This is a genomic window from Trinickia terrae, assembly GCF_005144415.1.
GTDB lineage: Bacteria > Pseudomonadota > Gammaproteobacteria > Burkholderiales > Burkholderiaceae > Trinickia_A > Trinickia_A terrae.
Genome location: NZ_SWJE01000002.1, coordinates 57,672 through 281,677 on the forward strand (window position 1 = coordinate 57,672; position 224,006 = coordinate 281,677).

General features: G+C 63.6%; 212 protein-coding genes, 6 tRNA genes, 1 other RNA gene, 9 pseudogenes and 1 riboswitch (2 of these 229 cut by a window edge). Of the genes and pseudogenes, 118 read left to right on the forward strand and 110 right to left on the reverse strand.

Annotated features, from left to right (window positions below; all coding sequences use genetic code 11):
- The 6 genes in view from sctN to FAZ69_RS03420 are tightly spaced (at most 11 nt apart) and all read right to left on the reverse strand, a layout consistent with a single transcriptional unit that may run on beyond the window.
- A protein-coding gene (gene sctN / locus FAZ69_RS03395) for a type III secretion system ATPase SctN (protein ID WP_136892549.1) crosses the window boundary here: on the reverse strand, positions 1–26 show its 5' end (the start). It extends 1,294 nt beyond the left edge of the window; only the first 26 of its 1,320 coding nucleotides appear in the window; the start codon lies at positions 24–26; its stop codon lies beyond the left edge, outside the window.
- A gap of 1 nt (position 27) precedes the next feature.
- The gene (sctL, locus tag FAZ69_RS03400; RefSeq protein WP_169708542.1) at positions 28–801 is read right to left on the reverse strand and encodes a type III secretion system stator protein SctL; all 774 of its coding nucleotides are present in this window, start codon (positions 799–801) and stop codon (positions 28–30) included.
- Positions 786–1,484, reverse strand: coding sequence for a type III secretion protein HrpB4 (locus FAZ69_RS03405; protein ID WP_136892551.1), 699 nt, complete (start codon positions 1,482–1,484; stop codon positions 786–788). The genes sctL and FAZ69_RS03405 overlap by 16 nt, the downstream gene beginning before the upstream one ends.
- Entirely contained in the window at positions 1,481–2,281 is an 801-nt protein-coding gene (sctJ, locus tag FAZ69_RS03410) for a type III secretion system inner membrane ring lipoprotein SctJ (RefSeq protein ID WP_136892552.1), read from the reverse strand. Before sctJ ends, FAZ69_RS03405 begins: the two co-directional genes overlap by 4 nt.
- 11 nt (positions 2,282–2,292) lie before the next feature.
- The gene (locus FAZ69_RS03415) at positions 2,293–2,703 is read right to left on the reverse strand and encodes a hypothetical protein (RefSeq protein WP_136892553.1); all 411 of its coding nucleotides are present in this window, start codon (positions 2,701–2,703) and stop codon (positions 2,293–2,295) included.
- Positions 2,704–2,713: 10 nt separating this feature from the next.
- Positions 2,714–3,214: an HrpB1 family type III secretion system apparatus protein gene (locus tag FAZ69_RS03420; protein ID WP_169708543.1), complete on the reverse strand. Its 501-nt coding sequence runs from the start codon at positions 3,212–3,214 to the stop codon at positions 2,714–2,716.
- A gap of 934 nt (positions 3,215–4,148) precedes the next feature.
- Here FAZ69_RS03420 and sctU point away from each other — a divergent pair.
- From sctU to FAZ69_RS03480, 11 genes are all read left to right on the forward strand, one after another.
- Entirely contained in the window at positions 4,149–5,267 is a 1,119-nt protein-coding gene (gene sctU, locus FAZ69_RS03425; RefSeq protein WP_136892555.1) for a type III secretion system export apparatus subunit SctU, read from the forward strand.
- On the forward strand, positions 5,264–7,315 hold the full coding sequence (gene sctV / locus FAZ69_RS03430; RefSeq protein WP_136892556.1) for a type III secretion system export apparatus subunit SctV: 2,052 nt from the start codon (positions 5,264–5,266) through the stop codon (positions 7,313–7,315). Before sctU ends, sctV begins: the two co-directional genes overlap by 4 nt.
- A 514-nt stretch (positions 7,316–7,829) precedes the next feature.
- The gene (locus tag FAZ69_RS03435; RefSeq protein ID WP_136892872.1) at positions 7,830–8,054 is read left to right on the forward strand and encodes a SymE family type I addiction module toxin; all 225 of its coding nucleotides are present in this window, start codon (positions 7,830–7,832) and stop codon (positions 8,052–8,054) included.
- An 829-nt stretch (positions 8,055–8,883) separates the two neighbouring features.
- Positions 8,884–9,606 (forward strand): type III secretion system protein SctP, encoded by a 723-nt coding sequence (gene sctP, locus FAZ69_RS03440; protein ID WP_136892557.1) that lies wholly within the window; start codon positions 8,884–8,886, stop codon positions 9,604–9,606.
- Positions 9,603–10,703: a type III secretion system cytoplasmic ring protein SctQ gene (gene sctQ / locus FAZ69_RS03445; RefSeq protein ID WP_136892558.1), complete on the forward strand. Its 1,101-nt coding sequence runs from the start codon at positions 9,603–9,605 to the stop codon at positions 10,701–10,703. The genes sctP and sctQ overlap by 4 nt, the downstream gene beginning before the upstream one ends.
- Positions 10,687–11,334 carry a type III secretion system export apparatus subunit SctR gene (gene sctR / locus FAZ69_RS03450; protein ID WP_136892559.1) on the forward strand — a complete coding sequence of 216 codons (648 nt, stop codon included), beginning with the start codon at positions 10,687–10,689 and terminating at the stop codon, positions 11,332–11,334. Before sctQ ends, sctR begins: the two co-directional genes overlap by 17 nt.
- A 3-nt stretch (positions 11,335–11,337) precedes the next feature.
- Entirely contained in the window at positions 11,338–11,598 is a 261-nt protein-coding gene (sctS, locus tag FAZ69_RS03455) for a type III secretion system export apparatus subunit SctS (protein WP_136892560.1), read from the forward strand.
- The gene (locus FAZ69_RS03460) at positions 11,595–12,362 is read left to right on the forward strand and encodes a hypothetical protein (RefSeq protein WP_136892561.1); all 768 of its coding nucleotides are present in this window, start codon (positions 11,595–11,597) and stop codon (positions 12,360–12,362) included. The genes sctS and FAZ69_RS03460 overlap by 4 nt, the downstream gene beginning before the upstream one ends.
- A 47-nt stretch (positions 12,363–12,409) precedes the next feature.
- The gene (hrpD5, locus tag FAZ69_RS03465) at positions 12,410–13,423 is read left to right on the forward strand and encodes an HrpD5 family protein (protein ID WP_136892562.1); all 1,014 of its coding nucleotides are present in this window, start codon (positions 12,410–12,412) and stop codon (positions 13,421–13,423) included.
- A 25-nt stretch (positions 13,424–13,448) separates the two neighbouring features.
- Entirely contained in the window at positions 13,449–13,697 is a 249-nt protein-coding gene (locus tag FAZ69_RS33755) for a hypothetical protein (RefSeq protein ID WP_136892563.1), read from the forward strand.
- A 418-nt stretch (positions 13,698–14,115) separates the two neighbouring features.
- Positions 14,116–14,571, forward strand: coding sequence for a CesT family type III secretion system chaperone (locus FAZ69_RS03480; RefSeq protein ID WP_136892564.1), 456 nt, complete (start codon positions 14,116–14,118; stop codon positions 14,569–14,571).
- Positions 14,572–14,616: 45 nt separating this feature from the next.
- Here FAZ69_RS03480 and FAZ69_RS03485 read toward each other — a convergent pair whose 3' ends face one another.
- From FAZ69_RS03485 to FAZ69_RS03520, 8 genes and pseudogenes are all read right to left on the reverse strand, one after another.
- The gene (locus FAZ69_RS03485) at positions 14,617–15,789 is read right to left on the reverse strand and encodes a branched-chain amino acid ABC transporter substrate-binding protein (RefSeq protein ID WP_136892565.1); all 1,173 of its coding nucleotides are present in this window, start codon (positions 15,787–15,789) and stop codon (positions 14,617–14,619) included.
- Between the two features lie 128 nt (positions 15,790–15,917).
- On the reverse strand, positions 15,918–16,700 hold the full coding sequence (locus FAZ69_RS03490) for a class II aldolase/adducin family protein (protein ID WP_136892566.1): 783 nt from the start codon (positions 16,698–16,700) through the stop codon (positions 15,918–15,920).
- Positions 16,701–16,744: 44 nt separating this feature from the next.
- On the reverse strand, positions 16,745–17,686 hold the full coding sequence (locus tag FAZ69_RS03495; RefSeq protein ID WP_136892567.1) for an electron transfer flavoprotein subunit alpha/FixB family protein: 942 nt from the start codon (positions 17,684–17,686) through the stop codon (positions 16,745–16,747).
- Between the two features lie 23 nt (positions 17,687–17,709).
- Positions 17,710–18,048, reverse strand: a pseudogene (locus FAZ69_RS03500) (electron transfer flavoprotein subunit beta/FixA family protein); the annotation flags it as partial.
- 22 nt (positions 18,049–18,070) lie between these two features.
- Positions 18,071–18,820: an electron transfer flavoprotein subunit beta/FixA family protein gene (locus FAZ69_RS03505; protein WP_136892568.1), complete on the reverse strand. Its 750-nt coding sequence runs from the start codon at positions 18,818–18,820 to the stop codon at positions 18,071–18,073.
- A gap of 247 nt (positions 18,821–19,067) precedes the next feature.
- A complete protein-coding gene (locus FAZ69_RS03510) occupies positions 19,068–19,862 on the reverse strand; it encodes a MetQ/NlpA family ABC transporter substrate-binding protein (protein ID WP_136892569.1) in 795 nt (264 codons plus the stop codon).
- A 58-nt stretch (positions 19,863–19,920) separates the two neighbouring features.
- Entirely contained in the window at positions 19,921–20,574 is a 654-nt protein-coding gene (locus FAZ69_RS03515; protein ID WP_136892570.1) for a methionine ABC transporter permease, read from the reverse strand.
- A complete protein-coding gene (locus FAZ69_RS03520; protein ID WP_136892571.1) occupies positions 20,564–21,598 on the reverse strand; it encodes a methionine ABC transporter ATP-binding protein in 1,035 nt (344 codons plus the stop codon). Before FAZ69_RS03520 ends, FAZ69_RS03515 begins: the two co-directional genes overlap by 11 nt.
- A gap of 251 nt (positions 21,599–21,849) precedes the next feature.
- Between FAZ69_RS03520 and FAZ69_RS03525 the strand changes: the two genes are divergently transcribed.
- Positions 21,850–22,740: an alpha/beta hydrolase gene (locus tag FAZ69_RS03525; protein ID WP_439654742.1), complete on the forward strand. Its 891-nt coding sequence runs from the start codon at positions 21,850–21,852 to the stop codon at positions 22,738–22,740.
- 31 nt (positions 22,741–22,771) lie between these two features.
- On the opposite strand, the gene FAZ69_RS03530 is transcribed toward FAZ69_RS03525, so the two are convergent.
- Both FAZ69_RS03530 and FAZ69_RS03535 read right to left on the reverse strand, forming a co-directional pair.
- Positions 22,772–23,566 (reverse strand): enoyl-CoA hydratase, encoded by a 795-nt coding sequence (locus FAZ69_RS03530; protein WP_136892572.1) that lies wholly within the window; start codon positions 23,564–23,566, stop codon positions 22,772–22,774.
- Between the two features lie 184 nt (positions 23,567–23,750).
- Positions 23,751–24,674, reverse strand: a complete 924-nt coding sequence (locus tag FAZ69_RS03535) for a histone deacetylase family protein (protein WP_136892573.1) — start codon at positions 24,672–24,674, stop codon at positions 23,751–23,753.
- 326 nt (positions 24,675–25,000) lie between these two features.
- On the opposite strand from FAZ69_RS03535, the gene mltB reads away from it, so the two are divergent.
- Positions 25,001–26,182 (forward strand): lytic murein transglycosylase B, encoded by a 1,182-nt coding sequence (mltB, locus tag FAZ69_RS03540; RefSeq protein WP_439654743.1) that lies wholly within the window; start codon positions 25,001–25,003, stop codon positions 26,180–26,182.
- A gap of 130 nt (positions 26,183–26,312) precedes the next feature.
- On the opposite strand, the gene cysM is transcribed toward mltB, so the two are convergent.
- The 17 genes and pseudogenes from cysM to gyrA form a co-directional block, all read right to left on the reverse strand.
- On the reverse strand, positions 26,313–27,215 hold the full coding sequence (cysM, locus tag FAZ69_RS03545) for a cysteine synthase CysM (RefSeq protein ID WP_136892575.1): 903 nt from the start codon (positions 27,213–27,215) through the stop codon (positions 26,313–26,315).
- 264 nt (positions 27,216–27,479) lie between these two features.
- Entirely contained in the window at positions 27,480–27,833 is a 354-nt protein-coding gene (locus FAZ69_RS03550) for a ComEA family DNA-binding protein (protein WP_136892576.1), read from the reverse strand.
- Between the two features lie 74 nt (positions 27,834–27,907).
- Positions 27,908–28,900 (reverse strand): ADP-glyceromanno-heptose 6-epimerase, encoded by a 993-nt coding sequence (rfaD, locus tag FAZ69_RS03555; protein ID WP_136892577.1) that lies wholly within the window; start codon positions 28,898–28,900, stop codon positions 27,908–27,910.
- Positions 28,901–28,919: 19 nt separating this feature from the next.
- A complete protein-coding gene (rfaE1, locus tag FAZ69_RS03560) occupies positions 28,920–29,894 on the reverse strand; it encodes a D-glycero-beta-D-manno-heptose-7-phosphate kinase (protein ID WP_136892875.1) in 975 nt (324 codons plus the stop codon).
- The gene (locus FAZ69_RS03565) at positions 29,881–31,287 is read right to left on the reverse strand and encodes a UDP-glucose dehydrogenase family protein (protein WP_136892578.1); all 1,407 of its coding nucleotides are present in this window, start codon (positions 31,285–31,287) and stop codon (positions 29,881–29,883) included. The genes rfaE1 and FAZ69_RS03565 overlap by 14 nt, the downstream gene beginning before the upstream one ends.
- 127 nt (positions 31,288–31,414) lie before the next feature.
- Entirely contained in the window at positions 31,415–32,590 is a 1,176-nt protein-coding gene (lapB, locus tag FAZ69_RS03570) for a lipopolysaccharide assembly protein LapB (RefSeq protein WP_136892579.1), read from the reverse strand.
- Positions 32,591–32,654: 64 nt separating this feature from the next.
- Positions 32,655–32,948, reverse strand: coding sequence for a LapA family protein (locus FAZ69_RS03575; protein ID WP_136892580.1), 294 nt, complete (start codon positions 32,946–32,948; stop codon positions 32,655–32,657).
- A gap of 316 nt (positions 32,949–33,264) precedes the next feature.
- Positions 33,265–33,588 carry an integration host factor subunit beta gene (locus FAZ69_RS03580; protein WP_136892581.1) on the reverse strand — a complete coding sequence of 108 codons (324 nt, stop codon included), beginning with the start codon at positions 33,586–33,588 and terminating at the stop codon, positions 33,265–33,267.
- Between the two features lie 22 nt (positions 33,589–33,610).
- Positions 33,611–35,341, reverse strand: a complete 1,731-nt coding sequence (gene rpsA / locus FAZ69_RS03585; RefSeq protein WP_136892582.1) for a 30S ribosomal protein S1 — start codon at positions 35,339–35,341, stop codon at positions 33,611–33,613.
- Between the two features lie 127 nt (positions 35,342–35,468).
- Complete coding sequence (cmk, locus tag FAZ69_RS03590; RefSeq protein ID WP_136892583.1) at positions 35,469–36,155, reverse strand: (d)CMP kinase; 687 nt, start codon at positions 36,153–36,155, stop codon at positions 35,469–35,471.
- A 28-nt stretch (positions 36,156–36,183) separates the two neighbouring features.
- A complete protein-coding gene (aroA, locus tag FAZ69_RS34400) occupies positions 36,184–37,488 on the reverse strand; it encodes a 3-phosphoshikimate 1-carboxyvinyltransferase (protein WP_369407727.1) in 1,305 nt (434 codons plus the stop codon).
- 102 nt (positions 37,489–37,590) lie between these two features.
- Positions 37,591–38,454: pseudogene (locus FAZ69_RS34405) on the reverse strand (prephenate dehydrogenase); the annotation flags it as partial.
- Between the two features lie 64 nt (positions 38,455–38,518).
- Positions 38,519–39,655, reverse strand: a complete 1,137-nt coding sequence (gene hisC, locus FAZ69_RS03600) for a histidinol-phosphate transaminase (RefSeq protein WP_136892584.1) — start codon at positions 39,653–39,655, stop codon at positions 38,519–38,521.
- A gap of 157 nt (positions 39,656–39,812) precedes the next feature.
- Positions 39,813–40,895 carry a prephenate dehydratase gene (pheA, locus tag FAZ69_RS03605; RefSeq protein ID WP_136892585.1) on the reverse strand — a complete coding sequence of 361 codons (1,083 nt, stop codon included), beginning with the start codon at positions 40,893–40,895 and terminating at the stop codon, positions 39,813–39,815.
- 55 nt (positions 40,896–40,950) lie between these two features.
- A complete protein-coding gene (gene serC / locus FAZ69_RS03610; RefSeq protein ID WP_136892586.1) occupies positions 40,951–42,033 on the reverse strand; it encodes a 3-phosphoserine/phosphohydroxythreonine transaminase in 1,083 nt (360 codons plus the stop codon).
- Between the two features lie 206 nt (positions 42,034–42,239).
- Positions 42,240–42,845 carry a DUF2059 domain-containing protein gene (locus tag FAZ69_RS03615; protein ID WP_136892587.1) on the reverse strand — a complete coding sequence of 202 codons (606 nt, stop codon included), beginning with the start codon at positions 42,843–42,845 and terminating at the stop codon, positions 42,240–42,242.
- A 142-nt stretch (positions 42,846–42,987) separates the two neighbouring features.
- The gene (gyrA, locus tag FAZ69_RS03620; RefSeq protein WP_136892588.1) at positions 42,988–45,600 is read right to left on the reverse strand and encodes a DNA gyrase subunit A; all 2,613 of its coding nucleotides are present in this window, start codon (positions 45,598–45,600) and stop codon (positions 42,988–42,990) included.
- A gap of 495 nt (positions 45,601–46,095) precedes the next feature.
- Between gyrA and ompA the strand changes: the two genes are divergently transcribed.
- The 5 genes from ompA (at position 46,096) to FAZ69_RS03645 (ending at position 49,496) form a co-directional block, all read left to right on the forward strand.
- On the forward strand, positions 46,096–46,749 hold the full coding sequence (ompA, locus tag FAZ69_RS03625; RefSeq protein WP_136892589.1) for an outer membrane protein OmpA: 654 nt from the start codon (positions 46,096–46,098) through the stop codon (positions 46,747–46,749).
- Between the two features lie 166 nt (positions 46,750–46,915).
- The gene (gene ubiG, locus FAZ69_RS03630) at positions 46,916–47,614 is read left to right on the forward strand and encodes a bifunctional 2-polyprenyl-6-hydroxyphenol methylase/3-demethylubiquinol 3-O-methyltransferase UbiG (RefSeq protein ID WP_136892590.1); all 699 of its coding nucleotides are present in this window, start codon (positions 46,916–46,918) and stop codon (positions 47,612–47,614) included.
- A 42-nt stretch (positions 47,615–47,656) separates the two neighbouring features.
- Positions 47,657–48,370: an HAD family hydrolase gene (locus FAZ69_RS03635; RefSeq protein WP_136892591.1), complete on the forward strand. Its 714-nt coding sequence runs from the start codon at positions 47,657–47,659 to the stop codon at positions 48,368–48,370.
- Positions 48,371–48,493: 123 nt separating this feature from the next.
- Positions 48,494–48,850: a transfer-messenger RNA gene (gene ssrA, locus FAZ69_RS03640) on the forward strand.
- A 295-nt stretch (positions 48,851–49,145) separates the two neighbouring features.
- Positions 49,146–49,496, forward strand: coding sequence for a hypothetical protein (locus tag FAZ69_RS03645; RefSeq protein ID WP_136892592.1), 351 nt, complete (start codon positions 49,146–49,148; stop codon positions 49,494–49,496).
- A 105-nt stretch (positions 49,497–49,601) separates the two neighbouring features.
- Here the strand turns inward: FAZ69_RS03645 and FAZ69_RS03650 are convergent, their stop codons facing one another.
- Positions 49,602–49,868 carry a hypothetical protein gene (locus FAZ69_RS03650; protein WP_136892593.1) on the reverse strand — a complete coding sequence of 89 codons (267 nt, stop codon included), beginning with the start codon at positions 49,866–49,868 and terminating at the stop codon, positions 49,602–49,604.
- Between the two features lie 145 nt (positions 49,869–50,013).
- Complete coding sequence (locus FAZ69_RS03655; protein ID WP_136892594.1) at positions 50,014–51,114, reverse strand: substrate-binding domain-containing protein; 1,101 nt, start codon at positions 51,112–51,114, stop codon at positions 50,014–50,016.
- A gap of 89 nt (positions 51,115–51,203) precedes the next feature.
- Between FAZ69_RS03655 and FAZ69_RS03660 the strand changes: the two genes are divergently transcribed.
- From FAZ69_RS03660 to FAZ69_RS03675, 4 genes are read left to right on the forward strand one after another with little or no spacing between them, the layout of a single operon-like run.
- Entirely contained in the window at positions 51,204–51,716 is a 513-nt protein-coding gene (locus FAZ69_RS03660) for an NAD(P)H-dependent oxidoreductase subunit E (RefSeq protein WP_169708547.1), read from the forward strand.
- Positions 51,713–53,293, forward strand: coding sequence for a formate dehydrogenase beta subunit (locus FAZ69_RS03665; protein ID WP_136892596.1), 1,581 nt, complete (start codon positions 51,713–51,715; stop codon positions 53,291–53,293). The genes FAZ69_RS03660 and FAZ69_RS03665 overlap by 4 nt, the downstream gene beginning before the upstream one ends.
- An 11-nt stretch (positions 53,294–53,304) precedes the next feature.
- Entirely contained in the window at positions 53,305–56,268 is a 2,964-nt protein-coding gene (gene fdhF / locus FAZ69_RS03670) for a formate dehydrogenase subunit alpha (RefSeq protein WP_136892597.1), read from the forward strand.
- A 47-nt stretch (positions 56,269–56,315) separates the two neighbouring features.
- Positions 56,316–56,558, forward strand: coding sequence for a formate dehydrogenase subunit delta (locus tag FAZ69_RS03675; protein WP_136892598.1), 243 nt, complete (start codon positions 56,316–56,318; stop codon positions 56,556–56,558).
- 32 nt (positions 56,559–56,590) lie between these two features.
- On the opposite strand, the gene FAZ69_RS03680 is transcribed toward FAZ69_RS03675, so the two are convergent.
- Together FAZ69_RS03680 and FAZ69_RS03685 are read right to left on the reverse strand one after the other, a co-directional pair.
- Positions 56,591–58,330 carry an FAD-dependent monooxygenase gene (locus tag FAZ69_RS03680; protein WP_136892599.1) on the reverse strand — a complete coding sequence of 580 codons (1,740 nt, stop codon included), beginning with the start codon at positions 58,328–58,330 and terminating at the stop codon, positions 56,591–56,593.
- A gap of 85 nt (positions 58,331–58,415) precedes the next feature.
- On the reverse strand, positions 58,416–59,438 hold the full coding sequence (locus FAZ69_RS03685) for a cation diffusion facilitator family transporter (protein WP_136892600.1): 1,023 nt from the start codon (positions 59,436–59,438) through the stop codon (positions 58,416–58,418).
- A gap of 312 nt (positions 59,439–59,750) precedes the next feature.
- Between FAZ69_RS03685 and FAZ69_RS03690 the strand changes: the two genes are divergently transcribed.
- Positions 59,751–61,628: a tetratricopeptide repeat protein gene (locus tag FAZ69_RS03690; RefSeq protein ID WP_136892601.1), complete on the forward strand. Its 1,878-nt coding sequence runs from the start codon at positions 59,751–59,753 to the stop codon at positions 61,626–61,628.
- Positions 61,629–61,720: 92 nt separating this feature from the next.
- On the opposite strand, the gene FAZ69_RS03695 is transcribed toward FAZ69_RS03690, so the two are convergent.
- Entirely contained in the window at positions 61,721–63,016 is a 1,296-nt protein-coding gene (locus FAZ69_RS03695) for an MFS transporter (protein WP_136892602.1), read from the reverse strand.
- Positions 63,017–63,296: 280 nt separating this feature from the next.
- Between FAZ69_RS03695 and FAZ69_RS03700 the strand changes: the two genes are divergently transcribed.
- Positions 63,297–63,818 carry a GNAT family N-acetyltransferase gene (locus FAZ69_RS03700; protein WP_136892603.1) on the forward strand — a complete coding sequence of 174 codons (522 nt, stop codon included), beginning with the start codon at positions 63,297–63,299 and terminating at the stop codon, positions 63,816–63,818.
- Between the two features lie 270 nt (positions 63,819–64,088).
- Positions 64,089–65,084: a hypothetical protein gene (locus FAZ69_RS03705; protein WP_136892604.1), complete on the forward strand. Its 996-nt coding sequence runs from the start codon at positions 64,089–64,091 to the stop codon at positions 65,082–65,084.
- 96 nt (positions 65,085–65,180) lie between these two features.
- On the opposite strand, the gene FAZ69_RS03710 is transcribed toward FAZ69_RS03705, so the two are convergent.
- Positions 65,181–66,401: a type 1 glutamine amidotransferase gene (locus tag FAZ69_RS03710; RefSeq protein WP_136892605.1), complete on the reverse strand. Its 1,221-nt coding sequence runs from the start codon at positions 66,399–66,401 to the stop codon at positions 65,181–65,183.
- Between the two features lie 294 nt (positions 66,402–66,695).
- Here FAZ69_RS03710 and FAZ69_RS03715 point away from each other — a divergent pair, with 294 nt between their 5' ends.
- The 7 genes from FAZ69_RS03715 to guaD all read left to right on the forward strand — a co-directional run bounded on the left by FAZ69_RS03715 (position 66,696) and on the right by guaD (position 76,830).
- Positions 66,696–68,075 (forward strand): amidase, encoded by a 1,380-nt coding sequence (locus FAZ69_RS03715; RefSeq protein ID WP_136892606.1) that lies wholly within the window; start codon positions 66,696–66,698, stop codon positions 68,073–68,075.
- A 141-nt stretch (positions 68,076–68,216) separates the two neighbouring features.
- Entirely contained in the window at positions 68,217–68,729 is a 513-nt protein-coding gene (locus tag FAZ69_RS03720; RefSeq protein WP_136892607.1) for a disulfide bond formation protein B, read from the forward strand.
- Between the two features lie 352 nt (positions 68,730–69,081).
- A complete protein-coding gene (gene xdhA, locus FAZ69_RS03725) occupies positions 69,082–70,641 on the forward strand; it encodes a xanthine dehydrogenase small subunit (RefSeq protein WP_136892608.1) in 1,560 nt (519 codons plus the stop codon).
- Positions 70,642–70,672: 31 nt separating this feature from the next.
- A complete protein-coding gene (gene xdhB, locus FAZ69_RS03730) occupies positions 70,673–73,096 on the forward strand; it encodes a xanthine dehydrogenase molybdopterin binding subunit (RefSeq protein ID WP_136892609.1) in 2,424 nt (807 codons plus the stop codon).
- Between the two features lie 84 nt (positions 73,097–73,180).
- Entirely contained in the window at positions 73,181–74,194 is a 1,014-nt protein-coding gene (gene xdhC / locus FAZ69_RS03735) for a xanthine dehydrogenase accessory protein XdhC (protein ID WP_136892610.1), read from the forward strand.
- Between the two features lie 174 nt (positions 74,195–74,368).
- A complete protein-coding gene (locus tag FAZ69_RS03740; protein WP_136892611.1) occupies positions 74,369–75,412 on the forward strand; it encodes an adenosine deaminase in 1,044 nt (347 codons plus the stop codon).
- Positions 75,413–75,447: 35 nt separating this feature from the next.
- A complete protein-coding gene (guaD, locus tag FAZ69_RS03745; RefSeq protein WP_136892612.1) occupies positions 75,448–76,830 on the forward strand; it encodes a guanine deaminase in 1,383 nt (460 codons plus the stop codon).
- 9 nt (positions 76,831–76,839) lie between these two features.
- Here guaD and FAZ69_RS03750 read toward each other — a convergent pair whose 3' ends face one another.
- Positions 76,840–78,078 carry an NAD(P)/FAD-dependent oxidoreductase gene (locus FAZ69_RS03750; protein ID WP_136892613.1) on the reverse strand — a complete coding sequence of 413 codons (1,239 nt, stop codon included), beginning with the start codon at positions 78,076–78,078 and terminating at the stop codon, positions 76,840–76,842.
- A gap of 140 nt (positions 78,079–78,218) precedes the next feature.
- A riboswitch (yybP-ykoY riboswitch) is annotated at positions 78,219–78,392 on the forward strand.
- A gap of 58 nt (positions 78,393–78,450) precedes the next feature.
- Between FAZ69_RS03750 and FAZ69_RS03755 the strand changes: the two genes are divergently transcribed.
- Positions 78,451–79,023: a TMEM165/GDT1 family protein gene (locus tag FAZ69_RS03755; RefSeq protein ID WP_136892614.1), complete on the forward strand. Its 573-nt coding sequence runs from the start codon at positions 78,451–78,453 to the stop codon at positions 79,021–79,023.
- 94 nt (positions 79,024–79,117) lie between these two features.
- On the opposite strand, the gene FAZ69_RS03760 is transcribed toward FAZ69_RS03755, so the two are convergent.
- On the reverse strand, positions 79,118–79,843 hold the full coding sequence (locus FAZ69_RS03760; protein ID WP_136892615.1) for a DUF4136 domain-containing protein: 726 nt from the start codon (positions 79,841–79,843) through the stop codon (positions 79,118–79,120).
- 184 nt (positions 79,844–80,027) lie between these two features.
- On the opposite strand from FAZ69_RS03760, the gene pepN reads away from it, so the two are divergent.
- From pepN to FAZ69_RS03790, 6 genes and pseudogenes are all read left to right on the forward strand, one after another.
- Entirely contained in the window at positions 80,028–82,718 is a 2,691-nt protein-coding gene (gene pepN, locus FAZ69_RS03765) for an aminopeptidase N (protein ID WP_136892616.1), read from the forward strand.
- A gap of 227 nt (positions 82,719–82,945) precedes the next feature.
- Positions 82,946–83,238: pseudogene (locus FAZ69_RS03770) on the forward strand (type II toxin-antitoxin system RelE/ParE family toxin).
- 13 nt (positions 83,239–83,251) lie between these two features.
- Complete coding sequence (locus tag FAZ69_RS03775; protein ID WP_136892617.1) at positions 83,252–83,707, forward strand: HigA family addiction module antitoxin; 456 nt, start codon at positions 83,252–83,254, stop codon at positions 83,705–83,707.
- Positions 83,708–83,811: 104 nt separating this feature from the next.
- Positions 83,812–84,819, forward strand: a complete 1,008-nt coding sequence (locus FAZ69_RS03780; protein WP_136892618.1) for a class 1 fructose-bisphosphatase — start codon at positions 83,812–83,814, stop codon at positions 84,817–84,819.
- Positions 84,820–84,881: 62 nt separating this feature from the next.
- Positions 84,882–84,957: transfer RNA gene (locus tag FAZ69_RS03785), tRNA-Thr, on the forward strand.
- A gap of 503 nt (positions 84,958–85,460) precedes the next feature.
- Positions 85,461–86,438 carry an NHL repeat-containing protein gene (locus FAZ69_RS03790; protein ID WP_136892619.1) on the forward strand — a complete coding sequence of 326 codons (978 nt, stop codon included), beginning with the start codon at positions 85,461–85,463 and terminating at the stop codon, positions 86,436–86,438.
- 44 nt (positions 86,439–86,482) lie between these two features.
- Here the strand turns inward: FAZ69_RS03790 and FAZ69_RS03795 are convergent, their stop codons facing one another.
- Together FAZ69_RS03795 and FAZ69_RS03800 are read right to left on the reverse strand one after the other, a co-directional pair.
- On the reverse strand, positions 86,483–86,854 hold the full coding sequence (locus FAZ69_RS03795; RefSeq protein ID WP_136892620.1) for a type 2 periplasmic-binding domain-containing protein: 372 nt from the start codon (positions 86,852–86,854) through the stop codon (positions 86,483–86,485).
- A pseudogene (locus tag FAZ69_RS03800) lies at positions 86,842–88,861 on the reverse strand (TonB-dependent receptor). The gene FAZ69_RS03795 and the pseudogene FAZ69_RS03800 overlap by 13 nt, the downstream one beginning before the upstream one ends.
- 130 nt (positions 88,862–88,991) lie before the next feature.
- On the opposite strand from FAZ69_RS03800, the gene FAZ69_RS33165 reads away from it, so the two are divergent.
- Entirely contained in the window at positions 88,992–89,141 is a 150-nt protein-coding gene (locus tag FAZ69_RS33165; RefSeq protein WP_169708548.1) for a hypothetical protein, read from the forward strand.
- 294 nt (positions 89,142–89,435) lie between these two features.
- Positions 89,436–90,032, forward strand: a complete 597-nt coding sequence (locus tag FAZ69_RS03805) for a chorismate mutase (RefSeq protein ID WP_136892621.1) — start codon at positions 89,436–89,438, stop codon at positions 90,030–90,032.
- Here the strand turns inward: FAZ69_RS03805 and FAZ69_RS03810 are convergent, their stop codons facing one another.
- Together FAZ69_RS03810 and FAZ69_RS03815 are read right to left on the reverse strand one after the other, a co-directional pair.
- Positions 90,033–91,172, reverse strand: a complete 1,140-nt coding sequence (locus tag FAZ69_RS03810) for an exonuclease domain-containing protein (RefSeq protein WP_136892622.1) — start codon at positions 91,170–91,172, stop codon at positions 90,033–90,035.
- Between the two features lie 449 nt (positions 91,173–91,621).
- Entirely contained in the window at positions 91,622–91,825 is a 204-nt protein-coding gene (locus FAZ69_RS03815; RefSeq protein ID WP_136892623.1) for a cold-shock protein, read from the reverse strand.
- 374 nt (positions 91,826–92,199) lie between these two features.
- Between FAZ69_RS03815 and FAZ69_RS03820 the strand changes: the two genes are divergently transcribed.
- On the forward strand, positions 92,200–92,502 hold the full coding sequence (locus tag FAZ69_RS03820) for a hypothetical protein (protein WP_240702102.1): 303 nt from the start codon (positions 92,200–92,202) through the stop codon (positions 92,500–92,502).
- Positions 92,503–93,026: 524 nt separating this feature from the next.
- On the forward strand, positions 93,027–94,184 hold the full coding sequence (locus FAZ69_RS03825; protein ID WP_136892624.1) for a porin: 1,158 nt from the start codon (positions 93,027–93,029) through the stop codon (positions 94,182–94,184).
- Positions 94,185–94,314: 130 nt separating this feature from the next.
- On the opposite strand, the gene greB is transcribed toward FAZ69_RS03825, so the two are convergent.
- Complete coding sequence (gene greB / locus FAZ69_RS03830) at positions 94,315–94,887, reverse strand: transcription elongation factor GreB (protein WP_136892625.1); 573 nt, start codon at positions 94,885–94,887, stop codon at positions 94,315–94,317.
- Positions 94,888–95,004: 117 nt separating this feature from the next.
- On the opposite strand from greB, the gene FAZ69_RS03835 reads away from it, so the two are divergent.
- Both FAZ69_RS03835 and FAZ69_RS03840 read left to right on the forward strand, forming a co-directional pair.
- Positions 95,005–95,081, forward strand: a tRNA-Arg gene (locus FAZ69_RS03835).
- 60 nt (positions 95,082–95,141) lie between these two features.
- Positions 95,142–95,218: transfer RNA gene (locus FAZ69_RS03840), tRNA-Arg, on the forward strand.
- An 87-nt stretch (positions 95,219–95,305) separates the two neighbouring features.
- On the opposite strand, the gene FAZ69_RS03845 is transcribed toward FAZ69_RS03840, so the two are convergent.
- The 4 genes from FAZ69_RS03845 to FAZ69_RS03860 all read right to left on the reverse strand — a co-directional run bounded on the left by FAZ69_RS03845 (position 95,306) and on the right by FAZ69_RS03860 (position 99,658).
- Positions 95,306–97,669 (reverse strand): RelA/SpoT family protein, encoded by a 2,364-nt coding sequence (locus FAZ69_RS03845; RefSeq protein WP_136892626.1) that lies wholly within the window; start codon positions 97,667–97,669, stop codon positions 95,306–95,308.
- 71 nt (positions 97,670–97,740) lie between these two features.
- Positions 97,741–97,944 carry a DNA-directed RNA polymerase subunit omega gene (gene rpoZ, locus FAZ69_RS03850; RefSeq protein WP_136892627.1) on the reverse strand — a complete coding sequence of 68 codons (204 nt, stop codon included), beginning with the start codon at positions 97,942–97,944 and terminating at the stop codon, positions 97,741–97,743.
- Between the two features lie 59 nt (positions 97,945–98,003).
- Positions 98,004–98,726 carry a guanylate kinase gene (gmk, locus tag FAZ69_RS03855; protein WP_136892628.1) on the reverse strand — a complete coding sequence of 241 codons (723 nt, stop codon included), beginning with the start codon at positions 98,724–98,726 and terminating at the stop codon, positions 98,004–98,006.
- A gap of 8 nt (positions 98,727–98,734) precedes the next feature.
- Positions 98,735–99,658: a YicC/YloC family endoribonuclease gene (locus FAZ69_RS03860; protein WP_136892629.1), complete on the reverse strand. Its 924-nt coding sequence runs from the start codon at positions 99,656–99,658 to the stop codon at positions 98,735–98,737.
- 194 nt (positions 99,659–99,852) lie between these two features.
- On the opposite strand from FAZ69_RS03860, the gene rph reads away from it, so the two are divergent.
- From rph to FAZ69_RS03905, 8 genes are all read left to right on the forward strand, one after another.
- Positions 99,853–100,584, forward strand: a complete 732-nt coding sequence (rph, locus tag FAZ69_RS03865; RefSeq protein WP_136892630.1) for a ribonuclease PH — start codon at positions 99,853–99,855, stop codon at positions 100,582–100,584.
- Between the two features lies 1 nt (position 100,585).
- A complete protein-coding gene (gene rdgB, locus FAZ69_RS03870) occupies positions 100,586–101,257 on the forward strand; it encodes an RdgB/HAM1 family non-canonical purine NTP pyrophosphatase (RefSeq protein WP_136892631.1) in 672 nt (223 codons plus the stop codon).
- Positions 101,254–102,462, forward strand: a complete 1,209-nt coding sequence (gene hemW / locus FAZ69_RS03875; protein WP_136892632.1) for a radical SAM family heme chaperone HemW — start codon at positions 101,254–101,256, stop codon at positions 102,460–102,462. Before rdgB ends, hemW begins: the two co-directional genes overlap by 4 nt.
- 61 nt (positions 102,463–102,523) lie before the next feature.
- Positions 102,524–102,613, forward strand: a tRNA-Ser gene (locus FAZ69_RS03880).
- A 1,079-nt stretch (positions 102,614–103,692) separates the two neighbouring features.
- A complete protein-coding gene (locus FAZ69_RS03890) occupies positions 103,693–103,881 on the forward strand; it encodes a DUF1843 domain-containing protein (RefSeq protein WP_136892634.1) in 189 nt (62 codons plus the stop codon).
- 54 nt (positions 103,882–103,935) lie between these two features.
- A complete protein-coding gene (locus FAZ69_RS03895) occupies positions 103,936–104,556 on the forward strand; it encodes a DUF1842 domain-containing protein (protein ID WP_136892635.1) in 621 nt (206 codons plus the stop codon).
- A gap of 60 nt (positions 104,557–104,616) precedes the next feature.
- Positions 104,617–105,195, forward strand: coding sequence for a DUF1842 domain-containing protein (locus FAZ69_RS03900; protein ID WP_136892636.1), 579 nt, complete (start codon positions 104,617–104,619; stop codon positions 105,193–105,195).
- A gap of 76 nt (positions 105,196–105,271) precedes the next feature.
- Complete coding sequence (locus FAZ69_RS03905; RefSeq protein WP_136892637.1) at positions 105,272–106,735, forward strand: GDL motif peptide-associated radical SAM/SPASM maturase; 1,464 nt, start codon at positions 105,272–105,274, stop codon at positions 106,733–106,735.
- Between the two features lie 104 nt (positions 106,736–106,839).
- Here FAZ69_RS03905 and FAZ69_RS03910 read toward each other — a convergent pair whose 3' ends face one another.
- Positions 106,840–107,127, reverse strand: a complete 288-nt coding sequence (locus tag FAZ69_RS03910) for a PAAR domain-containing protein (protein ID WP_136892638.1) — start codon at positions 107,125–107,127, stop codon at positions 106,840–106,842.
- Between the two features lie 393 nt (positions 107,128–107,520).
- Between FAZ69_RS03910 and FAZ69_RS03915 the strand changes: the two genes are divergently transcribed.
- The 4 genes from FAZ69_RS03915 to FAZ69_RS03930 all read left to right on the forward strand — a co-directional run bounded on the left by FAZ69_RS03915 (position 107,521) and on the right by FAZ69_RS03930 (position 110,941).
- Complete coding sequence (locus FAZ69_RS03915) at positions 107,521–108,300, forward strand: DUF3050 domain-containing protein (protein ID WP_136892639.1); 780 nt, start codon at positions 107,521–107,523, stop codon at positions 108,298–108,300.
- 214 nt (positions 108,301–108,514) lie between these two features.
- A complete protein-coding gene (locus FAZ69_RS03920) occupies positions 108,515–109,045 on the forward strand; it encodes an energy transducer TonB family protein (protein WP_136892640.1) in 531 nt (176 codons plus the stop codon).
- 222 nt (positions 109,046–109,267) lie between these two features.
- Positions 109,268–110,584 carry an MFS transporter gene (locus tag FAZ69_RS03925; RefSeq protein ID WP_136892641.1) on the forward strand — a complete coding sequence of 439 codons (1,317 nt, stop codon included), beginning with the start codon at positions 109,268–109,270 and terminating at the stop codon, positions 110,582–110,584.
- A 177-nt stretch (positions 110,585–110,761) separates the two neighbouring features.
- The gene (locus FAZ69_RS03930) at positions 110,762–110,941 is read left to right on the forward strand and encodes a hypothetical protein (RefSeq protein ID WP_136892642.1); all 180 of its coding nucleotides are present in this window, start codon (positions 110,762–110,764) and stop codon (positions 110,939–110,941) included.
- A 63-nt stretch (positions 110,942–111,004) separates the two neighbouring features.
- Here FAZ69_RS03930 and FAZ69_RS34180 read toward each other — a convergent pair whose 3' ends face one another.
- Positions 111,005–111,130, reverse strand: coding sequence for a hypothetical protein (locus FAZ69_RS34180; protein WP_255451507.1), 126 nt, complete (start codon positions 111,128–111,130; stop codon positions 111,005–111,007).
- A 329-nt stretch (positions 111,131–111,459) separates the two neighbouring features.
- Here FAZ69_RS34180 and FAZ69_RS03935 point away from each other — a divergent pair, with 329 nt between their 5' ends.
- On the forward strand, positions 111,460–112,905 hold the full coding sequence (locus tag FAZ69_RS03935) for a chloride channel protein (RefSeq protein WP_136892643.1): 1,446 nt from the start codon (positions 111,460–111,462) through the stop codon (positions 112,903–112,905).
- A 122-nt stretch (positions 112,906–113,027) separates the two neighbouring features.
- Here FAZ69_RS03935 and FAZ69_RS03940 read toward each other — a convergent pair whose 3' ends face one another.
- From FAZ69_RS03940 to FAZ69_RS34520, 8 genes and pseudogenes are all read right to left on the reverse strand, one after another.
- Positions 113,028–113,339, reverse strand: coding sequence for a YXWGXW repeat-containing protein (locus tag FAZ69_RS03940; RefSeq protein ID WP_136892644.1), 312 nt, complete (start codon positions 113,337–113,339; stop codon positions 113,028–113,030).
- A gap of 200 nt (positions 113,340–113,539) precedes the next feature.
- Positions 113,540–113,794 carry a cell division topological specificity factor MinE gene (gene minE, locus FAZ69_RS03945; protein WP_074763347.1) on the reverse strand — a complete coding sequence of 85 codons (255 nt, stop codon included), beginning with the start codon at positions 113,792–113,794 and terminating at the stop codon, positions 113,540–113,542.
- A gap of 15 nt (positions 113,795–113,809) precedes the next feature.
- Positions 113,810–114,625 carry a septum site-determining protein MinD gene (gene minD / locus FAZ69_RS03950; protein ID WP_136892645.1) on the reverse strand — a complete coding sequence of 272 codons (816 nt, stop codon included), beginning with the start codon at positions 114,623–114,625 and terminating at the stop codon, positions 113,810–113,812.
- A gap of 57 nt (positions 114,626–114,682) precedes the next feature.
- Complete coding sequence (gene minC / locus FAZ69_RS03955; RefSeq protein WP_136892646.1) at positions 114,683–115,465, reverse strand: septum site-determining protein MinC; 783 nt, start codon at positions 115,463–115,465, stop codon at positions 114,683–114,685.
- 100 nt (positions 115,466–115,565) lie between these two features.
- Positions 115,566–116,099, reverse strand: coding sequence for a GNAT family N-acetyltransferase (locus tag FAZ69_RS03960; protein WP_136892647.1), 534 nt, complete (start codon positions 116,097–116,099; stop codon positions 115,566–115,568).
- 118 nt (positions 116,100–116,217) lie between these two features.
- The gene (gene map, locus FAZ69_RS03965; RefSeq protein ID WP_136892648.1) at positions 116,218–117,003 is read right to left on the reverse strand and encodes a type I methionyl aminopeptidase; all 786 of its coding nucleotides are present in this window, start codon (positions 117,001–117,003) and stop codon (positions 116,218–116,220) included.
- A gap of 93 nt (positions 117,004–117,096) precedes the next feature.
- Positions 117,097–117,318, reverse strand: coding sequence for a hypothetical protein (locus FAZ69_RS34515; protein ID WP_439654748.1), 222 nt, complete (start codon positions 117,316–117,318; stop codon positions 117,097–117,099).
- Positions 117,301–117,658: pseudogene (locus tag FAZ69_RS34520) on the reverse strand (MFS transporter); the annotation flags it as partial. The pseudogene FAZ69_RS34520 and the gene FAZ69_RS34515, both read right to left, overlap by 18 nt.
- Before the next feature lie 176 nt (positions 117,659–117,834).
- Here FAZ69_RS34520 and FAZ69_RS03975 point away from each other — a divergent pair.
- Positions 117,835–118,278: a MarR family winged helix-turn-helix transcriptional regulator gene (locus FAZ69_RS03975; RefSeq protein WP_136892649.1), complete on the forward strand. Its 444-nt coding sequence runs from the start codon at positions 117,835–117,837 to the stop codon at positions 118,276–118,278.
- 13 nt (positions 118,279–118,291) lie between these two features.
- Positions 118,292–119,032, forward strand: a complete 741-nt coding sequence (locus FAZ69_RS03980; RefSeq protein WP_136892650.1) for an ArsR/SmtB family transcription factor — start codon at positions 118,292–118,294, stop codon at positions 119,030–119,032.
- Here FAZ69_RS03980 and FAZ69_RS03985 read toward each other — a convergent pair.
- Complete coding sequence (locus FAZ69_RS03985) at positions 119,018–119,641, reverse strand: TetR/AcrR family transcriptional regulator (RefSeq protein WP_136892651.1); 624 nt, start codon at positions 119,639–119,641, stop codon at positions 119,018–119,020. The genes FAZ69_RS03980 and FAZ69_RS03985 overlap by 15 nt on opposite strands.
- A 122-nt stretch (positions 119,642–119,763) precedes the next feature.
- Between FAZ69_RS03985 and FAZ69_RS03990 the strand changes: the two genes are divergently transcribed.
- The 5 genes from FAZ69_RS03990 to FAZ69_RS04010 all read left to right on the forward strand — a co-directional run bounded on the left by FAZ69_RS03990 (position 119,764) and on the right by FAZ69_RS04010 (position 122,879).
- The gene (locus FAZ69_RS03990; protein ID WP_136892652.1) at positions 119,764–120,186 is read left to right on the forward strand and encodes a tautomerase family protein; all 423 of its coding nucleotides are present in this window, start codon (positions 119,764–119,766) and stop codon (positions 120,184–120,186) included.
- A 715-nt stretch (positions 120,187–120,901) separates the two neighbouring features.
- Positions 120,902–121,999 carry a replication initiation factor domain-containing protein gene (locus FAZ69_RS03995; protein ID WP_136892653.1) on the forward strand — a complete coding sequence of 366 codons (1,098 nt, stop codon included), beginning with the start codon at positions 120,902–120,904 and terminating at the stop codon, positions 121,997–121,999.
- Positions 122,000–122,010: 11 nt separating this feature from the next.
- Positions 122,011–122,316 (forward strand): hypothetical protein, encoded by a 306-nt coding sequence (locus FAZ69_RS04000; protein WP_240702103.1) that lies wholly within the window; start codon positions 122,011–122,013, stop codon positions 122,314–122,316.
- Positions 122,316–122,564, forward strand: coding sequence for a hypothetical protein (locus FAZ69_RS04005; RefSeq protein ID WP_136892655.1), 249 nt, complete (start codon positions 122,316–122,318; stop codon positions 122,562–122,564). Before FAZ69_RS04000 ends, FAZ69_RS04005 begins: the two co-directional genes overlap by 1 nt.
- 21 nt (positions 122,565–122,585) lie before the next feature.
- Complete coding sequence (locus FAZ69_RS04010) at positions 122,586–122,879, forward strand: hypothetical protein (RefSeq protein WP_136892656.1); 294 nt, start codon at positions 122,586–122,588, stop codon at positions 122,877–122,879.
- 939 nt (positions 122,880–123,818) lie between these two features.
- Here FAZ69_RS04010 and FAZ69_RS04015 read toward each other — a convergent pair.
- From FAZ69_RS04015 to FAZ69_RS04040, 6 genes are all read right to left on the reverse strand, one after another.
- Positions 123,819–124,400, reverse strand: coding sequence for a recombinase family protein (locus FAZ69_RS04015; RefSeq protein ID WP_136892657.1), 582 nt, complete (start codon positions 124,398–124,400; stop codon positions 123,819–123,821).
- Positions 124,401–124,463: 63 nt separating this feature from the next.
- Positions 124,464–124,554: transfer RNA gene (locus tag FAZ69_RS04020), tRNA-Ser, on the reverse strand.
- Positions 124,555–124,679: 125 nt separating this feature from the next.
- A complete protein-coding gene (serS, locus tag FAZ69_RS04025; protein ID WP_136892658.1) occupies positions 124,680–125,975 on the reverse strand; it encodes a serine--tRNA ligase in 1,296 nt (431 codons plus the stop codon).
- 55 nt (positions 125,976–126,030) lie between these two features.
- The gene (locus FAZ69_RS04030) at positions 126,031–127,341 is read right to left on the reverse strand and encodes a replication-associated recombination protein A (RefSeq protein ID WP_136892659.1); all 1,311 of its coding nucleotides are present in this window, start codon (positions 127,339–127,341) and stop codon (positions 126,031–126,033) included.
- 89 nt (positions 127,342–127,430) lie between these two features.
- Complete coding sequence (gene lolA, locus FAZ69_RS04035; protein WP_439654747.1) at positions 127,431–128,165, reverse strand: outer membrane lipoprotein chaperone LolA; 735 nt, start codon at positions 128,163–128,165, stop codon at positions 127,431–127,433.
- A gap of 94 nt (positions 128,166–128,259) precedes the next feature.
- Positions 128,260–130,575, reverse strand: a complete 2,316-nt coding sequence (locus FAZ69_RS04040) for a DNA translocase FtsK (protein WP_136892661.1) — start codon at positions 130,573–130,575, stop codon at positions 128,260–128,262.
- A 345-nt stretch (positions 130,576–130,920) separates the two neighbouring features.
- On the opposite strand from FAZ69_RS04040, the gene trxB reads away from it, so the two are divergent.
- From trxB to FAZ69_RS04055, 3 genes are all read left to right on the forward strand, one after another.
- Complete coding sequence (gene trxB, locus FAZ69_RS04045; protein ID WP_136892662.1) at positions 130,921–131,916, forward strand: thioredoxin-disulfide reductase; 996 nt, start codon at positions 130,921–130,923, stop codon at positions 131,914–131,916.
- Between the two features lie 90 nt (positions 131,917–132,006).
- Positions 132,007–132,789: a Smr/MutS family protein gene (locus FAZ69_RS04050; protein ID WP_136892663.1), complete on the forward strand. Its 783-nt coding sequence runs from the start codon at positions 132,007–132,009 to the stop codon at positions 132,787–132,789.
- Positions 132,790–132,811: 22 nt separating this feature from the next.
- Positions 132,812–133,399: a trimeric intracellular cation channel family protein gene (locus tag FAZ69_RS04055; protein WP_169708549.1), complete on the forward strand. Its 588-nt coding sequence runs from the start codon at positions 132,812–132,814 to the stop codon at positions 133,397–133,399.
- On the opposite strand, the pseudogene ansB reads toward FAZ69_RS04055, so the two are convergent.
- The 5 genes and pseudogenes from ansB to FAZ69_RS04080 all read right to left on the reverse strand — a co-directional run.
- Positions 133,369–133,534: pseudogene (ansB, locus tag FAZ69_RS33760) on the reverse strand (L-asparaginase 2); the annotation flags it as partial. The gene FAZ69_RS04055 and the pseudogene ansB overlap by 31 nt on opposite strands.
- A 409-nt stretch (positions 133,535–133,943) precedes the next feature.
- The gene (locus FAZ69_RS04065; RefSeq protein WP_136892665.1) at positions 133,944–135,062 is read right to left on the reverse strand and encodes an ABC transporter ATP-binding protein; all 1,119 of its coding nucleotides are present in this window, start codon (positions 135,060–135,062) and stop codon (positions 133,944–133,946) included.
- 110 nt (positions 135,063–135,172) lie between these two features.
- Complete coding sequence (locus FAZ69_RS04070; RefSeq protein WP_169708550.1) at positions 135,173–136,030, reverse strand: carbohydrate ABC transporter permease; 858 nt, start codon at positions 136,028–136,030, stop codon at positions 135,173–135,175.
- Positions 136,020–136,898, reverse strand: a complete 879-nt coding sequence (locus tag FAZ69_RS04075; RefSeq protein WP_136892878.1) for a carbohydrate ABC transporter permease — start codon at positions 136,896–136,898, stop codon at positions 136,020–136,022. The genes FAZ69_RS04070 and FAZ69_RS04075 overlap by 11 nt, the downstream gene beginning before the upstream one ends.
- 140 nt (positions 136,899–137,038) lie before the next feature.
- The gene (locus FAZ69_RS04080) at positions 137,039–138,286 is read right to left on the reverse strand and encodes an ABC transporter substrate-binding protein (protein ID WP_136892667.1); all 1,248 of its coding nucleotides are present in this window, start codon (positions 138,284–138,286) and stop codon (positions 137,039–137,041) included.
- A gap of 333 nt (positions 138,287–138,619) precedes the next feature.
- Here FAZ69_RS04080 and zwf point away from each other — a divergent pair, with 333 nt between their 5' ends.
- The 4 genes from zwf (at position 138,620) to FAZ69_RS04100 (ending at position 144,568) form a co-directional block, all read left to right on the forward strand.
- Positions 138,620–140,080, forward strand: a complete 1,461-nt coding sequence (zwf, locus tag FAZ69_RS04085; RefSeq protein ID WP_136892668.1) for a glucose-6-phosphate dehydrogenase — start codon at positions 138,620–138,622, stop codon at positions 140,078–140,080.
- Positions 140,081–140,183: 103 nt separating this feature from the next.
- Positions 140,184–140,888, forward strand: a complete 705-nt coding sequence (gene pgl, locus FAZ69_RS04090) for a 6-phosphogluconolactonase (protein WP_136892669.1) — start codon at positions 140,184–140,186, stop codon at positions 140,886–140,888.
- Positions 140,866–142,782, forward strand: a complete 1,917-nt coding sequence (locus tag FAZ69_RS04095) for a bifunctional transcriptional regulator/glucokinase (protein WP_136892670.1) — start codon at positions 140,866–140,868, stop codon at positions 142,780–142,782. The genes pgl and FAZ69_RS04095 overlap by 23 nt, the downstream gene beginning before the upstream one ends.
- A gap of 652 nt (positions 142,783–143,434) precedes the next feature.
- Positions 143,435–144,568, forward strand: coding sequence for a porin (locus FAZ69_RS04100; RefSeq protein WP_136892671.1), 1,134 nt, complete (start codon positions 143,435–143,437; stop codon positions 144,566–144,568).
- Positions 144,569–144,659: 91 nt separating this feature from the next.
- Here FAZ69_RS04100 and FAZ69_RS04105 read toward each other — a convergent pair whose 3' ends face one another.
- Positions 144,660–145,898, reverse strand: a complete 1,239-nt coding sequence (locus FAZ69_RS04105; protein WP_136892672.1) for a Bcr/CflA family multidrug efflux MFS transporter — start codon at positions 145,896–145,898, stop codon at positions 144,660–144,662.
- 161 nt (positions 145,899–146,059) lie between these two features.
- Here FAZ69_RS04105 and FAZ69_RS04110 point away from each other — a divergent pair, with 161 nt between their 5' ends.
- From FAZ69_RS04110 to FAZ69_RS04125, 4 genes are all read left to right on the forward strand, one after another.
- Entirely contained in the window at positions 146,060–146,536 is a 477-nt protein-coding gene (locus FAZ69_RS04110; protein WP_136892673.1) for a hypothetical protein, read from the forward strand.
- An 82-nt stretch (positions 146,537–146,618) separates the two neighbouring features.
- The gene (gene hemL, locus FAZ69_RS04115) at positions 146,619–147,905 is read left to right on the forward strand and encodes a glutamate-1-semialdehyde 2,1-aminomutase (protein ID WP_136892674.1); all 1,287 of its coding nucleotides are present in this window, start codon (positions 146,619–146,621) and stop codon (positions 147,903–147,905) included.
- 59 nt (positions 147,906–147,964) lie between these two features.
- Entirely contained in the window at positions 147,965–149,086 is a 1,122-nt protein-coding gene (ribD, locus tag FAZ69_RS04120; RefSeq protein WP_136892675.1) for a bifunctional diaminohydroxyphosphoribosylaminopyrimidine deaminase/5-amino-6-(5-phosphoribosylamino)uracil reductase RibD, read from the forward strand.
- A gap of 18 nt (positions 149,087–149,104) precedes the next feature.
- Entirely contained in the window at positions 149,105–149,734 is a 630-nt protein-coding gene (locus FAZ69_RS04125) for a riboflavin synthase (RefSeq protein ID WP_136892676.1), read from the forward strand.
- A 43-nt stretch (positions 149,735–149,777) separates the two neighbouring features.
- Here FAZ69_RS04125 and FAZ69_RS04130 read toward each other — a convergent pair whose 3' ends face one another.
- Together FAZ69_RS04130 and FAZ69_RS04135 are read right to left on the reverse strand one after the other, a co-directional pair.
- Positions 149,778–150,161 carry a type II toxin-antitoxin system death-on-curing family toxin gene (locus FAZ69_RS04130; protein WP_136892677.1) on the reverse strand — a complete coding sequence of 128 codons (384 nt, stop codon included), beginning with the start codon at positions 150,159–150,161 and terminating at the stop codon, positions 149,778–149,780.
- On the reverse strand, positions 150,158–150,385 hold the full coding sequence (locus FAZ69_RS04135; RefSeq protein ID WP_009889671.1) for an AbrB/MazE/SpoVT family DNA-binding domain-containing protein: 228 nt from the start codon (positions 150,383–150,385) through the stop codon (positions 150,158–150,160). Before FAZ69_RS04135 ends, FAZ69_RS04130 begins: the two co-directional genes overlap by 4 nt.
- 56 nt (positions 150,386–150,441) lie before the next feature.
- On the opposite strand from FAZ69_RS04135, the gene FAZ69_RS33765 reads away from it, so the two are divergent.
- The 5 genes and pseudogenes from FAZ69_RS33765 (at position 150,442) to FAZ69_RS04160 (ending at position 153,637) form a co-directional block, all read left to right on the forward strand.
- A complete protein-coding gene (locus FAZ69_RS33765) occupies positions 150,442–151,050 on the forward strand; it encodes a TOTE conflict system archaeo-eukaryotic primase domain-containing protein (protein WP_240702104.1) in 609 nt (202 codons plus the stop codon).
- Positions 151,051–151,194: 144 nt separating this feature from the next.
- Positions 151,195–151,387: pseudogene (locus FAZ69_RS33770) on the forward strand (hypothetical protein).
- A 233-nt stretch (positions 151,388–151,620) separates the two neighbouring features.
- Positions 151,621–151,998: a nuclear transport factor 2 family protein gene (locus tag FAZ69_RS04150; protein ID WP_136892678.1), complete on the forward strand. Its 378-nt coding sequence runs from the start codon at positions 151,621–151,623 to the stop codon at positions 151,996–151,998.
- A gap of 11 nt (positions 151,999–152,009) precedes the next feature.
- Entirely contained in the window at positions 152,010–152,942 is a 933-nt protein-coding gene (locus FAZ69_RS04155; RefSeq protein WP_136892679.1) for an NAD(P)-dependent alcohol dehydrogenase, read from the forward strand.
- A complete protein-coding gene (locus FAZ69_RS04160; RefSeq protein ID WP_136892680.1) occupies positions 152,939–153,637 on the forward strand; it encodes a helix-turn-helix transcriptional regulator in 699 nt (232 codons plus the stop codon). The genes FAZ69_RS04155 and FAZ69_RS04160 overlap by 4 nt, the downstream gene beginning before the upstream one ends.
- Here FAZ69_RS04160 and merB read toward each other — a convergent pair.
- Genes merB through merT form a run of 5 tightly spaced genes read right to left on the reverse strand, consistent with a single transcriptional unit; the run spans position 153,591 to position 157,160 of the window.
- Positions 153,591–154,325, reverse strand: a complete 735-nt coding sequence (gene merB / locus FAZ69_RS04165) for an organomercurial lyase MerB (protein WP_136892681.1) — start codon at positions 154,323–154,325, stop codon at positions 153,591–153,593. The two genes, FAZ69_RS04160 and merB, sit on opposite strands and share 47 nt — an antisense overlap.
- A gap of 16 nt (positions 154,326–154,341) precedes the next feature.
- Positions 154,342–156,021: a mercury(II) reductase gene (merA, locus tag FAZ69_RS04170; protein WP_136892682.1), complete on the reverse strand. Its 1,680-nt coding sequence runs from the start codon at positions 156,019–156,021 to the stop codon at positions 154,342–154,344.
- Positions 156,022–156,066: 45 nt separating this feature from the next.
- A complete protein-coding gene (merC, locus tag FAZ69_RS04175) occupies positions 156,067–156,501 on the reverse strand; it encodes an organomercurial transporter MerC (protein WP_136892683.1) in 435 nt (144 codons plus the stop codon).
- Between the two features lie 18 nt (positions 156,502–156,519).
- Positions 156,520–156,795, reverse strand: a complete 276-nt coding sequence (gene merP, locus FAZ69_RS04180) for a mercury resistance system periplasmic binding protein MerP (protein WP_136892684.1) — start codon at positions 156,793–156,795, stop codon at positions 156,520–156,522.
- A 14-nt stretch (positions 156,796–156,809) separates the two neighbouring features.
- Complete coding sequence (merT, locus tag FAZ69_RS04185; RefSeq protein ID WP_136892685.1) at positions 156,810–157,160, reverse strand: mercuric ion transporter MerT; 351 nt, start codon at positions 157,158–157,160, stop codon at positions 156,810–156,812.
- Positions 157,161–157,231: 71 nt separating this feature from the next.
- Between merT and merR the strand changes: the two genes are divergently transcribed.
- The 8 genes and pseudogenes from merR to FAZ69_RS04225 all read left to right on the forward strand — a co-directional run bounded on the left by merR (position 157,232) and on the right by FAZ69_RS04225 (position 162,459).
- Entirely contained in the window at positions 157,232–157,666 is a 435-nt protein-coding gene (gene merR, locus FAZ69_RS04190) for a mercury resistance transcriptional regulator MerR (protein WP_136892686.1), read from the forward strand.
- 363 nt (positions 157,667–158,029) lie between these two features.
- Positions 158,030–158,362, forward strand: a complete 333-nt coding sequence (locus FAZ69_RS04195; protein ID WP_136892687.1) for an ArsR/SmtB family transcription factor — start codon at positions 158,030–158,032, stop codon at positions 158,360–158,362.
- A gap of 3 nt (positions 158,363–158,365) precedes the next feature.
- Entirely contained in the window at positions 158,366–158,644 is a 279-nt protein-coding gene (locus FAZ69_RS34525; protein ID WP_136892688.1) for a VOC family protein, read from the forward strand.
- Between the two features lie 13 nt (positions 158,645–158,657).
- Positions 158,658–159,152: an arsenate reductase ArsC gene (locus tag FAZ69_RS04205; RefSeq protein WP_136892689.1), complete on the forward strand. Its 495-nt coding sequence runs from the start codon at positions 158,658–158,660 to the stop codon at positions 159,150–159,152.
- 23 nt (positions 159,153–159,175) lie between these two features.
- Positions 159,176–160,246 carry an ACR3 family arsenite efflux transporter gene (gene arsB / locus FAZ69_RS04210; protein ID WP_136892690.1) on the forward strand — a complete coding sequence of 357 codons (1,071 nt, stop codon included), beginning with the start codon at positions 159,176–159,178 and terminating at the stop codon, positions 160,244–160,246.
- A gap of 76 nt (positions 160,247–160,322) precedes the next feature.
- Positions 160,323–160,508, forward strand: a pseudogene (locus FAZ69_RS04215) (ArsC/Spx/MgsR family protein); the annotation flags it as partial.
- Complete coding sequence (gene arsH, locus FAZ69_RS04220) at positions 160,489–161,211, forward strand: arsenical resistance protein ArsH (RefSeq protein WP_136892692.1); 723 nt, start codon at positions 160,489–160,491, stop codon at positions 161,209–161,211. The pseudogene FAZ69_RS04215 and the gene arsH, both read left to right, overlap by 20 nt.
- Positions 161,212–161,214: 3 nt before the next feature.
- Positions 161,215–162,459, forward strand: coding sequence for an MFS transporter (locus tag FAZ69_RS04225; RefSeq protein ID WP_136892693.1), 1,245 nt, complete (start codon positions 161,215–161,217; stop codon positions 162,457–162,459).
- A 206-nt stretch (positions 162,460–162,665) separates the two neighbouring features.
- Here FAZ69_RS04225 and FAZ69_RS04230 read toward each other — a convergent pair whose 3' ends face one another.
- Both FAZ69_RS04230 and FAZ69_RS04235 read right to left on the reverse strand, forming a co-directional pair.
- The gene (locus tag FAZ69_RS04230; RefSeq protein ID WP_369407726.1) at positions 162,666–163,736 is read right to left on the reverse strand and encodes a S1 family peptidase; all 1,071 of its coding nucleotides are present in this window, start codon (positions 163,734–163,736) and stop codon (positions 162,666–162,668) included.
- 141 nt (positions 163,737–163,877) lie between these two features.
- Positions 163,878–164,162 (reverse strand): hypothetical protein, encoded by a 285-nt coding sequence (locus FAZ69_RS04235; protein WP_136892694.1) that lies wholly within the window; start codon positions 164,160–164,162, stop codon positions 163,878–163,880.
- A gap of 614 nt (positions 164,163–164,776) precedes the next feature.
- Here FAZ69_RS04235 and FAZ69_RS04240 point away from each other — a divergent pair.
- Positions 164,777–165,064, forward strand: coding sequence for a hypothetical protein (locus FAZ69_RS04240; protein WP_136892695.1), 288 nt, complete (start codon positions 164,777–164,779; stop codon positions 165,062–165,064).
- A 203-nt stretch (positions 165,065–165,267) separates the two neighbouring features.
- Positions 165,268–165,552, forward strand: a complete 285-nt coding sequence (locus FAZ69_RS04245; protein ID WP_136892696.1) for a hypothetical protein — start codon at positions 165,268–165,270, stop codon at positions 165,550–165,552.
- Positions 165,553–165,809: 257 nt separating this feature from the next.
- On the opposite strand, the gene FAZ69_RS04250 is transcribed toward FAZ69_RS04245, so the two are convergent.
- From FAZ69_RS04250 to FAZ69_RS04260, 3 genes are all read right to left on the reverse strand, one after another.
- Positions 165,810–166,235, reverse strand: coding sequence for a response regulator (locus FAZ69_RS04250; RefSeq protein WP_136892697.1), 426 nt, complete (start codon positions 166,233–166,235; stop codon positions 165,810–165,812).
- Positions 166,236–166,706: 471 nt separating this feature from the next.
- Positions 166,707–168,173: an alpha-L-arabinofuranosidase B gene (locus FAZ69_RS04255; protein WP_240702106.1), complete on the reverse strand. Its 1,467-nt coding sequence runs from the start codon at positions 168,171–168,173 to the stop codon at positions 166,707–166,709.
- Positions 168,174–169,518: 1,345 nt separating this feature from the next.
- Positions 169,519–170,082, reverse strand: coding sequence for a TetR/AcrR family transcriptional regulator (locus FAZ69_RS04260; protein ID WP_136892699.1), 564 nt, complete (start codon positions 170,080–170,082; stop codon positions 169,519–169,521).
- A 204-nt stretch (positions 170,083–170,286) separates the two neighbouring features.
- Here FAZ69_RS04260 and FAZ69_RS04265 point away from each other — a divergent pair, with 204 nt between their 5' ends.
- Positions 170,287–170,853 carry a hypothetical protein gene (locus FAZ69_RS04265; RefSeq protein ID WP_136892700.1) on the forward strand — a complete coding sequence of 189 codons (567 nt, stop codon included), beginning with the start codon at positions 170,287–170,289 and terminating at the stop codon, positions 170,851–170,853.
- 239 nt (positions 170,854–171,092) lie between these two features.
- Here FAZ69_RS04265 and FAZ69_RS04270 read toward each other — a convergent pair whose 3' ends face one another.
- The 3 genes from FAZ69_RS04270 to FAZ69_RS04280 form a co-directional block, all read right to left on the reverse strand.
- Positions 171,093–171,668, reverse strand: coding sequence for a hypothetical protein (locus tag FAZ69_RS04270; RefSeq protein WP_136892701.1), 576 nt, complete (start codon positions 171,666–171,668; stop codon positions 171,093–171,095).
- Positions 171,669–171,996: 328 nt separating this feature from the next.
- Complete coding sequence (locus tag FAZ69_RS04275; RefSeq protein ID WP_136892702.1) at positions 171,997–172,557, reverse strand: SDR family NAD(P)-dependent oxidoreductase; 561 nt, start codon at positions 172,555–172,557, stop codon at positions 171,997–171,999.
- A 47-nt stretch (positions 172,558–172,604) separates the two neighbouring features.
- A complete protein-coding gene (locus FAZ69_RS04280) occupies positions 172,605–174,050 on the reverse strand; it encodes an aldehyde dehydrogenase family protein (protein WP_136892703.1) in 1,446 nt (481 codons plus the stop codon).
- 162 nt (positions 174,051–174,212) lie between these two features.
- On the opposite strand from FAZ69_RS04280, the gene FAZ69_RS04285 reads away from it, so the two are divergent.
- The gene (locus FAZ69_RS04285) at positions 174,213–175,100 is read left to right on the forward strand and encodes a LysR family transcriptional regulator (RefSeq protein WP_136892704.1); all 888 of its coding nucleotides are present in this window, start codon (positions 174,213–174,215) and stop codon (positions 175,098–175,100) included.
- Between the two features lie 141 nt (positions 175,101–175,241).
- Here FAZ69_RS04285 and katG read toward each other — a convergent pair whose 3' ends face one another.
- Both katG and FAZ69_RS04295 read right to left on the reverse strand, forming a co-directional pair.
- Positions 175,242–177,419 (reverse strand): catalase/peroxidase HPI, encoded by a 2,178-nt coding sequence (gene katG, locus FAZ69_RS04290; RefSeq protein WP_136892705.1) that lies wholly within the window; start codon positions 177,417–177,419, stop codon positions 175,242–175,244.
- 194 nt (positions 177,420–177,613) lie between these two features.
- Positions 177,614–178,102, reverse strand: coding sequence for a cupin domain-containing protein (locus tag FAZ69_RS04295; RefSeq protein ID WP_136892706.1), 489 nt, complete (start codon positions 178,100–178,102; stop codon positions 177,614–177,616).
- 95 nt (positions 178,103–178,197) lie between these two features.
- Here FAZ69_RS04295 and pdxR point away from each other — a divergent pair, with 95 nt between their 5' ends.
- Positions 178,198–179,643 (forward strand): MocR-like pyridoxine biosynthesis transcription factor PdxR, encoded by a 1,446-nt coding sequence (pdxR, locus tag FAZ69_RS04300; protein WP_136892707.1) that lies wholly within the window; start codon positions 178,198–178,200, stop codon positions 179,641–179,643.
- 2 nt (positions 179,644–179,645) lie between these two features.
- On the opposite strand, the gene FAZ69_RS04305 is transcribed toward pdxR, so the two are convergent.
- From FAZ69_RS04305 to FAZ69_RS04315, 3 genes are all read right to left on the reverse strand, one after another.
- Complete coding sequence (locus FAZ69_RS04305; protein ID WP_136892708.1) at positions 179,646–181,037, reverse strand: pyridoxal phosphate-dependent decarboxylase family protein; 1,392 nt, start codon at positions 181,035–181,037, stop codon at positions 179,646–179,648.
- A 121-nt stretch (positions 181,038–181,158) separates the two neighbouring features.
- Positions 181,159–181,947, reverse strand: a complete 789-nt coding sequence (locus tag FAZ69_RS04310) for an SDR family NAD(P)-dependent oxidoreductase (protein WP_136892709.1) — start codon at positions 181,945–181,947, stop codon at positions 181,159–181,161.
- 144 nt (positions 181,948–182,091) lie between these two features.
- Positions 182,092–182,745, reverse strand: a complete 654-nt coding sequence (locus tag FAZ69_RS04315) for a PepSY-associated TM helix domain-containing protein (RefSeq protein WP_240702120.1) — start codon at positions 182,743–182,745, stop codon at positions 182,092–182,094.
- A 601-nt stretch (positions 182,746–183,346) separates the two neighbouring features.
- Here FAZ69_RS04315 and ribBA point away from each other — a divergent pair.
- From ribBA to FAZ69_RS04340, 4 genes are all read left to right on the forward strand, one after another.
- Complete coding sequence (gene ribBA, locus FAZ69_RS04325; RefSeq protein WP_136892711.1) at positions 183,347–184,507, forward strand: bifunctional 3,4-dihydroxy-2-butanone-4-phosphate synthase/GTP cyclohydrolase II; 1,161 nt, start codon at positions 183,347–183,349, stop codon at positions 184,505–184,507.
- Between the two features lie 49 nt (positions 184,508–184,556).
- Positions 184,557–185,069 carry a 6,7-dimethyl-8-ribityllumazine synthase gene (gene ribH / locus FAZ69_RS04330; protein WP_136892712.1) on the forward strand — a complete coding sequence of 171 codons (513 nt, stop codon included), beginning with the start codon at positions 184,557–184,559 and terminating at the stop codon, positions 185,067–185,069.
- On the forward strand, positions 185,066–185,503 hold the full coding sequence (gene nusB / locus FAZ69_RS04335; protein WP_136892713.1) for a transcription antitermination factor NusB: 438 nt from the start codon (positions 185,066–185,068) through the stop codon (positions 185,501–185,503). Before ribH ends, nusB begins: the two co-directional genes overlap by 4 nt.
- 87 nt (positions 185,504–185,590) lie before the next feature.
- Positions 185,591–186,787, forward strand: a complete 1,197-nt coding sequence (locus FAZ69_RS04340) for a pyridoxal phosphate-dependent aminotransferase (protein ID WP_136892714.1) — start codon at positions 185,591–185,593, stop codon at positions 186,785–186,787.
- 125 nt (positions 186,788–186,912) lie between these two features.
- Here FAZ69_RS04340 and FAZ69_RS04345 read toward each other — a convergent pair whose 3' ends face one another.
- A complete protein-coding gene (locus FAZ69_RS04345) occupies positions 186,913–188,037 on the reverse strand; it encodes a lytic transglycosylase domain-containing protein (RefSeq protein ID WP_136892715.1) in 1,125 nt (374 codons plus the stop codon).
- A 634-nt stretch (positions 188,038–188,671) separates the two neighbouring features.
- Here FAZ69_RS04345 and FAZ69_RS04350 point away from each other — a divergent pair.
- Genes FAZ69_RS04350 through FAZ69_RS04360 form a run of 3 tightly spaced genes read left to right on the forward strand, consistent with a single transcriptional unit; the run spans position 188,672 to position 192,026 of the window.
- The gene (locus tag FAZ69_RS04350; protein WP_136892716.1) at positions 188,672–190,255 is read left to right on the forward strand and encodes a UbiD family decarboxylase; all 1,584 of its coding nucleotides are present in this window, start codon (positions 188,672–188,674) and stop codon (positions 190,253–190,255) included.
- Between the two features lie 27 nt (positions 190,256–190,282).
- Complete coding sequence (locus FAZ69_RS04355) at positions 190,283–191,341, forward strand: asparaginase (protein ID WP_136892717.1); 1,059 nt, start codon at positions 190,283–190,285, stop codon at positions 191,339–191,341.
- Positions 191,342–191,348: 7 nt separating this feature from the next.
- Positions 191,349–192,026 carry a LysE family translocator gene (locus tag FAZ69_RS04360; RefSeq protein ID WP_136892718.1) on the forward strand — a complete coding sequence of 226 codons (678 nt, stop codon included), beginning with the start codon at positions 191,349–191,351 and terminating at the stop codon, positions 192,024–192,026.
- Positions 192,027–192,174: 148 nt separating this feature from the next.
- Here the strand turns inward: FAZ69_RS04360 and FAZ69_RS04365 are convergent, their stop codons facing one another.
- Together FAZ69_RS04365 and FAZ69_RS33170 are read right to left on the reverse strand one after the other, a co-directional pair.
- On the reverse strand, positions 192,175–192,483 hold the full coding sequence (locus FAZ69_RS04365; protein WP_136892719.1) for a hypothetical protein: 309 nt from the start codon (positions 192,481–192,483) through the stop codon (positions 192,175–192,177).
- A 394-nt stretch (positions 192,484–192,877) separates the two neighbouring features.
- Positions 192,878–193,039, reverse strand: a complete 162-nt coding sequence (locus tag FAZ69_RS33170; RefSeq protein WP_169708552.1) for a hypothetical protein — start codon at positions 193,037–193,039, stop codon at positions 192,878–192,880.
- 366 nt (positions 193,040–193,405) lie between these two features.
- Here FAZ69_RS33170 and FAZ69_RS04370 point away from each other — a divergent pair, with 366 nt between their 5' ends.
- From FAZ69_RS04370 to FAZ69_RS04380, 3 genes are all read left to right on the forward strand, one after another.
- Complete coding sequence (locus tag FAZ69_RS04370) at positions 193,406–194,332, forward strand: Rossmann-like and DUF2520 domain-containing protein (protein ID WP_136892720.1); 927 nt, start codon at positions 193,406–193,408, stop codon at positions 194,330–194,332.
- A gap of 145 nt (positions 194,333–194,477) precedes the next feature.
- Entirely contained in the window at positions 194,478–194,798 is a 321-nt protein-coding gene (locus FAZ69_RS04375) for an EthD family reductase (RefSeq protein ID WP_136892721.1), read from the forward strand.
- Positions 194,799–194,872: 74 nt separating this feature from the next.
- Positions 194,873–195,436 (forward strand): YggT family protein, encoded by a 564-nt coding sequence (locus FAZ69_RS04380; RefSeq protein WP_136892722.1) that lies wholly within the window; start codon positions 194,873–194,875, stop codon positions 195,434–195,436.
- Between the two features lie 37 nt (positions 195,437–195,473).
- On the opposite strand, the gene FAZ69_RS04385 is transcribed toward FAZ69_RS04380, so the two are convergent.
- On the reverse strand, positions 195,474–198,416 hold the full coding sequence (locus tag FAZ69_RS04385; RefSeq protein ID WP_169708553.1) for a tetratricopeptide repeat protein: 2,943 nt from the start codon (positions 198,414–198,416) through the stop codon (positions 195,474–195,476).
- Positions 198,417–198,678: 262 nt separating this feature from the next.
- Here FAZ69_RS04385 and FAZ69_RS34315 point away from each other — a divergent pair.
- Positions 198,679–198,759 (forward strand): annotated as a pseudogene (locus FAZ69_RS34315) (Hsp70 family protein); the annotation flags it as partial.
- Between the two features lie 172 nt (positions 198,760–198,931).
- On the forward strand, positions 198,932–199,915 hold the full coding sequence (locus FAZ69_RS04395; RefSeq protein WP_136892724.1) for a helix-turn-helix domain-containing protein: 984 nt from the start codon (positions 198,932–198,934) through the stop codon (positions 199,913–199,915).
- 608 nt (positions 199,916–200,523) lie between these two features.
- On the opposite strand, the gene FAZ69_RS04400 is transcribed toward FAZ69_RS04395, so the two are convergent.
- Complete coding sequence (locus tag FAZ69_RS04400; protein ID WP_136892725.1) at positions 200,524–200,997, reverse strand: hypothetical protein; 474 nt, start codon at positions 200,995–200,997, stop codon at positions 200,524–200,526.
- Between the two features lie 372 nt (positions 200,998–201,369).
- Between FAZ69_RS04400 and FAZ69_RS04405 the strand changes: the two genes are divergently transcribed.
- Positions 201,370–203,925 carry an HsdM family class I SAM-dependent methyltransferase gene (locus FAZ69_RS04405; RefSeq protein WP_136892726.1) on the forward strand — a complete coding sequence of 852 codons (2,556 nt, stop codon included), beginning with the start codon at positions 201,370–201,372 and terminating at the stop codon, positions 203,923–203,925.
- Positions 203,926–204,029: 104 nt separating this feature from the next.
- Here the strand turns inward: FAZ69_RS04405 and FAZ69_RS04410 are convergent, their stop codons facing one another.
- Entirely contained in the window at positions 204,030–204,344 is a 315-nt protein-coding gene (locus FAZ69_RS04410; RefSeq protein ID WP_136892727.1) for a hypothetical protein, read from the reverse strand.
- Between the two features lie 686 nt (positions 204,345–205,030).
- Here FAZ69_RS04410 and FAZ69_RS04415 point away from each other — a divergent pair.
- The 5 genes from FAZ69_RS04415 to FAZ69_RS04435 all read left to right on the forward strand — a co-directional run bounded on the left by FAZ69_RS04415 (position 205,031) and on the right by FAZ69_RS04435 (position 211,060).
- Complete coding sequence (locus FAZ69_RS04415) at positions 205,031–206,665, forward strand: signal recognition particle (protein ID WP_240702107.1); 1,635 nt, start codon at positions 205,031–205,033, stop codon at positions 206,663–206,665.
- A 72-nt stretch (positions 206,666–206,737) separates the two neighbouring features.
- Positions 206,738–208,252 carry a plasmid replication protein, CyRepA1 family gene (locus tag FAZ69_RS04420; protein ID WP_136892728.1) on the forward strand — a complete coding sequence of 505 codons (1,515 nt, stop codon included), beginning with the start codon at positions 206,738–206,740 and terminating at the stop codon, positions 208,250–208,252.
- A 452-nt stretch (positions 208,253–208,704) separates the two neighbouring features.
- Positions 208,705–209,148 carry a hypothetical protein gene (locus tag FAZ69_RS04425; protein ID WP_136892729.1) on the forward strand — a complete coding sequence of 148 codons (444 nt, stop codon included), beginning with the start codon at positions 208,705–208,707 and terminating at the stop codon, positions 209,146–209,148.
- Positions 209,149–209,355: 207 nt separating this feature from the next.
- On the forward strand, positions 209,356–210,501 hold the full coding sequence (locus FAZ69_RS04430; protein WP_136892730.1) for a site-specific integrase: 1,146 nt from the start codon (positions 209,356–209,358) through the stop codon (positions 210,499–210,501).
- A 70-nt stretch (positions 210,502–210,571) separates the two neighbouring features.
- Positions 210,572–211,060: a hypothetical protein gene (locus tag FAZ69_RS04435; protein ID WP_136892731.1), complete on the forward strand. Its 489-nt coding sequence runs from the start codon at positions 210,572–210,574 to the stop codon at positions 211,058–211,060.
- Between the two features lie 110 nt (positions 211,061–211,170).
- Here the strand turns inward: FAZ69_RS04435 and FAZ69_RS04440 are convergent, their stop codons facing one another.
- The 5 genes from FAZ69_RS04440 to FAZ69_RS04460 form a co-directional block, all read right to left on the reverse strand.
- Positions 211,171–211,530, reverse strand: coding sequence for a hypothetical protein (locus FAZ69_RS04440; protein WP_136892732.1), 360 nt, complete (start codon positions 211,528–211,530; stop codon positions 211,171–211,173).
- A complete protein-coding gene (locus FAZ69_RS04445) occupies positions 211,530–211,805 on the reverse strand; it encodes a hypothetical protein (protein WP_240702108.1) in 276 nt (91 codons plus the stop codon). The genes FAZ69_RS04440 and FAZ69_RS04445 overlap by 1 nt, the downstream gene beginning before the upstream one ends.
- Positions 211,806–211,914: 109 nt before the next feature.
- Positions 211,915–212,190 (reverse strand): zinc ribbon domain-containing protein, encoded by a 276-nt coding sequence (locus tag FAZ69_RS04450; RefSeq protein WP_136892733.1) that lies wholly within the window; start codon positions 212,188–212,190, stop codon positions 211,915–211,917.
- Positions 212,191–212,275: 85 nt separating this feature from the next.
- Complete coding sequence (locus FAZ69_RS04455; RefSeq protein WP_136892734.1) at positions 212,276–212,803, reverse strand: hypothetical protein; 528 nt, start codon at positions 212,801–212,803, stop codon at positions 212,276–212,278.
- A gap of 30 nt (positions 212,804–212,833) precedes the next feature.
- Positions 212,834–213,313: a hypothetical protein gene (locus FAZ69_RS04460; RefSeq protein WP_136892735.1), complete on the reverse strand. Its 480-nt coding sequence runs from the start codon at positions 213,311–213,313 to the stop codon at positions 212,834–212,836.
- Between the two features lie 162 nt (positions 213,314–213,475).
- Here FAZ69_RS04460 and FAZ69_RS04465 point away from each other — a divergent pair, with 162 nt between their 5' ends.
- A complete protein-coding gene (locus tag FAZ69_RS04465) occupies positions 213,476–213,718 on the forward strand; it encodes a helix-turn-helix domain-containing protein (RefSeq protein WP_136892736.1) in 243 nt (80 codons plus the stop codon).
- Between the two features lie 5 nt (positions 213,719–213,723).
- On the opposite strand, the gene FAZ69_RS04470 is transcribed toward FAZ69_RS04465, so the two are convergent.
- Positions 213,724–213,954, reverse strand: a complete 231-nt coding sequence (locus tag FAZ69_RS04470) for a hypothetical protein (protein WP_136892737.1) — start codon at positions 213,952–213,954, stop codon at positions 213,724–213,726.
- A 214-nt stretch (positions 213,955–214,168) separates the two neighbouring features.
- Between FAZ69_RS04470 and FAZ69_RS04475 the strand changes: the two genes are divergently transcribed.
- Entirely contained in the window at positions 214,169–214,921 is a 753-nt protein-coding gene (locus FAZ69_RS04475) for a toll/interleukin-1 receptor domain-containing protein (protein ID WP_136892738.1), read from the forward strand.
- A gap of 22 nt (positions 214,922–214,943) precedes the next feature.
- Here the strand turns inward: FAZ69_RS04475 and FAZ69_RS04480 are convergent, their stop codons facing one another.
- On the reverse strand, positions 214,944–215,432 hold the full coding sequence (locus tag FAZ69_RS04480; protein ID WP_136892739.1) for a hypothetical protein: 489 nt from the start codon (positions 215,430–215,432) through the stop codon (positions 214,944–214,946).
- A 65-nt stretch (positions 215,433–215,497) separates the two neighbouring features.
- Positions 215,498–218,401: a DEAD/DEAH box helicase gene (locus FAZ69_RS04485; protein ID WP_136892740.1), complete on the reverse strand. Its 2,904-nt coding sequence runs from the start codon at positions 218,399–218,401 to the stop codon at positions 215,498–215,500.
- Between the two features lie 273 nt (positions 218,402–218,674).
- On the opposite strand from FAZ69_RS04485, the gene FAZ69_RS04490 reads away from it, so the two are divergent.
- From FAZ69_RS04490 to FAZ69_RS04505, 4 genes are all read left to right on the forward strand, one after another.
- Positions 218,675–218,749, forward strand: a tRNA-Gly gene (locus FAZ69_RS04490).
- A gap of 108 nt (positions 218,750–218,857) precedes the next feature.
- Positions 218,858–220,231, forward strand: a complete 1,374-nt coding sequence (locus FAZ69_RS04495) for a site-specific integrase (RefSeq protein ID WP_136892741.1) — start codon at positions 218,858–218,860, stop codon at positions 220,229–220,231.
- Between the two features lie 65 nt (positions 220,232–220,296).
- Positions 220,297–221,328, forward strand: coding sequence for a putative phage abortive infection protein (locus tag FAZ69_RS04500; protein ID WP_136892742.1), 1,032 nt, complete (start codon positions 220,297–220,299; stop codon positions 221,326–221,328).
- Between the two features lie 74 nt (positions 221,329–221,402).
- Positions 221,403–222,380, forward strand: coding sequence for a replication initiation protein (locus FAZ69_RS04505; RefSeq protein WP_136892743.1), 978 nt, complete (start codon positions 221,403–221,405; stop codon positions 222,378–222,380).
- On the opposite strand, the gene FAZ69_RS04510 is transcribed toward FAZ69_RS04505, so the two are convergent.
- The 3 genes in view from FAZ69_RS04510 to FAZ69_RS04520 are tightly spaced (at most 21 nt apart) and all read right to left on the reverse strand, a layout consistent with a single transcriptional unit that may run on beyond the window.
- Entirely contained in the window at positions 222,377–222,775 is a 399-nt protein-coding gene (locus FAZ69_RS04510; protein WP_136892744.1) for a hypothetical protein, read from the reverse strand. The two genes, FAZ69_RS04505 and FAZ69_RS04510, sit on opposite strands and share 4 nt — an antisense overlap.
- A gap of 21 nt (positions 222,776–222,796) precedes the next feature.
- Positions 222,797–223,018, reverse strand: a complete 222-nt coding sequence (locus tag FAZ69_RS34410; protein ID WP_096507154.1) for a KTSC domain-containing protein — start codon at positions 223,016–223,018, stop codon at positions 222,797–222,799.
- On the reverse strand, positions 223,011–224,006 hold the 3' portion of the coding sequence (locus FAZ69_RS04520) for an ATP-binding protein (RefSeq protein ID WP_206171172.1). It continues 771 nt past the right edge of the window; only the last 996 of its 1,767 coding nucleotides appear in the window; its start codon lies off the right edge, out of view; the stop codon is at positions 223,011–223,013. The genes FAZ69_RS34410 and FAZ69_RS04520 overlap by 8 nt, the downstream gene beginning before the upstream one ends.

Below are 224,006 nucleotides of genomic sequence, written 5' to 3' on the forward strand. Positions count from 1 at the left end.
TCGGCGAGATCGAGGATCGTGGCCATGTCAGGCGGCTCCTGTGTGTTCGTCTTGAGCGCCGTAATCGTCGCCGCTTTCGTCATCGGCATCGACGTAGCCTGCCGCATCGCCATCCGGCCAATCCTCAAGCTCCGCGCCCTTCGAAATCGCGCGTGAGAGTCCGGCGAGTTGCGCGCTCAGGTCGGCTTCGATCACGCCATAGTCCCAATCGCAGGTGCAGGTGCCCTCGGGCGCGTCGTCGTTCACGATGACTTCGACGTTGAGCGGCGGCGACGCCTCCCGGCTGAGCTCGCCGAACAAGCGCTGCGCGCGCTCGGCGTCCGACGGCGGCACGATCACGGTCAGGTGCGTCGCGTCGTCGAGCGCGCGGCCGACCGTCAGCGCGACGCGGCGCATCAGCGCATCGCGGTCGCTCTCGGCGACGACCTGCTCGATCGCCTTCATCACGATGCGCGAGAGGCGGTCCGCCGAGGTGCGCAGCTCTTCCTCTTCGCGGCGCAGCCGCGCGAGATAGCGCGCGTGCACCTCGGCGAGCGCGCGCCGGTTGCCCGCCGCGTAGCCGAGCCGCGCGCTGTTGTTGAACTTGCGCCGCGCGGCCGCGACGAAGCCGTCGGCCTCCAGCCGCGCCTTCTCGACGAGCGCGCGCGCGCGCTCGGTAGCGTCGGACATGGTCGCGGCGACGAGCTCGTGCAGGGCGTCGACCGCGTCGGAGAGCTCGATCACGCGCGCGAGCTCTCCGGCGCGCACGACGTCCGTGTCGACGGCCACGACCTGCGGGTGGTTCTTCAGCCAAATAGCCATTGGAGCTCCGGAAACATGCCGCTCGCGGCGGAAAAGAATCGATTCGTTTCGTTCGCGCTGTCGGGCATGGCGTCGTCCCGCCAGCGCGCGTCGACGTCGTCCGCGCCGAGCCGCGCGATATCGGGCGCTGGCCCCTGCTCGTCGCTCGCCATCGCGAGGTTCAACTCCACGAGGTTGCGCAGGCTCGCATTGCTGCATGCGCCCGAGGCCGCAAGCGCACGCCAACCGTCGCGGGCGAGTGCGTCGGACGAGACATCGGCGGGCAGCGCGTGATCGGCGCCGCCGTGCTCGGCCGGCAAGGCCAACAGCACGGCCAGCGCATTGGGACCGATGCTGGCGGCGAGAGCGTCGCGCACGCGCCTGTCGACGCACCGCCGCACCGCATCGCGGCAGGCAAACAGCGCGCGCGCCGCGGACAGGCGCCGCAGCGCATCGGGCGCGAGGATCGCGATGCGGTTGCCCGGCTCCAGAAACGCCGCGAGCGGCACTGGCGCGCCGAACCAGATCCGCCGCGCCGCCTCGGCCCGGATCGCATGCGCGTGCGCGTCGAGCGCAGGGTCTCGGCCCTCGTCCGGCAGCGTGAACTCGCGCGACGCATCACCGAGCACGCCGGCCAGGTCGCGCACACGGGCCTCGAAGGCCGCGAGCATGCGGATCAGCGGATGGGCTGCGGCAGCGGTCATGTCGTGAGCGCCTCTTTAGCTTCACGCGCATTGAGACGCTTAGCCTTGTCGAGCCACGGCATCGCACGCTTCACGCGCTCCGGCGCAAAGGCAAACGCCGCCGCGCCCAGGGCCGCGAGCACGCCGAACATTGCCGCCACCGCGAGCCCGATCGTCAGGCCGTGGCCGCCGCGCGTCCGGTCATCGCTGACCGGCGCCGGCGCGGGCTCGGAGGCCTGCACGAGCGTCACGCTGACGTTGTCGTACGAAAGCCCTTCGACGCTGTGCACGACGAGGTTCTTGATGCTCGGCACGAGCGCCTGGATGTCGACGCCCGCGCGGTACTTGATGAACACCGCCGCCGACGACGGCTTCACGACATTCGAGAGCGGATCGTTGTTGGGCAGCACGATCTGCACGTCGGCATAGGCCACGCCGTCGATGCGCGAAAGCATCGCCGAGAGCTGCTGCGATACGCCATAGATGAAACGCACGCGCTCCTCGGTCGGCGTCGAGATCAGGCCGTCCTTCTTGAACATCTCGCCGAGCGAGGTGTACTTCTGATGCGGCAGCCCGTGCGCGCGCAGCACTTCCATCGAACGCGCGAAGTCGTCCTCGTCGACGGACACCTCCCACGACTTGCCGCTGTCCGGCGTCGACTTGCTCGCGTCGATGCCGGCTTCGAGCAGCACGCGCATCAGTTCGTTGGCGTCGGCTTCGGGCAGTTGCGCGAACAACTGCTTGCTGCAGCCGGCGAGCAGCGCGGCGCTCACGACGGCGAGCGCCAGCGCGCGGAATACGTTCGGTAAGCGGCGCATCGTAGCTCCTGTCATTGGTTCTTCATCAAGGTCTGCACGGTGCCCTTGCCGCCCTGCGCCACGGCCGTGCCGACGTAGATCTTGACCATCTGCTGAGTGATCTCGTGCTGGATCTGCAGCGACTGCGCCGTGACCTGCTGCAACGAGAGATTGCCGCTCGACGCTTCGAACGCGTCGATCTTCGCGGTCAGCTGGCCGAACGCCTCGTCCTGCGACGTGACGGCCTGAGAGATCGAGGACGGGCCCGTCACATGGGTACCCTCTTCCGGCACGAGACGCGCCTCGGAAAGCGCCTGGCGGAAACGCTCGCCGAGGCCGCCCGGCGCCTGCGCGCCGGTGGCGGAGGCCGGGCCCGCGCCACCGGCGGCTTCCACGCCGCTCATCGGCGGCAGCGGCGGGATCGGTGCGACTGCGGAAGTCATGGCAGGCTCCTTACGCGCGCAGGTAGCTGAACGACATCGCCTGGCGCAGCAGGTCCGCGGCGGCGGCCGATGCGGTGGCCTTGTCGTTGGCTCCGTTGGCTCCGTTTGCGGCGTCCTTGGCGTCTTTGTCGCGCTTGCCCATCAACAGGCCCACCAGGCCGACCGATTCGGCATCCTCGTCGCGTGTGATCACTTCGTTTGCGTAAATGCGCCAGCTCGGGTCGCCGAGCGACGACAGGCAGACGGCCAGCAGCGCCGTCACGTACGGGCCGAACGGCGCCTGCAAATCGCGCCCTTCGAGCTGGCGCAGCATCTGCGCGGCATCGGCCATGCGGTTGCGGCGGATCAGGAGCCACGCGTCGTACGCATGCAATTCGACGAACTTCGGGCGCATCAGGTGAAGCGCCGCGAGCAGGCGGTCGGCTTCGTCCAGGTGCCCCTTTCTTGCCGCCCAGGTCAGCATCTCGACCAGGCCGGACACAAGACGATTGCTGCATGTCGTGAGATTCATCGTTAAGCCTCGCGGTGTTGAGTCGTTCATGGATGGCGGTCTACGGTGCCGCCACGTCGGCGGCGTGCGTGTGTGCGTTTGCGCCAATGGACGTAACGTATCCGCTCTACATGCGCTGCGCGGCGCGATGGCGCGAAATCTCTGGCTCCTCAGCGAATTTCTGGCCGTGGTTTGTTTCTTGCCGTTTGGGTTTTCGTGAAAAGTTTGGGTTTTCGTGAAAACTTTGATATCGCGGCGGTCCGTATAGTCCGTCCCTCCCCGGGACCGGGGTCACTTTGGTCTTGCCCAAAGTAACCAAAGGCGTGTCCTAGGCGGACGGCCTGGCCCGTTAGCACTCAGTCCTGCCAGCGATAGCGGTCTAGGGCAAGCGTCACCGCTCGCCGCACGTCCCGTTAGCACGCGGCACCGAATGGCCTTGCAACGAAACAAATGGAAGACATCGGTTTGGCCGCGCCCCACGTTGCCTGCGATTGGATGTGAGCACGGGGGCATGCGCCGCATCGAAAGACAAGGGTCTTCGGACCTTGCCTGACCATCAGTATTGGTTTGATTCGACTCTGCGTAATCCCGTGCCGCGTGCTAACGGGCCGTACGGCGAGCGACAACAGTAGCCCCCAGAACGCTATCGCCAACAGCACTGAGTGCCTCCGGGCCAGGCCGTCCGCCCAGGACACGCCTTTGGTTACTTTGGGCAAGACCAAAGTGACCCCGGTCCCGGGGAGGGACGGACTATACGGACCGCCGCGATATCAAAGTTTTCACGAAAACCCAAACTTTCCACGAAAACCCAACCAGCAAGAAAAGAAACAAAACACCGAACACCTTTCGCCGAACGACGCACCGTTTCGTCGCCCGCCGGCACGCACCAAGCGGAACACAGCGAGACTCGACACCGATTCTTAAGTACCGCCCCAATTCAAGCGGAGCGCTATCAATGTCCGACGAGAAAACCGAAGAGCCGACAGAGAAGAAGCTGAAGGACGCGCGCCGCGACGGCGAGACCGTCAAGAGCAACGACCTCGCGTTCGCGCTCCTGCTGCTCACGGCCTCGCTCGGCTTCTCGTTCGCGGGCCCCGCGATGGGCGAGCATCTGCGCGCGATGCTGCACATCGCGCTCGACGATGTGCGCGCGGCGAGCGAGCCGGACTTCGACCTGCGCCGCGCCATGACCGGCATCGCGATGCAGGCGCTGCTGCTCTCGATTCCGCTCGGCGTCGCCGTGATCGCGGCGATCGTCTCGGTCGCCGCGCAAGTCGGCTTCCAGATTTCGTTCAAGCCGCTCGAACCGAAGTTCAGCGCGATCAATCCCGGCTCGGGGCTGAAGCGCATGTTCGGGATGCGCTCCTTCGTCGACCTCGCGAAGATGCTCGTCAAGGCCGCGATCATCATCTTCGCGCTCTGGAAGACCCTGCTCTCGCTCGTGCCGCTGATGGTCGGCGTCGCCTACGAGCCGGTCCCCGACCTGATCCAGATCTCGTGGACCGCCCTGTGCCGCCTGTTCGCCGTCGGCGGCGTGCTCTACCTCGTGATCGGCGCCGCCGACTGGGCCGTGCAGCGCTGGCTCTTCATCCGCGACCACCGCATGAGCAAGGACGACGTCAAGCGCGAACACAAGGACTCCGAGGGCGACCCGCAGCTGAAGGGCAAGCGCAAGCAGGTCGCACGCGAGATCGTCGAGAGCAATCCGGAAAAGAAAGTGGCGAGCGCGCAGGCCGTCATCGTCAACCCGACGCACTTCGCGGTCGCCGTGCGCTACAGCCCCGACGAGTACGACCTGCCGCGCGTGGTCGCCAAGGGCGTCGACGCCGATGCGCTCGAAATCCGCCGCATGGCCGAGCGCCACGGCGTGCCGATCGTGCGCAACCCGCCGCTCGCGCGCGCGCTCTACCTCGTGCCGCTCGACGATGCGATTCCCGAAGCGTGCTTCAAGGCGGTCGCCGCGGTGCTCGCCTGGGTCGACGACCTCGCCGCCGACGCCCACGCCGACAGCCGGGCCGCCCGCACCACCTCTCCCGATTCCTCCGCCTTCCCTTCCCGAGGCCTGCCGTCATGACCAAGAGCACTCAACTCTCGCAGTACAGCGGCGAAGTCGCCATCGCCGGCGTCGTCGTCGCGGTCATCGCGCTGATGATTCTTCCGCTGCCGACGTTTCTCATCGATACGCTGCTCGGCATCAACATCACAGTGAGCGTCGTACTGCTGATGGTCACGATGTACATCCCGAAGGCGACGTCGCTCTCGGCGTTTCCGTCGCTCTTGCTGTTCACGACGCTGTTCCGGCTCTCGCTGAACATCGCGTCGACGAAGTCGATCCTGCTCAACGCCGATGCGGGCCACATCATCGAGAGCTTCGGCGAGCTTGTGGTGGGCGGCAATCTCGTGGTCGGGCTGGTGGTGTTCCTCATCATCACGACGGTGCAATTCATCGTGATCGCGAAAGGCTCGGAGCGCGTCGCCGAAGTTGGCGCGCGCTTCACGCTCGACGGCATGCCCGGCAAGCAGATGAGCATCGACGCCGACGTGCGCGCCGGCAACCTCACGGCCGAGCAGGCGCAGAAGCGCCGCGCGCTGCTCGCGATGGAAAGCCAGATGCACGGCGGCATGGACGGCGCGATGAAGTTCGTCAAGGGCGATGCGATCGCCGGCCTCGTGATCACGATGGTCAACATCCTCGGGGGCATCGTGATCGGCGTGAGCTATCACGGCATGTCGGCCGGCGAAGCGGCGAACCGCTTCTCGGTGCTCTCGATCGGCGATGCGATGGTCTCGCAGATTCCGTCGCTGTTGATCTCGGTGGCGGCCGGCGTGCTGATCACGCGCGTGTCGGACGAAGACGCCGAACCGCGCTCGCTCGGCACCGAAATCATCCACCAGCTCTCGGGCAACGCGCGCGCGCTCTTTAGCGCCGCGGCGCTCTTGTGCGGCTTCGCGCTCGTGCCGGGCTTCCCGTCGGCGCTCTTCGTCGTGCTCGCGGGCGCGCTGGCGGCGGGCGGCTTCGCGCTGCGCCGCAAGCAGCGCAAGACGGAGGAGCCGGCCGGCCCCGAGCTGAAGGCGCTCACGCGCGAAGGCTCGAAGGAGAAGGCGCCGACCATCTCGAACAAGCCGCCCGCCTTCGCCGTGCCGCTCGCGATCCGCCTGTCGCCCGCGCTCGCCGCGCTGATCGACGCCGAAGCGCTCGACGCCGCCTTCGAGCGCGGCCGCCGCGACTTGAGCGCGGACCTCGGGCTGCCGTTTCCGCGCACCGCCATCTGGATCGCCGACGATTTGAAGGACCACGCCTACCAGCTGCTCGTTCAGGACGTGCCGTCCGATCCGGTCGATTTGCCGCCCGGGATTACCGTGTTGCGCGAAGCGCCCGAGGCGCTCCTCGAACACTGCGAGAAGCGCGTGAGCGTCGCCGGCCTCGAAGTCAGCTATTGGATCGATGCGGCGAAAGTGACGGGCGATGCGGCCCACACCGCGATCGGCCGCGAAACGCTGATCGCGCAGCATGCCGCCGCGCGGCTCGCCGCCGAGGCCAAGCTCTTCATCGGCCTGCAGGAAACGCAGTGGCTGCTCGAGCGCGCCGGCGCCGACTACCCGGGCCTCGTCGCCGAAGTGCAGAAGGCGCTGCCCGTGCAGCGCATCGCCGAAGTGCTGCGGCGCATGCTCGAAGAGCACGTGCCGATCCGCAACATGCGCGTGATTCTCGAAAGCCTCGTCGTCTGGGGGCCGAAGGAAAAAGACCTGCTGATGGTGACCGAGTACGTGCGCGGCGACCTCGGGCGCTTCATCGCGCACCGCGCCACGGGCGGCACCGGCGAGCTGCCCACGATCGTGCTCGATCCCGAGGTCGAGCAGGCGATCCGCCAGGCGATCAAGCCGACGCCGGCGGGCAACTTTCTTGCGCTCGAGCCGTCGCTGATCGACACGCTGCTAGGCAATCTCGAAGGCATCTGCGGAGCCGAGCCCGCCAGGCAGGTGGCCGTCGTCACGGCCATGGACATCCGCCGCTACGCGCGCCGGATGATCGAGCAGCGCTTTCCTTGGCTGCATGTCTATTCGTTCCAGGAGCTTGGCTCCGACGCGCATCTGACGCCGGTCGGGCGGCTGACGTTTTGACTCGCTATGTGGTTTGGGGGTGTTTTGTTTCTTGCCGTTTGGGTTTGTCGTGCAACTTTGATATCGCGGCGGTACGTATAGTCCGTCCCTCCCCGGGACCGGGGTCACTTTGGTCTTGCCCAAAGTAACCAAAGGCGTGTCCTGGGCGGACGGCCTTGGCCCGTTAGCACTCAGTCCTGTTGGCCGTAGCGGTCCTTGGGTTCCAGCGTCTCCGCACGCCGAACCGCCGAAGCGCACGCGGCTCGTGGTCGCCCAGCTTCGAAACAAATTGAAGGCGTCGATTCGGCAGCGCTCCGATCCTGTCTTCGCCTTCCGGCCACACCGCCTCCCTCTATCGAACGGACAGGTTGATCGGATGACTGACTATCCATACAGTGACTCGATGACTTCCGCTAAACCCAATCGCTTACACAGGAGGCACACACGCATCTGATGCCGTAAACGCAGCGCGGGCCGTATGGGCGGCAACCCATACGACCCGCTGACCACCATCAACTCTCCAAAGGAGTCGATCATGGCTGACGCCAATGTTACCTCACGTCCCGCTCACCCCGAGCGCCGCGTCACGATTCAGCAATGCCGCCGCTGGCGGCCCTACTTGCCTCGACCCCGTAACCGCCCACCCCTCGTGCTCTGGTTCAAGCTCTCTGGGCGATGGCTCGAGCACGCCGGTTTCAAACCCCATCAGCAACTCAAGATCGAAGTCCAGCAAGAACGGCTTGTGATCACGCCTGCGTAAGTGATCGCATAGACAGCGAACCCGGCGCGAGGCTCGAACCTCGCACATGGGCCTCAAAGCCCCGCGCGCCACGACCCGCGCTTCGCGCATGAGCTTCAAACCCTCGCGCGCCGCCGTCCGAGCCTCGCACATGAGCTTCAAACCCTCGCGTGCCGCCGTCCGGGCCTCGCACATGAGCTTCAAACCCTCGCGTGCCGCCGTCCGAGCCTCGCGCGTGGGCCTCAGAGCCCCGCGCGCCGCCGTCCGAGCTTCGCTCATGAGCCTCAAAGCCTCGCGCATGGACCTCAAAAACCCAACTGAACGGAAGGCCACGCCCAAGAGGGCGGATTTAGGTTTCGTGGGGCATGCGTTGCAAGACGAGCCTTTTCAGGCCTTTCCTGACCGGCGACATGGGTTTGATTCGAAGCCGAGGCGACCACGAGCCGCGTGCGCTTCGGCGGTTCGGCGTGCGGAGACGCTGGAACCCAAAGACCGCTACGGCCAACAGGACTGAGTGCTAACGGGCCAAGGCCGTCCGCCTAGGACACGCCTTTGGTTACTTTGGGCAAGACCAAAGTGACCCCGGTCCCGGGCAGGGACGGACTATACGCACCGCCGCGAATTCAAAGTTTTCACGAAAACCCAAACGGCAAGAAACAAACCACGGCCAGAAATTCGCTGAGGAGCCAGAGATTTCGCGCCATCGCGCCGCGCAGCGCATGCAAGGCGGATACGTTACGAACCATCGGCGCAAACACACGCCACCGCCATGGCGGCACCATAGACCGCCATCCGTGAACGACTCAACACCGCGAGGCTTAACGATGAATCTCGCGCCTGTGGAACACTCATGACCGATCGCGCACGCAACGCCCGCGATGTCCGCATCGTGCCCGGGGCCGGGGCCGCGAGCCCCACTGCGACGCTCAAGCGCGGCGCGGCCGGCACGTCCGCCGTGCAGCTCTTTCGCGCGCTGGCCGCGCAGACGTCGGCGCTCGCGAGCATGCAGGACGCGCCCTGCGCCGAACCGCAAGCGGAGCCAGATGCTCCGGTCGACAGCGGAGCTTCATCGCTCGATGCCGAAACGGCGGTCCTGCCGAACCCGGATGCCACGAGCGGACCACTCACGCCTCCCGAGCTTGCGGATGCACTCGCCGAAGCGGAGCCGCCGCTAGCCAAAACAACGCTATCGATACGCAGCGCCGCCCGCAAGAAAAAACAGCCCGCCGAAACATCGGCCGACGACCTCGCCCTCGGCCAACACATCGTGCGCGCCTGCGCGAGCGCCGCGCACGGCGAGGTCTTCACGCAGCAGGTCGCCGAGCGCATCGCGCGCTTCTGCGCGATGACGGGCGCGACCGACGACGCCGCGTGGGAAGTCACGCTGCCGATGAACCCCGCCGTGCTGCCCGAGACTTCGTTGCATCTGCAACTTTCGCCGTCGCGCATGGTTCTTCGCTTTGAAACGACGGACGCGCGTTCGTCGCAACTTATCTTTGACAACACCGACGCACTGCGCACGCGCCTCGCCAATGTGCTGAGCCGCCAGATCGACGTCGACGTGATTGCATGAATCAGCTTCAAGTGGAGAAACCGGGCATGGCCAACGAAGTCAGTCCTTCCGCGCTCGAAAGCGGGCTGCCGCGCTACCCCGGCGCGCTCGCCCAGCTGTGCCGCGCGCTCGGCGATGCACGCTCCGTGCATCCGGGCGCGGAGTACGGCCTGCGCGCACGCAACATCGGACTCGCCTCGTACGAGCGCGCCATCGCGCTCGAACTCGAATGCGCGCATGGCCCGATCACCGTCGTCGCCGACGCGCACGACTATCCCGCGCTGCACACCATCGCGCTCGATACCGAGCCCAAGCGCGCCACGGCGCTCGCCAACCTGTGGCTTTCCGATCTGCTCGCGCGCATGCGCACCGAGCGAGGCGGCACGCCTTCGGTGAAAGCGATCCTGCTCACCGAGAACGCCGTCGACATCCCCGGCGTGCCGCTCTCGTTCACCGTCGACGGCATCGAAAAGCACTGCCTGATCTGCGACCTGCCCGCCGCGCTTGCCGACGAATACGCGCGCAAATGGATTGCGCGCCATACCGCTCCCAGGCCCGGCGCGATCGACGACATCGTCGTGCCCGGCGCCGTGCGCCTGAGAAGCCGCCGCTGCTCCCCCCTGCTCCTCGCTTCGCTCAAGCGCCACGACGTGCTGCTCGGCTGGCAGCCGTCGGGGCCGTACGTTGAAGGGCAGCCTCTCGAACACGCGTCGCTGCGCTTCGGCGCAGCGCGCGGCCGCCGGCTCATCGCAGGCGTTCGCGTCGATACGCATTCCGTAACCCTGGAGACTCACGTGACCACAGTCAACGACGCGCAACTCGACGACTTCAACCCGCATGCCGCCGCCTCGGCGGCCGGCGCCAACGAGGCGATCGTCGAGGTCGCAGCCATGGATCTGCCCGTGCATATCGAGCTGCTCACGGTCAACCTGAGCGTGGCGCAGCTGGGCGCGCTGCAGCCGGGCTACGTGGTCGACCTGCCGCTGCCCGTCAGCGACGCGGCCGTGCGCCTCGTCTCGTACGGGCAGACGATCGCGCTCGGCAAGCTCGTCGCCGTGGGCGACAACCTCGGCCTTCAAATCGAACGCATGGCGGCCAGCGATGAACGGCAATCTTGACGTCGCCTCGCTGCTGGTCGGCCTGCTTGCGTTCGGCCTCTTGCCGTTCGCGGCGATGGTGGTGACGTCCTACACCAAGATCGTGGTCGTGCTGGGGCTCCTGCGCAACGCACTCGGCGTGCAGCAGGTGCCGCCGAACACGGTGCTCAACGGCATCGCGATGATCGTCTCGTGCTTCATCATGGCGCCCGTCGGCATGGAGGCCGTGCATCGCGCGCAGCTCACGAGCGAGCAGTCGCCGACGAGCCAGGTGATGCCGATCTTCGATGCCGCGCGCGAGCCGTTCCGCCAATTCCTGGAGAAGCACACGGCCGAGCGCGAGAAGACCTTCTTCCTGCGCTCCGCGCAACAGATCTGGCCGCCCGACAAGGCCGCCGAGCTGAAGGCCGACGACCTCATCGTGCTCGCGCCCGCCTTCACGCTGACCGAGCTGACCTCGGCCTTCAAGATCGGCTTTCTGCTCTATCTCGTGTTCGTCGCGATCGACCTGATCGTCGCCAATCTGCTGATGGCGCTCGGGCTTTCGCAAGTCACGCCGACCAACGTCGCGATTCCGTTCAAGCTGCTCTTGTTCGTCTCGCTGGACGGCTGGTCGACGCTGATTCACGGCCTCGTTTCGACCTATAGGTGACACATGGATGCCGACGCCATCACCCACTTGACGACCAACGCGCTGACGCTGTGCCTGCTCGTCTCGCTGCCCGCCGTGGCCATCGCGGCCGCGGCGGGCCTCCTGATCTCGTTCATCCAGGCGGTCACGTCGCTGCAGGACACGAGCATCTCGCACGGCATCAAGTTCCTGATCGTGACCGTCGTGATCATCGTCGCCGCGCCCTGGGGCGCCTCGGCCGTGATGCAGTTCGCGCAATCCATCCTGCGCACGGTGTTCCCATGAGCCTGCGCATCCACTCGCCCGCAGCGCCGCCCGTCGACGATTCCGCGTCGTCGCAGGACACGCCGGGCACGCCAGCCGCACACGGACATCACCGGCATCACGAGCACGCCCGCGCGCAGCTGCGCAAATCGGCCAACCGCCAGCGCGCGAAAAAGCGGCGCGGCGCCGACTCGCAGGACGGCATCGACGAAAGCGGCGCAAGCGAAGAGCTGCTGATGATGCTCGAAGAGCATCTGCAGCGTAACGCGGAGATGGTGATGCGCGTCGGCGAGCGCCGCAACGGCGAGCGCGGCAACACCGGCGGCCAGCAGCAAAGCGACGGGGAGCGCGACACGGCAAGCGCCGGACTCTCGCCGCGCCGCCCGCGGCTCTCCCGCTCGGCGGCCAAGGCGGACGACGTGGACAACGTCGATCAAGCGCGCCTCGAAGCCGAAGCGGCACTGCTCGGCGCGCGCACCGCGCGAGCGGCTGCGAAGCCCGCGGGGTCTTCGACCTACGAAGTGCTGGCGGTGATGCGCGACTTCCTTTCGCTGCCGTCGCCGGCCATGCATGCGGCCGGCGCGCTCGCGCTGGTTCGCGCGCGCCTGATCGAAGCCGTGGATGCGCCCGCTGGGCGCGCGCCCCTGCAACAACAATCGATGAACCTGCTGCTGCCGCTGATGATGCTGAACTTGAAGCGTATGCGCACCGACAAGGAGCGTGCGCTCGCGCTCGCCAAGATCCACTCGCTGCTCGGCCACCGCCGCGCGGCGCCGGCCGCTTGAACGGGGCGGCACGACGCCCTCCAAACGACGACACCAGGAGTTCGCTCATGACCAAGGAAATTCGTTTGCTGACCGGCCGCCACGCCGGAGCCCGCATAAAGTTGAATCCAACGCTGACGCGCATCGGCAACGATGACGCAGCGGACATTCAGATCAGCGACTGGGACTTGCCTGCCATGCACCTGAGCCATCACGAAGACGGACGCCTTTCGATCGCAGCGCTGACGGCTGACGCCCCCGCCGTCATGCTCGACGACTTCGTGCCGCAGCGCTTCGGCACCATCGTGCTGTGCGCGGGCGACGCCGATGCGGCGTGGCCCTCGGACATCGCGCTGCTCGAAACGCTGCTCGCACCCGCGCCGGCCGCCGAGGCCCCTGCGCTGACGGCCGCGCTCGAAACGCCCCCCGTCCGCGCCGGCGCGCCGCGCAAGCACCACACGTTGCGCAACGCCGGGCTTGCGGGCGCGGCGCTCGTCGCGATCGGCTGCGCCGGCATCGCGCTGCCCGCAGTGCTGCAGCCGCGCGTGAGCGCCGGCGCCGCGCACGGCGGGGCCCCGCGGATCACCGCCGAGATGCTCGAAGCCACGCTCGCGCGTCTCAAGCTTGCCGACGTCGAAGTGAAAACGGAGGACGGCCGCTTTGCGATCGTCGGCGTCGTCCCCGACAGCGCGAGCGAAGCGATGGCCCGCAACGCGCTGGAGCGCATCGCCCCGAACCGCCTGGTCTGGCGCATCGGCTGCATCGACCAGATCACGCGCGATCTGCAGGAGTCGCTGCACGATCCGGCGCTGACGGTCCGCTACCTCGGCGACCGCCAATTCGCGGTCGCGGGCGTCGCGAAGCACGCCGACGCGGCGCGCCAGACGCTCGAGCAGGTGAGCGGCGATCTCGTGCCGATGGTCACGCGCATCGCGCTGCAGTTCACGCCCGACGACCGCATGGCCGCCCCCGCCGACGTCGAGTCGCTGCTCGCCGTCGACGATCTGCAATACATGGTGTCGAGCGACGGAACGAAGCATTTCGTCGATCCGCACACCACCCAGCCGCATACCCTCAACTGATTGATCCATCCAATCGAGCGACATCATGTACGACGCGATGACCAACGAACTGATCGACCTTCTCGACAACGTGAAGACGCTGGCGGAACAGCCTGCCGCGCAACGCCGCAAATTCGCCGACGCGGCGCTCGGGCTCGATCGCACCTCGCGCGAGATCGCCACGCAGGCGGTCAAGCTCACCGACTCGCTCGCGCGCCAGTCGGCGACCACCGTCGCCGACGGCCTCGCCGCCGCCGCGCAGCTGTGCCGCTCGGCGATGGAATCGGATTCGTGACAAGCAGGACGTCACCGTTTTTCCCGTACACCTCTCTACGCGTACGGATTGCTGCACCCGTGTCTATCCAGCCACGGCAACCCTGTGCCCCGGTTGGGGTCAGTCTTGGTTCTATTTAAGGAGTTCTATCATGGCAAGTCTCGCTTCGGGTATCTCGGCAGGTTCGACGGCAGCTGGCACGCTCGACACCGCTTCGACCATCGCTCAAATGAACGCCAGCACGGCAGCGTNCGTCGATCGCCATGCAGGACGCGGCGACGAAAAACGAAAACGCGCTCAACAACGACGCCGCCAAGGACCAGCTCGAAGAAGCCGGTCCGAAGAACGCGAAGAGCCTGACGCAAGGTTAAGCGTGATTCGGGTGTGTCCTCGCGCCGCGCGGGGCACACCCATTCTTTTTTGACGCCGGGACGTTTCCATGAGCCTCGAACGCCGCGACCAGCTGATCCGCGAGCTATGCGAACTGCGCGGCATAGGCGACGCGGCCCATGTGATCCAGCAGGGCGTCGTCTCCATCGACGACTTCGACATCGCCATCGATTACTACGACGAAGATCCCGCGGCCATCTACGTCAACTTCCAATTCGGCATCGTGTCGGGCGGACGCACGCTGCGCGTGTTCCGGCTGCTGCTCGAAGCCAATCTCTCGGTGTATGCCCAGGACCAGGCGCAAATGGGCGTCGAGGCCGAAACGGGCAGCATCGTCCTCGTCGTGCGCGGCCTGCTCAACGAAGACGCCGACGGGCCTTGGCTCGTCGAGATGATCGAGCACTACGTCGAGCACGGGCGCTACTGGCGCGACAACATTCTCATGTCCGACGACGAGATGTTTCGCCATCTGTCCGATGGCGCGTATGTGTGGATTCGGGCTTGACGATGCGGCAGCCACAGCAGGCGCTGCTGTGGCGTATCGGTTCAGCTAGTCCTTCAGCGCCTCGACCTTGTCGCCGCGGGCAATCGCCTGAGGCACCCACTTGCCGCCCGTCACCTTGTAGAAGGTTGCCGTGGGATCGCTCAAATCGCCCGTCGACGTAAACGCGATATCGCCGGAGATGCCTTCGAACGACACCGACTTGATAAACGGCGCGTACACCTTCGGGTCCGTCGAGTTGGCCTTCTCCATCGCGCGAATCAGCACCCAGGTCGCGTCGTAGGCAGCCGGCGCATAGGCAACCACACCCTGCCCGTATTTCGACTTCATCTTCGCGTCGAACTGCGCGCCGGTTTTCATCATCGACAGCGGCACGCCGTAATCCCAGGACACGGCGCCGTCCGCGTCCGCTCCCGCCACTTGCAGGAACGTGTCGTTCTCGAAGCTGCCGCCGCCCAGCAGCGTCGCCTTGATGCCGAGCTGGCGCATCTGCTTGGCGAGCATGCCCGCCTGCTGGTCGAGACCGCCCCAGAACACGACGTCGGGATTGAACGACTTCATGCGGGTCAGCTGCGCCTTGAAGTCCACGGCCTTGTCCGCGGTGAATTCGCGGTCCACCACCTTGCCGCCGGCCTTCTCGACGCCCTTCACGAACTCGTCGGCCATGCCCTGGCCGAAGGCGGTGCGGTCGTCGATCACGGCGATGACCTTGCCCTTCAGGGTCTCCACGGCGGACCGCCCCGCCAGCTGGCCCATCTGCGCATCGGAATTGACGACGCGAAAGACATTGGCGAAACCTTGCGCCGTGAGCATCGGGTTCGTCGCCGTCGGCGAGACCATCGGGATGCCCGCGTTGTTATAGATGCGCGAGGCCGGAATGCTCGTGCCCGAGTTGAAGTGGCCGACCACGCCCGCGACGTGCGCATCGACGAGCTTCTGCGCCACCTGCGTGCCCGTGCGCGGGTCGCCCTGGTCGTCCTCGGCGTCGAGCGCGAAATGAACCGGCTGGCCGCCGATCACGAGCTTCCTGGCGTTGGCGTCTTCGATCGCCATTTCGGCGCCGCGCTTGACGTCGACCCCGTAGTGAGCCGACGCGCCCGTCAAGGGCGCGGCGAATCCGATCGTGACGTCCGCGGCGAAGGCCGGCGAACCCAATGCGAGGGCAACGGCGAGCACGGCGGGAACGACGGCAACAGTCTTTACAGAAAAGCGCATCTTCATGGGTTTCCTCCAGAGGTCTCACAAGCACACGCCGCCGATATTGTGACGTGTGTCGTCATATGTCAACGAGTCAAAATAGCCATTTGCGTCAGGGTTTTCGTGGGGATGGATGGCCGGTCAGAGCGCGATCACGCGCGATAGTCCGCGCCGTCGCGATCGAGCAGCCGCAGCAGCGCGGTCCACTCCCGGTCAAGGTGCACCGTGTTCAGATAGGCGTAGTCGTCGTGCTGCTTCGCCGCGTGCTCGCACACTTCCGGCGACGGCATGGTGACCTTCTGCCCTGCCGACAGCGTCATCACCTGGATCTCGCAGGCCTTGTTCAGGTAGTACATGCGCGTGAACGCTTCCGCGACCGAGCGGCCCGTGGTGAGCAAGCCGTGATTGCGCAGGATCAGGTAGTCCTTCTTGCCGATCGATTCGACGATGCGCTCGCGCTCGTCGAGATCGAGCGAGATGCCCTCGTAGTCGTGATACGCCACCCGGTTGTAAAACTGCATGCTGATCTGGTTCAGCGGCAGCAGGCCGCATTCCATCGCCGCCACGGCCATGCCATGCGTCGTATGCAGATGCACGACGCACTCGACGTCATGCCGCGCCTGATGCAGCGCGCTGTGGATCGTGAACCCGGCTGCGTTGACTTCGAAACGGTCGTCGCCGATCGGATTGCCCTCGACGTCGATCTTCACGAGCGACGACGCGGTGATCTCGTCGAAAAACCAGCCGTGCGGGTTGATCAGGAACTGATCGGTCCTGCCCGGGACGCGCGCGGAGATGTGCGTGTAGATCAGGTCCGTGAGTTCGAACTTGGCGGCGAGCCGGTAGGCGGCCGCAAGCTGGACGCGCGTGTCCCACTCCTCCTGGGAGATGTTGCGGGGCTTTCGATTGATATGTGGATCGGTGGTGGAAATCATGCTGTGTCGTTCTCCATTTCATGACGTCGATGTCGATTGCCGGGTCAGCTCGCCGGCAACGCGTTGATAAGAGCGGGAATGGCTTCGAACAGGTCGCCGACGAGGCCATAGTCCGCGACGCTGAAGATCGGCGCTTCCGGGTCCTTGTTGATCGCCACGATCACCTTCGAGTCCTTCATGCCCGCCAAGTGCTGGATCGCGCCCGAGATGCCCACCGCCACGTACAGCTGCGGCGCCACGATCTTGCCCGTCTGCCCCACCTGGTAGTCGTTCGGCACGTAGCCCGCGTCCACCGCCGCGCGCGACGCGCCCAGCGCCGCGTTCAGCTTGTCCGCCAACGGCTCCAGCACCAACGCGAAGTTCTCGCCGCTGCCCAGGCCGCGTCCGCCCGAGACGACGATGTGCGCGCTCGTCAGCTCAGGCCGATCCAGTTTCGTCACCTCGCGGTTCACGAACTGCGAAACGCCTGCGTCGGCTGCGGCCGCGATCGTCTCGACTGCCGCGCTGCCGCCAACGGCCGCCACCGCGTCGAAGCCCGTCGCGCGCACCGTGATCACCTTGATCGCGTCGCTCGACTGCACCGTCGCGATCGCGTTGCCCGCGTAGATCGGGCGCTCGAACGTGTCCGGCGAATCGACCGCCGTGATCTCGCTGATCTGCGCCACGTCGAGCTTGGCCGCCACGCGCGGCGCGATGTTCTTGCCGTAGGGCGTGGCCGGCGCGAGGATGTGCGTGTAGTCCTTCGCGATGTTCAGCACCGTCGCTTCGACGTTTTCCGCCAGGCCTTCGGCCAGTTGCGGGGCGTCGGCCAGCAACACCTTGGCTACGCCCGCGATCTTCGCAGCGGCATCCGCCGCGGCTTGCGCGTTGTGGCCCGCCACCAGCACGTGAATGTCGCCGCCGATCTTTTGCGCGGCCGCCACCGTGTTCAGCGTCGCGCCCTTGATCGACGCGTTGTCATGCTCGGCAATTACCAGAATCGTCATCTCTTTCCTCTTCGCGTCGTCTCTTACAGCACCTTGGCTTCGGTCTTCAGCTTCTCGACCAGCGTCTGCACGTCCGGCACCTTCACGCCGGCGCTGCGCTTGGGCGGCTCCGTGACCTTCAGCGTCTTCAGGCGCGGCGCGACGTTCACGCCGAGGTCCTCGGGCTTCAGCGTCTCCAGCGGCTTCTTCTTCGCCTTCATGATGTTGGGCAGCGTCACGTAGCGCGGCTCGTTCAAGCGCAAGTCGGTCGTGACCACCGCCGGCAGCGTCAGCGACAGCGTTTCCGCACCGCCGTCCACTTCGCGCGTGACGGTCGCTTTGCCGTCAGCGACGACCACCTTCGACGCGAACGTCGCCTGCGGCANTTCCTCTTCGCGTCGTCTCTTACAGCACCTTGGCTTCGGTCTTCAGCTTCTCGACCAGCGTCTGCACGTCCGGCACCTTCACGCCGGCGCTGCGCTTGGGCGGCTCCGTGACCTTCAGCGTCTTCAGGCGCGGCGCGACGTTCACGCCGAGGTCTTCGGGCTTCAGCGTCTCCAGCGGCTTCTTCTTCGCCTTCATGATGTTGGGCAGCGTCACGTAGCGCGGCTCGTTCAGGCGCAGGTCGGTCGTGACCACCGCCGGCAGCGTCAGCGACAGCGTTTCCGCACCGCCGTCCACTTCGCGCGTGACGGTCGCTTTGCCGTCAGCGACGACCACCTTCGACGCGAACGTCGCCTGCGGCAGGCCCGCGAGCGCGGCGAGCATCTGGCCGGTCTGGTTGGAGTCGTCGTCGATCGCCTGCTTGCCGAGGATCACCAGTTGCGGCTGCTCCTTGTCGACCACGGCCTTCAGCAGCTTGGCCACCGCCAGCGGCTGCAAGTCCTCGTTCGATTCGATCAGGATCGCGCGGTCCGCGCCGATCGCCAGCGCCGTGCGCAGCGTCTCCTGCGATTGCGCCACGCCCGCCGACACCGCGATCACTTCCGTCGCCACGCCCGCTTCCCTCAGGCGCACCGCCTCTTCCACCGCGATCTCGTCGAACGGGTTCATCGACATCTTCACGTTCGCGATGTCCACACCCGTGTTGTCCGATTTCACGCGGACCTTCACGTTGTAGTCGACTACGCGCTTGACTGGCACCAAGATTTTCATGCACACGCTCCAAAGTTACGAATACGTCAACCCAACGGCCATTATAACGATAGCCAACGCGGCGGCCTCTCCAGGGTTGCATGTATAGAGGATTTCGCTCCGGTCAGCGCACCGGAATTAGCGAACGATCGTGCTATTTTAATCGCAAAAAAACCCGGACGCCAAGTCCGGGTTTTCGATCATGCCCTCTAGATGCGGCGATCTGGCGCGAAATCGTCGCGATTTGCCGCCTCGATCGCATGGAGGATTACCACCCCGCCACCACCGCTCCGCCGTATTTAGTCTCGATGAACTGCTTCACCGCCGGCGAGTGATAGGCCGCGATGAGCTTCGCGACCCAAGGCTTGTTCTTGTCCGCCTCGCGGATCGCCAGGATGTTCACATACGGCCCGTTCGGGTCTTCGATCGCGATCGCATCCTGTTTCGGCTTCAAGCTCGCTTCCATCGCGAAGTTCGTGTTGATCGCGGCGGCGTCGACGTCGTCGAGCGAGCGCGGAATCTGCGCCGCATCGAGCTCGACGATCTTCAGCTTCTTCGGGTTGTCGACGATGTCGAGCGGCGTCGCCTTGAGACCCGCATTCGCGCGCAGCTTCAGCACGCCCTGCTTCTGAAGCAGCAGCAGCGCGCGGCCGCCGTTGGTCGGATCGTTCGGCACGGCGATGCGCGCGCCCGGTTTCAAGTCGGCAACCGACTTGATCTTCTTCGAATAGATGCCCATCGGGAACGTGACCGTGTCCGCGACGCGGATGATCTGGTAGCCGCGGTCCTTCACTTGCGCCTGCAAGTACGGATCGTGCTGATAGCTGTTCGCATCGAGGTCACCCGCGGCAAGCGCCGCGTTCGGCTGGACGTAATCGGAGAACTCGATGATCTTGATGTCCAGGCCGTTCTTCGCGGCGACCTGCTTCACGACTTCCATCACCTGCGCGTGCGGGCCGCCCGTGACGCCGACCTTGATCGCGTCCTCGGCATGCGCCGCGGCGCCGAAAATCGAAGCGGCGCCCAGGATGGCCGCGAGCTTGAGAATGAAACGACGTTGCATGACTAACCTGTTCCGTGGTCTGTAAAGCGGAAAGCTCGAAGCTCTCCGCGCTCATTCACTACTTATGGCTGAGGCGCCGCACCAGCCAATCGCCGAACGACTGCGCGAGCTGCACGAACACGATCAGGATCGCGACGACGACCCACATCACCGTCGGCTCATAGCGCTGGTATCCGTAGCGGATGCCGAGGTCGCCGAGCCCGCCGCCGCCGATCGCGCCCGCCATCGCCGAGTAGCCGACCAGCGACACGAACGTGATCGTGAGCCCCGCGACCACGCCCGGCAGCGATTCCGGCAGCAGCACCTTGAAGACGATCTGGCTCGTCGTCGCGCCCATCGCTTGCGCAGCTTCGATCAGCCCGCGGTCGACTTCGCGCAGCGCCGTCTCGACGAGCCGCGCGATGAACGGCGCCGCCGCGATCGTGAGCGGCACGACGGCCGCCGCCGTGCCGATCGACGACCCGACGACGAGCCGTGTGAACGGAATCACGAGCACGAGCAGGATGATGAACGGCGTCGAGCGCACCGCATTGACGAGCGTGCCTGCCACGCGATTCACGGTGAGGCTCTGCAGCACGCCCTGGCGGTCGGTCAGATACAGAAGAACGCCGAGCGGCAACCCGACGAGCGCCCCGATCGCGCCGGAGATGCCCACCATGATGAGCGTCTCCCAGAACGACTGCACGAACATATCGAACATTTCACTCAACATACGAGAGTTCCTCCACCACCACGCCTTGCGTGCGCAGATACGCGATCGCCTCGGCCATCTTCGCGGGCTCGCCGCTCGCCAGCACCGCGAGCGAACCGAACGCCTGCCCCTGGATCTCGTCGATCTGGCCGTGCAGGATGTTGAAATCGAGCTCGTAGCGGCGAATCGTCTCCGAGAGGATCGGCTGATCGACGCCCGAGCCGGTGAAGGCAAGCCGCAGCAGATGGCCGCTGCCCGTCTTCAGCCGCTCGGCGACCCGCGCCTTCAACGCGGGCGGCAGCTCCTGCGCAATCACGTCGCCGAGCAGCGCGCGCGTGACTTCGTGATGCGGCTGCAGGAACACGTCGACGACATTGCCGGTTTCGACGACGCGCCCCGCGTCGAGCACCGCGACGCGGTCGCACACCTGCTTGATGACCTCCATCTGGTGCGTGATCAGCACGATCGTGAGCCCCAGCTCGCGGTTGATGCGCTTGAGCAAGTCGAGGATCGCGCGCGTGGTCTCAGGATCGAGCGCGGACGTCGCCTCATCCGAGAGCAGCACCTTCGGCTTGCTCGCGAGCGCGCGCGCAATGCCGACGCGCTGCTTCTGCCCGCCGCTGATCTGCGCGGGATAGCGGTCCTTCTGCGCCGACAGGCCGACGAGGTCCAGAAGCGGCAGCACCGTGGCCTCGATCTCGGCGCGCTTCATGCCCGCGAGCTCGAGCGGCAAGGCAACGTTGCCGAACACCGTGCGCGAGCTCAACAGGTTGAAGTGTTGGAAGATCATGCCGATCTCGCGCCGCGCTTCACGCAGTTCGGACGCGGAGAGCGTCGTGAGATCGCGTCCGCCGACGACGACATTGCCTTCGGTCGGCCGCGCCAGCAGGTTGATCGCGCGCACCAGCGTGCTCTTGCCGGCGCCGCTGCGCCCGATGATGCCGAAGATTTCCCCCGCCGGGATCGTCAGATTGACGTTGTGCAGCACTTCGACCCAGCCCCGGGGCCCCGCGAAGCGCTGCGAAAGGTTGCGTAGTTCGATCATGAAAACGAAAACGGCGGATGGCTGTTGAATCGCGTGTCTCGCGCACCAACAGTCGCCCGCCGTTGCTCTTATGAATTAGGTCGCCGATTTTACCGCATCGTGCAATGCGGCCCTAACAACCGATTCAGGATGCTTAATGACCGGAAAGAATTAGAGGACGGCAACGCCCGCTATGCTTTTACGAGGCGCCCGCGACTCCGACTATGATCGTGCTGATCCATTCCAACGAAAGATACGGAGACAACCCGGCAATGACGACAAACGTACCTGTCCGGTCCAACGAACCCGAATCGAAGACGGCGCGCGCACCGCTCATCGACGCCATCGCCGCCAGCGACGGCGTCGAGCTCGTGTCCTACCGCTGGCCGGCCGCCGGCGAACCGCGCGCGACTGTCGCGCTCGTGCATGGGCTCGCCGAGCACGCGGGCCGCTACCAGGCTCTCGCCGCCAGCCTGAACGCTGCGGGCATCGAACTCGTGTCGCTCGATTTGCGCGGCCACGGACGCTCGCCCGGCGAGCGCGCCTGGGTCGAGCGCTTCGATCACTACCTGCTCGACGCCGAGGCCCTGCTTGGCGTCGCCGCGCGCGAGCCCACCCCGCTCTTCCTGATGGGGCACAGCATGGGCGGCACGATCGCCGCGCTCTATGCGCTCGAGCGGCCGATGCCGCCCGGACACACGCTCGCCGGGCTGATCCTGTCGAGCCCCGCGCTGGCGCCGGGCCGCGACGTGCCGCGCTGGATGATCGCGGCGAGCCGTTTCATCAGCCGCGTCTGGCCACGCTTTCCCGCGATGAAGATCGACGCCGCCCTGCTCGCGCGCGACGCGGCCGTCGTCGCGGACAACCGGGCGGACGCGCTCGTGCATCACGGCCCCGTTCCCGCGCGCACCGGCGCGGAGATCCTGGCGGCGATGGAGCGCATCGAGGCTCGCCGCGCGACGCTGTCGGTCCCGGTGCTCGTTTTCCACGGCACCGCGGACAAGCTCACCGAGCCCGAAGGCAGCCGCGATTTCGCCGCGCACGCGGGCTCGGAAGACCGCACGCTCGCGCTGTACGAAGGCAGCTATCACGAGTCGATGAACGATCTCGATCGCGAGCGCGTCATTGGGGATTTGATTCGATGGATCGAGGCGCGCATCTGAGATCTGAGGAGACACGCACCTCCGCTTTCGCTCAGCGATGCCAGTCCGGCGGACGCTTCTCGATGAAAGCCTGGACACCCTCGAGCGCCGAGTCATCCATCATGTTGCACGCCATCGTCTGGCCGGCGAGCTGGTAGGCGGCTTCGACGCCCATCTCCAGTTGCCGGTAGAACAGCGCCTTGCCCGCGCTCACCGCCTCGACGGGTTTTGCGCAGATGCTCGCAGCCAGGTCGGCGACCTCCTTGTCGAGCGCATCGAGCGGCACGACGCGATTGACGAGCCCCAGCTGGCGGGCTTTGGTCGCATCGATGAATTCGCCGGTCAGCAGCATTTCGAGCGCGGCCTTGCGCGACAGATTTCGCGAGAGCGGCACGCTCGGCGTCGCGCAGAAGAGGCCGAGATTGACGCCCGACACCGCAAAGCGCGCGATATCGGCAGCGACCGCGAGGTCGCACATCGCGACGAGCTGGCAGCCCGCCGCCGTCGCGATGCCCTGCACGCGCGCGATCACCGGCTGCGGCATGTGCTGGATCGTCATCATCATGCGCGAGCAGCGCGCAAAGAGCGCCTTGTAGTGCTCGAGCGACGGCGCCGCGCGCATTTCCTTCAAGTCGTGCCCCGCGCAGAACGCGCGGCCCGCCCCGCCGATCACCACCACGCGCGCGTCCGATTGCGCAATGGCCGTCAGCGTCTTGTGCAGTTCGTCGAGCAATGCCTCCGACAGCGCGTTGAACGCATCGGGCCGGTTCAGCGTAAGCCCGACGACGCCGCGCACGCCGTAGGCGTCGCGCTCGATCTCGAGCAAGTCTGCAGCATTCGAGTCCATGACTCCTCCTGTCGATCGCACTTAGCGCTTTAGCGCTTAGTGCGATCCCATGGCGTGGTTGCCTGGAGTTAGCGCTTTAGCGCTTACTCCAGGCCCACGGCGGTCGATCAGAGTTGGCGCTTAGCTTACAGGCCCCATGCAAAGCACCTACTCTGATCCCATGCAAGGCCGCGCAATGACGGCCTCAGATTTCCGCAAGCACGCGCACATGCGCGACGACGCTGCGTCCGAGCGCCGACAGGTTGTAGCCGCCCTCCAGGCAGCTGACGATGCGCCCGCGCGCGTGGCGCCTGGCGACATCGCAGATCTGCTCGGTCAGCCACGCATAGTCGTCCTCGACGAGACCCATGTTGCCGAGATCGTCCTCGCGGTGGGCGTCGAAGCCCGCCGATACGAACAACATCTCCGGCTTGAATTCGTGCAGCCTGGGCAGCCACATCATGTCCGCCACCTCCCTGACCGCCATCCCCCTGGTGCGAGCCTCGAGCGGCACGTTGACCATGTTCGGCGCCACATTGTCCGCACCGCTGTAGGGATAGAACGGATGCTGGAAGAAGCTGCACATCAAGACCCGCTCGTCGCCCGCGAACGCCGCTTCGGTGCCGTTGCCATGGTGTACGTCGAAGTCGATGATCGCCACGCGGGCGAGCCCGTGCACTTCTAGCGCATGGCGCGCAGCGATCGCGACGTTGTTGAAGAAGCAGAAACCCATCGCGCGCGCCGGCTCCGCGTGATGCCCAGGGGGACGCACGCTGCAAAACGCGTTGTCGTAGCGTCCTTCGATCACGGCATCGGTCGCCGCAATCGCCGCGCCCGCCGCGCGCAGCGCCGCCTGCCACGTATGCGGGTTCATCGCCGTGTCGGGATCGATCTGCGCATAGCCTTCGGCGGGCGACTGGCTCTTGATGAAATCGATGTGGGCTTGCGTGTGCACGCGCGCGAGCGAGGCAATCTCGGCGAGCGGCGCTGACTCGCGCTCGATCAGCGGATCGATGCGGCTCGCGATGAGCTGATCCTCGATGGCCTGCAGCCGCGCCGGACACTCCGGGTGCCACTGCCCCATCTCGTGCAGCAGACAATCCGCGTGCGAATAGAAGCCAGTCGCCATAGTGATTCGCTTCCGCCGGGCGGCGGCAAAGCACGCCCGGCAGGTCTCCTTGGATTTGTGCGCAAAACGTTTTGCGCGGGTTTTGACCGGATTACGTTACCACATCGAACCGCTCGCCGAACTCCGGCGGGACACGCATGCGGCGGGCTTTCCCGCATTGATCGGACCCGGCGGCGGATTGCGCGGTAGCGTCGGTTATACTGCGCCGAATCCTCGCATCGATCCTCTATTAGCACCGCCCTTTCTTTCCCGCCATGACCGTCAACGCCGCTCCGTCCGCACGAAACCGGCTTCGCGCCACCACCGTGGCAATCGCAGTGTCCCTCATGCTCGGCGCCACTTTCGGCGCGACGATAGCCGCAGCGCAGACCGCCCCGGCCAAGCGGCCTTCCACCGTCGCGCAAGGACAGCCGCAGCAGCCGACGCCCACGGGCCAGACGTTCGAGGAAGAAATCATCCCGCAGCGCTACGCGAACAATCCGGACGTCGACGTCTTCATCAACGACATGGTCGCGCGCTACGACTTCGACCCGGCCGCGCTGCACACGCTCTTTGCCGGCGCGAACTATTCGGCGACGGCGGTGAAGCTCGTCACGCCGGCCCCGTCGCCGTCGGTCAAGAACTGGCGCGTCTACCAGTCGCGCTTCCTGGATACGGTGCGCATCAATGCCGGCGTGCGCTTCTGGAAGCAAAACCAGGCGACGCTGCAGCGCGCGTACGAAGAGTTCGGCGTGCCGCCGGAGGTCGTCGTCGGCATCATCGGTGTCGAGACGATCTATGGGCGCTACATGGGCAACTTCCGCGTCCTCGACGCGCTGACGACGCTCACCTTCAACTATCCGGATACGCCGAACCGCGCCGACCGGCAGGCGACGTTCCGCAAGAACCTCGCCGACTTCCTGGTGTGGACGCGCGACTCGCAGATCGACCCGACCTCGGTGCTCGGCTCCTATACCGGCGCAATCGGCATTCCGCAGTTCCTGCCGAGCAGCATCGTGCAGTACGCAGTGGACTACGACGGCAACAAGCATATCGACCTGCGCTCGAGTCAGGCCGATGCGATCGGCAGCGTCGCGAACTACCTGAAGGAAAACGGCTGGGAGAACGGCCGGCCGGTGATCTGGAAGATCGCCCGGGACCCGGGCAGCCTCGGCATCGCCCAAGCCGCCGCCGATGGTCAGCCGGAACCACACTGGCCGCTTTCGCAGCTGCTGCGCGCGGGCTTGCTGGTGGACGAACCGGGGCTCGACATGTCGTCCGAGGGCGGCACGCCGGTCACGATCGTCGATTTGCCGAGCCCGGGTCTGTCGACCGAGTACGTGCTCGGCTTGAAGAATTTCTACGTGCTGACGCGCTACAACCGCAGCTTTTTCTATGCGCTAGCCGTGTACCAGCTCGGCGAGCGGGTAAAAGCACAGATGGAGGCCGAGGCATTCAATGCGACCGGCTCGGGTACGGCCAGCCCCAACTCAGGGGGAACCGGCGCGCCGAGCGCGGCGTCGCAATGATGTGATCGAGATCGCGCCGTGAATCCGCAAGCTTGCGGCTGACGGCGACAGGCACAAAAAAGCGCCGCATTGCGGCGCTTAACGAAATGGTCAGCCTGACCATAGATTTGTTTTACAGCTTCGGTTCCACTCAAGCCGGAAAGACCCCCGTCGACAGATACCGGTCGCCGCGATCGCAGACGACGAACACGATCGTCGCGTTCTCGACCTGCCGGGCGATCCTGAGCGCGACTTCACAAGCACCCGCCGACGAAATCCCGCAGAAAATCCCCTCGACCGCCGCCAGGCGCCGCGCCATCGCTTCAGCCGCCGCCTGCGAGACGTTTTCAGTGCGATCCACGCGGCTGCGGTCGAAGATCTTCGGCAGATACGCTTCCGGCCACTTGCGAATGCCCGGAATGCGCGACCCCTCGTCGGGCTGCGCACCGATGATCTCGATCGCGCTGTTCTGCTCCTTAAGGTATTGGGACACGCCCATGATCGTGCCCGTCGTGCCCATCGCCGACACGAAGTGCGTGATGCGGCCTTCGGTGTCGCGCCAGATCTCGGGACCGGTAGCCTCATAGTGAGCAAGCGGATTGTCGGGGTTGGCGAACTGGTCGAGGATGATCCCCTTGCCGTCGCGCTGCATCTGGTCGGCCAGGTCGCGCGCGTATTCCATGCCGCCCTTCACCGGCGTCAGAATGATCTCGGCGCCGTAGGCGGCCATGCTCTGACGGCGCTCCACCGAAAGATCCTCCGGCATGATGAGCACCATCTTGTAGCCGCGAATCGCCGCAGCCATCGCAAGCGCGATGCCGGTGTTGCCGCTCGTCGCTTCGATCAGCGTATCGCCGGGCTTGATGCGGCCACGCGCTTCTGCCTTCTTGATCATCGACAAAGCCGGCCGGTCCTTCACCGAGCCCGCCGGGTTGTTGCCTTCCAGCTTGCCGAGAATCACATTGTTCCGGCCGCGGATTTCGTCGTCCGGAAGGCGGACGAGTTGCACAAGAGGCGTATTGCCGATCGTGTCTTCAATTGTCTTGTAAGCCATGAGCCTTGCGTGACGAGTGGAGAGCCCCCAACCCTGCCGCTTCGCGGCGGCCGGGCGTTGTCTTGAGAGCCGAGCAGAGAATCCGTCGATTGTAATGCAGGTGAGATCGGATCGCTGGACGCCCCTATCGCGCATAGGACCCGGCCTTGCCCACCCCATGCAAAAAACCCGCGGGGGAAGCCGCGGGGCAGCCAGTCATCTGAAGACGGCTGAAGGAGCGAGACATCAGGGGGCTGTTACGTCGTCAACAGCAGGCAGAGGCCGTCATTTCTTCACGACCACCGCGGGGCCGTTCTTCTGCGCACCTGCGGCCGCGGGCGCCGCACCGGCCCGAGCGGCAGCAGGCGCGCCACCCTTGGCAGGACCGATCGCGAGGCCCTCGCCTTGCAGCTTTTCGACCGTGTGGCCGCCGAGGCCCTTGACGCGTTTGGAGAGATCCGCGGCATCCTTGAACGGGCCATGCGCGGCGCGCTCGTCGAGAATCGCCTTGGCCTTCGCGGGGCCGATGCCCTTGATGCCGCGCAGCGCGTCTTCGTTGGCAGTGTTGACGTCGACAGCGGCGAAGGCGTGACCGAACGCAGCGACAAGCGCCACCGTAGCGAGAAATTTCTTGAACATAAGGGGTCTCCGTGAAAGAGGCCGGCTACGATCGCCGACCGGGAGACCCCAGTCTAAAGAGGCGTACGAACGATTTACAGCTGGCCGAACAGCCAACGCACGTAGCGGTCGACGCCTTCCTGCACGGTCAGGAACGGCGCGTCGTAACCCGCGGCGCGCAGCTTGGTCAGGTCGGCTTGCGTAAAGCACTGGTACTTGCCGCGCAGCGCATCAGGGAACGGCACGTACTCGATCAACCCGCGCTGCGCCTGCTCGGCGAGCGAGAGCGCCGGCTGATTGTCGAGCGCGCGCAGCGTGTTGACGACGCTCGTCGCGATATCGTTGAACGGCTGCGCGCGGCCGGTGCCGAGATTGAAGATGCCCGATTTCTCCGGATGATCGAAGAAGAACAGGTTGACCTTCACGACGTCCTCGACCGACACGAAATCGCGCGTCTGCTCGCCCGCCGCATAGCCGTTGTACTCGCCGAACAGCTTGACCTTGCCCTCGGCGCGGAACTGGTTGAAGTTGTGGAACGCCACCGACGCCATGCGCCCCTTGTGCGTCTCGCGCTGGCCGTAGACGTTGAAGTAGCGGAAGCCGGCGATCTGGCTCTTCGCGTTCGGCAACACGCGGCGAATCACCTGGTCAAACAGGAACTTCGAGTAGCCGTAGACATTGAGCGGCGCTTCCACTTCGCGGTCCTCGACGAAGCGGGTCGAGCCGCCATAGATCGCCGCCGACGACGCATACAGGAACTGCACATCCTGCGCGAGACACGCGTCGAGCACCGCGCGGCTATAGCGGAAGTTGTTGTCCATCATGTAGCGGCCGTCGTGCTCCATCGTGTCGGAGCAAGCGCCTTCGTGGAATACCGCACGCACCTTGCCGAAATCGCCACGCGCGAAGCGCTCGACGAATTCCGTCTTGTCGAGATAGTCGTCGATCTCGCAATCGACGAGGTTCTTGAATTTGTCGGCGCGCGTGAGATTGTCGACGGCGACGATGCGTGTTTCGCCGCGATCGTTGAGCGCCTTGACGAGATTGCTGCCGATGAAGCCGGCGGCGCCGGTAACGATGATAGTCATGGTCGTTCTGCGATTCGATTCAAGCAAAGAGTTCGTCGTAGTCGACAGTGGCCGTGCCAAGCTTGCCGACGACGATGCCGGCCGCGCGATTGGCCAGCGACACCGCCTCGATCAGCGGCAAGCCCGCGCCCAGCATGACGGCGAGCGTCGCTATCACCGTGTCGCCCGCGCCCGAGACATCATACACTTCGCGTGCGACGGCCGGCGCGTGCCGCACGCCGCCGTCGGCCGTGAAGAGCGTCATGCCCTCTTCCGAGCGCGTCAGCAGCAGCGCTTCGATGTCGAGCGAGACGCGCAGCGTGCTCACCCGCGCGAGCAGGTCTTCTTCCGACTTCCACTGACCGACCACCTCGCGCAGCTCCGCGCGATTCGGCGTGATCAGCGTCGCGCCGCGATAGCGCTCCCAGTCGTCGCCCTTCGGGTCGACCAGCACCGGCTTGCCCGAGGCGCGCGCCTGCGCGATCATCTGAGTCACGTGCGTCAGGCCGCCCTTCGCGTAGTCGGACATCAGGATCACGTCGTGCTTCGGCAATTGCTCGTCGAAGCGCGCGAGGCCGGCGAGCAGCGCTTCGTGTGTCGGCGTGTTCTCGAAGTCGACGCGCAGCAGTTGCTGCTGGCGCGACAGCACACGCAGCTTGATCGTGGTCGAGAGATCCGGATCGCGCTCGAGGTGCGGCACGACACCGCTGTCCTTGAGCAATTCGATGATGCGCTCGCCGGGCTCGTCGTGTCCGACGACGCACAGCAGCCCCGCCTGCGCGCCCAGCGCCACCGCGTTGCGCGCGACGTTCGCCGCGCCGCCCAGGCGGTCCTCCTGCTTCTGCACATGGACGACCGGCACAGGCGCTTCCGGCGAGATGCGGTTCACGTCGCCGAACCAATAGCGGTCGAGCATCACGTCGCCGACCACCAGGACGCGCGCTGCGGAAAGCCGCGCTCGCGGCACGACGCTCACTGCGGGCACGAGCGTGACGGGAGACTCAGGCGCGTGCATTGGCGTCAACGGAAAATTCGACACGGGGGCGGCCGATCGCGTAGTAGTCGATGCCGAGCTCAGCCATCGCGTCCGGTTCGTACAGGTTGCGGCCGTCGAAGATGATCGGCGACTTGAGCACCGCCTTCATATGGCCGAAGTCCGGGCTCCTGAACTCCTTCCATTCGGTCACGATCACGAGCGCATCGGCGCCGGCGAGCGTCTCATCCTGCGAGTTCGTGAACTGCAGGCGCGCGTGCTGCGCCGGAACGTCCTTCAAATCCAGCGCGAAAACGCGGCGCGCCTCCTGCAGAGCGACCGGATCGTAAGCGCGCACGCTCGCGCCGCGCTCGAGCAGCGCCGCGATCAGGCGACGGCTCGGCGCCTCGCGCATGTCGTCGGTGTTCGGCTTGAATGCGAGCCCCCACACTGCGAACGTGCGGCCCGTCAGGTCCTCGCCGAGCGTCTTCGTGATCTTGCTTACGAGCACCGCTTTCTGATCGTGGTTCACCTCTTCGACCGCTTCGAGAATCCGCAAATGCTGTCCGTTCTCGCCGCCCGTGCGGATCAGCGCCTGAACGTCCTTCGGAAAGCACGAGCCGCCGTAGCCGACGCCCGCATAGAGGAAGTGATAGCCGATGCGCGGATCGGAGCCGATGCCGCGCCGCACCGCTTCGATATCCGCGCCCACGCGGTCAGCCAGGTTCGACATCTCGTTCATGAACGAGATGCGCGTGGCGAGCATCGCGTTGGCGGCGTACTTGGTGAATTCGGCGGAACGCACGTCCATATAGAGCGTGCGCTCGTGATTGCGGTTGAACGGCAGGTACAGCCGCTTCATCTTCTCGCGCGCGAGCTGCCCGGCTTCGTCGTCGTCGATGCCGATCACGATGCGATCGGGGCGCATGCAGTCTTCGACCGCGGCGCCTTCCTTCAGGAACTCTGGATTGGATACCACCGAGAAGCGGTGCTGCGCGCTGTCCGACAAGCCACGCGCCGCAAGCTCCGCATCGACGACGGCGCTCACCTTCTGCGCCGTGCCGACGGGCACCGTCGACTTGTCGACGATCACCTTGAAACCGTTCGAATAGCGACCGATGTTGCGCGCCGCTTCGAGCACGTACTGCAGGTCGGCGGAGCCGTCTTCGTCAGGCGGCGTGCCGACTGCGATGAACTGGATTTCGCCGTGCTCGACACTCGCCTTGACGTCGGTCGAGAACGTGATGCGGCCGGCCGCGCGCGTGCGCGTGATGATCTCGAGCAAGCCCGGCTCGTGGATCGGCACGCCGCCGCTGTTGAGAATGTCGATCTTGCGCGGATCGACGTCGAGGCAAAAGACATCGTGGCCGATTTCGGCGAGACATGCGCCCGTGACGAGGCCAACGTAACCCGTGCCGATGATGGTGATTTTCATACGCGTTCTGGTGGTTGATCCCGGTCATTAACTGGCTGCCGATGCGCCGCCGAGATTCGGCAACGTCCGGACAGCCGCTTCCATTCCTGTGATTCGCCTGCCCCAGCCGACGGAACGGGCGGTCATCTCAATTTGTTGCCGCGATCGGCTCCACGCGGCGCGGCGCGTAGGTTTCCCAGCCGCTGCATCCAGGACACTGCCAATAGAAAAGGCGCGCCCGGAACCCGCAATTTTGACACGTGTACCGTGGCAGATTTTTGGTGCGCTGCTTGATCAGCGTGCGCATCAGCTCCAGCTCGCCGCGCCGCGGCTCGTCGGCTGCCGCGATCTGCGCTTCGAGCAGGCGCGTCATGCCGGCAAGGTTCGGCGATTTCTGCATCTGCGTGCGGGCGAGCGTGTGCGCGGCGTCGCTGCCACGCAATTCGGCGACATGCTGATAGGCGACGTCGAGCAAGTCGTTCGACGGATAGCGATCGACATAGCTCGTCAGCAGGTCCGCCCCTTCGGCAGCGCGGCCCATCGCGGCGTACGCCTTCATCAGCTTTTCGATGACGAGCGGCAGATAGGCCGGATTCTGCTCCTCGACGCGCCGCCATTGGACGATCGCCGTGGCGTGATCGCCGCCGGCCGCCTGCACGTCGCCGGCGAGGATCGTCGCGCGGACGTTTTGCGGGTTCGCCTTGAGCGCCAGCTTGAGCTGCGCGGCGGCATCGGCCGGCTTCTTCTGCTGCAGCGCCTCCTGCGCAAGCTCGCAGTGGAACTGGGCGATTTCCTTGTCGAGCGGGTCGGCACCCATGGTTTCGATCCGTCCTGCCGTCTCGATCGACTTGTTCCAGTCCTTCTCGATTTCGTAGATGGTGAGGAGCGCGCGCTGTGCGCCAAGCGCATAGTCGCCGGACTCGAGCCGGCCAAACGTCTCCTCGGCACGATCCAGCAGGCCTGCTTTCAGAAAATCCTGTCCGAGCTCGAAGAGCGCGTGATCGTGCTCGTTGACCGGCAGGTCGGCCCGGCTCAGCAGGTTCTGGTGCACGCGGATCGCGCGGTCTGTCTCGCCGCGGCGCCTGAACAGGTTGCCGAGTGCAAAGTGCAATTCGATCGTTTCAGGATCGAGCTTGACGACTTCGATGAACGCGTCGATCGCCTGGTCGGGCTGTTCGTTGAGCAGGAAGTTCAGGCCGCGGAAGTACGAGCGCGGAAGATTGGAGCTTTCGGAGAGCAGCGTCTTCAGGTCATAGCGCGCGGCGATCCAGCCGAAGGCGAACGCGACCGGAACGATGAGCAGCCACCAGAAATCGAGATCCATGCGAATGATCGGAAGTGCGAAACACAAAATCCGCGCACCGGGCGGCGCGCGGCACAAAGGCGGCTCAGATCAGCGGCGGCAGCGGCGGCTCTTCAACCGCAACGGGCGTTTCGCGCGCAACGCGCAAGTCGCGCTTCAAGCGGCCGTTCTCGAGCCGCAGGCGGATCATCGCCGGCCATGACGAGATGAGCCCCGCCAGCAAGCCGACGCCGAAGAACGCGAGCCCGATCAGAATGAGCGGCGCCTGCCACGCATAGCCGGCAAGGAAATTCAACGTTGCGGATTGCGTGTTGGCGAGTGCGAGCACGAGCAGCAGCACGAACACCAGCACACGGATCAACCAGACGATAAATTTCATAAAGGCTCTCTAGACAGCAATTGCGTAATCGATGCGGGCTGGGCAGCGGGTTGCGCCACGTGGCTGCCATGCAAAGTGACCCGTATTGTAATGGAAGCCCCTCGCAGCGGGCGAAACGGGCAATGCTCGGTGTGATATGGGACAGACGGCGCCGTGGCTTATCGGCGCAGGCGACGGAGCTTTGCATGGGACCCAAGTAAGCGCTAAAGCGCCAAGTCCGGATCGACATCGGGTCGGCACGAAAAAAAAGCGCCCGAAGGCGCTTTTTCTGGTCTTTGCCGGATCCGGCTCGGGCCATCGACAGTAACCGCAGACATCACTGATCGCTGTCGGGCTCCTCGGCCTTGAGCGGCTCTCCCGCGCGCCCGTCCACTCGCTCGCGCAATTCCTTGCCGGGCTTGAAGTGCGGCACATGCTTCTCCGGCACCAGCACTTTTTCCCCCGATTTCGGATTGCGTCCGACGCGTGACGGACGGCGGTTCAAGCCGAAGCTGCCGAAGCCGCGAATTTCGATGCGATGGCCGTTGGCAAGTGCCTCCGACATCGCATCGAGCATCGTCTTCACCGCGAAATCCGCATCCTTGAGGACAAGTTGCGGAAATCGCGTTGCCAGCTGGGCGACCAATTCCGATTTGGTCATACTGCAGCAGACCCCTTAAGGCTTACTGGTTCTGGCCGTCGAGCTTGGCCTTCAGGAGCGCGCCGAGGTTGGTCGTGCCAGTGGCGGCAGCGCTCGTATCGGCTTGCAGGCCGCGGATGGCCTCTTGCTGCTCGGCCGAATCCTTCGCCTTGATCGACAGGTTGATGCCGCGCGACTTGCGGTCGATGTTGATGACCATCGCATTGACCTTGTCGCCTTCCTTCAGCACGTTGCGAGCATCTTCCACGCGGTCTTGCGCGATTTCCGAAGCACGCAGGTAGCCTTCGACGTCCGCGGTCAGCGCAATCACAGCGCCCTTCGCGTCCACCGACTTCACCGTGCCGTCGACGATCGAGCCCTTGTCGTTCATCGCAACGTAGTTGCTGAACGGGTCGCCTTCGAGCTGCTTGATGCCGAGCGAAATGCGTTCCTTCTCGACGTCGATGCCGAGCACGACCGCTTCCACTTCGTCGCCCTTCTTGTACTTGCGGACAGCTTCCTCGCCAGTTTCGCTCCACGACAGGTCCGACAAGTGGACCAGGCCGTCGATGCCGCCAGGCAGGCCGATGAACACGCCGAAGTCGGTGATCGACTTGATCGCGCCTTGCAGCTTGTCGCCCTTCTTGAAGTTGCGGCTGAAGTCATCCCACGGATTCGGCTTGCACTGCTTCATGCCGAGGCTGATACGGCGGCGGTCTTCATCGATTTCCAGAACCATGACTTCGACTTCGTCGCCCAACTGCACAACCTTCGACGGCGCAACGTTCTTGTTGGTCCAGTCCATTTCCGACACGTGGACGAGGCCTTCGATGCCCGATTCGACTTCGACGAACGCGCCGTAGTCGGTGATGTTCGTGACCTTGCCGAACAGGCGCGTGCCCGACGGGTAACGGCGCGAGATGCCTTCCCACGGATCGTCGCCCAGTTGCTTGATGCCGAGCGAGACGCGGTTCTTCTCTTGGTCGAACTTGAGGATCTTCGCGGTGACTTCCTGGCCGACCGACAGGACTTCGCTCGGGTGACGCACGCGGCGCCATGCGATGTCGGTGATGTGCAGCAGGCCGTCGATGCCGCCGAGGTCCACGAACGCGCCGTAGTCGGTGATGTTCTTGACCACGCCTTCGACGATCGCGCCTTCCTTCAGGGTTTCGAGCAGCTTCGCGCGCTCTTCGCCTTGCGTCGCCTCGATCACGGCGCGGCGCGACAGCACGACGTTGTTACGCTTGCGGTCGAGCTTGATGACGCGGAATTCGAGGGTCTTGCCTTCGTACGGGGTCGTATCCTTGACCGGACGCGTGTCGACGAGCGAACCCGGCAGGAACGCGCGGATGCCGTTGACCATCACGGTCATGCCGCCCTTGACCTTGCCCGTGATCGTGCCGGTCACGAGTTCGTTGTTGTCGAGAGCCTTCTCCAGCGACAGCCACGAAGCCAGGCGCTTAGCCTTGTCGCGCGACAGGATGGTGTCGCCGTAGCCGTTTTCCAGCGCGTCGATCGCGACGGAAACGAAGTCGCCCGCCTGCACTTCTACCTCGCCCGCGTCATTCAGGAACTCTTCGAGCGGGATGTAGGCTTCGGACTTGAGACCAGCGTTGACGACCACGAAGTTGTGGTCGACGCGCACGACTTCGGCGGAGATCACTTCGCCGGCGCGCATGTCTTGCTTGGTCAGCGACTCTTCGAACAGAGCCGCAAAGGATTCGGTATTCGGGGTGGAAGTTTGCAGGTCGGACATAAAAATCGAAGTTTGCATGGTTCTCGCGTTGCCGCCCGATCATCGGGACGGAAAACTACAGCGTCTGAGCGAAAGCCATACGGGGTTAAGGGTTAAAACACGCTCCGCGCCAATCGCGGAACACCTACTGCACCGGCGCGCGTTCTCACGCGCGCGGCTGGAGCGCCCGGTACCACTGCACCACCTGTTCGACCGCCTGGTCGATCGTCAGCGCGGAGGTATCGAGGAGCTTCGCATCCGCCGCAGGCTTGAGCGGCGCGGCTGCGCGCATACTGTCGCGCTCGTCGCGTTCACGCAAATCCCGAAGCAAGTCATCCATATTAGCAGAAAATCCTTTTTGGATCAATTGCTTATACCGCCTGGCGGCACGCGCTTCGACGCTCGCCGTCAGGAACACCTTCAACGCCGCGTCGGGAAAGATCACCGTGCCCATGTCGCGGCCGTCGGCCACGAGCCCCGGCTCCTTGCGGAAGGCCCGCTGACGCGCCACCAGCGCGGCCCTCACGGGCGCGTGGACAGCGATCGCCGAGGCGCGGTTGCCGACGGCCTCGGCACGGATTTCCGTGGAAACGTCGACGCCGTCGAGCTGCGCCAGACCTTCGCGGAACGTGATATGGAGGTCGCCGACCAGCTTCGCAAGCTCGTCCGCCGCATCCGGCGCCACGTCGTAGCGCACGCTCGCCAGCGCGGCCAGCCGGTACAGCGCGCCGCTGTCCAGCAGGTGGAAGCCCAGATGGGCGGCGACCAGCGCGGCGACCGTGCCCTTGCCTGACGCGGTCGGGCCGTCGATCGTGATGACGGGTGTCTGGTGAAAGGGGCGAGTCGGTTTCATCGATGAACGGATAAGCGGGGGACGTCGGTCAAATCACGGTGAGCGTCTTGAAGCGCTCGAAATAGTCAGGGAAGGTCTTGCCGACGCACTTCGGATCGTTGATCCGCACCGGCACGCCGCCAAGACTCACGAGCGAAAAGCACATGGCCATGCGGTGGTCGTCGTAGGTGTCGATCGCGGCGTTCGGCGCGAGCTGCGCGGGCGGCGTCACCACCAGGTAGTCGGCGCCCTCCTCGACCGTCGCGCCGACCTTGCGCAGCTCGGTCGCCATCGCGGCGATGCGGTCGGTTTCCTTCACGCGCCAGCTCGCGATGTTGCGCAGCGTCGACGTGCCGTCGGCGAACAGCGCGGCGACGGCGATCGTCATCGCGGCATCGGGGATCAGGTTGAAGTCCATGTCGATCGCTTCGAGCTTGCCGTGGTCGTGACCGACGCCGCGCACTTCGATCCAATCGTCGCCCATCGTCACGTTCGCGCCCATGCGCATCAGTGCGTTGGCAAAGCCGACGTCACCCTGGATGCTCGCGCGCCCGACGCCTTCGACGCGGATCGGCCCGCCACCGAGCGCGCCCGCAGCGAGAAAGTACGACGCAGACGATGCGTCGCCCTCGACCATGATCGAGCCCGGCGACTGGTAGCGCACGCCGGCCGGCACGATGAAGCGCTGCCAGTCTTCGCGCTCGACCGTCACGCCGAAGCGCGCCATCAGCTTCATCGTGATCTCGATATACGGCTTCGAGATCAGCTCGCCCTCCACTTCGATCACGATCGAGCCGCTTTCCGAACGCACGAGCGGCAGCGTCATCAGGAGCGCGGTCAGGAACTGGCTCGACACGTCGCCGCGCACCTTGATCGGCGCGTCGACGGCGATCGGCGCCGCGTGGATCGCGAGCGGCGGATAACCCTCGTTCGCCTCGTAGTCGATCTTCGCGCCGATCTGGCGCAAGCCGTCGACGAGGTCGCCGATCGGCCGCTCGTGCATGCGCGGCACGCCGTGCACGCGGTATTCGCCGCCGTTGACGGCAAGCGCCGCGGTCAGCGGACGAATCGCCGTGCCGGCGTTGCCTAGGAACAAGTCTGCCGTCTTCGCGACAAACGCGCCGCGCGTGCCGGTGACGACGCAGGTGTCGCCGTCGCGCGTGAACAGCACGCCGAGCTTGTCGAGCGCGTCGAGCATCACACGCGTATCGTCCGAATCGAGCAGGTTCGTGATCGTCGTTTCGCCTTCCGCGAGCGCGGCCAGCAAGAGCACCCGGTTCGAGATGCTCTTCGATCCAGGCAGCCGGACGGTGCCGGCCGCACGGGAGAACGGTCCGAGGTCGATATATTCCATGGTGTGTCCTGTTATTTCGAGGGACGGGTGCCCGGCCGCAGCCTTGCCGCCGCGCTCCTGCCATTCAGTGCGGGCTTTGCGCGAGCGCGCGAACGCGGCTTCGAGCGCCGCGCCGTCGCCGGCTTCGATCGCCGCGCGCAGGCGCGCAAGAACGGCCGTATACGCGTCGAGCTCTGCGAGCAAGGCGGTGCGGTTCGCCACGCAGATGTCGCGCCACATCTCCGGGCTCGACGCGGCGATCCGCGTGAAATCGCGGAAACCGCCGGCGGCGAACGAGAATTTCAGGTCGGCGTCCGGCGCTTCGAGAATCTGCTCGACGAGCGCGAACGAGAGCACGTGCGGCAAGTGGCTCACCGACGCCAGGACACGGTCGTGCTGCTCGACGCTCATGCGGCTGACGAGCGCGCCAGTCGCACGCCACATCGCGTCGATGCGCTCGACGGCCACCGGCGCGTTCTCCGCCAGCGGACACAGCACGACGTTGCGGCCGGCGTAGAGATCGGCCAGCGCCGCCTCGACGCCGCTCGACTCCCGGCCCGCAATCGGATGCCCCGGCACGAACTGGCCGATGCGCGAACCGAGCGCCTCACGCGCTGCGGCGACAACGTCCGACTTCGTGCTGCCCGCGTCGGTCACGAGGGTCGAGCCGTCGAGAAACGGGGCGATGCGGGTAAGCAGCGGCAGCGTCTGAGCGACCGGCGCGGCGAGCAGGACGATGTCGGCGCCGGCGAGCGCCGCGCGCAACTGCGCGTCGTCGCCGAGCGCAGCGGCGACGTCGATCACGCCCAGCTCTCGCGCGCGCTCGATCGACGCCGCCGAACGGCCGACGCCGATCACCGTGCCTCTCGTGCCGCCGGGCCCCGTCGCCGCATCGCGTTCGCGCAGCGCGCGCGCGAGCGACCCGCCGATCAGCCCGACACCGAAAATCACCAGTTTGTTGAATGAAAACGCGGCCACGACGGACATGCTAAAAAAGCGCGCGGGCAAAAACGCTCGCGCGCGGGATGGCAATCAACCGCTCGGTTGCCTATCAGGCAGCGAGCGCCTTTTCGAGCGCTGCGATGAACGCTTCGTTTTCTTCCGGCAAGCCGATCGTCACACGCAGCCACTGCGGCAGCCCATAGTTGCCGACCGGCCGCACGATCACCCCTTGCTTCAAGAGCGCCAGATTGACGCGCGCACCGGCGCCGTCGTCATTGCCGACGCGCACCAGCACGAAGTTGCCGTACGAGGGCACGTACTCGAGATCGAGCTTCTCGAACGCCTCGGTCAGCCGGCGATAGCCCGCCGCATTAAGCGCCGCGCTCTTTTCGAGAAACGCGCGATCGTTCAGCGCCGCGACGGCAGCGGCCTGCGCGAGCGTGTTGACGTTGAACGGCTGGCGCAGGCGGTTCAGCAAATCGATCAGCTCCGGCTGCGCGATCGCGAAACCGACGCGCAAGCCGGCAAGCCCGAACGCCTTCGAGAACGTGCGCGACACGAGCAGGTTCGGGTAGCGGCGCGTCCACGCGATCGAGTCATAGCGCTTGTCCGCCGCGAGATACTCGGTGTACGCCTCGTCGAGCACCACGGCGACGCTCTTCGGCACCTTCTCGAGAAACGCCTCGAGCGCGGGACCTTCGATGAACGTGCCGGTCGGGTTGTTCGGGTTGGCGACGAACATGAGACGCGTGTCGGCATCGATCGCCTTCAGCATGGCGTCGAGGTCATGGCCGTGCTTCACCGCCGGCGCCCCAGAGGAAGTCCCCTTGGGGGGCACGACGATCGCCCGCGCGCCGATTCCCTGCGTCGCGAGCGCATACACCGCGAACGAGTATTGCGAGTAGACGATAGCCTGACTCTTCTCGACGAGCGCGTGCGCCGCCAGCTCGAGGATGTCGTTGCTGCCGTTGCCAAGCGTGATCCAGTCGGCCGGCACGCCGTAGTGCTCGCTCAATGCGACCTTCAGCTCGAACGCGTTCGCATCCGGATAGCGGCCGAGATCGGCGGCGGCCTGCGCCATCGCCGCCTTCGCCGACTCCGGCATGCCGAGCGGATTTTCGTTCGAAGCGAGCTTCACGATGTGCGCTTCGTCGAGGCCGAACTCGCGGGCGACTTCCGAAATCGGCTTGCCGGCGACGTAGGGCGCGATAGCGCGCACATAGGAAGGGCCGTATTGCGTTGTCATGATGCCTCCCGCCGGACCGCCCCAAGGGAGGCATCAGCCCCCTCGGGGGGCAGCGAACGACAGTGAGCATGGGGGTGGTTCATGTATGTCTCCAGATCGGACGAGCTAGTTGTGGGCGGTCAAGCGCTCGAGCGCGACGCAGCCAAAGCGCCGGGCATCACCGCGCGCGCGGATACGAGCCGAGAATCTTCAGGAACGCGGCCATCTTCTCGAGCTCGGCCAACGCGGCCGCGACGGACGGGTTTTCGCGATGGCCTTCGACATCGATATAGAAGTAGTACTCCCACGTGCCGACGCGCGCCGGACGCGATTCGAAGCGCGTCATCGACACGCCGTGCCGCGCGAGCGGCTCGAGCAGCTTGAACACCGCGCCGGCCTCGTTCTTCACCGACACGATCAGCGACGTCTGGTCGCGCCCGCTCACGCCGGCCGGCTCCTTGCCGATCATCACGAAGCGCGTGCGGTTGTGCGGATCGTCCTGGATCAGCGCGTACGCGACCTGCAGGCCGTAGTGGGCAGCCGCGCGATCGCCCGCGATCGCGGCGACAGTCGGATCGCTCGCCGCCAGGCGTGCGGCCTCCGCATTGCTCGACACCGCCTGGCGCTCGAGATGCGGTGCGTTCGTCGCGAGCCAGCGCTGGCATTGCGCGAGCGCCTGCGCATGCGCGCAGACGCGCGTCACGCCGGTCAGCCCGCCGCTTTGCGTGAGGAGATTGTGGTGAATCGGCAAGGCGAGCTCGCCGCCGATCACGAGTTGCGTTTGCAACAGCAGGTCGAGCGTGCGCGACACCGCGCCTTCGCTCGAATTCTCGACCGGCACGACGCCGAAGTCTGCGGCGCCCGCCTCGACTGAACGGAACACTTCGTCGATCGAAGGGCACGCGAGCCCTTCGATCGACCGGCCGAAGTACTCGTACATCGCCTGCTCGCTATAGGTGCCGACAGGCCCGAGGAACGCCGCACGGACCTGCTGCTCGAGCGCCCGGCTCGCCGCCATGATCTCGCGCCAGATCGCGCTGATGTGCTCGCCCGCGAGCGGGCCGGCGCTCATGTCCTGCAAGCGCGCGATGACCTGCTGCTCGCGCTCGGGCCGGAACACCGGCGCGTTGTAATGCTTCTTGACCTCGCCCACTTCGAGGGCGATCGCTGCGCGCTGGTTGAGCAGCGCGATCAGCTGCGCATCGATCGCATCGATGCGATCGCGCAGCGGTTTGAGCTTGGTATTGAGTTCGTCGTCCATGCGTAAAGTCGGCCGTGTCGAAAGTAGGCGCGCCGCCTCCCCCGGGTCGAAGAGATCAGGCCTTGCGCTGTTCGAATTCCTTCATGTACTCGACCAGCGCCTTGACGCCTTCGAGCGGCACCGCGTTGTAAATCGACGCCCGCATTCCGCCTACGGACTTGTGGCCCTTCAGCTGCAACAGCCCGCGCGCCTTCGCGCCGGCCAGGAAATCTTCGTTGCGCGACTCGTCCGCGAGAAAGAACGGCACGTTCATCCGCGAACGCGAAGCGCGTTCAACCTTGTTGATATAGAAATCGCTGGCGTCGATCGCGTTATAGAGCAGCTTCGATTTCTCGATGTTGTGCGCTTCGATCGCCTGCAAACCGCCTTGCTTCTTGAGCCACTTGAAGACCAGGCCCGCGATGTAGATCGCGTAGGTGGGCGGCGTGTTGTACATCGAATTGTGTTCGGCGACGGTCTTCCACTCGAACGCCGACGGGCAGATCGGCAGCGCGCGGTCGAGCAGGTCCTCGCGCACGATCACGACGGTGACGCCCGCCATCCCGATGTTCTTCTGCGCACCGCCGTAGATGGCGCCGAACTTCGCGACGTCGAGCGGGCGCGACAGGATGTGCGACGACACGTCGGCCACGAGCGGAATATCGCCAAGATCGGGAATATCGAAGGTCTCGACGCCGTGGATCGTCTCGTTCGTGCACAGGTGCACATAGGCCGGATCGTCGGAGAGCCGCCATTCGGCGCGCGCCGGCGAGCGCGTGAAGCCGTCGGCAGTCTGGCCGCTCGCGGCGAGGTGCGGGGCGCAATACTTGTGCGCTTCCTTGAAGGTCTTTTGCGACCAGGAGCCAGTCAGGACAAAGTCGGCGGTCTTCTTGGCGCCGAGCAGGTTCATCGGCACGATCGCGTTTTCACCAAGGCCGCCGCCTTGCAAGAACAGGATGCGATGGCTCGCGGGCACCTCGAGCAACTCGCGCAGGTCGGTCAGCGCCTCTTCGTGGATCGACATGAACTCCTTGCCGCGATGGCTCATCTCCATCACGCTCATGCCGCTGCCGCGCCAATCGAGCATCTCGTCGGCGGCTTGGCGCAACACTTCCTCTGGCAGCGCCGCAGGTCCGGCGGAGAAATTGAAGACGCGCATCGTGTGGGAATCCCGAAAGAGGACGCGGCGGCAAAAGGAAATACCCCAAAACCGCGCCTGAAAAGATAATGGCCGTTCGCGCTCTCGCGCAAACGGCCATTATCGCACTGTCGACGGTACGCCGCCAAACCATGGCGCCCCACCGGCCCGGCCGACCCGCCGGACACGCTCCTGGAGCAGGGCCCGCGGATCTTATGACCGGCTGATTACTTGCCCGGCTTGACCGACGCGACTTCCTTGTCGGCCTGGTCGCGCGTTGCCTTGATCGATTGCGGCATGTACTTCTGCATCAGGCCGTTCACGACATCGCGGCCAACCTGGTCTTGCACCTGGATGAACTTGCGGCCGGTCGGGCTCTTGTAGAACGTCGTCAGGTCCTTGATTTCCTGCGTCGAGTAGTACTTCGCGTATGCCTCGTACTGAGCCTGCATCGCGTCCTGGCGGAACGAGTCCGTCGCGAACACCTGACCTGCCGAATCAACCAGCTTCGGCACCGAGTTCTTCTGCAGCGCCGGCACGGCGGCTTGCTTCTGCTTGTCCGTCAGCGTCTTGTTTTCCGACAGCGCGTCCGACAGGATCGCCGGGACCAGCTGCTTCGCCTGCATTTGCGCGCTGTTGCCGATCGCGCCAACCAGCTTCTGAGCGTCGATCGCCTCGAGCAGGTCCTTGATCGCCCCTTGCTTGGCGGGATCGACCGGAGCTGCTGCCGGCGCCGCCGTGTCAGCCGGCGCTTGACTCTGGAGCGCCTGCGCCATCGCAAAGGTCGGCACGAAAGCAGCCAGCAGCATCCATTGTTTGAATCGTTGTTGCATCATTACTCCCTAGAAGAAATAGAGTCGAATTACTTAACGCACGAAGCGTATCGCAACCCTGCGTTGCGCGGTCTTTCGCTTCGTGCGGAGCTCCTTGCGGTTACTTTCTCAGGCGCGCAGCCGTACACGATTCGCGTGCCGGTCAGCTTTCGCCGTTCTCGTCGTCCGCCGCCGTACCTTCGGCATCGCCTTCGCCATCCGCCTCGGCGATTTGCTGCAGGCCGGAGAGCTTGGTGCCGTCATCAAGGCTGATGAGTGTAACACCTTGCGTTGCACGGCCCATTTCGCGGATCTCCGAAACGCGCGTACGGATCAGCACACCAGTCGTCGTGATCAACATGATCTGGCCTTCGGCGTCGACGAGCGTCGCCGCGACAACCTTGCCGTTGCGCTCCGACGTCTGGATCGCGATCATCCCCTTCGTGCCGCGCCCGTGGCGCGTGTATTCGGTGATCGGAGTGCGCTTGCCGTAGCCGTTCTCGGTCGCGGTCAGCACCGACTGCTGCTCGCTGCCCGCCACCAGCATCGCGATGACCTGCTGCCCATCGTCGAGCTGCATGCCGCGCACGCCTCGCGCTTCACGGCCCATCGGACGCACGTCGTTTTCGTCGAAGCGCACAGCCTTGCCCGAATCGGAGAACAGCATCACGTCGTGCGCGCCGTCGGTGATCGCGGCGCCGATCAGGTAATCACCCTCGTCGAGGCCGACCGCAATAATACCCTTGCGCAATGGTCTGCTGAAAGCCTCGAGCGGCGTCTTCTTGACCGTACCGAGCGCCGTCGCCATGAAGACGAACTTGTCGGCCGAGAATTCCTTGACCGGCAGCACGACGTTGATCTTCTCGCCATCCTGCAGCGGGAACATGTTGACAATCGGACGGCCGCGCGAGTTGCGCGAGCCCTGCGGCACCTCGTAGACCTTCACCCAGTAAACGCGGCCGCGGTTCGAGAAGCACAGGATGTGGTCGTGCGTATTCGCGATGAAGAGCGTGTCGATCCAGTCGTCTTCCTTCATCTGCGTCGCCTGCTTGCCGCGACCTCCGCGCTTCTGGGCCCGATATTCGGACAACGGCTGCGATTTCACGTAACCGGCGTGCGACATCGTCACGACCATGTCCTGCGGCGTGATGAGGTCTTCGGTGTTCAGCTCGGTCGCGTTCATCTCGATCTTCGAGCGGCGCGCGTCGCCGAACTCGGACTTCACGGCCGTCAACTCGTCGGTGATGATCGCGGTGATCCGCTCCGGGCGCGCCAGGATGTCGAGCAGGTCAGCGATCTGCGCCATCACTTCGCGGTACTCGCCGATGATCTTGTCCTGCTCGAGACCGGTCAGGCGTTGCAGGCGCATCTGCAGAATTTCCTGCGCCTGGGTATCGGACAGCTTGTAGAGGCCGTCGCCCTGCATCCCGAACGCCGGGTTCAGCCCTTCGGGGCGATAGGCGTCGCGGCCGCCCGCGGACGCGTTATCGGTTTCCGCGCGCGACAGCATCTCGCGCACGAGCGACGAATCCCATGCCCGCGCCATCAGCTCCTGCTTGGCGATCGGCGGAGTCGGCGCGGCCTTGATGATGGCGATGAACTCGTCGATGTTGGCGAGCGCGACTGCGAGACCCTCGAGCACATGGCCGCGTTCGCGCGCCTTGCGCAACTCGTATACGGTGCGCCGCGTCAGCACTTCCCGTCGATGCGACAGGAACGCGCTAAGCATTTCCTTAAGATTGAGCAGCTTCGGCTGGCCGTCGACGAGCGCGACCATGTTCATGCCGAACGTGTCCTGCAGCTGGGTCGCCTTATATAGATTGTTGAGGACAACCTCGGGAACCTCGCCGCGCTTCAGCTCGATTACGACGCGCATGCCGCTCTTGTCGGACTCGTCGCGAATATCGGAGATGCCTTCCAGCTTCTTCTCGTTGACGAGCTCGGCGATGCGCTCGAGCAGCGAGCGCTTGTTAACTTGATACGGCAGCTCGTCGACGATGATCGCCATGCGCTGGCCGCGATCGATCTCCTCGAAGTGCGTCGCCGCGCGCATCACGACGCGGCCGCGGCCGGTGCGATAGCCGTCGCGCACGCCCGCCACGCCGTAGATGATGCCGGCGGTCGGGAAATCGGGGGCGGGAATGATCTCGATCAACTCATCGATGCTTGCCTGCGGGTTCTTCAGCAGGTGATGGCAAGCGTCGACGACTTCATTCAAGTTGTGCGGCGGAATATTGGTGGCCATCCCCACCGCGATCCCCGACGATCCATTGATCAGCAGATTGGGGATCCGCGCGGGCAGGATGAGCGGCTCGTTCTCGCTGCCGTCATAGTTCAGACCGAAATCGACGGTTTCCTTATCTATATCAGCAAGCAGTTCATGGCCGATCTTCGCCATGCGGATTTCGGTGTAGCGCATCGCGGCGGCGTTGTCACCGTCGATCGACCCGAAATTGCCCTGCCCGTCCACCAGCATGTAGCGCAGAGAGAAGTCCTGCGCCATCCGGACGATGGTTTCGTATACAGCACTGTCGCCGTGCGGATGGTATTTACCGATCACGTCGCCGACGATACGCGCTGACTTCTTATAGGCACGGTTCCAGTCGTTGTTGAGTTCGTGCATCGCGTACAGGACGCGCCGGTGCACTGGTTTCAAGCCGTCGCGGACATCGGGAAGCGCTCGCCCCACGATCACGCTCATTGCGTAATCGAGATACGAACGGCGCATTTCCTCCTCGAGGGAGATTGGCAGAGTCTCTTTGGCGAATTGATCCATTATCCGTATCTTTTCCAAGCGAAGACGGACGCCGGATTCGACGAACCCCGCCCGCGCTCGCATTGGCGCTGCAAACGCAGCGCATCACGCGATTCTAACATGCGGCGCAACCGCTCCCGGGAGGGCACGTACTCCCCCATTGCGAAGCGGTCCGAAGCCGCTGCAAACCACTTTCGCGGCGCTATTGACGAAACGAATTTTCTTTGCTCCAGGCACGCCTCATGCCCAAGCCGAACAGCCGCTCAGGCCCGCCAGCCTTACTGTTGCGCATGCACCACAATTGTGTTGGGGTATCAGAACGGGCAGGAATTTTTTTTCGTGGGTCGGGAACTGTATGGCAAAATGCCAACGCACTCGGTTAGACACTGCTCGAAGTGTCTTCAGCGCTCGGCGTTTTTGTGCCGCACCAATGTTATACTTCGAGCAATGTATGACTTGTCTTCGTCAACAGGCTCGCAGTAAACCTGCGGTAATCTCAATTTCGAGAGGAGAAATATGAATAAACTTTCAAAGCTCGCGTTCATTGCAGCTACCGCAGTTATGGCTGCATCCGCTTCGGCACAGTCGGTGCCGGCGTCGCGACAACAAACGAATGACAACTGGGTGAACGGCACCGGCGAATACGTGTGGATGAACGGCACGAACGAGCTTTGCTGGCGCGACGCGTTCTGGACGCCCGCAACGGCCAACGCAAAGTGCGACGGCGCACTGGTCGCCCAGGCTCCGACGCCGCCGGCCCCGGCTGCTCCGGCTGCTGCTCCGGCCATCACGAGCCAGAAGATCACGTATCAAGCCGATACGCTGTTCGACTTCGACAAGGCTGTCCTGAAGCCGGCCGGCAAGGAAAAGCTGGACGACCTGGCTGCCAAGATCCAAGGCGTGAACCTCGAAGTCGTCGTTGCAACGGGTTACACCGACCGCATCGGTTCGGACAAGTACAACGACCGTCTGTCGCTGCGCCGCGCTCAAGCTGTGAAGGCATACCTGGTCAGCAAGGGCATCGAAGCCAACCGTATCTACACGGAAGGCAAGGGCAAGCGCAACCCGGTTACGACGGGCTGCAACCAGAAGAACCACAAGCAACTCATCTCCTGCCTGGCACCGGATCGCCGCGTGGAAGTCGAAGTTGTCGGTACTTCGAAGCAGTAAGCTGCAAGATACCGCAGTATCAAAGCCCCGCTTCGGCGGGGCTTTTTTTACGCCTGAATTTGGGACGCGGCCGGCGTCGCCGTTTTGCCCCTGCAGGCCGGCCCCTATATACTCGGGGCTACTCCGCAATCCTCATCCAACGTTCAACGCCCAAGCCGCATCCGCCATGACCAATGCCGATCCCCATGAGCTGCAGAAATTCAGCGATCTCGCCCATCGCTGGTGGGACCCGAACGCCGAATTCAAGCCGCTGCACGAGTTGAATCCCGTCCGGCTCAACTGGATCGACTCCCATGCGCACCTGGCCGGCAAACGGGTGCTGGATATTGGTTGCGGCGGCGGCATCCTGTCGGAATCGATGGCGGGATTAGGTGCCCAGGTCAAGGGCATCGACCTGTCGACGCAAGCGCTTGGCGTCGCTGACCTGCACAGTCTCGAAAGCGGCGTGAGCGTCGACTACGAGGAAATCGCAGCCGAAGCGCTCGCGGCACGCGAGCCCGACACCTACGATGTCGTCACCTGCATGGAAATGCTCGAGCACGTGCCCGATCCGAGCGCCATCGTCGCTGCATGTGCAACGCTAGTGAAACCAGGCGGCTGGGTCTTTTTCTCGACGCTCAATCGCAACGTCAAATCGTATTTATTCGCGGTGATCGGGGCCGAATACATCGCACAAATGCTGCCCAAGGGCACGCACGACTATGCGCGCTTCATCCGCCCTTCGGAGCTGGCGGCGTTCGTACGAGCGGCCGGGCTGCACAGCCGGGACATCAAGGGCATCACCTATCGTCCGCTCAGCAAACATTTCGGGTTGTCCGACGACACGAGCGTCAACTACATGCTTGCCTGCCGCCGCAACGTCTGAAACGCGCTCCGCTCCGCCCCACCTCCCTTTTCGATTGCCTTCATGAGCGACCCCACCCCTTTGCCGCAGCGCGAAAGCGATGACGCTTCGATCGGCCTATGCCAGGCCGTCCTGTTCGACCTCGACGGCACACTCGCGGACACCGCGCCCGACCTGGCCGCCGCCGTCAACAAGATGCGCCATGATCGCGGTCTCGATATGCTGCCGCTCGAAGATCTGCGCCCGCTCGCGTCTGCGGGCGCACGCGGCCTGATCGGCGGTGCCTTCGGCATAGGTCCCGAGCATCACGAGTTCGCATCGATGCGCGAGGAGTTTCTCGCCAATTACGAAGCCGATCTGTGCATCGAAACCATCCTCTTTCCCGGCATCGGCGAGTTGCTCGACGAGCTCGACGAGCGCGGCGTGCGTTGGGGCATCGTCACGAACAAGGTTGCGCGGCTGACCGAACCGCTCGTGGAACTGCTTGGCCTCGACCTGCGCGCGAGATGCGTCGTCAGCGGGGATACGACGCCGCACTCGAAGCCGCATCCGGCGCCGCTTCTGCACGCGGCGAAGGAATTGGACGTGCACCCGGAGCGGATCGTGTATGTGGGCGACGATCTGCGCGACGTGCAAGCGGGATTCGCGGCGGGCATGATCACTGTTGCCGCCGCCTATGGCTACTGCGGTACCGATCTGCCCCCGACCCAATGGCACGCGCAGCACGTCGTGCAATCGACGGGCGAGCTGCAGCGGCTGCTCCGCGAAATCGGATGATTGCGCCATTGCCGTGGCGAGCCGCCACGCTACCGAAGCGAAGCGAAAAATACTCTCCCGTCCATTGTTTAGCGCGCAAGGCTCACCAAACTCACGTTCTATGGGATAATTGTCAGTTCCACTGGGGCCGACTTGGTTTCGACGTGGGTAACGAAGCAGCTCAGGGCATACCGAGGACCCGTCACCTCGTAAATCAATGGGACTTAAGTAACTGCGAACGACAACACGTACGCATTGGCGGCTTAACCCCGCCAACCTCGCACTAGCTCTCTGACGGGCTAGGGTCGCAAGACTGGCGAGGTCATTTACGTCAGATAATCCTTGGTGGTGTCACGACGCCGGGGCCGAAAATCTAGTGACTCGCCGTAACGAAGCGTGTTCGTCCGCGTCGGTGCGGTTAAATCAAATGACAGGACTAAGTATGTAGAACTGGTTGTGGACTATTTGCGGACGCGGGTTCGATTCCCGCCGGCTCCACCAAGACATTTCTCCTGAGACGCCTCAGGAATTCGCGAAAACCCCGCCGAGCGCAGCTCTCGCGGGGTTTTTCTTTGCGGCTGCGCCTACTTTCCCATGCTGTCGATCTTTCGAAGAGAACGACTCCCTCGCCGCTCCTCCGCGCATCGATTCCAGGCACCTTCGCGTAGACTCTCCGAAACGCACCCGATATCCCAACGCATCGGCAAAAACCTGCCCCGTGGCGCCGCCGACTGAACCCCTGCTTGCGTAACGACTCTATTGAAATCGCGACGCATTCGCAGCCAAGGCAGAATCCATGAACAAACTTCTTCTCGCCGCCGTGCCAGCCACCCTGGCCATCGCGGCTTGCAGCTCGCCCAACGTCCAGGAAGTCCACTCATCGGAGCCGATGGTCTTCGTGCAATCGGCGCGCGCGCCCGGCTATATCTCGAGCTGCCTGCAAAGCAGGATCGACGGCCTGCGCATGAGCACCGGCACCGGCTCGACAGAGTTGACGGTCGGCCACGGCGCAGACAATTACGCGTGGCTCATTACGCTGATACCGTCCGGCAACGGCTCGGTGGTGAAGGTGCAGAAATCGCCCGGCGACGACGGTTCGGTGCCGGAGCCTGAGATGCGTTTCGACATCGCGCGCTGCACGACCTGAGCGGGACACGCGCCTGCCCCGCTCGGGGCTTGCGCGCCACGCGCTGCGATCGCTCGCAACGCCTCGCGAGCGATCAAACATCAGGCGACTGCGCCGCCCCTATGATCATTCATCGTTCGGGCACTGCAGATTGCATCCGTTCGGATCGCCGAGGTCGCCCTGCTTGCGCGCCTTCGACTTCGGCCCATGCTGATATTTATTCGACGGCGCGGACGCGGCGAATTCCAGTTGCGGGTGCTGCTGAAGCTGGAACTCGTCCTGCAGGATGCCGCCCGGCACGCCCGGGGAGTTCTGCGCGAAGGCGAGCGACGTGACGGCGAACAATGCGCCTGCCGCAGTTGCGGCAGCGCAAGCGTTGATTAGCAATTTCATGGCGATTCGATGCCGCATGACGCGGACTGAAGAACAAAAACGGAACGTCTGAGGGATAGAGCGTAACGCAGAACGGCATCGCTTCGCAGCGGACTATTACAACAGTAATGAAAGTCCCGGAAACCCGGCTTGCGTGCAACACGCATCAGTGCGGAATGCCATCGGGCACAACCGCTCCGCGCAAGCCGCTCGCCACGTCGACGATCGTTCCGCAATGCGCGGGGTCGTATCCCGCGAGGCGGGCCACGGTCGCCCGGAACGCCTCGCTCCGCAACGTCTGCACCACGGGCGCGAGCGACAGGGATGCCAGCGGCTCGCGCTCGCAGGCGAAGTAATAGTCTTCGTCAACGATCGGAATGAAGTCGAGCCCGAAATGATGAGCGGCCGGCTCGACGCCGAACCCGAGGTCGGCCATGCCGCTTGCGACGAACGCGGCAATCGCCGAGTGCGTAAGCTCCGCCGACGCATAGCCGTTGATCCCCTCGGGATCGATGCCGATGCTGCGCAGCGCCAGGTCGAGCAGCATCCGCGTGCCCGAGCCGGGCTGCCGGTTGACGAAACGCACGTCGTCGCGCGCGACGTCGTTCAAGCCGCGGATGCCCTTCGGGTTGCCTTTCGGCAGGAAAAGCCCCTGTTTGCGCTGGGTCAGATGAATCAGTACGTGCCGCTGCGGATCGAGCCAGCGTCGATAGACGCTCGCGCATTTCTCGCGGAACACGCCGCGCGGCAAATGAAACCCCGCGAGATCGCACTCGCCGCACGCGAGCGCCGTAACGGCCTCGGCGCCGTCGCGGTACTTGATGTCGACCGAGGCCGGGTCGCGAGCGACGAGCGCGGTCACGAGCGCCGCCACCGCGTAGCCGTGCGACGCCTGGATGCGCACCGCGCCGCGACGCTGTCCGAGCCGGCGGTTCAAATCGCTGGCGACCTCGCTTGCCAGCGCCTGCATGTTGCCGTCGAGCCGTTCGGCGCACAGACGCTGCGCGCGCACCACCGCCTGCCCCAGCTCCGACAGCGCGGACCCTTTACCGCGCTCCTTGGCGATCAGCGCGCCGCCCAGGCGCTCCTCGAGCGCGCGCAGGATGCCCCACGCGTGACGATAGGAGAGGCCTTTTTGCGCAGCCGCCTGAGCGATGCTACCCGTCTCGCCGACCAGCGCGAGAAGCGGCACGACATCGGTCAGGCTGGTTTCCCGGCCGCTGCTGTCGACGACGACCAGTTGCGCCTTGCAATCGATCTGGATCATTTATGCAGTGCTTCTTCCTATTGCGTAAGCCTTACGGCCAGCCTATGGTTGTGGGATAAACCATAAAGCCAAGCATATATGCGCTTGATATGAGCAACAAGTGCATATTTGATGGAGGAGCCCCCACCTTGAACCATCCCGCCGCCATCGCGCCGGACGAGCTCGTGCGCCGCCATGTGAAGCCAGGCGCGACGCTAGTCGCCGTGCTGCACGCGATTCAGGACGAAGCCGGTTTCATCCCGCCAGAGGCCGTTGCGCCGCTCGCACGCGCGATGAACCTGTCGCGCGCCGAAGTGCACGGCGTCATCACCTACTATCACCATTTCCGCACCGAGCCCGCCGCGCGCGTGACCGTGCAACTGTGCCGCGCCGAATCGTGCCGCAGCATGGGAACGGAAGCGCTCGCCCAGCATATCGAAGCGCGCACCGGTTGCCGCTTCGACGCCGAGCACGGTCCGGACCTTGGCCTCGAATCGGTCTACTGCCTCGGGCAATGCGCGCTGTCTCCGGCCATGATGATCAACGACACGCTCTACGCGAAAGTCACGCCTGAAAAGTTCGACGCGCTGATCGCCGCCGCGCGCGCAAAGGAGCCGGCATGAATCAGCCTCCGCGCGCACTGACACGCGTGTACGTACCTCGAGACTCCTCGGCGCTCGCGCTCGGCGCGGATCTGCTCGCCGCCGCGATCGGGCGCGAGGCTGCGGCGCGCGGCGTCGCGCTCGAGCTGGTCCGCAACGGCACCCGCGGCCTGCTGTGGCTCGAGCCGCTCGTCGAAGTCGAGACGCCCGCCGGGCGCATCGGCTATGCGAATCTCGACGCGGCCGACGTCGCCTCGCTCTTCGACGCCGGATGGCTCGCGGGCGGCGAGCATCCGCGGCGCGTCGGCATCGTCGACGAGATTCCGTATCTGAAGCACCAGCAACGCCTGACGTTCGCGCGCATCGGCATCACCGATCCTCTCTCGATCGACGACTACCTCGCGCACGAAGGCCTGGCCGGCCTGAAGGCCGCGCTCGCGATGGACGGCGCCGCCGCCTGCGAAACGCTCGTCGACTCCGGCCTGCGCGGCCGAGGCGGCGCGGCGTTCCCGGCCGGCGTCAAATGGCGCACGGTGCGCAATGCGCAAGCCGCGCAGAAATACATCGTCTGCAACGCGGACGAAGGCGACTCCGGCACCTTCTCCGACCGCCTCGTGATGGAAAGCGACCCGTACTGCCTGATCGAAGGGATGATCATCGCGGGGATCGTGACGGGCGCGACGCAAGGCTACATCTACGTGCGCAGCGAATATCCGCATTCGATCGCAACGCTCGAAGCCGCCATCGCCCGAGCGCGCGCCGCCGGCTGGCTCGGCGCGAGCGTGCTCGGCTCGGCGCACGCGTTCGAACTCACCGTGGCGAAAGGCGCGGGCTCCTACGTCTGCGGCGAAGAAACGGCGATGCTCGAATCGCTCGAAGGCAAGCGCGGCATCGTGCGCGCGAAGCCACCCGTGCCGGCGCTCGCCGGGCTGTTCGGCCAGCCGACCGTCATCAACAACGTGATCACGCTCGCGACCGTGCCGGTCATCTTCGCGCGCGGCGCGAAGTTCTATCGCGACTTCGGCATGGGCCGCTCCCGCGGCACGCTGCCGTTCCAGCTGGCCGGCAACGTGAAGCAAGGCGGGCTCGTCGAGCTCGCGTTCGGCGTCACGCTGCGCGAGCTGCTGTTCGAGTACGGCGGCGGCACGGCAAGCGGCCGGCCCGCGCGCGCCGTGCAAGTGGGCGGGCCGCTCGGCACCTACCTGCCCGAGAGCCAGTGGGACATTCCGCTCGACTACGAAACCTACGCGTCGATCGGTGCGGTGGTCGGGCACGGCGGCATCGTCGTGCACGACGACACCTCGAACCTCGCCGAGCTCGCGCAATACGCGATGCATTTCTGCGCGCTCGAATCGTGCGGCAAATGCACACCGTGCCGGATCGGCTCGACGCGCGGCGTCGAAGTGATCGAACGCATCCGCAGCGGCGACACCTCGGAAAAGCAAGTGCAGCTGCTGCGCGACCTGTGCGACACGATGGTGTCCGGCTCGCTCTGCGCGATGGGCGGCATGACGCCCTACCCCGTGCTCTCCGCCCTTGAACACTTCCCCGAAGATTTCGGTCTTCGCACGGCCCGGCCCAACAAGGCCGCGGCTTGATGGAGTCCTCCATGTCCGACGCGCTCGTCTCCTCCTCTCAAGCCAACGCCGGCGGGTGTGGTTCGGCCAATTGCGCCTGCAAGTCCGAAGCGTTGCAGCGCACTGCCCGCGCCCGCTCGCCCTATGACGACACCGACTACGGCACGCCGTTCGTCCACGCCGACACCGACGTCACGCTCGACATCGACGGCCGTCTCGTCACCGTGCCCACGGGCACGTCGGTGATGCGCGCCGCGATCGAGGCCGGCATCAACGTGCCGAAGCTCTGCGCGACCGATTCGCTCGAGGCGTTCGGTTCGTGCCGGCTGTGTCTCGTCGAGATCGAGGGCCGCAAGGGGTATCCGGCCTCGTGCACGACGCCCGTGGAAGCCGGCATGAAAGTGCGCACGCAGACCGACCGGCTCCAGGCGCTGCGCCGCAACGTGATGGAGCTCTATATCTCCGATCACCCGCTCGACTGCCTCACATGCCCCTCGAACGGCAATTGCGAGCTGCAGGACATGGCGGGCGTCGTCGGCTTGCGCGAGGTGCGCTACGGCTACGACGGCGCGAACCACTTGTTCGACGAGAAAGACGAATCGAATCCCTACTTCACCTACGACCCGTCGAAGTGCATCGTCTGCAACCGCTGCGTGCGCGCCTGCGAGGAAACGCAAGGCACGTTCGCGCTGACCATCGCGGCGCGCGGCTTTGAATCGCGCGTGGCGGCAAGCGAAAGCCAGCCGTTCATGGAATCCGAATGCGTGTCGTGCGGCGCGTGCGTCGCCGCCTGCCCGACCGCGACGCTGCACGAGAAGAGCATCGCGCTGCTCGGCCAGCCCGAGCATTCGGTCGTGACGACCTGCGCTTATTGCGGCGTCGGCTGCTCGCTGAAGGCGGAGATGAAGGGCAATCAGGTCGTGCGCATGGTGCCGAACAAGAACGGCGAGGCGAACGAAGGACACGCCTGCGTGAAAGGCCGCTTCGCCTGGGGCTACGCGACGCACAAGGACCGCATCACCAAGCCGATGATCCGCGCGAAGATCACCGACCCGTGGCGCGAAGTCAGCTGGGACGAAGCGCTGACGCACGCCGCTTCCGAGTTCCGCCGCATCCAGGCGAAGCACGGGCGCGACTCGATCGGCGGCATCACGTCGTCGCGCTGCACGAACGAAGAGACCTACCTCGTGCAAAAACTCGTGCGCGCCGCGTTCGGCAACAACAACGTCGACACCTGTGCGCGCGTCTGCCACTCCCCGACCGGCTACGGCTTGAAGACGACGCTTGGCGAATCCGCGGGCACGCAGACGTTCGCGTCGGTCGAGCATGCCGACGTCGTGATGGTGATCGGCGCGAACCCGACCGACGGCCACCCGGTGTTCGCATCGCGCCTGAAGCGGCGGCTGCGGCAGGGCGCGAAGCTGATCGTCGTCGATCCGCGCCGCATCGATCTCGTCGATACGCCGCATGTGAAGGCGATGTATCACCTGCCGTTGCGGCCAGGCACGAACGTCGCGATCGTCAACGCGCTCGCGCACGTGATCGTCACCGAGGGGCTGCTCAACGAGGCGTTCATCGCCGAGCGCTGCGAGACGCGCGCGTTCGAGCAATGGCGCGCATTTGCCGCGCTGCCCGAGAACGCGCCGGAAGCGACGGCCGATATCACCGGCGTGCCGGCCGACCTGGTGCGCGCCGCAGCGCGCCTCTATGCGACGGGCGGCAACGCCGCGATCTACTACGGCCTCGGCGTCACCGAGCACGCGCAAGGCTCGACGACGGTGATCGGCATCGCCAACCTCGCGATGGCGACCGGCAACATCGGCCGCGAAGGCGTCGGCGTCAATCCGCTGCGCGGCCAGAACAATGTGCAGGGCTCGTGCGACATGGGCTCGTTCCCGCACGAGCTGCCCGGCTACCGCCACATCGGCGACGAAGCCGTGCGGACGCAATTCGAAGACGCCTGGCACGTGAAGCTGCAATCGGAGCCCGGCCTGCGCATCCCGAACATGTTCGACGCCGCGCTCGACGGCAGCTTCAAGGGCCTCTACTGCCAGGGCGAGGACATCGTCCAGTCCGATCCGAACACGCAGCATGTCGCGGCGGCGCTGTCGTCGATGGAATGCATCGTCGTGCAGGACATCTTCCTGAACGAGACCGCGAAGTACGCGCATGTCTTCCTGCCGGGCTCCTCGTTCCTCGAGAAGGACGGCACGTTCACCAACGCCGAGCGCCGCATCTCGCGCGTGCGCCGCGTGATGCCGCCGCTGTCCGGCTACGCCGACTGGGAAGTCACGCAGATGCTCTCGAAGCAGCTCGGCTACGAGATGGATTACGCGCATCCGTCGGAGATCATGGACGAGATCGCGCGCCTCACGCCGACCTTCCATGGCGTCTCGTTCGACTTGATCGACAAGCGCGGCAGCATCCAATGGCCGTGCAACGAGCACGCACCCGAGGGCACGCCGATCATGCACGTCGACGCGTTCGTGCGCGGCAAGGGCAAGTTCGTGATCACGCAGTTTGTCCCCACGCCGGAAAAGGTGACGCGCAAATATCCGCTGCTGCTGACCACGGGCCGCATCCTGTCGCAGTACAACGTCGGCGCGCAGACCCGCCGCACCGACAACGTGCGCTGGCACGACGAGGACCGCCTCGAGATCCATCCGGACGACGCCGCCGAGCGCGGCATCAAGACGGGCGATTGGGCTGGCATCGAGTCGCGCGCCGGGCAAACGGTGCTGCGCGCGCTCGTCACCGAGCGGATGCAGCCGGGCGTCGTCTATACGACGTTCCACTTCCCCGAATCGGGTGCGAACGTCATCACGACCGACAGCTCCGATTGGGCGACCAACTGCCCTGAGTACAAGGTGACGGCGGTGCAGGTGTCGCCGGTCGCCCAGCCTTCGCAATGGCAGAAGCAGTATTCGCGCTTCAGCGCCGAGCAACTCGACCTGCTGCGGCAGCGCGAAGTGGCGAATGCGGCGAGCGGCAAATGAGGGTGCCGGGGCTTAAGCCCCGGCACGAAACGCATCAGCGAGCAACGATGAACCAAGAACACTTGATCGTCATGGCGAACCAGATCGGCGCATTCTTCGCATCGATGCCCGATCACGACGAGGCGCTGGAAGGCGTCGCGAATCACATTCGCCGCTTCTGGGAGCCGCGGATGCGGCGCGTGATCCTGGCCGCGCTCGACGAGCCCGAGGCGGCCGCGTCGATGCTGCCGGTCGTCCGGGAAGCGCTGACGAAATCGCGCGATGCGCTGACGCCGGCAGCCGCGGCCTGAGCGGCGCGCACCCCGGGCTCGCGCACCGCGCTTCAGCCGTGCCGCCCGAACCACATCTCGCAATGGCGCAGCAGCGCGTTGCCGTCCGACGCCGGCCGGCCGCGCGCGCAGATATAGCCGTCGGGCCGCACCAGATAGAAAGCCGGCCGCGTGCGTCCATACGATTCCGCCAGCGAGGGCGCGCCGTCGCGCGGCGTCTCGCAAACACGCCAGATCCGCACCGCGCCCGGCAGCGCACGCTCGAGATCCTGTGCGAGCCGCGCGAGTTCGGCATCGGGCGCGGGCCCTTCGCCCGCCGGGGCATCGAACGGCGCCTCGCCATCCTTCCCCGCCGCCACCAGCAGGAATAGCGAAAAGAACGCCGGGTCGTGCAGGTCGAAGATGCGGCCGATCCCGGGTGCGCGTCCGAGCGGCCCGTCGACCACATGAACCAGCGCATCGGGCGCGCGCTCCCCGGCACGCGGCCCGCCGTCGAGCACGCGCTCGAGCGTGAGCTGACTGCGCCGGTACTGCACCGAAAGCTCGCTCACGGTCAGCCGCGCGGCATCGCGCAGCGGGCCCAGCGTGGCGAGCACCGGCATTACACGGTCGCGCAGCAGCTTGAGCGGACCATGCTCGGCTTCCGCGATCTGCGTCATGAAGCTCGTCTGCCGCAGCACTTCGCGCTCGATCGGATGGCGCTCGGCCTGGTAGGTATCGATCAGCTGATCGGGCGCTCCGCCCGAGATCTGTCGCGCGAGCTTCCAGCCGAGGTTGAACGCCTCCTGAATCCCCGTATTCAAGCCTTGCGCACCGGCGGGACTATGCACGTGGGCCGCGTCGCCCGCCAGGAAAACCCGTTGCAGGCGCAGCCGCTCGGCCATCCGGCTGTTCACGTTGAAATACGACGACCACGCCATGGCGTCGAGATCGAGCCGGCCATGCACGCGCCGAGCGACGATCCGCCGGCATTCGTCGAGCGACGGCACGGCGCATGGCGGCGGCTCTCGATGCGTCGAGTCCTGCGCCGAGCCCAGAGTCGAATCGGCAACGGCGGCGGCCAGCGCCGGCGGATTGTCCGCGATCAGGCGATGGCGGCCGCCGCCCATCGGAAACAGCGCGACGAGGCCCTCGCCCGACGCGAAGATATGGAACTCGTCGTCGGACCAGTCGGAGACCGCCTGCAGGTCCGCAAGCAGGAAGGTCTGCTCGAAGGTCTTGCCCGCAAAACCCACGCCGAGCAGGTGCCGCACCGTGCTGTGCGCCCCGTCGGCGCCGATCATATAGGCCGCGTGCGCGACCTCGCTGCGGCCGTCGGCATGCGACAGCTCAGCTTCGACCCGCGACGCGCCCTGCGTCAGCCGCGTCAACTCGACGCCGCGCTCGATGCTCACGCCGAGCGTCGCGAGATGCTCGGTCAAGAGCCTCTCGGTGACGCTCTGATCGAGAAACAACAGGTAGGGGTAGCGCGTCTGCAGCGGATCGAAGTCGAGCCGCGCCAGGCGATGCCCGTTCGAATAGAGATTGGCCGCCCGCGCGCGATGGCCAAGCTCGAGAAACGGCTCGACGATCCGGTGCTGCTCCAGGAGTTCCAGCGTGCGCGCCTGGATGCCGATCGCGCGCGAATGCGGCGACGGCTGCGCTGCCTTGTCGACGAGCCGCACGGGAATGCGCGAGCGCGCCAGGCTCGTCGCGGCGGCAAGCCCGGTCGGCCCCGCGCCGACGATCAGCACGGACTGCGCGTTTCGCCCAGGGGGACTTCCTTCGGGGCGCGGGGGGGCGGCGGCGCTCATGCATATCCTCCAGCGGGCCAGATCCGGCCAGTGTACGCCGCCCTCCTGGCTTACGGCACATCCGGCCCGCTTTCAGGGCGCTGCGTCATTGGGCGGGGTCGCGCCGCTCCAGCGAGCAGCGATGCTCGCTCGTGCCGAGGTCCACCTGCAGGGTCGCGTGATGCATCGCGTACTGCTCGCGCAGGGTCTGCACGATGCCGTCGAGCACCGTATCGCCGGGGTGGCCCCCCGGCATTACGAGGTGCGCGGAGAGCGCGCTCTCGGTCGTCGACAGCGCCCAGACGTGCAGATCGTGAACGTCGGCGACGCCCGGCTGCGCGGTCAGGTAGCGATGAATGCGCTGCGTATCGACACCGGGCGGCACGGCCGCGAGCGCCATCCGGACGGAGTCGCGCAGCAAGCCCCAGGTGCCGTAGACAACCACCGCGACGACCAAGAGGCTCATCAGCGGATCGATCCAGACAAGCCCGGTGGCGAGGATCACGAGGCCGCTCACAGCCACCGCCGCCGAGATCGCCGCGTCGGCTGCCATGTGCAGGAAGGCGCCGCGAATATTCAGGTCGTCTTTGTTGCCGCGCATGAAAAGCCACGCCGAGAAGCCATTGACGACGACGCCGGCGACCGCCACGACGAACACGTCGAAACCCGCTACCGGCGCCGGATTCAACAGCCGGGAAATCGCCTCGGCGACGATCGCGCCGCTCGCGAACAGCAGCAGCGCCGCGTTGGCGAGCGAGGCAAGGATCGACGAGCTGCCGTAGCCGAACGTGAAGCGCGCCGACGGGCTGCGCTTGGCGAGCCAGGTCGCGCCCCAGGCGAGCAGCAGGCCGAGCACGTCGGAGAAATTGTGGCCGGCGTCCGCGAGCAGCGCGGTCGAGTGCGCGAGCACGCCGAACACGACCTGCACGACGACGATCGCGATGTTCAACGCGACTGCGATCGCGAAAGCGCGTCCATGGCCCGGCGCGGGCGCATGGTGATGATGGTGATGCGCGCCGCCCGCCCCGTGGCCGTCCACCCGATGCTCGTGGCCATGCTCGTGATCATGCACATGGCCGCGACCATCGTCGCTGCCATGTGCGTGAAGGTCCGAAGAGTGTGTCGTCATTGCCGAATCGCCGGTAGTTCGAGTGCCGGGCCACGATACTGCGAAATCAAGGCATCGCTGCGACATGAAAGGGACGACCGCTCCCCTGTTATAGACCACTGCCCTGCCCGCCCAAAAGCCGCGCATGCCGCCGAGTGTGGGAAAATGCCACGTTTGCCTGTCCGCTCCTGCCTGAAATGAAACGACCCCCACGCCCTCTGGCTTTGCATGGGACCGGAGTAAGCGCTAAAAGCGCCAACTCCGGATCGACACGTTCGCTGCCCCCCGAGGGGGCGTGGCAGCCCGCTTGGGGCGGCCCGGCGCGTACTGCCCATGGAACCCCTTTTTGACCGTGCCTACGCGGCCCACAGCGCGGGCCGGCTCGCCGACGCCGAGCGCGACTATCGCGCCGCGCTCGAGGCCGATCCGGCCCACGTCGACGCGCTGCACCTGCTCGGCGTGCTGCACCACCAGCAGGGCAAGCACGCCGAAGCGGCCGACCTGGTGCGCCGCGCGGTCGACCTGCGTCCGAACGATGCCGCGTTGCAGCTGAACCTCGGCAACGCGCTGAAAGCGCTCGGTCAGCTGGACGGCGCGATCGAGCGCTTTCGCAATGCGCTCACGCTCGCGCCGGAATTCGCGCTCGCCCACTACAACCTCGGCAACGCGTACTCGGCGGCCGGCCGTCACGAAGACGCAGCGATCGCCTTCGAACGGTCGCTGCGCTTCAAGCCCGACGACGCCTCGACCTACAACAATCTCGGCAACGCGCTGCATGCGCTCGGCAGGCACAGTGATGCGATCGGCGCGTTCTCGCGCGCGCTCGAGCTGCGCCCGCGGCATGCTGGAGCGCTCAACAACCTGGGGATGTCGCTCGCCGCGCTCGGGCGGAGCGACGAAGCGCTCGCACAGTTTCGCGCGGCCGTCGCCGCCGAGCCGCGCTTCGTCGCCGCGCATTTCAATCTCGGCAACGCGCTCGATGCGGTCGGCCGGCACGACGAGGCCGTGCCGGCGTTCGAGGCCGCCCTCGCGCTGCACGCACCGTTCCCGCCGGCCCTGTTCGGGCTCGGCAATGCGCTCGCCGCGCTCGGACGGCACGCAGAGGCCGTGCAGCGCTTCGAGCTCGCCGTCGGCCTCGATCCCGCGTTCTGCCTCGCGTGGCTCAATCTCGGCACGTCCCACCATGCGCTCGGCACGCACGAGGCGGCGCTGCGGGCGTTCGACCAGGCGCTGCGGCTGCGTCCGGAACTCGCGTCGGCGCACATGAATCGCGCGCTGACGCTGCTCACGCTCGGCGATTTCGCGCGCGGCCTGCCCGAATACGAATGGCGGCTGAAGGCGCTCGCCGGCGCGGACACGCTGGACTGCAGCGCGGCTGCGCTGCCGCGCTGGCACGGCGAGCCTATCGGTGATCGCACGCTGCTGGTGAAGGCGGAACAGGGCTTCGGCGACACGCTCCAATTCATCCGCTTCCTGCCGCTCGTACGCGAGCGCACCGCGCGCGTGGTGATCGAGGTCCAGCCCGAGTTGATGCCCCTCGTCGCGCCGCTTGGCGCTCAATGGCACGTGAAAGTGGTCGAGCGCGGCGCGCCGCGTCCGGCTGCGGACCTCTATTGCCCTCTCTTGAGCCTGCCGCTCGCGCTCGGCATGACCGCCGACACCTTGCCTAGCCGCATGCGCTACCTCGACGTGCCGAAGGACTACCAACGCCGCTGGCGCGGCTCGCTCGGTGGCCACGCGAAGCGCAAGATCGGCCTCGCCTGGTCGGGGCGCATCCAGGCCGGCGAAAACCGCGCGATCCCGCTCGCCGCGCTCGATCCGCTCTTCGCGCTCGAAGGCATCGACTGGATCGTGCTGCAGCGCGACTTGAGCGCCGCCGAACGCCACGCGCTGGATACCCACCCGCGCGCGGCCTCGATTCATCGCTTCGACGACCAGTTCGCTGGCCGGCGGATCGGCGATTTCGCGGATACTGCGGCCATCGTCGACCGGCTCGACGCGGTGGTGTCGATCGATACGTCGATCGCGCACCTGGCCGGCGCGCTCGGCAAGCGGCTGTGGCTGATGCTGCCGCTCGCCGCGGACTGGCGCTGGTTCGTCGGCAGCGACACGAGCCCGTGGTATCCGAGCGCGCGTCTCGTGCGGCAGAACACGCCAGGGGCCTGGGAAGAGGTCATCGACACCATCGCGCAGGAAGTGCGCGACGCCTGAAACGGGCGCCGACGCGACACCGCGCCAGAGAAGCAAACGGGCCCCCGATCCGAGACCCGGGGGCCCGCCAACGTAAGCGGCATGCTTGGCGCTTACGCCATCTTGTACTGGTTGCGCGCTTCGGACGTCCGATACAGCACGAGCGCCGCAATCAGGCCGCAGACCGCCGCCACGCCCATCCAGATCCCTGGCGCGGCCTTGTTGCCCGTAGCGTGAATCAGGTAGGTGGAAATGGCCGGCGTAAAACCACCGATGGTCGTCGCTAGGCTGTACGCCAGCGAAAAGCCAGCCGTGCGCACATTCGACGGCATCACTTCCGTCAAAGCCACGACCATCGCGCCGTTATAGCTGCCGTACAAGAACGACAGCCACAGCTCGACCGCCAGCAGCCGGCCGAACGACGGATCGGCGACGAGCCACTGCATGGCCGGATACGACGTGAGGATCGTGAGGACCGTGAACGTGATCAGCACCGGACGGCGCCCGATGCGATCCGACACCGCGCCCGCCACCGGCAGCCAGACGAGGTTCGACAAGCCGATGCAGACGGTCACGACGAGCGTATCGATGGACGACAGCTTCAGCACCTCGCGGCCGAACGTCGGCGTGTACGCCGTGATCAGGTAGAACGACACGGTGGTCATGATCACCATGCCCATGCCGCCGAGCACGATGCCCCAGTTCGCGAGCATCGACCGGAACACCTCGCCGATGCTGGGGCGGTGCTTCTTCGCGAGGAACTCGTCGGTTTCCTTGAGCGAGCGGCGGATCAGGAACAGGAACGGCACGATCAGGCAGCCGATCAGGAACGGCACGCGCCAGCCCCAGGCGCCCATCTGGTCGGCGGGCAGGACCTGGCTCAGCACCACGCCGATCAGCGCGGCGAACACCACGGCGACCTGCTGGCTGCCCGACTGCCACGAGCAATAGAAGCCCTTGTTGCCCTTGGTCGCGATCTCCGACAGGTAGACCGACACGCCGCCGAGCTCCACGCCCGCCGAGAAGCCCTGCAGAAGCCGGCCGAGGAGCACCAGCACCGGCGCGGCATAGCCGATCGTCGCGTAGCCGGGGATGGCCGCGACCGCCAGCGTGCCGATCGCCATCAGCAAGAGCGTGAGGATCAGGCCCTTGCGGCGGCCGTGACGGTCGATGTATGCGCCGAGCACGAGCGCCCCGAGCGGCCGCATCATGAAGCCCGCGCCGAACACCGAGAGCGCCAGCATCAGCGAGACGAAGCCGTCGCCGGCCGGGAAATAGGTCTTGGCGATCGCGGACGCGTAATAGCCATAGACCATGAAGTCGTACATTTCCAGGAAGTTGCCGCTGACGACGCGAAACACTGTCCTGACCTTGGATTCGTTGGGGGATGCGTGGGACGCGGTAGACATGAGCTTCTCGATGAAACGGCTTGCCGGAACGCCAGGCAAGCGGCAGTTGACACGTTGCCGGCTCGGCGCCGGCGGCCCGCGCGAAGGGAGCGCCATTTTGACGCGCCCGATTTGCGACGGAAAGAAAGCGATGCGCCGGAACCGGGCCGAGTCCCTAGTCATCGCCGGCCGCAATATTACTGTTAACGCCGATTTCGCGTACTTATCCGTTCGCCTAACGTCGGCAAGCAGCGACGGCGCAGTAAACTGGCCGCATTCCAAACTCTTCCCCCCGCTGTCGATGAATCCTCCCGCGTCGATCACGCTGCGTCACGCGAACCCCGCCGATGCGGGCCTCTTGGCCACCATCCACGCGGCAAGCTGGCAGGCGACCTACCGCGGCATCCTGCCCGACGAATTCCTGGACGACGAAGTTTCCATCGAGCGCGCCGCGTTCTGGCACGCGCGCATGAACGCACCCGACGACGGCCGGCGGCTCGTGCTGATCGCCGAGCTCGCGAGCGAGGCAGTGGGCTTCGTCTGTGTCGAGCGGCCGATCGGGTCAGCCTGGGGGGCGCTGCTCGACAACCTCCACGCGCTGCCGCAATACCAGCGGATCGGCGTCGGCAAGCTGCTTATCGGCGCCGCGCAGGATTGGGCGCGCGCATGCGGCGAAACGCAAATCCATCTGTACGTGCTCGAAGGCAACACTGCCGCGATTGCGTTCTACGAGCGCCAGGGCTGGCAACCGGCGGGCAAGGAGCCGGACCACATGGGCGGCATCGACGTGACCGCGCTGCGCTACGCGTACCGGCTGAACTGAGCCATGCCAATGGGCCGCCGCCCATTTCTCCGCAATTCACCTAAAAGGTCTGCATGAGCGCGCCTGAAAAATCCACATGGCGCGGCTGTCTCCCGCGAGTCGGCTAAAAACAAATCAGCTTTTTTAGGACAAGTCTGATCGTCAGACGGAAAGCCAACGAGCATCATCGGGTGCACCTCGCGGAATTCCTTGATCAGGCATCTCCGAATGCCTGCCTCGAAATCTCCGTATCCCCAATTTGCTGTTTTGCCACCGCTGAAAAGACATCCGATGACGACCATACCTCGCGCGGCCGTTCGAGGCGCGCTCGCACTGCCGAGAATGCGGCCCCTGGGCGATCCCACCCTGTCGTTTGGCGGCGAATGGCGCTTTTCGCTGCCTCAGGTCGATATTCGAGCTGACCTCATTGCGCTATATGCTGCGGTCCTCGACACCTTCTGCGTAAATCGCTGGCGCGACCCCGCCAGGCAGGCGCCGCAGCGTCCGCGCGCCCCGGAGCTGTCGCCGGCGCCGGTCGCCGGAGCGCCGCAAGCCGCGCCCGCTGCTGCGCCGCCCTCGCCGGTCCGGCCGATCGCCGCAGTCATCCGTTCGACCCCGCGCGATCGCAAGATCGCCGGGGTCTGCGCACTGGCCGGTGCCGCCGCGCTCTCGTGGATCGTGCTCAGCAACCTGCCGCCGAGCTTCTCGGAGCAGCACGCATCGCGCGCCGCCAAAACGGCGGACAGCTCGGCCACCGGCCTCGTCAAGCCGGCCGAACCGGCCGTTCAAGCCGCTGCGGCCAGCGCGCCTGCGCCGGGGAGCACGAACATGAGCGCGGGCACGAATGAGACGGCCCTTGCCGCAGCACGTGTCGAGCCGGAAGCGATGGCCGCGAGCTCGCCGGTCGCCGTGGCGGTCGCGACTGCGGCACAACCTCATCGGAGCGCCGGCCTTGACGAACATGTCCCGATGCCACGGCACGAAACCGAACCAGTCATGCGGGCCGACAATGTCGTCCGTCATCCGCCGGTTCCGGCCGCCGCGCAACATCGCGCCGAACAGCAAACGGCGCGCGCCGTAAGCCAGCCGGCAGCCGATGCCGCAACTGCACAGCCGGCAGTGCCCCAACTGCCGGCCGCCGCCGACACGGCTACCGCCGCGGCCAAGCCCTCGGTCAATACCGGCGCGTACGCTGCGCAAGTGCCCGGCTATGCAAAGGACACGACCTGGGTCAATCACATGACGCAACGGCGCATCACCGACATGCCGGATCAGTTCACCAAGTGATTCGGGCGCCGAAGCCCGGCGTCAAATGCGAAACGGCTCGACCACATGGTCGAGCCGTTTTCTTTTGCAGCGAGGGTCCGGGCAGCCGGACAACCGCTAGAAGCGCGTCTCCCGCGCGACGCGCAGGAACGTATCGAGCAGCGGCGTGCAGTCGAGCAACTCCGGCCCGCCCGCGCGATGAAACTCGGGGTGCCACTGCACGCCCACCACGAACGGCGCGCGCCGGTAGCGAACCGCCTCGATGATGCCGTCCCCCGACGACACCGCCTCGATATTCAAATCGCGTCCCAACGTCCTCACGGCTTGGTGGTGGATCGAATTGACCACCGCCTCGCGCCGCCCCGGGAACATGCTGGCGAGCGTCGAGCCGTCGGGAAAGCGGATCGAATGGCGATGCTGGTCGTAATGCTCGTTGACGTGGATGCCGGCCATCGGCACGTCGGTCGCGATGTCCTGATAAAGCGTGCCGCCGAACGCCACGTTGATCAACTGGCAGCCGCGGCAAACGCCCAGCACCGGCTTGCCCGACTCGATGAACTCGTGCAGCAGCTCCAGCTCGTACATGTCGCGCACGCGGTCGCCGGGCCATTCGGGGCGGTGCGAGGTCTCCGCGTAGGACTGCGGCGAGACGTCAGCGCCACCCTGCAGCAGCAGGCCGTCGAGATGCTTCGCATAGTCGCGCAGACGAATGTTGCTCGGGTGCAGCATCCCCTGGTGGCCGACCGTCGGAATCATGAAGACGAGCACGTCGCGCGACATGACCCAATGCGCGATCGATTCCTCCAAATATTGCAGCGTCTTGCCGCGCAGACCCTTCGCGCCGGGCTCCGGGTGGAAGATCCGCGCCGAGACGCCGATACGCAGTGTGCGCTGCGTGATGCGCTGGCCGGCCCGGTCGAAGAGGCGCCGCGCGCGCGCCGCGACGGTGCGGCCCAGCACCGACCATGCGGAGTCGCTCTGCCTCAGGTAGGCGGGCGGCGCGGTAGGCACCGCCCCTGGTGGCGGCGGACGCGATGTCTCGAAATCGGGCTGCGCGCCGAAGCCGGGCGGCACCGACGACCCGCGGGCTGACGCGGACGACGGCGTCTGGTCCGCCGGTTCGGCCGGCACGGGCTTCTCCGCCACCGCGGCGGCGGCCTGCGCGGACTCCGCCGCCGTGGCGTGGCCGGGCATATCGGTGGCGGCTCGCGTCGCCGGATCCGCAGACGGCGGCACGCTCGCGGCGTGCTGCGAGCCGGAATTCGACGCTTGGGATTGACCGGTTGAAGAGGAAGCGGGGCCGGGATTGCCGGCGTTGGGCGGCGTGTTTTCGCTCATGACGTTGTGACAGGCGCGTCTGGCACGCGAACGGTGGTAACCGTCTCATTATCCGCCAGCGAGCGTGGCGGCAGCAAACGCGTCATGGCACACGCGCCACGCCATCTCGATAGCGGAAACCTCGCCGCCCTGCCGCGAAGCCTTCGCTCTACAATGCCTGCGACACTCGCCGGACATTCTTTCGCGCCGTTTGCGCGCGCTCGGCACCGCCAGGCATCGCCGCGATTCGCCACCGACGCGTCGCCTCGCGCGGCCCTCTCTCAACCGCCCCGACTCCGAGCCAACCTCGCCACCATGCCAGCCGAATTCACTCCCTTTCCGCCGCTCGCCCAGCTCGCCGCCGATCTCGCCACAGGCAAGACCACCAGCCGCGCGCTCGTCGACGCGGCGCTCGAGCGCATCGCCGCCCCCTCGGGCCAAGGCTCGACCGTCTTTCTCGAAGTCGACGCCGACAGCGCCCGCGCCGCCGCCGACGCCCACGACCGCCTGCGCGCCGCCGGCACGGTACTGTCGCCGCTCGCGGGCATCCCGGTATCGGTGAAGGACCTGTTCGACATCGAAGGCCAAGTCACGCGCGCCGGCTCTCTCGCGCTGGCAGGCGCCGCCCCGGCCGCCGCCGACGCCGTCGCCGTCGCGCGGCTCAAGCGCGCGGGCGCCGTGATCGTCGGGCGCACCAACATGAGCGAGTTCGCGTTCTCCGGGCTCGGCCTCAATCCGCACTACGGCACGCCGCTCTCGCCGTACCGGCGCGGCGTGGCGGGCGAAGAGCGGATTGCGGGCGGCTCGTCGTCGGGCGCGGCGGCGTCGGTGGCCGACGGCATGGCCGCGGTGGCGCTGGCCACCGACACCGGCGGCTCGATCCGCATCCCTGCCGCGCTGTGCGGCCTGACGGGCTTCAAGCCGACAGCGGACCGCATCCCGCGGCAAGGCGGCGTGCCGCTCTCGGGCACGCTCGATTCGTTCGGGCCGATCGGCGTCTCGGTGGCCTGCTGCGCGCTCGTCGACCGCCTGCTCGCCGGGCTGGAGCCGCGCGTGCCGGCGCGGCGGCCGCTCGAAGGCGTGCGCCTCGGCGTGCTGAGCCACTATGTGACCGACGACGTGGAGCCGCCGGTAGCCGCCGCCGTCGACGCAGCGCTCAAGCACCTCGAAGCCGCCGGAGCGATCGTCTACGAGGTGCGCTTCGCGCCGCTCGAGCGCTGGCACGACATCAACCGCATCGGCTTTTCGTCGATGGAAGCGTACGCGTGGCACCGGCCGCTGCTCGAGAAGCACCGCGACAACTACGATCCGCGCGTGCTCGCGCGCATCCTGAAGGGCGAAACGGCGCGCGCCGCCGACTATCTGGACCTGCTGGCCGAGCGCGCGGCGATCATCGAGGCCGCCGCGCACACGCTGTGGCAGCGCTTCGACGCGATCGTCGCGCCCACGGTGCCGATCGCGCCCCCGCGCCTGGCCGACCTCGAGCACGACGACGAAGCGTTCGGGCGCGCCAACGCGCTCGTCCTGCGCAATCCGAGCGTCTTCAACTTTTTGAACGCCTGCTCGCTGTCGCTGCCCTGCCATCCGCGCGGCGACGCGCCGGTCGGCCTCATGCTGGCAGCCGCGCCGCACGCGGACGACGCCCTCATCGGCATCGGCCTCGCCGCGGAGCGGGTTCTGGCCCCGCTTCGCTGAGCACCTCGAAGGCTTCCCGCACCGCCGGCGCGCGGGCGCGGGAGGCTGCACTTTGAGACGGTTTTGATCAAAAAAACACCTGTTCGAAAAGCACACTAGAATCACGCGGTTAACACCTTTTCCGAGACCAACGTGCCTCTCATGAACGACAACACCGCGTTGCTGCGCCGCGAGCGCCGCCTTCTCGTCCTGCTGGGCCTCGTCTGCCTGGGCCTTCTGGCCGGCGCGCTCTACATGCAGATCGTCGAGCACGAAGACCCCTGCACGCTGTGCATCATCCAGCGCTACTTCTTCGCGCTGATCGCGGTCTTCTCGTTCCTCGGCGCGACGATGAAGGGCTGGCGCGGCGTCGCCGTGCTCGAGACGCTGGTCGCGGTGACCGCCGCGGCCGGCATCGCGGCTTCCGTGCGCCACGTCTATATCCAGCTGCACCCTGGCTTCAGCTGCGGCTTCGACGCGCTGCAGCCGGTCGTCGACAGTCTCCCGCCCGCGCATTGGCTGCCGCTCGTGTTCAAGGTGGGCGGCCTGTGCGAGACCGTCTATCCGCCGATCTTCGGCATCCTCCTGCCCGGCTGGGCCCTGATCGCCTTCGTGGCGATGTTCGTGCCGGTCGTCGCGAGTCTCTGGCGCAATCGCGCGCGCCGCGCGCTGTAAATCCATCGGAGCGGCTTCCGGCCAGGCCAGGCCGGCCGGTTTCGCCTTCTCTGCGCGTAAACACCTAGCCTGCTTCCGCCTGCGCTCCGGCGCGGGCCGGTCTTCCCGCACTTTCGGGCGCCAGCCTTGCCGCGCGCGGCCGTCCACGATCTGCGTCATATCGCCGCGATGGTCCGCGCAACAAGTCGTCGAACTGTCATGGGCGGCTCCGAATAGCCCCCATCACCATCGAGAAATATTTTCCAGATGTGACGGTGCTATCTTGAAACATGGATGGCGATCTACGTGCGCGGCCGGCGCTCCTGCGGCCCTGCGTAACGCGCGCCCGATCCGCAATGTCTCTGGATTGGCTATGACAACGCAACCCATCCGCTTCTACCACCGCGGCGCCGTCCGCGAGGTCTCCGGCTTGCCCGCGACGCGCACCGTGCTGCAGCACCTGCGCGAAGACCTCTATTGCACCGGCACCAAGGAAGGCTGCGCCGAAGGCGATTGCGGCGCGTGCACGGTCGTCGTCGGCGAGCTCGACGCGAACGGCGGCCTCGCGCTGAAAGCGGTCAACGCGTGCATCCAGTTCCTGCCGACGCTCGACGGCCGGGCGCTCTTCACCGTCGAAGACCTGCGCGCGGCCGACGGCGCGCTGCATCCGGCGCAGCAGGCGATGGTCGATTGCCACGGCTCGCAATGCGGTTTCTGCACACCGGGCTTCGTGATGTCGATGTGGGCGCTCTACGAGAATCAGCCTGCCGGCGCCGGCCTGCCGACGCGCGACGAAATCAACACCGCACTCTCCGGCAACCTGTGCCGCTGCACCGGTTACCGGCCGATCGTCGATGCGGCGCAGAAGATGTTCGACTACCGGCAGTACCCGCGCGCGGCGTTCGATCGAGAGAAGGCCGTGCGGGCGCTGCAAGCGATCCGGCGCACCAGCACCTTCGCCTACCGCGCGCCTGATGCGCGTGGCGCCGCGTTCGGCACGCCGTCGTTCTGGGCGCCGCTCACGCTCGATGCGTTCGCCACGCTGCGCGCCGAGCACCCTCGCGCGCGGCTGCTCGCGGGCAGCACCGACGTCGGCCTGTGGGTGACGAAGCAGTTTCGCGAGCTCGGCGACATTCTCTACATCGGCAACGTCGCCGAACTGAAAACGACCGCGCGCGACGGCGCGGCGCTCACGATCGGCGCCGCGGCCTCGCTCGAAGACGCCTACGCGGCGCTCGCCGCCGACTACCCCGAGCTCGCCGAGCTATGGATGCGTTTCGCGTCGCTGCCGATCCGCAACGCGGGCACGCTCGGCGGCAACGTCGCGAACGGCTCGCCGATCGGCGACGCGATGCCTGCGCTCATCGCGCTCGATGCGCAAGTCGTGCTGCGCCAAGGCCCAAACACGCGCACGCTGCCGCTCGACGCGTTCTACCTCGGCTACCAGAAGACCGCGCTCGAGCCCGGCGAATTCGTCGCCGCGATTCGCGTGCCGCTTCCCTCCCCAAGTTTGCGCTTTCGCACCTACAAGGTGTCGAAGCGCTACGACCAGGATATCTCGGCCGTCTGCGCGGCCTTCGCGCTGCACGTGACGGATGGGCGGATCGCGTCGGCGCGCATCGCGTTCGGCGGCATGGCCGCGACGCCCAAGCGCGCCGAGCATGCCGAGGCCGCGCTCGCCGGCTCTGCCTGGGACGATGCCGCCACCCGCCGCGCAATGGACGCGCTCGCGTCCGACTACCAGCCGCTCACCGACATGCGAGCATCGAGCGCATACCGGATGAAAGTCGCGCGCAACCTGCTGTGGCGCTTCCATCTGGAAACGCGTGAAGACGCGCCGCTTGCTCTTGCCGACGTGAACGCGTTCGCATTCGAAGCCCTCGATGCGAGTGCCGCCGGCGCAAGCCTTGCATGGGATCCGAGTAGGCGCTAAAGCGCCAACTCGGATCGACAAAGGAGCCTCGATGAACAAGCAAACCGATGCTTTCATGGGCAACCTGCGCGGCAGCACGCCTGATGCCGCCGCCGACGTTGCCGCAATCGGCACGCCGTTGCCGCACGAATCGGCCACGCTGCACGTGAGCGGCGAGGCGATCTACACCGACGACATTCCCGAGCTGGCCGGCACGCTGCACGCCGCGCTTGGGCTTTCGCGCCACGCGCATGCGCGCATCGCATCGCTCGACCTGACGGCCGTGCGCAACGCGCCGGGCGTGGTCGCCGTGCTGACCGCCGCCGACATTCCCGGCGAAAACAATTGCGGTCCGGTGCTGCACGACGATCCGATCCTCGCCGACGGCGCCGTGCTCTATCTCGGTCAGCCGGTGTTCGCCGTGGTCGCCGAAACGCACGAGCACGCGCGGCGCGCCGCGTCGCTCGCGAAAAGCGACGAAGTCGTGCGCTACGAGCCGCTTGAACCCGTGCTGACGGTGGCCGCCGCGAAGGCGAACAAGCAATACGTGCTGCCGCCCCTGCACCTCACGCGCGGCACGCCGGCGTCCAAGATCGCCTCGGCGCCGCACCGCTTGCAGCGCACGTTCGAAGTCGGCGGCCAGGAGCAGTTCTATCTCGAAGGACAGATCGCCTACGCGCTCCCCAAGGAGATGGACGGCATGCTCGTCCACAGCTCGACGCAGCATCCGAGCGAGATGCAGCAGGTGGTCGCGCACATGCTGGGCTGGCCGACGCACAACGTCGTCTGCGAATGCCGGCGCATGGGCGGCGGCTTCGGCGGCAAGGAATCGCAATCGGCGCTGTTCGCCTGCGTGGCCGCGCTCGCCGCGCAGCAGCTGCATCGCCCGGTCAAGCTGCGCGCCGACCGCGACGACGATTTTCTGATCACCGGCAAGCGCCACGACGCGCTTTACCAGTACGAAGCCGGCTTCGACGAAGCGGGGCGCATTCTCGGCGCGCGCGTCGAGATCGCGCTGCGCGCGGGCTATTCGGCAGACCTCTCGGGCGCCGTCGCGACGCGCGCCGTCTGCCACTTCGACAACGCCTACTACCTGTCCGACGTCGATATCGTCGCGCTCGCCTGCAAGACCAACACGCAGTCGAACACTGCGTTCCGCGGCTTCGGCGGCCCGCAGGGCGCGCTCGTGATGGAGGTGATGATCGACGACATCGCGCGCGAGCTCGGACTCGATCCGCTCGACGTGCGGCTCGCGAACTACTACGGCATCGGCGAGCGCGACGTGACGCCGTATGGTCAGCGCGTCGAAGACAACATCCTCGCGCCGCTCACCGAAGAGCTGCTCGCCTCGAGCGACTATCGCGCGCGCCGCGCGGCGCGCGCCGCATTCAACGCGAAGAGCCCGGTGCTCAAGCGCGGCATCGCGATCACGCCGGTCAAGTTCGGCATCTCGTTCAACGTGCCGTTCCTTAACCAGGCGGGCGCGCTCGTGCACGTCTACAAGGACGGCTCGGTGCTCGTCAATCACGGCGGCACCGAGATGGGCCAGGGGCTCAACACGAAGGTCGCGCAGGTCGTCGCGGGCGAACTCGGCCTCGCGCTGTCGCGCGTGCGCGTCACGGCGGCCGACACCTCGAAGGTCGCGAACACCTCGGCGACCGCCGCGTCGACGGGCAGCGACCTGAACGGCAAGGCCGCCGAAGCCGCCGCGCGCACGATCCGCGAGCGGCTCGCGGCGCTCGCCGCGAAGACGCTCGGCGGAAATGCCGAAGACGTGCGCTTCGAGCACGGCAGCGTCATCAGCAACGGCGGCGCGATGCCGTTCGCGCAGCTCGTCAACGCGGCCTATCTCGCGCGCATCCAGTTGTGGTCCGACGGTTTCTACGCGACGCCGAAAGTCCATTGGGACGCCAAGACGCTGACGGGCCATCCGTTCTATTACTTTGCGTACGGCGCGGCGGTGTCGGAGGTGGTCGTCGATACGCTCACGGGCGAATGGAAGCTCGTGCGCGCTGACGTCCTGCACGACGCGGGGCAGTCGATCAATCCGGCCATCGATCTCGGCCAGGTCGAAGGCGGCTTCATCCAGGGCATGGGCTGGCTCACGACCGAAGAGCTCTGGTGGAACCGCGACGGCCGCCTGATGACGCACGCGCCGTCGACCTACAAGATTCCGGCCGTCAGCGACACGCCCGCCGCGTTCAACGTGCGTCTCTATCGCAATGAAAACGCCGAGCCGACGGTGTTTCGCTCGAAGGCCGTCGGCGAGCCGCCGCTCTTGCTGCCGTTCTCGGTGTTTCTCGCGATTCGCGATGCGATCGCCGCCGCGGCGCCCGAGGTGAAAAGCGCACCGCCGTTGCGCGCGCCGGCGACGCCCGAAGCGATCCTCGACGCGCTCGAAGCCCGAGAGACGCAGCGCGACGCGAACGCCGCCTCGCCGGCGCCGTCCAACTCGACGACGGCCACGGCCGCCTGAGTTCAAAACGCCTTGCGCCGCAAGGCGCCCCGATCAACCGCCCCGCGCGCCGCTAACCGCGCGGGCCTAGCCTGGAGCGACCGGATGCAACCTTGGCTGCCCGATCTGCAACACCTGCTCGCGCACGGCGACGCCGTCGTGCTCGTGACGGTTGCGCGCGTCGAAGGTTCGGCGCCGCGCGAAGCCGGCACGAAGATGATCGTCACGCGCGACTCCGCGCGCCACACGATCGGCGGCGGACACCTCGAATGGCGCGCGATCGAAGTCGCCCGCGAGGTGCTCAAGGACGGCATGCGCACGCCGCGCATGCGCCGCCTCGAGCGCTTCGCGCTCGGCCCGAGCCTCGGCCAATGCTGCGGCGGCGCGGTCGTCATCGCGTTCGAGCGGCTCGACGTGAGCGACCTCGGCTGGGTGAGCACGCTCGCCAAGCGCATGCAAGCGGGCCGATCGACCGTGCGCAGCGTATCATTCGCCCCCGCGCCCGATGTGGTGATGCTCTCCGACCCCGAGCCCGGCGTCGAAGGCCCGGACTGCCTGCTCTGGGACGGCACCGGCTTCGACGAGAGCAATGCGCTTCTCACCGAAACCATCGCGCCGCGCGACTTCGCGGTCGTGCTGTTCGGCGCGGGCCACGTAGGCGCGGCGCTCGTGCGCGTGCTGGCCACCTTGCCCTGCCACGTGCAATGGGTCGACGAGCGCGACGCGCAGTTCCCGCCGCCCGAAGCGCTCGACGGCATCCTGAACGTGACGATCGACGCGAACGACGCGCCCGACGAGGCGATCGACCGCGCCGCCGCGCAGACCTACTTCATCGTGATGACGCACAACCACGCGCGCGATCTCGAGCTCGCGGAGCGCATTCTGCGGCGCGGCGACTTCGCGTTCTTCGGGATGATCGGCTCGCATACCAAGCGCAAGCAGTTCGAGCACCGGCTCGCCGCGCGCGGGATCGACCCGGCGCAGATTGCGCGGATGCATTGCCCGATCGGCGTCGAGGGGATCGTCGACAAGTCGCCGGAGATCATCGCGGTATCGGCGGCGGCGCAGCTGCTGCGGGCGGTGGAGGCGAACGCGCATCACGCGGCGAGCGCCGTTTAGAAGCCGTCCCGCGCCATTGACGGACAGGACCGATTGCAACAGCACATTGAAAAACCGAAGTCTCAGCCCGCAACACCAGCCAGCTCGACCAACGAAAGGACGCAACCCGCGCCACGGCCCCGGCTCGCAGCGCGTCCGCCCATGCTTTTACAAGAGCCCTTTAAAAGACCGACCATGACCACGACACTCGCAGACAAAGCCGCTCGCGCCCCGAAGGCCGAATTGCACATCCACGTCGAAGGCTCGCTCGAACCCGAGCTGATCTTCAAGCTCGCGCAACGCAACGGCGTGAAGCTCGCGTACGACTCGATCGACGCGTTGCGCGCCGCCTACGCGTTCACCGATCTGCAATCGTTCCTCGACATCTACTACGCAGGCGCAAGCGTGCTGTTGACCGAGCAGGACTTCCACGACATGACGGCGGCCTACGTCGAGCGCGCGCTCGCCGACAACGTCGTGCACGCCGAGATCTTCTTCGATCCGCAGACGCACACCGAGCGCGGCGTCGCGATCGAAACGGTGGTGGCCGGGATCGAGCGCGCGCTCGCCGACGCCGAAGCGCGCGGCATGACGAGCAAGCTGATCCTGTGCTTCCTGCGGCATCTATCGGAAGAGGACGCGCTCGCGACCTTCGACGCCGCCCTGCCGCTCTTCGACACCTACCGGCACCGCCTGATCGGCGTCGGCCTCGACTCGTCCGAGCGCGGCCATCCGCCCTCGAAGTTCGAGCGCGTGTTCGCGAAGGCGCGCGCCAAAGGGCTCAAGCTCGTTGCGCACGCGGGCGAGGAAGGCCCGCCTTCGTACATCTACGAAGCGCTCGACCTGCTCAAGGTGGACCGCGTCGACCACGGCGTGCGCAGCATCGAAGACCCGGCGCTCGTCACGCGCCTCGCCGACACGCGCGTCGCGCTCACCGTCTGCCCGCTCTCGAACCTGAAGCTCTGCGTGTTCGACGACCTGACCAAGCACACGCTGAAGGGCCTGCTCGATCGCGGCGTCGCCGTGACCGTCAACTCCGACGACCCCGCCTACTTCGGCGGCTACGTCAACCAGAACTATCTCGCGACGATCGACGCCTTGAAGCTTTCCGACGCCGACGTCTACACGATCGTGAAGAACGGCTTCGAGGCGTCCTTCATCACCGATGCCGAGCGCGCCGGGTTCCTGGCGAAGCTCGACGCTTACTGGCATAGCGGACAACCGCATGCCGTTCCCTGAAGTTCCACGACTATTTCGCTAGAGACGTATCAGTCATGAGTCAAACTGCAAAACGTGACATCCCCGGTGATTCCAGCGCCGAACGCACCCGCAGCACCGCTTACCGTGCGCAGCTGCTGACCTTCAAGGGCGACCCGGCGCGCTCGGCCGACGCGGCCGTGTTCGAGGAAGACGGCCTGCTGATCGTCGAGGACGGCCGCGTGGCCGCCGCGGGCGCCCATGCGGCGCTCGCCGGCCGGATCACACCGGACACCGAGGTGCAGGATCTGCGCGGCAAGGTGATCGTGCCGGGCTTCATCGACACGCACATTCACTATCCGCAGACGGACATGATCGCGTCTCCCGCGCCGGGCCTGTTGCCCTGGCTCGAAACCTACACGTTCCCGACCGAGCGCCGCTTCGCCGATCCGGAGTACGCCGCCGACACGGCGAACTTCTTCTGCGACGAACTGCTCGCCTCGGGCACGACGACGGCGCTCGTCTACTGCACGGTGCACAAGAGCTCGGCCGACGCGCTCTTCACGGCGAGCGTTGCGCGCAACATGCGGATGATCGCGGGCAAGGTGCTGATGGACCGCAACTGCCCCGAGTTCCTGCGCGACACGGCGCAATCGGGCTACGACGACAGCGCCGAGCTGATCGGCCGCTGGCACAACCGCGGCCGCCAGCTCTACGCGCTCACGCCGCGCTTCGCGCCGACCTCGACCGAGGCGCAGCTGGAAGCGTGCGGCGTGCTCGCGCGCGAGCACCAGGACGTGTTCATCCAGAGCCACGTAGCGGAAAACGTCGACGAAGTGAAGTGGGTGGCCGAGCTGTTCCCGGGACACCGCAGCTATCTCGACGTCTACGATCACTACGGCCTCTTGCGTTCGCGCGCGGTGTACGGGCACTGCATCCACCTCGACGCAGAGGACCGCAGGCGCATGGCGCAGACGAACACCGTCGCGTCGCACTGCCCGACGTCGAACTTCTTTCTCGGCAGCGGCCTGTTCGACTTCGAGAAGGCCGACGAGGCGGGCGTACCGGTCGCGCTCGCGACCGACGTCGGCGGCGGCACGTCGTTCTCGATGCTGCAGACGATGAACGAGGCGCACAAGGTCGCGCGCCTCTCCGGCTATCACCTGAGCGCCACGCGCATGTTCTGGCTCGCGACGGCGGGCGCCGCGCAGGCGCTGAACCTCGGGGACAAGATCGGCACGCTCGCGCCGCAATCGGAAGCGGACTTCATCGTGCTCGATCCCGCCGCGACGCCGCTTCTGGCGCGCCGCACGTCGCGCGTGCAATCGCTCGAAGAGTTGCTGTTCGCGTTCGCGCTGCTCGGCGACGATCGCGCGATCTTCGCGACCTACGCGGCAGGCGCGTGCGTGCATCGGCGCGATGCGCGCCGCGAGCGATTCGCGGCGCTTGCGGCGGCGTGAGGATCTGCTCTACAGGGTCATGCAGGCCCGGTGCAACGTATTGAGCCTGCGCACCGGGTCTGCGACGAACGGATTCGTCTCGTCCCACGCGTACCCCGCGAGCACGGCGCTGATCATCCGTCGAATCGACGGCGCCTGGGCGGGATAGAAGATGATGTCCTGCAGCTCGCCCGTGTACCACCGGTCGACGAAGGCGCGGAACGTATCGATCCCGCGGCGCAGCGGCCGGTCGTAGTCGGCGAGCCAATCGACGGTCTCGCCGCGCAACTGGCGCTCGAGCGTCCGCACGGCCAGATGCGCCGAGCGCAGCGCGATCGTCACCCCCGACGAAAACACCGGATCGAGAAACTCCCCCGCGTTGCCGAGCAGCGCGTAGCCCGGCCCGTACAGGCGCTCCACGTTCGCCGCGTAGCCGCCGATGTGGCGCACCGGCATCAGGAACGGCGCGTCGCCGATCAGCGCGGCGAGCGTAGGCTCCGTGCGAATCAGCTCGCGCAGCTTCGCTTCGCGCCCGGCCTCCGGCACGTCGAGAAACGCCGCTTCGGCCACGCAGCCCACCGACGAGCGCCCGTCCGCGAGCGGGATCATCCAGTACCAGACATCGCGCCGCTCGGGATGCACGGCGATGCAGATCTTGTTGCGATCGGTGCTGCCGGCCGGCAAGGCGTCGCGCACGTGGGTGAAGATCGCAGCGCGCGCCGGCATGCGCGTCGGCGACTCGAGATCGAGCAGGCGCGGCAGCACGCGGCCGAAGCCGCTCGCGTCGAGCACGAAGCGCGCCTTCACGGTGTAGGCATTGCCCGCTTCGTCGGCGGCTTCGAGCGACGGCGCGTCGCCGGTTTCGATCGCGAGCACCGCGTGGCCGAAGCGCACGTCCGCGCCCTGTTGAGCCGCGCAGCGGATCAAGATGTCGTCGAATTTCGCGCGCTCGACCTGATACGTCGTGCCCCAGCCGGCCGAGTGCTTGTCGCGGAAGTCGTATGAAGACGCCTTCTCTCCGTGCACGAAATGCGCGCCGTTCTTGTACTGAAAGCCGGCCTCGACGACCGCTTGCAGCATGCCCGCCTCTTCGAGGTAGGCCATGCTCTGCGGCAGCAGGCTTTCGCCGATCGAAAAACGCGGGAAGTGCTGCCGCTCGAGCACGAGCACGGAGTGCCCGGCTTTTCTCAGGAGCGCGGCCGCCACTGCGCCCGAGGGTCCGGCGCCGATGATCGCGACGTCTGCAAGTTGCGAAGATGAGTGGGTCATGGTGTTGTCGCCGATTCCGATTTGCGCACTCTACCTTCTGCCAATCCTCCGCCCAACTTCATTTACTTTTTGAAATCAATGCGATTTCGAGCCCGCGGGCGCCCGGCCGTTGTAAGCGGCGCTGCCCCCCGTGCTATACTCCGCCCCTCATTGGGGAGTAGCCGCCCCGCCGCACGACACTCGCAGCCTTTAATAGCAGCGAGCCGCACGTGATCCGGCGGGGGCGCCCGTCAACAAACTTGGCCCGACAGGCCATGGCGGACGCAGCCTCCGGGCCTGGCGAGACCGATGATCCACGCACGCCGCTTTAGGGCCCGGTGCTGCCGTGGATCGTCGCGCTCGCACACATCTCGGCCCGGGAAAAACCAACAAGTGGAACAAGCCTTTCTGATCTCGACCGGCGCGGTCGCACTCGCCGAAATCGGCGACAAGACCCAGTTGCTCTCGCTCGTCCTCGCAGCCCGCTACCGCAAGCCTCTGCCGATCATCCTCGGCGTGCTCGCCGCCACGCTCATCAACCACGCGGGCGCCGGCGCGCTCGGCACGTGGCTCGGCTCGATCCTCACGCCGACCATCATGCGCTGGGCGCTCGCCGCCTCATTCCTCGGCATGGGGCTCTGGATCCTCGTGCCGGACAAGCTCGAAGAAGGCGAAGCCAACGCCAACCGCACGCACCTCGGCGTGTTCGGCGCGACCGTGGTCACGTTCTTTCTCGCGGAGATGGGCGACAAGACACAGATCGCGACCGTCGCCCTGGCCGCGCGCTTTCACGATTTCTTCGGCGTGGTGGCGGGAACGACGCTCGGGATGATGATCGCCAACGTGCCGGCCATCCTGCTCGGCGACCGTTTCGCGCACAAGCTGCCAACCAAGGTCGTGCACGGCATCGCGGCGGTGATGTTCGTGGTGCTGGGCGCGCTGGCGCTGTTCGGCGTCGGGGTCTGAGGTAAAGCGCCTGCGGCGCGTGTCGAACTGACGGACGGTGACAAACGGTGACAAACGGCCCAAGCGCCGCGGCGCCTGGGCAAAAGCAAGCTCGCTACTGAGCCGGCTTCGGAGCGGCCGAAGGCGCCGCGCCGGAAGCGGCGGCCGACGCGCTCGCCGGCGACGGCAGCGCGACCTCGTTCGATGCGCCGCCGTTCTTGTCGACGGCGATCTTCACGGTGCGCACCGCGCCGTTGCCGGCCGGGAAATCCGCCAGCGCGCTGCGCACCAGATACGGCATCGAGCTCACGAGCGAGGGATCGTCATTCGCATTGCGCGCCGTGACGTTATAGACCTCCTTGCCCGTCGCGCGCTCGGTGATGCGGATGCCGAGCACATGCGTATAGACCGGGAAGCTCTGCGTCACATAACCGGAGGGATACGGCCCCCAGGGACCCCACGGCCCCCACGGGTCGACGGGCCGCCAATAGGGCCCCCAGATAGGCGGCGGCGCATAGTAGACAGGCTGCGACACGGTCGCCATGTCGCTCTTGATCGCATAGGTCAGGCCGACCCAATAGCGCGCCTGGGTGGCCGATGCCTGCTTGAACCCGTACATCGCCAGCTCGTTCGCGACGATGTTTTCATAGGTGGTTTGCTCCAGGCTGTTTTCCTGGGACGGCGAGCGCGCGAACGCGTAAGTGCGCGTGGCATCGCTGCCGTTGCCCCAGTCGGAGAAGGCCGTGACCTGCGTCGTCACGTAGGTCGTGCAGCCGGAGAGCAACGCGGCGAACACCCCCAACAGCAGCATGGCGCTGCGCCTGTACTGGTCGAACTTCATGATCATCCTCGTCTTGCGATCGTCGCCCTGGCACCGTGCGCGGGCCGCCCGATAATACGCTGACTGGAGCGCGCCCCCAAAAGTTCGTCCCTCACAAGCGGCCACAGCCTTTGTACAATGGCCCGACAGCCTCGCCAGCCGTTCTCGCGCGAGCCGATTCTTCCGGTTTTTTCATTCGAAAGCCATGTCCGATACCAGCACCCCTGTCGTCATCCATCGTGCCGACTACGCGCCGCCCGCCTTCCTGATCGATTCCGTCGCGCTCGAATTCGACCTCGTGCCCACGCGCACGATCGTCAGGAACACGATGCGCATGCGCCGCAATCCCGGCGCGGTCCGCGCACCGCGTCTCGAACTGCTGGGCGAGCAGCTCGAGCTCGTCTCGGTGGCCGTGAACGGCGCGCCGCATGCGGCCGCCCGCGCGCACGAGCACGGCCTCACGCTCGACGACGTGCCCGATGCGTTCGAGCTGACCATCGAAAGCGCTTGCGCGCCGGCCGAGAACACGACGCTCTCGGGCCTCTATGTCTCGAGCGGCAACTTCTTCACGCAATGCGAAGCCGAAGGCTTTCGCCGCATCACCTACTTCCTCGACCGCCCCGACGTGATGACCACCTACACGGTCACGCTGCGCGCGGACAAGACGGCCTATCCGGTGCTGCTCTCCAACGGCAACCTGATCGAGGAAGGCGACCTCCCCGACGGCCGCCACTTCGCGAAATGGGAAGACCCGTTCAAGAAGCCGAGCTATCTGTTCGCGCTCGTGGCCGGGCAGCTCGTCGCGCTCGAGGAGCGCATCAAGAGCGCGTCGGGCAAGGAAAAGCTGCTGCAGGTGTGGGTCGAGCCGCACGACCTCGGCAAGACGCGGCACGCGATGGAGTCGCTGATCCATTCGATCCGCTGGGACGAAGAGCGCTTCGGGCTCGAGCTCGATCTCGACCGCTTCATGATCGTCGCCGTGAGCGACTTCAACATGGGCGCAATGGAGAACAAAGGGCTCAACGTCTTCAATACGAAGTACGTGCTCGCGAATCCGGAAACGGCGACCGATACCGATTTCGCCAACATCGAGGCGGTGGTTGGCCACGAGTACTTCCACAACTGGACCGGCAACCGCGTCACCTGCCGCGACTGGTTCCAGTTGAGCCTGAAGGAAGGCCTCACCGTGTTCCGCGACCAGGAGTTCTCGGCCGACATGGCGGGCGGCGCGTCGAACGAAGCCGCGCGCGCCGTGAAGCGCATCGAGGACGTGCGCGTGCTGCGCCAGATGCAGTTCGCCGAGGATTCCGGTCCGATGGCGCACCCGGTGCGCCCCGAGAGCTACGTCGAGATCAACAACTTCTACACAATGACCGTCTACGAAAAAGGCGCGGAAGTCGTGCGGATGTACCAGACGCTGTTCGGCCGTGACGGCTTCAGACGCGGCATGGATCTCTACTTCAAGCGGCACGACGGGCAGGCCGTCACCTGCGACGACTTCCGCGTCGCGCTCGCCGACGCGAACGGCCGCGACCTCGCGCAGTTCGAGGGCTGGTACAGCCAGGCGGGCACGCCGCGCGTCTCGGTGTGGACGAACTATGACGCCACCGCGCTGCGCTACACGGTCACGCTCAAGCAAGGCTACGGCGACGTCGCGCCAGCCGCGCGCGAGACGCAAACGGGGCCGCTCCTGATTCCGTTCGCGATCGGCCTGATCGGCCGCGACGGCGCCGACATGCCGCTGCGTCTCGACGGCGAGAGTGCCGCCGCCGGCACGACGCGCGTGCTCGAATTCACCGGGACCGAGCAGACCTTCACGTTCGTCGACGTGCGCGAGGAACCGCTGCCGTCGCTGCTGCGCAATTTCTCGGCGCCGGTCGTCGTCGAATACGACTACACGGCCGGCGAGCTCGCGTTCCTGCTCGCCCACGACAGCGACCCGTTCAACCGCTGGGAAGCCGGCCAGCGGCTCGCGACGCGCGAGCTGCTCGCGCTCGCCGCCCGCGCCGCGCAAGACGCGCCGCTCTCGCTCGACGACTCGGTCGTGGCCGCATTCGCGCGCGTGCTGAACGACGAGACGCTGTCGCCCGCATTCCGCGAACTGGCGCTGATGCTGCCGTCCGAAGCCTATCTGGCCGAGCAGATGGCCGAGTCGAACCCGGCGGCCGTGCACCGCGCGCGGCAGTTCGTGCGCAAGCGTCTCGCCGCGGCCTTGCGCGACGACTGGCTCGCGATCCACGAGCGCCACCAAACGCCGGGCGCCTATGCGCCGACGCCGGAGGCCGCAGGCCATCGCGGCTTGAAGAACCTCGCGCTCGCCTACCTCGCCGAGCTCGACGACCCGGCCGAGGCGGTCAAGCTCGCCAGCGCGCAATACGCCGAAGCGAACAACATGACCGATCGCGCCGCGGCGCTGTCGGCGCTGCTCGCGGCGTCCACGGCGCAGGAGACGCCGGCCGCCGAAAGCGCGCTGGCCGACTTCTATCGCCGCTTCGAGAAGGAGCCGCTCGTGATCGACAAATGGTTCGCTCTGCAAGCGACGCAGCGCGGCACCGCCGCGCGTCCGGTCATCGAAGTCGTGCGCAACCTGATGACCCACCCCGCGTTCAACCTGAAGAACCCGAACCGCGCACGCTCGCTGATCTTCAGCTTCTGCTCGGCGAACCCCGCGCAGTTCCACGCGGAAGACGGCTCCGGCTACGCGTTCTGGGCCGAGCAGGTGATCGCGCTCGATGCGCTGAATCCCCAGGTCGCGGCGCGTCTCGCACGCGCGCTCGAATTGTGGCGACGCTATACGCCGGTGCTGCGCGAGAAGATGCGTGCGGCGCTCGAACAGGTGGCCGCGCAAGCGAAGTCGCGCGACGTGCGCGAGATCGTCGAGAAGGCGCTCGTCTGAGCTGCCGGGCTCGGTCTTCCGAGCCGCCCCCTCCGGTCGAAACCGGCACTTCGGTGCCGGTTTTTTTTTTCGTGTCGACCCGAGTTAGCGCTTACTTGGGTCCCATGCAAAACCCTGTGGAATGCCGCTGGCCATTCGGATAGCTGGCGCCGTCACGTCGAACCGGCGATAGTCCATCACATCGCATTTGATGGTTTACGTTTAACGTGACGCGTTATATGATCCCCATGATCAAGACATTCGGCGACAAAGCCACCGCTGCGGTTTTCGAAGGATATGTCGTCCACTCGCTGCCCCGTCACATCCAGGCGGGCGCGCACCGCAAGCTGTTGCTGCTCGATGCGGCCGTCTCGCGCGAAGACCTCTACACACCGCCCGGCAACCGCCCGGCAACCGGCTGGAAGCGCTGCAAGGCGACCGCAGCGGGCAATGGAGCATACGCATCAATTCGCAATGGCGAATCTGCTTCCACTTCATCGAAGGCGAAGCGCTGAATGTCGAAATTGTCGACTATCACTGACCGGGAGGCCTCAATGGCTATCGAACGCGCGGCGCTCAAGCGCGCCGACTTCACCGACATCGGCACCGGAGAGCGGATCGCCGCCGTCCATCCGGGCGAGATCCTGCGCCTGGAATTCCTCGAGCCGCTCGGCATGTCGGCCAACGCGCTCGCCCTTGCGCTGCATGTACCCGCTCCGCGCATCAACGATGTCGTGCGCGGCAAGCGCGCCGTCTCGCCGGAAACGGCGCTGCGGCTCGCGCGCTATTTCGGCACCAGCGCGACGTTCTGGCTGAACCTGCAAAACGCGCATGACCTGCGCGTCGCCACCGATACGGCAGGCGCGCAAATCGAACGCGAAGTCGAGCCGCTGCCGGCCGAGCTGCGCCCCAAGCGTCCCAAGACGCCGCGGCCGCTCGCGCGCATGGCGGCCGGCGCCGCACGGCGCGGCAAGGCCGGCGCCGCACGGCGCGGCAAGGCCGCCGCTTAGCGCTATCCATCCCTGCCGGTTCGCTTGCGCGCAAAAAGACACCGGACGGCCACAAGCCGGCGGGTAAAATCGAGGGCATTCCCATGCCATCCCGGAGTACCGCAATGTCTTTGCAACGACGTACCACCCTAACGAAGTACCTGATCGAGCAGCAGCGCGCGACCAACAACCTGCCCGCCGACCTGCGCCTGTTGATCGAAGTCGTCGCGCGCGCGTGCAAGAGCATCAGCTATCACGTCAGCAAGGGTGCGCTCGGCGACGCGCTCGGCACGGCCGGCAGCGAGAACGTCCAGGGCGAAGTGCAGAAGAAGCTCGACATCCTCTCGAACGAAATCCTGCTCGACGCGAACGAATGGGGCGGCAACCTGGCGGCGATGGCGTCGGAGGAAATGGAGCATGTTTTCCCGATCCCCGCCAACTATCCGCGCGGCGAATATCTGCTGGTGTTCGATCCACTCGACGGCTCGTCGAACATCGACGTGAACGTGTCGATCGGCACGATCTTCTCGGTGCTGCGCTGTCCGGACGGCCAGCAGGCCACCGAGCAGTCGTTCCTGCAGCCGGGCACGCAGCAGGTGGCGGCGGGCTACGCCGTGTACGGCCCGCAAACCGTGCTGGTGCTCACCACGGGCAACGGTGTGAACTGCTTCACGCTCGACCGCGAGCTCGGCTCGTGGGTGCTCACGCACGCCGACCTGCGCATTCCGGCCGACACGCGCGAGTACGCGATCAACGCGTCGAACGCGCGCCATTGGTACCCGCCGGTGCAGAAGTACATCAGCGAGCTGAACGCCGGCAAGGAAGGTCCGCGCCAGTCCGACTTCAACATGCGCTGGATCGCGTCGATGGTCGCCGACGTGCATCGCATCTTGAACCGCGGCGGCGTCTTCATGTATCCCGCCGACAAACGCACGCCGGACAAGCCGGGCAAACTGCGCCTGATGTACGAAGCGAACCCGATGGCGTTCATCGTCGAGCAGGCCGGGGGCGCTGCCACGAATGGCAAGCAGCGCATCCTGGAGATCCAACCCACGGGCCTGCACGAGCGTGTCGCGGTATTCCTCGGCTCGAAAAACGAGGTCGACCGCGTGACCCGCTACCATCTCGAATGAAAAATTTGAGCAATGGGCTTGCCAACCGGCTAAAAGCGCGTCTATAATCGCGTTTCTCTGATGCCGGAATAGCTCAGACGGTAGAGCAGCGCATTCGTAATGCGAAGGTCGGGGGTTCGATTCCTCTTTCCGGCACCAACTGAATCAAGCAAAAAGCCCAGTCCTCGTGACTGGGCTTTTTGCTTTCCGGGCGGCGAAATGAGTGAGGCGCCGCGCATATGACCGAGATAGTCGCTCGCCGATAACCCCGTCGCGACGAGCGCCCGCCTCAATTGCTTTGGATCCCGAATTGACACCCAAGCCTTCGGTCCGCCGTCCCGCCGACGCCTTGATATCGATCGACGGGAACAGGATCTGCCGAGAACCCTCGGTGTCGCAGGCAGGGGGAAACGACAACTGCTCTTCCCCGCCTCCGTGGCGACACCCGCATGAGGCCGTCCGCCTGCGACGGAATAAACTTGACTTGGCCTCACCGCCATAGGCAAGGCCGTAATAAGAACAGACAAGGTTGCCGTTCTCAACCCCGCCTTGGAGTGCGGTGCACCGCGATTTGGACAGGCGTCGCGCGCACCCGTCCCTCGACGGACATCGACTCTAACTAAGTACGAACCGGCATAGGGTACGGACACGAAGGAGAAAACATGCGTTGGTTGCCAGCAGTTTCGCGAACGGCCTGCCGAGCGGCGGGCGTGGCGGCAACGATCGCGGCACTGGTCGCACTCGCTACACTGGCCGCCTGCGGCGGCGCCCGTTCGTTCGGCATCTCGCCGCAGGGCGTCGCGTTCGGCCTCGCCGCACCGCGGCACATCGCCCTCGACGCCCGCGCGAACAGCGTTGCCGTGCGCCCATCGGACGGCGCGGTCTTCATCACCGACGATCGCACCAACACCGTCTTGAGCTCGGCGAATGGCGTCGCGTTCACACCGTATGCCGCGCTTCCCGTCGTCGCGGACCAGCCGAACGCGCTCAGTCAGCTGACCTTTTCCCCCTCAGCCGAGCTGTTCGTCGCGCGCTTCGGATTCGGCACGGCGGGCGCCGTGTTCGCGGTTGCCGACCGAGGCACGCTCTACGCGTTGAGCGGCCCCGATCCCGCGCGGCGCCGGCTGGGGCTTGCATCGGCCGGCAACGGCGTGCTGCTCTCGACATGGTTCGTCAAGAACGATGCAGGTCCATCGCAAGGCGGCCTGAGCCTCCTGAGCTATGACGCGGCAACCCGCACCGCGAGCGAGCGCGATCTGCTGACCGGCCTCGGCAAGCCCGTCGGCGTCGCGGTGGCGGGCGGCACCGTGTTCGTGTCGGACCAGACCGGCAACCGCATCGTCGCGGCGAACCTGGATCAACTGCTCAATGCGCCGCAGCCCCTCGCCTCCGTCACGACGTTCGCGCACGTTGAAAGTCCCGATCTGCTGGCCGTCGACGCGAGCGGCACGCTCTATACGAAGTGCAACAAAAGCGGCCTGTGCAAGATCGCGCCCGACGGCACGGTCAGCGTGCTCGCCGACGACTTTCAGGACGCTCGCGGGGTCGCCGTGGACACGGCCCGTCACAAGCTGTACGCCATCGATCGCCCGGCGTCCAAAACCTCGGCGAGCGACTTGCGGATCTTCTGGCTCAAGTAGAAGCAAACGGCCACGCCAACGAACGGCGCGCCGCAACGAGCGCATCACGACTTGCGCCCGCGCAGCTTCAGCGGCATCTGCGCGCGGCTCGCGGTGGACAGGTAAAGCCCGCCGAACACCGGGCACCACGCATCGAGCACGCGCACGAACCGGCCATCGGCAAGCTGCACGCTCACGTAGTCCTCGATCACGTCGGCGCCGGTTGCGAGCGGCGTCTTCTCGGCCTTGGATTGCGACGCCCCATGGGCGCCCGGCATGTCCATGCCGCCCATCTGCCCGGCGTGCGCGTGTGATGCGCCCGCCGCGGCCGGGGCTGGGGCCGTCGGCGCGCTCGAGGCCGTCGCCGCCGGCTGCGCGAACGCCCCGAACGACGCACATGCGATCCACGCCGCAGCGAGTTTTCTCAAAGCTGCCATTTGAGTTCTCCATAGAAGGTGCGGCCGGAATACGGGTGGAAGACGTAGTAGCGGCAGTCGGTGGGGTTGTCGATGCCGACCGACGCGGTCACGTGGCGGTCGAACCGGTACTACGCCTTCAGGTCGATGACCGTAAACGAGCTGGTGCCGCCATAGACGTCCGGATTGATGTCGCTGTTGTCGAGCGCGCTGTACTGGCGCCCCGAATACCGGACACCGACACTGCCGAGCAGATGCTCGTCGAAGTGGTAGACCATCAGGAGGTTCGCTCGCACGACCGGGATGCGCGGAAAGCGCTGGCCGGCGTACGCGGGGTTCGCCGAGTCGGCGAGCGTACGCGCGCTCGCTGCGGAGACGTTCGCATCGAGATCGAGCCCTGGAACATCTCGGCGACGGCCGGAAAGCGCGTGCCCGTCGCGAACGACAAGCGGAACAGCCAGTCCTCGGTCGCCTGCCATTGCACCGATGCCTTCGGCGACAGCGCGTTCGCGCTGCGATGGGCGTAGCCGATGGTCGTCGAGCCGTTGCCGAGCGAGCCGCCGTACGCGTTCCATTGCTCGTAGCGCAGGCCGAGCGTCGCGAGCCAGCCCGGTGCGAAGCGCCACGCGTCCTGGCCGTAGAGCGCCTGCGTGCGCGTGTTGCCCATGTAGCTGTTGGCGAGCGTCGTCGGCCGGCCGCTTCTCCAGTCCTGCGTGTTGTAGGTGCGGTTGCGCAGGAATAGGTGTCGAAGCGGTAGCCGAACGTGAAGGCATGGCCCGCGAACGACGGCGACTCAGCTCTCAGGTCGGCGGTCTGCCAGCCGTCGCCGTAGAAGATCGTGCCGGGCCGCCCTGCGCCGCGTCGGGCGGCGCGCTCGTCGAGGCGTTCAGCACGTCCTGCGAGACGTTGTACTGCGAGAGCGTTCCCGACAGGCGCCAGCCCGAATCGAGCCTGACATTGGTGCCGAGGCCGTAGAGCCAGTTCTCCTGCTTGCCGTTCTGCGGCGCGAACGCGGTCGGCGAGAAGTTGTAGGTCTTGCCGTCGATGACGACATTGCCCGCCATACACGGGGTTGCCGTTCGCGTCGCGCAGGAACGTCTCGCCATGATCGTTGTAGCGGTTCTCCCAATGGCCGAGCGTGAACGTTGCGTCGACGTGGTCGGTGAGCGCGTAGCCCATGCGCACGCTCTCGTTCGTCTGCTCGGTGTGATCGAGCGACTGCGCGCCGACGATCACGCGCGGCTGGCCGTTCGGCCCGATGTCGCCGGCCGCGCCCGACACCGGCACCGCCGGCCCGAACTTCGCGTCGGCGCCAGGAGTCGCGGCCGCGTATTGCATCGGCTGGCTGTCGTTCTCGAGCCGGTCGAGCGAGAGCGAATATCAGAACCGGCCAACCCGGTCGGCGATGTGCGCCGACTCGCGATTGCCGCCGAAGCTTTGTGCGAAGCCGTACGGATCGTGATAGCGCTGCGTGAAAAGCTGGGTATCGAGCGATGCCTCGAGCTTGGTCGGCTTCTTCGTGGTGATCTGCACGGTCGAGCCGATCGAGTTGCCCGGATAGAGCGCCGAGAACGGGCCGTACAGGACTTCGATCTGCGCGATGTCGTCGGGTGCGATCAGCGACCAGCGCGGCGGATACGAATAGCTCGGGCCAAGCAGGTTCGAGAGCAGCAAGCCGTCGGCATAGACGAGGCCGCGCGCGCTCTGCAGCTCGTTGAAGTCGCGCCCGGCGAACGGCGCATTGCGGTCGCCGACGAAGCGCTTGCGCACCATGAGGTTCGGCATGTACTTGAGCGCGTCTTCGGCCGTGACGACGTTTTGGGTGTCGATCCGCTCGCGGTCGACGCGCTCGACGACGTCCGGCGTATGAGGCGCGAATGCGGGACGCGCGGCCGTCACATTGATGGCCGTCAGGGTCTGCGCAGGGGTCAACGAGTTGCTGGATTGAGCCGTTAACTCGGGAGCGGCCTGCGAAGCGGGAGCAGCGGGGGCGGACGGCTCCGCCCAGGCAAAATCGATGGGAACTATTCATTTTATTGACCCATCTCGAAAAAGAGCCGATGTGTGCCGTTAAAGCAACAGAGCCGCAACGAAACGTTTCCATGCTGGTGATGGGCAAGAGCCGCGGCAGATAATGGGATCTACTAGGAGATGAATCATGGATGCCAAACCGACAAAAGTTCCGACACCCGACAAGGTGATGAGCCCGGATCCGGAACCGGTAGGCGTTGAATTTCTCGGCGCCGAGCTGCCTGAGCATGTTCGCGCGTTCCTCGACGAACAACGCAAATCGTGCGATCCCAAGTAAATGCGCAACTGCGCGGTATGCCGCGCCGTCCTGTGACATTTGCGCTACGCGCCGCTGGCAACGTCCGCCACGACGCCGTTTCGGCGCGCTCGTTCTCCGTCGGGCAAAGTACGGTGCTTGCTTCGTCTCACGCCGTTTCCAACGCGCGCCTGGTCCGCGCTGGTGGTTCGAGTATCAGCGCCCGCTGATTTGCACCCGGATGCGCGGCTCACGCGCATCGTCTATTCTTTCCCCTTTTGTTTCCGGCCTGTCGGCTTGCTTGCTCGCCGCAGCCCCTTCACTGCCCACACATCCATGAAACTCTCGCTTCGCGCCGGCGCCATCGCGGCGCTCGCATGTATCGTCTGCGCCGGCTTTGCGCCGCGCCAGGCCGCCGCCGACGGCGACGACACCCCGCTCACCAACATTGTCGCCCTCGCCTCTCAGCGTCTTGAACTGGCTGAACCGGTCGCGCGCTGGAAATGGGCCAACCACAAGCCGATCACCGATGCGCCGCGCGAAGCCGCGCTACTCGCGGACGTCGAAAAGAGCGCATCGGCGGCCGGCGTCGACCCCGCTTTCGCACGCGCATTCTTCCAAGACCAGATCGACGCAAGCAAGCAGGTGCAGAACGCGCTCTTCGACGCGTGGCAAAAGACACGCCCGCCGGAGGGCGCGCCGCCCGATCTCGCCACGAGCACGCGTCCGCAGCTCGATCGCATCACGCAGTCGATGATCGCGGGGCTCGCACGCGTGCAAGGCATGCGCGATGCGCCCGACTGCCCGTCGCGCGTAGCGCGCAGCATCGCGAACTGGAAGGCGCTGACGCGCTATGGCGCAACCGGCTCGAGCGCCCTCGCGACAGCGCTCGGACACGTGTGCTCGACAGGCGGCGTCGGCGCGGTCGGCTGATCAGGCGGTCGTCGCGACGCTGTCGCCGAGCGGCGTGACGCGCAGCCCGCGCGCGAGGTGGGTCTGGAGAATGCGATAGGTCGACAGCTCGAATTCACGCGCTGTGCTGCCCGCGGCGAGTGCAGCCGCGTCCGCGAGCGATGCCGCGCAGCCGAGATAGCGCCAGCGGTCGACCACATGGAACGAGGCGCCGGGCGCGTCATCCGAGCGCTCTTCGAAGACGATAGCGCCCTCGAACGGCCAAGGTGCGCCGGTAGGATCGCTGCGACTCACGCGCGGCAGCCGGTTGTGCGCGGGACGCAGCGTGGCGATCCACTGCGCCTCGGTGAGCAGCGCGCCGAGTTCGCCCCCCGTCTCGCGCCATTCGACCCGCCGCACTTGCTGCGCCAGCCTCGCTTCCTTTGCCGAACGGCGCTCGCCGGACAAATGCGAGCGCACGCGCTGACGCAGCCGCACGCTGCGCCCAACGTACAACGGAACACCCGACTCGCCGTAGAACGCATACACGCCGCAACCCGCGGGGGCGGCTTCGAGCACGTCTTCGGTGATGTCGCCGGCCAGGCGGAAGCGGCGCGTCGTGCGGTCGATCTGCTCGCGCAGCACCTCGTTCGGAATCAGTCCGTGCAGCCGTTGCCAGAACTGCCAGAGCAGATCGGCATCGGCGAGCGCGCGATGCCGCGCCGACGGCACGAGCCCGTGGCGCTCGACAAGCGCATCGAGACCATGACGTTTCTCGGCCGGATACAACGCCCGCGACAGACGCACGGTGCACAGCACATCGGGATTGAAGCTCAGTCCGGCACGGCGGAACTCGCTGCGCAAGAAACCGCGATCGAAGCTCGCGTTGTGCGCAACGAACAGCTTGCCGTCGAGCCGGCCGAAGAGGTCGTCGGCGACCGCCTCGAACGTCGGCGCGCCGCGCACCATGTCGTCGGTAATGCCGGTGAGCTGCTGGATGAACGGAGGAATCGGCTGCTGGGGATCGATCAGCGTGCTCCAGCGAGACACGCCTTGCGGACTCGCTTCGACGACGCCGATTTCCGTGATCCGATGTTCCGAAGTTGAACCGCCCGTGGTCTCGAGGTCGACGAAGACGATTGGCGTATCGATGGCGGGGTTCGACAAAAGCGGGGCTGGCATGAGAGGAGGGTTGAATGCGTCGGTCTGACGAAGTATGCACCAGCCAATGCCCACAAGACCCTTGCTTGGGGAATTTTCCTGTCTGACAGGCTCGCACCGAACCGGGAAGCGTTAAAACAATCCGACGAGAAATCGACACCACTGCAACAATCAAAAATTGAACCGATTTCCCTTCAATTCGTTAAATGCGCCTCACACGCGATATTCCGAATATCCCGAATACTGATTCACGGGATAATCCGACATAATATAATAAAATCGTCAGATTAATTATCCACCAGCAAGCAGCCAAGAAAAACCTTAAGCAAAATCCGCAATTGACGATCCTCATTGACCACCGCAATAACGCATATTACTAAAGGTCGGCCCGCCCGCAAGCCGCGTCACGAGGCCATGACTGTAAAGAAAAGCCCCCTGCAGAGCAGGGGGCTGGCGTAGCGGCTCAGCGATCAGAGCGGACGAATATTAGCCGCCTGCTTGCCCTTGGGGCCGTTCTTCACTTCGAACGAGACCCTCTGGTTCTCTTTCAGGGATTTGAAGCCTTCCGTACGAATTTCCGAAAAATGCGCAAACAGATCGTCGCCGCCCGTATCGGATGTGATGAAGCCAAAGCCCTTAGCATCGTTGAACCATTTTACGATACCGGTTTCCATAATACAGTTTCCCTCGAAATTTTAATAAAACGGGCCGTGCCCACAGCTGAAAATACCAAAACCCGGACGGGCCGCACAGTGAACGGATTGCCGCAGCACGGTGATTGGCAAATCGGGCCCCACTTTTATAAAGGCAACGATCCGCGACAGTCAAGTAATTTTTTCGCAAATGCTTAATGCATTGCAGCTAGCCGCTGGCGATTATCTGTTCTGCATAATCTCGCAAATGGGCTTTCGTCCAACCACAAATACATCCAGATATGACTCGAGCATGTCAAGCCCCATCCGAACAGGCAGGAAAAGGTACCGAAATCGTAACGAAGTATGTCTTTGGTAAGTGTTTCTACGAGTTGTTGCGGTAAGACCGTCACTTCATGATTGCAAGAGCAGCGTTGCATCTGGAGATCGTCATGCTGATGAGTGACTTGAAGCGCATCATGTCGTGGTTTGCGCGCCGGCACCACGCATCCGCACCGCGAGCCAATGTCGCATCCGGGCAACAAGCATCGATATTGGAGGTTGACCCCATGTGGCATGGCGACCACTGGCAAAACCTGTTGTCGTCGCCGATGGATGCACGGCATTACGTGATGGAAGACTGGACGACAAGCGCAACGCCTGAATCCGAAGGCGCAGACTCACCTGGCGTACGTGGAGCGCGCCGCCGGGCACATTAATATTAGGGGCAAAAAAAAGCGCGACCGAAAAGTCGCGCCGACAAAGGTTTGGAGATCTTTTTCCGTCAACGAAAAAGTCTGCTTCGCAAAGCAGAAACCCGATTATAGCGACGCGATGGCGCGCAATTATCGGCGGCCGGAGCAAACAACTATTTCAAGAACCTCAACAATCCGGAAGGAAACGACCTGAAGGATTGTTGTTTTTCCGACTCGCAGTCTGTCACAAAAACACAACGCGCTCCGTTTGACTATCCCGTCAAGCCCCGTTGGTTATCTCGTAAACCCTTGAGCATCAAGGCTTCGCAGCAATCCCGCCATCATTGCGCCATCCCGAATAGATTATTGCGATATTCGGAATGGCACCATCCACGACTGTCTATTTACACTCCGCCCTGTCTGGTGACGGCTTCATTTGCCCACCGGCACGCAGTCATGTCGTCGACCTCTCGCAGCGTGACTGCGCGACGCAAGTTCCTTCAAGACTGGGTTAGAAAGCCCGCTCTCCTATTCCGGAGCTCACAAAGATGAAAAAGACTCTTCTGGTCGCTGCCCTGTCGGGCGTTTTTGCAACGGCTGCTCACGCACAGAGCAGCGTCACGCTGTACGGCCTGATCGACGCGGGCATCACGTACACGAACAACGCCGGCGGCCATACCCGTTGGCAAGAACAAAGCGGCGCGATCAACGGCAGCCGCTGGGGTCTGCGCGGTTCTGAGGACCTGGGTGGCGGTCTGAAGGCCATCTTCACGTTGGAAAATGGCTTCAACATCAACAACGGCACGCTGGGCCAAAATTCGCGTGAATTCGGTCGTCAAGCGTTCGTCGGCCTGACGAGCGATCAGTTCGGTGGTGTGACCCTCGGCCGTCAATATGACAGCGTCGTCGACTTCGTCGGCCCGCTGGCTCTGACCGGCACGCAATACGGCGGTACGTCGTTCGCACACCCGTTCGATAACGACAACCTGAACAACTCGTTCCGCGTGAACAATTCGGTCAAGTACACGAGCGTGAACTACGCAGGCTTCAAGTTCGGCGGCATGTACGGCTTCTCGAACCAAGCTGGTCAATTTGCAAACAACCGCGCGTACAGCCTTGGTGCGTCGTACAACTTCGCCGGCCTGACTGCCGGCGTGGGCTACCTGCAATTGAACAACAGCGTGGCAGCCGGCGCGCTGACCAACAGCACTAACGGCGCTGTCGCTAGCGACAACACGTTCGTCGCCGGCCGTCAGCAAACCTGGGGCGCTGGCCTGAACTACGCGTTCGGCCCGGCAACGGCTGGCGTTGTCTACACGCAAACCAACCTGAGCCAAACTTTTGGTATCGCGTCGAGCGCTGCTGGTCAGTCTGTTAGCGGGCTTAACGGTCAGAGCATCCACTTCCAGAACTTCGAACTGAATGGCCGTTACGCACTGACCCCGGCTCTGAGCCTGGCTGCTGCGTACACGTACACCCAAGCGAACTTCGGTGCGGGCGTCCTGCCGAAGTGGGGCCAGTTCAACCTGCAATCTGACTATGCCCTGTCGAAGCGTACGGACGTGTACCTGCAAGGCGAATATCAGCACGTGATGAACAATGCCAACGGCAAGATCGGTGCGATGATCAACGGCCAAGGCTCTGGCGGTGCATCGTCGACCAGCAACCAAGTTGCTGTGACGGCTGGTATTCGTCACCGCTTCTAAGCTGTACAAGCTCTACCGCAGCATCAAAAAAGGCGCCGCTTGCGGCGCCTTTTTTGTCTGCCGGCTATCAGCGGGAGCACAGCAACGTCGGCCTGAGCCGCCGCTCCTGCTGTATAGCCAGAACACCATTTCACGCATCGATTACGCTGCGGGGTAGGTAACGCACGTCCAAAACGTCGATCAGCTGCGGCCCCGCTGGCGTATGCAGCATCACCGCATCCCCGACGCGCGCCTTCAACAGCGCCCGCGCAATCGGCGAAATCCAGCTGACATGCCCCTGATCGAGGTCGACCTCATCGACGCCGACGATCGTCACCGTATGCGACTCCCCATCCGCCGTCGCATATTCGACCCTGGCACCGAAAAACACCTGATCGACACTCTCCTGCTTGCTGCTGTCGACCACCTCGGCGAGATCCAGCCGCTTCGTCAAGAAGCGGATACGCCGGTCGATTTCGCGCAGCCGGCGCTTCCCATAGATGTAATCGCCGTTCTCCGAGCGGTCGCCATTCGATGCCGCCCACGACACCAGACGCACCACTTCGGGCCGCTCGACGTCGATCAGATGCAGCAACTCGTCGCGAAGCCGCTTATGCCCCGCGGGCGTGATGTAGTTCTTGGCGCCGGCCGGCATTTCCGGCTGGGCGAGATCGAGATCGTCGTCGGCGTCGTCGCTCGACTCTTTGACAAAGGCTTTATTCATGATGCGGACCACAACAAACGTACAATCATCAAGGTTACACGCGAAAGGCACGATGCGAGAAAAAAGCGCTGATGGCTTCCCTTTTCCCGCGACTTTGCTATAATCTCATTTCTGCGTGCGGCTGTAGCTCAGTTGGATAGAGTACTTGGCTACGAACCAAGGGGTCGTGGGTTCGAATCCTGCCAGCCGCGCCATTTTTTTCGAAGAGCCTTCCTGCGAAGGCTCTTTTGTTTCACCGAAGTACCGTTTTGCGTGCGGCTGTAGCTCAGTTGGATAGAGTACTTGGCTACGAACCAAGGGGTCGTGGGTTCGAATCCTGCCAGCCGCGCCACCCATATGACAAAGGGCCTTCCAGTCGGAAGGCCCTTTGTCTTTTCTGCTGCGTTTTTTGGAATGCACCCAAGCGGGCGCCAGACGCTCAATAGTCGGCCCGCTCGCGATCGATCCGCATCCCGCCTTCGTGGCGATGGTGCCCCTCTTCGCTCGGACGCTCCCGCGCGATGCGCATCACGTCCGGATTCGTCCGCACGCGCCGCATCACGTTCGCCAAGTGCACACGATCGCTAACCTGGATCACGAAGCGCAGGACTGTCGATTCCTGCGACAGATCCTCATCCATGGCGATGTGGACGATGTTGGCGTCCGCGGAGGTGATATCCGCCGCTACACGCGCAAATACGCCCTTCGTATTCTTCACGAGCACCTTCACCGCCACGTCGAACAAACGGCCCGGCTGCGGCGCCCACGCGACGTCGATCCAGCGGCCCGGATCGCGCCGATGGATGCGCTGCGCGACGCGGCAATCGGCCGTATGAATCGCCATGCCGAGGCCGATGCCGATATAGCCCATGATGTTGTCGCCCGGAATCGGGCGGCAGCACGCCGACAGCTGCACCGACATCCCCTCGGTGCCCGTGATGACCACGGGCGGCGCGTGGTGCGACGCCGCATGCTCGACGCGCGGATGCTCGTCGTCGCCGTCACGGCCGCTGATCAGCACCTCGATGCGCTTGGCCATCACGGCGGCCACGCGCCGGCCGAGCCCGATATCCGCGAAGATTTCCTGACGATTCTTGTTGCCCGTCCATTGGACGAGCTTTTCCCAGACTTCCGGATCGACGTCGGCAAGCGAAAGCCCGTAACCCTTCAGGCTCTGGTCGACTAGCCGCTCGCCGAGCTGCACCGATTCGTTCAGGCGCATCGTCTTCAGGTAGTGGCGGATCGCCGACCGCGCCTTGCCGGTGCGCACGAAACCGAGCCAAGCCGGATTCGGCTTCGAATACGGCGCCGTGATGACCTCGACGATATCGCCACTCTTGAGCTCGGTGCGCAGCGGCAGCAGCTCGTTGTTGATCTTCACCGCAACGCACTGGTTGCCGAGATCGCTATGGATCGAGTACGCGAAATCGAGCGCGGTCGCACCGCGTGGCAGCGCCATGATCTTGGCCTTCGGTGTAAACACGTAGACCGCATCCGGGAACAGGTCGATCTTCACGTGCTCCAGGAATTCGCTCGAATCGCCCGCTTCGCTCTGAATGTCGAGCAGCGACTTGAGCCACTGGTGCGCGCGCTTCTGGACATCGTTCAGGTCCGCGCCGCCGTTCTTGTACAGCCAGTGCGCCGCTACGCCCGCCTCCGCGATCTCGTGCATCTTGCGCGTGCGCACCTGGAATTCGATGGGCGCGCCGAACGGGCCGACGAGAGTCGTATGCAGCGACTGATACCCGTTGACCTTCGGAATCGCGATGTAGTCCTTGAACTTGCCTGGCACCGGCTTGTAGAGCGCATGCAGCGCGCCGATGCAGGTGTAGCACTCGAGCGCGCTGTCGACGACCACTCGGAAGCCGTACACGTCGAGCACCTGCGAGAACGACAGTTGCTTGTCGCGCATCTTCTTGTAGATGCTGAAGATCGTCTTCTCGCGGCCCGTAACTTCGGCGTCGATCTGCGCATCGGAGATCGCACGCTGGACCGATTCGAGAATCTTGCCGACCACTTCGCGCCGATTCCCGCGCGCGGCCTTCACGGCCTTCTCTAGCGTGGCGTAGCGATGCGGATTGAAGTTCGCGAAGCTCAGGTCCTGCAGCTCGCGATAGGTGTTGTTCAGCCCGAGGCGGTGCGCGATCGGCGCGTAAATGTCGAGCGTTTCGCGCGCCACGCGGCGGCGCTTCTCGGGCGGCACCGCACCGAGCGTGCGCATGTTGTGCAGCCGGTCGGCGAGCTTCACGAGAATCACGCGCACGTCGCGCGCCATCGCGAGCAGCATCTTGCGGAAGTTCTCCGCCTGCGCTTCCTCGCGATTGCGAAACTCCATCTTGTCCAGCTTCGACAACCCGTCGACCAGTTCCGCCACCTTCGCGCCGAACCGCTCCGCGAGCTCGGTCTTGGTGACGCCCTGGTCTTCCATCACGTCGTGCAGGAGCGCCGCCATGATCGACTGGTCGTCGAGCTTCCAGCCGGCGCAGATTTCCGCGACGGCCACAGGATGGGTGATGTAGGGTTCGCCGCTTTGGCGATATTGTCCGAGGTGGGCTTCGTCGCTGAAATGGAACGCCGCCTTGACCTCTTTGATCTCGTCCGCGCTGAGGTAGCCGGAGAGTGCCGTCGTCAGCTTCGCAATCGATACGACATCGTGCTTGCGAGGCTGCTCAGGCGTTGCGGTCGGCCCGAACAGATGGCGAAACGACTGTTCGAGGACCGCGTCGATGTATTTGCGGGCAGCCGACGGCGTGTCAGCTTCGTGATCCGCGTCTGCGGAGGCGGACGATGGGGTGGTGCTCATATTCGCCTCCGTGTCGGTTACGTTGCCGGACTGCGCCTGGATCGGACATGGCTGCCTAAGCAAGCCGCGCGTTATACCGGGACCTTCTTGAGCATCTCGAGACCGATCTGGCCGGCCGCGATTTCGCGCAGCGCCACGACGGTGGGTTTGTCGCGGCTTTCGATCTTCGGCGTGTGGCCTTGCGCAAGCTGACGCGCGCGATACGTGGCGGCGAGCGCCAGTTCGAAACGGTTCGGGATTTGTTTCAGACAGTCTTCGACGGTAATGCGAGCCATGTTCGGAAATTCCTTCTCAGTATGTTGGTTATTCTACCTTATGTGCGCAAGCGCCCGCCTCAGTCGGCGTGCGGCAAGTGGATGCCGAGCTCGACGAAAAGCGACGCGTGGCGCGCGTATTGCGACGCGAAGCGCAGGCGCGTCGCGGCAACCAGGCATCGCAGTTCCGCGAGCGCCTGATCGAAGTGCTCGTTGATCAACACGTACTCGGCTTCCGATGCATGCGCGATCTCGCTGCCCGCGGCAAGCAGGCGGCGTGTGATCACGTTCGGCTCGTCCTGGCCGCGCTTTTTCAGGCGCTCTTCGAGCGCGTTGAGCGAGGGCGGCAGAATGAAGATCTCGACCGCATTGCGAAACTGCTTCTTCACCTGCTGCGCGCCCTGCCAGTCGATTTCGAGCAGCACGTCATGGCCGATTTTCATCTGCTCTTCGATCCACAGGCGCGAAGTCGCGTAGTAGTTGCCGTGCACTTCCGCGCTTTCGAGGAACTCGCCTTGCGCATGGCGCGCCAGGAAATCGTCGACGGTCGTGAAGTGGTAGTGCTGGCCGTCCTGCTCGCCGGGACGCGGGTTGCGCGTCGTGTACGAAATCGACAGACGGATGGCCGGATCTTGCGCAAGCAGCGCGTTCACGAGCGTGGACTTGCCGGCGCCCGAAGGCGCCACGACCATGAACAGGTTGCCGGGATAAACGCCCGCGTACGGATTGCGCGGCGCCTTGCGCGCGCCGCCGCCCGGGTTCGCTTCGTGCGGTTCTTGCGGTTGGTGGGTGTGGTCGGTCATGTGCGTGGTCACTCCAGGTTCTGCACTTGTTCGCGCATCTGTTCGATCAGCAGCTTGAGCGTCATCGACGAATCGGCGAGCTCCTTCGCCGCCGCCTTCGAGCCGAGCGTGTTCGCTTCGCGGTTGAGCTCCTGCATCATGAAGTCGAGCCGCTTGCCGACCTTGCCGCCCTTCTCGATGACGTGACGCGTTTCGTTCAAATGCGCGGTGAGGCGCGACAGCTCCTCGGCGATGTCGATGCGAATACCGTACATCGTCACTTCCTGGCGAATGCGCTCCGCGATCTCTTCGCGCGACACGATCGTCGCGGCGGAATCGGGCGCGGCGATGCCGAGCGCTTCCTGCAGGCGCTCGACGATCTTCTGCTGATGCTTGGCGATCAGCTCCGGCACGAGCGGCGTGATCCGCTGCACGATCGCTTCCATCTCGGTGACGTTATTGAGCAGCATCGCGGCGAGTTGCGCGCCTTCGCGCGCGCGCACATCGATCAATTCGTGGATCGCCTGCTTGCCGCACGCGAGCACGGCGTCGCGCAGGTCTTCCGGCGACACGCCGCTCTCGGCGAGCACACCGGGCCAGCGCAGGATTTCACCGGTGCGCATGCGCTCGGCGCCGGGAAACGATTCGAGCACCGCGCGCTCGAGCGTGGCCAGCTGGTCGAGCGCGTCGCGATTGAGCGAGCCTGCGCTCGCCGTCTGCTCGCTGCGCTGCAGGTTGATCCGGATGTCGACCTTGCCGCGCGAGAGCTTGTTCATCAGCATCTCGCGCAACGTCGGCTCACAGGTGCGAACGTCTTCGGGCATCCGGAAATTGAGGTCGAGAAAGCGCGAGTTCACCGTGCGCAACTCAACCGATACGCTCGCGCCGCCGGCGCCTGTGGCAGCCGCGAGCTCGCGCGTCGCGCTCGCGTAGCCTGTCATGCTGTAGATCATCGTTCGTCTCGCGATAGAGGCCGTATGCGGCCGGTTGTCTGGAGACGCCCGGCGCGTACGAGGCGCAAGGCGTTGAACGCGCATTATCCCATTTTTACCGATCGCGCTTGGTTCAGGCCGGCGATGCTCCGGCGCGGCGTTGGCGCGATTCGATCAGCGGTAAAATCCAGGTTTTCCCTCCTCTCTCCTCCGACATGACCGACACCATCCAGCGCCCCAGCGGCCGCCGCGCCGACGCATTGCGCCACGTGCGCATCACGCGCCATTACACGAAGCATGCGGAAGGTTCGGTGCTCGTCGAATTCGGCGACACGAAAGTGATCTGCACGGCGAGCGTCGCCGAGCGCGTGCCCGAGTTCCTGCGTGATCGGGGCCAGGGATGGCTCACGGCCGAATACGGCATGCTGCCGCGCGCGACGCACACGCGCAGCGACCGCGAAGCCGCGCGCGGCAAGCAGACGGGACGCACACAGGAAATCCAGCGCCTGATCGGCCGCGCGCTGCGCTCGGTGTTCGATCTCGGGCGGCTCGGCCCGCGCACGCTGCACATCGACTGCGACGTGATCCAGGCCGACGGCGGCACGCGCACCGCGAGCATCACCGGCGCGTTCGTCGCCGCGCACGATGCCGTCGCGAAGCTGCTCGCGGCGGGCCGCATCGAGCAATCGCCGATCACCGACTACGTGGCCGCAATCTCGGTCGGCGTCTACGAAAGCACGCCCGTGCTCGATCTCGACTACGACGAAGATTCGCAGTGCGACACGGACATGAACGTCGTCATGACGGGCGAAGGCGGCTTCGTCGAAATCCAGGGCACCGCCGAAGGCGTTCCGTTCTCGCGCGACGAGATGAACCGGCTGCTCGATCTCGCGCAAAGCGGTATTACGCAGTTGATCCAGAAACAGAAAGAAGCACTGGGAGCCTAAAGTGAGCGATCGTCCGCAAGCGCAAAGCAGCGCATTCTGGCCATCGGCCGGCGCGAGAAGCACGAGCGCGCCGCTCAAGCGCGTCGTCCTCGCGTCGAACAATCCGGGCAAGCTGCGCGAATTCGCGGCGCTCGCAAGCGCCGCGGGCATCGAGCTCGTCGCGCAGGGCGAGCTCGGCGTATCGGAAGCCGCGGAGCCGCATCCGACTTTTGTCGAAAACGCGCTCGCGAAGGCGCGCCACGCATCGAAGGAGACCGGCCTGCCCGCGCTCGCCGACGATTCCGGCCTGTGCGTGCGCTCGCTCCTTGGGGCGCCTGGCGTCTACTCGGCGCGCTACGCGCAGCTCGCCGGCGGCGAAAAAAGCGATGCGGCGAACAACGCGCGCCTCGTCGAGCAGTTGAAGGACGAAGCCGATCGCCGCGCGTACTACTACTGCGTGCTCACGCTCGTGCGCCACGCCGACGACCCCGAGCCGCTGATCGCCGAAGGCCGCTGGCATGGTGAAATCCTCGATACCCCGCAAGGCGAAAACGGCTTCGGCTACGACCCCTACTTCTTCATTCCGCGACTGAACGCGAGCGCCGCCGAGCTCGATCCTGCCGTGAAGAACTCGTGCAGCCACCGCGCGATCGCGCTGCGCGCGTTGCTCGCGCGGCTCTCGGAGGACGCGTGAGCGTGCAATCGACCGGCGCCGGCGTGATCAAGGCGTTCGTCGCGCCGGGCAGCATCCGCCTGAGCTCGCTGCCGCCGCTCGCGCTCTACGTGCACTTCCCGTGGTGCGTGCGCAAGTGTCCGTATTGCGACTTCAACTCGCACGAATGGAAAGGCGAGCGCTTTCCCGAAGACGACTATCTCGACGCGCTGCGCGCCGATCTCGAACAGGCGCTGCCGCTCGTCTGGGGACGGCAGGTGCATACGGTGTTCATCGGCGGAGGCACGCCGAGCCTGTTGTCCGCGCGTGGGCTCGACCGGCTGCTGTCGGACGTGCGCGCGCTGCTGCCGCTCGACGCCGACGCCGAGATCACGCTCGAAGCGAACCCGGGCACCTTCGAGGCCGAGAAGTTCGCGCAGTTTCGCGCGAGCGGCGTGAACCGGCTGTCGGTCGGCATCCAGAGCTTCAACGAGGCGCACCTGAAGGCGCTCGGCCGCATCCACGACACCTCGCAGGCGCGCCATGCCGTCGAGATCGCCGCGAAGCATTTCGACAACTTCAACCTCGACCTGATGTTCGCGCTGCCGCAGCAGACGCTAGAGGAATGCCGCGCCGACATCGAGACGGCGCTGTCGTTCGCGCCGCCGCATCTGTCGCTGTATCACCTGACGCTCGAGCCGAACACGCTGTTCGCGAAGTTCCCGCCCGCTCTGCCGGACGACGACGCGTCGGCCGACATGCAGGACTGGATTCTCGAGCGCACTGCGGCGGCAGGCTACGAGCGCTACGAGGTGTCCGCGTATGCAACGCCCCATCGGCAATGCAAGCACAACCTCAACTACTGGCGCTTCGGCGACTACCTGGGGATCGGCGCGGGCGCCCACACGAAGCTGTCGTTTCCGAACCGCGTCGTGCGGCAGGCGCGCTACAAGCATCCGGCGACGTTCATCGAACAGGCGCGCGCCGGCACACCCGTTCAGGAAGAGCATGAAGTCGGCGCGCACGATCTGCCGTTCGAGTTCATGTTGAACGCGCTGCGGCTCGCCGAAGGGTTTCCGGTGCATCGCTTCATCGAGCGCACGGGATTGCCGATGACGTCGATCGAGCCGGCGCTGCAGGAAGCGGAGCGGCGCGGGCTCATCACGCGAGACTTCGAGAAGATCGCGCCGACGCCGCTCGGGCAGCGCTTCCTCAACGACCTTCAGTCGCTTTTTTTGAAGGACTAAGAGACGAAAATAGCGCGCACCGAAAGCGGGTGCGCTATTTCGCGCTACAATGGCGACCCTCGGAGGGCTGGCAGAGCGGTTGAATGCACCGGTCTTGAAAACCGGCAAGGCTTTACGGCCTTCGTGGGTTCGAATCCCACGCCCTCCGCCAGAAAATACCGCAACAGATTGATTGAAAAGAAATCTCCTGAGCGCCCGGTATTCCAGCTACAAAGTCGGCTATCAAAGGATCAGCTCATCCCTCGCGCCTCGGCAGCGCCCCTCCAACGACTGTCATTGGAAACGCCCCGGCTGGAACGTCTTCACCGTGGACATCGACGAAATTCGTTACATGACAGCGGGCAAGCAGAACCAGCATTCGCCGACGTTTCCGAACGATCCTAGTTCGACGCCCAAGCACTTGAAATCCGTCGGAAAGCCGCCCCCCTGAGGTCGCTCCAAATCCATGTACTGATGCAAACCATGCATATTCGCTTGGGCAACGCGATCTTTGTTCGCTCCTGATTAGCATGGTCGTCCAGGTACTCCCCGGTCACGAGCACGATCAGAGTGTAAGCGTCTTGTGCTGCGTCAACGAGTCGCTCCGGCAACTCGGGCATCCGCATATTCGCTTACAGATAACTATCGGTCGTTTGTCAAAATCTGCCGATGGCACATGCGCTTAAACAACCGCAGCCGCAAGTGTTGACTACCGGTCACACCGACTGCCGCACCATATTCGTAAATCTTCTGCACACCGGCCGCAGCATCCAGGTAGACGGGTTTTCGATTGGTTGCAAAAAACCGGATACATCACAGGCTGCTTCAGCGAATAGCCGAGTGCAAACGTTTCATAACAGCCCCGGTCGACAAAAACAGCGAGATTGACTGTTGAAACTTATCGTTATTGGCGAAGCTATGCCTGAAGGATTTCGGCGCGCACCTATCACGCTTGACGGGTGTCTCCCGCCAGCCTGAAGGGTGCAACAATTCGAACGAAATTTAGCCCCAGCGCCGGCAACCGCTGCCGCCGCCATCCATGCGAAATCCCGGGAGTGCTTAAAAAGCGAAACATCCCACTTATTATCTCGCGCGAGCAAAAAACCAATAAACATAAACAGCCCATCTACGGGTTTTTACGAATTAAGATCACAGCGATCTCCAAATCCTGTCAACCCTATCAGCTATTTACCCGTCTCCTCGCACATTAGATTACGCAGCAGGTCTCGTTTGACCCATTACGGAGGAGAGATGAACCAAAAATCCCAACACCCCATTACCCCTTATGGTGTGGCCATTCATCAAGCCATCGCCGAAGGCGACCTGAAGAATATGAAATCCCTGCTTACCCAGGCCGAATCGGTCGCCGAGCAACAAGGCGATTTGCTCACCGCGATCGAGTTTCTCAAAGTAGAAATCGCCAAGCTCGAACGCGTTTAATCCGGCGGCGTTTTCGCGTCGCTGTTCATTGAAATCTCGACTCTAGGAGGCGGCATGTCTGCAAGCAATCCCGTTGGGCTGTTCCCGGTTCGTTATCTGATCGGCACTGGAATGGCGGGAGCGCCAAGCCTGGGCCTCAACCTGCTCGTCGATACGCCCGAGCGCCGCGTCGTCGGCACGGCGGCGGTCACGCAGGCCGTGAATCCCCCGCTCGACTTTCACGCCGACGTCTGGGGCAGCTACACCTACCTGACGCTCATGCCGCCGGTCAATTCGCGCATCCTGGTGACCGCCGAAGGCAACAGCGGCGGCCCCACCTCCAACTCGATGGTTACGTTCAAGCTGCGTCTGCTGCTCAACAGCGACTGGCAGACCGGCGTCGCCACCTACGAGTATTGGGACAACGGGAGCTGGCATGAAGTGGCGAACGTGCCGGCCAAGATCGATCGCGAATTCGTGCCGCTGGAGCCAGGTCCGGTCATCCCGGGTTCGCTCAGCGTGGGCAACCGGATGCAAACGCTGTACGGCCCGTCCCTTCAGCAATCACGGGCATCCGGCGATCTGGCGCAGATGAAGGCACTGGCGGCGTTCGCCCAGCAGCAGTTGAACAGCCGCGACGACATCACCTCCGCACTGGCGGCGCTCAAGGCCGAAATCGGCAAGCTCGGCGGCTAGCCGTCACTCGAACGATCAGGCTTCGCCACCACCCGCTTATTCCTTCCCGGAGTTATCGCCATGTCCCAACCCAGTCTTTTTCACGTCACCTATTCCGTCGCAACGCCCGTCATCGGCGGCCCGCTGCTGACCCTGTCGCTCGTGGTCGACACCCCGAACAAAAAGGTCAACGGCATCGCCAGAATCACCCAGACCACCAACCCGCCGCTGGAATTCCGCGCGGACGTCTGGGGGACCTTCAACACCGTGCAGCCGGTGCCGGCGCAAGAGCTCAACATTCTGACGCTGGACGGCAATCCGAGCGGCCAGTACAGCCAGATCGCCGAGACCTTCCACTTCCACGGCGCCCTGCACCAGTGGCAGTCCGGCCAGGCCAGCTACCGCTACTTCGACGGCCACCGCTGGCATGCGGTCGAAAACGCGACCGTGACCTTGGAAAAGGAGACGCTGCCCACGCCGCCCAACCACGTCGTGCCGATGTACGCCGTCAGCCTCCAGCAATCGAAGGCAACCGGGAACCTGAGCCAGATGAAGCAGCTGGCCGCCCTGGCCGAGCAGCAGCTCGCCGATACTGAAACCATCAAGGCGGAACTCGACAAGCTGAACGCCGAAATTGCCCGGCTCGAAGGCCACGCCTGAGCGCAGGCCGGTTCGCCGCCGCGTGCCCGGCCGCAAGACCGGGCACGCGGCGGCTCCACAACGAGAGCGAAGCGAGATGACCACGACCAGCCAGACCCCTGCCCGTTACCTGAGCGACAACGACTTCCAGCGCTACGTCCCTGTTCACGTCGTCTGGGAGATCACACTGGCCTGCGACCTCAAGTGCTTGCACTGCGGGTCCCGCGCCGGCCGCAGGCGGACGGACGAGCTGAATACCGAGGAGTGTCTGGAAGTCATCGAATCGCTCGCCCGGCTGGGCACTCGCGAGATTTCGCTGATCGGCGGCGAAGCCTATCTCCGTAAGGACTGGACGCAGTTGATCCGCTCGATCCGCTCGCACGGCATGTATTGCGCGATCCAGACCGGCGGACGCAACCTGAACCCCAAGCGGCTCGAAGAGGCGGTCGAAGCCGGCCTCAACGGCATCGGCGTTTCGCTCGACGGGCTGGCGCCGCTGCATGACAAGGTGCGCAACGTGCCCGGCTCGTTCGACCGCGCCGTGGACACGCTCAAGCGCGCCCGCGCGGCGGGCCTTGCCATCAGCGTCAACACCCAGATCGGCGCCGCGACCATGAGCGACCTTCCAGCCCTGATGGACACCATCATCGAGCTGGGCGCCACGCATTGGCAGATTCAGCTGACTGTCGCCATGGGCAACGCCGTCGACAACGACGAGCTGCTGCTCCAGCCCTACCAACTGCTCGACCTGATGCCGCTCCTCGCGAAGCTCTACAAGGAAGGCGTGAGCCGCGGACTGCTGATGAACGTCGGCAACAACATCGGCTATTACGGCCCCTACGAGCACCTGTGGCGCGGCTTCGGCGACGAGCGCGTGCATTGGAGCGGGTGCGCGGCGGGCACGACGGTGCTCGCGCTCGAAGCCGACGGCACGGTCAAGGGCTGCCCGTCGCTGGCGACGGTCGGCTTTGCCGGCGGCAATGTGCGCGACCTGTCGCTGGAAGACATCTGGCGCACCAGCGAGGCCATCCATTTCGGGCGGCTGCGCTCGGTGGACGACATGTGGGGCTTCTGCCGCACCTGCTACTACGCCGACGTGTGCCGTGGCGGCTGCACCTGGACCTCGCACTCGCTGCTCGGCAAGCCGGGCAACAATCCCTACTGCCACTACCGTGCGCTGGAGCTGCAAAAGCAGGGGCTGCGGGAGCGCATCGTCAAGATTCAGGAGGCGGGCGCCGCGTCCTTCGCGGTCGGCCGCTTCGACCTCGTGACCGAGCGCATCGCCGATGGCGAGCCCGTGTCGAGCATCGTGCGGTCGGGGCAAGTCATCGAACTGGCCTGGAAGAACAAGGGCAAGCGCTCGCCCGACGTCGGACGGGTGCCGCCGCAGCTCGATCTGTGCCGCAGCTGCAACGGCTACATCTACCCGGGTGAGCACACGTGCCCGCATTGCGGCGCCGACGTCGAAGCCTCGGCGCAGGTCCACCGGCAGGAGACGGAATACCGTCATGCGTTGATGAACAAGCTCGAGCAGTTGCTTGGCTTACCGGCCTCGACGTAAACAATTTGGCGCGCTAACGCCCGCCTTCTTCGGCCGGGATTCGCCTACTTCCCGCCGATCTGCTGGCCCGAGAATTAGATGCCACGAGAAGCCGCTATCCAATTTCAAGCATCGACCGACATCACTTGCTGCGACGCCACCAGTTTCGGCGGCGGGCTGCATTGGCAAATGCACAAGTCGTCGCTCAGTGCGGCGCGCCGGCCATCCGGCGCGGTCATCACCTGGCGCGGCCCCTCGCATTGGATCTTCCCTGTCGAGTGGCACGCGGGGCACGCCACCTCGTCGTTTTCGTGCGCAACGTCCTTGCCGTGCAGTTGAACCGTGGTCGACTTGGCTTGCACGACGCCGTTCGCGGTCGTCTTGTCGCCGTTCAGGATCAGATATCGTTTCATGGTGAGATTCGCGTCTCGCCGTGACAAACGGCGATATGGGGATTAACGGGCGGGCAATAACACAACCGCGATTTTATTAAGGATTGCATTGCCCGATCAATCGGCTTGAATGGCGTCGTCACAGAACGGGAATTTATTTCCTGGCGCGATAGCAGCAAACGCCATTTCGGGAAAAATACCCGAGTTGCAGATTTAACAATCGGACCCATTCTCGATTCGTTCGCACCGCTCCTTCGGCGCGCCCCCGCTCCCCGGAGACCGATCTGCAACCTGTCAAAGCGTCCAGGTATTCTCCATGCCGAATAGCGGCTAAAAACGCATGGCGCATCACGGCCACGCTCTTTCGAGTGCATCGCCGTTTCGGTCCGCGCTTTCTGCCATCGGGGATAAACCATGAATCACCTTGATTTGCTCGAATCGAGAATCAAAGAACAGCACGATAAACTCGCTCACCATCCGGTATTCAGCGCCATTCGCGACATCGACGAACTGCGCACCTTCATGGAATGGCACGTGTTCGCGGTGTGGGATTTCATGTCGCTCGTCAAGCGCCTGCAGGCCGACCTCACGACGGTCGCCGTGCCCTGGATCGCGCCGCGCAGCGCAGCGGCCGCGCGCCTCATCAACGAGATCGTGCTCGGCGAGGAATCGGACGAGACGCCGCTCGGCCACATGAGCCATTTCGATCTCTACCTGCACGCGATGCGCGACGTCGGCGCCTCGACCAAGCGCGTCGAGCACATGATTTCGCTGCTGCGCTCGGGCTTCACGGTGACGGCCGCACTGGCGGCCGTCGATGCGCCGGCGCCGGTGCGCCGCTTCGTCGAAGCGACGCTTTCGACCTGCGTCGACGGCGAGACGCACCAGGTGCTCGGCAACTTCTTCTATGGCCGCGAGAACGTCATTCCCGACATGTTTCGCACGCTGCTCGACGAGTGGCGGATCGAGCGTGCATCGACTCCGCTCCTCGCCTACTACCTCGACCGGCACATCGAAGTCGATTCCGGCGAGCATGGGCCCGCGGCGCGCGCGATGATCCGCGAGACGGCGGGCAACGCCCCAACGCGGCACGCGCAAGCGCTCGAAGCCGGCCTCGCGGCCATCGACGAGCGCATCGCTCTGTGGGACGGTCTCTTCGCCCATCTCGACCGCGCGCGCACATCCGTTGCATGAAGCGCATCCCGCGCCGCTGCGCGGGATGCGCTTCATGGCCTGACCCACTCGAGAAAGGCGGCATGCGTGCCATCAACCGTTCAAAGAAAAGCGCTCGATGAAAAGCGGCACCGCTCCCGTTCGCGCGCACGCGCAATGAGAGTGAATGCGGATGCGCTGCCGCGCGCGATTGACTACGCTTGAGTCACGCCATCATCAAGAACGGCACAGGACCATGGACACCGACCTCAATCGATCTCGCACCGCGCGCGCCGGCGGTGGATGGCGCAGCAGCGCTTCGCGCACGATCGCGCTCGGCGCTGCGCTGCTCGCAGCCGGATGCACGTTCACGCTCACGCCGCCGGAGCGGCCGGCGGTCTCGGCCTTGCCGCCGCCCGCCGCCGTCAACAGCGCGACGCTCGATCAATACCGCGCCGCGGTCGCGCAGCGCATCGCCGAACGCAACCCGTCGTACGTGTTGCAAGGCATGCCGCAGGCGATGCTGCGCTCGCTCGTCGTGGTCTCGTTCACTGTCGATCGCGACGGGCGCGTGCTCCAGTCCGCGGTGTACCGGACCAACGGCGACGACGAAGCCGAGAGCACCGCGCTCGCGACGCTGCGGCGCGCGGCGCCGCTGCCGCAGCCGCCGGAGAAGCTGCTCAACGGCCGCGGGCAACTGGAACTCTTCGAGGACTGGCTCTTCAACGACAACGGCAAGTTCCAGTTGCGCGAGCTCGCCTCTCCACAAGCGCAAACGATCAATTGAGCCAGCGAGCGCGCGCTCGACGCACTCGCTATAATTTTCCGACCCACCTGCCGGGACTACCCGGCACCGCTCCCGGCGCCAGCCTATCCGGCCGCGCACCGGCGGCCGCTCCCTGGTTTCCGATGCTTACCGCGCTGCCCACCGCGCGCCGCGGTAGTATCGAGCTCCCTGAACTCGAACCAAAGACGCTCGACGCATGCGTCGAGACAATTGGAGACCCCAATGTCATCTTCCCCGTCATCGCACGCCGCAGCATCCGCGCCCAGCGCCGCCGCCGGAACCAGCCGCTCGCGCGTCATCTTCGCGAGCTTCATCGGCACCGCGATCGAGTTCTATGACTTCTACGTCTACGCGACCGCCGCCGCGCTCGTCATCGGCCCCGTGTTCTTCCCGCACGGCTCGGCCACCGCGCAGGCGCTGTCCGCCTTCGTCACGTTCGGCATCGCGTTCGTCGCGCGGCCAATCGGCTCGTTCCTGTTCGGGCACTTCGGCGACCGCATCGGCCGCAAATCGACGCTCGTCGCCTCGCTGCTCGTGATGGGCGTCTCGACGACGCTCATCGGCTTCGTTCCCGGCTACGACGCGATCGGCAGCCTCGCGCCGATCCTCCTGTGCATCCTGCGTTTCGGCCAGGGCATCGGCCTCGGCGGCGAATGGGGCGGCGCGGCGCTGCTCGCCACCGAGAACGCGCCCGCCGGCAAGCGCGGCTGGTTCGGGATGTTTCCGCAACTGGGGCCGTCAGTCGGCTTTCTCGCCTCGAACGGGCTCTTCTTCGGCCTGGCGCTCGCGCTCTCCGACGCGCAGTTCCGCAGCTGGGGCTGGCGCGTGCCGTTCCTCGTCTCTGCCGTGCTCGTCGCGCTCGGCCTCTATGTGCGACTCAAGATCGCCGAGACGCCCGCCTTCCAGGCCGCCATCGACCGGCGCGAGCGCGTGCGCGTGCCGCTCGCGTCGCTCGTCGCGCATCACTGGCGGCCGACGCTGCTCGGCGCGCTCGCGATGGTCGTCTGCTACACGCTCTTCTACATCTCGACGGTGTTCTCGCTGTCGTATGGCGTGTCGGCCTTGCATATCCCGCGTCCGAGCTTTCTCGGCATGCTGTGCCTGGCCGTGGTCTTCATGGCGCTCGCGACGCCGCTCTCCGCCTGGGCCAGCGACCGCTTCGGCCGCAAGCCCGTGCTGATCGCAGGCATCGCCGGGGCGATCCTGTCGGGATTCGCCATGGCTCCGCTGCTCGGCAGCGGCTCGCTGCCGCTCGTCGCGCTGTTCCTGATCATCGAGCTGTTCCTGATGGGGATCACGTTCGCGCCGATGGGCGCGCTGCTGCCGGAGCTCTTCCCGACCAACGTGCGCTACACGGGCGCGGGCGTCTCTTACAACCTCGGCGGGATTCTGGGCGCGTCGGTCGCGCCTTATATCGCGCAGCTGCTCGCCGCGCATGGCGGGCTCGCGTGGGTCGGCGCGTATGTGTCCGCCGCGGCCGCGCTCAGCCTGCTCGGCGTGCTGTGCATGCGCGAAACGCGCGACGCCAGGCTGATGTAATCGACGCTTCGGCCGCGCCTCGAAGACCGCTCCTGCCGGCGCGCCACTTGCCTATGGTGCGCGCGCCTACGTGGTTTTCCTGTGTTGCCGAGCTTTTTGACCTGCCTATACTGGATTCGCCAGCCATCGGGCAAAAAGCGCCACCCATCGTTTCCAACAAACCAACGGGAGCCGACGATGAACATCCATCTTCATAACGCAGACGTCGTGGCCATCATTGCGCTTGCGCTCCTGGGCGCCTTGCTGCTTGCGATCCGCTTTCGGCCCATGACGTGGCGCGGCATCGTCGTCGAAGCCATTCTCGCGAACGCGGCGGCGATTGCCGCCGTCGTTGCGATCGAAGCCATCGTTTCCTGACGACGCCTGCCGCCCGGCGGCGGGGCCTCGTGCGTCGTCCGCCTGCATGCGCCGAATCCCCGTTCACCGATAGTAATAACCGTGGCCATAATAGCCGCCGCCGTAGTAGCCCGGGCCGGGTACCACCACGCAGCCCCCGAGCGCCGCCGCGAGCAGCACGCCGGCAATCAGTGTCGTTAAGCGTTTCATATTGTTCTCCTGTCGTGTCGGAATGGGTCCAAGTGCCCCTCGAACGATTCCGATTAAATATGAGATGACGCGGCGCATCCGTTGCAAGTTGTAAGTGAAGAGCGACCGTCTATTACATGAAATGGGCAGCCAGCCACGCCAAGCACGGTGCGGCTGACGCCGCGGCGCGGCATCTCCAACGATTCGCGACAGTTTTAACAACCGTGTAATGCGGCAAATCAAAGACAGCGTCCCGCAAGGCGGCAATTAGAGGCGCGAGCCTTGCGCTGGCCGGGGCTGAGCGTGCATATGCGCCGGTATAATCGGCACTTTGCAATCTCAGGCATCCCATGGCCCGAGCCATGCCTCCCCACACTTTCGCCCTTCGACGCGCGCGCACCATCTGGCGCCGCTACGGCATCTTCTGGCTGGGTGCGATTGCCGTCGGTCTGACCGCAGTGCTATACGCAAGACTGATCGACTGGGGGTATGGAGCATTCCAGTCGATGCAGCATCGCCACGCGTGGCTGCCGCTCGCCGTGACGCCCGCCGTCGCCGCCGTCTCCGTCTGGCTCACGCGCAAGTTCTTTCGCGGCGCCGAAGGCAGCGGGATCCCGCAAGTGATCGCCGCGCTGCATGGGGGCACAACGACGCTCGGTCCGCGTCTGCTCACGGTCAAGCTCCTCCTCGGCAAGATCGCCGTTTCCTTCCTCGGCATCCTCGGCGGCTTCACGATCGGCCGCGAAGGCCCGACCGTGCAGGTCGGAGCCGCGATGATGTTCAACCTGCGCCGCTTCTACCCGCGCTCGAACGCGCAGATCGAGCGGCAGCTCGTGCTGGCCGGCGCGGCGGCGGGCTTGTCGGCGGCCTTCAACACGCCGCTCGCGGGGATCGTCTTCGCGATCGAGGAACTCACGCGCAGCTTCGAGGCGCGCACGAGCGGCGTGCTGATCACCGCGATCATCATCGCCGGCGTGATCGCGCTCGGCCTGAACGGCAACTACACCTATTTCGGCACGATCCAGATCGGCGCGCACTTTCCGGACCTGCTCGCCGTGGCCGTGCTGCTGACCGCAATCGTGACCGGCATCGCGGGCGGCTTCTTCTCCTGGCTGCTGCTCAACACCTCGCGCTGGATTCCGCCGCAGCTCGCGCAGTTGCAGCGCGACAAGCCGGTCCAGTTCGCCGCGCTGTGCGGCCTCGCCATCGCCGTCGTCGGCCTGGTCTCGGGCGGCACGACGTTCGGCAGCGGCTACGCGGAAGCGCGCGGCCTGCTCGACGGGCACGAAAAGCTGTCGGTGTTCTATCCGCTCCTGAAGATGGTGTCGATGGTCGGCTCGTATCTGCCGGGCATTCCGGGCGGCATCTTCGCGCCGTCGCTGTCGATCGGCGCGGGCTTCGGCAATCTGCTGCACCTGGTGTTCGACAGCATGCAGCTGCAGATGCTGATCGCGCTGGCGATGGTCGGCTATCTGGCGGCAGTCACGCAATCGCCGATTACATCGTTCGTGATCGTGATGGAGATGATCAACGGGCACGCGCTCGTGATCTCGCTGATGGCGACTGCGCTGATTTCGAGCCGCGTCTCGCGTTTTTTTGCGCCGCCGCTCTACGAGACGCTCGCGCACCGCTACATGACGCCGATGGCCTCGGCAGGCGCGGCAACGGCGGGAGCAGGGGGCGTCCCCGAGCCGGCGGAACCTGCGGAGCCGGCCAAGGACGAGTCTGCGGCGCAAGCCCAAGCCGAGGAAGCTCGGGCCGAGGCCGCGCCGCAAGACGAAACGCCGCGTCAGTAGACCACGACCGGCGCGGGACGGACGACCACCGGCCGCGCCGGCACCACGATACAGCCGGCCAGCGTGACGCCCAGCAAGACAGCGGCAATCAGCGTTCTCTTCACGCGCATCTCCCGCCGCCCTCAGGCCCAGTGGCCCGTGACCCAAACCCAGTTGGGACCGCGCGGCGCCCAGTGGCCCGGCACCCAGTGCAGGCCGACGCGCACGACTTCCCAGTGGCCGCGTTCCCACACGTATTGACCGTGCTCCCAACGCCAGTGGCCCTTCTCCCAGATATAGCCGTCACGCGGTACGGGCACGGCCTCGTAGCGAACCGGAGGCGGCGCATTCGGCGCGACCAGCACCACTTCCTCGGCGGACGCGGTAGCGATAGTCAGCGCGCCAACAGCCACGAGAGCCAGTTGAGCGATCAGTGAGCGAACGGGTGCTTTCATGTCGACCTCTTGGTTAGGGTTACGCCATTGCGGCGCTATCCCAATAGCGTTCGAGGTCACGGCCTGGCCGACACGCGCCGTGTTACGGCGCGGCCGAAAGTGCAACGGAATATTTTCGCTGCCGCGCGGCGGCTGAGCGCCGCGCCGAGAGAAGCGGATGCGGAAAAGGAATCGCAGCCCGACCGCGGCTGCGTCAACGCTCAGGCCTGCGGAATCTCGATCTTCACTTCGAGCACTTCGAGGTCGTCCTGGCGCTCGAGGCTCACGCGGATGTCATCATCCGAGATCTTCACGTACTTGGAGATGACGGCCACCAGCTCGCGCTGCAACGCCGGCAGATAATCTGCGGGCGGATGGCCGCCCGCGCGCTCGTGCGCGATGATCAGCTGCAGGCGTTCCTTCGCGATGGACGCGGATTTTTTCTTCTCGCCCAGCAAAAACGAAAGAATCGACATGACGTGCGGCCTCCCTTACTTGGTGCCGAAGAGGCGCTGCAACAGGCCCGGCTTCTGGTAATCGGTGAAGCGCAACTCTTTCTTTTCGCCGAGAAAGCGCCCGACGACATCCTTGTACGCTTCAGCGACATCGGTGCCGTCCAGGTGCACCGCGGGCAGACCCTGGTTCGACGCATGCAGCACCGCTTCCGATTCCGGCACCACGCCGATCAGGTCGATGCGCAGGATCTCCTGGATGTCCTGCAGCGAGAGCATCTCGCCTTCGCTCACGCGCTTCGGGTTGTAGCGGGTGATCAGCAGGTGCTCCTTGATCGGATCCTTGCCGTCGATCGCGCGCTTCGTCTTCGACGACAGGATGCCGAGAATGCGATCCGAATCGCGCACCGAAGACACTTCCGGATTCGTCACGATCAGCGCTTCGTCGGCGAAGTGCATCGCCAGCAGCGCGCCCGACTCGATGCCGGCCGGCGAATCGCAGACGATGAATTCGAAGTCCATCTTGATGAGGTCGTTGATGACCTTCTCGACGCCTTCGAGCGTGAGTGCGTCTTTATCGCGCGTTTGCGAGGCGGGCAGGATGAAGAGGTTCTCGCACTTCTTGTCCTTGATGAGCGCCTGGTTCAGGTTCGCTTCGCCCTGGATCACGTTGATCAGGTCGTACACCACGCGGCGCTCGCAGCCCATGATGAGATCGAGATTGCGCAGGCCGACGTCGAAGTCGATCACGGCCGTCTTGCTGCCGCGCAGCGCGAGGCCCGACGCGAAGCTCGCGCTCGTGGTCGTCTTGCCCACGCCGCCCTTGCCCGAAGTCACCACAATGATTTTTGCCATTTATCCTTACCCTGCTCTCGTCAATTAAGTTCGACGCGGCCCGGCGCGCAGCGCGCCTTACGTGAGCCGCAACGGTTCGATCATCAATTTCTCTTGTTCGAGCCGGATCTGCACCGATTTGCCGAGCACGTCGGCCGGCAGCGGGTTCTCGGTCGTTCGATAGATGCCTGCGATCGAGATCAGTTCCGGTTCGAGACACGTGCAGAAGATGCGCGCGTCGTGATTGCCGTGCACGCCGGCGAGCGCCCGCCCGCGCAGCGGCGCGTAGATATGGATGTTGCCTTCCGCGATCACTTCCGCGCCGTAGCTCACGAGGCCGAGCACGACGAGGTCGCCCTTCGCGTAGACCTGCTGGCCCGAGCGCAGCGGCTTGTCGATGACGAGCGTCTGGCTTGGAACGGCGGGACGCGCGATCGGCTCGGGCTCGCGAGCCGGGGCGGCGCCGGCGGCCTGAGGCGCTTCTTGCGCGGCGGATGCGGGGTTGTCGCCGGCATCGCCTGCGCCTTTCGAGGCGGGCGCGCGGCGGTCGCGCGCTTCGAGAAGCGGCAGGCCGGCATCGGCGGCCCATGCGTGCTGCGCGGCCTCGGCGACGATGCCGACCGGGCGCATGCGCACGCTGTCGAGAAGCTTGGCGATGTCGGCGAGCGGCACGCGCTCGTTTTCCGCGAGGCGGCGCACATCGATCGCGACGACATCGCCGGCGAAGAATTCGGGAGTCGCCTCGAAGCGCCGCGTGAGTTCGCCTGCGAGCGCGTCGAGATCGGTCGTCTTGACGACGAAGAGGAGCGTGTCGACCGAGCCGCTACGAAGTTCGAAGAATGGCGATTTTTTCAGCGACATGGCGTTCCGCAAAAAATTTTGCGTATTTTACAGGCGTCGCTGCGAGCCGAAACAATTTTTGGACAGGCCGTGCCGGACTGGCCGTGACGATTTACGCGAATCACCCTTGAAATGCAGCGTTTTCGCGCCTAACGCGGCGCACGAGCAGCGTTTGCGTCTGCTGCGGCGCTCGGGAAATGGGCGCATGCTCGCCGGTCGGCCCGAAACCGAGCCGCTCGTAAAAACGCATCGCGTTGCGGTTGGCGTCGGCGAGCCACGCGTAGACCTCGGGCGCGCCCTGCTCCGCCAGCCATGCGCTCGCGGAGTTCACGAGCATTTCGCCGCCGCGCAGGTGCCGCACCGCCGGCGCCACCCACAATTCGCAGACAAATGCATGGTGCTGCGGCGTCTCGTCGAAAAACGCGCAGATCAGGCCGGCGGGATGGCCTTCCGTGTAGAGGATGAACGTGGTGGAAACAGCGGACACCGCGTGCAGGGCGGCGGTTTCAGCAAACGTCGCCGCATCGGCGGACAAGACTTCGTCGAGCGTCTCGCCGAACGCGTAGGGCGCTTCGCGCAGGGAGGCGGTGCGCAGCTCGCGGTAGGTTTCGCCCTGATCGGCGGCGATGCGGCGGACAGTCAGTGATGAACTCATGCGGCGGGATTTCACTGGGAAAGGCTAACGCGTAGCTTCGACCGAAGCTGCGCGCGAGTCAAATCGTTATTTCCACGGGGCGTTGCCGGCGATTTCCATGCGTCCGATAGCCGGCGCTTCATGGCGCTTCGTACGCGCCCGTGCCGTCCGGCCAGGGCGTCAGCAGTTCGAAGCCGTCATCGGTGACGGCGACCATGTGCTCCCACTGCGCGGAGAGCGACCGATCCTTGGTGACAACGGTCCAGCCGTCGCGCAGCACGGCCGTGCCCGCGCGCCCGGCGTTGACCATCGGCTCGATGGTGAACACCATGCCCGGCTTGAGCTTCATCCCCTGCCCTGGCTGCCCGTAGTGCAGCACCTGCGGGTCCTCGTGATAGACCTTGCCGATGCCGTGCCCGCAGTAGTCGCGCACGACCGAAAAGCCCTCGCGCTGCGCGACGCGCTGAATCGCATGGCCGACGTCGCCGAGCGTCGCGCCCGGGCGCACCTGCCGGATGCCCGCGAGCATCGCTTCGTAGGTCGTATCGACGAGATGCCGCGCGACCGGGCTCGGCTCGCCGACGAAGTACATGCGGCTCGTGTCGCCGAAGTAGCCGTCCTTGATGACGGCGACGTCGATGTTGACGATGTCGCCGTCGCGCAGGATGTCGCTGCGGTTCGGAATGCCGTGGCACACGACGTGATTCACCGACGCGCACACCGTCTTCGGAAAGCCCAGGTAGCCGACGTTCGCCGGAATCGCCTTGAGCGTGTTGACGATGTAGTCGTTGCAGATCGCGTCGAGCTCCTCGGTGCTCACGCCGGCGCGCACGTGCTCGCCGAGCATCGCGAGCACATCGGCGGCGAGGCGCCCGGAGATGCGCAGCTTTTCGATGTCGGCAGGGGTCTTGTAGGTGATGGTCATGGGGTCGTTTTCTGTGATGCAGGCAGCATGTCCTGTCGGCGCGAACCGGCATGCGCACCCGGCATTGTACAGACGCGGCCGTCGGCCCCGGATTCAGTCGGCGGCAGCGTGCGCCGGAGCGCCGTCCGCAGGCTTGGCGGCCGGGCGGATCAGCAGCAGGAGCAGGATCACGAACAGCGTCGCGATGAGCATCAGCTTGAAGTCGTTCAGGTAGGCGATCATCTGCGCCTGCTGCGTGATCGCCTGGTCGACGAGCGGCTGCACTGCCGGATCGAAGACCTTGATGTTGGCGGCAGGAGCGCGCGTCGCGCACATCACCGCGCCGATCACGAAGATGAAGAACGTGTTCAGGCCGGACGTCGCGTGTGCACGGCGAGGAATGCAAAGCTGATGGTAGCCAGGAGCGCTTCGGTGACGATCTCGAGCGAGCCGAACCAGTCGAGCTGCTCGCCGCGGTCGAGCAGCGCCTGCAGCGCGCCGATCGGCACGTTGATGAAGAACACCCAGCGCCGGTTGTAGCTGTCGGTGAGCCAGCCGCGCAGGGTCGACCGAGAATCGGCCCGACCATCACGCCCATCCCCCACACGGCCATCGCCTGCCCCTGGCGCTCGCGCGGATCGATGTCGAGCAGGATCGACTGCGAGAGCGGCGCGACGACGCTGGCGAGCGCCAGTTCTGCGGACATCGTCGAGGGTTCTCGGGCAAATGATAAGCATGCTTATTGTAGAGACAGGAGCGGGCCGAGCAATCAGGCCTTTTCCCCGCCCTTTTCCTATTTGCGCCCGCTTCGGGACAACGATCGGCATCCCTTTTCGTTCGTATAATCAACGGATGCCCATCGAACTCGAAAAACGCTTCGGCTTCTTGATCTCCGACGTCGGCCGCCTGTGCGGCAAGCGTTTCGACGATCTCGCAAAATCGTCCGTGGAACTCACGCGCGCGCAATGCCGCGCGCTCGCCTATCTCTCGCGCTTCGGCAACGTGAACCAGGCGCGGCTCGCCGACCTGCTCGAAGTCGCGCCGATCTCCGCTGGCCGCCTGCTCGACCGGATGGAGGAAGGCGGCTGGGTCGAGCGCCCAGCCAATCCGAACGACCGCCGCGAGCGGCAAGTGCTGCTCACCGAAAAAGCGGAAAAAACGCTGGATACCGCGCGCCGCGTCGGCGACGAAATCGCAGCCGAGGCACTCGCGGGGTTCAGCGCGGAGGAAATCGAGCAGTTGATCTCGATGCTGCGCCGCGTGCGGACGAATCTCAGTTCAATCGTCGATCAATAGCGCAGGCCTGGGAATGAGCCAACACACGATTTCGTCCGTTGCCCATCTGATCGCGGAGCCCGTGCGCGCCGTAATGCTGATCACGCTCTCGGATGGCGGCGCTCTGCCCGCCGGCGCGCTCGCCGACGCCGCCGGCGTCACGCCGCAGACCGCGAGTTCCCATCTCGCGAAACTGCTGACGGGCGGCCTCGTGACCGTCGAAACCAAAGGGCGGCATCGCTATTACCGGCTGGCCGGCCCGCACGTGGCGCTCGCGCTCGAAAGCCTCGCCTCGGTCGGACCGGTCACGCCCGCATGGCGCAGCCCTCCGACTCGCGCCGCCAAGGAGTTGCGCTTTGCGCGCTGCTGCTACGACCACCTTGCGGGACAGATCGGCGTCGCCGTCACGCGCGGCATGCTTGCGCGCGGGTTTCTCGTCGAAGCGGGCGAGCGGGACTATGGGGTGACGCCTTCGGGCATCGACTGGCTGCGCTCGCTCGGGCTCGATGTCGACGAACTTCAACTCGACGAACCGGGCTTGGTCCGGCAGTGTCTCGACTGGACCGAGCGCCAACGCCATGTCGCGGGGCCGTTCGGCGCCCGACTGTTGAATGCGTTCTTCGCGTGGGATTGGATGCGGCGGGTGCCGGGAAGGCGGTCTGTCCTCATCACGCCGCTCGGGTGGGCGGCGCTCAAGCAGCACTTCGGTATTGAGCGGGAAGGCCGACCGGCGCAGCCGAACATCGGCGAGCCGATGGCTTCATCGCGGCTTTGACGAAGCGCTCACGCGTTTGGGGCTCGGCTGCGCATCCGCCACCATCGCCACCGCCATCTTGCCGACCGCCTGAGCGATGCGTTCCGACAGCGCCGGATCGGGCACCGCACGCGCCAACGTGACCCCGCCCGACAGCATCGCAAGCAGCGCTATCGCCTGCTCCTCCCGCTCCTTGGCCGAGCCGCCCGGCAAGCCGGCCGAGACCTCCTCGATGAGCCCGCGCAGCTTCGTCTCGTAGGCAGCGCGCGTTTCGTCGTCAGCCCGCTCCATCTCGGGCGAGAAGCTCGGCAGCGCGCAGGCCTCGCCGATGTCGCAGGTGCGCTTGGGCCCGAGATAAAAGTCGACGAAGGTTTTGAGCCAGTGCGCGCCGTTTCCGGCTTTCACCTCGGCGATCGCGAGCCGCAACTGCTCGAGCCCGGCAAGGACGACAGTGCGGAACGCTTCGCGCTTCGACTTGAAGTGACCGTAAAACGCGCCATTGGTGACGCCCGCCGCCTTGGTCAGGCCGTCGATGCCCGAGCCTCCATAGCCCTCCCGGCGGAAAAGCTGGCCGGCCGCATCGAGGATGCGCTTGCGGGTTTCGGTCTTGTGTTCGGTGGTGTAACGCATCGGCCACTCACTTTGAGAGCAATCGCTCTTTTTTCTTGAAAAGAGAGCGATCAGTATCTATACATAGAGAGCAGTTGATATTTATATCACCCCTTGTCGTTGTTCACACCCGAGGAATCAACATGCCGATTACGCTGACCGTTCCCGAAGGGCTGCTTTCGCCGGAAGCCGAAGCCCGCACATTCTCCGAACTGACCCGCGCGCTTTTGAAGATCAACGGGCTCGACGGCAACTCGTTCATGGAGCCCAATGTGGTCGGGACACTGAACGTCTTGCCGAAGGGACACGTTTTCTCAGGAGGCAAGCCCGCCGCAGCCGCCTTTGTCGAACTCAAATTGCCGACGATCGCGCTTGCGACGCCGGAAGCGAAGCACGCTTTCACCGAAGCGGCGACCACGATACTCGAACGAGCGGCAGAAGGCCGGCTTAGCCGGGACCGCATCTGGACCAATGTCGTCTATGCCGATGACGGCTCATGGGGTATAGGCGGCCGCGCTTATAGCAATTCGGAACTCGTCGATGCGATTCAACACGCTGCTCGATAAACGGCGTGCTTGTGTAGCGAGCCGATTCATCGGTTTGTCGGCTGCAAAGCAAAAACCCCGCAAGTCGTTGACTTGCGGGGTTTTTGCGAATTCTGGCGGAGAGGGTGGAATTCGAACCATTGACGCGTGCGCGTCGTGGCTAGGAACGAGCGCCAAAAAGGTCGAGAGTGTAAGGGTCACGGCGGCTGCCACCCCAGCCGCCCTGAGTTTTCCCAGGGCGCGCGCCCATACGTGATCGTCGTCGCCTTCGAGCTGTGCCTCGACCTCCGCCACAGTCTCGAAGACCGGGAGTGATGCCATTTCCGCGAGCCGCGCGATTTGCGTTGCACTCGGTTTCGTTCGGCCCTTGCGCCAGTGCGACAAGTTGGACTGGTCAGTCCCGAGCCTTGTCGCGACGTTGCCGAGCGACCCTTGCGCGCGCTTTGCCGCGTCCAGAAGTTCGCTAATCGTCATATGTTCCCCTTGACTTTTTGAGTAAAACTCAAAAGAATCGCCCCTAACGAAATTTGAGGAAATCTCAACTTCTTGAGGTTTCGTCAGGACCGAAGTCTAACAGCATCACCTCGGGGAGCGAAAGCCGCATGCGGATGCCGGAACTGCTATTCCTGCTTGTCACATCTTGCTTGGCCGCGAACGCGGCGTTCTCTGCTTCACACCTCTCCATCGATTTGTCGTTACGCGTAACGGGAAGTCCTGTCCTACTGGCGAGCGCCGAATGAGCCGCCGTCGCCCCACTGTCACCCCGAAAGCCGGATGGAGCTTGGGCGGCTCAGAGCCGGGCGCGGTGCGCCCGCGAGGCCTTGGCCCGCAGCGCGACGCGCCGGGCGGCGCAGCCGCCCTCCCCGGGTCCGGTAATACCCGGGGAAAGTCTGGCGACAACGCCAAAGCGATCGTTGACTACCTGAAGTTCACGTTTCTGCCGGATGGCGGCGTTCCCGAGGGCCTGGAGCAGGTTCGCCGCTATCTGAAGCTGTGGGCGGACATGCCGCTGAACATGGTGCCCGCAGACAAGTGCTTGCGCGGCTGGGGCGACAGCATGGACGTCATGACGTTTCTCGACGGCGAGTGGATCCGGGCGGGCATCGTGGCGTGGGGCGGCTACAACGGTCGCGAAGGCCGGATGGTGGTGGACTTCACGGGTCGGGGCTGCGCGGTCGTGACGGACTGGCAGGCTGTGTTTGCGACGCTGCAGGATCTCGACGCCAAGGTGACGCGCTGCGACCTGGCGGTTGACTTCCTGGAGGGCGAGGTTGCGATCGCCGATATCGAGCAGATGTACGACGCAGGCGAGTTTCACTGCGGTGGCCGCGTTCCGGACTATCGCAAGATCGAGAGCGGGCGGGCGGGTGCGCGTGGCTGTAAGGGCACGACGTTCGAAATCGGGCAGCGTGCGAACGGCAAGATGCTGCGGGCCTACGAGAAGGGTCGGCAGAAGGGCCAACAGGATAGCGAGTGGGTGCGCCTTGAGGCGGAGTTCGGCAGCAAGGACCGGACGATTCCGCACGAGATTGTGATGAAGCGCGACGAGTATTTCGTGGGCGCGTTTAAGGCGCTTGAGCGGTTCATCGACGTGGCGGCGTTACGGTGCCGCACAGACCAGGTGGAGCGCGAGATTGACCTTGATCGTACGATGCGCGCAGCGCGTGACCAGTACGGCAAGTTCGCGCATCAATGGTTGAAAAAGAACGATGACGATTATGCCGCGTTCGTGGTCGCGCTACGCGTTGAAGGCGTACCGGCCAAGATGCAAAAGTCTGCGTTGGCAGCGCACGTGCATGGCGCGCACGAACCTGCGCCGGACCTGAGAGAGTAACGAAAATGGAAATGTTGGCCCGAGTAACGATTCGTGGTGCAAAGTACTTTGTCGGCAACATCGACGGCAAGGACATGGACAGCGCGGCGATCTTCGTGGACGTGGATCTGCGCGGTGAGACGGCGAGCGGCGTGTGTACCAACGAAGTCAAGGTTGAGAAATCGGAGATCGTCAAGAGCATCTTGCATACGCCGATGCCGTTCGTGGCCGAGGTGACGATGATCCAGACGACCAACGGTAAGTCGGGTGGCGATCGCAGCCTCGTAACGAGCATCAAGCCGATAGCGCTGGAGTCGAAGAGCGCAAAGGGGGCGTGATGCTACAGGTCGTCGTAGGCGGCTATATCGCGGGCACGGCGCGCTCGGTCGAGAAGGCCGAGGACGTGGTGATCGAGTACATGGAGTGGGTCAACGCGTCGGGCAAGTTCGATGTGGGCATCACGGTCGACGGCTACGTGGTCGTACCGTATGTCTTCAAGCAGAGCGGACGTGTGGTGTACGAAGGCGAGGCGCGGCTTGAGGTGACAAGTCCCGCTTGTCCGCTCGGTGTTAGTTCGTCAAACTAATTTTCGTTACGGGGGTGTGCGATGGCAAAGGTTGTCAGTGCGCGTTCGCAGTTCGAGGAGGTGTCGAGCCTGCTTTGCGCGTTGAAATACATGGCGTCGGCTGCTGCGGCGGGATCGGTGCATTCGGGCTCGAACGAGGGTCGAGCGGTGAACGAGTTCAGCTACGGCGTATTTGGCTGGTGCGAGGTCATCGAAGAGCGTATGGAGCGGCTTTGGGCGCTGCTGCCGGATGGTGGAGCGCCATCTAGTACGGTATCCGAAATTTCGCATGCGAAAACCGACGACGTGCCGCACGGGGAGCTTGCTGCTGCGTAGTTTCCGTTACACGTGACGACAGGATAATCAGGGAGTTTGGCCGGTTTATGACCGGCCTTTTTTATGCGTATTGGATGCTGCGATTCGTCGTGTTAGCGTTTCAGCTCTAGACCAATTCGACGGGGGATTTGAATGGCAACATGGTGCGTTGGTACGACCGAGGACGTTGTTCGGTTTTACGTGTTTGATCGCCGTGGCACGGCTGATAAGCCGTATGAGTTGATTAATGCACTCGATCTGAGCAAGGTGTCGTGCTATGGCGACAAGGCGTCGGCCAAGTACGCAGCGATTGACGCTGGGCTGAAGACTTGGCGTTACGTGAGTTTTTAGCGTTTCGCGAAATAGAGGGGAGGCTATGTCAACGTCTGCAGCAATATTCTCTTTTATTGGCGCTGTTTTCGGCGCTTTCCTTCAATATTATTTCAATCGCCATTTGGATCGCCAAAAGCACCATCGCGAGTTGAGAACTGTCGCATATACCGACTACTTAAAGTGCGTTTCTGAGAATGCAAACCTAAGGAGGCCTCGCGATTCCGAAGAAGGGCGAGATATCGCTTCTAGGACAGCGGACGCGAAGTGCCGTATCTGTTTGTATGGGTCGGCAGCGGCTATTGAAGCGTTCGCCCGCTTCGAACAACTGGGCGCGACGCTAAACACACCGGAACGGTGGGACGCGTTCACTCGCATGGTGTCGATTATGCGCGGCGACTCAACGCGCGGCGGGTCCGTTGGGCATGCTGAGCTCCGAGCTGTCCTGCTCGGATATGAGCCGGACGCAACATGAACAGGGGGCATCGAGCTGGTGATGCGATCGGAATCCGTCAAGTCGCCGCGTAGCGGCCCCGAAGGGCTTGGACTTGACGAGCGATGTAAAGATACGCTTGGCACTGGGGAAGGGGCTGGCCTCACCTGCCCCTTCCCCATGCCGAACGCGGGGCGTCAGTCGATCAGCCGCGGCTGCGAGACCTGATCGGCCCGGTAGACGGCGCGCTTGATACTCGAGAGGTGACAGCCGTACTGATGGGCCAGCGCCGTGAGCGTATAGCGGCCTGTGCGCCATTGGGCGACCGCTTGGCGCTCCTGCACCGGATCGAGACTGCGGGGTCTGCCAAGACGTACTCCACGCTTCTTAGCGGCCTGCATGCCGCTCCTGGTCCGCTCGCGGATCATCTCCCGCTCGAACTCGGCGAACGCACCTAGCATCTGGAGCATGAGGCGGCCGGCTGGCGTGTTGGTGTCGATGTGTTCGGTGAGGCTATGGAAGTCGGCGCCACGGTCTTGCAGGCGGTCGATGATACTCAGGAGGTGCTTGAGAGATCGCGCGATGCGGTCGAGCTTGTAGACGACTAGAGTGTCGCCGCGCTTGAGATTTCGGAGGAGTTTGTCAAGAACCGGTCGGCGCATGGAAGCGCCAGACCGTTTCTCTTCGTGAATCAACTCGACGCCTGCTGCTGTAAGTGCGTCGAGCTGCGCGCGTGTTTCTTGCTCTTGAGTGGATACTCGGGCGTAACCTATTCTCATTTTTTCTCGTGTGGTGGTGGAACCCACACGAGATTAAGCAAAAACAGAAAAGCGCTTTTTTCTTGGCGGAGAGGGTGGGATTCGAACCCACGGTACGGGGAAACCGTACGCCTGATTTCGAGTCAGGTACATTCGACCACTCTGCCACCTCTCCGGTTTTGCTGCTTTGCCAAGCTGGTCGCTGCTTGGCAAAGCGAAGATTATAGAACAGCTGAAATCAGATTCCAAGCCCTTTTTGCGCGAGACGCATAAAAGGCCGAGAACGCGACGTGTGCGATATCAAGCCGACATCGCATCGAGCCGCGCAACGCCGCCGAGATACGGACGAAGCACCGCCGGCACCGTCACCGAGCCATCGGCGTTCTGGAAGTTCTCGAGCACCGCGACCAGCGTGCGCCCCACCGCGAGGCCCGAGCCGTTCAGCGTGTGCACGAGCTCCGGCTTGCCCTGCGCGTTGCGATAGCGCGCCTGCATCCGACGCGCCTGGAACGCCTCGGTGTTCGAGCAGCTCGAGATCTCGCGGTAGGTGTTCTGCGCCGGCAGCCACACTTCGAGGTCGTAGGTCTTCGCCGCCGAAAAGCCCATGTCGCCCGTGCACAGCGTGATCACGCGATACGGCAGCTCGAGCTTCTGCAGGATCGTCTCCGCATGCAGGACCATCTGCTCGAGCGCATCGTACGAAGCCTCAGGCGCGACGATCTGCACCATCTCGACCTTGTCGAATTGATGCTGGCGAATCATGCCGCGCGTATCGCGGCCGTACGAGCCCGCCTCCGAGCGGAAACACGGCGAATGCGCGGTCAGCTTGATCGGCAGCGCACTGCCTTCGACGATGCTGTCGCGCACCGTATTCGTCAGCGAAATCTCAGAGGTCGAGATCAGGTATTGCGTCACGAGGTTTTCGCCGCCGCCCTTCTCGACGCGGAACATGTCCTCCGCGAACTTCGGCAGCTGGCCCGTGCCGTAGAGGATCTCGGGATTGACGATGTAGGGCGTATAGATTTCCGTATAGCCGTGCTGCAGCGTATGCGTGTCGATCATGAACTGCGCAAGCGCGCGATGCAGGCGCGCAATCTGTCCGCGCAGCATCGTGAAGCGCGCGCCCGCCAGCTTCGCGCCGGTCTCGAAGTCGAGCCCGAGCGGCGTGCCGACGTCGACGTGGTCCTTCACCTCGAAATCGAACTGGCGCGGCGTGCCCCAGCGGCGCACTTCCACGTTGGCGGTTTCGTCGTTGCCGAGCGGCACGCTTTCGTGCGGAAGGTTCGGCATGCCGAGCATCAGGTCCGACAGACGCTTCTGCACGTCTTCGAGCTGCACCGCGGACGCCTTCATCTCGTCGCCGATGCCGCTCACTTCCGCCATCACCGCCGAGGTGTCCTCGCCACGCCCCTTCATCGCGCCGATCTGCTTCGACAGGCTGTTACGGCGCGACTGCAAATCTTCGGTGCGGGTCTGGATGGCGCGGCGCTCCGCTTCGAGCGCGGAGAACGCGGCAACGTCGAGGGTGTAACCGCGGTCGGCGAGGCGCTTGGCGACGCCGTCGAGGTCTTTGCGCAGCAACTGGATGTCGAGCATGGGAGGGAACGGTCTTCGTTGTATGAAGGTGGGATTTTAGCGCACCGGCGCGGGGCTATTCGGACTCCCTGGCCTTCTTGTCGAGATCCCTCAGCCATGCGAGCTTTTCTGCGATCTTGGTTTCGAGTCCTCTTGGCACCGGCTGATACCACCCCGGCTCGCGCATGCCTTCGGGCAGATAGGTTTCGCCTGCTGCGTATGCGTTCGGCTCGTCGTGCGCGTAGCGGTACTCGCGCCCATAGCCGAGCTCCTTCATCAGGCGCGTCGGCGCGTTGCGCAAATGCACGGGCACTTCGCGCGACTTGTCCTGCTTCACGAACGCCATCGCCTGGTTGAAGGCCATATACCCCGCGTTACTCTTCGCGGCGCACGCCAGATAGATCACAGCCTGGCCGAGCGCCAACTCTCCCTCCGGCGCGCCGAGGCGCTCGAAAGTCGCCGCGGCGTCGTTCGCGATCTGCATCGCTCGCGGATCGGCAAGACCGATGTCCTCCCACGCCATCCTGACGATGCGGCGCGACAGGTACTTCGGATCGGCGCCACCGTCGATCATGCGGCAGAACCAGTAAAGCGCCGCATCGGGATGCGAGCCGCGCACCGACTTGTGCAGCGCCGAGATCTGATCGTAGAAATTCTCGCCGCCCTTGTCGAAGCGCCGCGCGTTCAACGTCATCGCATTCGTCACGAAGTCCGCATCGATATGCATGTTCTTCGACGAGATCGCCGCGGTCTGCGCCTGCTCGAGCAGGTTCAGGAAGCGCCGCGCATCCCCGTCGGCATAGCCGATCAGCGTATCGACGGCGCGCTCGTCGAACACGAGGTCGCCGAGCGCGACTTCCTGCGCACGTCGCAGCAGTTGCCGCATCTCATCGTCGGACAGCGACTTGAGCACATAGACCTGCGCGCGCGACAACAACGCCGAGTTCACCTCGAAGCTCGGGTTCTCGGTCGTCGCGCCGATGAACGTCACGAGACCCGACTCGACGAACGGCAGCAACGCATCCTGCTGTCCTTTGTTGAAGCGATGAATCTCGTCGACGAAGAGAATCGTGTGCTTGCCGCGCGTGTTCAGGTTCTGCTGCGCGCGGTCCATGGACTCGCGGATATCCTTGACGCCACCGAGCACCGCCGACAACGCGATGAACTCACAATCGAATGCGATCGCGGTCAGGCGCGCGAGCGTCGTCTTGCCGACGCCCGGCGGCCCCCACAGGATCATCGAATGCGGCTTGCCCGACGCGAACGCGAGCTGCAGCGGCTTGCCCTCGCCGAGCAAGTGGGTCTGGCCGATGACCTCGTCGAGCGTCTTCGGCCGCAGCGCCTCGGCCAACGGCCGGCGCGGCTCGACTTGGAAAAGATCAGACATGAACCCCGCCCTCCCTCAGGCACATTTCAGGCGCATCAAAAACACGGCCTTGGCGCTATAAGCCAGCGCCAAGGCCGCGCATGAGACGTTCAACCATTCAACACATCCGCGCCCTTGGGTACGACGAATTTGAACGTATCGGCCTTCAGCGGCGGGTTCTTCTGGATGTTCGAGAACGTGAGCAACGTCACGTTGCCGAACACGTCGTGCAGCTCCATCGCTTCGAGGTTGCCGTCGCGAAAGCCGATGCCGACGCGCTGGAACTGCGTGTCCTTGGACTTCGGCGTGAGCTCGAGCCAGTCGATGCCGTCCTTCACGCCCGCATCCTTCAGCGTGAAGTTCTTGTCGAGATCGTTGCTGCCGAACAGGATCGCGGCCGGGCTCGCGCCGAGCGCGCCGCCGAGCTTGCGCACGGTGACCTGGTTCAGGTCCTTGTCGTAGACGTAAAGGTTGTCGCCGTCTGCCTGCAGCACCTGCTCATAAGGCTTCTCGTACGACCAGATGAACTTGCCGGGACGCGCGAACAGGAACGTGCCGCTCGACGTGCTGGTGATGGTCGGCGTCGCCATGCCGCCGTTCGCGTCCTGCTGAGCCTTGCTCGGCGCCTTCACCTGCTTCTGCACGAAGTCGCCGCGCGCGGCCTTCACTTGCGAGACGAACGCCTTCAGTTGCTCGATGCCGCTCGCGAATGCCTGCGGCGCGGCGAACATCGAGGCGCCGATCACGGCGATGCTCGCGAGCCGCGCGACCGAGCGCAGCAGCGGGCGGCGCGTGCTGTTCGGCGAGGAATGGGAAGAACGGGCTTGGTGCCCGAAGCATTGCAGCATGTTTTAGTTCTCCGTAGGTATGGCGAGATGTGGCGCGGACCGGCATCAGGCTGCGGCAACGCGTGCAACGCACCGCGGCGTTGCGGGCTGCTCAATCGGTTTCGCGCGCCGGCACGAGAATTTCGCGGTTGCCGTTCGACGACATCGCCGAGACGAGCCCCGACTGCTCCATCTGCTCGAGCAGCCGCGCCGCGCGGTTGTAGCCGATCCGCAGGTGCCGCTGCACGAGCGAGATCGAGGCACGGCGATTCTTGACGACGACTTCGACCGCCTGATCGTAGAGCGGATCCGACTCCTCGCCGCCAGCCCCGGTTCCGCCGGCGCCCGCCGAGCCTTCGTCGCCTTCGCCCCCGACACCGCCCTCAAGAATGCCTTCGATGTAATTGGGCTCGCCCTGCTCCTTGAGCTTCTCGACGACGCGATGCACCTCCTCGTCCGAGACGAACGCGCCGTGCACGCGCACCGGCAAGCCGCTGCCTGGCGGCAGATAGAGCATGTCGCCCATGCCGAGCAGCGACTCGGCGCCCTGCTGGTCGAGGATCGTGCGCGAGTCGATCTTCGAGGAGACCTGGAACGCCATGCGCGTCGGCACGTTGGCCTTGATGAGGCCGGTGATGACGTCGACCGACGGACGCTGCGTCGCCAGGATCAAATGGATGCCGGCCGCACGCGCCTTCTGCGCGATCCGCGCGATCAGCTCCTCCACCTTCTTGCCGACCACCATCATGAGATCGGCGAGCTCGTCGATGACGACGACGATGTTCGGCAGGCGCGAGAGCGGCTCGGGATCGTCCGGCGTCAGGCTGAACGGGTTCGGGAGCTTCTCCTCGCGCTTGGCCGCGTCGTCGATCTTGTTGTTGTAGCCGGCGAGATTGCGCACGCCGAGCTTGCTCATCAGCTTGTAGCGGCGCTCCATTTCGGCGACGGCCCAGTTGAGCGCGTGGCCGGCTTGGCGCATATCGGTTACGACGGGGCACAGCAAGTGCGGAATGCCTTCGTAGACGCTCATTTCGAGCATCTTCGGATCGATGAGGATCATCCGCACCTGCTCGGCGCTCGCCTTGTAGAGCAGCGAGAGAATCATCGCGTTGATGCCGACCGATTTGCCTGAGCCGGTCGTGCCGGCGACGAGCAGGTGAGGCATCTTGGCGAGATCGGCGCAGACGGGCTTGCCGCCGATGTCCTTGCCGAGCCCCATGGTGAGCGCCGACGGCGCGTCGGCGTAGACCTCGGAGCCGAGGATCTCGGAGAGGCGCACGGTCTGGCGCCGCTGGTTCGGCAGCTCGAGCGCCATATAGTTCTTGCCGGGAATCGTCTCGACGACGCGGATCGAAACGAGCGACAGCGAGCGCGCGAGATCCTTCGCGAGATTGACGATCTGGCTGCCCTTCACCCCGGTGGCCGGCTCGACCTCATAGCGCGTGACGACCGGGCCGGGATAGGCGGCCACGACGCTCACTTCGACGCCGAAGTCCTTGAGCTTCTTCTCGATCAGGCGCGAGGTGAACTCGAGCGTATCGGCGGAGATCGTCTCCTGCGCGGGCGGCGCGGGGTCGAGCAGCGCGATGGGCGGCAGCGTCGAATCGCCGGGCAGGTCGGTGAAGAGCGGCACCTGCTTTTCCTTCTCGACGCGCTCGGACTTCGCCGGCGTGACGACGGGCGGCACGATCGTGACGGGCTCGTGCTCCTCGATGCGCACGCGGCCCTGCTCCACCTTGCCTTCGCGCTTGACCGCGGCGGCCTCGCCGAGCTTGCGGTCGCGCACGGTCTCACGGCGCAGCTTGGCGAGCGTCACGGCCGAGATGATCGCGTCGCCGACCTTCTCGGCCACCGACAGCCACGAAAACCGGAAGTACAGCGACAGCCCGATCCCAAGCGCAATGAGCAACGCGAGCGTGCCGCCCGTGAAGCCGAGCGCGTGCGACACCCCATGCGCGACCGCCTCGCCGACCACGCCGCCCGGCGCACGCGGCAACTGCACCTTGAGCGACCACATCCGCAGCGCCTCGATGCCGTCACAGGCGAGCAGCACGAGCACGAACGCGAAGGCTTCGGTGATCCAGCCGGAATCGCGCGGCGCGTCGTCATCGAGCGCTTCGCTGCGCGTGATGCGGCTGTAGTTCGCGGAGATGTGACGGGCCAGCAGCACGATCCACCAGTAGGCGGACAGCCCGAACAGCAGGAGCAAGATGTCAGAGGTCCAGGCGCCCACGCGCCCGGCCCAGTTGGCGATCCGGTCGACTTGGGCCGCGTGCGTCCAGCTCGGGTCGTGACGGCTGTAGCTGACGAGCGCCATCAGCAGGAACACGCCGAGCGCGACCTGCAATATCCAGCGAATTTCGGTAAAAAGGCGCGACATGCGGTGCGGCAATGCGTGCGCGTTCGCGGAATAGGGAGCTTTGGCCATTGAATCCGTAGTGCATCTTGCGGCGTTCGCGCTGCGCGCATCGCCAGTCGATCGATGCGGGCTATTGTAAACGCTGTGTTGAAGACGAGGCTGTAAATGACGGTAACTAGCGACAGTCCTGCCGCATTTCGGCTCGGTTTTTGCGTAATTTGCGCCTTTTCCTGCCCGAGCCGGCTCCGCCGCGGCTATCGCGCCGATTGAAAGGTTCTCTCAGCAGCGCCGGTAGCGGGCCTTTATAATGCGAGGCTTATCCCCATCTGCTGTTGCAACCCGGTTGCATCGGCTCGAACGGATGATCGAACCACGCATCCGCCAGCCGACCTTTTTACGGATCGAAGCCCCATCATGTCCACGCGCAAACACGCCAAAGTTTTGATTCTCGGTTCCGGCCCTGCCGGCTACACCGCTGCCGTCTATGCCGCGCGCGCCAACCTGTCGCCGGTGCTCGTCACGGGCCTCGCGCAGGGCGGCCAGCTGATGACGACGACCGACGTCGAGAACTGGCCCGCGGACGCGAACGGCGTGCAGGGCCCCGAGCTGATGCAGCGCTTCCTCGAGCACGCCGAGCGCTTCAACACCGAGATCATCTTCGACCACATCCACACGGCCAAGCTCGACGAGAAGCCGATCCGCCTGATCGGCGACTCCGGCGAGTACACCTGCGACTCGCTGATCATCGCGACGGGCGCCTCCGCGCAGTATCTCGGCCTGCAGTCCGAAGAGCTGTTCATGGGCCGCGGCGTGTCGGCCTGCGCGACCTGCGACGGCTTCTTCTACCGCAACCAGCACGTCGCCGTGGTCGGCGGCGGCAACACGGCGGTCGAAGAAGCGCTCTATCTGGCCGGCATCGCCAAGAAGGTCACGGTGATCCACCGCCGCGACAAGTTCCGCGCCGAGCCGATCCTGATCGACCGCCTGCTCGAGAAGGAGAAGGAAGGCGTCGTCGAGATCAAGTGGAACCACGTGCTCGACGAAGTGAAGGGCGACGATTCGGGCGTGAACGGCCTGCGCATCAAGCACGCGCAATCGGGCGAGACGACTGATATCGATCTGCAAGGCGTGTTCGTCGCGATCGGCCACAAGCCGAACACTGATATCTTCGCCGGCCAGCTCGAGATGAAGAACGGCTACATCATCACGAACGGCGGCTTCAACGGCAACGCGACGGGCACGAGCGTGCCGGGCGTGTTCGCCGCGGGCGACGTGCAGGACCACGTGTATCGCCAGGCGATCACGAGCGCGGGCACGGGCTGCATGGCCGCGCTCGACGCGCAGCGCTACCTCGAGAGCATCCACGAGGTGACGCAGGAACACGTGATGAGCCACGAAGCCGACCGGTAAAATAGCAGGCGGGCCCGCCCGCAAGCCTCCGACGCCAAGCTATCATCGCAAGGGCCGCGGCCAGACGCCGACGGCCCTTTTTTCATTGTCATGGCCAAGAACCTACCCCATCCGAGCGAGCCGAAGAGAAAGCGCGCCGCCGCCGAAACACCGGCAACGCCGCCCCCGGCGCCGGCCGCGCCGGTGCTCGAGCGCGGCAGCGGGCTCGCCGGCCTCGGCGCCGTGCGCGACGCCCTCAAGGGCGACGCCGCCCAGCGCGAGCGCGAACGCGCCGCCGCGGCGCAGGCCAAGCGCGAAGCCGCCGCGGACGCCAACCTCTTTCGCCGCGAAATCGGCGAAGTCGCGCCGCTGAAGACGCCGCCGCGCGCACCGAGCGCACGCACGCAACCGCCGCCGCTCCCGGTCCAGACGCAGCGCGACGAGGAAGCCGTACTGCAGGAAGCGATCTCCGACGAGTTCGATCCCGAAGTCCTGCTCGAAACCGACGAGTCCCTCTCCTACTGCCGTCCCGGCGTGAGCCAGGACGTGGTGCGCAAGCTGCGGCGCGGCGACTGGATCGTACAGGCGCAGCTCGACTTGCACGGCATGCGCCGCGACGAAGCGCGCGAAGCGCTGGCCGAGTTCATCCGAGAATCGGTGAAGCGCGGGCTGCGCTGCCTGCGCGTGATTCACGGCAAGGGGCTGGGGTCGATCGGCAAGGAGCCGGTGCTGAAGGGCAAGGTGCGCGCCTGGCTCGTGCAGAAGGCCGAAGTGATTGCGTTCTGCCAGGCGCGGCCGCACGACGGCGGCGCAGGCGCCGTGCTCGTGCTGCTGCAGCCGGGAAGCGCGCCGGGCAGCGCCCGCTCCGACAGGGGGGCGCGTGGTACATCCTAGGTTGACACTCGCCGTCTCCATCATGGAGACGATCGCCATCCTCGCGTACGCAATCTCAGGCTTTCTCGAAGCGCGCAAGCGCCGGCTCGATCCGATCGGCACGTTTCTCATCGCGCTCGCAACCGCCTTCGGCGGCGGCACCGTGCGCGACGTCCTGCTCGAGCGCCGGCCGTTCTACTGGGTCGAGCATCAGGAATACGTGATCGTCATCTTCGTGGCGTCGTTCTTCGCGCCGTACGTGCTGCGCCTCGTGTCGCATGTGATTTCCGAGCGCGCGCTCCTGATCGCCGACGCTATCGGCCTCGGGCTTTTCAGCGTCGCCGGCACGTCGATCGCGCTCGATGCGGAAATGCCCCCGTTCATCGCCGTGCTCATGGGCGTGACGACGGGCGTCTTCGGCGGAATCATCCGCGACGTGCTGTGCAACGAAGTGCCGCTCATCCTGCGCGATTCGCGTCCTTATGCGACGTGCGCGTTCGTCGGCTGCTGGGTGTATCTGCTGCTGGCCCGGATGAATGTCGATTCGGTCTACAGCGTGCTCATGGCGACCGGGTTCATCCTCGTGGCCCGGCTTGTCACCTACAAGTTCGACGTGCGCTTGCGGCACTGAGGTACCGCGCCCGCCGTTGTGATGCCGTTGGCGATCAGAAGCTGCCAGGATGCGCGCCTTCTGCGGATTCAAGTCGAGCGACACGACGAAGCCGTTCTGGTCGTCGTTGACTTCGACATTGCGGTTGACGAAGCCCGGCGAGGCAGGCTTGAGGAGGCGTTCGCGCCCTCCGGCGCGGCGGCATCCGCTGCATGGGCGCGAGGGCCGCACAGGCCGATCATCGCCGCAACGGCCGCAGCCGCCAGAAAGCTCACCGACCAGCGGCGCGCGAATGTCGATTTGATAGCCATCGTATTTTGCGTGATTGATTTTCCTTTAGCTGGCGATAGAAGGGGGATCGATCGACAGACAAAAGGGACTTGGCAAGCGCTGCGCGCCGCCGCGCCAAAACAGCAAAATCGACAAACGACTTCCCAAGACAAACACCGGAAAATCGCGCGCAAAAAAACGGCCAGGCGCGGAACTGCAACCGCTACCTGGCCGTTGGGACAGCCTTTACGACAACAACCGAAAGCTCAACCTCCGGCATCGAACGGCACGCGCATCAGGCAATCCGCTCCTCATTGCTCGAATCGAACAGCACCGCCTTCGACACGTCGAACAACAGCGTCATGTTCGTGAGCGGCTGCGGATTCGACGCCGGGTGCACACGGCTCACGATGCGCTTGCCGTTCACCTGCGCGAACACGAGCGTATCGGGCCCTGTCGGCTCGATCACGTCGACCTTCACTTCGATCGGCTGCAACAAACCGCTCTGCACGTCGTGCGCGCTGCGCGCGTCGGTGATGCGCTCGGGGCGCAGGCCGAGAATCGCTTCCTGGCCGATGCGGCTGTTCAGCTTCGCGGGATCGAACGGCAGGTTCATCACGCCGCGCTTGAGCCCGGTATCGATCTCGATGCCGACGCCCGCGCCCTGCTCCACGAGCTTGCCCTGGATGAAGTTCATCGGCGGCGCGCCGATGAAGCCCGCGACGAAAAGATTCGACGGCGAATCGTAGATCTCCTGCGGCGCGCCGAACTGCTGGACGATGCCGTCCTTCATCACCGCGATGCGATCGCCGAGCGTCATTGCCTCGATCTGATCGTGCGTCACGTAGACGATCGTCGTGCCGAGGCGCTGATGCAGCAGCTTGATCTCCGAGCGCATTTCGATGCGCAGCTTCGCGTCGAGGTTGGAGAGCGGCTCGTCGAACAGGAACATCACCGGATCGCGCGCGAGCGCGCGGCCCATCGCGACGCGCTGCCGCTGGCCGCCCGAGAGCTGCCCCGGCTTGCGGTCGAGCAGGTGCGAGATCTGCAGCATGTTCGAAACGCGATCGACGATCTGCGTCTGCTCGCCCTTCGGCACCTTGCGGATGTTGAGGCCGAACGAGATGTTCTCGCGCACCGTCATCGACGGATACAGCGCGTACGACTGGAACACCATCGCGATGTCGCGATCCTTCGGCGACAGGTTGTTCACCACCTTGCCGTCGATCTGGATCTCGCCCTTCGTCACCGTCTCGAGACCGGCGATCATGTTGAGCAGCGTCGATTTCCCGCAGCCCGAGCCGCCGACGAGAATCAGGAACTGGCCGTCCTCGATGTCGATGTTGACACCCTTCAGAACCGGCACTCCGTTCGGGTAGGTCTTGTACACGTCACGGATGGAAAGGCTTGCCATGCTGTGAATCCTCTAGTCTCTGGTACTGCTTTCGAATCCGGCCGCACACGCGGCGGGCCGGATGCTGGTATCGATCGAAAAAGCGCCTGCGTTGAACGCGAAGCAATGCCTCAGCCCTTTACTGCGCCCGCCGTCAGGCCGCGCACGAAGTAGCGCCCGGCGACCACGTAGACGAGCAGCGTCGGCAGCGCCGCGATGATCGCGCCGGCCATGTCGACGTTGTATTCCTTCACGCCCGTCGACGTGTTCACGAGGTTGTTCAGCGCCACCGTGATCGGCATCGAATCGACGCCGGAGAACACGATCCCGAACAGGAAGTCGTTCCAGATCTGCGTGAATTGCCAGATCAGGCACACCATGAAGATCGGCAGCGACACCGGCAGCAGGATGCGCGTGAAGATCATGAAGAAGCCCGCGCCGTCGATGCGCGCCGCCTTCACGAGCTCGGCGGGAATGCTCACGTAGAAGTTGCGGAAGAACATCGTCGTGAACGCAATCCCGTACACCACGTGCACGAACACGAGGCCCGTGATCGTATTGGAGATGCCGAAGAAGCCTTGGAGGCGCGCCATCGGCAGCAAGATCGCCTGGAACGGAATGAAGCAGCCGACGAGCAGCATCGTGAAGAGCGCGTCGGCGCCGCGGAAGCGCCAGTGCGTGAGCACGTAGCCGTTGAACGCGCCGACGATCGACGAGATCAGCACGGCCGGGATCACCATCTTTATCGAGTTCATGAAGAACGGCTGCATCCCGTCGCAGCGCACGCCCGTGCAGGCCTCGCTCCACGCCTTGATCCACGGCGCGAAGGTCCAGTGCGTGGGCGGCGTGAGCAAGTCACCCGCGCGCATCTGGTCGAGGTCCTTGAAGGACGTCGACACCATCACGTAGATCGGGAACAGGAAGTACAGCGCGAACAGGATCAAGGCCGCATAGATGACGGCACGGCTTATGGTCATCTTAGGCTGCATTGCGGGTGCTCCTCGATTCCAGGTACATGAGCGGCACGAGCACGGCCACGACGGTCGCGAGCATCATCATCGACGACGCCGCGCCGACGCCGAGCTGCCCGCGGTTGAACGAGAACGTGTACATGAAGATGGCCGGCAGCGACGAGGAGGTGCCTGGTCCGCCCGCCGTCAACGCGACGACGAGGTCGAAGGTCTTGATCGTGATGTGGCAGAGGATCAGCAGCACCGAGAAGAACACCGGACGCATGCTCGGGATCACGATCCTGCGGTAGATGGTGGGCAAGGTCGCGCCGTCCACCTGCGCCGCCTTGAAGATTTCGGCATCGACGCCGCGCAAACCGGCGAGGAACAGCGCCATCACGAAGCCCGTGGATTGCCAGACGGCCGCGATGACGATGCAGAAGATCGCCTTGTCGGGGTCGTTCAGCCAGTTGAACGAGAAGCTCGTCCAGCCCCAGTCGTTGAGCACCTTCTGCACGCCGAGGTCGGGATTCAGGATCCACTGCCACGCGGTGCCGGTCACGATGAACGAGAGCGCCATCGGATACAGGAACAGCGCGCGCAACGCGCCTTCGTTGCGGATCTTCTGGTCGAGCAGGATCGCGAGGAAGAGCCCGAGGCCCACGCAGATCGCGATGAACGGAATGCCGAACCAGCCGAGGTTCTTGGCGGAGGTCCACCACACGTCGTTCTCGAACAGCTCGCGATAGCGGTCGAGGCCGACGAACGTGTAGCGCGGCATCAATGTCGAATTTGACAGCGACAGATAGCCGGTAATCAGGATGAAGCCATAGACGAAAACCAGGCTGATCGCGATGCTGGGCGACAGCACCAGCTTCGGAATCCAGCGGTCGGCGAGCGCCGACATCGGCGACGTGCGGCGGGCGGCGGATGCCGTTTTCCCATTGCCGCTAAGAGAAGAAGCAGTCACTACTCGACTCCTGAAACTAAGTGCTCGTGGCCTTCCGCGCCCGCTTCCTCATGGAAGCGGGCGCCTTGCTACTTCGCTTACTTCGTTTGTGCGGCCTTCGCGAGCGCGGCGACAGCGCTCTTCGAGTCCTGGGTCGAGTTCATGAACTTCGTCACGACGTCGGTGATGGCGCCGGCCGTCGCATCGGGCTGAGCCATGCCGTGAGCAAGCGACGGCACATAACCGCCGCCCTTGATCGCCGTCTGCTCATCCGCGTACGACTTCTTCGCGCAATCGTCGAACTTGTCCATCGGCACGCCCAGGCGCACCGGGATCGAACCCTTGTACAGGCTGAACTGCTCCTGGAAACCCGGGCTCATGATCGTCTTGGCGAGCGCGGCCTGGCCAGCCGACGCGGCCGATTGGCCCTTCTGCTGGAAGAACACGAACGAATCGACGTTGAACGTGTAGCCCTTCGCCGTGCCCGGCACCGCCGCGCAGATGTAGTCCGAATCCGGTTTCTTGTTGGCGTTCGCGAACTCGCCCTTCGCCCAGTCGCCCATGAACTGCATGCCGGCCTTGCCGTTGATGACCATCGCCGTGGCGAGGTTCCAGTCACGGCCCGTGCGGCTGTTATCCATGTACGACTCGATCTTGCGGACCGTGTCGAACACCTGGACCATCTTGTCGGAGGTCAGCGTCTTCTGGTCGAGGTCGACGAGCGCCTTCTTGTAGAAGTCCGCGCCTTGCGACAGCACGACGTCTTCCCACAGCGTCAGGTCCTGCCACGGCTGGCCGCCCGCTGCGACCGGCTGGATGCCCGCGGCCTTCAGCTTGTCGGCCACCGCGAAGAATTCAGGCCAGCTGGTCGGCACCTTGGCGCCGACCTTGTCGAGCGCGGCCTTGTTGTACCAGACCCAGTTCACGCGGTGCACCGAGAACGGCGCGCCGACGTAGTGGCCGTCCGCGTGCATGATCTTGTCGATTTCGGGCGGCAGGTTCTTCTTCCAATCGGCGGCGGCCGAGTCGACGTTCACGAGCACGCCTTGCGACGCCCATTCCTGGATCAGCGGGCCCTTGATTTGCGCGGCGGCGGGCGCGTTGCCCGAGATCACCTGCGTCTTCAGTGCGGTCATGGCCGCGGCGCCAGCGCCGCCTGCCACCGCGAAGTCCTTCCACGTGTAGCCCTGCTTCTGCATGTCGTCCTTGAGGACGCCGACAGCCTTCGATTCACCACCCGAAGTCCACCAGTGCAGCACTTCGAGGGACTCGGCAGCCTGCGCGGCCGACACACCGCACATGAGACCTGCGGCGCAAAGCGCACCCATGATCGCGCGAAATTTCATTCTTTATCTCCTCCAGACACCTGAACAAGAAACAATTGGCTCCCGATGCAGCCGGGAAGCGGTGGTTTGTAAAACAGGCAAAACACTGGGCGGTCGAGCGCCGGAACTCGCGCATGCGTCAGCGCGCCGAGGCTCGGCCGCTGGCTCTCAAGAGATGAGTGGTTTGGGAAGCAACAACAGTCTCCTCTTTTGATTTTGGCCTGCCCGCGTCGCGCGGTGCAGGCTCGAAGAGGTAATTTGACGTTACCTCTTGATTTGGATTGTAGTTAAACTACAATTCAGTGTCAAAAAAAATTTTATCGGGCTACAACCCTCTGATTCTCGCGGAGACACATGCAAACCGACTCGAGCTTCACCTTCGTTCTCTTTGGCGGAACCGGCGATCTGTCGATGCGAAAGATCCTGCCCGCACTGTATGAAGCGCACCGTGCAGGAATGCTCGCCGAGCAAGGGAAGATCGTCGCGGTCGCGCGCCATGAGGCCGACTTGAGCGGCTATCTGCAGTGGGTCGAGGAGAACGTCAGAGAGCACGTCTCGAAGAAGGGGCTCGACGAAGCCTGCTGGAAGAGCTTCCTCGAGCGCATTGCCTACGTCTACATGGATCTCGGCAAGCCCGAGGACTACGCGATGCTGCGCGATGCGGTCGCCGGCCTGCCCGGCAACCGCGTGTTCTATCTCGCGACGGGCCCGTCGCTGTTCGTGCCGATCTGCCGCGCGCTCGCCTCGGTGGGCCTGAACCAGAACGCGCGCATCGTGCTCGAGAAGCCGCTCGGCTACGACCTGCGCTCGTCGAACGCGATCAACGACGCCGTCGGCGAGATCTTCGCGGAAGACCAGATCTACCGGATCGACCACTACCTCGGCAAGGAGCCCGTGCAGAACCTGCTCGCGCTGCGCTTCGGCAATGCCCTCTTCGAGCCGCTGTGGCGCCGCGAATGGGTCGAGAGCATCCAGATCACGATTGCCGAGGAGCTCGGCGTCGAAGGCCGCGGCGACTTCTACGACAACACCGGCGCGCTGCGCGACATGGTGCAGAACCACTTGCTGCAGCTGCTCTCGATCGTCGCGATGGAGCCGCCGCATTCGATGGATTCCGACTCGGTGCGCGACGAAAAGCTGCGCGTGCTGCGCGCGCTCAAGCCGATCGACGCGCGCGACATCAGCAAGATCGCGGTGCGGGGCCAGTATCATGCGGGCGTGATCAAGGGCACCTCGGTGCCGGCCTACGCGACCGAGCACGGCGTGAAGCCCGACAGCACGACGGAAACCTTCGTCGCGCTGAAAGTGGAAATCGAGAACTGGCGCTGGTCCGGCGTGCCGTTCTTCCTGCGCACCGGCAAGCGCCTCGCCGACCGCGTCGCGGAGATCGTCGTGAACTTCCGGCCGGTGCCGCATTCGGCGCTCGGCGCCACGGCGCTGCGTGCCGGCTCGAACCGCCTCGTGATCCGCCTGCAGCCGAACGAATCGATTCGTCTCTATTGCCTCGCGAAGCAGCCGGGCGAAGGGATGAACCTGTCGAGCGTGCACCTGGATCTCGCGTTCGACCAGTTCTTCAAGGAAGGCCAGATGGAGGCCTACCAGCGCTTGCTGCTCGACGTCATCAACGGCCGCCTCGCGTTGTTCGTGCGGCGCGACGAGCAGGAAGCGGCGTGGACCTGGGTCGAGCCGATCCTGAACGAATGGAAGGCTTCGAACAAGCCGCCCAAGCCGTATGCGGCGGGCACCTGGGGGCCGGCCGCCGCGAGTGCGATGCTCGCGCAGCACGGCACCTGCTGGCTTGAGGAAGAAAATTGACGATTTCATTATGATTGGCGGTTTGCGCGCGGCGGCAGCGCCGCGCCTCCGCTACCAGACGTAGCGGATCGACTAAATCTACAAAAAGCAGCCTGGAGGAGAAGTGATCGAGCTTCACGCTTTCGACGACCCGCGCGCCCAATCCGGCGCGCTGGCGAAAGCGGTCCGCGACGCGCTACAAGCGTCGCTCGCCGCTTCTGGCGCCGCGCCCGCATCGGGCGCCGGCCGTGCGACGCTCGCCGTGTCCGGCGGCACCAGCCCGCGCCCGTTCCTCGAGACGCTCGCCCATGAGACGCTCGACTGGGGCCGCATCGACGTCACGCTCGTCGACGACCGCTGGGTGCCGGAAACCGATTCCGCGAGCAATGCGCGCCTCTTGCGCGAAACCCTGCTGCAGCATGCCGCGAGCCAGGCGCGCTTTCATCCGCTCGTCGACACCTCGCAGGCGCTCGACGCCCACATCGCCGCACTGAACGGCGACGCCGCGCGCGCCCTGCCCAACGTCGCCGTGCTCGGCATGGGCGAGGACGGCCACACGGCCTCGATCTTCGCCGACGCGCCCGAATGGGACGTCGCGATCACCACCGCGGAGCGCTTCGTCGCCGTGCATCCGGGCGCGGCGCCCCATGCGCGGGTGAGCTGGTCGCTGTCCGCGCTCAAGCAGATCGATCGGCTGTTCCTGCTGATCGCCGGCCCGCGCAAGCTCGACGTGCTCAACGCCGCCGCGGCCGCGCCCCAAAAAAACGCCATCTCGAAGCTGGCAAACGACAAGGGAGTCAGACTCGATGTCTACTGGTGTGCAAACTAAGGCTGTCCCCGGGGTGGGTCAGCATGCCGACGGGCCGCGCCTATTGGCCGATATCGGCGGCACCAACGCGCGCTTCGCGCTCGAAACGGGGCCCGGCGAGATCACGCAGATCCGCGTCTATCCGTGCGCCGAGTACCCGGGCGTCGCCGACGTGCTCAAGAAATACCTGAAGGATGTGAAGATCGGCCGCGTCAACCATGCGGCGATCGCGATCGCGAACCCGGTCGACGGCGACCAGGTCAGCATGACCAACCACAACTGGACGTTCTCGATCGAGGCGACGCGGCGCTCGCTCGGCTTCGATACGCTGCTCGTCGTCAACGACTTCACCGCGCTCGCGATGGCCCTGCCCGGCCTCACGGATTCGCAGCGCGTGCAGGTCGGCGGCGGCGCGCGCCGGCAGAACAGCGTGATCGGCCTGCTCGGGCCGGGCACGGGGCTCGGCGTGTCGGGCCTCATTCCCGCCGACGACCGCTGGATCGCGCTCGGCAGCGAAGGCGGCCACGCGAGCTTCTCCCCCATGGACGAGCGCGAGGACCTCGTGCTCCAGTACGCGCGCAAGAAGTGGCCGCATGTGTCGTTCGAGCGCGTGGCCGCGGGGCCCGGGCTCGAACTGATCTACCGGGCGCTCGCCGCGCGCGACAAGAAGCGCGTCCCCGCCTCGTTCGACCCGGCCGAGGTCGTGAACCGCGCGCTCGAGGGCGAGCCGCTCGCGGTCGAGGCCGTCGATTGCTTCTGCGGGATTCTCGGCACCTTCGCCGGCAATATCGCCGTGACGCTCGGCGCGCTCGGCGGCATCTATATCGGCGGCGGCGTAGTGCCGCGGCTCGGCGAGATCTTCGCGCGCTCGCCGTTCCGCCAGCGTTTCGAGGCGAAAGGCCGCTTCGAGCCGTATCTCGCAAACATCCCGACCTACGTGATCACGGCCGAATACCCGGCGTTCCTCGGCGTCTCGGCGATCCTCGCCGAGCAGCTGTCGAACCGCGCGGGCGCGGGCTCGTCGGCCGTGTTCGAGCGCATCCGCCAGATGCGCGACGCGCTCACGCCCGCCGAGCGGCGCGTCGCGGACCTCGCGCTCAACCATCCGCGCTCGATCATCAACGACCCGATCGTCGACATCGCGCGCAAGGCCGACGTCAGCCAGCCGACCGTGATCCGCTTCTGCCGCTCGCTCGGCTGCCAGGGGCTCTCCGACTTCAAGCTGAAGCTCGCCACCGGCCTCACCGGCACGATTCCCGTGAGCCACAGCCAGGTGCACTTGGGCGACGCCGCCACCGACTTCGGCGCGAAGGTGCTCGACAACACCGTGTCGGCGATCCTGCAATTGCGCGAGCACCTGAACTTCGAGAACGTCGAGCGCGCGATCGACCTCCTGAACGGCGCGCGGCGCATCGAGTTCTACGGGCTCGGCAACTCGAACATCGTCGCGCAGGACGCGCACTACAAGTTCTTCCGCTTCGGCATTCCGACCATCGCCTACGGCGACCTGTACATGCAGGCGGCGTCGGCGGCGCTCCTGGGCAAAGGCGACGTGATCGTGGCGGTGTCGAAGTCGGGCCGCGCGCCCGAGCTGCTGCGCGTGCTCGACGTCGCGATGCAGGCCGGCGCGCAGGTGATCGCGATCACGTCGAGCAACACGCCGCTCGCCAAGCGCGCGACGGTCGCGCTCGAGACCGATCACATCGAGATCCGCGAGTCGCAACTCTCGATGATCTCGCGCATCCTGCATCTCGTGATGATCGACATCCTCGCGGTGGGCGTCGCGATCCGGCGCGCCATGCCGAGCACGGAGATGACCGAGGCCATCGCCAAGGCGCGCGCCGAAAGCACCGACGATGCGGTCGCCGTGCTCGACTGGCTCAGCCATGGCGCGGCGTCGTCGGCGGCGGATTGACGGGCGTTCGCGATGAGCGCTCGCTCCTCGATCGAATCGACGAGCGAGCGCAGCGCCTCCACGAAAACCCGCCCCGCGCTTTCCCTCATACAGAAAACATTTGCGCCGTGGTTTCATCGACCCTGCTGGCGAGTTAGCGACGCGCCGGCTTTTCATCGAAGCTGGACCCGCCCCGTTGAAACGGCGCGGGTCTTTTTTTCGCCTGCTGAATCGCCTTTTTATCCGTCGCGCCGACCGCGCCTGGGCTCTAAATTTCCCATCTCCGTTCCGAGCTTCCACCTCGTAACGCGCTACTCAAAATTAGGCGCCCCTAGATATCCCAATTTTTCAACTCATTTACAACGGTCGCCACCGGCATAGACAGCGTTGCCAAAAAGCAACACCTTGATCGAATTTAAGCAAACGCTTTCATTGAAACCCGCGCCAGTAGGTGATTTCAAAAATTCAAGACTTGCAATTCTCTATTGCAAAATGCGCAATAACAGCAAAACAATTGGTATTTACCCCAATAAGTCGATGGGTTCTTGCCCCCTAGTATCCGACCGTCCGCTGAAAACAGCGGCGGGCATTTCCCTTTCACAGGGCTTACGCGCGCTGCCATTCTTCGCCCGAACAGGGTGTTCACAGCTATTTCCGTCTCGGAGACCATTTAATGAAAAAATCGCTTCTCGCACTTGCCGCACTGAGCACGTTCGCTGGCGTCGCTCACGCTCAAAGCAATGTCACCCTGTACGGCATCGTTGACGAAGGCTTGGTTTACACGAACAACGTGGCGACGTCCTCGGGCCACAGCTCGCTCACGCAGCTCGCAAGCGGCAACGAGTCCGGCTCGCGCTGGGGCCTGACCGGTGCCGAAGACCTGGGCGGTGGTCTGAAGGCGATCTTCAAGTTGGAAAACGGCTTCAACGCCAACAACGGCACGCTGGGTCAAGGCGGCCGTGAATTCGGCCGTCAAGCCTGGGTGGGACTGAACAGCGGCTTCGGCACCCTCACGTTGGGTCGCCAATACAATGCGGTCCAGGATTACCTCGCACCGCTCGACGTGGCCTCGGTGCTGACGCAATTTGCAACGCACCCGTACGATAACGACAATCTGAACAATACGTTCCGCACCGATAACTCGGTGAAGTACGCGACACCGCTGATTGCTGGCTTCCAGGCAGAGGCCCTGTATGCCTTCTCGAATTCGACGAACTTCGCCAACAACCGCGCCTATAGCGTCGGCGCTACCTACTCGATGGGGCCGATGGCCTTGGGAGCTGGGTATGCACGTGCGCAGAACCCGGGTGCCAATGGCGGCGCTCTTGTCGGCAATGTGGCTACGGCGGCATCCACCGGGACGTCGAGCCCGTACGGCAGCAGCTTCGGCACGCGTGTTGATCAATGGGGCATCGGCGGCACGTATGCCTTCGGCCCGGCAACCGTTGGCCTCCTTTACACGGGTTCGCTCTTCACGAACGCAACGAACAAGCTGATCTTGGGCGGCGCGGCCGGCTCGCTGCACTTCAACAACTATGAAGCAAGCTTGCGTTATCAGCTCGCCCCGGCACTCGTGCTGGCCCTGGGCGAGACGTACACGACCCTGCATGAAGCCGGGAATAGCGGTCATTACCTGCAAACCAGCGCGGGCGCGGATTACAACCTGTCGAAGCGCACGGACGTCTACCTGAATGCGTTCTATCAGAAGACCTCGAGCAACCTCGTTGCAAACATCGACGCCGCCGGCGGCGCTGCTAGCGGCACGTCGCAGGTCGCAGCCACGGTCGGCATCCGCCACAAGTTCTAAAAGCAATACCGATTCGGCACGATCCGGCAGCCCAACCGCTCGCCGGACCGTGTTCCGATTGCAAAAGCTCCGCCTTGCGCGGAGCTTTTTTTTATTCCTCGGCCAGCGGCTGCGCCTTCGTCGTCCGCACCGGCCATCCGTGCCAGCGCACGACCAGAATCCGCCCGACGAAGCAAAACACGCCCGTCATGGCGATCGTGATCCCCATGCCCCTCGGCGAACCATCATGAAACGCGCCGACCGCGATGCTCGCCACCGCGCCGAGCGCGAGCTGCATCGCGCCGAACACAGCCGCCGCGGCGCCCGCGTTGTGCGGGTAGCGATGCATCAGGTCGGTCGTGCAATTGGCCGACAACAGCCCCACGACGCCCACCACGAAGAACAGGCACACCACGATCGACCACAGCCCGCCCCACCCCGTCAGGCACACGAGCGCGACCGAGAGCGACGCGACGCAGCTCACGAGCGCCGCCGCCTTGATGATCGCCAGCGACCCGAGGCGCCCGACCAGGTGCGTATTCAGGTAGTTCGCGAGCATGATGCCGACGACGTTCAGCCCGAACAGGAAGCCGTAGTGCTGGGGCTTCACGTGGAAGTAGTCGATATAGACGAACGGCGTCGCGGTGATGTACGCGAACATCGATGCGAACGCCATCCCGCCGCAGAGCATATGGCCAAGCGCAACGGGATCGGTGAGCAGGCGCCCGTAGACCGCGAACGATTTCAGCACCGCGGCGTTCCTGCGCTTCTCGCGCGGCCACGTCTCCGGCACACGCAGGAAAGCGAGCGCGGCGCACAGCGCGCCGAACAGCGTCAGGAACACGAACACCGCGCGCCAGCCGCCGAGGAGCAGCACCTGCCCGCCGAGGAGCGGCGCGAGCAGCGGCCCGATCGCCGTGACGATCGCGACCATCGACAGCACGCGCGCCGCGTCGGTGGGCTCGTGCGCATCGCGCGCGATCGCCCGCGCGAGCACCGAGGCCGCCCCCGCGCCGAGCGCCTGCAGAAAGCGTACGGCGACGAGCATGTCGATCGACCACGACACGACGCAGCCGATGCTGGCCAGCGTGAAGAGCGCGATGCCGCCGAGCAGCACGGGCCGGCGTCCCCAGGTGTCCGAGAGCGGCCCGTAGAGCAGCATGCCGAACGAGAAGCCGAACATGAAGCTCGTGAGCGTGGCCTGCGCGGCGGCGGCGCTGACCGCGAACGACGCCGCGATCGACGGCAGGCTCGGCAGGTACATATCGGTCGAAATCGGCCCGCAGGCAGCGAGCGCGCCGAGCAATAGGATCAGCCGGCCGTCGGGCCGGCGTCTGACGACGTGTGACATGGGGAATCCGGAGGAAGCGGCTCGGCTGGCGAGCCTTGGAAACGCTGACTACAGGAGGGCTCATTGTACTCGACGGTACAAATTACCTGCCCCGGCGCGCGCAGGCGGCGCACCCGATCGGTTAAGCTCGCGCTTTCCCGCTTCGACACCCGCCGCCCGCGATGACCGCCTTCCTGCTGATCTGGAGCCCGAAAAAGTGGCCCTGGCCCGAACTGCCCGACGTGGCGCGCCGGGTTGCCGCGGGCGAAGCGGTCGCCGACGCCTGGGGCTGCGGCTTCGCGCGCGGCATACTGCCCGGCGACCGGGTCTTCCTGCATCGCGTCGCGCAAGAGCCGAAGGGGATCTTCGGCTCGGGCTACGTGACGCGCGCGCCCTACGAAGTCCCCGATGCGAACACCAAACGCGGCTACCGGCTCTGTATCGACTTCGTCTACGACTGGCTCGTCGACGCGCACCAGGGCGTCGTGATCGCGCGTGACGCCTTGCGCGCGCATCCGTTCTCCGTGCAGACCTGGGACGCGCAAAGCTCGGGCACGTCGATCAAACCCGTCGCCGAGGGCGCGCTCGAGAAGCGCTGGGCCGAGCTGACCGGCAAACGGCCGAGCCCGACGATCCCGCACGCCTCCGGTACAATTTGAGCCATCCCAGTGCGCCCGCAGGCGCCGCTCTTTCGCGCCGCTTACGGGCGCTGCCTCTCTCAATTTCAGCAAACCGCATCCCATGTCCAAGAATCAAGCCCTGTTCGAACGCGCCCAGCTCACCATTCCCGGCGGCGTGAACTCGCCGGTGCGCGCGTTCCGCTCGGTCGGCGGTACGCCACGCTTCGTCCAACGCGCCCAAGGCCCCTACTTCTGGGACGCCGACGGCGCCCGCTACATCGACTACATCGGCTCCTGGGGGCCAATGATCCTCGGTCACGTGCATCCCGAGGTGCTGGAAGCCGTGCAGCGCGTGCTCGCGAACGGCTTCTCGTTCGGCGCACCCACCGAAGCCGAGATCGAGATCGCCGAGGAAATCTGCAAGCTGGTGCCGTCGATCGAGCAGGTGCGGCTCGTGTCGAGCGGCACCGAAGCGACCATGAGCGCGCTGCGTCTCGCGCGCGGCTTCACGAACCGCAGCCGTATCGTGAAGTTCGAAGGCTGCTACCACGGCCACGCCGACAGCCTGCTCGTGAAAGCGGGCTCGGGCCTGCTTACGTTCGGCAATCCGACGTCGGCCGGCGTGCCCGTCGATATCGCCAAGCACACCACCGTCCTCGAGTACAACAACGTCGCCGCGCTCGAAGAAGCATTCGCGGCGTTCGGCAGCGAGATCGCTTCGGTGATCGTCGAGCCCGTTGCGGGCAACATGAATCTGGTGCGCGCGACGCCCGAGTTCCTGCAGGCGCTGCGGCGCCTCTGCACCCAGCACGGCGCGGTTCTGATCTTCGACGAAGTGATGTGCGGCTTCCGCGTCGCGCTCGGCGGCGCGCAAGCGCTCTACGGCATCACGCCGGACCTCACCTGCCTCGGCAAGGTGATCGGCGGCGGCATGCCGGCGGCCGCGTTCGGCGGACGCCGCGACATCATGGCCCACCTCGCGCCGCTGGGCGGCGTCTATCAGGCGGGCACGCTGTCGGGCAACCCGGTCGCCGTCGCCGCCGGCTTGAAGACGCTGCAGCTGATTCAGGCACCCGGGTTCTACGAAGCGCTCGCCGCACAAACCGCACGCCTCGCCAACGGCCTCGCCACCGCTGCGCGCGACGCCAAGGTGCCGTTCTGCGCCGACGCGCTCGGCGGCATGTTCGGCCTGTATTTCACCGACGCCATCCCGGCCAGCTTCGCCGACGTCACGCGCTGCGACATCACGCGCTTCAACGCGTTCTTCCACAAGATGCTCGATGCGGGCGTGTACTTCGCGCCGTCGGCGTACGAAGCAGGCTTCGTGTCGATCGCGCACGACGACGCCGTGATCGACGCAACGATCGACGCCGCGCGCGGCGCGTTCGCCGCGCTGGCCGCCGCGTAACGCCGCGTTCGCACGCGCAAACCCACGGCAAACCGACCAATACTGAGGCCCCCGCCGCGATGTTCTCCGAAACCGACTTCATCCATATGCAGCGCGCGCTCGCCCTCGCGGCGCGCGGGATGTACACGACGACGCCGAATCCGCGCGTCGGCTGCGTGCTCGTGAAAAGCGGCGTCGTGATCGGCGAAGGCTTCACGCAGCCCGCCGGCCAGGACCACGCTGAAGTGCGCGCGCTGAAGGATGCCCGCGCGCGCGGCCACGATCCGCGCGGCGCCACCGCCTACGTGACGCTCGAGCCGTGCAGCCACTTCGGCCGCACGCCGCCGTGCGCGCATGCGCTGATCGACGCGCAGGTCGAGCGCGTGATCGCCGCGATGGAAGACCCGAATCCGCAGGTGTCGGGACGCGGGCTCGCGATGCTGCGCGACGCCGGCATCGACGTGCGCTGCGGCCTGCTTTCGAACGAAGCACACGAGATCAACATCGGCTTCGTGTCGCGCATGACGCGCGGCCAGCCGTGGGTGCGCATGAAAATCGCGAGCTCGCTCGACGGGCGCACCGCCCTGCCCACCGGCGAAAGCCAGTGGATCACGGGCGAGGCCGCGCGCGCCGACGGCCATGCATGGCGCGCCCGCGCCTGCGCGATCCTCACGGGCATCGGCACCGTGCGCGAAGACGATCCGCAGTTGACCGTGCGCGCGGTCGCGACGACGCGCCAGCCCCAGCGCGTCCTGATCGACAGCCGGCTCGAAGTGCCGCTGACGGCGCGCATCCTCGAAGGCGCGCCGCCGCTTATCTTCTGCGCGTCGATCGACAAGCACAACGCCGCGCACGCCGAAGCGCTCACGGCGCGCGGCGCCGAGATCCTGCCGCTCGCGAACGCGCATGGCAAGGTCGACCTGCCCGCGATGCTGAAGCTGCTCGGCTCGCGCGGCATCAACGAGCTGCATGTCGAAGCGGGGCACAAGCTCAACGGATCGCTGCTGCGCGAGGATTGCGTCGACGAATTGCTCGTCTACGTCGCGCCGAGCCTGCTGGGCGCGGAATCGGCGGGCATGTTCGATCTCGCCGCGCCCACGACGCTCGATGCACGCAAGCGCCTCGCATTCCATTCCGCCGAGCGCATCGGCGACGATCTGCGCGTGCTCGCGCGCCTCGCTCCTGCCGGCGCCAATCACTAACTCTCAGGAACCCAAACGATGTTCACAGGAATCGTCGCGGCAGTCGGCCGCATCGAATCGATCACGCCGCTCGGCGGCGCACCGGACGCGGGCGTGCGCCTGACCGTGAATGCCGGCTCGCTCGGCCTCGACGACGTCGCGCTCGGCGACAGCATCGCGATCCAGGGCGCGTGCATGACGGTGATCGCCAAGACCGGAGCGACGTTCGACGTCGACGTGTCGCGCGAGAGCCTGAACCGCACGGCCGGGCTCACGCAGACGGGCGATGTGAATCTCGAGAAGGCGCTGCGGGCGCACGACCGGCTCGGCGGGCACATCGTGTCGGGGCACGTCGACGGACTCGGCACGGTGACGCATTTCGCGCCGGTGGGTGAATCGCAGGAACTGCGCGTGCTCGCGCCGCGCGAGATCGGGCGCTACTTGGCGTATAAGGGGTCGATTACGGTGAATGGCGTGAGCTTGACCGTGAACTCGGTGAACGATCGCGATGACGGGTGCGAGTTTTCGATCAACCTGATTCCGCACACGGTCGAAGTGACGACGCTCAAGCATCTTGCGCAGGGGGCGAAGGTTAATCTGGAGATTGATTTGATCGCGCGCTACACCGAAAGGATGCTGTCGTCGGCGTCCCCCATGGGACGCTCGTAACTGGTTAAACCAGCGCGAGTTTCGAGTTTAATCGTCTACCGACTTACTCGGCGATCCGCTGCCGGAACCACTCCGCCAATGCAGCTTCGTCGAGCGCGCCAGCGGCAACCATTTCCATGGTCCTAACGGCGTCGGCCGGATCAAACTTCAACCGATAGCCGTTGTCTGCCAGGAAAAGGCGCGCAACCACCCAGGCGGTTCTCTTGTTGCCGTCCGCAAAGCCATGATTCCGCGCTAACCCATAGGCATATGCGGCGGCGAGCGCCGCTGCGTCCGCCCCCGCATAAACATCGAGATTCTGCGGCCGTGCCAGTGCTGACTCCACTGCCCCTTTGTCACGCACGCCATCGAGCCCCCCATGCTCGGCAAGCTGGCGATCATGGACGGCATAAGTCAGATCCGCGCGCACCCAGCGCCACGCTGTCATTTGGCCAGCGCCCGCAGAATATCCCGGTCATCGTGCATGATCTCTTCCGCCAGCTTCATCTGGCGTTCAAAATCCGGGTTGTACGGCGTGATCCGGTAGCCGCCTTCTGGCGCCTCGGTCAGATACACGGTATCGCCCTTCTGCACCTTGAGCCGTGCCATAGCCTCCTTGGTAAGAATGAAGCCAGCCGAAGCCCCGACCGTTGTGACCTTGAATGTAAGCATGGCGCCCTCCTCGCTATATAATTTTCATTATATAGCAATCGTTCGAAGGACAAGGATTGAACCGCTCCACCACAGTCGGTGTTCAGGGACAGAAAGGTGGCCATCCCGTTCGCGACGCCGACACGACACCCGAAATTAGCGAACTGGAGCGTTTGCGCGCCGAAAACGCCCGGCTCCGTGCCGTGCTCGATGCGCACGGCATCGACTTCCAACGGTCGTTGGCCGAGCCCGTAGCCCCCCAGCAGTCCGAGGTGTCCCGGCTTAGCACGGACGAGAAAGTCGCTTTGTTTCGCCGACTGTTTCAGGGTCGTACCGACGTTTATCCGGTCAGATGGCAAAGCAAGGCTGGCAAATCAGGCTACTCACCCGCTTGTGCCAACGAGTGGAGACCGGGTATTTGCGAGAAACCCCGGATCAAATGCTCCGACTGCGGCCACCGCCTCCTGATACCGTTGTCCGACCAGTGTGGAGCGGATGCTCAGCACGTCTCAGGACGGCTCCAAGCCATTGAAATGATTCAGTTTTTGGTGAGTCGACTGCCTACCATCGACTCGCTAAAACCTGCTACAGCCATGATTGGTGACGGTATTTCTGACGGTATACAGCCGTTTTCTGCGGTTCGTATACCGTCGCACCCCCGAAATTTGGCCTCTGCGGCACACTGAAAACGGCTGCCAGTCGCGCCAGCATTGGGATCGGCGTCGATCGGCAAAGACCGCTCCAGAGCGCCATCGTCCAGTGTCTCGCCTGTTTCTGAACCTGAGCGGGCGACACGATACCCACAATCCCCCTCGGCCTTGCTCAAGACCATGGACTACCGAGTCAGTTACGAACACAGCCTCAAGAGCGAGCCCGACGCATTCATCGTCCAGGTCCCCTCGCAGCTCGTGCGGGACGTGCCTGCCCCCCCCCCCCGAGCGCCACTCCCCGAGTACATCACCGACCTCATCCTCCAACGCTCGCCGACCATTGCGACGAATCCGAAATCTCCGGGTTCTATGAAGGAACGGCTCTTCTTCGGACATATCGGGTTGCGGAACGGTGGGAAGCCCATCTGACCGGATGCGGCCAGAGTTTCGTTCGCCACGGCGCTAGCTCCGACATTCGGACGTCAGTTCGTCACCCGCAAGCGGCCGCATGCCCTCAGCTGAACGCATGAGCGTCAACACTGGTGCCAGAATCTGTCACTATGGCGGCCTAGACTGAGTTTTCTTACCCAACGAAAGGAAACCATCATGTCTAAAGCCAACGCCAATGCTCTGCTAATCGCTCGCACCTACGTCGAAGCGATGGCGAAGAAGGATGTCGAAACGATCATCTCCGTCTCGGCCGAGGATGTCGTCTGCACATCGCCAATCGGGCAAATCACCGGTATCGAGCGCTTCAGGGACTTCCAGTGTGGGTTCGCTCAAATGATCAAGAACTTGACGGTCCTCGCTGTCCATGGCGACGACGAAGAGGCCGTGGTGGTCTACGACGTCGAAACGCATCCGGTACCGCACTCGCAAGTCGCTGAATTCATCAAGGTCAAGGACGGCAAGCTCGCCTCCACAGACGTGATCTACGACGCCACGCCGTTCGCTGCATACATGGCAACGGTCCAGCCGCACTGAATACGCCGAATATGAAACGTATCCAATACGCTGAGTACGGCGGCCCGGGGTTGATGCGCCTCGAAGACTTCGAGTTGGATGAACCGCGCAAAGGCGAGGTTGCGGTGAAGGTCAAGTTCGCTGCCATCAATCCCATTGACTGGAAGGTGCGCAATGGCTATCTCAAGATGGTCACCGGCAAAGTCTTCCCGCGTGCGATGGGCAGCGACTTCTCTGGGATAGTCATCTCGGTCGGTCCAGGTGTGACGCGCGTCAAGCCTGGTGATGCCGTATTCGGTCTTGCCCGGATCAAGGAAAGTGGCGCGCTCGGCCACGCGGTGGTCACCAACGAAACTTTCCTTGCCAAGAAGCCTGACAACGTTTCCTTCGAAGATGCCGCTTGCCTTGGCACTCCGGGCGTCACAGCCTGGAACGGCCTGGTCGACAAGGCCAAGCTGAAAGCGGGCAGACGCGTCTTCGTTAATGGCTGTACCGGCGCGGTGGGCGAAGCAACTGTTCAGATCGCGTTGATGCTGGGGGCCACGGTTGCAGGCAGTTGCAGCGCAGGAGCAATCGAAAGGGCACGGTCCCTTGGTCTTCAAGCTGTCTTCGACTATCGGACAACCGATTTGTCAACGACAGGCAAGCGCTTCGATGTGGTCTACGACACGGCCGCCACGATGACAACTGCTATGGGTCTCAGCCTGCTGGACAAGGATGGCATGTTCCTTGACATTAACCCAACCCCAGGCAAGTTCATCCGTTCGATCTTCAACCAACGGCTGAGGCCGATTGTCTGTACGCCGCGGGCTGAGATTCTCGATGGCCTCGCTCGTGCCGCCAAGGAGGGAAAAGTTCGGCTCCCTGTCGCCGAGACTGTGCCTCTGACCGAAGCGATCCGATTGATTACTGCGCTGGAAGGGGGGCGTAAGCTTGGCGGGAAGGGCCTTGTTGTGATGGATTGAGCGTGTCACGAAGCCACCGATTATTCGACCTCATGCAGGTACTTCGCCGACACCGTGGAACGGTGTCCGGCGAGGTACTGGCGTGCGAAACAGGCGTGTCGCTACGTACGATCCGCCGCGACATCGCCACGCTACAAGCTATGGGGGCTGACATCGATGGCGCGCCCGGCATCGGCTACATTCTTCGACCGGGGTTCCTTCTGCCCCCCTTGTCCTTTACTGATGAAGAACTGCAAGCGCTCGTAGCAGGCGCGCAGTGGGTCAGCCGTCAGACCGACGACGATTTGGCGCTCGCGGCTCAGAACGCGCTCGCCAAAATCAGCGGCGTCCTTCCTCCTGAGATGCGGCGAGCCCTGGACGATGACGCGCTCTATATCGGTCGTCAGAAGGAGGACCCATCAGTCCTCGATTTGGCACGAGTTCGGCAATCAATGCGCGAGCAGCGCAAGATGCTCATTGTGTACACGGATCAAGCCGGCGCTCCTTCGGAGCGAACCATTTGGCCAATCATGCTTGGCTTCGTCGAGTCCCGAAGGTTCATTGCGGCATGGTGCGAACTACGCGAGGGCTTTCGTCTGTTCCGCATCGACCGGATCGCAAAGGCCACTTTCCTGGACGACCGCTATTCACGCAATCGTCGACAGCTTGTCAAGGAGTGGCGCGCCCAGGAAGACCGCCGACGTAGAGAAGGCTAAATCGCCCGGATGCCCGCCAAGGGAAGCAACTTGACGCGCGTCCACTGCCAAACATTTCGGGCGGCAGCCGGGCCATGAGCAGCCTTTCACGCGTCGATGGGAGCGGACATTCGAACGACTGTTGTCTCCAGATATCGGCTCCGGCATGCGTCGAGGCCCAGTCATGGCCCACGGCGTCGGAGGCAAAGAAATGTACATGGCAACAGAACGCACCGCGGATGTCAGGTGTGTCCTGCGGTAGGATCAGCGACACGGCCGCGCCTGCCGGCGCAACATCCTGTATCGCGTTGGGCGTGACCGTGAGCGAGACCGGCACGCCGGTGGCCGCACAACGCGAGACCACGTGGGCCGTCCGGTCGATCAGCGCCGGGAAGAGCAATGTGTCGAAGGCGCACCACGTGTAAAGGCTTCGGCCGCCAACTTCGAAAGTGTGCGGGGTCTCACGCAACGTCAAACCGTAGCCGACGACGTTGCCATCGTCGTCCCATTCGGTGCCGACCGCCCGTTCGAGTGCAGAGGTCACACGCCCGACGGGCCAGTCCAGCGCCAGAGCCAGCGCGGCGGGAGAAACCGGCGCCCCCTTGCTGAGGTTACGCAGCAGTACAAGAAAGAGATCTGCAAAGCCTTCCAACTGGTTGGCCATCGTCAGGCGCTCGGCCAGTTCGGCCGTGTAGCGGGTAAGGTTCATCGTCGTCCCCCGCAGGTTATCCGGCGCAGCACGAGAGCTGCTTCACGTCCTTCGAGAAGGTCTGCGCGGCGAGCTTGAGCCCCTCGACCATCGTCAGGTACGGGAACAGCTGGTCAGCGAGGTCCTGCACGGTCATCCTGGCGCGGATCGCGATTGCGGCCGTCTGGATGAGTTCGCCCGCCTCGGGGGCCACCGCCTGCACGCCGATGAGCCGGCCGCTGCCGGCTTCCGCCACCAGATTGATGAAGCCGCGCGTGTCGAAGTTCACCAGCGCGCGCGGGACGTTGTCGAGCGTCAGCGTGCGACTGTCGGTCTCGATGCCCGCCTGGTGCGCCTGCGCCTCACTGTAGCCGACCGTCGCAACCTGTGGCTCAGTGAAGACGACCGCCGGCATCGTATCGAGATTCAGCCGCGCATCGCCGCCGGTCATGTTGATCGCCGCGCGCGTACCGGCGGCCGCCGCGACATAGACGAACTGCGGTTGATTCGTACAGTCGCCCGCCGCATAAATGTCCGGTGCACTCGTGCGCATGCCGGCGTCGATCACGATGGCGCCGCGCTCGTCGAGCTGCACGCCCGCACTAGCCAGGTCCAGACTGCCAGTGTTGGGGGAGCGGCCCGTTGCCACCAGCAGCTGGCCGACCCGCACCTCGCCGTGGTTCGTGGTGAGGACGAACTTGCCATCAGCGTGCGACACGTGGCTTGCCTGAGTCTGTTCCAGCACCTCGATGCCCTCGGCGCGAAACGCCGCCGCCACGGTTTTGCCGATCGCCGGGTCCTCTTGGTAGAGCAGTGTGTGACGGGCCAGGACGGTGACATGACTGCCCAGCCGCGCAAAGGCCTGGGCCAGTTCCAGCGCGACCACCGACGAGCCGATCACAGCCAGTCGCTCGGGAATCGCGTCGCTCACCAGCGCTTCGGTCGAGGTCCAGTACGGCGTGTCCTTCAGGCCCGGAATCGGCGGCACTGCGGCAGTTGCACCCGTAGCAATCAGGCAGCGATCGAACGACACCGTACGTTCGCCGCCGGCGGTCAGCGTGACGGTGAGCGAATGGCTGCCCGTGAAGCGCGCCTCGCCGTCCAGGACGTTGATGTTCGGGCTCGTCTCGAGAATGTTTTCGTATTTGGCGTGGCGCAGCTCGGCCACGCGCGCCTGCTGCTGGGCGAGCAGGCGCGGCCGGTCAATGGCCGCTGCCGTCGCGGTGATGCCCGCGTCGAAGGGACTCGTCTGCCGCAGATGCGCGATGTGGGCTGCGCGGATCATGATCTTGGAGGGCACGCAGCCGACGTTGACGCAGGTGCCGCCAATCGTGCCTCGCTCGATCAGTGTTACCTGCGCGCCGTTTTCGGCGGCCTTCAGCGCAGCCGCCATGGCAGCGCCACCACTGCCGATCACGGCGACCCGCAGCACGCCGGCATCGCCGCTACGCTTCCCACCAGCCCCCGCCCAGCCGTGCGTCTTGCCGGGCAGGCCGGCGGATTGGCCCGGGACGTCAGCAACCCTGGCGTGGTAACCGGCTGTCGTCACCGCGGCTGCCAGCGTATCGTGGCTGACGCCTCCATCGACCGTCACATCGGCCAGCGCTTTGGACCAGGAGACCGCTGCGGAGCGCACGCCGGGCACCTTTTCCAGCGCCTGCCTGACATGTTCAGCGCAGGAAGCGCAAGTCATCCCGTCGATCTTCAAAGTCATCATGGGCTTGCTCCGTTCTTTCGTGGAGTGGGTTGGGTGCGTCACTGCTCAACCTTTGCGCACGTTGCCCGTGCCCAATTCACGCGTATCGGTGACACAGACGCGGTGCGCCGGAGAAATCAGGTCCCAGATCGATGTGGCCAGCATGATGGCGAGACCGGGATAGAGCAGCCAGCCGCTGCGCTCGCCATAGGCCCGCATCACAAACACGGCTGCCAGCACCAGCAGCGGGCCGATCAGGCCGGGCACGGTGCGGCGCCACTGCCGATGATTGAACCACCCGATCGCATTGGCGAACAATGCGACACAGGCAAAGACTGGTAGCAGGATGCGGATGAACAGCCCTTCATACTGGCTCAGGAAGCCCAGACCAATGGCCGCACCCAGACTGGCGATCGCGGGAAAGCAGCTCGCACAGCCCATCGCTGACACGATGCTGCCGAGCAAACCGGCCTTATCGGCCGCGCGCGTGACGAACGACATGGCAGTACCTCCGTAACTTCACTGCTTGACCGACGACGGATAGCCCGCGTCCGCCGTGGCCCTGGTCAGTGCCAGGACGTTCGTCTTGCCGTCGTCGAACGTCACGACGACTTCCCGCTGCTCGAAACGGACATCCGTTTTTTGGACGCCCACGACTTGGGAAAGCGCATGCTTGACGGTGATCGGGCAGGCGGCGCACGTCATGCCGGGTACCGACAGTGTGACCGTCCGGGTTGCGGCCCAGACCGGGACCGCGACGACGGCGAGCACGAGTGCAGCAAGCAGCTTTTTCATGATGGACTCCAGGTTCAATAGAACAGGGGCAGCACGTAAGGGAAACCGAGCGCGATCAACACCAGCGCGACCACGATCCAGAAGATCAGCTTGTATGCGGCGCGCACCTGCGGAATCGTGCACACCTCGCCAGGCTTGCACTTCACTGCGGGCCGGAAGATGCGCCGTCCGGCGAAGAACAACGCCACCAGTGCCACGCCGATGAAAACCGGCCGCCAGGGTTCGAGCAAAGTCAGGTTGCCGATCCAGGCGCCGCTGACACCCAGTGCGACGAGCACCAGCGGCCCGAGGCAGCAGGTCGACGCGAGGATCGCGGCCAGTCCGCCGGCGGCAAGTGCGCCGCGCCCTTTCTGCTGTTCCGCCATACGCTTGCCCTTCCGAATATCCGCTGAGTAGCGTAACCTTACTTCCGTACTTATGTACGGAGTCAAGCGGTATGGAAAACGGTAGCGAAAGCCTGACCATCGGCGCCTTCGCGAAGGCCGCCGGCGTCAATGTGGAGACAATCCGGTTCTATCAACGCAAGGGATTGCTGCTGGAGCCGGAGAAGCCGTATGGCGGCATTCGCCGCTATGGCGAAAGCGATGTGACGAGGGTTCGGTTCGTCAAGTCCGCTCAGCGGCTGGGCTTCAGCCTCGACGAAATAGCGGACCTCCTGAGACTGGAAGACGGAACGCACTGCGACGAAGCGAGCAGTCTCGCCGAACACAAGCTCAGGGACATTCAGGACAAGCTCGCCGATCTCCAGCGCATGGAAGCGGTGCTCACCCAACTCGTGTGCGCGTGCCATTCGCGCAGGGGCAACGTGTCATGTCCACTCATTGCGTCGCTGCAGCGAGGGGAAGAGCTACGCGACACCGCCTCCCGGTAAGGGCTATTCGACCTTAGCGAAAAGGTCCATTTCTTGACGGCACTCCGCTTGGAGTGGGGAGCACTGCAAGCGGTCGCGAGAGCCGACTTGCGCGTCATGCTTACTCTTCGTTCAATCCGAGGCAATATGCACCGAGCGGGGTGCTGCGGATCATGGCGCCTCGATAGGTCCACCTGACTGCCGACCAACCACACCACGTTGACCAGACAATTGAGACGGACGCCTCGCCAGAAGGTCCATGGTCAGGTTCTATCTCCACATCCGCCGCCCACGCCTTTCCGCCTGCCGCATCTTCCTCCCGTGCTGGCGGCTTAATTTCAATAATACTTGAAATGTAGAAATGTTTGACGTAGCCTTGCAGGCATGGAATCCAACCTCGTTGTCCGCGCCCTCGGCGCGCTTGCCCACGAATCGCGCCTTGCGATCTTCCGCACTCTCGTCGTCGCCGGCCCGGACGGCATGGCTGCCGGCGAAATCGCGCAAAGGCTGGGCCTCGCCCCTTCAAGCCTCTCCTTTCACCTGAAGGACCTGTCTCACGCCGAGCTGGTGAAGTCGCGCCAAGAAGGTCGCTTCGTCATCTACACGGCGAACTTCGATGCGATGACGGATCTCGTCGGGTACCTCACGGAGAACTGCTGTGCCGGTGCGGCCTGTGCCGCGAGCGATCTCCCCAACGCCTGCGGAGGCAAGCGATGAAGCGTGCATATCCACGTATCAGTCGAGAACCTTGAGGACAGCATCCGGTTCTACCCTGCAATGTTCGGCGGGGCGGAGCCCTCGGTGCTGAAAGACGACTACTGCAAGTGGGAGCTGACCGATCCCGCTTCGGCCGAAGGCAGCGAGGAGAGCAAGCAGCAGGCGATCTGGGATGCCGCCGTCATCGTGAAGCGCCGGATCGAACTGTTCCTCTCGCTGCCTCTCGACAAACTGGATGCCGTGGCCATGATCAAGGCCGTCCACGACATCGGCAAGCAATAAGGCGCCCTCTGCCATGACCACGAACGTACTCATTCTCTGCACTCACAATTCCGCGCGCAGTGTGCTCTCCGAGGGCATGCTGAACCATTGGGCGCAGAAGCTCGGCAAGGACGTCCGCGCGTATAGCGCAGGAAGTGCCCCGAGCGGCCGTCTCAACCCATTTGCACTCGAAGCCCTGTCGAACGCAGGCATCGATACCGAAGGCTATCGCAGCAAAAGCTGGGATGAATTCGTGGCGGACGACGCTCCGCAAATGCGCATTGTCATCACGGTCTGCGACAGCGCGGCTGCCGAACAATGTCCGTTTTGGCCAGGGAGCCCGGTCAAGGTCCACTGGGGCTACGTCGACCCGTCGAGCGCGCCGGGCGGCGATGAAGGCAAGCGGCAGGCGTTCGAACTCACACGCCAGGCGATCGGCTATCGCATGCTGCAGATGCTTGAACTGCCGCTTGATCGTCTGAGTGATGCCGAGCTTCAGCAAGCGTTGAACGACATCCTGCAAAGCTGAACCTTTCTCCGCCGAGTCGTCACATGAACACCCCGAATGTCGCCGCTTCGAGAAAGACCGCTTCGAAACCGGCCATCAGCTTCTTCGAGCGATACCTGACCGTCTGGGTCGCACTGTGCATCGTCGCCGGCATCCTGCTCGGCCAGCTTCTGCCAGGCGTCTTCCAGACGATTGGCCGGATGGAATACGCTCAGATCAATCTCCCGGTCGGCTTGCTGATCTGGGTGATGATCATCCCGATGCTCGTCAAGGTCGACTTCGGCTCATTGCATGAAGTCCGTCAGCACATCAAGGGCATCGGCGTTACGCTCGTTGTGAACTGGCTGGTGAAGCCGTTCTCGATGGCTTTTCTCGCCTGGATTTTCATCAAGCATCTCTTCGTGCCGATGCTGCCTGCCGCGCAGCTCGACAGCTACGTCGCGGGCCTCATCCTGCTTGCAGCAGCGCCGTGCACGGCGATGGTGTTCGTCTGGAGCCGGCTGACCGGCGGCGATCCGCTGTTCACGCTGTCGCAGGTAGCCGTGAACGACAGCATCATGGTGGTCGCCTTCGCGCCGCTCGTCGGCCTGTTGCTCGGCATCTCCGCGATTACGGTGCCCTGGGCGACGCTGCTCACCTCCGTTGTGCTCTATATCGTGATCCCGGTGATCCTCGCACAGATCCTGCGCAAGTTACTGCTCGCGAGGGGGCAGGCGGCATTCGATGCAGCGTTGGCGAAGATCGGCCCCTGGTCCATTACCGCGCTGCTCGCGACGCTGGTGCTGCTGTTCGCGTTCCAGGGCGAGGCCATCCTGAAGCAGCCGCTGGTCATTGTCCTGCTGGCCGTTCCGATCCTGATCCAGGTGTTCTTCAACTCGGCCCTTGCGTACTGGCTCAATCGCGCGGTCGGCGAAAAGCACAATGTTGCCTGCCCGTCGGCGCTGATCGGCGCATCGAATTTCTTCGAACTCGCTGTCGCCACCGCGATCGGCCTGTTCGGTTTCAACTCAGGTGCTGCGCTTGCGACGGTCGTGGGCGTGCTGATCGAGGTGCCGGTCATGCTGCTGGTGGTGCGCATCGTCAACGGCTCAAAAGACTGGTACGAATGCGCCTGAGAACTACGGAAATAACAACATGAGCGACGTCATCATCTATCACAACCCGGACTGCTGGACCTCGCGCAATACACTCGCGATGATGGCGCATCCGATCCTCATCAATCGACCGTTCGTGGTGACGTCGGTGGGTGTCCGGCTGTGCCGTCCGTCCGAAGTCGTTCTCGACATCCTGCCGGCGCCCCAGCTCGGCGCGTTTGCCAAGGAAGACGGCGAAGCGGTCATCGACGCGGAGGGCAAGCGTGTCCAATCTCACGACTGAACTGCCGCAAGTCGACCCGGCGCTCTTTCGCGTTCCCGATATCGCCCGCTTGCAGCCTGCGAAAGCGTCGCCCCATTCGCCGCGTATCCTGCTTCTTTATGGTTCCCTGCGAGAACGCTCCTTCAGCCGCTTGCTGACCGAAGAAGCCGCGCGCCTGCTCACCGCCATGGGCGCCGAAGTCCGCACGTTCAACCCGAGCGGCCTGCCTCTGCCGGACGACGCGCCGGACAGCCATCCCAAGGTGGCCGAACTGCGGGAACTGGTGCTGTGGTCGGAAGGCATGGTCTGGTGCTCGCCGGAGCGGCACGGCGCGATGACCGGCATCATGAAGTCGCAGATCGACTGGATTCCGCTTTCGGTCGGCGCGATCCGGCCGACGCAGGGAAAGACGCTCGCCGTGATGCAGGTGAGCGGGGGCTCGCAGTCGTTTAACGCCGTGAACCAGATGCGCGTGCTCGGACGCTGGATGCGGATGCTGACCATCCCCAACCAGTCGTCGGTGGCCAAGGCATTCATGGAATTCGACGAAGCTGGGCGCATGAAGCCGTCGGCCTATTTCGACCGCGTCGTGGACGTGATGGAGGAACTGGTCAAGTTCACGTTGCTGACCCGTGATATCGGTACCTATCTGGTCGATCGCTACAGTGAACGCAAGGAAAGCGCCGAGGAACTAACGACGCGCGTGAACCAGGCCAGTATCTGACCCATGCCGGTTTCTGCTCTCGATCGAAAGGCGGATGGCAACACCGCGACATGGGCGCTGGCCATCGCACAACTCGTTGCATGGGGGGCGATCTATTACGCCTTCTCGCTCTTTGTCGTACCCATGGAGCACGAGCTTGGATGGAGTCGCGCATCGACCAACGCGGCGCTGTCACTCGGGCTGCTAGTCTCCGGGCTGGCCGCATATCCGGTCGGGAAATGGATCGATCACGGGCACGGCCGGGCAGTGATGACTACGGGATCGCTGCTCGGGTCAGTCATGCTGGTGATCTGGTCGCAGGCAGGCAGTCTCGCGACGCTCTTTGCAGCGTGGATCGGGCTAGGCATCGCGATGGCGGCGACGCTTTACGATCCGGTCTTCGCGGTGATCACCCGGCGCTACCCCGGCAGTTTCCGCACGAAGATCACGTTGATCACGCTCGTGGCGGGATTCGCCAGCACCGCATTCATTCCGCTCACTCAGGGACTAATCGACGTCTTAGGGTGGCGTCACGCACTGCTCGCGCTCGCTGCAATCAACTGCTGTGTTTGCCTGCCGATCCATTGGTTTGCGCTGCGCGACAACGCGACCGCCCCGGCTATCACGCTCAACAAGGCGAAGATCAAGGCCGAGAATAGCGAGTCGATCAGGCGCGCACTTCGGACACCGGTATTTTGGGCGCTCGCGGTCTGCTTCACTGCGTATTACGCGACATTCGCAGCGCTGACGTTCCACCTTGTCCCGCTCATGGTCGAGCGCCGTGTCTCGCAGCCCGTCATTCTCGCGACTATGGCGGTCATCGGCCCGGCACAGGTCCTTGCCCGAACGCTATGGTTCACGGCTGGGCGGAACGTATCGCCGCAGATTGTGGGCGTGACGATCACCGCGGCCTTCCCGGTATCGGTAGTGATTCTGCTGATTGCTGGAACGTCGCCCGTGGCGCTGATACTGTTCGCTGTCATCTATGGAGGCGCGAACGGCATGATGACGATCCTGCGCGGCACTATCGTGCAGGACGTAATGTGGACCGAAGGCTATGGAGCAGTCAGCGGGCTGTTGTCGACGCCATCGAACATTGCGAAGGGTATCGCTCCGATCTCGGCAGCCGTGATCTGGACGATCGGGCAAAACTACGCGCCCGTCGAATGGGTCGTGCTGCTTGTCTCGCTGGTCTCCACGGCCGCGTTCGGCGTTGTCGTGATGCATGCCCGCCGTCGCGATGGCGCAATCGCGGCGACGTCCGATTGACATCGTCCCGGCACTCGTACTGACGATCGCGATCTTCGCATTCGGGAAGCTCTGGCGGGCTTCGACGTACGCGAGGGCGCCATTGCCTATGCGAACAACTGGACGCAGGATGAAAAGGCCCGGAGTTCCATGCGGATGATGCCACCTGCCAGCGAAGGAATGTGCAGCATCGCCTTGTATGGCAGGCAGAGGAGCAAGATGCGCGGCTAGTGAGCCGTCAAGACCATCAAAATATCCGCATACCATGCGCTGTTCAGTCCGAGCGACTCATCCATATGCACGTCCCTGCCGCCCATATCGATGCTCGAGGAATGGACGCCCAAAAGCAGCCACGGCAGCTCATCAGGCATCCTACCTTCTGACGGCGCTCTCAGGACAACGGGTGCTCCACTGGTGCCACGGTGGGTTCGTGCGTCCGTGACGAAACAGCCCTTCCCCTGAAAACGCAGGCCAAATGCCGACGCCAGCACGCCTTGCCGAACGACAGGCAAATGGTGCAGCGAGTCGTGGAATCCGAGCGGAAAACCGACGATCAGCAGAGACGCCCCAATCGGCATCGCATCACCCGGACGCGGCAAATGACCGGGGCCGAATGCCTGAAATATCGCGCCCGGCGGCAACGCAGCCCTATCGAGCTCCACTACAGCTACATCGATCTCGCCACCATCATCCGTTCCCTGACGCCAGAGAGGACGCCCCGCGGCGTATAGCGGAACGGCCACCCACGTGGCGGCGGCCAGGTTCGCCGCGTCGACGTGAAACTCTATCTCCAGCCGATCGGGGAAATGCTCACCGGACACGTCAATCATGACGTGCCGGCTGGTCACGAGAAACAGGCGTGCCCCCTGCTGGAAAAAAAAGCCGCTTGCATTGGTCAACCGGCGTTCCTGCGCAAACGTACATACGCGCGTCACGGCGAGAAGCAGCGCGTCCGCAGCCTCTGGGGGATGCGACTCCAGAGGCTGCGCAGGACATCGCGGAAGCTCCTCGAGCGCGCCGTGTGACTGAACAGGGTCTCTGCTGGGCGGAATTAGTTCGGATAGCAGGTCAACAAGGGCATTGTGCTCGGGCCCGTACCTTTCCGACGAGAGAAACGCCGCAACCGCAAGTTCCGATACGACGCCCGCCGACGCCGCGTTCGGCACGTGGCGCACCACGGTAGCTTTATGCACGCCTCGGCACAGAAGCCATCTATCGCCGTTAGAACTGCGATGGAATTCGAGTGCATCCTCGCTCATGCCAGCTCCGGGATCTGGCTCGGTCAGGTAAGAATTCATAGACACTCCTGATGTGACCATGATCTCATTGCCCGATGGAATCGCGAGTCACGACTCCATGACACGATCGGATTGTCCCGATCATCCTGTTCGCCGGCCCGCGAGCGCATCCTTGCGCGTAGTCTGCCGTGGTTGGGCCACTCAGGCGGATTCCCAGATGGTGCGATCAGACCCGTCACCGTCAATCAACATTTCGGCGTAGGCCATGGACGCGCGCCGTGCGTCTCCGGCATTCACGAAAGGACCCTTGCCGGGCACACGGAATAAGCGGCTCCGGGGGCTGTCCATCACGGAATCCGGTTCGCTGATACGAATCGACGCATCGAACCCCTCCTCGTAATTGTGACCATATCCCGTCTGGGTCGCGCGATGGGGATACACGAGCAAGGAAATATCGAGACCTCGATAATGGCGAATGGTTGTCATCAGGTAACTCCTTCTGGCCGCAGTACGCAGCCGTTTTCTGATCGCTGTGCGAGTTTGGCCGAAGGCGATATCCGAAACGCCTGACGAGCCGCACCAACGAGGCGAAGCGGCCCGAACCGGGTCTCTCGGCAAGAAACTCGGTACACGGGCAAGACAGTGACTAAGCGGCTTTGCGCCGGCCCTGCCAGCGAGCTTCGTGCTTCATATCGGCAAGCGCTCGCTCAGCCGGCATTCCGCTTACGTCTGCTGGATCGAACACCACGCCGCCCTGAACTAACGAAGCGGGTCACTGCCAGCCTCGCCTTACATTCGCCACATCATGGGGGCCGCATCCGTCACTTGTGCGACGAAGCCTGCATCCTGGGTCCGCCTCATCGCGCGGCAAGCAGGCGTGGTTGTCGGTGAATGTTCTTGAAGAGGTCGCCACGTACAGTGGAGGAAGAACGAAGCTGATAGCAGTCGTCATGTGCGGGCAGCGATTCGCTTTGCAGACCTCGTAATTCACGATACGCGCGAGGGCACCTTCGGTCAATTCAATTCTGGTAACAGTCTCTGCACCGCCCTACGTTGCTCGTTCCAGGGTATAGTGAGTCGTCCCCTGTGGAGTGACCAACATGTCGACACACCCGCTTCTTCTCTACAAGGGATACGAACTTCATCCCCTCGTCTTCGCCCGCACATTCAGTCGCTTTGACGGACATTCCCGTTATGCCGAAGGGTATGACATTGCGGTACGGATATGTCGCCCGGGCGCGATAGCAACCTCCGCCGCAAGCCGTGTTTTCAGGCTGAACCAACCGCATGCATTCTCCGACTTCGGTATGGCAAGGCGTGCCGCCCGGCAGCAGGGAAAGGACATCATCGACGGAAAGGTGAGTGGAGCTTCGGTCATGGACATGTGAAAAGGCTGCTGGCCTGCGGCATCAGCTGATTTGCTCGAGCCGCGAGTTGCTCTCTCGTTGATGGCCGATTTGACCGTCGCTGCTTCATGGCCACTGGCGGAGAGCATCCTTCGGCGCATTTCTTCATTCGGTCAAACGCAGCGGTCGGCCACGGCGACGCGAGAAACTGAACGCACGCATTCCTCCGCACTGGTATCGCCTCCATGCAAAGTGATCGCAATGCGATTCCGTACTACCTCGTTTTACGCACTGACTGTCCGCCGTATGTTCTGAACGCTGACCGCCATGTCCTGCGCCGCGAGGCAAGCCTTCTCCTGCGAGCGTTCGCGAGAGCCCGCGGCGCGCCGACCTCGATCGCGGACGACGCGTGGAACGACTTTTCCGGCTCGGAATCTATTTCCCTCCTTGAGCGCATGGAGATGCGGGCCTACGCACTGGTTCGCGGGGCCGAAAGCGAACATCAACTCCGGTTGCTGGCCGCTCTCTGACTGCACCAACGTGCCCATTCCCTGCGGGCGGCGAGCTCATCCATTAGCGCGTACATTTGCTGGTCACCTTGCGCGGCATATCTAACAGAGGTGGCCGCGCTCGATGGACAAGCTGGATTGTCCGGATGGAAAAGTGTTACGAGAATTGCCTTGACCGTGCCCCGCGCGGCGCCAACCGTGAATTCTATGAACAAGGTTTTTGGATTGCCGCCAGGCCGGCAGTTTGTGCTCCCCTTAAATCCGACAACTCCATCCGATCACGTGATCTCTTCAAGCAGTCGCAGGAGCGGCTCGGGTGCCGCGCCCTTCTGGCAATAGGCGTCGAAGCCTGCGGCCACGCCATTGGTGCGGACGGTTGATTCGTCCTGGGCGGTAAAAGCGACAATCACAAGGTGCTGCGTTGTAACGTCCTGGCGAAGCAATCGCGCGACCGCATAACCGTCCATGCCCGGCATATTAACGTCCAGTATGACGATGTCCGGCATCCGTGCGGCGACTGTCTGCAAGACCGCCGACCCGTCCAAAACACACTGCGCGTCGTACCCCGCCAGCGACAGGGCTGCGGTGAGCGCTTCGGCACCGGGACGGTAGTCGTCTACGACGAGCAGACGATGGCAGGCGCGTGGCGGTGCGTGCTGCACGGTGCGTGCCGTCCAGCGTATGGCGCGGAGCAATGATTTCATGGCAAAGATCTGCCTTGCGTGAACCAGCGGTTGAAGCATCCGCTGCCATGAGGGTCACTGTTGTGCGTGCCGGCCAGAATGGCAGAATATGAGAACCCATGCGCAACCTTTATGCCCGCCAAGGGATCGGCTATGTCCGCTGGCGTGACGCATGAATATCACTGTCGACCAACGATGGGATAGAAACGAATTGGTGAACTTTGATTTGGCGCGGTCGTCTCGCTACAGATGCCATGCCGCGACGGTATACGAGCGACTTTTCGTCACCTCACCTATGTAGGCCAAGCGTTTCCAGCCGGTCTCAACATAATTGCGGGGTGTGGAGCGGATGCTCGCGCTGCCTCAGGACGGTCATAAACTGTTGAGCTAATTCGCCGATCGAAGCGATCGTGGCAAACTGGCCGGCTGCCGCCCGGGGCAGCCGGCTGAGTCGACCCGTTTGGATCGAGACCGGTACAGATTTAACTGGCCTCAAGGCGCCCAAGGCGTCGTGATGAGCCAACTGACATCGTAGGTCCACAAATTTGCCGAATCGAAATCGTTCGGACCGCCATCGCTGCTGACGTACAGCGTGTTGTTGTAATGGCGCAAGTATCGGGTCGGATAGTTGTAGGAATGAAACGACGTACCTTGCCCATCTTTTCCGGTCTCGGCGCAAAAGGTCGCGTCCTGCCGGAATTGCTGGGTTCCGTCCATGGGCTGCCGGTAAACGTGGAAGTTGAAGTGGCGCATGAATTCCCCAGGATAGTCGCGAGATTCGAAGGAGTAGCAGGTCGAATCTGCAAGACCAGCGCGTACGATCCACGTTGAGTCTTGATCGGCCGAAGCCGCACTTGTACTGGAGATCACCGCGGTGACGACTGTGCCACTTTGCGCCGTGCTGCCGCTTTGCTGGCTGATGTATCGGGTCGTGCAACAGGGTGTGGTTGCGTTCAACGAAATAGTCGAGTCTTGACTCAGCACTCCGGCGACCGAAGTCGGACCACCATACCCAACGCTCACTATATTGGCCTGGACGGCGTTATCGACGGTGTCGCTAGGCACCCCCGCGGTCATCACCCCTTCGAAAAAAGAACCGATCGACCCGTTGCTGTTGTCGCCGCCAGTGCCCAGCACGATAGATCCTTCCTGATGCATGGGCATGTAGCCAGTTGTGGTCGGCAGCGAGCCCGAGTAACTGGTCGAGAGCGCCCCGCTCTGCGCATTGCCGTACTTGAGCACGAAGGTCTTTTGGCCATCGTTTTTCAGCATCGCGGTCACGTAGGGTTCCGTGTTGCCCGTGTTGGCTGAATCTTGACTCGGCCCCGCGCCCGACTCGAACAGCCCATTCTCGAGGTCGGCTTGCACCCAAGGGCCGCTGCCGCTGCAGGGCGAGAACCAGCATTCGGTGCCGAAATTGATCGCATCCATGTGTCCGTTGCCGGTGTCCGTGATCGACGTTTCCGCGTTGCCATAGTCGAAGCAGCACGAGCCGTTGAAGTGCGTGCCGGAGGTGACCATGTACATCGCCTCTGGACTTCCGTTCCTTGCGACCCCCGTGGTGGCGACATTGCGGTAGCCCATGACTCCGGAGAAGGACGCGCCATAGACTTTGACGCCGCCTGCGGTTACCGGTAGGGCATCCGCCGGAACCCCGCTGTCGGCGCCGCCGTTGCCTCCTTTAGGCTCAACCGTCAGGTCGTTGTGGTTGGAAGTTTGGTCATAGATGACGCTGATGATGCATGTGGTCCCGGCACAGAACGCGTCCTGATCGCTTGCCTTGGCGTAGCCGCCTTTGGCTTGCAGACCGATATCCTTCGTCTGGCTATCCGAAGCGCGCTTGACTTGGTAAAGCGCGCCGTTGTAGTTAGCGAACAGGGCGCGCGTCGTGCTATGCGCGGCGACGCAAGCCGTTCCTCCGTTTGCGTAGATGTCGCACGGTAGGAGGCTGGCGGCCATTGAGACTGTCGGGCCTACCAACAGAAAAGTGAATCCGAGGACGGTCGCAACCCACAGGCGGCGAAGTAATGACCCATGCTTCATGTCGAATTTCCTCTTTTACCAAACCATGACTAGTCAGACCATATCGACACGATTGGGAGTCGAATGGCCTATCTCGAGGCCACGTTCACTTGTCGTTCTCTAGATAACCGGCTGCGAATTCACTCTCGATGCCTTGCCGACGACGGCGACACTTCATGACCTCAAAGGCCGCAATGAAGCCAAGGCCGGGCCAGCCTATCGATGTGAACTCTGATTTGTCGGCATCCAAATTTCCGCACATAGAGTGGGAAACCATGCCATTTTTCAGTCAGAAAATCGGCATTGATCGGATTTTTACGAGAATAGACGGAATGAAAGTGGGAATTTTTTCAGTTTCCGTTCGTTAAGTCGACAATGCCGCCGCCTTAACCGGGCCGTTAGCCCTGTGGATTTCACTTTGTGTGCAAATGCCAGCCGAAGTCATTCCGCTCATCGATATCTCCAATATTGTTGTCATTGAACGAACTTCTGCTCGGGTGAGCAATCCGCCGAACGCACGCCACCATCAGGCATGCGCCAGGTGAATAGTCATACTATAGGAGGAAAATTTAAGAAGTCGAGATTTTTCGCTTCGACGCCGCGCGCCGAAGCTATCGAGTCGGCCTTGGCCTTTTGATCGCGCATTCCGCGCCGCAGTGAAACGAACTCGTAGTAACGGCAATTGGGTCACTGCGGCAGGCGCTTTCGCAAATGCGGCGCATGAGGCCGAGCGAGACGACGGCAAATGAATCGGCCGGAAGCCGGCTCAGGGTGTGCCGGCGGTGGTGATAGATCTGGAAACGGAGGGACCGGGCCTGGGAATTCAGGCGCTGACAAGAGGAAAGTCCAGCCGGAACAACCACTGCGTTAGACAAGCCCTTCTGCCGGGTCGATGCTTGAGGTCATCGATTGCACCTTGTTGGGGTCCTGAGATATCGAGTCGCTTCTGGAAGTCGTCGAATCGAGTCGTGCCTCCGAAGGCCTCGCGTAGGATCATCAGGCTGCCCCAATCGCCGATGACATCAACGGATCGGGCCATGGGACATTCGGCTGAGGCCCAACTTTTTCGCTGCATGGAGCGAACTGCTTCATTGTTCATGCGTGAGGTCGCAGTGCAGCTCGGCTTGCTGGCATAGAGCTGCGCGCGTCACAAAATATATTGCCACTTTGCGATTGCTGAACTGTGCGCAGTTCAGCGCGACGAGCCTATCCCTTCAGTCGCCGCAATCATGCCGGCAACGAAGACCACCCCGATCATCGATAAAAAAGCTCTCACCGTCAGCTACGTTGATGAAAGGGTGCGGGCCTGCGTGATCAACTGCCGCGCTACGGTTTCGAAAGGTTCGAGGCTCCTTTCGGCTCGGCTTAACGCCACGGCACCTTCGACGGAGGCAACCAGCATCACTGCAAAAGCATGCGCCTCCCTACTCGAAACGCCGCCCTCCCGGAAGAGATTGGCCAGTTGATCAATCCAGCTCTGGAACACGCGGGCCGTATACGCCAACTGCTCCTCGGAGTCCGCCGCGACTGTCACAGCCACCACCGCGCAACCGGCCTCGAACTGTGAGCGAGTGAGCACAGTCCGCCAGATTGCGAGGAAGCCTTCGACCACCCTCTCAAGAGAGGCCCCGCTGAGTGAGCTCAGAACATCCGTGAGGACCATTCCCGCTCGGTCAACTGCCGCCTCGATCAGCTCGCGCTTGCCGTTCGGGAAATGGTGATAGAGCGAGCCACGAGGCGCACCCGTGGCCGCAAGCACGTCGGAAAACGAGGCAGCCTGCGGACCGCCGCGCGCAAGCAACCCCATCGCCCCTTCAATCATACGTTCACGAACCTCGCCACTCATAACGCCCTTCTGTCTTTGTGTTGGCCTCAAAAATAGCTATGACGATTGTCATAGCTCCTGCTAATATGACAATCGTCATAGTTTGGAGGACGTCCCATGCGTCATAGCCGAACCATTTTCGTCACTTTACTGCCAGTGGTCCTCGCATTAGTCCTTGGCGTAGCCCATGCGTCCGCCTCCACAACTCCTGAAGGAAAACAATCCATGACAGTTGAAAAGATCAAGCACGCCGTGCTTGGCGATTGGGTCAGCATTGCCCCCGAACTGCGCCCCAGCGCCCTTAAGAATCCAGACGGCACGCTGAAGCCTTTCTATCTGACCCGTGACTTCCGGGCCTTGCCAGACGATCGGTTCGAACTGACGGTCACGAGTACGGTCGACCCCTACGGAAAGACGCCACTGGCGCGCATTTTCATCAGAGGACACATGCTCTGGCGTGGCGATCACCCGATCGCCGTCGGCGCCCAGAAGGTCGATTTCGTCGCCGACGAGGCTTATGAAGTGACGCCGCTCGTGCAGGGCTTTGCCGACCTTTTGAACCAAGTGGCAACCCAGGGCTATGCGAAATGGGAAGCCGGTAACGCCCAAAGTGTATTCGGCAAGACTTTTGCCCCCTTCGGCCTGACGGCCGGAAAAAACTTCATGGAATATGATCTTGTCTACCTGTCCCATGACATGCTGTTCTGGGGCGCGAGGAACATCGATGGGCGGGGTTTCGACACTGAAGAGAACCGGCCAACCAATCTCCAGATTCCGCTCGTCCGCAAATAAGGACAACGATGTGATCGCTGCTCAGAACCGGGATGAGCGCAGCGCAATCGTCGCAGGGGTGAGCAGCGGCCATGGCGGCCCCAAATCGCCGCTCACCACCTTTCAGCACCCTGGCAATGCCGGGGGCGACGTTTCGCGCGACGCCTTCGTCGTCTTGGCCATCGTGGTTGCCAGCAATTTTCGCCCGCCGGATTCTACCTTAACGCCCTGTTGCGACAGAGCCCCATGAGCGACGATCGCTATGAAATAACCGTCGCTCGATCGCCAGCCAACAGTTCCTGCGGGACCTGGCTGAACCCGTACTGCCCGGTCGCGGATTGCAGATCGAACACCCATACGAGATCGAATCGATCGTCCGGCCATTTCTGCGGCACGGGACCGTTCGACAGCGGGATATTGCCGGCAATTGCCGGAATGTCCTCATGCTGCCAGCAGATCAGGACCGCGCCCTGACTGGCGAGCGCGGCCTTCGCAACGTCGGCTTCCTGGCCCTTCGTGTACTTGCCGTTGACGTTGAGAGCAATAGCGAGCCGCTCACTCAGCGGCGTGATCGTCTCGGTCGGCCGCTCGCTCTTCGCGTGCGGCGCGACCACTGCCGCGAACAGGACGTCGGGCTTCGCAAGCTCCGTGCTCTGCAGAGGGCCGCGAGCGGGATCGAAGAGCGCGACCAGTGCGCCGGCGCGTTGCCAGCCGAGCGTGGTCAGGCTTTCCTTGTCCTCTTCCCCATCGGCATTCACGCCATAGGGCTTGCCCTTGTCATCCGGTTTTTCCGCGTGACGGATGATCATGATTTTCTTTGCGGTCGGCGCAGCCATGTCGATCCTCTCCTTCGTTTGAGGTTTTTGCATACCCGAAACGGGTGTCACTCGATACTGGTTCGTCCAGTCATCCAGTGATAGCAATCAAACGAAACGAAAACAACCTGACTCGATGCGCGATTGCATGGCGCTCGACATTCGAGTTCACACTGCGGCGTGGCTGGCCGTGAATCTCGACTTCCTCATTCTGTTGAACTCATTCGGCGAGATAATCCTACTTCTGATCCTCAAGCCCTTTTCGAGGGGATTACCGAACAGCTCGGGCGCAATGCGCAAGCTGTTCTACACGCCGGTCTGCGTGCTCAGCGCAGCATCCCGTACGGGTTCAGGCCGGCACTCTCGTTCTGGTCGGTGCCTCCGTCATCGACCAAAGACGCACCGGATCGCTGGTCCTGGCGGTAGAGGGAATGCTTGCCTCGTGGGTGTCACCGATCAGAAACCAGCGGAGGCCGTTCATGGTCGCAACCCGCGGGGCTCTCGACTTCAACAGGAGAGGAAGCAAAAGATTGGTGAGGGCGAACGGCCCCAGGAAGTTGCTGCCGATCTGCAACTCGAACCCGTCCTTGGTGGTCTCGCGCTTCGGCGGGGTCATGACCCCGGCATTGTTCACCAGCATGTCAAGCGGCCTGCCTTCGTCAAGCAAAGCGTGAGCGAGATTGCGGACGCTGTGAAGGTCTGCGAGATCGAGCGTACGCACCTCGAGTTTCGCGGACGGTACGGACCTGAGCATATCCTGCCTTGCGCTCTCGCCCTTCGAGGGCGTGCGCATCGCCATGATTACGTCGGCGCCAGCGGCGGAAAGACGCTTGGCGACCTCCCTTCCCGTGCCGCTGTTGGCGCCAGTGATGAGGATGCGCCGACCGGACTGATCGGGGACCTGATACATACTGCTCCTCTCCTTGAGTTTGGGGTGTTGCGACTGGCCCCGTGGAGTCAATGGCGTCGACGTCCGGGCTGTCCCGGTTCCATCAACAACGTCTTGGGCTCCAGATACGCGCTCATTCCCCATTTGCCCATTTCGCGCCCGAGCCCCGAATGCTTGAAACCGCCAAACGGTGCGCGCGGCTCATGGGCCAGCGTGTTGACGAGCACACGACCAGAGTCGATCTGGCGCGCCACCTGCCCGCAGCGCTCGAGGTCCTGGCCGAGCACAACAGCACTCAGGCCGTAGCGCGTGTCGTTGGCAATGGCGATCGCATCGGCGTCGTCTTCGTAGGCAATGAGGGTGAGCACGGGGCCGAAGATTTCTTCGCGAGCAATGCGCATCTGGTTGGTGGCATCGGTGAAGATCGTGGGTTTGACGAACCAGCCTGCATGCAAACCATCTGGCCGGCCCTCGCCGCCAGCGAGCAGCCTTGCTCCTTCCTGAATGCCCAGGCGGATGTAGCTCTGCACGCGCTCCCACTGCTTGGCGCTCACCATTGGGCCGATGGCAGTGCCGGCATCGCGCGGGTCGCCGGACTTGATAAGCGAAACCGCCTCCTTCGCAACTTGCTCGAACTCCGCTAGCCGGCGGCGCGGCACGAGGATGCGAGTGCCTGCAATACAAGCTTGGCCGCTGTTGGCGAATCCGGCCTGCAGCACGAGCGGCATGATGCTGGCGAAGTCAGCATCATCCAGCACCACGGTGGGCGACTTGCCACCCAGCTCCAACGTCACGCGCTTCATCGTGGCGGCACCGGTGGATACCAGATGCTGGCCCACCGCGGACGAACCGGTAAACGAGATCTTGGCGACATCAGGATGACGCGCGATCTCTTCACCGACGACATCGCCCCGGCCATTGACGATGTTGAACACCCCATGGGGCAGGTCCGCTTCATGCAGCGCCTGGGCAACGATCTGCGTCTGCATCGCGCTCATCTCGCTCGGTTTGATGACGGCAGTGCAGCCCGCCGCAAGCGCGGTGGCGAGTTTGTTGCAGATGAAGCCTGCATTGCTGTTCCAAGGCGTGATCAGGCCGGCAACGCCCACTGGCGTCAGGATCACGCGCGCGATGCCTGCCTGCTCCTCGAACTCGAAGGCTTCCAGTACGTCGATAGCCTGGACAATGACATCGGCCGGATAGGTCGCCATCCAGCGCCCGCGCTCCGAAGGCGCACCATATTCCCTCACGATGGCTTCCATCAGTTCGTCCTCGCGCGCAGCGATGGCCCGATGCATGCGCTTGAGCGCAGCCACGCGTTCCGCACGAGTGGTGCGCGACCAAGCAGGAAACGCCGCCTTGGCCGCCGCGATCGCGCGCTGCGCATCGCACTCATCTCCAAGCCGAACCTGACCAATGACTTCTTCGGTGCTCGGGTTATGAAGATCGAACCATTCCTGGCCGTGCGGCATGACAAATTCGCCGTTGATGTAGATGTGTTCAATGCGTTGCATATTGGCTCCTTTGAGGGTGATTCGCGGCCCGCAGATCCGCGCAAAGAGCATGACCTCGAGTCGAGATGCAACTAAGTCTAGGGATGGTTTATTGTTCTGATAAGACGCCTTATGGCTGATGACACATCCGGAAAATCAGGACAATCCATGCACCGTACAGGAATGACCGAGCTTGAAGTGATTCTGGCCATCGCGCGACGCAGCAGTTTTCGCGGTGCCGCGCTGGAGCTTGGCATGTCCACCACGGCAGTGAGCAGCGCGGTGGCCGGGCTGGAAGCGCGCTTGAAGGTGCGCCTGTTCAATCGCTCGACGCGCAGCGTCGCACTCACCGATGCGGGACAGCGCTTTGTGGAGCGCATCGCGCCCGCACTCGCCGAAATCCGCAGCGCAGGCGAAGAAGCCAGCACCGGGCCCGATGCTCCCAGCGGCACGCTGCGCATCAATGCGCCGCAGGGCGTGGCATTCCTACTGCTGGAGCCGCTGTTCAGCAAGTACGCGCAGCGCTATCCGCAGGTTCGCATCGACATTGTGAGCGAGTCGCGCTTGATCGACATCGTGGCGGAAGGGTTCGACGCGGGCATCCGCTTGGCCGAATCCGTGCCGCAGGACATGATCGCTGTGCCTCTCTCGCGCGACATCCGCATGCTCGTCGTGGCCACACCCGAGTATCTGAAGCGGCACGGAACACCAAAGCATCCGAGTGATCTGCTCAAGCACCAGAGCATCGGCATGCGCTTGCCCCATGGCGGCATCTATCACTGGGAGCTGGAGCGCAACGGCCAGAAGCTGCAGATGGATTTACCTGTACGCATGGCGCTCAATGAACAACTGGCCATCAAGCAGGCGGTGCTGCTTGGGCTGGGCATCGGCTTCATCTCCGAACGGTTCATCGAGGAAGAACTGAAGTCCGGCGCGCTGACTCCCGTGCTGGTTCCCTGGTGCCAGCCGTTTGGCGGGCTGAGGCTCTACTATTCAGGCCACAGGTTCGTGCCTGCGCGATTGCGTGCATTCATCGACCTGATTCATGAACTGGGTCTGGCCACAAATTGAGGCGAACTCACGCAAGCTGGATTGCGGTAAGGCCCCGCCTTTGGCACACCAGACCGAACAGAAGTAACAGCTAAAAAAACGGCCGGTCTTTCGACCGGCCGCCTTCGCTTCAGCAGCAAACATCCAAAGCCTTACTTCACATCACGCAAGATCGAAGCGATCGAGGTTCATCACCTTGTTCCAGACCGCCACGAAGTCCTGAACGAACTTCGCCTGCGCGTCCGAGCTTCCGTACACTTCAGCCAACGCCCGGAGCTGCGAGTTGGAGCCGAACACGAGATCGACACGCGTGCCGGTCCACTTGAGCTGCCCCGTGGCGCGATCGACACCGTTGAACACGTCCTGGTCGTTCGAGACCGCCTTCCACTCCGTGCCCATGTCGAGCAGGTTGATGAAGAAATCGTTGGTCAACGCTTCCGGCCGCTTCGTGAAGACACCGTGCTGGCTCTTCCCGGCATTGGCATTCAGCACGCGCAGGCCGCCCACGAGCACCGTCATTTCCGGCGCGCTCAGCGTCAGCAGTTGCGCCTTGTCGACCAGCAACGCCTCGGCCGGCACCGTGTACTTGCCCTTGAGGTAATTGCGGAAGCCGTCCGCGACCGGTTCGAGCACGGAGAACGATTCAACGTCGGTCTGATCCTGCGATGCATCCATGCGGCCCGGCGTGAACGGAACCGTCACGGCATGGCCCGCGTTCTTCGCGGCCTGCTCGACGCCTGCGCAACCGGCCAGCACGATCAGGTCGGCAAGCGAAACCTTCTTGCCGCCCGCGGCTGCGCCGTTGAACTCGGCCTGGATGCCTTCCAGCATCTCCAGCACCTTCGCCAGGTGTTGCGGCTGGTTGGCTTCCCAGTCCTTTTGCGGAGCCAGACGGATGCGTGCGCCGTTCGCGCCGCCGCGCATGTCCGAGCCGCGGAACGTCGACGCCGACGCCCACGCCGTCGACACCAGCTCGGCAACCGACAGCCCCGACGCCAGCACCTTGGCCTTGAGCGCCGCGATGTCCAGCGCGTCGATCAGCGGGTGATCAACCTTCGGAATCGGGTCTTGCCAGACCAGCTCTTCGGCCGGCACTTCCGGGCCAAGGTAGCGGGCGAGCGGGCCCATATCGCGGTGCGTGAGCTTGAACCAGGCGCGCGCGAAGGCGTCGGCGAACTGCTCCGGATGCTCGTGGAAACGTCGCGAGATCTTTTCGTAAGCCGGGTCGTAGCGCAGCGAGAGGTCCGTCGTCAGCATCGTCGGCACATGCTTCTTACCCGGAGCGTAGGCGTCCGGAATCGTCTGAGCGGCACCCTTGGCGACCCATTGGTGCGCACCGGCCGGGCTCTTGCTCAGTTCCCATTCGTAGCCGAACAGGTTCTCGAAGAAGTTGTTGCCCCACTTCGTCGGCGTGGTGGTCCAGGTGACCTCCAGGCCGCTCGAGATCGCATCGCTGCCCTTGCCCGAGCCGAAGCTGCTCTTCCAGCCGAAGCCCTGCTCTTCGATGCCCGCCCCTTCGGGCTCGGCGCCCACGTGGGAAGCCGGGCCGGCGCCGTGGGTCTTACCGAAGGTGTGGCCGCCCGCGATGAGCGCAACCGTCTCTTCATCGTTCATCGCCATGCGGCCGAACGTCTCGCGGATATCGCGCGCTGCCGCGACCGGGTCCGGATTGCCGTTCGGGCCTTCCGGATTGACGTAGATGAGGCCCATCTGGACGGCAGCCAACGGATTTTCGAGATCGCGCTCGCCGGTGTAGCGCTTGTCGCCGGCGAGCCACGTGGTTTCGGTGCCCCAGTAGACGTTTTCTTCCGGTTCCCACACGTCCTCGCGCCCGCCCGCGAAGCCGAACGTCTTGAAGCCCATCGACTCCAGCGCGACGTTGCCGGTGAGGATCATCAGATCGGCCCACGAGATCTTCCGGCCATATTTCTGCTTGATCGGCCACAGCAGCCGGCGCGCCTTGTCGAGGTTGACGTTGTCGGGCCAGCTGTTGAGCGGCGCGAAGCGCTGCTGCCCGGCGCCCGCGCCGCCGCGGCCGTCGGCCGTGCGGTACGTGCCGGCGCTGTGCCACGCCATGCGGATGAACAGCGGACCGTAGTGGCCGAAGTCCGCCGGCCACCACTCTTGTGAAACGGTCATGAGCGCCAGGAGATCCTTCTTCACGGCCGCGAGATCGAGGCTCTTGAACTCCTTGGCGTAGTCGAAGTCCTGGCCCATCGGGTCGGACAGGGAGGACTGCTGGTGGAGCACTTTCAGGTTCAGTTGATTGGGCCACCAATCACGGTTCGTCGTGCCACCGCTTGCGGCCTGGTGGAACGGGCATTTCGCTTCATTCGACATCTGCTGCCTCCTCTGTTCGTTTGAACCAACTACTCAACTCGGCGTGGGGGTCCGAGCGCCGTCGAAGAATAATAGTGTTTCTCAAGCGGCGGAGGAAATTGGCTTAATTGATGGCGGCAGTAGAGGAACTGCATCACCCGATTTCCCGCACAGGCCGGATGTGACGCGAGCGTGACATGCAAGCGGTAGCGCGTTTATCGACTCGGCTCCATCAGGTCCGCGATCGGCAAGCCCTGCGCCTCGCAATGGCGGCGGTAGGCATCGAGTTGCGTCTGCGCCGACACGCGCTTGCGCACCGCGCCATCCGCGGCGAGGAACTCGACCTCGCCGTGCACGACGACGAGCACCGTCAGCGGCTTGTCACCCTCCACGCGCCACCAGTCGGTGTTGCCCGGCGGCTCGTAGACGTAATCGCCCGGGCCGATCCGCTCGCCCGTGCACAGCACGCGCTCGCCTTCGAGATTGAATGCGTGAATCTCCCCGGTATGGCGATGCAGCGGCATCACGGCGCCGGGGCTCATCCGCATCAATTCGACGAAGCCTCGCCCCTCGGGCATGAAGCGCAGCGGCTTCCACCACTTGACGGGCGATTCCTGAATCCAGGGCATTGCCATGCCGCCGGCCACGCGCGCCGGCATGTACTCCTGCAGCCACGCGTGGGCATGAGTGTTGGTGTGGTTCATGATCGAGCCTCCGGTTCGAATGGGAAAACGTGTCCCAGCAGCGTCGACTTTACGAGTAGACTGGATTTCTTTTTGATCCAGTTTTTACTAATTCAATGGAACCAGTTTTCGAGTTCCCGCTCGACCTGGAAAAGGGCGGCGGCAAGAGCCGCGCCCACCGGCTGCATCAGCAGCTGCGAGCGGCCATCGTCGCCCGGCGCCTGCCGCCGGGCTCTCCGCTGCCCGCCACACGCCGGGTCGCCGAGGCTTATGGCGTGGCGCGCAACACAGTCGTCGCGGCCTACGATCTGCTCGCTGCGGAAGGCTATGTGATCGCGCGCCCGGGCGCGAAAGCGGTCGTTGCCAATCTCGGCCAGGGGCGGGCCGTCGCGGCTCGCAAGCGGCTGCCCCCTGCGATGCCGTCAGGCGCTGCGGCCCTGCCCGCTTCGCGGCCCGTGGGCATCGATGCGCCCACGCACGGCTTTCACATCGGCGTTCCCGATCACCGCCGCTTTCCGCTCGACGTATGGCGCCGTTTGCTCGCGCGCTCGCTGAAGAGCCATGATGCAAGCGCGTTCGGCTATCAAGCGCCCTATGGCCGTCCGTTGCTGCGCGCGGCCATTGCGCAACACGCGGCGTCCGCGCGCGCCGTGGCCTGCCGCGAAGACGACGTCCTCGTGACCTCGGGCGCGCAGCAGGCATTCGATCTGCTCGCCCGCGTGCTCGTTGCACACGGGCGCACCAAGGTGGCGGTCGAGGAGCCCGGCTATCCGCCGATGCGCCGCGCGCTGCTCGCCGCAGGCGCACAACTCGTGCCGGTGCCGGTCGACGACGAAGGCTTGTGCGTCGACGCGCTCCCCGCCGGCCTACGCGCCGTCTGCGTGACGCCCTCGCATCAATTTCCGACCGGCGTTCCGATGTCGATGGCGCGACGGCACGCGCTGCTCGACTTCGCGCGACGGCACGGCGCAGTCATCATCGAGGACGACTACGACTGCGAGTTCCGCTACGGCAGCCAGCCGCTCGACGCCCTGCAGACGATCGATCTCGACGGCAACGTGATCTACGTCGGCACGTTTTCGAAGAGCCTCTTTCCGTCGCTGCGTCTGGGCTATGTCATCGCGCCGCAGTGGGCGCGCGAGGCGCTGGCCGCCGCCAGGCAATGGGCCGACACGGCCGGCAACGCGCAGCTTCAGGACGCGCTCGCACGCTTCATTCTCGACGGCCATCTCGCGCAGCACGTAAGGCGGATGCGCAAGATCTACGAGGGCCGGCGCGAAGCGTTGCTCGATGGCCTGGATCGATACCTGCGCGACTGGCTCGAACCGCTGCCCGCGCAAGCGGGCATTCACCTTTGCACGCGCTATCGGGATCGCCGGCAGGCGAGCCGGATCCTGTCGAGCGTGCGGCAACACGCGAACGGTGCGCAGCCGGTCAGCGATTTCCTGCTCGCGGCCGGGACGACAACGGCCAGCGGTATTGCGTTCGGTTTCGGTTGCATCGAGGCGGACGAGATCGCACGCGCGTTGAGCAGCGTCGCGCGTGCTTTGCGGCGAGGCTGAAATCAGATCGACGACACCGCGGTTGCAAGCGACTCGAAGACCCGCTCGACATCACGCTCATCCGTGCGCCAATTGGAGAACGCGGCGCGCAATCCCCAAGTCCCGGCGTAGACCGTCGTCGAGACGAACACCTCGCCATGATCGCGCACCGCGCGCATGTAGGCGTTCACGCGCTCCTCGCTCGGCTCTTGCGCAAGCGTGAAGCAGACGACGTTAAGCCGGGTCGGCGCGAGCAGCCTCAAGGCGGGCAGCATGGCGATCCGCTCGCCAAGCTGCTTGGCCATGCGGATATTGCGCTGAACGATCTCCGCGTGCCCCGCCCGTCCGTATGCGGCGAGAGAGAACCACGTCGCGAGTGCGCGCAGCCGGCGCGAGTTCTCCGGCGTCAAGTGAACGAAGTCGGGGTTCTCGCCCGGCATGCCGAGATAGGCGGCGCTGTTCTGAAACACCCGGACCTGCAGATCGCGCCGGCGGCTGAACTGCACCGCGGCGTCGTACGGCACGTTGAGCCACTTGTGCAGGTCGACGCAGATCGAATCCGCTTCGTCGATTCCCGCCGTCAGCTGCGCATGCTCCGGCGACAGCGCCGCAAACGCGCCGAACGCCCCATCGACATGAAGCCAGAAGGAATAGCGCGACTTCAGCGCGGCGATGGCCCGGAGATCGTCGAAATCGACGGTGTTCACAGTGCCGGCGTTCGCGACCACGATGACGGGCTCGCCTTGCAGCCGCTCGAGCGCCGCTTCCAGCGCCGCGAGATCGACGGCTTCGCGCGCGGGCAGCGTCGGAATCTTCTGCACCGACTTGCGCCCGATCCCGAGCATCGACAGCGCCTTGTAGATGCTCGAATGCGGCACGCCCGACAGCACATGAATCTGCGGCAGCGCACCGGCGCCCTCCTCGGCGATGCTGACGCCGCGCTGCTCGCCGAGCCATTCGCGCCCGATCGCGAGACCGGCGAAGTTCGACATCGTCGCGCCGCTCACCATCACGCCGCATTGCGCTTCCGACAATCCAAACAGTTGCCGCAGCTGTGCAACCGTTTCACGTTCGAGATCGGGGGCCGAACTGTCGATGCCGGCGGTCGGGTTCTGATCGTAGACGCTCGTGAGCCAATCGCCGGCAATCGACGCCGGCGTGGCTCCCCCTGTCACGAAACCGAGGTACCGCGGCCCCGCGCTGCCCGAGAAGCCCGGCGCCCAGCGCGTGACGAACGCCTCGAGCGCGCCTTCGAGTCCGGCGCCCTGCTCGGCAAGCGGCGCAGGCGCTGCGGCCTGGGGCGCGAGGGCGGCAGGCCGGCGCGCGACGCCGGCCAGAGTTTCGACAGCATGTTCCAGCGTGCGCGCGAGCAGCGCGTCGATATTCAGGAGATCGTGTGAGAGTTTCGCGTCCATGCGCTTCCATGTGAACAGTCCGGCGGGCGCCCGACTGAATCTGCATCGAGAAGAGAAAGTAACGCGAAGAATATCAGCGACTCGCCACCCTCGCCGAAGCGCCGTTCAGCGCCAAGCAAGGTCAGCCGCGATAGCGCTCGGCCGCATGCTCCTGACCGAAGTTCGGCTGCATCGCGAACCGCGCGGCTTCGAAGGCATCCCACTGCCCGGCGTCGGGCAGCGGCGGGATCGTCACGCGCTCGCGCCGGTCGAAACCGACCAGCGCCGCATCGACAAGCTCATCCACCTCCATGACGCCTTGCATCGCGTTGACGTCGCGGCCCGTGCGCGCCCAGATCTCGGTGCGCGTCGCCGCCGGCAGCACGGCCTGCACGTAGAGCCCTTTCGGCCCGAGCTCCGCTTGCAGCGCCTGCGAATAGGTCAGCACGTAAGCCTTGGTCGCCGCATAGATGCTCGACGGCATCTCGGGAATCAGCGCCATCACCGACGAAATATTGATGATCGATCCCTCGCCTTTCGCGACGAACCGCGGAATCACCGCCGCAGCGAGACGCGTGACAGCCGTCACGTTCAGGCGGATCAGCCGGTCCTGCGCATCGGCGTCGGCATGCAGGAACCCGCCCCCCAGCGAGGCGCCCGCATTGTTGACGAGCAGCCCGATGCTCTCGTCTTCGCGCAGACGCGCTTCGACGCGCAGCGTATCCGCCGCCTCGGCGAGGTCGGCCTGGAGGATGTCGATCGCGACGCCCGTCTGAGCGCGCAGCCGCGCCGCGAGCGCCTCCATGCGGGCGCGATCGCGCGCAACGAGCACGAGGTCGTAGCCGCGGCGCGCGAGACGATCCGCGTAAATCGCGCCGATGCCGGAAGAAGCGCCGGTCACGAGCGCCGTGGTTTTCGCTTGCTTGGTCATAGTGGATCCCGATAGGTGGATTGAACGGGATGTCGTCGGCCCCGCATATAAATGATCGACATCATGAATACAATCATGATTACCATAATCTATAAAGTCAACCGAAAATTCGAGACCGCCATGACCAGGGGCCGTACCCCGCGCTTACATCAAACCGGCGCATACCGCCGCGACAATCGACCCGATCACCAGCACCGCGCCGATCGTCTTGCGGCGGTTCAACTCGGTCCACAGCAATACACCCGTCAAGGACAGCAGGACGATCCCGCCTGCGAGCGTGTCGGCGAGAAGCACCCAGCCGATGCTCAAGCCAGTGCCCTTATGCAGGTTCGTGAGCATCGCGAGGAACGTGTTGTCGTTGCGCTTGATCGACACGTAGCCGTTGCCAACCCAGTATTCGGCGAGCGTGCTTTCGCGCGGCGTCGCGAACGTGATCTGCCAGCGCTCGGGCTGCAATGCGGTGCGATCGCCCCAGGCCACGCGATGCGCCGGCTCCTTTTGCACGCGCCCCGGCGCTGCGCGCAATTGCAGCTGCTGCTTGAGCCATTTCGCCAGTTCGCGCGGCGTTTCGGGCGCGTGCTGCGGCAGCGGGACCTGCAGTGTCGACACATCCGGCTCGCCCGTCGAGATGCGCAGCGGTCCGGCGCGGTGATTGAGCAGAAAGCCCGTTGTGCCGAACAACAGGCCCAGCGCCGCGCCCCATAGCCCTACCCAGCCGTGCACCTTGCGCAGCCATTTGATGAAGGTGGCCCGGCGCGAACGCGCCCGCCTGTCACGTCGTCCGGTTTCATCGAGCAGGACATGCGTCGTTACGGCGGAGTCGGCAGCAAGGTTTTCAGGGGCGTTCACGTTTCACTCCAGAGGCGCAGCAAGTTGTGATAGCAACCGACGAGGCAGCGGCGCGTAGCGTCGAGCCGTCGTTTCCAGCGTTTTTTTCAACCGAGCTTGGCGCAGTGGCTTGCGGCGTGCTCTGGGCTCGGGCAGTAACTAACGGCGAGAGGAATCGCGTAGGCGAGCGCAAGCTCCGCCGCGAGCGGTGTCTTGTTGAGCATTGGAATCCCGAGGGGTGGCTCATGCCGGTCGATGCGGCATGCGGCGCATGCGGCTCGACGACACATGAGCGTTGGCTGGCTGGCCGCTCTTCCGTCGGAACGGGAAAACCGGTAGGCTGGCTCTAGATATAAATGCGAATCGTTATCATTCCATGCATTTTGAATTATTTCAACTTCCGTAAGATATCGATGCCCCGGGACCGGCTTTCTTTGTCGAATTGAAATTTTTTAGTAATTTTTTTGTTGGAAAAATGTGGCAACCAGTCGATCGGCACACGCAGGAAGCAGCGACGCCCGCCTCCCGCGTGGCGTAAAATACGCGCTTTCCCGCTCTTTCCTCCCGATAAATGACGCTCGCCTCCACCCTCGAGATCATCGCCGAACTGAAAGCCGGCCGGATGGTGATCCTGGTCGACGAAGAAGATCGCGAAAACGAGGGCGACCTCGTCCTTGCGGCGGATTTCGTCACGCCGGAAGCGATCAATTTCATGGCGCGCTACGGCCGCGGCCTGATTTGCCTGACGCTCACGCAAGAGCGCTGCAAGCAGCTGAACCTGCCGCTCATGACCTACAAGAACGGCACGCAGTACGGCACGGCGTTCACGGTCAGCATCGAGGCCGCCGAAGGCGTGACGACCGGCATCTCCGCCGCCGACCGCGCCCGCACGATCGCCACGGCCGTCGCGCACGACGCGCGAGCCGAACATATCGTGCAGCCGGGCCACGTGTTCCCGATCATGGCGCAGCCGGGCGGCGTGCTCGTGCGCGCGGGCCACACCGAAGCCGGCTGCGACCTGACGGCGCTCGCCGGCCTCACGCCCGCCGCCGTGATCTGCGAAATCATCAAGGACGACGGCACGATGGCGCGCCTGCCCGACCTGCTCGAATTCGCCGAACAGCATGGGCTCAAGGTCGGCACGATCGCCGACCTGATCCACTACCGCAGCCGCACCGAATCGATCGTCGAGCGCGTCTGCGAGCGCACGATGCACACCGCGCATGGCGCGTTCCGTGCGGTGATGTATCTCGATCAGCCGAGCGGCTCTCCGCACCTCGCGCTGGTGCGCGGCACGCCTTCGCCGGAGCGCGATACGCCGGTGCGCGTGCACGAGCCGCTGTCGATGCTCGACCTGCTCGAAGTGCACACCTCGACGCACTCGTGGACGCTCGACGCCGCGATGAAAGAGATCGCCTCGCGCGATCTCGGCGTGATCGTGATGCTGAACTGCGGCGACTCGAAAGAGCATCTGATCGACGTCTTCAAGGCCTTCGACCAGAAAGACAAAGCCGCCGAGCTCAAGCGCCGCCCCGTCGACTTCAAGACTTACGGCATCGGCGCGCAGATCCTGCGCGAGCTGGGCGTCGGCAAGATGCAGGTGCTGTCCAATCCGCGCCGCCTCGGCAGCATGTCGGGCTACGGGCTCGAAGTGACCGGCTTCATCCCGATGCCGGGGAGCGTTGCCGAGGACTGCGCCTCGCAAGCCGAAGCACCGGCCTCGCGCGCCTGACCCGCATTCCAGCGCACTCGCGCACTCAACCAACAACTACGGACTCTTTATGGAAATCGGACAATACCAACCGAATCTCGACGGCGACGGCCTGCGCGTCGGCATCGTCCAAGCGCGCTTCAACGAGCCGGTGTGCAACGGCCTCGCCGATGCCTGCATCGAAGAGCTCGAACGCCTCGGCGTCACCGGCGAAGACGTGCTGCTAGTCACCGTGCCGGGCGCGCTGGAGATCCCCCTTGCGCTGCAAAAGCTCGCGGAAAGCGGCCAGTTCGACGCGCTGATCGCGCTCGGCGCCGTGATTCGCGGCGAGACCTACCACTTCGAGCTGGTGTCGAACGAGAGCGGCGCGGGCATCACGCGCATCGGCCTCGACTTCGGCATCCCCGTCGCGAACGCCGTGCTCACGACCGACAGCGACGAGCAAGCCGTCGCCCGCATGACCGAGAAAGGCCGGGACGCAGCACGCGTGGCGGTCGAGATGGCGAACCTCACGGTCGCTCTCGAGCAGCTCGGCGGCGGCGACGAAGATGAAGATGAGGACGAAGAAGAGGAACAGGCATGAAGAGCGCTCGCCGACGTTCCCGCGAACTCGCCACGCAGGGGCTGTATCAGTGGCTTTTGTCGGGGGCGAGCTCGGATGAGATCGACGCGCAGCTGCGCGGCGCGCAGGGTTTCGACAAGGCCGACAAGGAGCATCTCGATGCGATCCTGCACGGCGTGATCCGCGATTCGGCCGCGCTGTCGGCCGATCTCGCGCCCTGCCTCGACCGCCCGATCGAACAACTGTCGCCCGTCGAGCGAGCGGTGCTGCTCGTCGCGGCGTTCGAGTTCAAGAATCATCTCGACATTCCGTATCGCGTCGTCATCAACGAGGCGGTCGAGCTCGCGAAGACCTTCGGCGGCGCGGACGGCTACAAGTACGTGAACGGCGTGCTCGACAAGCTGGCTGCGAAGCTGCGCATCGCCGAAACGCAGTCGGGCCGCGGCGGCAACTGAGCGCGGCATTCGTCTCGCGCAAACAGCGGGCGCCGGAAGCGGCGCCCGCTTTCCGTCTGCTGCGGACTATTGGATCTGGAATACAGCATGAACAACGCGTCCGAACCGCTCGTGCGCCTCGCCGCCCGAGTCGACGCCATTGCGCCGTTCTACGTGATGGAGCTCGCGAAAGAAGCCGCGCAGCTCGAGGCCGCGGGGCGCGACATCATCCACATGGGTATCGGCGAGCCCGATTTCACGGCGCCCGAACCCGTGATCGAAGCGGCCGCGAGCGCGCTCAGGCGCGGCGTCACGCAATACACGGGCGCGCTCGGTATCGCGCCGTTGCGCGAAGCGATCGGGGAGCACTACGCGCATACCTATGGGCTTCGAATCGATCCCGCACGCATCGTCGTGACGGCCGGTGCGTCGGCGGCGCTATTGCTCGCCTGCGCAGCGCTCGTCGACCGAGACGACGAGGTGCTCATGCCCGATCCCTCCTATCCGTGCAACCGTCACTTCGTGGCGGCCACCGAAGGCCGCGCGGTGCTCGTCCCGAGCGGCCCCGCCGAGCGCTTCCAGCTCACGGCCGCCGATGTGGAAAGCCGCTGGAGCGAGAAGACGCGCGGCGTGCTGCTCGCGTCGCCGTCGAACCCGACCGGCACGTCGATCGCGCCCGACGAGCTCAAGAAGATCGTCGAGGCCGTGCGCGCACGCGGCGGCTTCACGATCGTCGACGAGATCTACCAGGGGCTCAGCTATGACGCGCGGCCGGTGTCGGCGCTCTCGTTCGGCGACGACGTCGTGACCGTCAACAGCTTCTCGAAGTACTTCAACATGACGGGCTGGCGCCTCGGCTGGCTCGTGGTCCCGACGGCGATGATCGGCGCGTTCGAAAAGCTCGCGCAGAACCTCTTCATCTGCGCGTCGGCGCTGGCCCAGCATGCGGCGCTCGCCTGCTTCGAGCCGGGCACGCTCGCGATCTACGAAGCGCGGCGCCTCGAGTTCAAGCGCCGCCGCGACTACATCGTGCCCGCGCTCAAGTCGCTCGGCTTCGACGTGCCGGTCACGCCCGACGGCGCCTTCTACGTCTACGCAAATTGCTCGGGCGTCGCGCATCCGGCCGCCGGCGACAGCGGCGCGCTCACGAAGGCGATGCTGCACGACGCAGGCGTCGTGCTGGTGCCGGGGATGGATTTCGGCGCCCACGCGCCGCGCGAGTACATCCGCCTCTCCTACGCGACCGCGTATGCGCGGCTCGAAGAGGCCGTCGACCGCCTGCGCACGCTCTTTGCGCGCAGCTAGGGATCCACGGGGGCGCGCCATTTTCGCCGTGATTTTTTTCGCAGCACAAAATAAGGGCACCCGAGGGTGCCCTTATTTCGTTCAACCATTTGCTCACCGCTACGCAGCGGCTCACGCAATCTGTCTCAAGCGCCGAACTCCGGCCCCGAGTTGCGCTTCGTCGCGGACGTGTTGGTGCTCGCATCGTCCTGCTCGGCGGCAGGCGTCGAAGCCGCCGCCGCCTTCGCGGCGATCGCGTGTGAATTGTCGAGCGACACCTGCACGCGCTTGCTCGTCGTGGCAGCCGCCGCCGTTTGCTGCGGCGCCTGCGGTGCGTTGATCTGCACCTTGCGGCCGCGCGCCACGTCGCGCAGGCGGTCGCGCTCGGCCATCACCTTGGCGCCATAACCGCCGTCGTCCTGCGAGGTCGAGCCGACGTAGAGACGCAGGCCGCCCGGCAGCGAACCGCCGCGCGCGATGCAATCCTTCAGGACCAGCGCGCCGACCTGGATGTTCGTCATCGGCTCGAGCGCGGCGCTCGTGCCGCCGAAGTACTGAAACTTGTCCGAATGCACTTTCGACATCACCTGCATCAGCCCTTGCGCGCCGACGCCGCTTTCCGCATACGGATTGAAGCCCGATTCGATCGCCATCACCGCGAGCAGGAGGAGAGGATCGAGGCCGACTTCGCGGCCCGTCTCGAATGCCGCCTTCACGAGGGCGCCGACAGGCTCTTGCGCGACGCGATATCGGCGCGCCAGATAGTTCGTGACCAGATTCTGCTCGGACGCCGATGCAAGCGCGTGGTTGTTGCGCGCATCGGCCGCCACGCGTTGCGACGGAATCAAGTTGGCCAGCATGCCGACGGTCGGCTGCTGAGTATGCATATCGAAGCTGTTCGGAGCCTGGTACGTGACGCCGCTCTGGCCGCTGCCGTCGAAGGCGCCGTCGTAGCTGGTGTTGTCGACGGTGGGCCCGTTCGAGCTCAGCGTTTCGTCGTTGCTGCCCTCGGCCGGGCCGAAAGCGGGTAGCGGATGGCCGCTCAGGAGGCGGGCCGGTCCGGCCTGGACGGCTGCCGAGATGACCGGCATCAGCTTCGCAGCGAGAGGCGTGCGCACGGTGGGCAAGAGCCACAGCACGAGCGCGGTCAGAACAGCCAGACCGCCGACGATGCTGAATAAGTGGTGGCTGACACGCGTCCCGCGACGCACCACGGCGCGGACTGCTTGCGCCAGGCGCTCATCGGGACGCCACGATAACCAAGTATTCATTCAGATCTCCCATCGTAATGGCCTCGCGACGGGTGCAGCTGAGCTTAGGGCTCGGGTCGCGAAACCAAGACATCGCGCGCTTTGGTTGGGGCGGCAGCGACGTCGGGATACGGTAACGTACTGTTACAACTGGCAACGTTCCGTTCGGAGGGCCGCATCGGGGTAAAAAAATCCCGGCGGCATGCGCATTTATGCATGCCCGCGGCGGCTCTCACGCAAAAAAACCAGCGGCTAAATCGCGCTGGCGAGGACTAACTCAAGGCCGTTGGTGCCGTGCAGGATTCGGCATACGGTGACGCGTTGCGTCGAAGGACCGGAGGTGTGGTAACGACAATACTGCGGGGTCCCTGCTACCAATGTGGACGGATTCTAGCAGGCTCTAATAGATCGTCAACACTATAAAAACTCAAACCTATAACAAATTGTAATTATGAACAGTGTTCACCATCTCGAAACCCGCGCGCCTCGCGCGTCTCCACCGATTTCGACCCAAAGCGCAAAAAACCTGCCGCGATCAACGCAGGTAAAATCGCCCATCGTCCGGAAGGCCCGGCCGGGCCGGCCTTCCGCCCCATCGCAGTGCATGGCGCTGTCCATTTAGCCGCCCGTTCTGGGCGGCCCGAACCTGAGCCGCATGAAATATAGAGACCTGCGCGACTTCGTCGGTCGCCTCGAGACGTTGGGCGAGCTGCGCCGCATCCACCGGCCCGTATCGCCCGTCCTGGAAATGACCGAGTTGTGCGACCGCGTCCTGCGCGCGGGCGGCCCGGCGCTGCTGTTCGACGCACCGCCAGGCTACGGGTTTCCAGTCCTCGGCAACCTGTTCGGCACGCCGCGCCGCGTCGCGCTCGGCATGGGCATAGACGGCGGCAGCAGCGGCGATGACGGCGACAGCGCGGCGCTCGAATCGCTGCGCGACGTCGGCCGGCTGCTGTCGGCGCTAAAGGAGCCGGAGCCGCCCAAGGGACTGAAAGACGCCGGCAAGCTGTTCTCGCTCGCGAAGGCGGTCTGGGACATGGCGCCGAAGACCGTCAGCTCGCCGCCCTGCCAGGAGATCGTCTGGGAGGGGCAGGACGTCGACCTCGCGAAGCTGCCGATCCAGACCTGCTGGCCCGGCGACGCCGGCCCGCTCGTCACCTGGGGGCTGACCGTCACGCGCGGCCCCAACAAGACGCGCCAGAACCTCGGCATCTACCGGCAGCAGCTGATCGGCCGCAACAAGCTCATCATGCGCTGGCTCGCGCATCGCGGCGGCGCGCTCGACTTCCGCGAGTTCGCACTCGCCAATCCCGGCAAGCCGTATCCGGTCGCGGTCGTGCTCGGCGCCGATCCCGCGACGACCCTCGGCGCCGTGACGCCCGTGCCCGACACGCTCTCCGAATACCAGTTCGCCGGTCTCTTGCGCGGCGCGAAGACCGAACTCGCGAAGTGCCTGACGCCCGGCGTCGACGCGCTGCAAGTGCCCGCACGCGCCGAGATCGTGCTCGAAGGCTTCATCTATCCGCAGGAAGGCGCGAGCGCCGCGGCACCGGCGGGCGCGCCGCCGCGTCCCGCGAAGGGCGCATCGGCCGCCTACGAACACGCGCTCGAAGGCCCCTACGGCGACCACACCGGCTATTACAACGAGCAGGAGTGGTTCCCAGTCTTCACCGTCGAGCGCATCACGATGCGGCGCGACGCGATCTATCACTCCACTTACACCGGTAAGCCGCCCGACGAGCCCGCCGTGCTCGGCGTCGCGTTGAACGAAGTGTTCGTGCCGCTGTTGCAGAAGCAGTTCACCGAGATCACCGATTTCTATCTGCCGCCGGAAGGGTGCAGCTACCGGATGGCGATCGTGCAGATGAAGAAGAGCTACCCGGGCCACGCGAAACGCGTGATGTTCGGCGTCTGGAGCTTCCTGCGGCAGTTCATGTATACGAAGTTCATCGTCGTCGTCGACGAGGACGTGAACATCCGCGACTGGAAGGAAGTGATCTGGGCGATCACGACGCGCATCGATCCGGCGCGCGACACCGTGCTCGTCGACAACACGCCGATCGACTACCTCGACTTCGCCTCGCCGAAGGCAGGCCTCGGCTCGAAGATTGGCCTCGACGCCACCAACAAGTGGCCGGGCGAGACCGATCGCGAATGGGGCCGCCCGATCGTGATGGACGACGCGGTCAAGCGGCGCGTCGATACGCTGTGGGACGAGCTGGGGCTCGGCCGTTCGTAGCCCCTCCCCTCCAGGAGAAACGAAGCGATGAACGCCAATCATGCAGCCATCGCCGCGACCGTGTACCGCGGTCCGGCCATCGAGAACACGCATCTAGCGCACGTGGCGGTCGTCGACGCAGCGGGGCGCCTGCTCTACGCCTTCGGCAACCCGCACCGGCCCACCCTGCCGCGCTCGGCGGTCAAGCCGGCGCAGGCGCTCGCGGTGCTCGAGACGGGCGCGCTCGAACGCTTCGGCTTCGACGATGCCGACCTCGCGCTGATGTGCGCCTCGCACAGCAGCGAGGAGGCGCACCTTGCCCGCGCCCGCGCGATGCTCGCGAAAGCAGGCGTCGCCGAGAGCGACCTGCGCTGCGGCGGCCATCCGCCGATCTCGGACGAAGTCTGGCGCGCATGGATCAAGCGCGACTTCACGCCGACGCCGATCTGCAGCAACTGCTCGGGCAAGCACGCAGGCATGCTCGCGGGTGCACGGTCGATCGGCGCGAGCATTGCCGACTACCAGCTCGACGGCCACCCATTGCAGCAGCGCGTCAAGCTCACGATGGCCGAGCTCTGCGACCTGCGCGACGACGAGATCCAATGGGGCATCGACGGCTGCAACCTGCCGACGCCGAGCTTCGCGCTCGACAGGCTCGCACGCCTCTTCGCGAAGCTCGCCAGCGCGGCGGCTCACTGCACGCCCGCCTCGCCGCGCGATCAAGCGCTCGCGCGCATCTATCGCGCGATGACCGCGTACCCCGAGCTCGTCGCCGGCACGGGCCGCTTCTGCACGACGCTGATGCGTGCGTTCGGCGGCGAAGCCGTCGGCAAGGTCGGCGCCGACGCGAGCTACGCAATCGGCGTGCGCGATGCCGCGTATGGCCCGGGCGGCGCGCGCGGGCCGCTCGGCATCGCGGTCAAGGTCGAAGACGGCAACGCGACCGTGCTGATGGCGATCGTCGTCGAGCTGCTGCATCGGCTGAACATCGGGACTCCCGAACAACGCGCACAACTCGACGCTTTCCACAAGCCGCCGATGCGCAACACGGCCGGCATCGAGATCGCCCGCCTCGAACTCTCTCTCACACTGGAAAAACAACCCTGAGGTACGGATGCACGCAGCATCGATGTTGTCGGACGGTTTTTTCCTGTCGCTTTCGTTGTGCCTCGATATCGGGCTCGTCAATGTGGCGATCCTGTCGCTGACGCTGACGCACGGTTTCAAGCCGGGTTTCTGGCTCGGCCTCGGCTCGTGCTTCGGCGATCTGGTCTACGCCTCGCTCGCGCTCGCCGGCATGGCGGCGCTCCTGCAGTTCGACTCGGTTCGCTGGGTGGTGTGGATCGGCGGCGCGGCGATCCTGCTGTTTCTCACGTGGAAGATGGCGCGCGAGGCGTTGCTTCCAACGACCGCGCCCGCAGTCGTTGGAGAATCCGATCCGGCCGCGCCGCGCACGAGCGCCTGGCGCGGCTTCCTGCGCGGCGTGCTGCTCGCGGTGTCGTCGCCGTCGGCGATCCTCTGGTTCGCGGCCGTCGGCGGCGCATTGATCGCGAAGTCGGGCGCGACGTCCACCTCCGCCGCGTCGATCTTCCTCTCGGGCTTCTTTCTCGGCGGACTGTGCTGGACACTGTTCCTCTGCGGCCTTGCAAGCCATGGACGCAAACGCGCGGGCGCCGGCATGCTGCGCGGCTGTCATGTGCTGTCCGCGCTGCTCTTCGCGTATTTCTCCTACAGCGTGATCGTGAACGGCTACCGCGACCTGATCCTCCAGACGGCGCACACGGCTGCGTAAGCGGACGGCTTACGGGCCAAAGCCACGGCCGGTCAGAAACGCCTCGCAAACCAAAGAAAACGGCGCAACGCGGCGGTTAAGCCAGCGTTGCGCCGTTTGCGCAAGACCGGGTTGGCGCGAAGCCTATGAAAAAGCTTCTCTGCGCCCCTCAGCGCCGCCAGTAGCCGTGACCATAGTAGCCACGATCATAGCCCCGATAGTAGCCGTGATGCCAATACGGACGGCCGTAGTAGCCACCCACCACGACCGCCGGCGGCGGCCCGTAATAAACCGGCGGAGGCGCATAGTAGACCGGCGGAGGCGGCGCGTAGTAGACGGGCGGCGGCGCTTCATAGACCGGATACGCCGGCGCAACCGGGATGCCGATACCGATGCCGACCGACACGTGAGCCTGTGCGGCGGTGGCGAACCCCACGCCCAACGCAGCGGTGGCAATAAGCGAGACGAGCTTCTTCATTACTGTTCTCCTGACAGCCCGGCGCGACATGAAGCCGGACCGTATGACTGGCACTGCATGAATCCAATGTAACGAAAAAGCCCGAGAGGGGTATTCCGCATTTGTTGCAAATTGCAATCGGGACAAATTCGAACATTGAGGCTGTCTATTTGCGACAAGCCCCTATCCATGTCGGACACGTGTCAATCCAAGGAGTTGCGCACTGCCGGCACAGGCGCGCGGTTGCTTTTACCGACAGACCTGAAGAAAGCCCAGTAAAGCCGGAAATGTTTCATTACAAATTGACGGCTTGAGTGTTGCGCCGGCGACGCGCCGAACCATACGCAACAAGCCGCGGGACCGATGAAAAGCCCGGCATAGGCGCCGGGCTCGGGTCATGCAGAGAGTCCGGGACTTAACCGACCTTCACGTAGGTGAATTCGCGCGTGACGCTAGGCGGGACGTAGGAGCAGCTGATCCTCACGCGCGGCGTGAGCCGCTTTTTCTGGTCCCACCATAGACGGCGCTGCGAATGGCTCAGGAACCGCAGGTGCTTCCGGTAAGAGAACATGCTCATCGTGACCTCCCGTACGTGACTGCAACACTGGAAAGAAACCGCGACTACGATCTGTATCTCCGACATCCGTGAACCCGGTGCGCCCAATCCGGGTGCAAAGCTGATACGCGCCGCGGCGCGAGTCGTCCTTGCCCCCAACGTATAGGAATTGGAATTGTGACGGGCAATCGCGCTGGCAGGCATTGCGCCGCCAAATGTCGCCCCTCATGCTTCATACGACGCCAAATTTGATCCGATAAAAATCCGTGCTCACCCGTGTTGCCAAATCGGCCGCGTTCGACGTCGGAACCGGCGCTTGCGCGAGCGCCTGGCGGATCGGCGATACTTCAGCTTTCGCCCTGCTTTTCAGCCCGGATTCCTGAAACCATGCCGCTCTCTTCTGCGCCCCGGATCGGCTTTATCGGCGCGGGCCGGCTTGCGCGCTGCCTGGCCGCCGGCTTCGCCCGCGCGGGGCACCCGGTCACGGCCGTCGCGAGCCGCTCGCCGCAATCGGCGCGCGAGCTCGCGCAACAAGTTGCGCCGTGCCGCGCCGTCGACGATCCGCAACAGGTGATCGACGCCGCCGACATTGTCTTTCTAACGGTCTCCGACGACAGCATCGGTACGGTGGCCAACACACTCCGGTTCGATGCGGAAGACGCGCATTCAAAAGCGCTCGTGCATTGCAGTGGTGCATCGCCCGTCGAGCTGCTGGCGCCGGCGCGCAAGCAAGGCGCGGCGACGGGCGGTTTCCATCCACTTTACCTGTTCGGCGGCAGCCCCGCAGACATCGAACGTATCGCCGGCTGCTCGGTGACGATCGAAGCGGAAGGCGAACTCGAGGCCGCCCTCGCGGCGCTGGCGCGCGCGATATCGTGTCACCCGCTGACGATCCCGCCCGGCACGCGCATGCGCTACCACGGCGCGGCGCACTACGCCGCCAGCTTCGCGCTGTGTGCCTTGAGCGAATGCGTCGAGCTATGGCGCGCGCTCGGCTTCACCGAGGCCGAGTCGCTGCGCGCCCTGCTGCCGATGCTCGCCGGCACGATCGAGACCGCGCGCGACAAAGGCCTCGCCGGCGCGCTCGCAGGCCCCGTGTCGCGCGGCGATGCCGGCGTCGTCGAGAAGCAGCTCGCGCTCTTCGAGACGATGGGCGGGGACCACGCCGCGCTCTACGCGCTCCTCACCCGCCGCGCCGTCGCGCTGGCCCGGCAGCGCGCGAAACCACCAGCGTCGCTCGACGCGATCGAAGCTGCCGTCGAGGCGTCGCTGGCGCGCTCGCTGCAGCAGGTGCAAGCGTCGAGTAAGCCGTGATATGGTGACGACCGGATCACGGACGGCCGGGCCACCCTGCGCCGCCGGCCCGACAGCCCTGCATGGGACCCGAGTAAGTGCTCTGCATGGGGCTGAAGCGCTAACTCGGGTCGACAGACGAAGACCAACCGACGAGAACGCAAAAATGATCAAGGTCAGCATCCTCTATCCGTACCGGGAAAACGGCCGCTTCGACGTGGACTACTATTGCCGCACGCACATGCCGCTCGCGGTGCAGCGCTTCGGCGCGGCGTTGCGGGGCTGGTCGGTGGACGTCGGCATCAACGGCGGGCCGCCGGAGTCACCGCCGCCGTTCGTCGTCGCGGGCCATTTCCTGTTCGATTCGATCGAAGCGTTCTATGACGCGTTCATCCCCGCGTCCGACGAATTGCTCGGCGACATCCCGAACTACACCGACGGCGGCAACGGCACGATCCTCGTGAGCGAGGTCAAGATCTCCAAGTAGCCGGCACGCTTGGCCTGGTGATCCGGCGCGACCCGCGCCACGCCATCTAAAACTCAAGAAGGAAAGGACCCGAGATGTTCGGCGATATCGCCCGCTTTCTGCTCAATACGATCTTCACGCTGTTCGGCGCGGCCCTGCTGTTGCGCGCCTGGATGCAGGCGGTGCGCATGCCGCCGTACAACCCCGTCGCGAACGCCGTGTACCATGCGACCAACTGGCTCGTGCTGCCGTTGCGGCATGTCTTTCACGGCAAGCGCGGCATCGATTGGGCGAGCGTCGTCGCCGCGCTCCTTGCCTCGATCGTCTATGTGGGATTGATGGTGGCGATCGCGGGCGTCGATCCGTTCAGCCTCGCGCCGGTGCTGTTGATCGTCGCCGTGCTGACGGTCATCAAGTGGGCGCTGAACCTCGTCATCTGGCTGACGATCCTGATGGCGCTGCTGTCGTGGCTCAATCCGCACTCGCCCGCCATGCCGATCCTCTATCAGCTGACCGCGCCGTTCCTGAATCCGCTGCGGCGCTTCGTGCCGCAGTTGGGCGGCATCGATCTCTCGCCGATCCTGCTGTTCGTAATCGTGCAGATTCTCTTGATGATCATCACGCGCGCGGCTGTATCGTTGACGCTCTTCGGGATTTGATCCATCGACATGCCGAAGCGAGGCCGGATGCCCGGCCTCACTTCGCGCCCAGCAGCAGCCCCACCTCTTCCTGCGGCACCGTGCCGGCAAGATGTTCGCTCAAGCCATGCGCACGGTCCGCTTCCTCGCGGCTCAAGAGCGGTGCGATGCGTGCGAGGACGATTTTCGTCCCGTCCGCATAGGCTTGGGCGCCCGCTTCGCGCGCAAAGCCTCGCTGCGCCATCTCGATCCACGCGTAGCCGAGCGCGCGGTCCTGCATCACGCCATCGCCGTTCCAGAAGCGCGCGCCGATCTCGTACTGCTCCAGCGGATCGCCCGTGAGCGCCTCGTCGAGGCTCGACAGTGCATCCCACGCATTGCCTGCCGTCTCGCGCAGCTTCTTGACCGGCTCCGCGGCCGCATCACGTTCGACGGCCGGCCGCACTAGCGGCTTTACATCTTGGTGGTCCGCATTCGCATCGGACGCATGGTCGCGCCCGGCGCCCGGCAGCCATTGCAATTGCTTGCGCGTCAGTTGCCACGTGGTGTGCTTCGCGAGCGCCCGAATCGCCAGCGCGATATTCGACGAACTCGATCCCATCGCCGCGGCCATCGTGTGCCAATGCACGGCCTGTGTGTCGTCGGCAGGCGCGCCGATGCCCGCTTCGTAGAGCCGAGCGAGACGGGACGCCGCATCTGCGGATCCGCCGTCAGCCGCTTTTTCGTACCACGTCTTCGCGGCGCGCGAATCGCGGGCTACGCCGCGTCCCAGGAGATACGCGTCGCCGACCATCGCTTCGCCGCTGGCGCTGCCCTGAGCAGCGGCACGCTCGGCCCATCGGTAAGCGGCGGTGTCGTCGTGCTCGCCACCGATTCCCGTCAGCATGTGCCAGGCAAGCGAGGCCTGCGCCGGCGCATTGCCCGCAGCAGCGGCGCGCCGGAACCAATAGGTCGCGGCGTCGAGATCGGCATTCACACCGACGCCCAGGTCGTACGCGTCGCCCAGCATCGACTGGTACTTCGCGTCGCCGCGATCCGCGAGATTCCAGAGCCAATAGACGCGTGCCGCTTCGCCCGCTTCGTCGCGCGGAGGATCGAGCGCGAGAAGCTGCATCGCGGGCACGTCGCCGCGGCGAGCGGCAGTGTCGCACCAATACCTCGCAGCACCGAAGTCGCGCACGACGCCGACCCCGCTCCAGTACGCGACGCATAGCGCCCGCTGGGAGACCGCGTCGTTCGACTTGGCGCCTTCGGTGAACCATTTCACCGCGGCGACGCGATCGAGCTGGCCAGCAGCGCCGGACCAGTACGCGTCGCCGAGCGCCGAATAAGCGGGGCCGAACTTCTGTGCGGCGGCCTTGACGAGCCATTCGCGCGCCGCGCCGCTTTGCGCGGCCTTCGGCTTGCGGTTCAGCAGATACACGCCGAGCAGCAGCTGTGCGCGCGCATCGCCCGTGTTGGCCGCGCGCGTCAGGTAGGTCTCGCCGAGCGCCTCGTCGTGCGTCACGCCCGCGCCGTAGAGGTACTGCCAGCCGACCTCGCGAGCGGCGTCGCCGTTGCCGAGATCGGCGGACTTGCGCAGCCATTCGATGCCTTGCGCCTTATCGGCCGGCACGCCTTCGCCATGAAGCAGCATGGTGCCGGCAAGGCGCGCCGCCTGCGCGTTGCCATGCTCGCCGCCTTCTCTCGCCCAGCGCAGCGCAGCAGCGCGATCGACCGGCATGCCTTTGCCTGTGTAAGCCAGCGACGCCAGATTGAACAGCGCGATCCCCTCCCCTTGCGCCGCCGCCTTTCTGTACCACGCGATCGCTTCGGCGAGGTTCTGCGGCTCGCCCTGGCCATGTTGCAGCATCGCGCCGAGATCGTTTTGCGCGGCGGCGACGCCCGCGTCGGCCGCGCCGCGCATCCAGCCGATCGCCGCTTCGAGGTCGACCGGGCCGCCACGGCCGTCGCGATAGGCGACGGCCAACGAATACTGCGCGTACGCATCGCCCTCCAGCGCCGCCTTTTGATACCACTGGCGTGCGATCGCGTCGTCGCGCTTCACGCCGAGCCCCCACAGGTACAGGTCGCCGACGCGGCGCTGCGCATAAGGCAGCGACTGAGCCGCCGCGGCGGACATCAACGCAAACGCGCGGGCGTCGTCGCGCGGCACGCCGGTTCCGGACAGGTAGAGGTCAGCGAGCATCGCCTGTGCGTTGATCTGCCGCTTCGTCGCGGCGTCGCGGATCCATGCAGCGGCCTTGTCCACGTCGCGCGGCATGCCGCTGCCCTGCAAGTACGCCACGCCGAGGGCGTATTCGCCGTCGGCGTCGCCGCCCGCCGCGGCACGAGCCCACCAGGCTGCTGCATCGTTGACGTCGCGCGGCACACCGAGCCCGGCATACCTCATGCGCCCGGCGTTGAGCGCGCCGTGCGCGTCGCCGCGCCCGGCCGCGCGCGCGAACTGCGCATAGGCTCCCGCGTAGTCGACCGGCGCGCCTTCGCCGCTGATCATCATCACGCCCAGCGTGTCGGCTGCGTCGCCGCTGCCGTTGTCGGCGGCACGCGCGAGCCATTCGCGCGCCAACGCATGGTTCTGCGGCAGCGCACCGCCGGTGCGGTAGATCGAGCCGAGCAGGTATTGAGCCATCGGCGAGCCGTCGGTTGCCGCGCCTTCGATGATGGCGATGCCGCCGTTCAAGTCCGCTCGAGCGCCGACGCCCGAGAGGCGCATCCAGCCGTACAGCACGCGTGCTTCGAGATTGCCGTCGAGTGCTTCCTTCAGGCAGGCGGCGCGGCGTTGGGCGGGCTTGGCGACGAGCGATTTGGCCCAAGCCGGGTAGTTGCCGCTCAGCGCGCACGGTGTCGTGGGGTCACTGTAGGGGAAGTGCGAAAGCGCGGCGGCGAAGAATGGCTGAGGCGAGTTGGGTTGCGGCACGGTCGCGACGGGCACCGCCTGAGCCGAGGGCAGCGCGATTGCCTCGGTTGCGAGCAGCACGCAGAGGCATAAACGGTGCATCAAGGTCGGCCTGGCAATGTTGTCGTTCGTCGTCATCAGTCGATGGAATAGAAGCCCGGGCACGCGATAAGCAAAGCGGGCTACCCGTTATCGATGTATTTACGGTCCGTCTTCAAGAAACTTGAGAAAGCGGCATGCGGTCGTCGCATTCGGGCGACAACGAGCGCGGCCCCCCATGGGAGCGCGTTGACCTCGATAAAGTGCGAGTTGGGGCCTGATAGAATCCAGCGGAAGAAAATCGAATAACGCTACGGGAGCAGGGGTGATCGTCGGCATTGACCTGGGTACGACAAACAGTCTGGTTGCCGTTTGGGAAGACGGGCAGCCACGCCTCATTCCGAACATTCGCGATATTAGGGTAATCTTGCGCAGTTAAAAGTGTTAGCTGGATGCGCGGCGGCGGCGGGGTGACCACCTCCTCATTCACCCGACGACCAACTGCGAGATCGTTGCCGCCAGTCTATCGTTACCGGACTGCATCTTAATCGTCCTGTTTTGCCACCGGATCACTATTCATGCTCGCGAACGGCATCGCTTACAACCGATTCGATGTTGCCGGACTGCCGCCGCAGCAGCAACTGCTGGCTTATTGGGAGCAGCTTGGCCATGTTATCGAATTAGTGCCGTCGCGCGAGCAGGTCCGACAGCCCTTTATCTGCATCAACGACCGTTACGATATCGGCGAATTCCGTATGAGCGACACCTATACGGATGATGTCGTGTTCGAACGCACCATCGCCCGCATTTCGCGCGATACCGCGCGCAGCATCGGTTTTACCATTTTCCTGGATGGTGAAGCTCATTCGGTAATGACGCACGCCAAGAAGCGTGAGTTCACCTTGTGTGGGGGCAGCGTACTTGCCAACGACCTCGAGCAACCCATGCACGTACGGCGGCAGGCGTGCCGGTACATCACGCTCGTTGCGCCCCCCAACCTGCTGCGGCACGTGTTCCCTGACCCGGGAGCGATACACGGCCGCGTGCTCGACCCGAGCAAGCCTGGCACGCGGCTTATCGTCCAGCGTGCCAGAACGCTTGTCGAGAACTTCCGGTATATGCTGTTCGAGGACGCTCATCGCAGGCTCACCGACCTCGTTGAACTGATCGTAGCCGCCTTCGGGGAAGAGGCTGGCTTGAGTGGCAGCAAGCGGGCCGTCGGCCGCGCGTTAATGTTCGATCATGTGCGACGCTATGTTCGCGCAAACCTGCAGGAATACGAATTATCACCTCAGAGCGTAATTGAATCGTTAGGGCTCCCGCGCAGCACGATTTATCGGATGTTCGAACATGAAGGCGGGCTTGGTGCTTATATCCAACATCTTCGCTTGCGCACCGCCGCAGACGACCTCGTTCGAATTCCGATAGTTCCGATCAAAGACATTGGCTATTCAGTCGGCTTCAAAAGCGCCGCCCATTTTACGCGCGCCTTTCAGCATGCCTATGAGATTACGCCCAAAGAAATGCGTCTGAATCACTACCGATATCGCCATGCTGAATAGCGGTAGTTAGCCATAGCCGCGCCAGAGAAGACGGCGGCGCCACCAGCAAGGACTTCCGGAGTGGATACACTTTTCACGCCAGCAGCCACATCACCCCTCTCCCCAACCCACCAAAAACCCTGTAGAATTGCGTGCTCTGCGGGCGTCGTATAATGGCCATTACCCTAGCTTCCCAAGCTGCAACGGCTTGAGCAAACCCACTATTCACGCGGGTTTTAGATGTGGTTTTCTAGCGGGCACCATTGAAAACCACGTGTCATGCGGGTTTGACGGCGATGCCAGTTTTCACACTAGCATTGATAGCAAGAAGCTAATGATGTAGCGCTACGCGCAACAGGTGAAGCGATGCATTAATCGCGTGTTCTTACACCGAGCACAGAAATAAACGCGCTTCCCGTTTCCATCATCGCGACCGAACTTGCTTTCGGCCCGAACTCAGCCAGCCGCGCAGCTCAAGAGTGCATCTCCAACAGACAGTTGGACCTGCACCCCCGAGGTGTGCGGCAGACAGCGAGCAGACGCACTGGATCGGTATCGGAGGCTTCCCACGTGTGGCTGCGTCACACGCGAAAAAAGAGCCTCGAACTCCCTTTTTCACGCGGGTAGTGTCACAGCGCTTCGGGATCCGGTTCGACAAACTCCGGTAGTTCGCTCAGTTCATCAATTGTGGGTTGTACTTCATCGCACAAGCTGCGGGCAGCAGCAATGTCCTGTTTGCTCGGCGCACCATGCAGCGGACTGAGCAATCGTTGAGCTTGGTCCAGATGACCCTTGGCCCTGATCATGCGCGCAACTTCCTCGCCAAAGGGCAACGGGCCTTCACGCTGGCCGGTGTTCTCGCACCAGCGAAGATAGTCGTCGTTGGCCTGTGAGCCTGCGGCAATGTACTCGACCGTATGGTCCAACGCCGCATCGATGTCGACTGTCAGTTCCCCTAGCTCGTCATGTTCTTCCGGGACCACATTTGTCATATCATCACCCCATTCCGTCGTTTGGCCGTCAATTATGCAGTCATCCATCACTACTTCAAGGCTCGAGCTAACCTTTTGATAAAAAAGTTTTTTACCCACAATCTTATCCACAGAAAGTGTGGATAACTCGCCTTTTGGCGAGCATATTTCGTAGGTTCATCTAGCTCGCCAGACGTTCCGCTGCCTTGACCATCTCATAGAGCGCGCCTGACTAAAGCTTCGATGGACGCACGTTGTCGAGGGGATTCCGCGGGACCGTATAGACAACCACCGTCGTGCGAGAGTGACAGCAAAGCAGGCTCTCACGCCGACGCAGCAGTCGCGGTCATAGGCAAGCCGCCCGCATCCGGCGAGATGGCTTGGCCAAGATGCTCCCGATCTGCGGCACAACCTCCGGGATCCCCAAAAAACCTCCAACTCAGGCTTGCATACCCCCGAGCCGCATGCAAAAATTCGCCTTACACCATAGTGTAACGAGAATTCATGACGTCCAATCCCCAGCTCTTCTGTCCCATTCGTGGCGCTCTTAAAGCCAAACTCAAAGCTAAAGATGGCCTGACCTTCACTGAAGAAAAGCGCCGCATCGAATGCATCAACTTCTTGCTCTCCAAGGGATATCTCGCGGATCGTATCGAGGCCGAAACGGTAGTTATTAAGTTTGGCCACAAGGGGAAGAACTCCTTGCGCGCCGACGTGGTGGTCTATGACCGGCCCGTAACTACCGTCAAAACATTTGCCGACGAAAAGCGACGGGAGTTCATGAAGATCATCGGGGAAATCAAGCGTAGTACCGCGGATGCGGAGTCTGCAAAGGAAAACCAGCTCAAGCCGGCGCTGGATCTAATTCCATCTATCGACAGTATCGGAATCTACTGGGACGACACGGAACAGTCCATCTTCTTCAAGCGTGTTAAGGGCTCGTCTATTGAAACGAAGGAAGCTTCGATTGCAACCCTACCGACCTTCGGGTCCGCATTCGGGTCCAAGGACATCTTCTACAATGACCTCAAGCCCGCCACGGATTTGGTGAAACGGTTTGCGCGGTTGGATGACGTCCTCCATCAAGCAGGGCACGCGAAAGACGACCGCTACGTAATTCTTTTCAAAGTTCTGCTGCTCAAGATCTTCGATGAGCAAAGTGCACGACCGAAAAACGGTCGAATGATAATTCAGGACTTCACTGTCAACGAGGATATCTCGGCAAAGGATGTTGAGAAGGTCTTCAATTCAGGGCTGAAACACGCCCTTACCATCTACGGCTCGCTGCTCCCGAAAAAACCCACAGAAACTATGGGGTGCTCTGGAGCTACCTTGCGAGAGATATCCAAGATCCTCTGCCCTATGGATATCCTTGGCTCATCGCCGCAAGTGATCCAAGATTTCTTCATGTACTTCGGGCGCTTCCTGTACAAGGTTGACTTAGGTCAATACTTCACGCCATACGAAGTTATCGATCTCATCGTGCGAATCGTCAATCCGAAATTTGGCGATGTCGTTCGAGATCCTGCGTGCGGAACTGCTGACTTCTTGGTGGGAGCTAAGCGCATTGCGGCGGAGCGTCACGCCGCAGACATATCGTCTCAGCTTTGGGGTGTTGACACGGCAGAGCTGGCGGTCAACTTGTCGGTGTTCAATATGATTCTGAACGGCGACGGTCGTTCCAATATTACGATTGGCGATAGCCTGAAGGATATAGAACTACACGAAGGCCGGTACACCACTGCCCTGTGTAATCCGCCGTTTGGATCAAGGATCGTTGAAAAACGCAAGGACGTGCTAGCCAAGTTCGAGCTAGGCTCCACTGAGATCGATGGCAAACGCGTCCCGCTCAAATCACAGGAAACAGGAATATTGTTCGTTGAGGTTTGCCTCAAATCGGTCTGTGCTGGCGGCAGGGTCGGCATTATTTTACCAAACGGGTATCTCGGCAATCGGAGCCCCCGATATACAGAGTTCCGTCGCTGGCTACTCAAGCAAGCAAGAATAGCCACAATCATCGGTTTCCCCCGGTTCACGTTTAAGAAATCTGGCGCTGACGTTTCCGCATCTGTCGTGGTTCTCGAAAAGCGGGACGAACCACTTGACGATTTGGCCAAGATGGCCGACTTTCCAATTCACTTCAATCTTGTAGAAAAGGTCGGCTGGGACCTTCAGAGCAATCGGTCAGGACGGGTCTACAAGCAGGATCCGAACGATGGGGCAATCGTCCTAAACGAAAGCAACGAACCCGTGCTCGACGCAGATTTTGATCGCGTACTCAGCGATCTTTATTCGTCCATGGTCGTTGACGCTTTCCCATGGCTTAGCGACGGAGTTCCCTCGGCGGTGTCTTCTGATGGCTGGGTCGTGCAAGCGGAGGAAATTGTTGCCCGGGAAGATGTATCCCTTGATCCCAAGCGATGGTGTCCAAAGCACGCCTCAGTTACTGAAGCTGTCCGCGCCGTACCTCATATCACTATTGGCGACGTAATTCGACCCGTCACACGCCGGCTGAAAAAACATCCGGAACATGCGTATCGCTACGTGGAGATTGAGAAGATCTACGAGAACTTTGGGGCATACATTGCCGACCAGTATTTCGGTTGGGCACTGCCAGATCGCGGCAAGCAACAGGCTGCGCCTGGCGACATCTTTATCGCGAACATATGGTCAAGCGCCGGGAAGTGGATGATCGCCGGCGATGAGGCGGCTGATGGGCATCTTGTCGTCACTACCGGGTGCAACCATTTCGAGGTTATCCCCGGACAAGAAGCGTTGCTCGCTGATTTAGTGTTCGGCTTATGCTCGGAAGCGTTCAAAGTACAGATGCGCGCATTGGCAACCGGCTCTGACGGACTGTCGTCTACCACGGCGGAGGACATCTGCTCGATCGTGTTGCCGAAAATCGCATCGGCAGACGTTCGAAAGGCAATCGAGGAACAAATCGAGAAAGCCAAGTCAGGTCATCTGGTGCTACCTCGCATAGTTCGTGAGGAGCTAACCGCAATTGCACCTGAAGTCAATATTCCACTTAGGTCGTCACACGTGATCCAAGTTTGACCTCTGCGCATGGCGCCGTATCAAACACGATAAAGCCGACCTAGCTATTGACGGGAGGTTCCTGAAGGAACCTCCCGCCCGGCATCGACAATATACGACCGCTGTCACTTCTTTCCCATCGGTTCCTGCTTGTCCTTGATCATTTGATAGTACGTGCTCGCGCCCGCCTTCGTCAGTTTCACCTCGGTAATGAACTTCTCAATGATGTCTTTCCGCGTCACGTCCTTGACAGTCCGCATCCGCTTGTAAATCTCCGTCGCCAGTTCCATCTTCGTCGGCGTAGCTGGTTCAGCCTTCGCTGCGGTATCGTTCGTCGTCACGCTCGTGGCCGGCGCGACAGCACCTGCCTTCGGGTCAACAGCAACCGACTTGCCCGCTTTCTCGTCCTTGCTCGCCACACCTTGCTTCTGATCGACCATGATCGCACTCCATTCGTTGAAAGTACGTCCAGGGTCCAGCAGATCGACCTTCAAGGCAACGGCAAGCAACCGACCACGACCAGCACGACGCCGACCACCTCGAAATTCAACTAGCAACAGTGACAGTTTTCACGTCACCCCTACACACCGGCGCTCTATCCCCTTGATCTAGCGGGGATTTCAGAGCCAGATCATCAGCTTATTAAGATTCTGCCGTGGGACCAACTCGCGGTTCGATCCGACAAGTCCGCTCTTTTTCAATCTTCAAAAAACAATCTCAACAGTTATCGCTTGTCGCCAAGAATGGACCAGCGAAAAGTCGAACACAAACAGTTTGTGTTGTTGTTTAGGCGCATCGTGAGCTATGGACATCGATTTGCAAGTGATCGTGATCTATGGAATGATTCGCCCCGTTGAGGAAACAGACTCAACGTACCTAGGACGCAAGCCCCGATTCCGCCGTTGTTTGGTGGAAGATAGGGGTCAAGTAAGCTACCTGTGGCAGGGTAGACGCCGTAGTAGCCACGGCTATCTGATTTCGATCAGTTGCTTGACCTGTATAACCTCGGTTCAAACTTTCAATGTTATCCGATTGTTTGGATTTGAGCGCTATACAGGAACGGCAGAGGCTGCCTGTCGATTCGTATAGCAAATTGAGTTTTTCAATTTGTTATTAAATGATCGATATGCCAACGAACACGACTCTCCATGCTGCCGAGCAAGCAGCCCACCCCAGCCAACTCTCGGGCTCGGACCGCAATCCCTCTATTTCCAGTACCGATGCCAATGGCGTCGAAGGTCAGCCTCACTCGCACAGGCGGCGGCAGCCCATTGGGTTGACGAATGAGCAGGCTCACGCGCCTACCGCGCCCGAACACGCCATGACGTCCGGAGCGATGAAGATCGCCATCAATCGCCTGGTCAAGAACAAGGCGTGCCCCGGCACGGATGATTTCAAACTTCTCGCGACAGAATTCGAGAACGTCAGCCTCACGCTCAGTGAAATTGCAGCCGCAATCGCTGACGGCTTTAGCTGGTGCGCCCAGCACATCGATCGTCGGAATGCGGCGAACTTCATCTGCACCGACGTTCTCGGTGTCGATCTGGATGAAGGGTGGACCTTTGATTCTCTGCTCGGCCATGAACTCGTGGCAGACCACGGGCTCCTGATCTATGAAACCTACAGTTCCACGCCCGAACGTCCGCGTCTTCGGGCTATGTTCCGCAGTCCGTCCACGATCACCGATGCCGACGAAATGCGGAAGGTCGTCCGCGGCCTCGTACGCACGTTCGGCGCGGATGAGTCATGTGTCGATCCTTGCCGCATGTATTACGGCAACGAAGGGTGCGAGCCGTATCTCATCGACAGGACGTTGACCGCCGAACAGATCGACTACCTCAAGGAACTCGGCGCGACCCAAGGGGATGATTACGAGCAGGATGGCGGCAATCGGAACGCGAACAACTTCGTCCGCTCGTCCCTGCACGTCGAAGAAGATCAATTGTTGCGCACCCGTGACGGGAAACACGTTCCCCTCTCTTTCCTCGCGAGCGGAACCTCCGTGCATTGCCCGCACCACTCCGACCGGAACCCGAGTGCGTTCGTAACGATGTCGTCTCAGGGCATCCGGGGTGTCCATTGCAGCAAGTGCCAGCAAACGTTCTGGCCGGAGACCATGCGCCGCAGCGATCTCAAGAGCCACGACTTCGAGCAATTCGAGCGGGCACTTTTCGCGGGCACATTGTCGGACGCCACGCATAACGTCGTCGTCAAGGAACTGAACGCCCAGTATCTTTCGCCGGAACAGGTCCCCTTTCATCCGGGCGTGCATCTCATCAAAAGTCCGAAAGGCAGCGGGAAAACCCATCTCCTGCGCCCGTTCGTCCAGCACTGCATCGATGTCGGCGAATCCGTCCTGCTCATCTCCCACCGGATCGCTCTCGCATCGGCCAGCGCAAATCGCCTCGGCACGTTCTGCTATCTGGACAAGTACGATCGGGAAATCGGAGGCGATCGGTATATGGCCTATGCGGTTTGCCTCGATAGCCTGCGCAAGCGGTTGAAACCGGGTGTTCACTCGTTCGATCACGTCATTATCGACGAGTCGGAACAACTCTTCTCGCACTTCCTGTCCTCGACGCTGGACGGCAAACGCGAGTCGGTGTTTCACACACTGAGCTTCTACGTGCGCGAGGCCAAGACCGTCATCGTCTGCGATGCCGATCTCGGTCGCCTGACATTCGAGGCAATCAAGTGCTGCCGTGATGGCATGGGCATCAAGGGCTATCTCCGCGAAGTCGAACCCGAACTTCAAGACTGAACGGACCTCACCACACACATCTGGGCGCAGACTCGCGCCCGGACACCCGCCACACAAAACTTCCAATTTATTATGGATAACTATATTTTTTACGTGAACAGCTACACGCCAACCGCTCGCACCATCGATCTCTATCAGTCGAAGAATCATCTGCTCAAAGACATGATGGACACGATGCGCAAAGGCGACAAGCACTACGTCGCCTGCAATTCGAAATCCGAGGCAGAAAGCCTCGCCGAGATGGCCCGCGTTGAAACCGGCCTGCGTGTTATGTGCATTACGTCGGCAAATTCCCAAGACCCTGAGATCAAGGACTTCATCAACAGCATCGTTGACCGCATTCGCGACTACGACGTGCTGGTGGCATCACCTTCGCTTGGCACGGGCATCGACATTACCTTCCCCGATCAGGAGCAGTGGATCGATTACGTCTGGGGCGTCTTCTCCGACAAGATCAACACGCATTTCGACATGGATCAGCAGCTCTGTCGCGTGCGGCACCCCAAGCATGTCAAGGCGTGGGTAGCCGAATCTAGCCTGCAATATGAGACCGGGCCATCGGCCATCAAGCGGGTAATCGTTGACCTCGATGAATTGCCGGAAGCGATTCGGGGATACGGTTCCCACGGGATGCCAATTGTCGATGACGACGATCCATTGCTGCACGTCTACGCCCACGCGGTATCGATGCAAAACGCGTCGAAGAACGATCTGCGCGGAAATTTCATCAAGCTCAAGGAAGGTAACGGGTGGGAGGTCAAACACATCGCTCCGCCGAAACCCGGGCGCGGCTCATCTGACGGGGCGGGCTCGAATATCGGTATGCAGGCAGCGGAAGCACGGAAGCGGCTTGAAGAAATGCACGCAGCGGATGTGTGCAATGCGGAACCGCTCACCGAGGAAGAATATCAGGCCTTGAACGATGCCATGATGCTGACATCCGACGAGCAGCTTTGTCGCGACCGTTACGCCATCGAAAAATTCTATGGGCAGGAGATCACCCCGGAGTTGGTGCTGATGGACAACCGCGGCCGCTATCGCACCCAGATCAACGCCATGTGCGAATTGCTGGAATCGGAGACCGTCGCGCTTGTCCGGACATACGGGAATGCGAAGACACATGCGCTTGATAAAAATATGGCGGCTCAACGGCAGGCGACATTGAAAGAGGTGCTGATGGCGTCTTGCATCTACGACGGAAAGCAGTCGTTCGACACCTCCCACCGGATGCATAAAGACAACATGCGGAATTTCGTGGATTGCTGCCTGAACTACAGGGCGCAAATTGCGCACCTGTTCGATATGGCGTTGCGCCGGGACATCGAAGACAAACCGTTGGCCCAGTTCAAGGAATTCCTCAATCTGATCGGGCTCGACACCGCAACAGATGGAAAAAGCGATGCTGGAGGTAAGCGCACACACTTCTACCGGCTCGACTCGGACCTGCTTGAGAGGACGATGAGCTTCGCAAAGTACCGGCTCAAGACGCGGATTCGCCCTGCCTTCCCGTCATACATCGGAACACCGTACCTGCTGAACCCGGATGGGGAGAGGGTATATCTGACCGAACCGACTTTCGAGGAATGACCGGACAGGATTGACGCTGGCCCTGCGCGTGATCGATCTCCCGCGCAACCTCGAACGAACATTGAGCCGACAAGTGCGCATCTTTTCAACTTCAACAACCGAATATACGGTCACTTGTCGGCTTCCTGATTTCGCGCCATCCATTCACTGGATCCTGCGCAAGTCGACGTTTACTATAGGTTCGCTTTGCCTTGACCATATGATAAATAATCCTTAATATTTTCATATCAACGAGGAAACGAACACTCGAGAGCACTGAATTTCTCAGTGCTCTACCCCACCCTACATGCGATCAGCGGTAGTGCGACTGATCTGGCGATCATACCTCTCGTGACGCCAACTTGATTCAAGTGCGGTGGTGTCCCCTCGGTCAGATACGTCCTTTTAACGTAATGATCGACGGCACCGCCCACATCTCCATGTGATGCCATCGAATTTTCAGGAAATCATCGATGGCTAACAGCATCCACACACCCGAGAAACGGACTCCATTCAACCTCAAGCTCTTTGCCTGTCTGCTGCCGGAGTTTCAAATCCCGCCAGACATCCCCGGAGTAACGTATTTCCCTGACGAGGCCTTATTCACCGACGAAGAAGGTAATCAACGGACATTGATCGATTTCTACTGCAAGAATAACCGCGTCCTCTGTCCACTGCACCCAGATAAACCGGCAGTCGGATATGTTTTCGAGGAATTCAGTTGCACCCTCGGCTTCCACTGTCCGGCTTGCAACACAACCTCGTGGTCCATTTCTCACTGGGAAGCGCCGTGCAAGGTTTGTGGTGTCCCCATAAGTCGATGGGAGGCAGTTACTCATGGACTCTGCCAGAACTGCGACGACTATCACGACACCATTTCAGGAATGGATTTTTCGGTCACAGACATCGACATCTAGCGCGTCAACTCAGGAATTATCGAAGAACCAAACCGCTTGCCGACCGACGGGCCTCCATCCGATGGGCCTCGGTCATGATCCAAATCTCGCGTCGCGCCCTGCTCCTCCGCGATTTTTCCCCTGCTGGCATGGGCCAAAGCTGTTGTCATACCCCGTGTCAGCCCGGATGGTGTTGCTCATCAATTACATTCCGTAAGGAGCAACGCCATGACGCTAATCCGTCGAAACAACAGCAAAAACTGGTACTACCAGTTCCAGATTCAGGGCAAGAAGTTCTTCGGTTCCACCGGAACGCCGAACAAGACGAAGGCCGCGCAGGTCGAACGTGAGATGCGCAATCGCGCACACAGCGAACGCTATCTCGGCGATGCGCCAGAGATCACAGTGAAGGACGCACTGGAGCAGTACGTGGAATCCCGCAAAGGCACCGCCTACTACAGTGGCATGTGGTCAGGCATCCGGAAAGCGATGGGGTACAAGCTTCACTCGAAGACGAAGGCGAAGCTTCCCTGCTATGGATTTTCACCGGACACGCTGTTGCATGAACTGACAACGCGTGATTTCGAAATCCTCGTCGCGAAACGCAAGGCCGAAGGCGACAATCCAGCGACGATCAAGCACGAGATTGGCTTGCTACGTGCGACCATCAACGAGATGACGAAGCTCGGCTTCAAAGTGAATCGCGAAATCGTATTCCCCGCGCTTAAGACTTCTTATAGGCTTCGATATCTGGATTCCAACGAGGAGTCGGCGTTATTGCTCGAACTCGAGCCGGAGCGGCTTAGAAACGGTTTAAAGCCGTTAGAAACGCGAACACCTGAAATGACGCGGAATGTGCAGGATAACTACGACATCACGGTTTTCCTGCTAGATACGGGATGCAGATACTCGGAGGTCGCGAATATTCCGTGGTCGGCGATCAGTCTTGATGCTTGCACCATTAGCCTCTATCGGAGCAAGGTACGGAACGAGGATGTTCTGCACATGACCTCGCGACTCGAAACGATTCTTCGTCGCCGGTGGGACGACCGCAGATCAGGGCAGCGATACGTCTTCGAAGATCGAACCGGCAACGAACGAGGCTACAGCACGAAGTCGATCAAGAAGGCTATCGAGCGGGCGCGGCTCAACGAGCCTGCCGTCGTAAAGGAACGCGGCGGACGCGTCACGCTGCACACGCTGCGACACACGTTCGCGAGCAAGCTCGTCAGGGCGGGCGTCAGTCTGTATGAGGTGTCGGTCCTGCTCGGCCACAGCGATCCGAAGATGACGCAGCGCTATGCTCACCTGAGCCCGAACGACGCGAGCCGGAAGGCTGTCAAGGTCATCGATTCGCTCCTGCAACCAGTCTGATGCATTGATACGGAATCGGCCCCGGTGTATACATCAGCAAACGCTTTGCCACATACAACGGGGACCGCGCATGCTGACCGATATTGGCGAATACATCGTCGGGGCGTACCTGCAACTGAAGCTCGATTGCGACGTGATCACCTACAATGCCCGCCCTCCCGGGGGTGGACTTGACGGTCTAGAAGAACTGGACGTCATCGGACTGAACTTCAAATCGAGGACGGCATACCTCTGTGAAGTCACCACGCACATTCGAGGAATTCAGTACGGCGATCAGCGCACGACCATCGAGCGGATCAAGAAGAAGTATTACCGGCAGCAGCAATACGGCATGAAGTATCTCAGCGATTTTTCGTGCCAGCACATGCTCTGGTCGCCCGTCGTCCCCAAGGGGTTTCTGACCAATGCACTGTCCGAGATCGACGGCCTACAGTGCGTGATCAATGGCGAGTACAAGCGCCGCATCGGCGAACTTCAAGCCCTGGCAGCTAACACAACGCACGACGCACGCAATCCGGTATTTCGTCTGCTGCAAATCCTGGCACACATGCGAGATTAGGCGGTTTCTCCGGCGCTTGGCGCGACGGGAAATTGAACACTTTCCATGTCTTATAAAAGACGTACAAGACCGGGATTCGTGGCACCGAGAACCCCGGAGTGGGACACCGATCACTTGTGCCCGTTACATTCCGGATCTGGATCATCTTCCCATGCTGGCGCCCACTCCCGGTTTGCCCATCGGGGGTGCGTCAAATCGAATGGCTTATCGAGTCCGAGGCGCGGGAGCTTCCGGTTATAGATGAATCCCGACGCGCCGACGTCAAAAAACCGTTTCTCCATCTCATGGAACTGCGCCGTGCAGTAGCGCGGACCATGCTCGAAGAACTCCGCACCTTCGAGCGGCGAATCAGGTGTCCATATCTGCCAGATGTATTTGTACAGACGGGAATTCGGGTGCAGGTAGGTCCCGAAGAAAACGAGGCCGGTCCCGCTCCATCGCTCGAAGTCTTCCCTCGTTGGTCGAAGCACTATGGGGCTCCGTCTGTCGTGCGCTTGCTGATATGGCCTTGCATCACGCCGTAGAGTTGCTGGGCATCGACGGCATCGCTATGCCAGAACTCGGGGCAGCAAAGCTCGCCATGTTTGATTGCAGCCCGCACCACGATTTCGATGCAGGGCTTGCCGTCGTCACGCTCACACATGCGACCGAGCAATGCTGCATGACCGTCCTTCGACTTCGCAACCAGATAGCCATTTTCGGAGGCAACGGGAGTCCATTGCCGAATGAGCGAGTCAATTGACATGACACCGATTCGCTCATTTGTCCCTGGGCACAGCGCGCCTACAAACAGTTCCTTGAACTCCTTTTCGATGTTCCTATAAATGCGAAACGCCACGAAGCCGACCCAGCAATCAAGACAATATTAAAGAGAGCACAAATGCCAGTAGAACCGATACGAGCACGCACGGGAAAAATTCCCAGCTACGCCACCAGTCAAGATAATCCAAAGCCATGCCCAGCGCAAAGAAAAAGGCGATCACGAAGGCTAAGAACCTTATTACGATTCCATCTGAATCAATGCTTGCACCTGAAAGTCCAGATGCATTTTGGACCTCTCTGGTGCAGTGCGGGCAGACCTCTGCCTCATCGTGCATCGGTTTATAGCAATGAGGGCAATCGGTCAACATGCGAAGAGTGCTCCTTGACAATTCTCTATCCAATCACTGAATCACTAGATTGAGTGATTGGTGCCAACATCCACACACCTACCGACTAATAGCTTCTCTGCGGCCCGCCGCCCGACGGTTTTTCTCCAACGCACACGAGACGCATATGATCACGGATGTCCTGCCTTCCCGGCACCGGGCGGTCCATCATCAGCGCCATCGTACTGTCGCCATCTGTTCCTATGAGGGCTGCGCTGTAGGAATTTTTATTCTTCAAGTATGTAGAACCGAGGAATTCATCCACAAAAGATATCTTCAGCATTCCGTCTTCGATTTTCACCCGGAATATCCCACTCACGTCGTCAGCATTTCGATGCCCGGTGCGTGGGTCGGGGCGCGAGTTCAATCGAGAATAGTGTCCGTCATCACGGAAACGGTAGTACGCGTGTTCGTCAGTCACATTTCCATCCACCGCCTCACGACAATTGAAACCTCGCTGGCTGCCGAGTTTTGGCCCCACGAGGAAATCGAGCGTCACATCAACAGGCGTTTTCGCCAAGCACACGCATGAAATTGCCATCGTGATTGCCCCCAACCCAAGCTTGCAGAAAGTCTCCACTCCGGCTCTATTCACAAAAATCTCCACAGCATTTTGAATTAGTTATCACCGAACCAGCCCGATCTCGAATTCCATCTTGCGAATACGCGCCTCAACCTTCGAATCATAATCCGGCGTAATTCTGTAATCCTCCGGCCAACTGGTCGTTACGCTGCATAGCTGCATGCTTCTTTGCGGACGGGAGTTTTGCGGACTGTCGCCATTTGTGATGTACCAAGCGTCGTCCGCACAACGCTGCTCAACTAAATCCGCGCTTTTGAACGCCCTACTCTTTGCCAGAATGCCGATCGCCTGATGCATTTCGAATGGAATATCGCGGCGGATTTCGCGAGCGGCTTGGACGTTCCCCCTCGACTCAACCCGATTCGCCGTTGCCGATAAGCACTGCATCTTCAATTGAAGATATTGCTTGCAGCTCGGGCCTAGCTCATCGGCCCGGCAAGCACCTGCGTGCAGCGCAATTGCCGCAATAACTGCGGCGGCGACTCGCCCCGCCCCCGTGAGACCGATTTCTAGTTTGATCATGTGACTTCATCCCGTGGGTCTTTCTGTCATTTTCCAGTGACAAACGCCGCCAGCGCGACTGGGGTAGCCGTCAATTGTCACTCATAGTGCGTGCTACTATAGAGAGTGGCTTCATAAAGGTCAAACCCATACCCTCCGTTGGATGTTTTTGGACGTCCAACGATGGATTACGACCCGCTAGAGTTGTTCGGAAAACGGCTGGTGGAGCTGAGGAAGGCGAAGAGCTGGTCTCAGGAGAGGCTCGCCCTCGAATCTGGCTTGGCGAGGTCGTATGTTGGCGGCATCGAGCGCGGTCAACGGAACATCGCCCTCTACAACATCTGCGTCCTAGCTGAGACACTGGGCGTCGAGCCAAGCGAGATGCTGGCGTTTGAGCCTGCGCATGGGAAGCATCGGCGCAGGTAGGCCAGTCACGCCTCCCGGTCCCGGCGCGCGTACTCGGCCCACGCCGAGTCGATTAGCGATAGCGGGACCTCATTGGACTCACACCCCGGCACGTTTTCCAGGAGATTCAGCAGCATGTCGGTGAAAGTGGCCCGCGAAAGGGAACAGCCAAAGTCCTCACGCACCGCAACAGCCAGATCACGAATCTGTTCAGCGGTAAGTGGCGGGAACCCGTCGTCGAAAAAGTTGGCGTTCATGCCACGACTATCCTTCAGAGGGCCCTGCCGGGCAACGCGACCGAATCTCCCAGTGCTGGATCGGCATATACTTGTGCCCTAGCTAGTCGCCGAGAACCCACAGACACCGGCGAGAAGTTCGCCAAGCAGGTACCAGTGAAGCTGACAGGAAGAATCCGGCGCACGCGACAACGCTACACGTTCAGAACAAGACCGACCGACAAGAGCATCACATATGGCCACACGGCAGAAGACCAAGAAAGCGAAACCCGGCACCTTTGCCGACCGATTTTTGGCACGATTGCGCGAGCTCACGAACGAAGATCGCGACATGATTCCCAACAAGACGCTTCGTGAATCCCTTGGCTGGGACGACGACAGATATCAGCGCGTTAAACGGAATCTTGTCGACCAGCAGCTAGTGAAGGTCGGTCAGGGGCACAGCGGGCTGATTGGCCTATCCGGTCCTCTTACGGAGCCTGAGTCGCCAGAGCCTACGCAAGATGCCGAAATTCGTCCGTTGACGCTATTCCTGTCCTACTCACATGCGGATGAGCAACTAAAGAACGAGCTATTGAAGCACCTCGTTCCGCTGCAGCGCATCGGCCTGATAAACGCTTGGCATGATCGGAAGCTTAAGGCAGGCGACGATATCGACCACGAAATACTCACACAGATGAGAAAAGCCGATATTGCGTTGTTTCTGATTAGCGTTGATTTCATTAATTCCGCCTATTGCCATGATGTCGAACTCAGCGAGGCGCTCGCCATGCATTCGCGCGGGGAAGTAACGCTTATACCGGTCGTGCTGCGAAGCTGCCTATGGCAGCACACCGCTCTCAAGGAACTCCTCGCTCTTCCTCGCGACGGGAAGGCGGTAAAATCCTGGCCCGATCAGGACGAAGCTCTGGCGAGCGTCGCCGAAGGAATCAGATTGAAGGCCATCGAACTGCAGCAGGAGAAGCAACATTCGCTTGGCCGCGCGTAAGACCATGCCGAGCGTAGGACCGCTACGCTCGGCGCTCAATGACTTCCGTTCCGGTATCGCCTCTGTACACCGCGAAGCAAATAAGACGGTCACGTAATTCAGGTGGCGACACTTCCACGTAGGTCTCGGCGGAATCAATGTTGACAAACATCGCCAGTGGATAGTCGAGGACTTCAGTCATAACCCGCAGCTTTTCGAAGTCCAAGATAGCTTGCCGTTCGGTGGACCGTCGCTTGATCTCCAAGACTGCATGGTTGCCGTCTGTTCGTGCTCGATGGCGAGACGGATCGAATGGTTCATGGATGACGATGTCAGGCCTTTGCGATATACCGTGAATGAGTAGTCGCTTTTGATATTCTTGCTCGATCACGGTCCCTGCGGTCAGCGGTACACGCCGATGAAGCTCAATGATGAGCGCCCCTTGGAAACCGCGCTCGGTTTCGAAAAAACGCGGCTCGATGATCGAGGAAAGCGCTGCACGGAAAGCCCCGATCAAGTTTTCCCTTCTCATAAGACACTCAATGGCGCTACCAGTTCACGTGCTTTGGGAGCACACCGCTTCATTCGCGGACTTCATCAAGGGTAGATCCTAAATGGAAGGTCATCCGCCTTTGCCTGACCGGGCGTTGCAAGCCACTGCCATAGTTGAGCTTGCGTAAGGTTCCCTTCACAAAGCCGGAGAAGCGCCTCACCGAGATCGTGACTCTCCACAACGGCCAGTCTACCGCACGCGTTGATCACGCTTGGCACGCTGGGGTCTACGCCGGGATGGCAGAGCGTTACGCAGAATGTTTCCTTGTATCCGTGAACCTCTGATGCGGCCAAAACCTCGACCGCAGAGTTGTAATCAACCAACTTATCATTGACTTTCGACTTCAACTCGATGACGAGAGGCGGTGAATCCGTGAGTTCAAGAAGATAGTCGGGAGCTCCCGTTACCGTCTTATCGTCCAGGCGCTGAAACTTGATGTTGAGCAACTGCATGACCTTTTCGAAGGCGGCCTCAAACGCAGTGCCCCGGGAGGTATAGTAGGTCTCCACATGTTGAGCGTTGGGGCAGCGCTTTGCACGCACAGCATGCCTCTCCGCAACTCGCTGACGTTGCTGCTGCTTCCACTGCCTCGAAGCATCACGCAACCAGTTCGCTTTCGCATGTGGCGACGGCTGAACCTTCTCAAACACGCTTAATCGAACTGCATCAGCTTCTGGCGTGCCTAGCATCAACTGATCCAGCGATACATATCCACGCAGTCGAAGCCCAAGTATTTCGCTACGGGTCAACGCGAAGGCACCGCCCCGCGTGTTCAACCAAGTCATCCAGACTACGTCGTCGGGAAGCCCTTCGGCAACGCGTATTGCCAACCGACGGATGTATCGCGGTAGCTTTCGAAGATTAGCAAGTTGGTCGTCCGGGATCAAGAGATATGGCAGCCTAACCATGCCCGGCGCCCTAACATCCGCCGCGGCTTCTATAATCGACGCAACCCCTTGTAACACCCAACAGACATTCCGAAACATATCTCGCAGATGTCCGGCGCTCAACGTCTCGAATGAATTTTCCAAGTCTCGAAGCGTGGCCCCATTGATCCAGTCAATGGTGATCTTAGCGGCGTTGATGGGATGCGGGTCCGATTGCCAAACCGGCTCGATCAGTTCTGCCTTATAGCGATCAGCGTCTATCAGGAAGCGCTCACCCATCTGAAACGGCAGCGGCCGAGTCTGCTTTGCACGTTTCCCACCGCGGAACTCGGGGGAGCTAAAACATGCGGCGACCGTTAGGAACGCCAGTTTGTTCGCGTCTCCCGGGCTTGCCGCAGCAGGAAGATACCCAGACAGAATGGACGCTTGCTTCACTAGATGGCGCACAAGCACAGTCCCGGTCTCAGGGAGCAGTCCAGAGTGGGCGATTGCTTTGCCCAACTGTGTCGCTACAAGGCGTCCGGAACTCGCTTCGAGCAGCAGGGCCTCCTGGACAAGATAATCTATCGACTGTCCCAGCAACCTCGACCAAGAAAGAAATGCGGAGGTGTTCCGATCTTCTTCTCTTAATCCACTCAACGTCGATTTAACGAGCGAATCCACCTCCGCCCTAGACGCACAGAGTCCAGATGCAACAAGCTGTAGCGTCAGCTGATCGAACCTGCTCGGACCGATTCTTGACTCTAATGGTGGGAGACTACCGAGGTCTAGGTACTGCCTCGACGCACGCGCTTGCTGCTCTTGCTGCGCCAAAAAAATAACGCGGCCGTGTTCATGCTCAAACCCCATCCGCCCCACACGGCCCGCCATATTATGAAATTCCGCAGATGGGATCGGTTCAAAACGTCTTTGATCGAAGTTCCAACGTTCCCATAAAATTATCGCAGCCCCCAACGGGAAATTGACGCCTGCAGCTAAAGTCGTCGTGGCGAACACAACGTCGAGCTTTCCTTCAAGAAGATGCTGTTCGATAACGGACCGCTCTTCTTCGGTCAGATCCGCGCTATGCACAGCAAATCTAAACGGCAAATATTGCGCCAAGCGCGAATTGGCCGAGGTCGCTGGAAACGCATCGAATGCGAGAGAAAGTTGCCCGCTAATGCCCTTTGATACTGACTTGAAGTACCCGTCTGCGAGTTCGTAGATCTGTCGCCGGGTGGCACAAAACACTATGATCGGGCTTGGCGCTGGCCTTTGATTCAGCAGCACTGCCAAGGTGCTTAACACATCTAATCGAATGCCTCCTGCGTGCGCCGTGTGCGTGATATTTTCGGGAGCTGCCGTTTCGACCGAGAATATCCCTCCACTTGCCCAGCATTCGTATCGGAGCGGTTTCTCGCGTTTGTGCTCGACAACCAGCACTACGCCAAGCCAGTGAGCAAGCTCTTGAGCATCCCTAGCCTGCAACACAGCTGAAAGACCGACAAACTGCTTCCAGCCCGCGTTACGTAGCAGGGACAGTAGGACCTCCACGTTCTGTCCACGATGTTCGTCGCCGATGAGCTGGATCTCGTCACACACCACGACAGTGGAGGTCATATCAGCCGGCACGCCACCAGCCGACAAAAGTGCTAGATATTTTTCGTAGGTGGCGACAACCAGTGGTGCCTGGAGCGGGTTCCTCGGCACACTTCCATCTGCCGCCTCGACGTAGTCGCCAGTCGCGATCACTAGTGACGCTAGGTCACCACCTAGGTGGCTGCCAATCAGGAGCGAGCGGAAGTCGTCAAATTTCTGTCTAGCGAGTGCGCGGTGGGTAAGTAAATAAACAGTGCGACAATTCTGCTCAAGCCCGTGCGCGATTGCCCAAAGCGCTATCTGGGTCTTGCCTGTGGACGTTGGTGAAACGACGAGTGCGCTTTCTCCTCGCCCAACGCCCGCATTTAGCGCCGCGAACTGTGCATCGGTTAAAGAAACGCCCTCGCCATCGTCTTCACGGTGGACAAGCGACGCTAAGGTTGCGGCCGAAAGCCCATGGTTTTCCGGAAGCTCGAATTTCATGGTGGTCTCTCTTGCGCTTATCGTTCGAAGTGCGGGAACAACATCGAAACTGGTATTTTTTACCGAGCACAGACATACCGAAGCTTCCCAATTCTACAGTCGAATCGGGCGCTTCTTGCGCAAGTTTGTATCCGTAGGCGGAGTCGTGCTGGGCGGGTCAGAAGGAAGCAAGCGCTGCCAGCAAGAACTTCCGGAGTGGCGCCACTTTTCACGCCAGCAGCCACGCCACCGCTCTCCCCAACCCACCCAAAACCCTGTAGAATTGCGTGCTCCGCGGGCGTCGTATAATGGCTATTACCCTAGCTTCCCAAGCTAGAGACGTGGGTTCGATTCCCATCGCCCGCTCCAAAACCGCCCCAGCCTTATCTAACAAGGCTTTGCGGGTGGTGCTGCAGAATCCAACCCACACGTAGCACCCACAGTCTGCTCAAAATATAGGCACTCGGAGCCAATCGAGTGCCCATCAAAATCCCCCGGCTTGTTCGCGACAGCAAGACAGGCATCTTCTATTTCCGCTACACCCTTCCCCGTCATCTGGCCGCCCAGATTAATCAGACAAGCATTTATACTTCGCTTCGGACCAGGAACAACAAACAGGCTCGCGCAATGGCCGCGATGCTCAACTATGGGATCGAAATGAGCAAGCCAATCGACCTGAGCAAGGTCAGGGAACTTCTCAAGATCAACATCGCTGAGGGTGTTTTCGAAGCGGACACCGAAGACGAGCAGGAACGAGGATTGAGAATTCTCGAACAGATGGCATCGCTGCGACAAAACGCCGCACCCAAACCATCAGCCAGCCCTGACCGCATCCGGTCGGCAGAGCGATCGCCGCAAACCGCGCCGCCCCAAAAGCATACGCACCTCATGGCCGCCATTGTGCCGGGATACATCAAGGAAATTGAATCCAGCCTGAAGCCAGCCACCGTTTACAAGCACAAGCAGACACTCAAGCTCTTCATCGACCAGGCCGGGGACAAGCTGATCGACAGTTACACGAAGGAAGACCTTACGGCGTTTAAAACACAGATGCTGAATGCGGGCCGCGTTGCTCACACGGTCAATCAATGCCTGTCGCATATCAAGAGCTTCTTCGCATTTGCAGCTGGTAACGGCTATGCGGAAGTAAAACGGAATCCCGTTGATGACATGTTCATCAAGAACGCGAAGAATGCCATCAAGAAGCGGGAGATGTTTTACGACGACGATCTTGCTGTGATATTCGACTGGAAAAACTACCAGAAGCTCGCTATCAAACCCGACTACTTCTGGGGTCCGCTCATCTGTCTCTATAGTGGCATGCGCATTGAGGAAGCAACATCCCTTGAAATCGCTGATATCAAAGAGCAAGACGGCATCCCGTTCTTTCGCGTGCTCGATGCCAAAACGCCCGCAGGTAACCGCCCGGTTCCTATTCACTCGAAGCTGATCGAACTCGGCCTTCTCGATTTCGTCAAGCGCGTTCAGTCCGTGCCTGACCGTGAAAACGAACGGCTGTTCTGGTATCTGATCGACGGGCACAACGGCACGAAGAAAAACCTCTCCCGACGATTCTCCGAATATCTGCAAAAGCTCGGCGTTAAATCCGACGCAACCTGCTTTCATTCGCTCAGACATACGACCATCACCCGGTTTGCCGGACTGAACGTGAATAACAGCACGATCTATCAGTTGACCGGCCACGCGGAAAAAGGCAAAGGCAATGCGCACTTCGACTACCTGCATATGCTGCCCATGCCAACGCTCAAGGCCGCCATTGAAGCCCTCGACTTCCACGAGCGGATCGATTTCAGCAACTTCAATCATCGCCGAGCTTTCACCGTTTTCTGAGCCTTCAGCATGAACTCTCGGTGCCGCATGTTCCGCTATCTATACGACACAAGTGGGGAATTCGCTTGACTACCACCTATAGTTCTAATTTGGCACAGACCGTAAAGCCTTCTATGCGATCGGATGACGCACGATTGGTATTCTGGATCGTCATTGTTGTCACCTTCGCATCGCTAATTGTTCTGCTTTGCTACGCACTTCGGTTTCCGCACTTCCCAGTCGCCGATACGGAGGAATGGGCTCGATATGGCGAATACGTCGGGGGTACTATCGGCCCGATCGCTGGGTTCGCGACTATCGTCATCCTTTGGCGCACGCTCCAGATTCAGCGCGCGGACGCTCGGGACACAGCCCACAACTTCTCGGAGCAGCTTGCGGCAACCAGGAAGCAACTCGCCGCGACTCAAATTCAGGGGTTCGAGCAATCCCTGTTTTCATGGCTTTCGCTACACAGAGATATTCTCAATGCCGTTCAACTACAACCGATCGAACGCGCAATGAGCAATATTAGAGGATTGCATGCGCTAGAGCATTGGTACACTGCAACGTTCGATGAGGATACGGTATCGACAGAACTTCGGGGATGGCTACTCGAAACCGAAGCGCCGGGCGAGTATGACAATTCGCTCATCGCAGCTTCATTCACGAAGCTCGAAACACTTCCTGAGTTTGCTCAAGCACAGGCTCAGGAAATCCTGCTCGAAAGATGGGAGGATCTCTACAAAGGGGCCTCCTTTCAGCTCGACGCCTACTTCAGAACACTCTTTCGCCTTTTCAAGTGGATCGATAGCACGTCGTCCAGTCTACTCACGCCGGAGCAACGGTGGGAATACGCCGCTCTGGTGCGCGCTCAACTATCATGGATCGAACTCGCATTTTTATTCTTTAACGGTATGACTGAGAGGGGCAAGGCGTTTGTACCGTATTGTCAAAAATATGCTCTCTTTGATAACTTCGATACTAGCAATGATTCCGTGTTGAGCTTCCTACGCGCGCGAAAATCCAATCCATATGGAGCCAGCGCCTTCAGTTCAACGCAGGCACGAAAGAACCCAGCATTAGGTATGCAACCTAGTGCAACTGCTCCGATTGTGTAGATGTGTGGTCGATTCAGACTTGACTGTAAGGCAAAAGTTTTGTTTGTTAGTCATCAGACTAACAAACAAAACAAATGAACCAACAACTAGAAGATTTCTATAATCATCTGAACAAGGCCGTAGTCACCACCAACGATTTCGCCGAAGGCACCAAATTTCGCAAACGCGAGAAAGTCGATCAGTTCGCTTATTGCGGACTGAACCCGGTCTACCGGGCCTACCTCAGCTTTGACCTCGACAGCCCCGCATCGGCATGCCGGTTTGAGGATGTCAACTTGCCCACCCCGACCATCATCACCGTGAACCGCAAGAACGGGCATAGCCATATGCTCTATCGGCTCAATACGCCGGTTGCATATCACAAGACCAGCCGAAGTGCCCCCCAGGATTATTTCGAGGCGATCCAGTCCGAGATGGAATCCCGCCTGTCAGCGGACCCCGCATTCAATCACACGCTCACGAAGAACCCGCTGCATCCTGCGTGGGAAGTCATCACATTCCCGGCCAGCTACGATCTGACGGACTTTACCGAATGGATCGACTTGCCAAAGCGGTCGACCGCGCATTCGCTTCCCGACAACATCGTCATCCAAGGCCGCAACGACGAACTATTCCATACGCTTCGTCTGTGGGCATACAGTGCCGTGCGTCAGCATGGCGACTTCGATGCGTGGTATCAAACCGCCCTCGCCCGAGCCGAAGAGATCAATGCGCAATTCGACAGGCCTCTGCAATTTTCGGAAATCAAGGCTACCGCTCGATCCGTCGCCAAATGGCACTGGAAAAATCGCAACTCGGTGGATAGCCGTCGCCGTGTCCTGTCTTTCACCGATGAAACAGCCATCGAACGCATGCGCAGCGGAGCAGACCATACCAATGCCGTACGTCGGCAGAAATCGTTGGACACACTTGTCAAGGCAGCCAATGAGCTATATCCCATCTATGGAAACGAACTCAGCCGTCGCCTGCTCATGGAACACACCGGCATGAACATCAAGACCGTCAGCAAATATTTCCAGGAAGCAACGGCACCCCTTGGACTGAGACACTAGAAAACTTGCCCGAGCAAATCGCCATAAGCCCAAATGGCAGTACCAAGAACGATCATCCACGCGCCGAGATAACCTGCGACCTTGTCCAGACCATCTTGACGAAACCGCTCGATCGTCTCTTCGTCGTATTTGATCTTTGCAGTCTGAATCGGACCAGAGTCATCTATTGAGACGAGTTTTCCCATTGCGACATGCATGGATGCACCGCCCACACCATGTCGGCCTAGGCGAATGACGCTGCGGTAACCGAGCAATGCTCCGGCCAACGTAACAATAGCCCCTGATCGCTGGAACCACGCCCATGACGACTTTCCCAGGTCAGCATGGACAGACAACCCGACAGCCAACATAGAAAAAATGAGCAGGAATCCAGGGTTTTGAAGAGCTTTACGCATCTGAACACCAAACACAATCAATTAGCCAGCGTAACGACCGTTTGGCTTGTAGTCGAGCACTTGATGGATGTATTGCCCTCGCGACTGCCCAGGTGCTGTAAACGCCTCCCAAACATGCGGAGGACAGCCCGAATACCACCACTCAACACCATCGGGAAACCGCACGTAAATTGTCTCAGACTCCGCGTCGTATTTTTCCGCAACAATCCGGGTTGAGCCGGCCACGGGTATCCAATCATTCATGTTCAGCCTCGTATGTTCCGCGCCAAGCCGCCAAAGGCGCAGCAATATCAGGCAGTTGGGGATCCATCCGCCATGATTCAAGCGAGGGATCTTCGGCTAGCGGCATGGGATTCGGTTTGTCCAGCATTGCCCTGACTGGTAGCACAAGCGACTCCCCACTCACTATCGCCTCGCCTGTCCGCAGCGATGGCAAAACTGCAGCAAGCCCTGCCACCATATCTGGTAAGGCGGAACGTATTGCCCCTTGATCTCCTGCGTTTGTCAAACGAAGAGCGATTAGAGTCCCACATTGCGCCAGCGCTGTATCCGGTAGTTCCGTTGGTCGCTGCGTGACGAGCAGGAGCCCCACGCCGTATTTGCGTCCCTCACGCGCGATACGATTTGCCGACTCACGAGTCGTTGCGTTTGCCGATTCGCCTAAATATCGGTGAGCTTCCTCAAGGACAATCAAAACCGGGCTTGGCCTTCCGATACCTGGCCCCTCCGGTTCGCTTCTGAGCGCGACCTCAAATAGCATATTGAGAACTACGCCAATAGCGAGATCAGCCGCCGTCGCTGGCACGCCGCTGAAATCAAGCACCGAAACGGGTCGATCTCCACCGAGCCATTCCTGCATAACTTCCACGAGAGGATCCGGTCCCGCATGATTCCCCATAGGCTCTTGAAAAAATCTGAGTCGCTGGTCAAGCAACCCAAGCCGTAGCAACTCGGGCATGGAACCATACACGCCGTAAGTCGGCGCTTGATGCGGCGGTTGGCCGCCTTGCCCATATGGGGTGAATCTTGCCGACCGAAGCGTGGCCGGGTCACCTTCATCCTCCCTACATACTGTCGCCGAATCTGCCTTGACGCGGCGAGTTTCACGGTTCTCGGAGTCCAGTCTGTGCCATACGGGACGGATATCGAACGGAACCGGAGTATCGGCGGTTACCGCAGTGGGATCTAGGTTTAGCCACTCTGCTGCCGCTACGAATTCCCGCCGCGCTTG

What these genes read in the sequence shown, in the direction of transcription:
- FAZ69_RS03910 (WP_136892638.1), bottom strand. Translation starts at nt 107,127, where the DNA reads ATGAAACGATATCTGATCCTGAACGGCGACAAGACGACCGCGAACGGC.
- rph (WP_136892630.1), top strand. Translation starts at nt 99,853, where the DNA reads ATGACCGACACCATCCAGCGCCCCAGCGGCCGCCGCGCCGACGCATTG.
- trxB (WP_136892662.1), top strand. Translation starts at nt 130,921, where the DNA reads ATGTCCACGCGCAAACACGCCAAAGTTTTGATTCTCGGTTCCGGCCCT.
- FAZ69_RS03415 (WP_136892553.1), bottom strand. Translation starts at nt 2,703, where the DNA reads ATGACTTCCGCAGTCGCACCGATCCCGCCGCTGCCGCCGATGAGCGGC.
- FAZ69_RS04470 (WP_136892737.1), bottom strand. Translation starts at nt 213,954, where the DNA reads ATGAACGCCAACTTTTTCGACGACGGGTTCCCGCCACTTACCGCTGAA.
- lapB (WP_136892579.1), bottom strand. Translation starts at nt 32,590, where the DNA reads ATGGATCTCGATTTCTGGTGGCTGCTCATCGTTCCGGTCGCGTTCGCC.
- FAZ69_RS03680 (WP_136892599.1), bottom strand. Translation starts at nt 58,330, where the DNA reads ATGAGCGCCGCCGCCCCCCCGCGCCCCGAAGGAAGTCCCCCTGGGCGA.
- FAZ69_RS03550 (WP_136892576.1), bottom strand. Translation starts at nt 27,833, where the DNA reads ATGTTCAAGAAATTTCTCGCTACGGTGGCGCTTGTCGCTGCGTTCGGT.
- FAZ69_RS03665 (WP_136892596.1), top strand. Translation starts at nt 51,713, where the DNA reads ATGAATCAGCCTCCGCGCGCACTGACACGCGTGTACGTACCTCGAGAC.
- aroA (WP_369407727.1), bottom strand. Translation starts at nt 37,488, where the DNA reads ATGGAATATATCGACCTCGGACCGTTCTCCCGTGCGGCCGGCACCGTC.
- FAZ69_RS04010 (WP_136892656.1), top strand. Translation starts at nt 122,586, where the DNA reads ATGGCAAAGGTTGTCAGTGCGCGTTCGCAGTTCGAGGAGGTGTCGAGC.
- rpoZ (WP_136892627.1), bottom strand. Translation starts at nt 97,944, where the DNA reads ATGGCTCGCATTACCGTCGAAGACTGTCTGAAACAAATCCCGAACCGT.
- FAZ69_RS03780 (WP_136892618.1), top strand. Translation starts at nt 83,812, where the DNA reads ATGTCTTTGCAACGACGTACCACCCTAACGAAGTACCTGATCGAGCAG.
- FAZ69_RS03435 (WP_136892872.1), top strand. Translation starts at nt 7,830, where the DNA reads ATGGCTGACGCCAATGTTACCTCACGTCCCGCTCACCCCGAGCGCCGC.
- FAZ69_RS03715 (WP_136892606.1), top strand. Translation starts at nt 66,696, where the DNA reads ATGCCAGCCGAATTCACTCCCTTTCCGCCGCTCGCCCAGCTCGCCGCC.
- FAZ69_RS03520 (WP_136892571.1), bottom strand. Translation starts at nt 21,598, where the DNA reads ATGATCGAACTACGCAACCTTTCGCAGCGCTTCGCGGGGCCCCGGGGC.
- FAZ69_RS03510 (WP_136892569.1), bottom strand. Translation starts at nt 19,862, where the DNA reads ATGCAACGTCGTTTCATTCTCAAGCTCGCGGCCATCCTGGGCGCCGCT.
- FAZ69_RS04195 (WP_136892687.1), top strand. Translation starts at nt 158,030, where the DNA reads ATGGAATCCAACCTCGTTGTCCGCGCCCTCGGCGCGCTTGCCCACGAA.
- FAZ69_RS04280 (WP_136892703.1), bottom strand. Translation starts at nt 174,050, where the DNA reads ATGCAACGCATTGAACACATCTACATCAACGGCGAATTTGTCATGCCG.
- FAZ69_RS04410 (WP_136892727.1), bottom strand. Translation starts at nt 204,344, where the DNA reads ATGGTCGATCAGAAGCAAGGTGTGGCGAGCAAGGACGAGAAAGCGGGC.
- FAZ69_RS03915 (WP_136892639.1), top strand. Translation starts at nt 107,521, where the DNA reads ATGAATCACCTTGATTTGCTCGAATCGAGAATCAAAGAACAGCACGAT.
- FAZ69_RS03760 (WP_136892615.1), bottom strand. Translation starts at nt 79,843, where the DNA reads ATGAAGTTCGACCAGTACAGGCGCAGCGCCATGCTGCTGTTGGGGGTG.
- FAZ69_RS03460 (WP_136892561.1), top strand. Translation starts at nt 11,595, where the DNA reads ATGAGCCTGCGCATCCACTCGCCCGCAGCGCCGCCCGTCGACGATTCC.
- sctR (WP_136892559.1), top strand. Translation starts at nt 10,687, where the DNA reads ATGAACGGCAATCTTGACGTCGCCTCGCTGCTGGTCGGCCTGCTTGCG.
- FAZ69_RS04340 (WP_136892714.1), top strand. Translation starts at nt 185,591, where the DNA reads ATGAACAACGCGTCCGAACCGCTCGTGCGCCTCGCCGCCCGAGTCGAC.
- FAZ69_RS03710 (WP_136892605.1), bottom strand. Translation starts at nt 66,401, where the DNA reads ATGAGCGAAAACACGCCGCCCAACGCCGGCAATCCCGGCCCCGCTTCC.
- FAZ69_RS03900 (WP_136892636.1), top strand. Translation starts at nt 104,617, where the DNA reads ATGTCCCAACCCAGTCTTTTTCACGTCACCTATTCCGTCGCAACGCCC.
- FAZ69_RS03845 (WP_136892626.1), bottom strand. Translation starts at nt 97,669, where the DNA reads ATGAGCACCACCCCATCGTCCGCCTCCGCAGACGCGGATCACGAAGCT.
- FAZ69_RS33170 (WP_169708552.1), bottom strand. Translation starts at nt 193,039, where the DNA reads ATGAGCATGTTCTCTTACCGGAAGCACCTGCGGTTCCTGAGCCATTCG.
- FAZ69_RS04040 (WP_136892661.1), bottom strand. Translation starts at nt 130,575, where the DNA reads ATGGCCAAAGCTCCCTATTCCGCGAACGCGCACGCATTGCCGCACCGC.
- rpsA (WP_136892582.1), bottom strand. Translation starts at nt 35,341, where the DNA reads ATGCAAACTTCGATTTTTATGTCCGACCTGCAAACTTCCACCCCGAAT.
- FAZ69_RS03920 (WP_136892640.1), top strand. Translation starts at nt 108,515, where the DNA reads ATGGACACCGACCTCAATCGATCTCGCACCGCGCGCGCCGGCGGTGGA.
- FAZ69_RS03660 (WP_169708547.1), top strand. Translation starts at nt 51,204, where the DNA reads ATGAGCAACAAGTGCATATTTGATGGAGGAGCCCCCACCTTGAACCAT.
- FAZ69_RS04015 (WP_136892657.1), bottom strand. Translation starts at nt 124,400, where the DNA reads ATGAGAATAGGTTACGCCCGAGTATCCACTCAAGAGCAAGAAACACGC.
- FAZ69_RS03650 (WP_136892593.1), bottom strand. Translation starts at nt 49,868, where the DNA reads ATGAAATTGCTAATCAACGCTTGCGCTGCCGCAACTGCGGCAGGCGCA.
- FAZ69_RS03740 (WP_136892611.1), top strand. Translation starts at nt 74,369, where the DNA reads ATGACCACGACACTCGCAGACAAAGCCGCTCGCGCCCCGAAGGCCGAA.
- katG (WP_136892705.1), bottom strand. Translation starts at nt 177,419, where the DNA reads ATGTCGAATGAAGCGAAATGCCCGTTCCACCAGGCCGCAAGCGGTGGC.
- nusB (WP_136892713.1), top strand. Translation starts at nt 185,066, where the DNA reads ATGAAGAGCGCTCGCCGACGTTCCCGCGAACTCGCCACGCAGGGGCTG.
- merB (WP_136892681.1), bottom strand. Translation starts at nt 154,325, where the DNA reads ATGAACCTTACCCGCTACACGGCCGAACTGGCCGAGCGCCTGACGATG.
- FAZ69_RS03990 (WP_136892652.1), top strand. Translation starts at nt 119,764, where the DNA reads ATGCCGATTACGCTGACCGTTCCCGAAGGGCTGCTTTCGCCGGAAGCC.
- ribD (WP_136892675.1), top strand. Translation starts at nt 147,965, where the DNA reads ATGTTCTCCGAAACCGACTTCATCCATATGCAGCGCGCGCTCGCCCTC.
- FAZ69_RS04365 (WP_136892719.1), bottom strand. Translation starts at nt 192,483, where the DNA reads ATGAAGAAGCTCGTCTCGCTTATTGCCACCGCTGCGTTGGGCGTGGGG.
- FAZ69_RS04380 (WP_136892722.1), top strand. Translation starts at nt 194,873, where the DNA reads ATGTTCGGCGATATCGCCCGCTTTCTGCTCAATACGATCTTCACGCTG.
- FAZ69_RS04005 (WP_136892655.1), top strand. Translation starts at nt 122,316, where the DNA reads ATGCTACAGGTCGTCGTAGGCGGCTATATCGCGGGCACGGCGCGCTCG.
- merR (WP_136892686.1), top strand. Translation starts at nt 157,232, where the DNA reads ATGGAAAACGGTAGCGAAAGCCTGACCATCGGCGCCTTCGCGAAGGCC.
- FAZ69_RS04375 (WP_136892721.1), top strand. Translation starts at nt 194,478, where the DNA reads ATGATCAAGGTCAGCATCCTCTATCCGTACCGGGAAAACGGCCGCTTC.
- FAZ69_RS03615 (WP_136892587.1), bottom strand. Translation starts at nt 42,845, where the DNA reads ATGCAACAACGATTCAAACAATGGATGCTGCTGGCTGCTTTCGTGCCG.
- FAZ69_RS04155 (WP_136892679.1), top strand. Translation starts at nt 152,010, where the DNA reads ATGAAACGTATCCAATACGCTGAGTACGGCGGCCCGGGGTTGATGCGC.
- FAZ69_RS03420 (WP_169708543.1), bottom strand. Translation starts at nt 3,214, where the DNA reads ATGAATCTCACGACATGCAGCAATCGTCTTGTGTCCGGCCTGGTCGAG.
- FAZ69_RS03935 (WP_136892643.1), top strand. Translation starts at nt 111,460, where the DNA reads ATGGCCCGAGCCATGCCTCCCCACACTTTCGCCCTTCGACGCGCGCGC.
- FAZ69_RS03995 (WP_136892653.1), top strand. Translation starts at nt 120,902, where the DNA reads ATGAGCCGCCGTCGCCCCACTGTCACCCCGAAAGCCGGATGGAGCTTG.
- FAZ69_RS04435 (WP_136892731.1), top strand. Translation starts at nt 210,572, where the DNA reads ATGCTGACCGATATTGGCGAATACATCGTCGGGGCGTACCTGCAACTG.
- FAZ69_RS03890 (WP_136892634.1), top strand. Translation starts at nt 103,693, where the DNA reads ATGAACCAAAAATCCCAACACCCCATTACCCCTTATGGTGTGGCCATT.
- FAZ69_RS04360 (WP_136892718.1), top strand. Translation starts at nt 191,349, where the DNA reads ATGCACGCAGCATCGATGTTGTCGGACGGTTTTTTCCTGTCGCTTTCG.
- hisC (WP_136892584.1), bottom strand. Translation starts at nt 39,655, where the DNA reads ATGACAACGCAATACGGCCCTTCCTATGTGCGCGCTATCGCGCCCTAC.
- FAZ69_RS04075 (WP_136892878.1), bottom strand. Translation starts at nt 136,898, where the DNA reads ATGTCGGCGCTCGCCGACCGCTGGATTCCGAAGCTGGTGCTGTCGCCC.
- FAZ69_RS04480 (WP_136892739.1), bottom strand. Translation starts at nt 215,432, where the DNA reads ATGAGAAGGGAAAACTTGATCGGGGCTTTCCGTGCAGCGCTTTCCTCG.
- FAZ69_RS03810 (WP_136892622.1), bottom strand. Translation starts at nt 91,172, where the DNA reads ATGCCAGCCCCGCTTTTGTCGAACCCCGCCATCGATACGCCAATCGTC.
- FAZ69_RS03930 (WP_136892642.1), top strand. Translation starts at nt 110,762, where the DNA reads ATGAACATCCATCTTCATAACGCAGACGTCGTGGCCATCATTGCGCTT.
- FAZ69_RS03815 (WP_136892623.1), bottom strand. Translation starts at nt 91,825, where the DNA reads ATGGAAACCGGTATCGTAAAATGGTTCAACGATGCTAAGGGCTTTGGC.
- FAZ69_RS03535 (WP_136892573.1), bottom strand. Translation starts at nt 24,674, where the DNA reads ATGGCGACTGGCTTCTATTCGCACGCGGATTGTCTGCTGCACGAGATG.
- FAZ69_RS04080 (WP_136892667.1), bottom strand. Translation starts at nt 138,286, where the DNA reads ATGAAATTTCGCGCGATCATGGGTGCGCTTTGCGCCGCAGGTCTCATG.
- FAZ69_RS04505 (WP_136892743.1), top strand. Translation starts at nt 221,403, where the DNA reads ATGAACCAACAACTAGAAGATTTCTATAATCATCTGAACAAGGCCGTA.
- FAZ69_RS34515 (WP_439654748.1), bottom strand. Translation starts at nt 117,318, where the DNA reads ATGTGCGCGACGCGCGCTCCTGCCGCCAACATCAAGGTCTTCGATCCG.
- pheA (WP_136892585.1), bottom strand. Translation starts at nt 40,895, where the DNA reads ATGGACGACGAACTCAATACCAAGCTCAAACCGCTGCGCGATCGCATC.
- FAZ69_RS04305 (WP_136892708.1), bottom strand. Translation starts at nt 181,037, where the DNA reads ATGGACGCGAAACTCTCACACGATCTCCTGAATATCGACGCGCTGCTC.
- gmk (WP_136892628.1), bottom strand. Translation starts at nt 98,726, where the DNA reads ATGACCGACCACACCCACCAACCGCAAGAACCGCACGAAGCGAACCCG.
- serC (WP_136892586.1), bottom strand. Translation starts at nt 42,033, where the DNA reads ATGCGCGTCTTCAATTTCTCCGCCGGACCTGCGGCGCTGCCAGAGGAA.
- FAZ69_RS03925 (WP_136892641.1), top strand. Translation starts at nt 109,268, where the DNA reads ATGTCATCTTCCCCGTCATCGCACGCCGCAGCATCCGCGCCCAGCGCC.
- FAZ69_RS04105 (WP_136892672.1), bottom strand. Translation starts at nt 145,898, where the DNA reads ATGTCACACGTCGTCAGACGCCGGCCCGACGGCCGGCTGATCCTATTG.
- FAZ69_RS04350 (WP_136892716.1), top strand. Translation starts at nt 188,672, where the DNA reads ATGAAATATAGAGACCTGCGCGACTTCGTCGGTCGCCTCGAGACGTTG.
- gyrA (WP_136892588.1), bottom strand. Translation starts at nt 45,600, where the DNA reads ATGGATCAATTCGCCAAAGAGACTCTGCCAATCTCCCTCGAGGAGGAA.
- FAZ69_RS34410 (WP_096507154.1), bottom strand. Translation starts at nt 223,018, where the DNA reads ATGAATGATTGGATACCCGTGGCCGGCTCAACCCGGATTGTTGCGGAA.
- FAZ69_RS04295 (WP_136892706.1), bottom strand. Translation starts at nt 178,102, where the DNA reads ATGAACCACACCAACACTCATGCCCACGCGTGGCTGCAGGAGTACATG.
- FAZ69_RS03825 (WP_136892624.1), top strand. Translation starts at nt 93,027, where the DNA reads ATGAAAAAGACTCTTCTGGTCGCTGCCCTGTCGGGCGTTTTTGCAACG.
- FAZ69_RS03750 (WP_136892613.1), bottom strand. Translation starts at nt 78,078, where the DNA reads ATGACCCACTCATCTTCGCAACTTGCAGACGTCGCGATCATCGGCGCC.
- FAZ69_RS04420 (WP_136892728.1), top strand. Translation starts at nt 206,738, where the DNA reads ATGGATAACTATATTTTTTACGTGAACAGCTACACGCCAACCGCTCGC.
- merT (WP_136892685.1), bottom strand. Translation starts at nt 157,160, where the DNA reads ATGGCGGAACAGCAGAAAGGGCGCGGCGCACTTGCCGCCGGCGGACTG.
- cysM (WP_136892575.1), bottom strand. Translation starts at nt 27,215, where the DNA reads ATGGCTTACAAGACAATTGAAGACACGATCGGCAATACGCCTCTTGTG.
- FAZ69_RS04240 (WP_136892695.1), top strand. Translation starts at nt 164,777, where the DNA reads ATGTCGACACACCCGCTTCTTCTCTACAAGGGATACGAACTTCATCCC.
- FAZ69_RS03940 (WP_136892644.1), bottom strand. Translation starts at nt 113,339, where the DNA reads ATGAAAGCACCCGTTCGCTCACTGATCGCTCAACTGGCTCTCGTGGCT.
- FAZ69_RS04000 (WP_240702103.1), top strand. Translation starts at nt 122,011, where the DNA reads ATGTTGGCCCGAGTAACGATTCGTGGTGCAAAGTACTTTGTCGGCAAC.
- arsB (WP_136892690.1), top strand. Translation starts at nt 159,176, where the DNA reads ATGAACACCCCGAATGTCGCCGCTTCGAGAAAGACCGCTTCGAAACCG.
- xdhA (WP_136892608.1), top strand. Translation starts at nt 69,082, where the DNA reads ATGACAACGCAACCCATCCGCTTCTACCACCGCGGCGCCGTCCGCGAG.
- sctP (WP_136892557.1), top strand. Translation starts at nt 8,884, where the DNA reads ATGACCGATCGCGCACGCAACGCCCGCGATGTCCGCATCGTGCCCGGG.
- rfaE1 (WP_136892875.1), bottom strand. Translation starts at nt 29,894, where the DNA reads ATGCACGCGCCTGAGTCTCCCGTCACGCTCGTGCCCGCAGTGAGCGTC.
- sctV (WP_136892556.1), top strand. Translation starts at nt 5,264, where the DNA reads ATGACCAAGAGCACTCAACTCTCGCAGTACAGCGGCGAAGTCGCCATC.
- FAZ69_RS03790 (WP_136892619.1), top strand. Translation starts at nt 85,461, where the DNA reads ATGCGTTGGTTGCCAGCAGTTTCGCGAACGGCCTGCCGAGCGGCGGGC.
- FAZ69_RS04100 (WP_136892671.1), top strand. Translation starts at nt 143,435, where the DNA reads ATGAAAAAATCGCTTCTCGCACTTGCCGCACTGAGCACGTTCGCTGGC.
- FAZ69_RS03695 (WP_136892602.1), bottom strand. Translation starts at nt 63,016, where the DNA reads ATGTCTACCGCGTCCCACGCATCCCCCAACGAATCCAAGGTCAGGACA.
- FAZ69_RS04070 (WP_169708550.1), bottom strand. Translation starts at nt 136,030, where the DNA reads ATGCAGCCTAAGATGACCATAAGCCGTGCCGTCATCTATGCGGCCTTG.
- sctQ (WP_136892558.1), top strand. Translation starts at nt 9,603, where the DNA reads ATGAATCAGCTTCAAGTGGAGAAACCGGGCATGGCCAACGAAGTCAGT.
- FAZ69_RS03490 (WP_136892566.1), bottom strand. Translation starts at nt 16,700, where the DNA reads ATGATTTCCACCACCGATCCACATATCAATCGAAAGCCCCGCAACATC.
- merC (WP_136892683.1), bottom strand. Translation starts at nt 156,501, where the DNA reads ATGTCGTTCGTCACGCGCGCGGCCGATAAGGCCGGTTTGCTCGGCAGC.
- mltB (WP_439654743.1), top strand. Translation starts at nt 25,001, where the DNA reads ATGCTCGGCGCCACTTTCGGCGCGACGATAGCCGCAGCGCAGACCGCC.
- FAZ69_RS04465 (WP_136892736.1), top strand. Translation starts at nt 213,476, where the DNA reads ATGGATTACGACCCGCTAGAGTTGTTCGGAAAACGGCTGGTGGAGCTG.
- FAZ69_RS04310 (WP_136892709.1), bottom strand. Translation starts at nt 181,947, where the DNA reads ATGACCAAGCAAGCGAAAACCACGGCGCTCGTGACCGGCGCTTCTTCC.
- FAZ69_RS04405 (WP_136892726.1), top strand. Translation starts at nt 201,370, where the DNA reads ATGACGTCCAATCCCCAGCTCTTCTGTCCCATTCGTGGCGCTCTTAAA.
- FAZ69_RS04445 (WP_240702108.1), bottom strand. Translation starts at nt 211,805, where the DNA reads ATGTCAATTGACTCGCTCATTCGGCAATGGACTCCCGTTGCCTCCGAA.
- hemL (WP_136892674.1), top strand. Translation starts at nt 146,619, where the DNA reads ATGTCCAAGAATCAAGCCCTGTTCGAACGCGCCCAGCTCACCATTCCC.
- FAZ69_RS33165 (WP_169708548.1), top strand. Translation starts at nt 88,992, where the DNA reads ATGGATGCCAAACCGACAAAAGTTCCGACACCCGACAAGGTGATGAGC.
- merP (WP_136892684.1), bottom strand. Translation starts at nt 156,795, where the DNA reads ATGAAAAAGCTGCTTGCTGCACTCGTGCTCGCCGTCGTCGCGGTCCCG.
- guaD (WP_136892612.1), top strand. Translation starts at nt 75,448, where the DNA reads ATGAGTCAAACTGCAAAACGTGACATCCCCGGTGATTCCAGCGCCGAA.
- minC (WP_136892646.1), bottom strand. Translation starts at nt 115,465, where the DNA reads ATGTCGCTGAAAAAATCGCCATTCTTCGAACTTCGTAGCGGCTCGGTC.
- FAZ69_RS03700 (WP_136892603.1), top strand. Translation starts at nt 63,297, where the DNA reads ATGAATCCTCCCGCGTCGATCACGCTGCGTCACGCGAACCCCGCCGAT.
- FAZ69_RS04130 (WP_136892677.1), bottom strand. Translation starts at nt 150,161, where the DNA reads ATGACAGCGTGGCGCTGGGTGCGCGCGGATCTGACTTATGCCGTCCAT.
- FAZ69_RS04030 (WP_136892659.1), bottom strand. Translation starts at nt 127,341, where the DNA reads ATGTCTGATCTTTTCCAAGTCGAGCCGCGCCGGCCGTTGGCCGAGGCG.
- map (WP_136892648.1), bottom strand. Translation starts at nt 117,003, where the DNA reads ATGACCATCACCTACAAGACCCCTGCCGACATCGAAAAGCTGCGCATC.
- FAZ69_RS03485 (WP_136892565.1), bottom strand. Translation starts at nt 15,789, where the DNA reads ATGAAGATGCGCTTTTCTGTAAAGACTGTTGCCGTCGTTCCCGCCGTG.
- FAZ69_RS04285 (WP_136892704.1), top strand. Translation starts at nt 174,213, where the DNA reads ATGACCGAGCTTGAAGTGATTCTGGCCATCGCGCGACGCAGCAGTTTT.
- pdxR (WP_136892707.1), top strand. Translation starts at nt 178,198, where the DNA reads ATGGAACCAGTTTTCGAGTTCCCGCTCGACCTGGAAAAGGGCGGCGGC.
- FAZ69_RS03975 (WP_136892649.1), top strand. Translation starts at nt 117,835, where the DNA reads ATGCCCATCGAACTCGAAAAACGCTTCGGCTTCTTGATCTCCGACGTC.
- FAZ69_RS04050 (WP_136892663.1), top strand. Translation starts at nt 132,007, where the DNA reads ATGGCCAAGAACCTACCCCATCCGAGCGAGCCGAAGAGAAAGCGCGCC.
- FAZ69_RS04270 (WP_136892701.1), bottom strand. Translation starts at nt 171,668, where the DNA reads ATGGCTGCGCCGACCGCAAAGAAAATCATGATCATCCGTCACGCGGAA.
- FAZ69_RS03905 (WP_136892637.1), top strand. Translation starts at nt 105,272, where the DNA reads ATGACCACGACCAGCCAGACCCCTGCCCGTTACCTGAGCGACAACGAC.
- FAZ69_RS03635 (WP_136892591.1), top strand. Translation starts at nt 47,657, where the DNA reads ATGAGCGACCCCACCCCTTTGCCGCAGCGCGAAAGCGATGACGCTTCG.
- FAZ69_RS03720 (WP_136892607.1), top strand. Translation starts at nt 68,217, where the DNA reads ATGAACGACAACACCGCGTTGCTGCGCCGCGAGCGCCGCCTTCTCGTC.
- FAZ69_RS03565 (WP_136892578.1), bottom strand. Translation starts at nt 31,287, where the DNA reads ATGAAAATCACCATCATCGGCACGGGTTACGTTGGCCTCGTCACGGGC.
- FAZ69_RS34180 (WP_255451507.1), bottom strand. Translation starts at nt 111,130, where the DNA reads ATGAAACGCTTAACGACACTGATTGCCGGCGTGCTGCTCGCGGCGGCG.
- FAZ69_RS03495 (WP_136892567.1), bottom strand. Translation starts at nt 17,686, where the DNA reads ATGACGATTCTGGTAATTGCCGAGCATGACAACGCGTCGATCAAGGGC.
- FAZ69_RS03685 (WP_136892600.1), bottom strand. Translation starts at nt 59,438, where the DNA reads ATGACGACACACTCTTCGGACCTTCACGCACATGGCAGCGACGATGGT.
- FAZ69_RS03980 (WP_136892650.1), top strand. Translation starts at nt 118,292, where the DNA reads ATGAGCCAACACACGATTTCGTCCGTTGCCCATCTGATCGCGGAGCCC.
- FAZ69_RS04255 (WP_240702106.1), bottom strand. Translation starts at nt 168,173, where the DNA reads ATGGCCGCCAGCCTCCTACCGTGCGACATCTACGCAAACGGAGGAACG.
- FAZ69_RS03675 (WP_136892598.1), top strand. Translation starts at nt 56,316, where the DNA reads ATGAACCAAGAACACTTGATCGTCATGGCGAACCAGATCGGCGCATTC.
- minE (WP_074763347.1), bottom strand. Translation starts at nt 113,794, where the DNA reads ATGTCGATTCTTTCGTTTTTGCTGGGCGAGAAGAAAAAATCCGCGTCC.
- FAZ69_RS04235 (WP_136892694.1), bottom strand. Translation starts at nt 164,162, where the DNA reads ATGACAACCATTCGCCATTATCGAGGTCTCGATATTTCCTTGCTCGTG.
- FAZ69_RS04385 (WP_169708553.1), bottom strand. Translation starts at nt 198,416, where the DNA reads ATGCACCGTTTATGCCTCTGCGTGCTGCTCGCAACCGAGGCAATCGCG.
- ompA (WP_136892589.1), top strand. Translation starts at nt 46,096, where the DNA reads ATGAATAAACTTTCAAAGCTCGCGTTCATTGCAGCTACCGCAGTTATG.
- FAZ69_RS04395 (WP_136892724.1), top strand. Translation starts at nt 198,932, where the DNA reads ATGCTCGCGAACGGCATCGCTTACAACCGATTCGATGTTGCCGGACTG.
- sctL (WP_169708542.1), bottom strand. Translation starts at nt 801, where the DNA reads ATGGCTATTTGGCTGAAGAACCACCCGCAGGTCGTGGCCGTCGACACG.
- FAZ69_RS04275 (WP_136892702.1), bottom strand. Translation starts at nt 172,557, where the DNA reads ATGTATCAGGTCCCCGATCAGTCCGGTCGGCGCATCCTCATCACTGGC.
- FAZ69_RS04475 (WP_136892738.1), top strand. Translation starts at nt 214,169, where the DNA reads ATGGCCACACGGCAGAAGACCAAGAAAGCGAAACCCGGCACCTTTGCC.
- sctJ (WP_136892552.1), bottom strand. Translation starts at nt 2,281, where the DNA reads ATGCGCCGCTTACCGAACGTATTCCGCGCGCTGGCGCTCGCCGTCGTG.
- FAZ69_RS04415 (WP_240702107.1), top strand. Translation starts at nt 205,031, where the DNA reads ATGCCAACGAACACGACTCTCCATGCTGCCGAGCAAGCAGCCCACCCC.
- FAZ69_RS04245 (WP_136892696.1), top strand. Translation starts at nt 165,268, where the DNA reads ATGCAAAGTGATCGCAATGCGATTCCGTACTACCTCGTTTTACGCACT.
- FAZ69_RS04430 (WP_136892730.1), top strand. Translation starts at nt 209,356, where the DNA reads ATGACGCTAATCCGTCGAAACAACAGCAAAAACTGGTACTACCAGTTC.
- FAZ69_RS04150 (WP_136892678.1), top strand. Translation starts at nt 151,621, where the DNA reads ATGTCTAAAGCCAACGCCAATGCTCTGCTAATCGCTCGCACCTACGTC.
- FAZ69_RS03960 (WP_136892647.1), bottom strand. Translation starts at nt 116,099, where the DNA reads ATGAGTTCATCACTGACTGTCCGCCGCATCGCCGCCGATCAGGGCGAA.
- FAZ69_RS03525 (WP_439654742.1), top strand. Translation starts at nt 21,850, where the DNA reads ATGACGACAAACGTACCTGTCCGGTCCAACGAACCCGAATCGAAGACG.
- pepN (WP_136892616.1), top strand. Translation starts at nt 80,028, where the DNA reads ATGTCCGATACCAGCACCCCTGTCGTCATCCATCGTGCCGACTACGCG.
- FAZ69_RS03795 (WP_136892620.1), bottom strand. Translation starts at nt 86,854, where the DNA reads ATGGCAGCTTTGAGAAAACTCGCTGCGGCGTGGATCGCATGTGCGTCG.
- FAZ69_RS03480 (WP_136892564.1), top strand. Translation starts at nt 14,116, where the DNA reads ATGAGCCTCGAACGCCGCGACCAGCTGATCCGCGAGCTATGCGAACTG.
- fdhF (WP_136892597.1), top strand. Translation starts at nt 53,305, where the DNA reads ATGTCCGACGCGCTCGTCTCCTCCTCTCAAGCCAACGCCGGCGGGTGT.
- FAZ69_RS04265 (WP_136892700.1), top strand. Translation starts at nt 170,287, where the DNA reads ATGACAGTTGAAAAGATCAAGCACGCCGTGCTTGGCGATTGGGTCAGC.
- FAZ69_RS04345 (WP_136892715.1), bottom strand. Translation starts at nt 188,037, where the DNA reads ATGAATACTTGGTTATCGTGGCGTCCCGATGAGCGCCTGGCGCAAGCA.
- FAZ69_RS04135 (WP_009889671.1), bottom strand. Translation starts at nt 150,385, where the DNA reads ATGCTTACATTCAAGGTCACAACGGTCGGGGCTTCGGCTGGCTTCATT.
- FAZ69_RS03860 (WP_136892629.1), bottom strand. Translation starts at nt 99,658, where the DNA reads ATGATCTACAGCATGACAGGCTACGCGAGCGCGACGCGCGAGCTCGCG.
- FAZ69_RS04125 (WP_136892676.1), top strand. Translation starts at nt 149,105, where the DNA reads ATGTTCACAGGAATCGTCGCGGCAGTCGGCCGCATCGAATCGATCACG.
- FAZ69_RS03985 (WP_136892651.1), bottom strand. Translation starts at nt 119,641, where the DNA reads ATGCGTTACACCACCGAACACAAGACCGAAACCCGCAAGCGCATCCTC.
- FAZ69_RS03505 (WP_136892568.1), bottom strand. Translation starts at nt 18,820, where the DNA reads ATGAAAATCTTGGTGCCAGTCAAGCGCGTAGTCGACTACAACGTGAAG.
- cmk (WP_136892583.1), bottom strand. Translation starts at nt 36,155, where the DNA reads ATGAAACCGACTCGCCCCTTTCACCAGACACCCGTCATCACGATCGAC.
- ribBA (WP_136892711.1), top strand. Translation starts at nt 183,347, where the DNA reads ATGACGCTCGCCTCCACCCTCGAGATCATCGCCGAACTGAAAGCCGGC.
- FAZ69_RS03775 (WP_136892617.1), top strand. Translation starts at nt 83,252, where the DNA reads ATGGCTATCGAACGCGCGGCGCTCAAGCGCGCCGACTTCACCGACATC.
- xdhB (WP_136892609.1), top strand. Translation starts at nt 70,673, where the DNA reads ATGAACAAGCAAACCGATGCTTTCATGGGCAACCTGCGCGGCAGCACG.
- FAZ69_RS04225 (WP_136892693.1), top strand. Translation starts at nt 161,215, where the DNA reads ATGCCGGTTTCTGCTCTCGATCGAAAGGCGGATGGCAACACCGCGACA.
- FAZ69_RS03805 (WP_136892621.1), top strand. Translation starts at nt 89,436, where the DNA reads ATGAAACTCTCGCTTCGCGCCGGCGCCATCGCGGCGCTCGCATGTATC.
- FAZ69_RS03690 (WP_136892601.1), top strand. Translation starts at nt 59,751, where the DNA reads ATGGAACCCCTTTTTGACCGTGCCTACGCGGCCCACAGCGCGGGCCGG.
- FAZ69_RS03515 (WP_136892570.1), bottom strand. Translation starts at nt 20,574, where the DNA reads ATGTTGAGTGAAATGTTCGATATGTTCGTGCAGTCGTTCTGGGAGACG.
- FAZ69_RS03645 (WP_136892592.1), top strand. Translation starts at nt 49,146, where the DNA reads ATGAACAAACTTCTTCTCGCCGCCGTGCCAGCCACCCTGGCCATCGCG.
- FAZ69_RS03530 (WP_136892572.1), bottom strand. Translation starts at nt 23,566, where the DNA reads ATGGACTCGAATGCTGCAGACTTGCTCGAGATCGAGCGCGACGCCTAC.
- FAZ69_RS03580 (WP_136892581.1), bottom strand. Translation starts at nt 33,588, where the DNA reads ATGACCAAATCGGAATTGGTCGCCCAGCTGGCAACGCGATTTCCGCAA.
- FAZ69_RS04110 (WP_136892673.1), top strand. Translation starts at nt 146,060, where the DNA reads ATGACCGCCTTCCTGCTGATCTGGAGCCCGAAAAAGTGGCCCTGGCCC.
- FAZ69_RS03895 (WP_136892635.1), top strand. Translation starts at nt 103,936, where the DNA reads ATGTCTGCAAGCAATCCCGTTGGGCTGTTCCCGGTTCGTTATCTGATC.
- FAZ69_RS03820 (WP_240702102.1), top strand. Translation starts at nt 92,200, where the DNA reads ATGATTGCAAGAGCAGCGTTGCATCTGGAGATCGTCATGCTGATGAGT.
- hrpD5 (WP_136892562.1), top strand. Translation starts at nt 12,410, where the DNA reads ATGACCAAGGAAATTCGTTTGCTGACCGGCCGCCACGCCGGAGCCCGC.
- FAZ69_RS04460 (WP_136892735.1), bottom strand. Translation starts at nt 213,313, where the DNA reads ATGATCAAACTAGAAATCGGTCTCACGGGGGCGGGGCGAGTCGCCGCC.
- FAZ69_RS04450 (WP_136892733.1), bottom strand. Translation starts at nt 212,190, where the DNA reads ATGTTGACCGATTGCCCTCATTGCTATAAACCGATGCACGATGAGGCA.
- sctS (WP_136892560.1), top strand. Translation starts at nt 11,338, where the DNA reads ATGGATGCCGACGCCATCACCCACTTGACGACCAACGCGCTGACGCTG.
- greB (WP_136892625.1), bottom strand. Translation starts at nt 94,887, where the DNA reads ATGAATAAAGCCTTTGTCAAAGAGTCGAGCGACGACGCCGACGACGAT.
- FAZ69_RS04250 (WP_136892697.1), bottom strand. Translation starts at nt 166,235, where the DNA reads ATGAAATCATTGCTCCGCGCCATACGCTGGACGGCACGCACCGTGCAG.
- FAZ69_RS04055 (WP_169708549.1), top strand. Translation starts at nt 132,812, where the DNA reads ATGGAGACGATCGCCATCCTCGCGTACGCAATCTCAGGCTTTCTCGAA.
- FAZ69_RS04425 (WP_136892729.1), top strand. Translation starts at nt 208,705, where the DNA reads ATGGCTAACAGCATCCACACACCCGAGAAACGGACTCCATTCAACCTC.
- FAZ69_RS03405 (WP_136892551.1), bottom strand. Translation starts at nt 1,484, where the DNA reads ATGACCGCTGCCGCAGCCCATCCGCTGATCCGCATGCTCGCGGCCTTC.
- zwf (WP_136892668.1), top strand. Translation starts at nt 138,620, where the DNA reads ATGCAAACCGACTCGAGCTTCACCTTCGTTCTCTTTGGCGGAACCGGC.
- ubiG (WP_136892590.1), top strand. Translation starts at nt 46,916, where the DNA reads ATGACCAATGCCGATCCCCATGAGCTGCAGAAATTCAGCGATCTCGCC.
- sctU (WP_136892555.1), top strand. Translation starts at nt 4,149, where the DNA reads ATGTCCGACGAGAAAACCGAAGAGCCGACAGAGAAGAAGCTGAAGGAC.
- FAZ69_RS04485 (WP_136892740.1), bottom strand. Translation starts at nt 218,401, where the DNA reads ATGAAATTCGAGCTTCCGGAAAACCATGGGCTTTCGGCCGCAACCTTA.
- FAZ69_RS04095 (WP_136892670.1), top strand. Translation starts at nt 140,866, where the DNA reads ATGTCTACTGGTGTGCAAACTAAGGCTGTCCCCGGGGTGGGTCAGCAT.
- FAZ69_RS03705 (WP_136892604.1), top strand. Translation starts at nt 64,089, where the DNA reads ATGACGACCATACCTCGCGCGGCCGTTCGAGGCGCGCTCGCACTGCCG.
- FAZ69_RS03655 (WP_136892594.1), bottom strand. Translation starts at nt 51,114, where the DNA reads ATGATCCAGATCGATTGCAAGGCGCAACTGGTCGTCGTCGACAGCAGC.
- FAZ69_RS04260 (WP_136892699.1), bottom strand. Translation starts at nt 170,082, where the DNA reads ATGAGTGGCGAGGTTCGTGAACGTATGATTGAAGGGGCGATGGGGTTG.
- FAZ69_RS03575 (WP_136892580.1), bottom strand. Translation starts at nt 32,948, where the DNA reads ATGAAATTTATCGTCTGGTTGATCCGTGTGCTGGTGTTCGTGCTGCTG.
- FAZ69_RS04230 (WP_369407726.1), bottom strand. Translation starts at nt 163,736, where the DNA reads ATGAATTCTTACCTGACCGAGCCAGATCCCGGAGCTGGCATGAGCGAG.
- FAZ69_RS33755 (WP_136892563.1), top strand. Translation starts at nt 13,449, where the DNA reads ATGTACGACGCGATGACCAACGAACTGATCGACCTTCTCGACAACGTG.
- ribH (WP_136892712.1), top strand. Translation starts at nt 184,557, where the DNA reads ATGGAAATCGGACAATACCAACCGAATCTCGACGGCGACGGCCTGCGC.
- FAZ69_RS04205 (WP_136892689.1), top strand. Translation starts at nt 158,658, where the DNA reads ATGACCACGAACGTACTCATTCTCTGCACTCACAATTCCGCGCGCAGT.
- FAZ69_RS04510 (WP_136892744.1), bottom strand. Translation starts at nt 222,775, where the DNA reads ATGCGTAAAGCTCTTCAAAACCCTGGATTCCTGCTCATTTTTTCTATG.
- minD (WP_136892645.1), bottom strand. Translation starts at nt 114,625, where the DNA reads ATGGCAAAAATCATTGTGGTGACTTCGGGCAAGGGCGGCGTGGGCAAG.
- serS (WP_136892658.1), bottom strand. Translation starts at nt 125,975, where the DNA reads ATGCTCGACATCCAGTTGCTGCGCAAAGACCTCGACGGCGTCGCCAAG.
- FAZ69_RS04370 (WP_136892720.1), top strand. Translation starts at nt 193,406, where the DNA reads ATGCCGCTCTCTTCTGCGCCCCGGATCGGCTTTATCGGCGCGGGCCGG.
- rfaD (WP_136892577.1), bottom strand. Translation starts at nt 28,900, where the DNA reads ATGACTATCATCGTTACCGGCGCCGCCGGCTTCATCGGCAGCAATCTC.
- xdhC (WP_136892610.1), top strand. Translation starts at nt 73,181, where the DNA reads ATGCAACCTTGGCTGCCCGATCTGCAACACCTGCTCGCGCACGGCGAC.
- FAZ69_RS04355 (WP_136892717.1), top strand. Translation starts at nt 190,283, where the DNA reads ATGAACGCCAATCATGCAGCCATCGCCGCGACCGTGTACCGCGGTCCG.
- FAZ69_RS04065 (WP_136892665.1), bottom strand. Translation starts at nt 135,062, where the DNA reads ATGGCAAGCCTTTCCATCCGTGACGTGTACAAGACCTACCCGAACGGA.
- merA (WP_136892682.1), bottom strand. Translation starts at nt 156,021, where the DNA reads ATGATGACTTTGAAGATCGACGGGATGACTTGCGCTTCCTGCGCTGAA.